This window comes from Geodermatophilus sp. Leaf369 (assembly GCF_001424455.1).
Classification (GTDB): Bacteria; Actinomycetota; Actinomycetes; order Mycobacteriales; family Geodermatophilaceae; genus Klenkia.
In genome coordinates, this window is record NZ_LMQA01000001.1 from 909,016 (window position 1) to 1,136,203 (window position 227,188).

Consider the following 227,188-nt stretch of genomic DNA (forward strand, 5'->3'; position numbering starts at 1 on the left):
GGGGTGCTGCACATCGTGAAGAACTACACCGGCGACGTGATGAACTTCGAGATGGCCGCCGAGCTGGTCGCCGCGGAGAGCGGCACCGAGGTGGTCACGGTCGTCGTGGACGACGACGTCGCGGTCGAGGACAGCCTGTTCACCGCCGGCCGCCGAGGCGTGGGCACGACGGTGCTGCTGGAGAAGATCGTCGGTGCGGCGGCCGAGGAGGGCCGCCCGCTGGCCGAGGTCGCCGACCTGGCCCGCCGGATCGACGACAGCGGGCGCTCGATGGGCATGGCGCTGACCTCGTGCACCGTGCCGGCCGCCGGCAGGCCCACGTTCGACCTGCCCGAGGGCGAGATGGAGATCGGGATCGGGATCCACGGCGAGCCCGGTCGCCGCCGGGTGCCGATCGCCCCCGCCCGTGAGGTCGCCGCGATGCTGGTCGAGCCGATCCTGGCCGACCGCTCGTTCACCGACGGCGTCATCTGCTTCGTCAACGGGCTGGGCGGCACCCCGCTCATCGAGCTGTACGTGGTCTACGCCGAGGTGGCCGCGATCCTGGAGAAGGCCGGCATCGGCATCGCCCGCTCGCTCGTCGGCCCGTACATGACCTCGCTGGAGATGGCCGGCTGCTCGGTCACCCTGCTGCAGGCCGACGACGAGCTGCTGCGGCTGTGGGACGCCCCCGTCGACACCCCCGGCCTGCGGTGGGGCGCCTGATGGACCTCGCGGACCTGACCGCCTGGGTGCAGCGCTTCGCCGAACTGGTGCACGAGCAGAAGGACGAGCTCACCGCGCTGGACTCGGCCATCGGGGACGCCGACCACGGCTCGAACATGGACCGCGGGATGGCCGCCGTCGTCGCGGCCCTGGCCGACGCTCCCCCGGCCGACCCCGCGGCGCTGCTGAAGAAGACCGGCGCCACGCTGGTGTCGAAGGTCGGCGGCGCGTCCGGCCCGCTCTACGGGACGCTGTTCCTCCGGATGGCCGGGGCTGCCGACGGCGGCTTCGCACCGGCGCTGCGGGCGGGCTACGAGGGCGTGCTGGCCCGCGGCAAGGCCGAACCGGGCGACAAGACGATGGTCGACGCCCTGGGTCCGGCCTGCGACGTCCTGGACGCCGGGGGGTCGATCGCGGAGGCCGCGCAGGCCGCCGCCGACGGCCGGGACGCGACCGTGCCGCTGGTGGCCCGCAAGGGCCGGGCCAGCTACCTGGGCGAGCGCAGCGCCGGGCACCAGGACCCGGGCGCGACCTCGACCGCCCTCCTGCTGCGCGCGGCCGCCGAGACGCTCGCGTGAGCGTCGGGATCGTGGTCGTCTCGCACAGCCGGGCGCTGGCCGACGCCGCGGTGGAACTGGCCCGGCAGATGCTCCCCGGCCGCGAGCTGGCGATCGAGGTGGCCGCCGGGATGGACGACGGGTCGCTGGGCACCGACGCCATGGCGGTGGCGACGGCGATCACCGCTGCCGACACCGGCGACGGCGTCGTCGTCCTGATGGACCTGGGCAGTGCCGTGCTGTCGGCCGAGACCGCGCTGGAGTTCCTCGACGAGGGCGTCCGGGAACGGGTGACCCTGTCCGCGGCACCGCTGGTCGAGGGGCTGGTCGGCGCCGTGGTCGTCGCTGCCGGGGGTGCGGGCCGGGACCAGGTGGCCGCGGAGGCCGCCCGCGGGTTGGCGCCGAAGGAGGCCCAGCTCCGGTGAGATGTCCTAGCCTCTTCCTGTGACCGCGCTGAGCCTCCCCGGGACCCGCTGATGGCCAGCGGCCTCTTCGCCCTGTTCGACGACGTCGCCGCGCTGGTCCGGCTGTCGGCGGCGTCCCTGGACGACATCGGCGCCGCCGCGGGGCGGGCCGGCGTCAAGGCCGCCGGCGTGGTCGTCGACGACGCGGCGGTCACCCCGCGGTACGTGCAGGGCCTCGAGCCGAAGCGCGAGCTGTCGATCATCGGCCGCATCGCCAAGGGGTCGATCCGCAACAAGCTGCTGATCATCCTGCCGGCGATCCTGCTGCTGAGCCAGTTCCTGCCGTTCCTGCTCACCCCGATCCTGATGATCGGCGGCGCCTACCTCTGCTACGAGGGCGCGGAGAAGCTGTGGGAGAAGGTCTCCGGGCACCACCCGGAGGAGACCGCCGCCGCGACGGACACCACGACCGACCCGGCCGAGCACGAGAAGACCGTGGTCTCCGGGGCCGTGCGCACCGACTTCATCCTCAGCGCCGAGATCATGGTCATCGCGCTCAACGAGGTCGACACCGAGCCCTTCGTGACCCGGGCGATCATCCTGGTCGTCGTCGCGCTGCTGATCACCGCGCTGGTCTACGGCGTGGTCGCGCTCATCGTGAAGATGGACGACGCCGGTGTCGCGCTGGCCGCGAAGCCCTCGAAGGGCGTCGCCGCGTTCGGCCGCGGCCTGGTCAAGGCCATGCCCATCGTGCTGGCCACGCTGGCCACCGTCGGGATCGCCGCCATGCTCTGGGTCGGCGGGCACATCCTGCTCGTCGGCGCCGAGGAGCTCGGCTGGACCGGGCCCTACGGGTTCGTGCACCACGTCGAGGAGATCGTGCACGACGCGACCGGCGCGCTGGGCGGGGTGCTCGGCTGGCTGACCAACACCGCGATGTCCGCCGTGGTGGGCGTCGTCGTCGGCGCGGTGCTCGTGGCCGTGCTGCACGTGGTCCCCAGGCGCGGGGCCAAGGCCGCCGCGCACTGAGGCGTCAGCCGCCGCGGGCGAAGAGCTCGGCGGCCTGGGCGTCGTCCACGAAGGGGTACTTCACCTTGAACTGAGCCAGGGCGTCGGCGACCGACAGCACGTGGTTCTCCCGCTGCCCGGTCGCGTCGACCGTCTGCACGGTGACCATGTCCTCGTTGATCGGCACCCAGTGGGTCTCGGCGTAGTCGGTGAACACGTTCGGCACGTGCTCCACGCTACGACCCGCGCTCGTGCCCCGGGATGCAGGCAGCCCCGCCCCGGACGCGTGAAACGACCGGGAGCGGGGCCTGTTCCCCCCGCTCATGGCGAGTGGGCGGGGGACGTGCCGACGACGGTACGCACCGCCGTCGCGCCTCAGCCCAGCGGCACCGGTGCGGGCGGTGCGGCTGCCTCGAGGGCCTCGGTGACGGCGGTGGACAACCAGCCGGCGGCCTGGAAGAGGTCGAGGGCGCCCTCGGAGGTCGAGGACAGGGTGGCCGCGGAGACCGAGGCCGACCGCACGGCGTCGCACACCGTCGTCGTCATGGCCCTCGTATCGGCAGGTCGTGGCCCGACCTGGAATCACCGGGAGGACAGGACGCCCAGCAGCTGCAGCTTCTCGTGGGTCTCGCTCCCGGGGACGGCGGTGTAGACCAGCAGCGTGTGCGACTGCTGCGGGTCGAGCAGCGTCTGGCACTGCAGCTCCAGCAGCCCCAGGTCCGGGTGCACGAACCGCTTGGACTCCGCGGGGCGGACGCCGACCTCGTGGGTGGCCCAGACCCCGCGGAACTCCGCGCTGCGCTCCAGCAGCTCCTCGGCGATCCGGGCTGCGCGCGAGCGCGGTCCCCGGACCGCGATGACGCTGCGCAGGCCCGACGCCCACACCCGGGACAGGTGCGCGTGGTCGTCGGGGTGGTACAGCTCGCGGGTGGTCGGGTCGGTGAACCACCGGTAGCCCAGGCTGCGGGCGAGACCGGTGCGCAGGGTGGCGTCCCCGAGCAGGGCCACCCCGAGCCGGGTCTGGCGCAGCGTCTCCCCCAGCTCGCTGACCACCTCGGCGGGGGTGTCGTCGAGCCGGTCCAGGATGCGCAGCAGGCCCGGACCGACGTGCCAGCTCTCCGCGCCCCGGACCGGCGGGTGGTGCCCGGCGAGCCGGTAGAGGTGGTCCCGCTGGTCGAGGGACAGGTGCAGGCCCTGGGCGATCGAGGCGATCATCGCCTCCGAGGGCTGCGGGCCCCGCTGGCGTTCGATCCGGGCGTAGTAGTCGGTGGACATGTGCGCGAGGACGGCGACCTCCTCCCGCCGCAGCCCGGTGGTCCGCCGGCGTTGCCCGCGGGGCAGGCCGACGTCCTCGGGCTGCAGGGCCTCCCGGCACGAGCGGAGGAACTCCGCCAGACCGCTGCGGTCGATGTCCACGTGCCCTCCTCCTGTCGGTGAGACCCGTTCCTACCGTGCCCGACGCGTCCCAGGCAGGGCCTGCCGATCCCCGGCTGGACCGGTCCTGGTCGTCCCTCCCGGGAGCGTCCACGCTCGACGGCAGACCCACCCCGACCCGAGGAGCACACCGTGGCACGCACCCCGATCGACGTCCCCGTCCCCGACCTGACCGGCACCCGCGCCGTCGTCACCGGCGCCAGCGACGGCATGGGCCGGCACATCGCCGCCCGGCTGGCCGCCGCCGGCGCCGAGGTGGTGCTGCCGGTCCGCAACCCGTCCAAGGGCCAGGCCGCGGTCGCGGCCATCCGCACCGAGGTGCCGGGCGCGGACGTCTCCCTCCGCACGATGGACCTGTCCTCCCTGCAGTCGGTGGCCGACCTCGGGGCCGCCCTGCGCGAGGAGGGGACGCCCATCAGCATCCTCGTGGCCAACGCCGGGGTGATGACGCCGCCGGAGCGGCAGACCACCGCCGACGGCCACGAGCTGCAGTTCGGCACCAACCACCTCGGCCACGTCGCCCTGGTCGGCCACCTGCTGCCGCTGCTGGTCGCCGGCCGCGCCCGCGTGGTCTCCCAGATCAGCGTCGCCGCCAACCAGAACGCCGTGCACTGGGACGACCTGGACTGGGAGCGCAGCTACGACGGGATGAAGGCCTACAGCTCGTCGAAGATCGCGTTCGGGCTCTTCGGCCTCGAGCTCGACCGGCGCAGCAAGGCCGCCGGCTGGGGCATCACGAGCAACCTCGCCCACCCGGGGGTCGCCCCGACGGCACTGCTCGCCGCCCGACCGGAGGTCGGGCGCGGCAAGGACACCCTGGGCCGTCGGTTGATCCGCGTGCTGTCGGCCCGCGGGGTGCTGGTCGGCACCGTCGAGTCCGCCGGCCTGCCCGCCCTGCTGGCCGCGACCGACCCGGCTGCCGACGGCGGCCGGTTCATCGGCCCCCGTGGCGTCGGCCACCTCGGTGGGCCGCCCGCCCGGCAGGAGCTCTACAGCCGGCTGACCGACCCCGCCGAGGCCGCCCGGATCTGGGACGTGTCCCTGCGGATGACCGGACTCACCGCGCTCGACGCCACCCCGGGCGCCCGCCCGCAGGACGCGTCGTGACCGCAGCGGCCTGCCCGACCCGGGCGGGTCGGAACCTCCACCGGGACGCCGGGACGACGGGGACGGTCTCCACGTCGCCGGCACGACGTCCGTGATCTGGTGCACTCATGACGATGACAGCCCCGGTGGTGCCGACCACCCACGACGTCGTGGGCTCGGCGCTCACCGACGAGCTCGCCGCCCTGCTGCCGGCCGGTGCCGTGTTGACCGACCCCGACGTCGTGGCGGGCATGAGCCGCGACCAGGCCGCGTGGGCGCCGCACGGGCGGCCCGCCGCGGTGGTCCGTGCCACCTGCACCGAGGACGTCGTCCACGTGGTGCGGACGTGCCTGCGCCACGGGGTCCCGGTGGTCGCCCGTGGTGCCGGCACCGGGCTCTCCGGCGGGGCGAACGCGCTGGAGGGCTGCGTCGTCGTGTCGCTCGAGCGGATGGACCGGGTGCTCGAGATCAACCCCCTGGAACGCCTCGCCGTCGTGCAGCCCGGCGTCGTCAACGACGCGCTGCGTGCCGCGGTGGCCGAGCACGGTCTCTGGTACCCCCCGGACCCCGCGAGCTCGCCCTGGTCGACCATCGGCGGCAACGTGGCCACGAACGCCGGGGGCCTGTGCTGCGTCAAGTACGGCGTCACCCGCGACTACGTCCTGCAGCTCGAGGTCGTCACCGGCCGCGGCGAGGTCGTCCGGCTCGGCCGGCGCACCGCCAAGGGCGTGGCGGGCTACGACCTGATGGGCCTGCTCATCGGGTCGGAGGGCACGCTCGGCATCGTCACCGAGGTCACCGTCCGCCTGCGCCCCCTGCCCGCCCCGGCCGTGACCGTCGCCGGCTTCTTCTCCTCCGTCGTGGCCGCCGGCGCCGCCGTGCGGGCCGTGGGCGAGGCCGGCCTGGTGCCGTCGGCGCTGGAGCTGGTCGACCGGCACTGCCTGGAGGCCGTCGACGAGTGGAAGCACATGGGCCTGTCCACCGAGGCCGAGGTCGTCCTGCTGGGCCGGTTCGACGAGCCGGGCGAGCTCGGCGAGGGCCTGGCCGAGCAGATGGTCGCGTGCTTCCGCGCCGCCGGTGCCACCTGGGCCGAACGCTCCACCGACGAGGCCGAGGCCGAGGCGCTCTTCGCCGCGCGGCGGCTGGCCTACCCCGCGCTCGAGCGCCTGGGACCGGTGCTGACCGAGGACGTGTGCGTCCCCAAGGAGCAGGTGCCCGAGATGCTGGCGCGCATCGAGCGCACCGCGGTCCGGCGGGGCGTCGTCATCGCGAACATCGCCCACGCCGGCGACGGGAACCTGCACCCGCTGCTGGTGACACCCCCCGGCGACGAGGAAGCGCGGGCCCGCGCCGAGGCGGCGTTCGACGACATCATCGCCGACGCCCTCGCGCTCGGGGGCACCGTCACGGGCGAGCACGGCGTCGGTCTGCTCAAGCGGGACGGCCTCACCGCCGAGCTGTCCCCCGAGGTCCTCGCGATGCACCGGGCGGTCAAGGCCGCCCTCGACCCCGCCCACCTGCTCAACCCCGGCAAGGTGTTCTCCACGCACCCGACCGCACCCCTGACAGGAGACCTGCCGTGACCCGTCCCTCCACCACGATCGAGGTGGTCCCGACCGCGGCCGGGCCGTTCGAGGTGCTGACCCGGCCCGGCACGACCGAGCCGGTGCTCGCGGTGCACGGCGTGTCGAGCAACAACCGGCTGTGGTCGTGGGTCCTCGACGCCGCGCCGGAGGTCAGCGTGGTCGCCCCCGACCTCGCCGGCCGCGGCGGGACGCCGGCACGACCGGGACCGTCCTCGGTGGCCGCGCACGCCGAGCAGCTCGTGGCCCTGCTGGACGCCCTGGGGCTCGACCGGGTCCACCTCCTGGGCATGTCGCTGGGCGGTTTCGTCGTCAGCGAGCTCGCCGCCCGGCACCCGGACCGCGTCCGCACCGTCACCCTGGTCGACGGCGGGCTGCCGCTCGAGGTCGGTGAGCAGGGTCCGCCGCCGGCGGCCGCGGTGGCGCCGAAGCTCCGTGCGCAGTACGCCGCCGACCGGGTCTGGGCCGACGAGAGGGCCTACCTCGACCACTACCGCGGCAGCGTCGCACCGCTGACCGGGGCCGACGACCCGCGCATGCGGACCCTGGTGTCGCACGACCTCGCGGCGGTCGACGGAGGGGTGGCGGTGCAGCGCGACCTCGACTCGGTCGTCGACGACGCGGTCTCCGTCTTCGCCTCCGCCGCTCCGGCCGCGGCTCTCGCCGCCGTCCGGGCGCCGATCAGGCTGGTCCACGCGCCGTGGAGCACCGGGGCCGGCTCGCCGCCGATGTACGCGTCCGCGCACGTGGCGCACGTCGTGGCCAGGACCCCGTCCCTCGTCTCCGCCGAACTGGTGGCCGGGGTGGACCACGCGGCGATCGTCATGACCGACCACGGCGCCTCGGCCTGCGTCGCGGCCCTGCGCGCCAACCTCGGGGCCTGAGCCGCGGGTGTAGACCTCTCCTCCGTCCGGGGGTGCGTCTCATGGACGTGATGCCCATAGTGCGACCTGCTCGGAGTGCCTAGCGTCACACCGCAGAGCGGCGACGAGCCGGCCCCGGACCAGGAGAGCACCCACACCATGGCCACGAGCGAGATCCCCACCACCGCCCTGCCGGGCGACCCGACCGACGCGGCCCCGGCACCCGCGCCCCGCATGCGACGGATGTCGTTCGGGCTGCTGCTCGTCTACGTCGCGATCCTCGCAGTCAACTCGGGGGGCAACGGGATCCTCCTGCCGAACATCGTGGCGGGCATCGACGAGGCCGGGAAGATCGGCAACCTGGCGATCGTCACGACCGTCGCGTTCATCGCCAACGTCTTCGCCCAGCCCGTCGCCGGCGCCCTGTCCGACGCCACCCGGTCGCGCTTCGGCCGCCGCACGCCGTGGATGGTCGGTGGCGCCCTGCTGACGAGCGGGTTCCTCGTGGGCCTGCCCATGGCGCAGTCGGTGCTCACCGTCGCGCTGGTGTGGCTCGTCGTCCAGGTGGGCGTCAACGCCCTGCAGGCGGCCGCGACGGCCGTCGTGCCCGACCGCTACCCCGCGGCCCGACGCGGCGGTGTCTCCGCCATGATCGGGGTCGGCATCACCATCGGGAACGCCGTCGGGGTGGCCGTGGCCGGCAGCACCGCCACCCAGGGCGCCCTCCCCTACGTCGTCCTGGCCGTCCTCGTCCTCGTCCTCGTCGGCGCCTTCGTCCTGGTCAACCGGGACGAGCCCAGCACGCACCTGCCCCGCGAGCGCACCGGTGCCCGGGAGTTCCTGCGCGGGTTCTGGGTCAGCCCCCGCCAGCACCCCGACTTCGCCTGGGCCTTCCTCTCCCGCTTCCTCATGGTGATCGGGTTCTACGGAGCGCAGACCTACGGGCTCTACATCCTGCGCGACTACATCGGCCTGGGTGACGAGGAGTCCAACGCCTTCGCCGCCACGATGGGCATCGTCCTGCTCGTGGGTGTCCTGGTCTCGGCGTCGGGCAGCGGCTGGCTCTCCGACCGCGTCGGCCGGCGCAAGCCCTTCATCGTCTGGTCCTCGGTCGTCATGGCGATCGCCCTGGCCGTCCCGCTCCTCGTGCCGACGACGACCGGGATCCTGGTCTACGCCTTCCTGCTGGGTCTGGGGTTCGGCACCTACATCTCCATCGACCTCGCCCTCATGACCGAGGTGCTGCCCGCCCGCCTCGGCGGGAGCAGCGCCGGGCGTGACCTGGCCATCCTGGGTCTGGCCACCACCCTCCCCCAGGCCATGAGCCCCTCGATCGCCGCCGGCCTCGTCACGCTCACCGGTGGCTACCCCGTCCTCTTCGTCTCCGGCATCGTCTTCGTGATGCTCGGCGCGGTCGCCATCCGGCCGGTCAAGGCCGTGCGGTGACGTGACCCCCGGGGCCTGCGTCGTGGGTGAGGATGAGGTCATGGCCCCCCACGACGCCGCGCCGTCGGTCGCCGAGCTGCGTCGCCGGGCCGACGAGCTGGTCGTCCTCAACGACCTCGCTCGTCGGCTCGCTGCACTGCACGACACCCGGGACGTGCTCGACGAGGTGGCGCGGCAGGCACGGCGGCTGCTCGGTGTGGACGTCGCCTACATCATGCTGCTGCGCGGCGACGTGCTCCGGATCGAGGTCGTGGACGGCGCCATGGGCTCGGCGATGCGCGGCATCGAGCTCGAGCGGGGACAGGGCCTCGGTGGCCAGGTCCTGGCGGCGGGCCGCCCGCTGTGGAGTGAGAGCTACCTCCAGGACGACCGCTTCCCCCACAGCGAGGGCGTCGACTCGGCGGCGAGCAGCGAGCAGCTCGGCGGCATCCTCGCCGTCCCCCTCCTCGTCGGGGACGACACGATCGGTGTCCTGCTCGCCGCGGAGCGACGGGCCCGGGCCTTCGTCGCCCACGACGTCGAGCTCCTCGCCGGGCTCGCCGCGCACGCCGCGCTGGCCCTGCGCACCGCTGACCTCTTCGACCGGGAGCGGGCCGCGGCGACCGAGCTCCGGGCGGCCAACGCGACGCTGCGGGAGGTGAACGCGAGCCGCGAACGCGCCAGCGACCTGCGCGACGTGCTCAACGAGATCGTGCTCCACGGCGGGGGGCTCGCAGCGGTCGTGGCGGCGCTGGACCGGTCGGCCGGCCTCGTCGTCTCGGTCCGCGACCACGACGGCCGGACCCTGGCCGGGGAGCCGCCCACCGACGGTGGGCTCGTCGTCCCGGTCGAGCTGCCGGGGGGACACGGCGGCGACCTGGTCGCCGCGCCGACCACCGTGCCCGACGAGGAGGCCGTGCGCCTGCTCCGGATCGGGGCCACCACGGTGGCGGTGCTGCTGGCCTCGGAGCGTTCGGTCGCCGAGGCCGAGCTGCGCACGCGTGGCGAGTTCGTCCACGCGCTGCTCTCCTCCGGCGCCGACGAGGCCAGCCTGGTGCGCCGGGCGCGCGCCAACGGCATCGACCTCCACGCCGTCGTCACCGTGGCCGTCGTGGAGCCGGAGCCGGTCGGGGCCACCGCGGCCGGGACGTTCGCCGCCCGGCTCGCCGCCGAGCTGCGCGGGTGGTCCGCCGCGCACGCCGGGCAGGTCGTGGTGCTCCTCCCCGCGCCCGTCGAGCAGGTACGTGCCGCCGTGGCCCGGGTGTCCGCGGCGGACGGCGGGACGCCGACGACGGGACTGGCCGCCGGCGCGGGCGGTCCCGCCGGGGTCCGGGCGAGCCACGAGGAGGCCCGGCAGACCGCGGCGCTGCTGATCGCCCTCGACCGGGCCGGCTCCTGCGCCGCGAGCGATGACCTCGGGCTGTACCGGTCGCTGTTCAGCCGCTCCGGCCGCGCCGACCTCACCGCGTTCGTGCGCGCCACGGTCGGCCCCCTCCTCGACTACGACGGCGAGCGGCAGCGCGACCTGGCGGTGACGCTGGAGACCTACCTCGAGCTGGCCCGCCACCACGCGCGGACCTGCGAGGCGCTCCACGTCCACGCCAACACGCTCTACCAGCGGCTCGACCGGATCACCGAGGTCCTCGGGCCGCAGTGGAAGGAGCCGGGGCGGGCCCTCGAGCTCCAGGTGGCCCTGCGCCTGCACCGGCTGATCGCCGAGCGGGCCGACTGACACCTCCATCTCCACCGCCGGAACAGGGAGGAAGCGTCCATCCCGACCACGCCAGGGTCCGCATAGCGTCCGGACCCGTGGAGCTGGCGACGCAGGTGCACGGTGTCGGTCCGCGCCGGGTGGCCCTGGTCCACGGGTTGGGTGCCGACGGCGCGACGTGGCGCGGTCTGACCGACCGCCTCGTCGCTGCTGGGGGCGTCACCGTCACCACGGTCGACCTGCGCGGGCACGGGGACAGCGACCGGGCCGATGACTACTCCGTCTGCGCGTTCGCCGATGACCTCGTCGAGACCCTGCCGGTCGGGCTGGACGTCGTCGTCGGCCACTCCCTGGGCGGCTCGGTGCTCGAGCGGGCGGTCGAGCGAATGGCACCGGCGCGCGCGGTCTACCTCGATCCCGGCTTCCGGCTCGGGCTGCCGACCGAGGGCCTCACGGGCCGGCTGTTCTGGGCCACCGCGCCGGTGGGTCTCACGCTGGCGGCACTCGCCCAGAAGTGGCGCAGCCGTGGCCGACCTGCCCCGTCCCCCGAGGACGCCCGGCTGCGCGACGCGGCGACCTCACGGTTCGACCGCGGGATGGCCTTCGGCGTCTTCCGGGACGTCGCCCACTCCCCCGCGCCGGTCGCCGCACCCCCGGTCCCCTCGACCCTCGTGCTGTCGGACGACTCCCGCGCCGTGCTCCCGGACGCGACGGCGATGCGCCTGGAGGCGCTGGGCTGGGAGGTCCGGCGGGTGACCGGGGTCGGTCACGACTTCTGGCTCCAGGACGCCGACCGCACCTGGGCGGCGGTGCGCGACGTGCTGCTCGGCGAGCGGACCGGCTAGACGTTGAAGCGGAACTCCACCACGTCGCCGTCGGCCATGACGTACTCCTTGCCCTCGATGCGCACCTGGCCCTTGGTCTTGGCCGCGGCCATCGACCCGGCGGCGACGATGTCGTCGAAGGAGACGACCTCGGCCTTGATGAAGCCGCGCTGGAAGTCGGTGTGGATGACCCCGGCAGCCTGGGGAGCGGTGGCCCCCACCGGGATCGTCCAGGCCCGGGACTCCTTGGGGCCGGCGGTCAGGTAGGTCTGCAGGCCCAGGGTGGCGAAGCCGACCCGGGCGAGCTGGTGCAGTCCGGGCTCGTCCTGGCCGACCGCGGCCAGCAGCTCGGCGGCCTCGTCGTCCGGGAGCTCGGCCAGCTCGGCCTCGGTCTGCGCGTCCAGCACGATCGCCTCGGCCGGCGCCACGAGGGCACGCAGCTCGTCGAGCAGCTCGGTGTTGGTGAGCTCGTCGCTGTCGACGTTGAAGACGTAGAGGAACGGCTTGGTGGTCATGAGACCGAGCTCGCGCAGCGGCTCGGAGTCCACCCCGGCGGAGAACAGCGTCTTCCCGGTGTCCAGCACCTCCTGCGCGGCGACCGCGGCGTCGTACAGCGCCTTGCGGTCCTTGTCCTTGCGCATCTCCTTCTCCAGCCGCGGCACCGCCTTCTCCAGCGTCTGCAGGTCGGCGAGGAGGAGCTCGGTGTTGATGGTCTCGATGTCGTCCTTCGGGGAGACCTTGCCGTCGACGTGGACGACGTCGGGGTCGCTGAACACCCGGATGACCTGGCAGATCGCGTCGGACTCGCGGATGTTGGCCAGGAACTTGTTGCCCAGCCCCTGCCCCTCGCTGGCGCCGCGGACGATGCCGGCGATGTCGACGAAGGACACCGTGGCCGGGATCTGCTTGGTGCTGCCGAACACCTCGGCGAGCTTCGCGATGCGCTCGTCGGGGACGCCGACCACGCCGACGTTGGGCTCGATCGTCGCGAACGGGTAGTTCGCTGCGAGCACGTCGTTCTTGGTCAACGCGTTGAACAGCGTGGACTTGCCGACGTTGGGCAGGCCGACGATGCCGATGGAGAGAGCCACGTCGGACCAGGGTACGGGGTCCGGGGCACCTGCCGTCACGTCCGAAACCCGCCAGACCGGGCCGGTGGCCGCTGGCATGCTCGGTGCCGTGACCGAGCTGCTGGAGGGCCGAGCCCTCGACGACGAGCGCTGCTACCGCGCGGTCTCCAGCCGGGACGCCCGTTTCGACGGCTGGTTCTTCACCGCCGTCCACACCACCGGCATCTACTGCCGGCCCTCCTGCCCGGCCCGCACCCCGCTGCCGGGCAACGTCTCCTTCCACGCCACCGCCGCCGGCGCCCAGGCCGCGGGGTACCGGGCCTGCCGCCGGTGCCGCCCGGACGCCGTCCCCGGTTCCCCGGAGTGGGACGTCCGCGCCGATGTCGTCGCCCGCGCCGTCCGGCTGATCGGGGACGGCGAGGTCGAGCGCACCGGTGTCGCGGGGCTCGCCGCGGCCCTCGGGTACTCCGAGCGCCAGCTGCACCGGCTGCTGGTCGGGGAGCTCGGTGTCGGGCCGTTGGCGCTCGCCCGCGCCCAGCGGGCCCAGACGGCGCGGGTGCTCGTCGAGACCACCACGCTGCCGATGGCCGAGGTCGCGTTCGCCGCCGGCTTCGCCAGCGTGCGGCAGTTCAACGACACCGTCCGCGAGGTCTTCGCGACCACCCCCTCGCAGCTGCGGGGCTCAGCGACCCCGGCGTCGGGACCCTCGGGGTGGCTCACCCTGCAGCTGGCTGCCCGCGCCCCGTTCGCCGCCGACGAGGTGCTGCTCTTCCTGGGCGGGCACGCCGTCGCCGGGCTCGAGGAGTGGGACGGCGAGACGTTCTCCCGGGTGCTGGACCTGCCGCACGGGCCCGGGGTCGTCCGGCTCTCCCCCGGCGCGGACGGCTCCTCGGTCACCGCCCGGCTGCAGCTGACCGAGCTGCGCGACCTCGGGGTCGCCGTCGCCCGCTGCCGGCGGCTGTTGGACCTCGACGCCGACCCGACCGCGGTGGACGACGTCCTGGCGACCGACCCCGCCCTGACCGAGCTGGTGCGGGCCGCCCCCGGCCGCCGGGTCCCGGCCGCGCCGGACGCCGCCGAGGCCGCCGTCCGCTCCGTGCTGGGCCAGCACGTCTCCCTCGCCGGCGCACGCACCTTCACCGCCCGGCTGGTGACCGCGGCCGGCACCCCCCTCGCCGAGCCCGTCGGCACCCTCACCCACGTCTTCCCCCGGCCCGAGGCGCTCGTGGACGCCGACCTCGCGGCCATCGGCCTCACCCAGGCCCGCCGGCGCACCGTGCACGCCCTGGCCGAGGGACTCACCGGCGGCGACATCGACCTGGGGCCGGGCACCGACCGGGCCACGGCCGGGAAGGCACTGCTCGCCGTCCCCGGGATCGGGCCGTGGACGGTCGCCCTGGTGGCGTTGCGCGGACTGGGCGACCCCGACGTGTGGCTGCCCGGTGACCTCGCCCTGCGCAAGAGCCTGGTCGCCCTGGGCAGCTCCGACGCCGACGCCGCGACCCGGTGGCGGCCCTGGCGCTCCTACGCCGTCATGCACCTGTGGGCGATGTCGGCACCTGCTCTCTTCACCCGCCACCCCGTCGTCCGGGAGGACCCGTCATGACCGCGCTGCACGCCACCACCGAGACGCCCATCGGTCCCTTCACCGTGCTCGTCGACGGCGGCGCGGTCCTGGCCAGCGGGTGGACGGCCCACGTCGGCGACCTCCTCCCCGTGGTGCACCGGTCGCTGCGACCCACCACCGTGATGGAGGCCGACCGGCTGCCGGTCCTCGACGTGGTCGACGCCTTCCACGCCGGGGAGATCGGCGTCATCGACGACGTCGTGGTCGCCCAGCGGTCCGGGCCGTTCCTCACCGAGGCCTGGGAGGTGCTGCGCACCGTGCCGGCGGGACAGCCCGACAGCTACGCCGCCTTCGCCGCCCGCTGCGGCCGCCCGGCCGCCGTGCGCGCCGCCGCCGGGGCCTGCGCCCGGAACGCCGCGGCGCTGTTCGTGCCGTGCCACCGGGTGCTGGCCACCGGCGGTGGGCTGGGCGGCTTCCGCTGGGGGACGCCGGTCAAGCGCTGGCTGCTCGACCACGAGGCGGCGCACTCCCCCGCGCGGGTCTGAGCAGAACTGTCGTACCCCTGGGGCAGCCTGCGGGCATGGACCCCTCCTCCCTGCTCGTCGGGCTGCTCGTCGGCGCGCTGCTGGCCACCGCGGTCACCCTCGGCGTCGTCGCCCTCCTCGGCCGGCGCACCCCGCGCACCGAGGGGCTGGAGCCGGTCCACGAGTCGCTGGACCACCTGCACCGGCTGCTCGCCGGCATCGAGCGCGACCGGGCCACCGCGCACGGCGAGCTGCGCGAGCAGGTCGGCACGGTCGGCACCACGTCCGACCGGCTGCGGCAGGAGACCGCAGCGCTGGTGACGGCGCTGCGCACCCCGCACGTGCGGGGACGCTGGGGCGAGGTGCAGCTGCGCCGGGTGGTGGAGGTCGCCGGCCTGCTCGAGCACTGCGACTTCGTGGAGCAGCCCTCGGCCCGCAACGACGCCGGTGCCGGGGTGCGCCCGGACCTGGTGGTCACCCTGGCCGACGGCAAGCAGGTCGTGGTCGACGCCAAGGTCCCCTTCGCCGGCTGGATCGAGGCGGTGCAGGCCACCGACGAGGTGGTGCGGGTGCAGCGGGTCGCCGAGCACGCCCGGCAGCTGCGCACCCACGTCGACGCCCTCGCCGCCCGCCGATACCCCTCGGCGTTCGAGCCCTCGGCACCCTTCACGGTGCTCTTCGTCCCCTCGGACGGTTTCCTCATCACCGCGCTGGAGGCCGAGCCGGGGCTGCTCGAGCACGGCTTCGCCCGGGACGTCGTGATCGCCACCCCGAGCACGCTGCTGGCCCTGCTCCGCACGGTCGCCTACTCCTGGCGTCAGGAACGGCTGGCCCGGGACGCCACCGCCGTGCTCGAGGTGGGTCGCACGGTGCACGCCCGGCTCGGCACGCTGTCGGCCCACCTGACCAAGCTGGGCGCTGCGCTGGGGTCGGCGGTGGGTCGCTACAACGACACGGTGGGCAGCTACGATCGCTCGGTGCTGGTCGCCAGCCGACGCTTCGACGAGCTGGGGGTCGCCGAGTCCCCGGTCCAGGTGCCGCCGGCGACGGAGGCCACCGTGCGCACGCTGCGCTCGGTCCCCGACCCGACCGACGAGCGGGGGGACGCCTGGGGCTGAGGCACCGCCCCGCTCGCGGAGTGACCCGCCACTCCCGGCCGCCTACAGGTCACGGACAGGCCAGGCCGTTACCGTGGCCCGACCGGTGGAGCGGGTACGCACCGCCGGCAGGCGAGGAGGTGCCCCATCGCACCGGTCAGTGCTGTCGACAGTCGGGAGGGTGCGGTGCGAGCCGAACGCCATCCCGGCGACCTGGGTGGTCCCGACCCCCGTCCCCGTGCCGGTGCGCCCCGGGGCCGCGCCGCCGAACGGGCCGAGCGCGAACGCCAGGAGCGTCGGCTGGCCCGGGAGTCCCTGCAGACGGGCCGCCCGTCCGGTGAGCGGGGCTCCGCGCCCCGCACCCGCCGGCCACCGGCCGACGCGCTCGACCGGGACCGCCGGGAACGGCGCGCACCGGCCCGTGCCGCGCAGACCACCGGCCCGCAGGTGCGTGGCTGGCTGGCCGTGCTCGGGGTCTTCCTGGTCACCGTCCTGGGCGCCGGCGCCGACTCCTTCGTCGGGGTCGGGCTGGGCACGCTCACGCTGATCGCGCTGGTCGCGTCCACCGTCGTGGCCGCCGCCGTCGTCCGCCGCCGCGACCTGGTCACCGTGCTGGTGGCCCCGCCGCTGGTGTTCGTCGCCGTCGCCGGGGTCAACATCGCGCTGGCCCCCTCGGCCACGTTCAGCCTGCCCACGATCGCCACGCTGCTCATCCGCGGCTTCCCGGCGATGGCGATCGCCGTGGTCGCCGCGCTCGTGGTCTGCGTCGTCCGGCTCGTCGCCCGCCGGTAGTGCGGTCCCCGGCGGGCGTCCTCGCTGCCGGGGTCAGTCGGCGGCGGTGTCCACGGCGAGAGCCTGCTTGCGCTGCTTGAGCTCGTGCGGGAGGGCGAAGACCAGGCGCTCCTCGGCGGCCTTGACGGTCTCCACGTCCGGGAAGCCCCGCTGGCCGAGCCAGTCCAGCAGCTCGCTGACCAGGATCTCCGGCACCGAGGCACCGCTGGTGACCCCGACGGTCTGCACGCCCTCCAGCCACGCCTCGTCGACCTCGGAGGCGTAGTCGACCAGGTAGGAGGCCCGGGCGCCGGCCTCGAGGGCCACCTCGACCAACCGCACCGAGTTCGAGGAGTTGGTCGAGCCGACCACGAGCACCAGGTCACACTCGTCGGCCATCTGCTTCACGGCCTGCTGACGGTTCTGCGTGGCGTAGCAGATGTCGTCGCTCGGCGGGGCCTGCAGCCCGGGGAAGCGGCCCTTGAGCTTGTCGACGGTCTCCAGCGTCTCGTCCACCGACAGCGTGGTCTGGGAGAGCCAGACGACCTTCTCCGGGTCACGCACCTGCACGTTGGCGATGTCCTCGGCGCCGTCGACGAGCTGGGTGCGCTCGGGCGCCTCGCCCATCGTGCCCTCGACCTCCTCGTGCCCGCGGTGGCCGATCAGCAGGATGTCGAAGTCGTCCTTCGCGAACCGCTGGGCCTCCTTGTGCACCTTGGTGACCAGCGGGCAGGTCGCGTCGATGGTGCGCAGCGAGCGGGCCGCGGCCTGCTCGTGCACGGCCGGGGAGACCCCGTGCGCGCTGAAGACGACGACCGCGCCCTCGGGCACCTCGTCGGTCTCCTCCACGAACACCGCCCCGCGGCGCTCCAGGGTGGCCACGACGTGCTTGTTGTGAACGATCTGCTTGCGCACGTACACCGGCGCACCGTGGATCTCCAACGCCTTCTCCACGGCGATGACCGCCCGGTCCACGCCGGCGCAGTAGCCCCGGGGGTCGGCGAGCAGGACCCGTCCGCGCTGTTCAACCATGACCCCATCGTAGGAGGGCGGCGCCACCCGGCCAGGTGGGCGCGGGCGGCCGGGGAGCGTGCCGGCTGGCACTGGGGCACGCTGGAGCCATGTCCCGTGAGATCCCCGAGGTCGTGCGCGCCGCCGCCGGCCTCACCGCCACCCTGCTCGACGAGGCCCGCAAGCTGCCGCAGACCCTGCCGGCGCTCCCGGTCCGGGCCATCGGCCTGGCCATGCAGACGACGCTGAAGCTGCAGCAGGAGTACTCCGGCCTGGTGGCCCGCGGCGACGAGCTGCTGACCGGCCTGCGCGGGGATCGCGAGCCGGGCCTGGCCACCTTCGACGACGACCTCCCCGCCGCCACCGGCCCGCTGGGCTCCCGGACGTCGTCCTTCGACCGGGTCGCCGAGGACCCGGTCGACACCTTCGACGAGGAGCCGGGCTACGCCGTCGACGAGGCCGTCGACGAGGCCGTCGAGGTCTACGTGGACGAGGCACCCCTCGACGTGGTCGACGAGGCCGCGGCGATCGGCGAGGACGACCTCACCGACGAGACGCTGGCCACCGAGGAGATCCTCGCCGAGGGCCTGACCGGCGAGCTCGGTGGTGCCGACCTCACCGACGACGACGTCGCCGCGCTCCCCGAGGACCCGATCGCCGACGAGATCACCGCCACCGTCGACGAGCTCGCCGTCACCATGGGCGACAACGCCGCGGAGGACGACGTCGTGATCGCGGCCTCCGAGCAGGCCATCACCGCCGGGCACGAGTCCGGGCCGACCGAGGACACGGAGCCCACCGAGCCGATCGACGGCTACGACGGCTTCTCCATCGCCCAGCTCCGTGGCCGCCTGCGTGGCTACCAGCCGGTGACCGTCGATGAGCTGCTCGCCTACGAGCAGGCCACCCGCGCCCGGCAGCCCTTCCTCACCCTGCTGCGCAACCGCCAGGAGAAGCTGGCCCGCGAGCAGGGCTGACCCGGGTGGCAGGCTCCCGGGGGTGACGGCGCCCTCCTCCCCCGAGCAGCCGTGGCCGGTGCGCACCGTGGCCCGCAAGGTCGCCGACTGGATCGGCCGCCTCGGCGAGGTGTGGGTCGAGGGCCAGGTCGCCCAGCTCTCCCGGCGCGGCAGCGCGACGGTCTTCCTCACCCTGCGCGACGGCGCGGCCGACCTGTCGGTGCCGGTCACCTGCCACCGGGACGTCGCCGACCGGCCCGGCCTGGCGTTGACCGAGGGCGCCCGGGTGGTCGTGCGCGCCCGGCCGGACTACTACGTCGCCCGGGGCTCGTTCTCGCTGCGCGCCACCGAGATCCGCGCGGTCGGCCTGGGTGAGCTGCTGGCCCGGATCGAGCGGATCCGCGCGCTGCTGGCCGCCGAGGGCCTCTTCGACGCCCACCGCAAGCGACCGCTGCCCTTCGCCCCCGCCGTGGTCGGGCTCGTCACCGGCAGGGGCAGCGCCGCCGAGCGGGACGTCCTGGTCACCGCCGGGCGCCGCTGGCCCGCCGTCCGCTTCGCCGTGCACCACACCGTCGTCCAGGGACCGTCCGCCGCGGCCGGGGTGATCGAGGGCCTGCAGCGGCTGGACGCCGACCCGACGGTGGAGGTCATCGTGGTCGCCCGGGGCGGCGGCTCGGTGGAGGACCTGCTGCCCTTCTCCGACGAGGGGCTGGTGCGCGCGATCGCCGCCTGCCGCACCCCGGTGGTCACCGCCGTCGGGCACGAGACCGACACGACGCTGGTCGACCACGTCGCCGACGTGCGCGCCGCGACCCCGACCGACGCCGCGCACCGGGTGGTGCCCGAGATCGGCGAGCAGCGCCGCCTGGTCGACGGCCTGCGCGCCCGGGCCCGCTCGCTGGTCACCGGCCGACTGGACCAGCAGGAGCGCTGGCTGGAGTCGGTGCGCAGCCGCCCGGCGCTGGCCGACCCGCAGCGGCTGCTGGCGGGCCGGGCCGAGGACGTAGCCGCGATGCGCCAGCGGGCCACCCGGACCCTCACCCACCGCGTCGACGTCGCCGTCCGCGACCTCGAGCACGCCCGGGCCCGGGTCACCGCGTTGTCGCCGGCGGCCACCCTGGCCCGGGGCTACGCTCTCGTGCAGACCGCCGACGGCGGCCTGGTCCGCGATCCGGGTCAGGTGGCCGACGACGAGGCGCTGGTGGTCCGGGTGGCCGGCGGACGCATCCCGGTGCGGGTCGACCGGCAGGATGGGTCCTCGTGAGCACCCCCGAGCCCGCCCCGACGCAGAGCTACGAGCAGGCCCGCGAGGAGCTCGCCGACGTCGTCCGCCGGCTGGAGGGCGGCGGGCTCACGCTGGAGGAGTCCCTGGCGCTGTGGGAACGCGGCGAGGAGCTCGCCGGGGTCTGCCAGCACTGGCTGGACGAGGCCCGCGAGCGGCTGGCCGCCGCCGGACCCGACCAGGCTCAGCCCGCGGAGTAGGGCCCGACCGAGGCGGCGAGGGTCTCCAGCTCCCCGTCGGCGGCCGAGCCGGTGACCAGCGCGACCACGCCGTCCCCCTCGAAGCGCAGGGCGGTCTCCTCGCGGGCGGTGGTGAACCGCTCCCAGGTGCGCCCGCCCAGCTCGCTGGTGCCCTCGGCGGTGGCGTCGTCGAGCACGTCGGTGACGGCGTCGGCACCGCTGTCGTCGGTGACGACGTAGCCGGCGTACTGGTCGTCGGGGCTGAACCAGCCGATCTGCAGGGTGACCGGGTCGCCGTCCTCGACGGCGTCGCCGGCGTCGGTGCGGACGCTGGTGGGCCGCCACTGGTCGGAGAGGTCCTGGGGCACGAGCAGCTCGTAGCCGGCCCGGGCCGCGGCCAGCTGGATCGTGGAGGCGGTCTCCACCGTGCGGACCGGGTCCTCGGGGGTCTGGCGCAGGGTCACCAGGCCGACCACGACCAGGACGATCACGGTCAGCGGGAGCAGCGAGCGGACCATGTTGGCGGCGTTGAACTTCTGCGCGCGCACCTGGGCCGCCGACGGTGCGGCGGGCGCCGGGTCGGGCTCGGGCGCGCGCTGACCCTGAGGTGCGGTGTCGGCCATGCCCCTAGGATCGCAGCACAGCTCCCCCACCCCGCCGCCGCTCCACCGGCGGTCGTACGAGGAGGTCCCCCGTTGTCCCTGCCCGTCCCTGACGGCCCCCCGCTCGCGCACCCCACCGCGTACGGGACGCAGCCACCGCCGACCGGCCGGCCGCGCCCGGACCGCAACCTGGCGATGGAGCTGGTCCGGGTCACCGAGGCCGGCGCGATGGCCGCCGGCCGCTGGGTGGGCCGCGGTGACAAGAACGGCGGGGACGGCGCGGCCGTCGACGCGATGCGCGCGCTGATCGGCACCGTGAGCATGCGCGGCACCGTCGTCATCGGGGAGGGCGAGAAGGACGAGGCCCCGATGCTCTTCAACGGCGAGGAGGTCGGGGACGGCACCGGCGCCGAGTGCGACGTCGCGGTGGACCCGGTCGACGGCACCACGCTGATGGCCAAGGGCATGCCCAACGCCGTCGCGGTGCTCGCCGTGGCCGACCGGGGCGCCATGTACGACCCGTCCGCGGTGTTCTACATGGACAAGATCGCCACCGGCCCGATCGCGGCCGACGTGGTCGACATCCGGCTGCCGGTGAAGGAGAACATCCGCCGGGTGGCCAAGGCCAAGAAGGCCTGGCCGGCCGACGTCACCGTCTGCATCCTGGACCGCCCGCGGCACGAGAAGCTGGCCCAGGAGGTCCGCGACGCGGGCGCCCGGATCAAGTTCATCTCCGACGGCGACGTCGCCGGTGCGATCGCGGCGGCCCGCGAGGGCACCGGCGTCGACCTGCTCCTGGGCATCGGGGGCACGCCCGAGGGCATCATCACCGCCTGCGCGCTCAAGTGCATGGGCGGTGCGCTGCAGGGCCGGCTCATGCCCAAGGACGACGACGAGCGCCAGCGCGCCATCGACGCCGGGCACGACCTGGACCGGGTGCTCGACATCGACGACCTGGTGCGGGGCGACGTGTTCTTCGTGGCCACCGGGATCACCGACGGCGAGCTGCTGCGGGGCGTGCAGTACCGCTCCGGTGGCTGCACCACCCAGTCGCTGGTGATGCGCTCGCGGTCGGGCACGATCCGCTCGATCGAGAGCCTGCACTCCCTGGACAAGCTCAACCAGTACTCCGCGGTGCCCCTCGACCACTGACCCACGACGACGGACGGCCCGGACCCCTGAGGGGTCCGGGCCGTCCGTCGTCTTCGGGGGCTACTCGGCGAGGGTGCCGCAGAGGAAGACGCTGGCGTCGGCCTCGGGGATGCGCCCGCCGCAGGTGTAGCCGTAGTCCTCGTAGGCCGAACCCACGTCGGACTGGGCCCACAGGTCCACGCAGGCGTCGTAGTCGGCGTCGAAGCAGCTCTGCGCCAACGCGTCGAGCTCGGCGTCGTCACCGAGACCGGACGGGTCCCCCGGCTCGTTGACGGTCGGGAAGAACGGGTTGTCCCCGCCCGTGCCGCCCCCGCCACCGGACTCCGAGGCCGACGACGAGGAACCCGACGAGCTAGAGGAGCTGGACGACGAGCTCGAGGACTCCGACGACGCACTCGTCGTGGTGGCCGTGGTGGGGTCGGCGACGTTCGTGTCCTCGTCGTCCCCGCCGAGCAGCAGGATCAGCGCGGTCACCACGGCCGCGACCACCACGACGCCGGCGATCGACAGCGCGATGATCGTGTTCTTGTTGCCCTTCGGGGGCTGCTGGCCGTACTGGCCCTGCCCGTACTGCTGCCCGTACTGGTCCTGGCCGTACTGCGGCTGGCCGTACTGACCCTGCCCGTACTGCTGCTGCCCGTACTGCTGCTGCCCGTACGGGTCCTGCCCCTGGCCGGGCTGGCCGTACGGCGGCTGCTGCCCGTACTGCGGCTGCTGTCCGTAGGGCGGCTGCTGCTGGCCCCACTGGCCCTGACCGGACTGCTGGCCGTACTGGTCACCCTGCCCGGACTGGCCCCAGGGCTGTTGGCCGTCGTTGGGCGGGTAGGGCGGCTGCGACATGCGGGGACTCCTCGGTTCCGGGCTCTGGCCTGCGGATCCTAGGTACTGCCGGGGGGTGGGCCAACCGACCGTGACCCGACGGTGACCTGGGGCCACCCGCCCGGGGTGGTCCCGGGCGGGTCAGCCGGCGATGCAGTCGACCACCGAGGACTGCGGGGTCCACGGCAACCGACCCCCGCAGCTCTGCGCGTACATCTCGTAGGCCGAGTCGTAGTCGGAGTTGATGTACAGGTCGTAGCACCCCTGGAGCTCGCCCTCGAAGCACTGCTGGGCGTACTCGTCCAGCTCGGGCTCGGCGCCGAGGCCCTCCGGGGAGGTCGGGGTGCCGCCGACCATGGTCTCGTCGGCGTAGGGGCTGTCGTCGTCGTCCGAGGACGACGAGCTGGACGACGAACCCGACGACGACGAACCCGACGACGAGCTCGAGGACCCCGACGAGGCACTGGTGGTCGTCGCCGGGGCCGGGGCTGCGGTCGTCCCCTCGTCGTCCCCACCGAGCAGCAGGACCAGCGCGGTCACGACCGCGGCGACCACGACCACACCCGCGACGACCAACGCGATGACCGTGTTCTTGTTGCTGCCGGAGGGCTGCTGGCCGTACTGGGGCTGGCCGTACTGCTGGCCGTACTGCTGCGGCTGGCCGTACTGGGGCTGGCCGTGTGGGTCCTGGCCGTACGACGGCTGCCCGTACGGCTGCCCGTACTGCGGTTGCTGCCCCCACTGGCCCGGGTCGGGCTGCTGGCCCTGCCAGGGCTGCTGACCGTCGTTCGGCGGGTGGGGTGGCTGCGACATGCGGGGGACTCCTCGGTTCCAGGTGCAGTGGGGTCGGGCTCAGCCGAACGCGCTGTTGCAGGTGCGGCCGGTGCCGACCTCCTGCCGACCGGCGCACGAGTCGCCGTAGTCGTTGTAGAGGGAGTCGAAGTCCGAGGAGAAGAACAGGTCGTCGCAGGAGCCCATGTCGCCGTCGTAACAAGCCTGGGCCAGGGCGTCGAGGGCCGGGTCCGTGCCCAGCCCGGTCGGCGGGATGGTCGGCGCCGGGACCGGACCGCCGGGCGCCTCGGTCGTCGAGGGGCTGGAGGCGGTCTCGTCCTCCGAGGACGACGAGCTGGACGACGACGAGCTCGAGGACGACGAGCTGGACGACGAGCTCGAGGACGACGACGCACTGGTCGTCGTGGCCGCCGCGGTGCTGCCGCCGGCCGTCGTCGTCTCCTCGTCGTCCCCACCGAGCAGGAGGACCAGCGCGGTCACCACGGCGGCGACGACGACGACACCGGCGATCGACAGCGCGATGATCGTGTTCTTGTTGCTCTTCGGGGGCTGCTGGCCGTACTGCCCCTGCTGCCCGTACTGGTCCTGGCCGTAGCCGGGCTGGCCGTACTGGCCCTGCTGCGCGCCGTACTGGTCCTGTCCGTACGCGGGCCGCTGGCCGTACTGGCCCTGCTGGCCGTACTGGCCCGGCTGCCCGTACTGGCCCTGCTGGCCGTACTGCCCCTGCTGCCCGTACTGCCCCTGCTGGCCGTACTGGCTCTGCTCGGGGAACTGCGAGGTCGGGTCCCGGTCCGGGGAGGAGGGCTCCCAGGGACGGTCGCCACCGGCAGGAGGCTGTGGAGGCTGGCTCATGACGGGAACTCCTCGGTCCGGGGGCAGGCGTCGGAAGACTAGGGACGGTTGCCCCCGTGCCGCCATCCGACGGGCCGAGGGTCACCCGGGCGGGTGCACCGGCTCGTCTACCGTCGACCCCCGAACGCCCTGACACCGACACCCCGGAGCGCAGCGTGGCCACCGAGCAGGACTTCCGCATCGAGCACGACTCCATGGGGGAGGTCCGCGTCCCGGCGCACGCCAAGTGGCGCGCGCAGACCCAGCGCGCGGTCGAGAACTTCCCGATCAGCGGCACCCCGATCGAGCGCGAGCTGATCGGTGCCCTGGCCGCCATCAAGGGCGCGGCCGCGACGGTGAACGCCTCCCTGGGCGTGCTGCCCGAGGACGTCGCCCGGGCCATCGGCGACGCCGCCGCCCAGGTCGCCCGGGGCGACTGGGACGCCCACTTCCCGATCGACGTGTTCCAGACCGGCTCGGGCACCTCGTCGAACATGAACACCAACGAGGTGATCGCGACGCTGGCCACCGAGGCCTCCGGGCTGTCGGTGCACCCCAACGACCACGTCAACGCCTCGCAGTCCTCCAACGACGTGTTCCCCTCGGCGATCCACATCGCCACCACCCGCGCCGTCGTCGCCGTCCTGGTGCCTGCCCTGGAGCACCTGGCCGCCTCGCTGGAGCGCAAGGCGACCGAGTTCGCCGACGTGGTCAAGAGCGGCCGCACCCACCTGATGGACGCCACCCCGGTGACCCTGGGCCAGGAGTTCGGCGGCTACGCCGCGGCGGTCCGCTACGGCGTCGAGCGCCTGCAGGCCTCGCTCCCCCGCATCGGCGAGCTGCCGCTGGGCGGCACCGCGGTCGGCACCGGGATCAACACCCCGCCCGGCTTCGCCGCCGCCATCATCTCCACGCTGGCCGCCGACATGGACCTGCCGCTCACCGAGGCGCGCGACCACTTCGAGGCGCAGAGCTCGCGCGACGGTCTGGTGGAGGCCTCCGGGCAGCTCAAGACCATCGCCGTCGGCCTGGTGAAGATCTGCAACGACCTGCGCTGGATGGGCTCCGGCCCGCGCACCGGTCTCGGTGAGATCGCGCTGCCAGACCTGCAGCCGGGCTCCTCGATCATGCCGGGCAAGGTGAACCCGGTGCTGCCCGAGGCGGCCATCCAGGTCGCCGCCCAGGTGATCGGCAACGACGCCGCGGTGACCTTCGCCGGCACCACCGGCTCCTTCGAGCTCAACGTGACGCTGCCGCTGATGGCCCGCAACGTGCTGGAGTCGATCCGGCTGCTGGCCAACGTGAGCCGCCTGCTGGCCGACCGCTGCATCGACGGCATCACCGCCAACGTCGAGCACTGCCGCGCCCTCGCCGAGTCCAGCCCCTCGATCGTGACGCCGCTGAACAAGTACATCGGCTACGAGGAGGCCGCGGTCGTGGCCAAGCAGTCGCTCAAGGAGCAGAAGACGATCCGCCAGGTCGTGGTGGAGCGCGGTTACGTCGAGGCCGGCAAGCTGACCGAGCAGCAGCTCGACGCCGCCCTGGACGTGCTGTCGATGACGCACCCCTGACCGGTAGCGTCCACGACGATGACCGACACAGACGTACGCCTGGCCTACCCCGGTGGGGACCTGAACCTGCCCGTCGTCCCCTCCTCCGAGGGCGCCGAGGGCATCGACACCAGCAAGCTGCTGGCCACGACCGGCAAGGTCGCCCTGGACATCGGCTTCGTGAACACGGCGGCCTGCACGTCGGCCGTCACCTACATCGACGGAGACGCCGGGATCCTGCGCTACCGCGGGTACCCGATCGACCAGCTGGCCGGCAAGGCCAGCTTCGTCGAGGTCTCCTACCTGCTCATCCACGGTGAGCTGCCGACGCCGGCGCAGCTGGAGGACTTCGACCAGAAGATCCGCCGACACACCCTGCTGCACGAGGACCTGAAGCAGTTCTTCAAGGGCTTCCCGCGGGACGCGCACCCGATGCCGGTGCTCTCCTCGGCGGTCAGCGCCCTGTCGACCTTCTACCAGGACTCGCTGGACCCCTTCGACCACGCCCAGGTCGAGATGTCCACCTACCGCCTGCTGGCCAAGCTGCCCACGATCGCGGCCTACGCCTACAAGAAGTCCGTGGGGCAGCCGTTCCTGTACCCGGACAACTCCAAGGGCCTGGTGGAGAACTTCCTCCGGATGACCTTCGGGTTCCCGGCCGAGCCGTACGAGGCCGACCCGGAGCTGGTCAAGGCCCTGGACATGCTCTTCGTGCTGCACGCCGACCACGAGCAGAACTGCTCCACGTCGACCGTGCGGCTCGTCGGCTCCTCGCACGCCAACCTCTTCGCCTCGGTCTCGGCCGGCATCAACGCGCTGTTCGGCCCGCTGCACGGCGGGGCGAACCAGTCGGTGCTGGAGATGCTGGAGGCCATCAAGGCCGACGGCGGCGACATCGGGAAGTTCGTCCAGCGGGTCAAGGACAAGGAGCCCGGCGTCAAGCTGATGGGCTTCGGGCACCGGGTCTACAAGAACTACGACCCGCGCGCGGCCATCGTGAAGGCGACGGCGGACAACGTGCTGGACAAGCTCGGCGGCAACAGCGAGCTGCTCGACCTGGCCCGCCAGCTCGAGGAGATCGCGCTCACCGACGACTACTTCGTCCAGCGCAAGCTCTACCCGAACGTCGATTTCTACACCGGCCTGATCTACCGGGCCATGGGCTTCCCGACCCGGATGTTCACCGTGCTCTTCGCGCTGGGCCGGCTGCCGGGCTGGATCGCCCAGTGGCGGGAGATGATCGAGGACCCGGCCACCAAGATCGGCCGTCCGCGGCAGCTCTACACCGGGCCCACCGAGCGCGCGTTCGTCCCGCTCGACGCCCGCTGACCCGAGCGCACCCGACCCCGTCGTCCCTGCTGGGACGGCGGGGTCTCGCTCGTCCGGGGGACGACGGGTGGGCGGGCGTCCTCCCCGGCCCGTAGCGTGCCGCGCGTGCCGGACGACGACGACCTGGTGCTGCCGCCGCTGCCCCTGGCCACCGGCGCGCGGCTGCCCGACCCCGACGGACGGCGGATCACCGCCGTCGCCCTGGTCGTGACCACCGAGGACGGCGCGCAGACCCGCGTGGAACTGCGTCCCGAGCACGGCGCCTGGTGGGCGCCGACCCCTCCCCCGGAGGGGTGACCGGACCGACCCGTCCGTGGGCCGGCCTCAACACGGTCGCCGGTGCGCCCGATGTCTCCGGTGTGCCCGCGCCCTCCGACCCCCGCGCGGTCGCGCAGGCCCGGGCCCGCGCACGCGCGCGTGCCCAGGTGGCCGCCCGTCGCGCGCGGGCGCAGCGGCGGGCCCGCGCCCGGGCACTGCGCCGGGCCGCGCTCGGGCGGTTGCTCGGGCGCTGCGCTGCGGTGGCTGCCGTCCTCGCCCTGACCCTCACCGTCTCGGTCGCGCTGGCCGGGGTCCGCCCGGAGACCCCCGCCGCGGCCTCGGCACCCCTGGAGCTCACCGCCGCGGCCACCGCGCTGCGGGCCGAGCTGGCCGGCACCGCCGCCGCCGTGCTGGCCGGCAGCACGCCGGACGCCCCGGCGACCAGCGCCGACCTCGCCCTCACCGCCGCCCTCGCCGGGCTGCGCGCCGCACCGACCTCACCGGACCAGCAGGCCGTCGACGACGCCGCCCGGGTGGCCTGGCAGACCCGGCTCGCCGACCTGGCCGCGGCCGGGATCGAGCTGCCCACCGCCGCCGCGGTGGCGGCCGGAGACCTGCCCGAGGGGCTGAGCCCGGCCACGGACGCGCTGGGTCTGGTCGTCCCCGGCGTCGTGGAGGGCGTGGTGGGCGGCCGCGTCGTCGCCGTGCCCACCGTGGAGGCGGCCCTGGCGGTGGGCACGGCACTGGCCTCGCTGGGCACGCCGTACGTCCCGGGCGGCACCTCCCCGGCCGGGACCGACTGCACCGGCCTGACCGCGACCGTGTGGGCCGGCCTCGGGCGGGCGGTCGGCACCACCTTCGCCGCCCAGTGGTCGGCGGGCACCGTGGTGCCCGAGGGCCAGTGGCAGCCCGGCGACCTCGTCTTCGGGTCGCACCCGGACGCCGGCCTGGACGACGTCGGGGTCTACGTCGGTGCCGGCCAGGTGGTCACCGCCTCGGCGACGGCCCACCAGGTCGCCGTCCTCCCGGCCGCGCCCGGTGCTGCCGCGGTGCGGGTGACCGTGCCCCCCGCCGTCCCGAACACCCCGCCGCCCTCGGACGGCAGCACCGCGACCGTCTGCGGCGCAGCGCCGGTCAGCGCGGCCACCGGACCGGTCTCCCCGGCCTGGGGCGGCTGGGCCAACGGGCAGATCCCGACGTCGGCGCTGTGCGCGATCGGCGCCGGGCACCGGCTGCGCTGCGACGCGGCGGCGGCCTACGCCGGACTCGCCGAGGCCTTCCAGAACGCCTTCCACCGGCCGATCTGCATCACCGACTCCTACCGGTCACTGTCCGCCCAGGTCGACGCCCACGAGCGCAAGCCCGCGATCACCGCCGTCCCGGGCACCTCGAACCACGGCTGGGGGCTGGCCGTGGACCTGTGCGGCGGGGTCAACGGCTTCGACACCCCCGAGCACGCCTGGATGGCGCGCTGGGCACCCACCTTCGGCTGGACCGCGCCGGACTGGGCCCGGGCCGCGGGGAGCAACCCCGAGCCGTGGCACTGGGAGTACGGCTCGCTGGCCTGAGCTACAGCCAGGGCAGGTCGGGCAGCGCGCTCCACGGGAGGGTGACCGAGGGCTCGACGGTCTCCCCGGCCAGTCGGGCTGCGACGGCCGGCTCTGCCCAGGCGACCGGGCGACCGGGGGTGACGACGACGCGGGCGTCGGCCAGCCGCAGCCCGAGCTCCCCCGCGGTGGCCAGCACCTGCTCCGGGGCGCTCAGCGCGGCGGTGGCCAGCAGGGGGTCGTCGGCGTCCAGCAGGAGCACCGGGCCCTCGGTGCTGCAGCGCACCACGACGTCGGCGGCCCGCGCTGCGGCCGCCGCGCGCACCGAGGTGACGGTGTCGGCGTGGGTGAAGGGGTGCGGGACCCAGCCGACGACGACGTCGCCGCGGTGCACGACGACCTGCCAGCCCAGGGCCGACTCGGTGTCGTCGGCCCAGACCAGGACGGCGATCCCCCGCCGGGCGGCCTCGGCATCGGTGACCGGCCGGTGGTCCAGCCACGCCTGCAGCGCACGGTCCAGCGCGGCGGGCGAGCCGTCGTGCCCGTTGCGGGTGATCTGCCCGGCCAGCGCGCCGAGACCGGTGCGGTGGCTGCGCTCGCCCTCCTCGACCCGCAGCGCCGGGTCCCGGCGGTCGTGGTCCAGCTCGACCCGCAGGCCGGCCGGGGCGTCGGCGCAGAGCCGGTGGGCGGCGTCGAGCAGGTCGCCGGGGTCGCAGGTGCGTCGGGTCAGCCGGGGCAGCAGGCGCAGGCCGGGACCGCTCACGCGCTCCGGCCGCCGGTGAGCGCTGCGCGGACGGCAGCGGGCAGCTCGGGCAGGCTCAGCGTGCAGGCCAGCTCCATCGCCGACAGGCGCACCGGCAGCGTGTCGGGGTCCCACCCGGTGACCAGGCGGACCCGGGCGGCCGAGCTCGGCCAGACGACGTCGCGGGCCCGGGCCACGTGCAGCTCGGTGAGGACGTCGAGCAGCCGGTCGCCGGTGGTCGCCGGGAGGTCGGGGCGGGCCAGGGCGGTCTCAAGCGAGGCGGCGAGGGCCGTGCGGTCGACGGCGGACAACCAGTGCGGCACGAGGACCACCCCGGTCGACGGCTCGGACACCATCGTCATCGCGTCACGCTCCCTGCTCGTCCGCGGGGCCGTGCGCCCGCGCCTCTCCTGTCACACCTGTATCGGCAGTCGCGAGCCCCGGTGGAGCCGGATCAGCCGGTCAGTTCGGTGAGCCGGTCCTTGAGCACGCGCTCGGCCCGGTCGGCGTGCACGTTCATGTTGCGCACCGAGGTGCCCAGGTCGGCGGCCAGCTGCGTCTTGGTCTGCCCGCCCCAGGTGGTCTGGTACCAGGTGACCCACCCGAGCACGTTGGGTTGCCCGGCGCGCTGGTCGGGCCGGGCCGTGGGGTCCGGTGCGCACGCGGCGGTGAGGGCGTGGGAGAGCAGGCTCTGCTCGGCCTCGCCGAGGATCTCGTCGGGTGCCTGCGCCGCGTCCGGGAGCAGGTGGTCGGCGCCGTCGGGCACGCCGTCCAGGGACTGCAGGTTGCGCAGGCCGTTGAGGGTCGCGACCGACTGCGCGTTCTTGCGCAGCACCGCGACGCTCTGCCCCAGCAGGTCGGCGAGCTCCCGCTCGGTGGGCCGGCGGCGGTGCTCGGCGACGAACGTGGCCACCGCCTTCTGCTGCCGGTTCTCGGTGTCGGTGGCGGTGCGGCCGAACGCGGCCCGGCCCAGGTCGTGCACCCACTTGGACAGCTGGGTGGCCAGGAACGCCCCGAAGGGCACGCCCTTGGTCTCGTCGTACTGCGCGACGGCCTTGAGCACCCACTCGCTCACCTGCTGGACGACGTCGTCGTTGTCGGGGATGTGCAGCCGGATGGTGCTCATGTTCCGCTGCAGGCGCTTGAGGCTGACCGGGCCGTAGTGCCGGCACAGGTCGGCCAGGAACGCCGGCGGGAGGTCCTTGGGTGCGCGCCGGCGGACGCCGGTCTCCGCCCGCAGGCCGACCGTGCGGTGGTCGTGCACCGCGCACCAGCTCTTCACCAGCGTGGACAGGGCCGTCGCCTGGCCGGCGTCGCCGTCGACCCGGTAGAGCCCCTCCCCCTCGTCCAGGGTCACGGTCACCCCGGCCGGCAGGAACGCCCGGAACTCCTCGAGCGGCAGCTCCCGCTCGGTGCGGAAGTGCACCCGGTCGCGGACGGTGATGGGGGTGTCGGCCCAGGCCTGGTCCTCGGTGATGCCACCCAGCACCAGGGGGCCGGTGGACCTGCGGGACGGTTCGGACACCGGGGACTCCTGTCGTCGGTCGTCGATCTCGGGGGAAGACGACCGCTCCGGGGGTGCCGGGGCGGCCGCGGGATCGCGACTCGGTGAGAGGACGAGTGCGACGGTGCTGGGGTGCCTCAGGCGCTGACGGCGTCCGGCGACCAGGCGCGGGCGTCCACCCAGTGCCCGACGGCGTCGGCGGACTGGAGGAACGGGGCCACGGCGGCCGACTCCTCGGCGGTGGGCTCGGTCGCGTAGACCGGCATGTGCTCGTAGAGCACGGTGAACAGGTCGGACACGAACCCGTAGGCGGCCTGGGCGGCCGGGGAGAACCGGGCGACGTCGGCCCGCGGGCCGAGGTCGACGGCCACGGTCACCCGCAGCACCCGGGCGTCCTTGCTCAGCCCGACCAGCCCGACCGGCACACCGGCGTGCTCGGTCGCCAGCTGGGCCAGGGCCGCCAGGCACTTGCGGGCCGCGGCCCGCCGCGGGCGCAACTGCACGTGGATCACCACGGTCGGGTCCTGCACATCGCCACTCGGCGTGCTGATCGCGCTGCGTTGCATCTCCGTCGCCCCCTGTCACGTGCTCAGGGGAGAGCTTTGCGCATGGTGGGGCTGGAGTTGAGCCGAAACGGGGTGCGTCTCGCCCAACTACACCGGCGTTGCTGGGCAGATCACGCCAAGGCGGGTGCGGCCGTGTCGCCGTCCTCGCGTGGTGCGCGTGTGGCAGTCGCGGGACCGCGGGTGCCACCGAGGGCCGCGGTCAGCGCCCCGACGGCGTCGGCGGCCACCCGGACGGCCAGCCGACGGGCGGCAGCGATCTGCTCGTAGACCTCCTCGCGGTGGATGGACACCTCGCGGGGGGCCTTGAAGCCGAGCCGGACGGTGTTGCCGCGGACCTCGACGACGTGCACCTCGATGTCGTCGCCGATCCGGATGGTCTCGCCGATCGTGCGGGTGAGCGTGAGCACCAGTACCCCTCCATGGGTCTCGGTGGCCGGCCGTTCCCTGGCCGGGTGGAGCACGTGCCGTGCCCCGTCCGCTTCATGATCGGCAACCCGGCAACGGCTCGGGACACCCCTGGGGCGGGCGGGACGCGACGGTCAGATGAGTCAGCGCAGGTAGTCGACCAGGGAGAGCTGGATGGTCGAGGCGGTGGTCTGCAGCGCTGCCTTGTAGGCGGTGTCCCGGACGGTGAGCTCCAGGTAGGTCTTCGCCTGGTCGACGTCCTCGGCCTCGGACAGCTGCGCCCTGATCGACAGCGCCTGGCCGGCGTTGATCGAGGCGACCTGCTCCAGGCGCTGGGTGCGGACGCCGATCTCGGCGCGGGTGGTGGTCATCCGCTGGGCGGCGGTGTCCAGGTCGGTGAGGCGGGACCCGATGGTCGTGGAGCCCGCGGCCAGCTCTGCGGCGATCGTGCCGAGCAGGGCGAACACGTCGTCGGGGGCGGCGCCGAAGACGTCCGGGCCGTTCAGGCTGGTCTGCACGGTCTCCGACGCCGACACCCGGACCTGCTGCTGGCCGAGGGGCTGGCCCTCGTACCCGCCGGCGGCGCTGTACGCAGCGCCCCCCGCGGTCGTCCCCCCGAAGACGGGGACGCCGCCCACGGTGCGGTTGGCGACGGCGAGCATGCTCTCCCGGATGCCGGCGATCTCGGTGGCCAGCGCAGCGTTGTTCACCGCGTTGTTGGCCCCCGCGTTCGCTCCCTGGGTGACCAGGTCGCGGGCCCGCCGGACCAGGTCGCCCATCGCGTCCAACGCGGAGTCCGCGGCGTTGAGCGTCGTGGTGGCCGCGGAGATGTTGGCCGTGTGGCGCTCGTTGGTGGTGAGCTCGGCGCGCGAGCGCATGGCCGTCGACGTGCCGCTCGGGGAGTCCGAGGGCTTGCCGATCGCCTTGCCCGAGGAGATCTGGTCCTGCAGCTTCGCCATCGCGGCGAGGTTGGTCTGCATGTTCTGGGAGCTGCGCTCTGCGATGGCGCGGTGGGTGATGCGCATCAGGTCACCTGCCGACCAATCCGGTCTTGTTGATCAGGACGTCGAGCATCTCGTCGATCGCCGTGATGACCCGGCTGATCGCGGCGTAGGACTGCTTGAAGACGAGCATGTTGGTCATCTCCTCGTCGAGGCTGACCCCGCTGACCGACTGCCGGGAGGCGTCGACCTGGGTGACGATCGCCCGGGCCGAGGCCGCCGAGGAGGTGGCGCTCTGGGCCTTGACGCCGAGGTCGGTGACGAGGTCCCGGTAGGTGGCGTCCGGGCCGGTGGTGGAGGAGCCCAGCTGGGCGATGCGGTCGGCGTTGGCGCCGCTGCTGCTGGCGTACGCGTTGCCGTCGGCGTCGAGGAGCCCGGTCGCGAGCCCCGAGCCGCTCACCCCCGACAGCCGAATGTTCCCCGCGGTGATGCCGGTGGTGGACCCGGCCTCGGTCTGGAAGAGCGCCTGCCCCCGGACCCCGGCGGCCGTCGAGCCGTCCTGCTGGGCGGCGTTCACCCGGGCCGCGACGTCGGCCGCGACCGCGTCGAGCCGGCCCTGCAGGCCGGGGAGGATCTCGTTCATCGCCTGCAGCTGGCCGCCCATGGTCCCGCCGGGCGTCACCGCAGCGCCGCCGGGTGCGAGGGACAGCGCGGACGTCGCCGTGGTGGCACCGCTGGGCGCCGTCGGCGCGGACAGCGTGATCTGGCTGGCGGTCTTGCCGGCGACCAGGGCCGCGCCGTTGACGACGACGTCCACGCTGCCGTCGGCCTTGGGCACCCCGATGGCGCCGATCCGGTCGGCCAGCGTGCCGATGAGCACGTCCCGCTTGTCCTGCAGCTCGTTGGAGTCCAGGCCGCCCGCGGTCGAGGCCACGATGGCCCGGTTGAGGTCGGCGATCTGGCGGGCGGCGGCGTTGACCTCGCCGAGCCCGTCCTGCAGGTCGACCCTCGTCGATGACCACTGGGCGTCCAGGGCCTTCGCGGTGCTGTTCAGCGAGCTGACCACGGCCTGGCTGGCGGCGACGACCGCCGTCCGGGCTGCGGGGTCGGTGGGCGTGGTGGCCAGCTGGCCCCAGGCCGACCACTGCTTGGTCAGCGTGGCCTGCAGGCCCGACGAGCCCGGCTCGTTGAAGGACAGCTCGGCCTGCGACCAGGCGACGTCCACGGCGGCGGCCTGGGCGGAGATGCCGTGCTCGAGCTGGCCGCGACGCTCCAGGAAGGCGTCCCGGATGCGGGTGACGACATCGGCGGAGACGCCCTCGCCGACGCCCTCGGAGGTCGAGTAGAGCCCCGACACCGAGGTGGCCGACAGCGACTGCAGGTCCGCCCGCTGGCGGGTGTAGCCGACGGTGGCGGCGTTGGCGACGTTCTGCGCGGTGACCTCGAGGGCCCGCTGGTGCGCCGAGAGGACGTTGCTGGCGATGTTGAGGGAGGAGAAGCCGCTCACAGCGTGCCGTCCAGGGTCATCGAGCGGCTGCCGCGCGAGGCGGCGCGGCCGGCGGCGGTGTAGGTGGGGGCGGCGTCCGGGCGGACCGACAGCAGCGCCTCGTCGATGGCGGCCAGGCCGCTCTGGATGAGCTCGCGGTTGGCGTCGGAGAGCCCGCGCAGGTCGGTGACCAGACCCAGCAGCGTCTCGTGGTGCTTGACCAGCAGGTCGTTCCACGGGGCCGGCACGTGCTCGGCGATGGTGCGCAGCGAGGGGTTGGGCTCCAGGCCCAGCGTGGCGGCGATGACCTCGGTGACCGCGGCGCGCTCCACCTCGAGGGTGCGCATCTGCTCGAGGACGACCTCGATCTCGTGCGCGATCCGCGGCAGCCAGCGGTTCTTGCCGCTGATGATGAGGTACTGCTTCTCCTCGGCCTTGAAGAGCAGCAGGTCCAGGAGCTCCTGCTCGCGCCAGAGCAGGGTCGACAGGTGCTGGTAGTCCACCGCTGGCTCCTCTCGTCCTCGGTTCCCGGGGCACGGCTGCGCACCCGGTTCTCCCCTCTGACTTCGGCACCGCAGGTCGGGGCTCAAGTCGAAGCAGGAAGTTGCCGAGAAGGGTCAGATGGGGCTCGTGGGACGCCGAGATAGAGCCCGTGAACCCCTCGCGCCCGTCGCCTCCCCAGGCGGGTCCCCAGCAGCGCCGTGACACCGACCGGCTGGTGACCGAGCACCTCGCGCTCGCCCAGTACGCGGTCAACGCCGTCGCGGCACGCATCTCACTGCCCGCGCACGTGAGCCGCGAGGACCTGCTGTCCTGCGCCCAGATCGCGTTGGTCGAGGTGGCCCGCCGGTTCGACTCGACCGCGGGCGCCACGTTCGCCACCTACGCCCTCCCCCGCCTGCAGGGCGCGGTGCTCGACGAGCTGCGGTCCGGGGACTGGGCCAGCCGCTCGGTGCGGGCCGCGGCCCGGCGCTCGGACGCCGCCGCCGACGTCCTCGCTGCGCGACTGGGCCGGCCGCCGACGCAGGCCGAGCTGGCCGCCGAGCTCGGGGTGCCCCTCAGCGAGCTGTCCTCGCTGCAGGTCGACGTCCACCGGGCCGTGATGGTGAGCATCGACGCCGAGAGCGGGGACGACGGGAACACCTTCGACCTGCCCTCGACCGGGGACTCCCCGGAGAAGACGGTCGTGAAGAACGAACGGGCCCGCCACCTGCACGAGGCGATGCACGCCCTGCCCGACCGACTCGGCGAGGTGGTCGAGCGCAGTTTCTTCGGTGACGAATCACTGACCGACATCGCGGCCGACCTCGGGGTGACGCTCTCCCGGGTCTCGCAGATGCGCGCCCGGGCCCTGACACTGCTGCACGCTGCGATGAGCGAGGTGTGGGAGGAGACGCCGGTCGCCCCCGAGGGCGGCGTGCGCGCCCGCAACCAGCAGGCCGCCTACGTGGAGCAGGTCGTCACCCGCAGCCGCCCCCGCGGCAGCCGCGGCATGTGGCCCCCTCCCCCGCGCTCGGCCGACCAGGTGCGCACCGCCTTCACCCAGCCCGCCTGACCCCTTCGAGGGAGGTCTGCAGATCTCCTCGTTTCGGCTCAAGACCGCCGGCCCCCCAGCCGTAGTGGTCACTGCACCCCCCGCAGCACGGATGCAGCGGGACACACCAGCACAGCCTTAATCCAGGAGGATCACCATGGGCATGCGCATCAACACCAACACCGCCGCGATGAACGCCTACCGCAACCTGTCGGTCAACGACTCGGCGATGAACAAGTCGCTGGAGAAGCTGTCCTCGGGCTTCCGCATCAACCGCGCTGCGGACGACGCTGCGGGCCTGGCCATCTCGGAGGGCATGAAGTCCCAGATCGGTGGCCTCAAGGTCGCCGTCCGCAACACCCAGGACGGCGTCAGCGTCGTGCAGACCGCGGAAGGCGCGCTGGCCACCAGCCAGGGCATCCTGCAGCGCATGCGCGACCTGTCGGTGCAGGCGGCGAACGACGGCGGTCTGTCCACCGAGGCGAAGAAGAACATCCAGTCCGAGATCACCCAGCTCAACTCCGAGCTGACCCGGATCGCCGACACGACCACGTTCAACGGCAAGAAGCTCCTGGACGGCGCCTACAGCGGCACCTTCCAGGTCGGCGCCAACGCCACCGAGGTCATCACCGCCAGCGTCAAGTCCACCGGCGCCTCCGGCTCGGTCAGCACCTGGGCGAACGGTGCGGCCGCGACCACCGCCGCTGCCGCCACCTTCACCCAGGGCGCGGTGACCGTCACCACCGCGGCCCTCACGGTCTCGAGCGACGCCAACGCCATCGCCACCCAGCTGAACAACGACGCCGCGTTCAAGCTCTCCTACACCGCGACGGTCAACCAGACCGGTGGCCTGGAGGTCCGCGCCAAGGACTCCTCGGTCACCGGCGCGATCACCGCCGGTGGTGGCATCAACGCCGCCGGCACCAACACCGCGGCCGCCGCGGCCACCGGTGGCTTCTCGGCCACCGCCCTGGGTGTCAACAGCATCGACGTCACCGCCGCCGGTGGTGCCAACGCCGCTCTCGTCGCCCTGGACAAGGCCATCAGCGCCGTCTCCACCTCCCGTGCCGACCTGGGTGCCATCCAGAACCGGTTCGAGCAGACCACGGCCAACCTCAACATCGCCGTCGAGAACCTGACCGCCAGCCGGTCGCGCATCGTCGACGTCGACATGGCCTCGGAGATGACCGAGTTCAGCAAGAACCAGATCCTGGTCCAGGCCGGCACCTCCATGCTGGCACAGGCCAACCAGTCGGCCCAGTCGGTCCTCAAGCTCCTCCAGTGAGCTGAGGCGGGGGCGACACCCGCACGACAGCACTCCCGGTGAGGGGGGCGGCCAGCCGGCCGCCCCCCTCACTGCTGTTCCGGCACCGCGCGGTCCCCCGGAGGGGTCACACCGACCGCTCGGCTCAACAAGCACCCCCGACCGCCGATGACAGGGGGGCACCACCCACCTGATCCGGCACCGGAGGGAGAACGCGATGGCACTCGGAGTCGACGGACTGGTCTCCGGTCTGGACACCACCTCGATCATCAGCGGGCTGATGGCCGTCGAGGCCCGTCCGCAGACGCTGCTGAAGAACCAGCTGACGGCCACCCAGGCCAAGGCCACCGCCTACCGGGCGGTCAACACCCGCTTCGACGCGATCCGCACCGCGGCCGAGGCGCTCACCAGCAGCAGCCTCTCCGCGGCGAAGAACGCCACCAGCTCGACCGCGTCGGTCACGGCCAGCGCCTCCGCGGCAGCCGTCAACGGCACGGCCATCACCTTCTCGGTCACCCGGCTCGCCTCGGCCGGTCAGTCGATCAGCACCGGCACGTGGAGCTCGGCCACCGCTCCCGCCCGCCAGGCCCAGCCCGCGTGGCCGATCGAGATCCGCGACAGCACGGGCGCCACCCTGGGGAGCATCGACCTGCCGGCCGACGCGACGCTGGCCGATGCGGTCACCGCGATCAACGGCAGCGGCTACGGGGTCCGCGCCACGGTCGTCCAGGTCGGGGCCAACCAGTTCCGGCTGCAGATCAGCAGCGACGCCACCGGAGCCGCCGGCGGGCGGACCGTCGTGTCGGCCGACGAGGACGAGGCGAGCGCAGGGTCGTCGTTCCTGACCACCACGCCCGCCCAGGACGCCGAACTCGACCTCGGGGCGGGCGTGCTGGCCACGTCGGCCACGAACACCTTCACCGACCTGGTCGCCGGGGTCTCGGTGACCGTCTCCGCAGCGGACCCGACCACCTCCACCACCGTCCGGGTCGGCAGCGACGCGGCGTCGATCACGGCCAAGGTGCAGGCGCTCGTCGACGCCGCCAACGGCGCCCTCGGCGTCATCAAGGGCTACACGACCTCCACCGCCGGCCAGGCGACGGCCACGCTGCAGGGCGACCGGGCGCTGGTCCAGCTGTCCGACCAGGTGCTCGACGCGATCTCCACGGCCATCGGCGGCACCAGCGCCAGCACCATCGGCCTGCAGCTCACCCGGGACGGCAAGCTCACCTTCGACGCCGCCGTGTTCACCGCCAAGCTGGGCAGCGACCCGGCCGGCACCTCGGCCCTGCTGTCCGGCGCGGGCAGCACCACCGGCATCGCCGGCAGGCTGGCTGCCCTGGCGAAGACCGCCAGCGACTCCTCGACCGGCACCCTGGTCCAGCTGGCCACCGGCCGGGACACCCTGGCCAAGGCGATCCAGGACAAGGTCGACGCCTTCGACATCCGGCTCGAGGCCCGCAAGGCCACGCTCACCCGGCAGTTCTCCGCCCTGGAGACCGCGCTGAACACGATCAAGAACCAGTCCTCGTGGCTGAGCTCGCAGATCAACCAGCTCTACAACCCCAACGCGTCGTCCTGACCGCCCGCTCCCCCGTAGCCCAGGAGAACCCCGAATGACTGCCGCCCTGCGTGCCCGCTACGTGAACGAGTCGGTCGCGACCGCGTCCCCCCAGCGTCTGCTCGTCATGCTCTACGATCGCCTCGCCCTGGACCTCCAGCGCGCCCAGACCGCCCTCGGCGAGGGCGACCGGGTGGCCGCCAGCGAGCAGCTCATGCACGCCCAGGACATCGTCCTGGAGCTGCACGGCACGCTGAACGTCGACGACTGGGACGGCGGCCCCGCGCTGTCCTCGCTGTACACCTGGGTGCACAGCGAGCTGGTGATGGCCAACGTGAAGGGCGACGCCCGCCGGGTGGCCGACTGCCGCACCGTCGTCGAGCCGCTGCGCGACGCCTGGTCCGAGGCCGCGGCACTGCTGAGCTCCGGCCCGGTGTGACCGTCCCCGGGCTCCGCAGGGTGGGCCCCGGCGAGCTCCGGTCCGCCCCGGCCAACCGCGCCGAGGACCGGCACCCCGGGGGCCGCGAAGAACGCCGGCAGGCCTGGGCCGACGCCCTGGACGTCATCGAGGCCGACACCCACCACGCCGAGCGCACCCTGGCCGGGGCGTCGGCCGCCGAGATCGCCGCCTGGGGACGACGCTCCTCGGACTGGGTCCCCCCGACCGGCCTGGGCCCGATGCCGGCGGACCTGCGCGAGCGGGCCGCGCGCCTCCTGCAGCACCAGCTGGCGGTCGCCGAGGCCCTCGTGGAGGGCATCGTGCAGTCCCGCCGTCAGCGCGACGTGGCGGCCCGGATGTCGCAGTCCCCCAGCCGCCCGGAGTCCTCCTTCATCGACCGACCGGTCTGACGCAGCAACCACACGAGTCACAGCAGTCCGTTCGGCCCCGGTGGTCACGGTGCCACCGAGCACTGCCGATGAACGGTTCGCGCGAGAGACGGCCCCCTCCCCGGGGTCCTGACGCGGACCAGTCGGAGGCTCGAAGATGATCGCGGACGCCACGATGAGCACGCTGCACGCGGCACTCTCCGGGCTCTCCCAGCGGCAGCGCGTCAGTGCCGACAACATCGCGAACGTCAACACCCCGGGCTTCCTCGCCGGCCGCACCGACTTCGAGTCGATGCTGCGCACCGAGCTCGCCGACGGCGAGACCCCGACCGCCGGCGGGGGCACCGTGACCCGCTCGCTGGCCGCCACCCGGACCGACGGCAACAACGTCGACCTGGACTCCGAGACGGTCATCGCCACCGAGACGGGGCTGCGCTACCAGCTGGCCCTGTCGGCGCTCAACGGCAAGTACGACCTCCTGCGCAGCGCGCTCCGGACGCAGTGATGGCCGTCTTCGACTCGATCTCCATCTCCGGCTCGGGGATGACGCTGCACCGCAAGTACCTCGACGCGGTCTCGGACAACATCGCCAACATCAACACCGCGGCGGCGCCGGACCAGGAGGCCTTCAAGGAGCGGTTCATCGTCGCCCAGGCCGTCGACTACGGCTCGGGCTCCGGCGGCGTGCGGGTGGCCGGTGCGGCCTTCGGCAGCGCCGAGGGCAAGCTCGTCTACTCCCCCGACAACCCGCTGGCCGACGACGAGGGCTATGTCCGGATGCCCGACATCGACCTCGGCACCCAGATGACGAACCTGATCATCGCCCAGCGCGGCTACCAGGCCAACATCAGCGCGATCTCGCGCGCCACCGACGCCTACCAGGCGGCCCTGCAGCTCGGGAAGAACCTGTGACCTCTCCGATCGCCCTGACCACCGGCTACGGGGTCGGCTTCAACTCCGGCTACATCGCCAACGGCGCCAGCAACAGCGTCCCGGCCACCGACGTCAGCGGTCTGCTGACCCAGGGCGTCGGCGGACTGGGCGGCGGCTCGGCCACCTCCGCGGTGCAGGCCCCGGTCAACGCGCAGGGCAGCACGTTCGCCGACGTCCTCACGCAGTCGATCGGGCAGCTGCAGGGCCTGCAGAGCACCGCCGACACCTACGCCACCCAGGCCGCCACCGGCGACCTGCAGGACGTGCACGACTACATGATCGCCGCGTCCGAGGCCCGCCTGGCCACCGACGCCGTCGTCACGATCAAGAACAAGGCCGTCGACGCCTTCAACGAGATCATGCGGATGCCGGTCTGATGCCCGCCGCCCTCGCCGGTCCCCTGGACCGCGTCCGCGCCACGCTGGCCACCCTGACCTTCGCGCAGAAGGCCACCGTCATCGCCCTGGTCCTCGGGATCGCCGTGGGCGGGTTCGTCTTCGTCCGCTGGGTCACCGCCCCCACCTACGAGCCGCTGTTCTCCAACCTGTCCTCGACCGACGCCTCGGCGATCGTCGACGAGCTCAACGCCGAGGGCGTCAGCTACCAGCTGCCCGACGGCAGCGGGACGATCATGGTCCCGAAGGACCAGGTCTACTCGCTGCGCCTGACGATGGCCGGCCTCGGCCTGCCCGCGGGCTCGGACACCGGCTACTCGCTGCTGGACGAGCAGGGCATCACCACCAGCGAGTTCGAGCAGCAGACGACCTACCAGCGGGCGCTGGAGGGCGAGCTGTCGAACACCCTCGAGGCGATCGACGGCGTCACCGCGGCCACCGTGCACATCGCGATGCCCAAGGACGAGGTCTTCGTGACCGACGAGAGCAAGCCGAAGGCCTCGGTCCTGCTGCAGCTGCGCCCGGGCACCGACCTGTCCGGCGAGCAGGTCCAGTCGGTCACCCACCTGGTCTCCAGCTCGGTGGACGGCATGGAGCCCGACCAGGTCACCGTCAGCGACTCCACCGGCCGCCTCCTGTCCTCGGAGAACGGCGCCGGTGCCGGCAGCCAGGCCCAGGCCGACGACACCTCTGCCTTCGAGCAGCGGCTGGCCACCAACGCCCAGAACATGCTCGACCGCGCGCTGGGTGCCGGCAACGCCGTGGTCACCGTCGCCGCCTCGCTGGACTTCGACCAGAGCAACAGCACCTCGCAGACCTACAGCTACCCCCAGGAGCTCCCGGCGCTGGCCGAGACCACCAGCACCGAGCAGTACACCGGCACCGGCGGTGCCGCGGCCGGCGTGCTCGGCACTGACGGCGCGGCCGCCGGGCAGGGTGGCGACGGCTCCTACAACCGGGAGTCGACCACCGCGAACAACCCGGTCGACACCACGACGACGACGACGATCGCGGCCCCCGGCTCGGTCGAGCGGCTCACCGTCTCGGTGCTGATGAACTCCGCCGGCGGCGCCACGGTCGCCCCCGGCACCGTGCAGGACCTGGTGAGCAACGCCGTCGCCCTCGACCCGGCCCGTGGCGACGCGATCACCGTGGCCTCGATGGCCTTCGACACCTCCGCCGCCGACGCCGCTGCCGCCGACCTGGCCGCCTCCGCCGCGGCCGAGGCCAGCGACCGGATGTGGTCGCTGGTGAAGACCGGCTCGATCGTGGGCGGCCTGCTGCTGCTGGTGGCGCTGGTCTGGTGGCGCAACCGCAAGCGCCAGGAGGCCCTCGCCGACGAGGACTACGAGGCCCTGGAGCTGGAGGCCGGCGACGACCTCGACCCGCTCATGGTCACCAGCACCCGCGACGCCCGCCTGGACCTGCGCACCTCGGCGGCCATCGAGGCCCTGGAGCGGCAGCGGCTGCGCGGTGAGATCACCTCGATGATCGAGGCACAGCCCGACGCGGTGGCCTCGACCCTGCGCGGCTGGCTGGCCGAGAGCCGCACGTGAGCCTGACGAGCGTCGAGCAGATGGTCGGCCTGGAGCCCGGGAGCGAGTTGGACCGGGCTCCCGTCCGGCTGCCCCGCCGCGACCTGTCCGGGTTGCGCAAGGCCGCGTTGTTCCTCGCCCAGATGTCCCGCGAGGAGGCCGGCACCGTCATGGCGCAGCTGACCCCCGCGGAGATCGACGCCCTCACCGGCGAGCTCATGCGGCTCAAGGACGTGGCCCCCACCGACGTCGACGACGTGCTCTTCGAGTTCCACGAGCGGATGGTCAACCCGAGTGCGCTGGGCGCGGGCGGGCTGGAGTTCGCCCGCGAGGCGCTCACCGCCGGCCTCGGCGACGCCGCGGCCGAGGCCGTGCTGGGCCGCCTGCAGACCGTCTACGTCGACCCGCCGTTCACCTCGCTGCGCAACGCCGACACCCGGCAGCTGCTGTCCTTCCTCCGCGAGGAGCACCCGCAGATCATCGCGCTGGTGCTGGCCCACCTGCCCGCCACGCAGGCTGCCGAGCTGATGAGCCGGCTCGCCCCCGAGCGGCAGGCCGACGTCGCGCTGCGCATCGCGATGATGGACCGCACCTCCCCGGAGGTCATCCGGCTGGTCGAGGACGAGATCAGCCGCCGGATGGGCTCGCTGCTGGCCAGCCCGGAGCTCTCCTCCGCCGGCGGTGTCGAGACCCTCGTCGAGATCATCAACCGCGCGTCCCGGCCCACGGAGAAGTCGATCCTGGAGTCGCTGTCGGCCTCGGACCCCGAGCTCGCCGAGAAGGTCCGCTCGCAGATGTTCGTCTTCGAGGACATCGTCGTGGTCGACGACCGGTCCATGCAGCTGGTGCTGCGCGAGGTCGCGACCGCGGACCTCGCCGCTGCGCTCAAGGGCGTCCGGGACGACGTCCGCGACAAGGTCATGCGCAACCTCTCCGAGCGGGCGGCGCTGGACCTCGGCGACGAGATCGAGCTGCTCGGCCCGGTCCGCGCGGCCACCGTGGGCGAGGCCCAGGCCCGGGTCGTGGCCGCGCTGCGCGCCATGGAGGAGTCCGGCCAGATCGTCATCGACCGAGGGGGTGAGGACGATCTCATCGCCTGAGGGAGCCGTGCTGCGCGGGGAGTCCACCGCCCGCGCCGTCGCCTGGGACCGCTCCGCCCGCGGCCCCGGCCGCCCCGCGGTCCGCACCCAGCAGCCGGCCCCGCCGGTGCTGTACCCGGTGCCCGACGGCGCGCCGGCCGGCGCGGTGCTGCGCGGCGGGTCCGACTCGGTGACCGCGTACGTGCCCGACCGCCGGACGACGACGGCCGGACGACGCGTCGGCGACGCCCCGGCGCCCCGGCTCGAGGAGGTCTACGCCGCCGAGCTCGACCGGCTGCGTCAGGAGGCCCGGGAGCAGGGCTGGGCCGCCGGGCACGCCGAGGGCACGGCGGTCGCCGCCGACGCCGTGGCCCGCGCCGAGGCCGAGGCCGCCCAGCGCGCGGCCGTGGCCCAGCAGCGCTGGGAGGGCCGGACCGCCTCGGCCGTCGCCGCGCTCACCGCCGCCTGCGCCCAGGTCGACGCCACCCCGCCCGCGGGGGGCGAGGAGCTGCACGAGCTGCTGCTGCGCACGGCGCTGACGCTGGTCGAGGAGGTCTTCGCCCGGGAGCTGGCCGTCGTCCGCCGGCCGGGCATCGACGCGCTGCGCCGGGCGCTGGCGCTGTCCCCCGCCGACGGACCCACCGTCGTCCGGCTGCACCCCGACGACCTCGAGCGCATCCCCGCCGCGGTGCTCGACCAGGTGCCCGACACCGTCCGGGTCGTCGGCGACGACACCGTCGAGCGGGCCGGCGCGATCGCCGAGACCGGGGTGCGCCGGGTCGACGCCCAGCTCGGCCCGGCCATGGACCGCGTGCGCGCGGTGCTGTCGGCATGAGCCTCACCGACGTGCTCGAGCGCGCCCGCGTCGCGGCCCGGCCGCTGTGCACCGGCGCCGTCACCGGCGCGATGGGCCTGACCATCACCGTGGAGGGCGTGACCGCCGCGGTCGGCGACGTCGTCGAGATCGGCGAGGGCCCGGAGCCGCTGCGGGCCGAGGTCGTCGCGCTGCACAAGGACCGGCTGACCTGCATGCCGCTGGGCGAGGTCACCGGCGTGCACGTCGGCGCCCGCGTGCGGCCCACCGGCCGACCGCTGCAGGTGCCGGTCGGGCACGCGCTGCTCGGCCGGGTGCTCGACGGCCTCGGCCGACCCGTCGACGGCGGCCCGCCCCTGGTCGGTCGCGCCCGGTTCGTCGACCTGGCCACGCAGACCCCGCACGCCCTCACCCGCACCCGGGTGGAGCAGCCGCTGTCCTTCGGCGTCCGGGCGCTGGACACCCTGGTGCCCGCGGGGCGCGGCCAGCGGCTGGGCATCTTCGCCGGCTCCGGGGTCGGGAAGTCCACCCTGCTGGCCCAGATCACCCGCGGCACCGACGCCGACGTGCGGGTCATCGGGCTGATCGGCGAACGTGGCCGCGAGGTGCGCGAGTTCCTCGAGGAGAACCTCGGCGAGGCGGGGATGGCCAACACCGTCGTCGTCGTCGCCACCTCCGACGAGCCCCCGCTGGTGCGCCTGCGGGCGGCGTTCGTGGCCACCCGGATCGCCGAGTCCTTCCGCGACGAGGGCCGCGACGTGCTGCTGCTGATGGACTCCATCACCCGCACCGCGATGGCCCAGCGCGAGGTCGGGCTGTCGGCGGGCGAGCCGCCGGCCACCCGGGGCTACCCGCCCAGCGTGTTCGCGATGCTGCCGCGACTGCTGGAGAAGGCCGGCACCGGCACGGTCGGCTCGATCACCGGGCTCTACACCGTGCTGGTGGAGGGCGACGACCACAACGAGCCGATCGCCGACACCGCCCGCTCGATCCTCGACGGGCACGTCGTGCTCACCCGGGCGATGGCGACCGCGGGGCACTTCCCGGCCATCGACGTGCTCGAGTCGATCTCCCGGGTCGCCTCGTCGGTGACCGCCCCGCACCGGGTGGCCGACGCGCGGGAGGCCCGCCGGCTGCTCGGTGCGCTGCGCGACGTGAAGGAGCTCGTCGAGATCGGCGCGTACCAGGCCGGCAGCGACCCGCTGGTCGACCGCGCCCGCGCTCTCGAGCCCCAGCTGACCGGCTTCCTGCGCCAGTCCGTCGAGGACACCACCGACCCCGAGGACTCCTGGGCCCGGCTGCACGCGATCGTGAGCGGCGGGTGAAGCGCACCGCCTTCCGGCTGCAGCCGGTGCTCGAGCTGCGCCGGGTGCAGGAGCGCACGGCCGGGGTGGCCGCCGCCGACGCCGCGCGCACCGCGGCGGCCGGCGAGGAGCACGCCCGGGCGGTGGCCGCCACCCTCGGCCGGGCCCGCCCGCCCTCGGGCGTGGACGGCGCCGGGTTCCTGGCCGCGATGCTCGGCCTGCAGACCCTGGCCACCGACGCCGACGACGCCCGGGCCAGTGCCACGGCGACCGCCGAACAGGCCGAGGCGGTGCGTGCGGCCTGGACCGCCGCCGCCCAGCGCACCGCGGCGCTGGAACGGCTCGCCGAACGCCACCGGCTGGCCGCCCTGCGCGCCGAGCTCGCCGCCGAGGAGCGGGCCGTGGACGACATCGTGACCGGACGACACAGCAGGAGGGAGGAGGAGTCGTGGAGGGACTGACCGCCGTCCAGGGCCGGATCTCGGAGATCCAGAGCCGGATGGCCGCCTTCGCCGGTGCCTCCCCCGCCTCCGCGCAGGCCTGGCTGTCGGCAGCCTCCGCCGCGGGCCTGAGCACCTCGGCGACCACTGCCGCGACACCGACGGCGACCGGGTCGGTCTCCGGGGAGAACGCCGTGGTGGACGCCGCGAAGAACTACCTCGGCGTGCCCTACCTGTGGGGCGGCACCGACCCGGCCAAGGGCCTGGACTGCTCCGGCTTCACCCAGCGGGTGTTCGCCGACCTGGGCATCTCGATCCCGCGGACGTCGTCCCAGCAGGCCACCGCGGGCACCGCCGTCGCCGGCCTCGCCGACGCCCGTCCCGGTGACCTGGTGTTCTTCGACAACAGCTCCTCGCGGGCCGGCATCGACCACGTCGGGCTCTACCTCGGCGACGGCAAGATGATCGCCGCCCCGCAGCAGGGTGACGTGGTCAAGATCCAGGACGTCGGGACGCCGACGGTCATCCGCCGGGTGCTGCCCGCGACCTCCGCGGCCACGCCCGCCGCCGGTGGGAGCGGCCTCGCCGGCGTCCCGTACAGCGACCTGTTCGCCTCCGCCGGCGCCCGCTGGGGCGTCTCCCCCGCTCTGCTCGCCGGGGTGGCGAAGGTCGAGTCCGGCTTCGACTCCACCGCGGTGAGCGGTGCCGGGGCCCAGGGCCTCATGCAGTTCATGCCGGGGACGGCGGCCGGGCTGGGCGTGAACGCCCTCGACCCGGCGTCGGCGGTGAACGGCGCCGCGCAGTACCTGAGCCAGCTGACCCGCCAGTTCGGCTCCACCGACCTCGCGCTGGCCGCCTACAACGCCGGCCCGGGCGCGGTGTCCTCGGCCGGCGGCATCCCGCCGTACCCGGAGACGCAGGCCTACGTCCGCAAGGTCACCGCGGCTGCGGCGGGCTACGCGTGACGCTGCCCGTCGGTGCGCCGGCGACCCCTCCGGCGACGACCCGCGGCACCGCCCGCCCGACCGGGCCGGACGACGCGTTCGCGGCACTGCTGCAGGGGGCGGTCGCCGAGCAGCCGGGTACCGAGGAGCAGCCGGCCGACGAGCCGGTGGACACGGCGACCACGGCCCCTCCGGCCCCTGCTGCCCTGGTGCCGGCGTGGCTCATGGCGCTGCAGCCGCCCGTGTCGACCCCTCCGGTGGCGACCCCTGCCGCGCCGACCGCTGCCGTGGCGACCCCTCCCGTGGCGACCCCTGCCGTGGCGACCTCTCCCGTGCCGACCCCTGCCGTGGCGTCCCCCGTCGTGTCCGCGGAGCCGTCGACCGGGCAGCCCGTCGAGGTCGCGACGCCGGCTGCGGTCCCTGCCCGGCCGGCCGGGGTCGTGCCCGCCGAGGGCGTGCCCGCCCGTGGCATCACCCCGCTCCCGGATGCGGTCGCGGCCGGGCCCGCTCCGGCCCCGGCGCCGTCCTCGACCGCCCCGCCCGTGCAGGCCGCCGAGCCGGGGACCACCCCGCCCGTCGAGGGCCCGGCGCGTCCCCGCGTGGACCCCGCGGTCCCGTCGCCCCCCGGGCCGACGGCCCCTGCGCCAGGCGGCCCGGCGCCCACCGACCCCGTCCTGCCCGCCGCCGCGGCGGCGACACCGGCCACCCCGGTGCCGGCCGCTGCCACCGCGCACGCCCCGGCACCGGCGCCCGTCGAGACCACCGCGGTGACGGCTGCCGTCGCCGCCACCGCCGTCGCCGTCGCCGTCCCGGGCGGCAGCGGAGGACCCGCAGCCGACGACCAGGCGGACGACCGCGGCTCAGACCCCAGCACCGCCACCGTGGGTGGCACACCGGCGGCGCCGGCGACCCCCTCGCCCGCCGCGTCGTCGTCCGCGCCCGTGCCGGCACCGCGCGCCGACGCACCCCCGGTCGCCGCCCAGCTGACCCCCCAGCTGCTCGACCTGACCAGCACCGACGGCACGCACACCGTCACCGTCGTCCTCGCCCCGGAGTCCCTCGGCGAGGTGCGGGTGCAGCTGGTGGTGACCGGCGACCAGGTGCAGCTGACGCTGGCGTCCGGGCAGGAGCACGGCCGGGCGGCGCTGGTCGAGGCACTGCCCGACCTGCGCCGCGACCTCGCCACGGCGGGCCTCACCGTCACCACCGCGGACGTCACGGGCAGCACGGCCGGTGGCCCCCAGACCGGGTCGGGCTGGGGCGGCCGGCCCGACGGCGCAGACAGATGGGCGTCGAGGGTGCCGACCGGCGTCCCGACTGCCGATGACGACTCCGGCACCACCCGCACCACTGGTCACACCCGTGACCGGTCGGCTGCAGCCGGTGTCGACGTCCGCGTCTGAGGAGGCACCGTGACCACCCCCGTCACCACCGGGAGCGCGACACCGATCGCGAACCTGATCGGCACCACACCGACCACCTCGGTGGGCGACACCGGCATGGACAAGGACACGTTCCTCAAGCTGCTGGTCGCCCAGATGAAGTACCAGGACCCGGAGAAGCCGACCGACTCCAGCGCCTTCATCACCCAGACCGCGGCGTACTCGCAGGTCGAGGCCCTGCAGAACATCTCCGACCAGAACACCTCGATGCTCGCCATGCAGCGGGCCACCAGCGCCGGCGCCCTGGTCGGGAAGTCCGTGAGCTACACGGCCACCGACGGGACGACGACGACCGGCACGGTCAGCTCCGTGCGCATCGCCACCGCCTCCACCGAGGCCCAGGCCACCGTCAACGGGGTCGCCGTCCCCGTCGGCCGGCTCACCACCATCACCGCCTGACCGACCACCGCCTGACCCGCTCCCCCGACCCCAGGAGTCCCCCGTGCTGCGTTCGATGTTCTCGGCCATCTCCGGCCTGCGCGCCCACCAGACCAAGATGGACACGGTCGCGAACAACATCGCGAACGTGAACACGGTCGGCTACAAGACCTCCAACACCGTCTTCGAGACCACGCTGACCCAGGTGCTGCGCAGCGGGAAGAGCCCCGACGGGCTCGAGGGCGGCGCCAACCCGGCGCAGGTCGGCCTGGGCGTGAAGCTCGCCGCGATCACCACCGACTTCGGCCAGGGCAAGACGCAGAACACCGGCCGCGCGCTGGACTTCATGATCCAGGGCGACGGGTTCTTCGTCACCGAGTCCAAGGGCCAGCAGCTGTTCACCCGCGCGGGGTCGTTCACCTTCGACGGCGCCGGGAAGCTGATCACCGCCGACGGCGCGGTCCTGCAGGGCTGGATGGCCGACCCCACGACCGGCGCGGTCAGCACGAGCGGCCCGCTGCAGCCCCTGGCCGTGTCCTACGGCAGCGTCAAGTCCCCCAACCAGACGGCGACGGCCACGATCGCCGGCAGCCTCGCCCTGCCGCCGACCGCTGCCGGGGCCACCGAGAACCCCAGCGTGACCACCGCGACGATGTTCGACGCCCAGGGTGCCGAGCACCAGGTCACCTACACCTTCACCCGGGACGCCACGAACTCCCAGGTGTTCACCGTCGGCATCGCGGTGGACGGCACCCCGCTGCCCGCCGCGGCCTACACCCCCGCGCAGGTCACCTTCGCCAACAACGGCACCGTCGCCGGCGTCAGCGGCTCCACCGACAAGAGCCTGTCGTTCACCGCCCCGTGGGTCGGCGGGGGTGCCGTGACGTCCGACCTCGCCGCGCTCGCCCACGTCAACGGCGGCAGCCCGCTGAACGTCGCCGACCAGGACGGCTACACCGCCGGCAGCCTGCAGAGCTTCGCGCTCAACGAGGACGGCACGATCATGGGCGTCTACTCCAACGGCGAGCGGCAGGCCATCGGCAAGCTCGCGCTGGCCACGTTCAACAACCCCTCGGGCCTGGTCAACATGGGCAACACCAGCTTCGCGATCGGCGACAACTCCGGGGTCGCGCTGATCGGTGCCGCCGGCGAGGGCTCGCTGGGCACGCTGGCCTCGGGCGCGCTGGAGATGAGCAACGTGGACCTCTCCGAGGAGTTCACCGGCCTGATCATCGCCCAGCGCGGGTTCCAGGCGAACAGCCGCGTGATCAGCGCCTCCGACGAGCTGCTGCAGGACCTGGTCAACCTCAAGCGGTAGCCCCACCACGAACAGCGCTGCACCGCACGGCCCGGTCACCCCTTCGGGGGGGCCGGGCCGTTCGGCTTCAGGGGGTCCGGCGCCGGACCGATGTCACCGGTGCCCAGCTGGGCCAACCCCCGACCGACCTGGAGCCTCCGGTGATCTGCCTGACCCGCCTGAACGGGGAGCCGTTCGCGCTGAACCCCGATCTGATCGAGCGGGTCGAGGCACACCCCGACACCGTCATCTCCCTCACCGACGACGTCCGCTTCCTCGTCCGGGAGAGCCTCGACGACGTCCTGCGGTCCATCCGCGACTACCGCGCCGACGTGCTCGCCACCGCCTACGCCATGGACCGGGGCGCCTACCCGGCCCTCGTCGCCCAGCCGCGCCCCACGGCCACCGCCGACCACTCGGTGCTGGCCTTCCCGATCCGCGAGGAGCGCTGACATGGACCCGGCAACCCTGATCGGCGTCGCGATCGCACTGGTCGCGATCATCGCCTCGATGATCATGGAGGGCTCGTCCCCCATGGCCATCATCCTGCTGCCGCCCATCATCCTGGTCTTCGTCGGCACCTTCGGTGCCGCGATCGCCGGCTCCACGATGGCCGACGTCAAGAAGCTCGGCACCTGGTTCAAGATGGGCCTGACCCCGGCCGCGGTGNATCATCCTGGTCTTCGTCGGCACCTTCGGTGCCGCGATCGCCGGCTCCACGATGGCCGACGTCAAGAAGCTCGGCACCTGGTTCAAGATGGGCCTGACCCCSGCSGCSGTGCCCCCGGCCACCGAGCAGATCCAGACCCTGGTGACGCTGGCCGAGAAGGCCCGCAAGGAGGGCCTGCTGGCCCTGGAGTCCTCCATCAAGGCCATCGAGGACCCGTTCCTGCAGCGTGGTCTGCAGATGGCCGTGGACGGCACCGACCCCGAGGACCTGCGCACCGTCCTGGACAGCGAGATCGCTGCCAAGAAGAGCGAGGACAAGGTCGCGGCCAAGTTCTTCACCGCCATGGGCGGCTACGCCCCGACCATCGGCATCATCGGCACCGTCATCGGGCTCATCCACGTGCTGGAGAACCTGAACAAGCCCGAGACGCTCGGGGAGCTGATTTGTCGATCCTGCTGTTCGCCGAGCGCGGGCTGGNCTTCACCGCCATGGGCGGCTACGCCCCGACCATCGGCATCATCGGCACCGTCATCGGGCTCATCCACGTGCTGGAGAACCTGAACAAGCCCGAGACGCTGGGCCACCTCATCGCCGCCGCGTTCGTCGCGACGCTGTGGGGCGTGCTGTCGGCCAACGTCTTCTGGCTGCCGATGGCCGCCAAGATCACCCGCACCAGCGACCTCCAGGCCGCCCAGATGAACCTCCTCGTCGAGGGCATCTCGGAGATCCAGGCCGGCACCAGCCCGCGCACCGTGCGGCAGAAGCTGACCTCCCTGGTCCCGCCGAGCGAGGTCGCCGCCGCGGCAGCTGCGGCATGAGCGGGCACGCGCCCGCCGGCCGCCGGCGCGCCAAGCCGCACGAGGAGGAGGAGCACGAGAACCACGAACGGTGGCTGGTCTCCTTCGCCGACATGATGACGCTGCTGACCGCCGTGTTCATCGTGCTGTACTCGATCAGCCAGGTCGACCAGCTCAAGTTCGCCGCCCTGGCCTCGGGCCTGTCGGAGAGCTTCGGCGCCCCCACCAGCGTGCTGGACACCGGTTCCCCCACCCAGGACCCGGGCGTGCTCGACGCGCTGGACTCGCCGATGCAGATCAACACGACCTTCGACCCGACCGCCCAGGCCGACCCGTCGGAGGTCGACAGCGCCGCCGCGGAGGCCGCCGCCCAGCACAGCGCCCAGGTGGCCGCGGAGGCCCAGGCGACCTTCGACCAGCTGCAGGCCGCCCAGGCCGCGATCGCCGCGGCCCTGGCCGCCGCCGGTCAGCCCGACTCGGTGGAGTTCCAGATCGACGAGCGCGGCCTGGTCGTGCACGTCGTGGCCGACCAGGTGCTCTTCGGGCCCGAGCAGGCCGACCTGCGCGCCGAGGGCGGCCGGGTGCTCGACGCCCTGGCCCCCACGCTGGCCGCGCTGCCCAACGACCTGCGCATCGAGGGGCACACCAACTCCCTGCCGGTCACCGCCGGCGGCCCGTTCCCGAGCAACTGGGAGCTGTCCACCGCCCGGGCGACCACGGTGCTGCGGCACCTGGCCGAGTCCGACGGCCTCCCCGAGGTCCGGCTGTCCGCCGCCGGGTTCGCCGCCACGCACCCCCTGCTGCCCGACTCCGACCCCGCGTCGGTCTCGGTCAACCGACGGGTCGACATCGTCGTCCTGTCCGACGCCTCCACCGAGGCCAACGCCCAGCTGCCCGGCCTCGCGGCCGCCGCCGACCGCGCCACCACCCCCCAGACCGTCACCGCCCAGGAGAGCACCCCGTGAGCGCAGCCACGAAGACCAAGCCCGCCAAGCCGGCCGCCGAGACCGACGAGGAGGAGGCCGCCGGGGGTGGGAAGAAGAAGCTCGTCGCGATCGTGCTGGTCGCCCTGCTCGCCGTCGGTGCGGCGCTGTACTTCTTCGTCTTCGCCGGCGGTGAGGCCGAGGCCGAGCCCGCCCCGGTGCCCGGTGCGGTCCTCGCGCTGGACTCCGTGGCGGTCAACCTGGCCGGCAGCGGCTACCTCAAGGTCGGGATCACCCTGCAGCTGACCGAGGAGGTCGGCGAGGAGGTGCCCGACGGCGCCATGGCCACCGACCTCGTGATCGAGACCTTCTCCGGCGCCCAGCTCGCCGACGTCACCGGCAACCGCGAGGCGCTGAAGACCGCCCTCGAGCAGCGCATCGAGGAGGCCTACAACCACGACGGCGAGCACGTGGTGATGGGCATCTACTACACGGAGTACGTCACCCAGTAGCACCGTCCCACCCTCGGCAGGGGAAGCCCTGCACCCCCCTGTGAGCCCCGCAGGTGGGTGCGGGGCTTCCCCTGCCTGTGGTGTGGGCCGCGGCGGACGGCGGTCAGGATCGCGTCGCGCACCGCCGATGAGGTGACCGTGACCCTCGCCGACGCCGCTCCCGCCCCCCGGGGGGCGGCGCTCATGGCGTCCCGGCGCCGCCGCGGGGAGGCCCGCAGCTACGACTTCCGGCGGCCCACCAAGCTCTCCCGCGACCACGTCCGGGTGCTGCACAACGCGCTGGAGACCTTCGCGCGGCAGTGCGCCACCAACCTGACCCAGGTGCTGCGCACCGAGGTCAAGCTCGAGCTCGGCGGCATCGACCAGTTCGCCTACGACGACTACGTCGAGCACCTGGACAACCCGGTCTTCATGAGCGTGCTCAGCTTCGAGCCCCTGGAGGGCCGCGGGCTGCTCACCTGGTCCCTCGACGTGGCGATGGCCATGATCGACCAGCTGCTCGGCGGTTCCGGCGCGGCCGACCAGCCCCAGCGGCCGATGACCGGCATGGAGACGCGGCTGACCCGCTACCCCGTCGAGCGGGTGCTGCACGAGCTCGCCCTGGCGCTGCGGCCGATCGTCCGGGTGGACTTCGGCCTGGAGGGCTTCGAGTACAACCCGCACCTCGCCCAGCTGGCCGTGGGCTCGGAGACCGTCGTGGTCGCCTCGTTCTCGCTGTCGCTGGGCGACCGGGTCACCGAGGCGACCGTGATGCTGCCCTTCGCCCCGCTGGCCCCCGCGCTGCACGACGCCACCTCCCCCCAGCTGTCCAGCCAGGCCCAGCGGGAGCGCACCCAGGCCACCGCGCTGCTCTCGGCGCGGCTGGGCGCGGTCCCGGTGGAGGTCAACGCCCGGTTCCGGCCGCTGCGCGTGCCCAGCGCGGACCTGCTGACCCTCGCCGTCGGCGACGTCCTGCTGCTGCGCCACCCGCGGGACAGCCCGCTGGAGGTCACCACCAACGACGTCGTGTTCGCCCACGCCGTCGCCGGCAACCACCGCCGCCGCCTGGCCGCCGAGATCGTCGCCACCCCCACCGGCACCCCCACCTCGAAGGACACCCCGTGAGCACCAGCACCGACGACGCCGCCACCATCTCCGCCGCCGTCGTCGCCGCCGCGCAGGCCGCCGGCGCGCTGCTGCCCTCGACGTCCCGGCTGACCACCGGCTCGGCCGTGGACGACCCCGACATCGCCCCGCTGCCCGGCAGCGCCCCGGCCGCGATCACCGCCCGGCTCTCCGGCGAGGTCTCCGGGGACGTCGTCCTGGTCGTCGCCGGCCCCCTCGTGGAGGCGCTGGCCAACTCCCCCGTCGGCAAGCTCGACGTCGCCGCCGCCATGCGTCCGGCGCTGGAGGCGGCCGCCGCCGTGCTCGGCCGGGTGACGGTGACCAGCGAGCGGATGGAGGAGCCCGAGGCCGCCCTGGACGGGTTGCGCGACAAGGGCGTGTTCCTCGCCGTCCCGCTGCTGGCCGACGGCGAGCACCAGGCCACCCTCGCCCTGCAGGTCACCCTGCCCCGGCCGCAGACCCAGCGCGGCAGCCTGGAGCTGCTGCGCAACGTGGCCATGGAGGTCACGGTCGAGATCGGCCGCACCCGGATGACGGTGCAGGAGCTGCTCTCCCTCTACCCCGGCGAGATCGTCGAGCTCGACCGCGCCGCCAGCGCCCCGGCCGACCTGCTGGTCAACGGCACGCTGATCGCCCGCGGCGAGGTGGTCGTGGTCGACGAGGAGTTCGGGCTGCGGATCACCGAGGTGGTCACCGACGCCGCCGCCGTCGAGCTGGGGCGACAGTCCGCATGACCTGGATGATCGTCCGGCTGGTCCTGTCGCTGGCCTTCGTCGCCGGCGTGCTGTGGTTCGCCGCCCGGCTGGCCAAGAAGCGCGGGCTCGGCGGCGGCAACGGGCTCATCGAGGTCGTCGCGCGTCAGCGGATGGGCCGCAGCAGCACCGTCAGCGTGCTGCGGGTGGCCGACCGGGTGCTCGTGGTCGGGGCCACCGAGGAGCAGGTCACCCTGCTCGCCGAGATGGACGCCGAGGTCGTCGAGGACGCCCTCGCCGAGGCCGACGCCGAGCGGGAGGCGCGCGCGCTGGCCCACCGGGAGTCCCGGCAGGCCGCCGTCGCCGCGCGGGCAGCGGCCCGCCGGCCGGCCGGTGGGCTCGGCACCGGCGAGACCCCCGTCGTCGGGCTGCCCCCGGTGCCCGGTGCGCGACGCACCCGGCACGCCCCGGCCGCCGGCCGGCACGGCGGGGTCGCCCAGGGCACCGGTCTGCTCGCCGGGTCGGTCTTCGACCGGGCCGCCTGGACCTCGGTCGTCGAGGGTCTGCGCGACCGCACGGTGCGCCGCCCGTGACCCCCTCCCCGCACGCGGCCCGCTGGGCCGCCCGGGCCGGGGTCGTCCTCACCGGAGGGGCGACCCTGCTCGCCCTGGCCGCGACCGCGGCACTGGCCGCCCCGGTCGACCCGACCGACCCCACCGCCCCGGTCTCCCCGGTCGTGGACGGCGCGGGCACCGGCGGGCTGGACATCTCGATCGGTGGGGACAACCCGTCGAGCGCGATCACCCTGATCCTGGCGATCACCGTCCTGTCGGTGGCGCCGTCCCTGCTGCTGCTGGTCACCAGCTTCACCAAGATCGCCGTGGTGCTGTCGCTGACCCGCAACGCGCTGGGCCTGCAGAGCGCGCCGCCCAACCAGGTGCTCACCGGCCTGGCCTTCTTCCTGACCCTGTTCGTGATGGGCCCGGTGATCAGCGACATCAACGAGATCGCCGTCCAGCCCTACCTGGACGGTCAGCTCTCGGTGGGCCAGGCCTACGACACCGGCGTCGAACCGCTCAAGGACTTCCTGCTGGCCAACACCCGCAGCGACGAGCTCAAGCTGATGGTCGGGCTGTCGGGCGAGGAGGCCCCGGCCGACCCGCAGTCGACGACCATGCTCACCCTGGTCCCGGCGTTCGTGCTCTCGGAGCTCAAGAGCGCGTTCATCATCGGGCTGGTCGTCTTCATCCCGTTCCTGGTGCTGGACATGCTGGTCAGCGCCGCGCTGATGGCGATGGGCATGATGATGGTGCCGCCGGTCATCGTGTCGCTGCCGTTCAAGCTGCTGCTGTTCGTCGTCGTCGACGGCTGGGCGCTCATCACCACCGCACTCGTCGGCTCCTACTCGGGCAGCGGTTGATGGACGACTCCCAGATCACCGACCTCGCCGTGCAGACCATGATCGTCGCGGCGAAGGTGTCGGCCCCGATCCTGCTGACGGCGCTGCTGGTCGGCTTCGCGATCTCGCTGTTCCAGGCCGCGACGCAGATCCAGGAACCGACGCTGTCCTTCGTGCCCAAGATGATCGCCGTGGCGATCGCCCTGGTGGTCACCGGCAACTGGGTGCTCGCCGAGCTGGTCTCCTTCACCGACCAGCTCTTCGCGTCGCTGCCGGCGCTGCTCGGCCGGACGTAGGCGCCGTGGACGTCACCGTCCCCGAGGCGACGATGGCGGCCCTGCTGCTGGCCACCGCGCGCACCGCCGGGTTCGTGATCCTGTCCCCGCCGTTCAACTCCCGGGCCATCCCGGCCGCGGTGAAGGGCGCGCTGTCGGTCGCCCTGGCCCTCGTGGTCTTCCGGCAGGTCGAGGCCACCCTCGGCGAGCTGTCGGTCGGCTACCTGGTGCTCACCGCGCTCACCGAGGTGGTCATCGGGGCCGCCCTGGGCTTCATCGTGCAGCTGTTCTTCGCCGCGGTGCAGCTGGCCGGCGACGTGCTCGACGTGGCCGGCGGGTTCTCCCTGCAGCCGGCCTACGACCCGCTCGCCATGACCACCAGCTCGAGCATCGGCCGGCTGCACAACCTGCTGGCGATGGCGCTGCTGTTCACCAGCGGCGGGCACCTGCTGCTCGTCCGCGGTCTCTTCACCTCCTACGAGGGCCTGCCGTTGGGCGCGGTGCTGCCCACCGAGCAGCTCGGACCCACGCTGGTGGCGGCGGTGTCCACGATGTTCCTGGCCGCGATGCAGATCGCCGGGCCGCTGGTCGCCGTCCTGCTGCTCTCCGACGTCGCGCTGGCGCTGCTGTCGCGGGCCTCGCCGATGATGAACGTCTTCGCCCTCGGCTTCCCGGTCAAGATCATGCTGACCCTGGCGATGCTCGGGCTGACCTTCCCGCTGCTCCCGGTGGCCCTGGACGCGCTGCTGGAGAACGCCACCTCGGCCTTCCTGGCCCTGCGGGGCTGACGCCGTGGCCAAGGAGGGACCCGGCGGGGAGAAGACCGAGAAGCCGACTCCCGAGCGCCTCAAGAAGGCGCGCAAGGACGGGCAGGTCCCGCGCACCCAGGAGCTCGGCACCTGGCTGGGGGTCGCGGCGGCCAGCTTCCTGCTGCCGGTGATGGTCGGCAGCTCCTTCGACGCCGCCCGCACCCTCTTCGCCCAGATCGGCAGCGTCGCCCGGCGACCGGAGGCCTCGGCGATCACCGCGCTGCTCGGCGATGCGCTGTCGGCGTTCCTCACCGCCGTCCTCCCGCTGGCCGCCGGGGTCCTGGTCGTCGGGGTGCTCGCCTCGGCGAGCCAGGGCGGCATCGTCTTCGCCAGCAAGCCGCTCAAGCCCACCTTCGCCAAGCTCAACCCCTTCCCCGGGATCAAGCGGATGTTCGGCGGCCACGGCCTGTGGGAGACGACGAAGGCGCTGATCAAGACCGGCGCGATCGGGGTGGCCATCGTGCTCACCGTCGACACCGCGCGGACCCTGGTGGCCTCCTCGGGGTCGATGCCGCTCTCGGTCGTGGCCGGGGTGTTCACCGATGCGGCCCTGCTGATGCTGCGGGTGGCCGCACTGACCGGCCTGGTGCTGGCCGTCGCGGACTACCTCGTCGTCCGGATGCAGACGATGAAGAAGCTCAAGATGAGCCACTACGAGATCAAGACCGAGCACAAGCAGCAGGAGGGCGACCCGCACGTCAAGGGCCACCGCCGCTCGGTCGCCCTCGCCCAGGCCCGCAACCGGATGATGACGGACGTCCAGACCGCTGACGTGCTGCTGACCAACCCCACCCACGTCGCCGTGGCGCTGAAGTACGAGGCCGCGTTCGGCGCCCCCCGGGTGGTCGCCAAGGGCGCCGGCGAGGTGGCCCGGCGGCTCCGCGAGCTCGCCGCCGAGGCGCACGTGCCGATGGTGCAGGACGTCCCGCTCGCCCGGGCTCTGCACGGCAGCTGCGAGCTGGGCCAGGAGGTGCCCCCGCAGCTGTTCACCGCCGTCGCCCGGGTGCTCGCCTTCGTGATGCACCTGGGCAACCAGGGCATCCGCGGCGGCACGCACCGCCCGGGCTTCACCGCCCCGGACACCACCGACCTCCCGGTCGCCGGACGACGACGGGCCGCCTGACCAGTCACACCCGCACCACCGGCTGCCGATGGTGGTCTTCGTGAAGTGGACGACGGCAGCGATCCCCATCGGGGTCGTCTCGATCGTCCTCATGCTCGTCGTCCCGCTGCCGGCGATGGTCCTGGACCTGCTGATCGGCATCAACATCGGCGTCAGCCTGCTGATCCTGCTCGTGGCGATGTCGATCAAGCGGCCGCTGGACTTCGCCGTCTTCCCCTCCGTCGTGCTCATCGCGACGCTGCTGAGGCTGGCGCTGAACGTCTCCTCCACCCGCCTGGTGCTCTCCGACGGCTACGCCGGGGAGGTCATCGAGGCCTTCGGGCACTTCGTCATCGGCGGCTCGCTGGTGGTCGGCCTGGTGGTGTTCCTGATCCTCGTGGTCATCCAGTTCGTGGTGATCACCAAGGGCGCCGAGCGGGTCGCCGAGGTCGGCGCGCGCTTCACCCTCGACGCGATGCCCGGCAAGCAGATGGCGATCGACGCCGACCTCAACGCCGGGCTGATCAACGAGAACCAGGCCCGCCGGCGGCGCGCCGACGTCACCGCCGAGGCCGACTTCTACGGCTCGATGGACGGCGCCAGCAAGTTCGTCAAGGGCGACGCCATCGCCGCGATCATCATCGTGCTGGTCAACCTGGTCGGTGGCCTGGCCGTCGGCATGATGCAGAACGGCATGAGCGCCGGGGACGCCGTCAGCACCTACTCGCTGCTGGCCGTCGGTGACGGTCTGACCTCGATGGTCCCGGCGCTGCTGCTGTCCACCGCGACCGGCATCGTGGTCACCCGCTCGGCCGCCGACGGCGACCTGGGCAACGACATGATCGCCCAGCTCGGCCGCAAGAAGCAGCCGCTGCGGATCGCCGGCGGCGGGCTGATCGCGCTGGGCCTCATCCCCGGCCTGCCCAAGCTGCCCTTCCTGGTGGTCGGCGGGCTGCTGCTGTTCCTGGCCTCCCGGGTCGACGAGACCCCGGAGCCCAGCGAGGACGACGAGGCTGCCGCCCTGCTGCCGCCCGAGCCCTCCCCGGACTCCCCCGAGGCGATCGCCTCGAAGATGCGGGTCGACCCGCTGGAGCTCGAGGTCGCCTTCGACCTGGTGGAGCTGGTCGACGCCGCCCGCGGCGGGGACCTGCTGGACCGGGTGAAGGCGCTGCGCCGCAAGGTCGCGATGGACACCGGGCTGGTCATCCCGCTGGTGCGCACCCGGGACAACCTGGACCTCCCGGCCTCCCAGTACGTCGTCTGGCTCAACGGCGTCCCGGTCGCCCGGGGCACGTCGCCGGCCGGCACCGTGCTGGCCATCGGCGACGGCCTGGACGCCCTGCCCGGCAAGCCGACCCGAGAGCCGGTGTTCGGGCTGGCCGCCAAGTGGGTGCCCGCCGAGCTGCAGCGCCAGGCCGAGATGGCCGGCGCCACCGTCGTGGACCGCTCCTCGGTGATCACCACGCACCTGGCCGAGGTCGTCCGGCAGAACGCCGCACAGCTGCTGGGCCGCGAGGACGTCAAGCTGCTTATGGAGATGGTCCGCCGCTCGCACCCCGTCGTGGTCGAGGAGGTCACCGCCTCGGTGCTCTCGCTGGGCCAGGTGCAGCAGGTGCTGGCCGCGCTGCTGGAGGAGGGCGTCTCGATCCGCGACCTGGTCCGGATCTTCGAGGCCCTCACCCTGCGGGCCACCACGGCCACCGACCTGGACAGCCTGGTCGAGGCCGCCCGCGCCGCGCTGGGCCCGGCGATCAGCCACGCCTACGTCACCGCCGACGACAAGCTGTACGTGATGACCCTGGACCCCGGGTTCGAGCAGCGGCTGCTGGCCGCCGTCCGGCAGGGCGAGCAGGGCGCGGTGCTCGCGCTGGACGCGGGCTCGGTCGACGCGCTGGCCCGCGGCACCAGCGACCTGCTGGACGACGCCGAGAAGCTGGGCATCACCGCCCTGCTCGTCTGCTCCCCGCAGGTGCGCCCCGCGCTGTCCCGGCTGATGCGCCAGGTCGTCGCCCGGTGCACCGTCATCTCCTACACCGAGGTGTCGCGCACCGCCCAGATCGAGACCATCGGGGTGGTGGACGGTGCCGTCGCGATCGCCTGAGCCGCCGTCCGGGGCGACCCGGGACGAGGCCATCGCCGCCGCCCGTGAGGAGTACGGGTCCGACGTGCGCATCCGCGGCGTCCGCCGGGTGCGCTCGGGCGGGGTGGCCGGGTTCTTCAGCTCCGAGCGGTACGTGGCCGACGTCGTCGTCCCCGCTGCCGTCCCCGCTGCCGTCCCCGCTGCCGTCCCCGCCCCTGCGCCGTCGCTGTCGACCGAGGACGCGCTGGCCCAGTGGCCCGCCGCCGGGCTCAGCGTGGACGACCTGCTCGCGGTGGCCCAGGAGGTCGCCCGGGCCCAGCAGGCGACCGCGCCCGCGGCGGTGGACCCCGTCGCCGAGCTGGCCGACCTGTTCGGCTCCGGCCCGGCCGAGGTCGCCGTCTACTCCCCCGCGTCGGTGGCCCGGCCCGCCCCGGCGGCGCCGGTGTGGGAGCGGACCCGTCGGGCCCTCCCCGAGACCCCCCCGGCCGCCGTCGAGGCCCCGGTGGACGCCGAGCCCGCGGTCTCCCCGTTCGCCGCCGCGCTGATGCGGATGACCGACCACGACGCCGAGGTGCAGACCGCGGTGGCGACGTCGGCCGCCCTCGACCTCGAGGAGCGGGCCGCCCGGCAGGCCGCCGTGCTCGAGGCCGAACGCGCCGCGGCCCGGCAGATCCAGGCCGCCCAGGCCGAGGAGGACCGGCGTGCCGCCCTCGCGGAGGCACCCCCCGCGCCGAGCCGGGTGTCCGCCGCGCTGGCGGCTGCCGCCGGACTGCGGGCCGCCGCGATCCAGGCCGCCGGCGAGCTCGCCGCGCTGCCACCGCCGCCACCGACGTCGACGTCCCTGCTGCCGGGGCTGGGCACCACACCCGCCGTCCCGCCCGCCCCGCCGCCGGCACCCCCGCTCCACCCGACCACCCCCACCACCCGGGAAGAGGACCAGCAGGTGTCGATGGACCAGCCCTTCGTCGAGACGTCCGCCCCCACGGGCGCCGACGAGGCCCACCCCGTCCGCCGCCCGCTGCCCCCGGCCGCCGTCCCCGCGCCGGCCGCGCTCGACCTGTGGGGTGCCCCGGTGCCGCCCCCCGCCCCGGAGGGGGACGACCACGGCCGGCACCGGCCCGTGGGCGCGCCCGCCTCCTTCGAGGCGACCCGCGTCGAGGTGCCCGAGCGACCGGCACCGACCGAGGACGACCTCGCCCGGCTGCAGCAGCTCGAGGCCCTGCGTGCCGCGGCGATGGCCGGGGTCTCGCTCACCCCGCGCCGCCGCCGTTCCGACCGGGCCGGCCGGCACCGCCCTGCCGACGCCGGGCCGCCCGCGCCGTCGACCCCCACGCAGGACGACGCCACCGGCCGCACCGCGACGGGGTTCGCCGACAGCCTGGCCGCGCTGGCCGACAGCGAGTACGTGACCTCCGGCATCCCGGTCGTGGAGGCCGACCTGGCGCCCGAGGTCAGCAGCGACCTGGTCGAGGAGATGGCCGCCGAGATGGCCGCGGGCATGGCCGAGGTGCTGGCCCGCACCGCCAGCGACCCCGCCCCCCTGCGCGACGGCACGACCGTGCTCCCCTCCCTGGCCAGCGTGCTGGGTGCCGCGTTCACCGCCGCCCCGGCCCCGCGGGTCCGCGGCCCCAAGCCGCCGGTGCCCCCGGCACGCGGGGGTCGCACCCGGGCCGTGCCGCCGCACCCCACCACGCGCGGCCGCGACGAGGGCTGGGCGACCGTGACCCACCTGGTCCCGCCCGCGGCCACCCCGAGCGCCCCGTCCCCCGCGGCGACCGAGACCGTCGACCCGGACGGCCTCACCGGCCTGGGACTCACCCCCCGGCTCCTCGGCCCGGACTTCGCCGCCCGGGCGCGCACCCAGGGCACCTTCGCCGCGCTGGTCGCCGCGCTGACCGAGACGCTCCCGGCCGCCCCCACCGCACCCACCGGGGCCGGGGACGTGCTGGTCGTCGCCGGCCCGGGTGCGGAGGCGCTGGCGAGCGCCCGCACGCTGGCCACCTCGCTGCGGCTGGACCCGGCCGCCGTGCAGTGGGCCACCCGGGGCGAGCTCGCCGGGCTGACCGCCCAGGACCTGCGGGTGCCCACCGCGGCGGTCGCCGCCGAGCGCCGGGCGCAGTCCCGTGGCGCGGGGGTGCCCACGGTGGTGGCCCTCGACGTCCCGCTGCGCGACGCCGGGTCCCCCTGGGTCGCCCAGGTGCTGGAGGCCCTCGCCCCGACCGCGGTGTGGGGCGTGCTCGACGCGACCCGCAAGCCCGCCGACCTGGCCGGCTGGGTCCGGGCGCTGCCCCGGGTGGACGCCGTCGTCGTCACCGAGACCGAGTCCTCGGCCGACCCGGCCGCGCTGCTGGACGGGCTCACCGTGCCGGTGGCCGTCGTCGACGGGGCGCGGGCGACCCCGCACCGCTGGGCGGCGCTGCTGTGTGAGCGGTCGGCCGGCCGGTCGTGAACCCGCTGCGCTGGGACGTCCTCGGCGCAGCCCTGCTCTTCGCCGTCCCCGTGCTGCTCCTGGGGGCGGAGGGCACCTTCGACCTGGACGACGTGACCACCCGGCTGCCGTGGTGCCTGCTCGCCGGGTGGGTCGCCAGCTCGCTGCTGCGCGCGGCGGTCAGCCCCCGGCCGGCCGCGCCCCGCCGGTCCTCCGCCACCGGCGTGCGTCCTCAGCCACCGACGTCGGTGGCTGAGGACGCACGGTGATCAGCTGAGCTGATCGAACCCGAGGTCAGACGGGGAGGTCCTCGAGCATCTCGGTGACCAGGGCGGCGATCGGGGAGCGCTCGGAGCGGGTCAGCGTGACGTGGGCGAAGAGCGGGTGGCCCTTGAGCGCCTCGATGACCGCGGTGACGCCGTCGTGCCGGCCGACCCGCAGGTTGTCGCGCTGCGCGACGTCGTGGGTGAGCACCACCCGGCTGTTGGTGCCCAGCCGGGACAGCACGGTCAGCAGCACCCCGCGCTCCAGGGACTGCGCCTCGTCGACGATCACGAACGAGTCGTGCAGCGAGCGGCCGCGGATGTGGGTCAGCGGCAGCACCTCGATCAGCCCACGGGCCAGGATCTCGGTGACCACCTCGCTGCTGACCAGCGCACCCAGGGTGTCGAAGACCGCCTGCGCCCAGGGCGCCATCTTCTCGCCCTCGGAGCCGGGCAGGTAGCCCAGCTCCTGGCCGCCGACGGCGTACAGCGGGCGGAAGATCACCACCTTCTTGTGCGCCCGGCGCTCCATCACCGACTCCAGGCCGGCGCACAGCGCGAGCGCGGACTTGCCGGTGCCGGCCCGCCCGCCCATCGACACGATGCCGACCTCGGGGTCCAGCAGCAGGTCCAGCGCGACCCGCTGCTCGGCGGAGCGCCCGTGCAGGCCGAACGCCTCCCGGTCGCCGCGCACCAGCTTGACGTGCTTGTCCGCGGTGACCCGGCCCAGCGCCGACCCGCGGGAGGACAGCAGCACCAGCCCGGTGTGCGTGGGCAGCTCCGCGGCTGCGGGCAGGAACAGGGTGCCGCCGTCGTAGAGCGCGGAGATCTCGTCCTCGCCCAGCGAGAGCTCGGCCATCCCGGTCCACCCGGCGTCGACCGCGCCCAGCGCCCGGTACTCGTCGGTGTCCAGACCGACCGCGGCGGCCTTCACCCGCAGCGGCACGTCCTTGGTGACCAGGCAGACGTCGGCTCCCTCGGCGCGCAGGTTGAGCGCGACCACCATGATCCGGCTGTCGTTGCTGTCGTTGCTGTCGTTGCGGAAGCCCGCCGGCAGCACCGAGGCGTCGGAGTGGTTGAGCTCCACGCGCAGCGTGCCGCCCTGGTCACCGACCGGGAGGGGCGCGTCGAGCCGGCCGTGCTGGACCCGCAGGTCGTCGAGCATCCGCAGCGTCTGCCGGGCGAACCAGCCCAGCTCCGGGTGGTGCCGCTTCTCCTCCAGCTCGCCGATGACGACGAGGGGGACGACGACCTCGTGCTCCTCGAAGCGCAGCAGCGCGCCCGGGTCGGAGAGCAGGACGGAGGTGTCGAGGACGTACGTGCGGCGCGTGGTCACAGGTCGACTCCCGATGGGGTGCTGGCGCACCCCGACTCGATGGTGGCCGGGCCCCGGCGCAGAGGCCGGTGCTCGGCCCCCTGGTTCGACAACTCGCATCGCGCCAACCGGGCCTCCCGTGTCCGGCGGGACGGGCCCCCCGGACACCCGGAAACTAGGCCCGCCAGGTGTCCGGGAGGTTGCTACACGCCGTCGTGTCGCGGCTCAGCCCGATTCCTTGCGGAACTGGGAGGTCCCGTACCAGGCGCCCAAGCCCGCGAAGAGCACGGTGAACAGCACGCCCCAGCCGACGTCCGGGGCACCGAAGTCCCCGGCGAACAGCGCCCGCGCGCCGTCCACGACGTGCTTGAACGGCACCAGGTCCGACACCGTCTGCAGCCAGCCCGGCGCCAACGTCATCGGCAGCAGGATCCCCGACAGCAGCAGCACCGGGAACAGCACCACGTTGAGCAGCGGGGCGAAGGCGTCCTCGCTCTTCAGCGTCAGGGCCAGCGCGTAGGACACCGCGGCCAACGACCCGCCGAGGACGGCGACCAGCACGATCGTCAGCGCGACCCCGCCGACCGAGGCGTCCAGTCCGAACGGGACGGCGACCAGCACCAGCACCACGCCCTGGACGGCGAGCACCAGCACGTCGCGCAGCACCCGGCCCAGCAGCAGCGCCGCCCGCGGCGCCGGGCTCACCCGCTGGCTCTCGATGACCCCGGCCCGGTACTCCGCGATGAGGCTGAACCCGACGAACGCGGTGCCGAACAGGCCCAGCTGGACCAGGATGCCGGGCACGAACACCTGGTAGGCGTTCGCGCCGCCGAGCTGGCCGGCGATCGGCTCCAGCAGCGGGCCGAACAGCACGATGTAGAGCACCGGCTGCAGCAGGCTGATGACCAGCCAGGCCGGGTTGCGCAGCGAGGTGCGCAGGGCCCGGTGGAAGACGGTGCCGGTGTCGCGGACCAGGGTGCTCACGGGAGCGCCTCCTCGGCGGGTGCGGGCTCGGTCGGGTGCTCGCCGTCGCGCAGCGAGCGTCCGGTGACGGTGAGGAAGACGTCGTCCAGGCTGGGTCGGCGGCTCTCCACGCCGGCCACCTCGATCCCGGCGGCGTCCAGGTCGCGCAGCAGCGCGACCAGCACCGACCCGCCGGCCGGCACCCGGCAGGTGACCCGGTCGCCGTCGACCTGGGGCGCCTCGGCGCCGGGCAGCCCGGCCATCCGGTCGGCGATCCCGGCGGACTCCGCGGCGGAGGCCGCGGTGACGGTCAGCAGGTCCCCGCCGACCGAGCTCTTCAGCGCGTCGGGGGTGCCCGAGGCGACGATGGTGCCCTTGTCGATCACCAGCACGCGGTCGCACAGCGCGTCGGCCTCGTCGAGGTAGTGGGTGGTGAGGAAGACCGTCGTCCCCCGGTCCCGGCGCAGTGCCTCGATGTGGCCCCAGAGGTTGGCGCGTGCCTGCGGGTCCAGCCCGGTCGTGGGCTCGTCGAGGAACACCAGCCCGGGCACGTGCACCAGGCCCATCGCGATGTCCAGCCGGCGGCGCTGTCCGCCGGACATCGCCTTGGGCTGGCGCTCCCACAGCCCGTCCAGGTCGAGCTCGGCGAACAGCTCCTTCCCCCGGGTGGTGGCCTCGGCGGTGCTCACGCCGTAGAGCCGGGCGTGGCTGACCAGCTCCTCCCCCGCCCGGTTCTCCGGCGCGGTCGACCCTGCCTGCGACACGTAGCCGATCCGCCGGCGGACGCCGACCGGGTCGGTGAGCAGGTCGCAGCCGGCCACCGTCGCGGTGCCGGCGGTCGGGGCGAGCAGGGTGGTGAGCATCCGCATCGTGGTGGTCTTGCCGGCCCCGTTGGGGCCCAGGAACCCGACGATCTCCCCGGCCTCGACGTCGAGGTCGACACCCGCGACGGCACGGACCTCGGCGGACTGCTTGCCGCGCTTCTTCCGGAAGGTGCGGGACAGCCCGCGGGCGTGGATCACGCCCGTGATCATGGACCCGGCGGGTCAGTCGAGTCGAGTGCGTTCCGCTCGCCGCGGACGGGCGGCGACCAGCGCCCAGACCAGGGGGACGACGAGGACCGGCCACTGCAGCGACAGGTCACCCACCCACAGCAGCCCGAGGACCAGGAACACGGCCAGGCAGCCCGCCGACCACAGCCCGAGCGCGCGCGCCTCCCCCGGGGTGTGCCTCACCGACGCAGCTCGGCGGTGATCCGCGCCGGGGTCAGCGGCTCGTCGAGCAGCCGGAGGAAGCGGTCGGCGACCGGGAGGTCGTCCGGCCGGGCGGCCAGCCAGCCGGCGAGCAGGTCGTAGCCCTCGACGTAGGTGGTGATGTAGGCCCGCCACAACGGGTGGGTCAGGAAGCGCAGCTGCTGCACGGCCCGGTCGTGGCTCACCAGCGACCAGCGCTGCAGGTGGGCCAGCACGTCGTCGGTGGCGGCACCCCGGTCGTGCAGCATCAGCGCGGCGTCCTGACGCACCCGGTTCAGCGGGGCGGCCGCCGCCGACACCCGCTCGGACAGCTCGCCGTCGAAGCGCAGCCCCAGGTCGCCGAGCACCTCGGCTGCCCACGGTCCCCAGCCCGCGCCGATCGCGGCCTGGACGCCGAGGTCGGCCAGCCCCTCCGCCATCAGGCACTCGGGGGTGTTGACCAGGAAGACGGTGTGCTCGAGGTGGCTGTCCCGCTCGACCAGCCCGCGCTCCTTGCGGCAGTGCTCGGTGTGGTGGCCGGGGTAGGCCTCGTGGGCGACCAGGTGCGGCAGCTGCCCCAGCCGGTGCGGCAGGTCGGCGTTGATCGCCACCCGCGAGCGGTAGTCGCCCTCGTAGTAGTTGAAGCCCGACCACGGCTGGTCGATGACCACCTCGTAGGTCACGGTCTCCTGCTCGGGCAGCCCGTAGAGCCCGCGCACCCGGTCGCGCAGCGCGCTGGACAGCGCGTGGACCGCCTCCTCCAGCCGGGCCGGCGGGCACTCCTCGCGGCGCCGGTGCACCGCGTACCGCTCGGCCAGGGTGCCGGTGCCGGGCAGCAGGTCCTCGAGCTCGGTGTGCGCGGCGGCGTAGGTCGCCGGGTCACCCAGGTCGACGTCGACCTGGAAGTAGGACCGCACCTCCTCGACGTAGCCGACCGGCTCGTCGGCCATCTTCCGGGCGGTGCACTCCAGACCGGTGAGCTGACCGCGCAGGAAGTCCGCCCGGTCGGCGGGGAGGGCGGAGGCGTCGAGCTCGCGCAGCAGGCCCCGGGCCTGGTCGCGCAGTCCCCGCGGCGTGGGGGCCGGTTCGGCCTGCACGGCGGCCCGGATCCGCCGGTCGCCGGTGTAGGCGTCGACGAAGCCCTCCTCCAGCCGGTCGAACCGCAGCCCGAGCCGGACGTACTCGAGGGGGACGTCGACCGCGCCGGATGCCCTGCCGGATGTCATGGCGGCCAGTCTCACACCCGTGCGGTCAGCCGCCGAAGCGGCGCTGCCGGGCCGCGTAGTCACGCAGCGCCCGCAGGAAGTCCACCCGGCGGAACTCCGGCCAGTAGACGTCGGTGAAGTAGAACTCCGAGTGCGCGGTCTGCCACAGCAGGAAGCCGCTCAACCGCTGCTCGCCGCTGGTCCGGATCACCAGGTCCGGGTCGGGCTGGCCGCGGGTGTAGAGGTGCTCGGCGATGTGCTCGACGTCGAGGCTGCCGACCAGCTCGTCCAGCGTCGTCCCCCGCGCGGAGTGCTCGGCCAGCAGGGAGCGGACCGCGTCGGCGATCTCCCGTCGTCCCCCGTAGCCGACGGCCAGGTTCACCGTCGCGCCGGTGCGGCCGCGGCTGTCCTCCTCGGCCTGCTTGAGCACCGTGGTGGTCTCGCCGGGCAGCAGGCCCAGCGCGCCGACCGCGTTCAGCTGCCACCGGCGGCCGGGGCCGGCCAGGTCGGTGGCGACCCCCTCGATGATGCGCAGCAGCGGGGTGAGCTCGGGCTCCGGGCGGGTGAGGTTGTCGGTGGACAGCAGGAAGAGGGTGACCACGCCGACGCCGGTCTCGTCGCACCAGCCGAGGAAGTCCGCGATCTTGTCCGCGCCCCGGCGGTGGCCGTCGTTGACGTCCTCGAGGCCGATGGCCTTGGCCCAGCGCCGGTTGCCGTCCACGATCACCCCGACGTGGTGCGGCACGGCGGCGCGGTCCAGCCGACGGACCAGCCGACGCTCGTAGAGAGCCGTCAGGCCCGTCCGCACCTGCTCGCGCGCCCCCACGGAGAGCCACCCTAGGACTCCGCACCGCGCAGCGGCAGGGCACCGGGGTCCGAGCCTGGGCGACCTCACAGCGCGACGGGGTGCCACGCCCGCGCGCGCGACCGTAACCTCGGCCCATGAGCGCACCGCACGATCCCACCGAGGCCGTCCTGGTGACCTCGGACGGGGCCGAGCTCACCGCACCTGCCCGCGAGGGCGTGGCCACCGTCCTGGCCGAGGGCGAGCAGGTCCAGTCGGTCCGGCAGCCCGGCGAGTGGGTCGACGCCGACTACGCCGACGACGACTACGACCACCCCGACACCCGCCCGCGGGCCCGGGGCTGGCTGCACCTGTTCGCGGCCTTCGGTTCCGTCGTGGCCGGCGCCGTGCTCATCCCGATGGCCTGGTCGCACGGCGGCCCCCGGGCCGGGCTCCCGGTCAGCCTCTACTGCCTGACCATCCTCGGGCTGTTCGGGATCAGCGCCGCCTACCACCGCCGCCGCTGGTCACCGCGCGGGTGGAAGCTGATGAAGCGGCTCGACCACTCGATGATCTTCATCTTCATCGCCGGCACGTACACCCCGTTCGCCGCCCTCGCGGTGAACGCCCCGACCAACTGGTGGATCCTCGGCGTCGTCTGGACCGGGGCCCTGGGCGGCGTGGCCCTCAAGCTGGCTTGGCCCACCGCACCCCGCTGGCTCGGCGTGCCCATCTACGTGGCGCTGGGCTGGGTCGCGGTGTTCGTGCTCACCGACATCCTCGCCCTGGCCGGCGTGACCGCGATGGTGCTGCTGGCCGCCGGCGGCGTGCTGTACACGATCGGCGCGGTGGCCTACGCGATCAAGAAGCCCAACCCGTGGCCGGGCACCTTCGGCTACCACGAGGTGTTCCACGCCATGACGATCGTGGCGGCCGCCTGCCACTACATCGCCGTGTGGTTCGCCATCTACAACTCCCCCTTCGTCTAGGGACCGACGACCCCCGGCGGCAGGACCGGCTCCACCGACCGGTTGCCGTACTCGTCGTAGACGACCACGCCCTGCTGCTGCGGGAAGGCGTTGCCCGGCTGGGGTGCGACCTCCTCGAGCGGGGCGATCTCCTGGCCCTGGTCGTCGTAGGTGCTGAGGTCCTCGATCGGCCGACCGTCCTGGTCGTAGAGCAGCACCCCGGTGAGCGGTTCGCCGTCGGAGCCGTACGGGACGATGTTGGTGATCGGCGTGCCGTCCTCGTGGACCAGCGTGCTCGGACCCGAGTCGTAGGACGCGGGCTCGGGGTAGGCGGCCTCGGCCGACCGCGAGACCAGCCCGACCAGGGCGATGAGCGTGCAGACCGCCAGCACCAGGTTCACCGCGGCCGCCCGGTGGCTCAGCGGGCGGGCCGCGACCCGGTCCCGCAGGCCCTGCCGCACGGAGAGGACCACGGCCGCCCCCGTGATGAGCCAGCCGAGGACGCCGACACCCAGGGTGGGCAGCAGGGAGACCCCGGCCCCCAGGAAGACGACCCCGACGGCCGCCACGGCCGCCCACCCGCGCAGCACCCACCAGGCCGGACGCAGCTCGGGCAGGAACTCCCGGGCCTGGACCACGGCCGGGTGGTCGGCCCAGCGGGCCCGGTACCGCTGCAGGTCCCAGCGCCAGCCGTCGAGCACGGCGGTCTCCGGGGCCGGGCCCTCGGGCAGGCCGGCGGCGCGGCGCAGCTCGGCCGCGTACTCCGCCGCCGGTCCCAGCCGGTCGGTCAGCGGGCCCGGGGTCTCCGAGGCGACCTCGACGAGGTGCTCCTCCAGGTCCTCGAGCAGCTCCTCCACCCGGGCCGGCGGGACGTCGGCGAGGGCCTCGCGGACCTGCCGGGCGTAGGCCGCGACCTCGGGGTCGGTCTGCTGGGCCGTCGTCATGCCGCCACCTGCCCGGCGAGCAGCGCCGCCATCGTGTCCGCGAACCCCGACCAGGTCTTGGTCGAGGTCTCCAGCTGGGCCCGCCCGGAGGCGTTGAGGCCGTAGTACTTGCGGTGCGGGCCCTCCACCGAGGGGACGACGTAGGACGTCAGGTGCCCGGCGCTGTACAGCCGGCGCAGCGTCCCGTAGACCGAGGCGTCACCGACGTCCTCCAGCCCGCCGGCACGCAGCCGACGGACGACGTCGTAGCCGTACCCGTCCGCACCGTCGAGCACAGCGAGCACGGCGAGGTCGAGCACCCCCTTGAGCAGTTGCGTGGTGTCCACGGGCGGGACAGTACCGCGCAGTGCGCACTACCCCGGGACGGAGAACACCGGCGCGTCGGGTCAGGCGGCGCGCAGGTCCGCAGCCGGGAACGGCGGGCGCTCGTCGAGCCGCACGCTGAGCCGACCGGCCAGCCGCCAGGCCCGGGCGGTGACGTCGCGGTCGGACTCGGTGACCAGGTTGCCCATCACCCGCAGCGCGACGGTCATCAGCGCCCGCGAGCGCATGCCCACCGGGCCGGCCGCCGGCAGCAGCCGCGGCACGGTCAGCAACCCGGCGAGCCGGCGGGCGATGCTGAACGCCTCCCCGTAGTGCCGGCGCAGGGTCGCCGGCCACGCCAGCGTCCAGTCGTCCTCGTCGAGCAGCCCGGCCAGGGTGCGACCGGTCTCCATGCCGTAGTCGATCCCCTCGCCGTTGAGCGGGTTCACGCACCCCGCGGCGTCCCCGATCAGCGCCCAGTTGCGCCCGGCCACCCCGGAGACGGCGCCCCCCATCGGCAGCAGCGCCGAGGCCTTGGCCCGCACGTCGCCGGACAGCTGCCACTCCGCACGACGCTGCTCGGCGTAGAAGTCCAGCAGCGGCTTGAGCTGCACCCCGGCCGGGCGCTTGGCCGTGGCCAGCGTGCCGACGCCGATGTTCACCTCGCCCGAGGACAGCGGGAAGACCCAGCCGTACCCGGACAGCAGCTCGCCCTGGGTGCCACGCAGCTCCAGGTGGCTGGAGATCCACGGGTCGTCGCTGCGGCCGCTGGTCACGTAGCCGCGGGCGGCGACGCCGTAGGCGGTCTCCCGGTGCCACTCGCGGCCGAGCACCCGGCCCAGCGGGGACCGGACCCCGTCGGCGACGACGAGCCGGCGGCAGCGCACGGTGCTCACCGAGCCGTCGCCGCGGGTGAAGTCCACGGCGGTGACCCGGTCGCCGTCCCGGTGCACGTCGACGGCACGGGCGTCCTCGACACCGAGGGCCCCGTCGTCGAGGGCGACCTGCCGGATCCGGGCGTCCAGCTCGGTGCGCGGGACGGCGCCCCCGTGGTCGGGCAGCGCTCCCCCGGGCCACGGCAGCAGCAGCTCCTGGCCGAAGCCCGCCGCGCGCAGGCCCTTGTTGGTGCCGTGCGAGCGCACCCAGTCCCCCAGGCCGAGGTGGTCGAGCTCGGCGATGGCCCGGGGGGTCAGTCCGTCACCGCAGGTCTTGTCGCGGGGGAACACCGCGGCGTCGGCCAGCACCACGTCGTGTCCGGCGCGGGCGGCCCAGGCCGCGGCGGCGGAGCCGGCCGGGCCGGCGCCCACCACCAGGACGTCGGTGCTCTCGGGGGTCGTCACCACCCCAGTGTCCCTGGTGTGCAGGCGGTTCAGCCGAACAGCGGGAACCGCCCGGCAGCGGCACCGAGGTCGGCCCGGTCGGCGTCGGTGAGCGGGGCCCGGCCGGTCCCCCGCAGCGCCGCCGTCCGGTCGTCCCAGCGCTCCGGCAGGACTCCGCCGTGCAGGCCCACCAGCACGCGGCGGACCTCGGCCAGCGGGCCGTCGGCGGGGCCGGGCCGGTCGAGGTGGGCCACGGCGTCCAGGTGGTGGACGGCGGTCTCGACCACGAGGCTGGACAACAGGTCGGCGACGGGGAGCACGTGGCCCTGGGTGGCGACCAGGTCGGTCGCGTCGACCCGGGTCGCGGCGACGAGCACGGCCGCCGTCGTCCCCGCGTAGGTGCCGACCAGGTCCGCGAGTCCCTCCGCGGCGCTGGCGACCACCCGGGTGCGCCACACCCCGCCGTCCCCGGGCTCGGGCTGCCAGGCCCGCCAGTACTCCACGGCGTCGGTGTCCGCCGGCCCGGTGGCGGGCGTGCACAGCGCGACGAGGCCGCGCCGGGCGTCGTGGAGGAGGTGCTGCACCAGGTCGAGCACGGCCCACCCCCGACAGCCGGTCGGCGTCCACGCCTGGTCGGGCGTCAGCTCCGCGAGCACTCCGCCGAGGTCGCCGTAGGCCCGACGCAGCAGTGCCAGGGGGTCGCTCACGGCGACCACCCTGGCACCCCTGCGGGTGCTCAGCCCACCGCGGGACCGCGGCCGCGGACCTCCTCGACGCTCTCCATGGCGCGGCGGAGCTCGGTCAGCCACTCCTCGGTGTGCTCACCGACCAGCCGCACCGACCAGGCCAGCGCCTCGGAGCGGGAGCGGGCGACCCCGGCGTCGACCAGGGTGTCGAGCACCTGCCGCTCGGGCTGGCGCAGCCGGGTCATCACCGGGACCGAGAGCGTGGTGAACAGCTCCCGGGTGTCCCCGCAGCTGGCCCCCCACGCGACCGAGCGGCCGTACCGGGCCTGCGCGGCGTCGGCGATCGCCATCCGCTGCTCGCGGGTCTGCTCGCGGAAGCGGGCGATCCGGCCGGCCTGCGCGGCCGCCGGGTCACCCTCCCCGGCGTCGGGGGTGGGGACGGCGCCCACCACGGTGATCTCGTCCCGGTCGACCTGCAGCTCGACCGGGCCGGTGAACCAGTCGTCGGGCAGTCGGCCGGCGAACCAGCCGGCGACCTCGGTGCGGTCCACGGGTGGGGCGGTGTCGGCGCCCCGGCCGCGGCCGGGGCCTCTCGCGGAACGGTGGTGGGGGAACACGGTGCCTCCTCAGGTCACGATGTGCATCACCGTAATCCTGTAATCAACCGACGAGAAGCCCCCTTCGTGCGCTCTGGGCGAACCGGCGTCTGCAGCTCGGGGTGAGGGTCAGCCGGCGTCGGCGGTCTCCGGGTCGGCGGGGGCGTTCTGCCCCTCGTCGGGCTCCCGCTCTTTGCGCCGCAGCAACAGGCTGGTGATGCCCAGCAGCAGGACGAGCACCCCGAGGACGCCGATGACCACCATCCGGTCGGCGAACCCGTCCTTGCCGACCACGGACGCCGCCTCGACGCTGAGCACCACGATCTCCTTGATCGAGGCGATGATCCCGACCAGCAGGAACGGCTCGGCGATCAGCTCGCGCTTCTCCACCGTCGTCCGGACGGCGAACAGCAGCTCGACCACGATGAACACCAGCAGCAGGACGTCGAGGAGCTCGAGCACCGGCGTCTGCGAGAAGTCGCTCAGCAGCGAGTACGTGGTCTTCCCGGCCAGGGCGAGCAGCACCAGCGCGATGACGACGAGGAACAACGCGATCCCCGCGTAGACCACGTTCTCGGCGAACTCCAGCACCCGGGTGCCGGCCCGACCGAAGCCCGGGGGCCGGTCGTCGTCGCGGGGGCTGCTGCTGTGCTCCGGCTGTGCCACGCCGAGATCATCGGACACCGCGTGCCGGACTGCCTCAGGAGGTGGTGCGGGGTCCCTCGTCGGGGTCCTCGGCGCGCGGCGGCTCGATGGCCAGCGGCTGACGACGCAGGGTCTCCAGCAGCTCCTCGCCCGGGCGGCGCTGCTCGAAGAGCTCCGAGGCGTCGTCCGGGACGACGACCGGGGCGTCCTCGGGGTCGAAGCTGCGCGGCAGCTTCTTCAGGTGCTTGCCCATGGAGCGGCCCAGCAGCAGGATCGCGACCAGCAGCACGACCACCAGCAGCAGGCCGAACGGGCCGGACTTGCCGACGTCCTCGGGGAGCTGCTCGTTCGCCGCCAGCACCAGCATCGCGCCGGTCATCGGACCCCCACCTCGCTGCGGATCCCGGCGAACAGGTCGTCCTCGGGGGTGGGGCTGTCGACCAGGGAGCGGGCCAGCTCGTAGTCCTCGGTGGGCCACGTGGCGCGCTGCAGCTCCATCGGGGTGGAGAACCAGCGCCCGGTCGGGTCGATCTGGGTGGCGTGCGCGATCAGGGCACGGTCGCGCTGCTCGAAGTACTCATCGCACGGCACCTTGGTTGTCACCCGGTGCGAGATGTCCTTGGCCGGGTCCCACTTCTCCAGCATCTCGCCGTAGGGGGACTCCAGACCGGCGGCCAGCAGCGCCTCGTGCAGCGCCGTCGTCCGGGGGAAGGTGAAGCTCATGTGGTAGTAGAGCTTGCTCGGCTGCCACGGCTCACCCAGCTCGGGGTAGCGGTCGGGGTCACCGGCGGCCTCGAAGGCCAGCACCGAGATCTCGTGGGTCTTGATGTGGTCGGGGTGCGGGTAGCCGCCACGCTCGTCGTAGGTGGTGACCACCTGCGGCTTGAACCGGCGGATCAGCGCGACCAGGGGGGCGGCGGCCTCCTCGACGGGCACCAGGGCGAAGCAGCCCTCGGGCAGCGGCGGGAGCGGGTCGCCCTCGGGCAGCCCGGAGTCCACGAAACCCAGCCACTCCTGGCCGACGCCGAGGACCTCGCGGGCCGCGGCCATCTCCTCGGAGCGGATCTGCGGGAGCCGCTCCCAGACCTCGGGGCGGTCCATGGCCGGGTTCAGCACCGAGCCGCGCTCACCACCGGTACAGGTGGCGACGAGGACGTCGACGCCCTCGGCCACGTACTTGGCCATGGTGGCCGCGCCCTTGCTGGACTCGTCGTCAGGGTGGGCGTGCACCGCGAGCAGGCGCAGCTGGTCCGGGTCCGTCACGCCCCTATGGTCCCACCAGCCGCGGGCGGACGACGGCGACCCCGCCCACACCCCCTCGGAGCCCGACCGGTCTCGCAACGGGGCGCCGTGCGTGCGGTACCGGCGTCCCCGGTGTTAGGTTGGCCGATCACGCGGCCGCTCCCTGATCGGGGGGCGGCTCTTCGAGTTACAGGAGCCGTCTCATCGTGTCCACGACTGACGAGCAGGACCAGGGCGTCTGGCTGACCCAGGAGGCCCACGACCGGCTCAAGGGCGAACTCGACGGGCTCATCGCCGGACGCACCGCGATGGCCGCCGAGATCAACGCCCGCCGCGAGGAGGGCGACCTCAAGGAGAACGGCGGCTACCACGCCGCCAAGGACGAGCAGGGCAAGCAGGAGGGCCGGATCCGCCAGCTGACCGACCTGCTGCGCAAGGCCCGGGTCGGCGAGCCGCCGACGACCGCGACCGACGCCGCGGTGGGCACCGTCATCACCATCGCCTTCGACGGCGACGAGGACGACACCGAGAAGTTCCTGCTGGGCTCCCGGGAGATCGCCGGGACCACCGGGGTCTCGGTCTACTCGCCGGAGTCCGCCCTGGGCTCGGCCATCCTCGGTGCCTCCCCGGGCGCGACGGTCACCTACCAGGCGCCCAACGGCAAGGACATCACCGTGAAGGTGCTGGCCGTCGAGCCCTTCGTCCCCTGAGCCCGGTGGCACCTCCCCGGGCCCGGTCACGCCGGGCGGAGAACACCGACTTCGTGTGCGGACACTGCACGGTGCTGGTCCCGGCCAACACCGACGGCCACTACCGCAACCACTGCCCGTTCTGCCTGTGGTCGCTGCACGTCGACGACCTGCCGGGCGACCGGGCGTCGGAGTGCCGGCAGCTGATGGAGCCGATCGGGCTGGTGGAGAAGTCGGGGAAGGGCTGGCAGGTGGTGCACCGGTGCACGGCCTGCGGCCACCACCAGCCCAACCGGCTCGTCCGGGACGGCGCCTCACCCGACGACCTGGACCTGGTGCTGTCGCTGCCCTGGATCTGAGCCGCCCGCACCCGGGCGGCTCGGATCCGGGGCCGCTCAGACCTGCGCGGCCCGGTCCAGCCCGCGGCGGCGCAGCAGCGGGCCGGTGTCGGCGTCCCGGCCGACGACGTCGCGGAAGGCGCCCAGCGGGTCGACCGAGCCGCCACGGGCCAGCAGCTTGGTGCGGAACGCGTCCCCGTTGGCCCGGGTGAGCCCGCCGTTGGCCTTGAACCACTCGACGGTGTCGGCGTCGAGCACCTCGGACCAGATGTAGGAGTAGTACCCGGCTGAGTAGCCGCCGGCGAAGACGTGCTGGAAGTACGTGGTGCGGTAGCGCGGGGGCACCAGGTCCGAGGCCACCCCGGCGGCCTCGAGTGCGGCGGTCTCGAACGCCTGCGGGTCCTCGACCACGGTGTCCGGGCCGATCCGGTGCCAGGCCTGGTCGAGCAGGGTCGCGGCCAGGTACTCCAGCGTGCCCTGCCCCTCGCCCCACAGCGACGCCGCCTCGATCGCGGTGAGCACCTCGCGGCCCAGCGGCTCGTCGGTCTCGGTGTGCCGGGCGTAGTGGTCGAGGACCTCGGGCCACAGCGCCCACATCTCGTTGACCTGGCTGGGGAACTCCACGAAGTCCCGCGGCACGCTGGTCCCGCTGAAGCGCGGGTAGGTGACCGCCGAGCTCAGCCCGTGCAGGGTGTGGCCGAACTCGTGGAAGAGCGTGGTGACCTCGTCGAGGGTCAGCAGGGTGGGCTGACCGGCGGCGGCCCGGGTGACGTTGAGGACGTTGAAGACCACCGGGGTCGTGCCCAGCAGCGCCGACTGGCTGACGAAGGAGCTCATCCAGGCCCCGCCGCGCTTGCCGTCACGGGCGAAGAAGTCGCCCAGGTAGAGGCCGACCTGCTCGCCGACGGCGTCGGTGACCTCCCAGACCCGGACGTCGGGGTGGTAGGCCCGCAGGTCGGGGCGGGGGGTGAAGGAGTACCCGTAGAGCAGCCGGGCGGCGTGGAAGACACCGTCGACGAGCACCCGGTCCAGCTCGAACCACGGCCGCAACGCCGCGCTGTCCACCGCGTACCGCTCGGCCCGGATCCGCTCGGAGTAGAAGGCCCAGTCCCACGCGGCGAGCTCGACCCCGTCGGCGGCCGCCAGCTCGGCCAGCACCTCTCCCTCGGCCCGGGCGTTGGCCACGGCCGGGGGCACCAGCGTGCCGAGCAGCTCGTCGACGGCGGCCGAGGTCTTGGCGGTCTGGTCGGCGGCGATCAGGTCGGCGTGGGTGGGGAAGCCCAGCAACCGGGCCCGCAGCGCCCGCAGGTGGGCGATCTCGGCGGCGACCGGGCCGTTGTCGTGCTCCCCGGAGGACGCCCGCCCGATGGACGCCTCGTGCAGCCGGCGGCGCAGCTCCCGGTCGCGCAGCTTGGCCATCGCCGGCTGGCCGCTGGGCAGCACCAGGGTGAGCAGGAAGCCCTCCCGGCCACGCTCGGCGGCCGCCACCGCAGCGGCCTCGACCTCGGCGTCGCTGAGGCCGGCCAGCTGACCGGCGTCCTCGACGAGCACGGCCGCGGCCTCGGTGGCGACCACCAGGTTCTGCCCGAACGTGGTGGACAGCTCCGACAGGCGCAGGTTCAGCGCCCGCAGCTCGTCGCGGCCGGTCTCGTCCAGCTGCGCACCGGCGAGCACGAAGTCCAGGTGGTAGCGCTCCACGAGCCGGACGGACTCGGCGTCCAGGTCGTGCCCGCCCGCGGCCACCGCACGGTGCACCGCGTCGATCCGGGCGAACAACGCCGGGTCCAGCCGCAGGGCGTCGGAGTGCGCAGCGGCCAGCGGGGCGATCTCCCGCTCGATCTCCCGCAGCCGGTCGGAGGAGTTCGAGGACGCCAGGGCGTAGAAGACCGCCCGGGCCCGGTCGAGCAGCGCACCGGACCGCTCCAGGGCGACCACGGTGTCCTCGAACGTCGGCTCCCCCTCGCGGGCGGTGATCGCCTGCACCTCGGCGCGCTGCTCGGCCATCCCGGCCAGCAGCGCCTCGCGGCAGTGCTCCAGGGTCAGGTCGGCGAAGGGCGGGAGCCCGTGCGGCAGCGTCGAGGGCTGCGCGAGCGGGTTGTCCACGGACAGGGCGGAGGTCGGCTGGTCAGTCATCGCCGCCCATCATCGTCGGCCCCGCCGGCGCTCACCGGGTGGACGTCTTCAGGTAGGCGCGCACGGCCAGCGGGACGAACACCGCGAGGATCACCGCGGCCCAGATGACGGTGTAGAGCACCGGGTTCTGCAGCGCCCAGGCGTCGGGCACGGGAGCGCTGGCGGGCTGGTTGCCGAAGAGCTCGCGCGCGGCCTGCACCACCGAGGAGACCGGGTTCCACTCGGCGAAGGTGCGCAGCACCGACGGGAAGCTCTCCAGCGGGACGAACGTGTTGGCCACGAACGTCAACGGGAAGATCACGATGAAGCTGGCGTTGTTGACCACCTCGGGGGTGCGCACCAGCAGCCCGACCAGCGCCATCATCCAGCTGACCGCGAAGGCGAAGAGCAGGAGCAGCAGGAACCCGCCGATGGCCTCGGGCACCGAGCTGGTGATCCGCCAGCCCACCACGAGCCCGGTGAGCGCCATGACCACGATCGAGATGGCGTTGAGCCCCAGGTCGGCCACCGTGCGCCCGATGAGCACCGCCGCGCGGGACATCGGCAGCGACCGGAACCGGTCGATGAGCCCCTTCTGCAGGTCCTCGGCGATGCTCGCCCCGGTGGTCGTGGACCCGAAGACCACGGTCTGGGCGAAGATCCCGGGCAGCAGGAACTCGGCGTAGGTGATGCCGTCGGGCAGGTTGATCGCGCCACCGAAGACGTAGCGGAACAGCAGCACGAACATGATCGGCGACAACGTCGCGAACACGATCAGGTCGGGCACCCGCTTGACCTTGATGAGGTTGCGGCGGGTGATGACCAGGCTGTCGGAGACGGTGTGCGACAGGGAGCTCATCGGGGGGTCTCCTGCTTCTCGGTGCCGGGCTCGGCGTCCTCGGCGGAACGGCCGGTGAGGGTGAGGAACACGTCGTCGAGGTCGGGCCGGCGCAGGCCGACGTCGAGCACCTCCACCCCGCTGCCCTCCAGCCGGCGCAGCGCGTCGGCCAGGGTCGCGGCGCCCCCGGTGACCGGGAGGGTGAGCCGGCGGGTCTGGGTGTCCTGCCGTGGTTCCTCCAGGGCCAGCGGCCGCAGCAGCTCGGCGGCCCGGGCCAGGCCCTCGACCGAACCGGCGGTCAGCTCCAGCCGCTCGCCACCCACCTGGGCCTTGAGCTCGTCGGCGGTGCCGCGGGCGATGACCCTGCCCCGGTCGATGACCACCATCGCGTCGGCGAGGCGGTCGGCCTCCTCGAGGTACTGGGTGGTGAGCAGGATGGTCGTCCCGTCGCTGACCAGGTCGGCGATGAACTCCCACATGCCCAGCCGGCTGCGCGGGTCCAGCCCGGTGGTGGGCTCGTCGAGGAAGAGCACCCGGGGCCGGGCGATGAGGCTGGCGGCGATGTCCAGCCGGCGCCGCATGCCCCCGGAGTAGGTCTTGGCCGGGCGGCGCGCGGCCTCGGACAGGTCGAAGCGGTCCAGCAGGGCGGTCGCCCGGGACCGGGCCTCCTTCTTGCCCAGCCGGTAGAGCCGCCCCACCATCTCCAGGTTCTCCTCCCCGGTGAGGTACTCGTCGACCGCGGCGTACTGCCCGGTCAGCCCGATCACCCCGCGCACCTGGGCGGCCTGCGTGGCCACGTCGAGCCCCGCGACGGTGGCCCGGCCGGCGTCGGCCTGCAGCAGCGTGGACAGGATGCGCACCACGGTGGTCTTGCCCGCGCCGTTGGGGCCGAGCAGGCCCAGCACGCTGCCCTCCGGGACGGTGAGGTCGACCCCGTCGAGGGCGGTGAAGTCACCGAACCGCTTGACCAGGCCCTCGACGACGACGGCGTTGCCACCGGTGGCTGTGCTCATGCTGTGCACCGTAGGACGGGGTACCGACAGAACGGGTGCACGACGACGTCCTCACGCTCGGGCACCCCCGTACGGGGTGCTCTCGGGGTGGAGACCCGCCGGACCCGGCAGACTCATCGGTGCCGGGGCGCTCAGCCGCCCGCGACGGTGTAGCCGGCCCGCCCGAGGGCGGCCACGACCTCCTGGGCGTGGTCGGGACCCCGGGTCTCCAGGACCACCGCGATCTCCACGTCCCCCAGGTCCAGCTGCGCCGTCGTCCGTTCGTGCTCCACCGACAGCACGTTGGCCGACACCGCCGCCAGCTCGCGCAGCAGCGCGGCCAGCGAGCCCGGCCGGTCGGGCACCCGGACCCGCAGCGAGAGGTACCGCTGGGCGGCGGCCATGCCGTGCTGGACGACCTTGAGCATCAGCACCGGGTCGATGTTGCCGCCGGACACCACCGCCACCACCGGCGCCCGGAACGCCCCGGGGTCGGCGAGCACGGCGGCCACCGCCGCCACCCCGGCGGGCTCGACGACGAGCTTGGCCCGCTCCAGGCAGAACAGCAGCGCCCGGGACAACTGCGCCTCGGTGACCGTGCGGACCTCGTCGACCAGCCCCGCGACGTGCGCGAGCGTCAGGTCGCCCGGGGCCGCGACGGCGATCCCGTCGGCCATGGTGGTCATCGCCGTCAGGGGCACCGGGACCCCGGCGGCCAGCGAGGCCGGGAACGCCGCTGCAGCCGCCGCCTGCACCGCCACCACCCGGACGTCGGGACGGGCTGCCTTCACGGCCGCTGCGATGCCCGACACCAGCCCCCCGCCGCCGGTGCAGACCACGACCGTGGCCACCTCGGGACACTGCTCCACGATCTCCAGCCCGACGGTGCCCTGACCGGCGATGACGTCGGGGTGGTCGAACGGGTGGATGAACACCGAGCCGGTCTCCTCGGCGAAGGCCCGGGCGGCCACCAGCGGCTCGGTCAGCGAGTCGCCCAGCTGGTGCACGGCGGCGCCGTACCCCCGGGTGGCGGCCAGCTTGGGCAGCGGGGCCGTCTCGGGCATGAAGACGGTGGCCTCGGCGCCCAGCTCGCGGGCGGCCAGGGCGACCCCCTGCGCGTGGTTGCCGGCGCTGGCGGCCACCACGCCCCGGGCCCGTTCGGCGTCGGTGAGCCGCGCGATCCGGGTGTAGGCGCCGCGGATCTTGAACGAGCCGGTGCGCTGCAGGTTCTCGCACTTGAGCCAGACCGGACCCCCGACCCGCTCGGCCAGCGCGCGGGAGTGCTCCAGCGGGGTGCGCCGGACGACCCCGGCCAGCAGCCGGGCGGCGGACTCGACGTCGGCGCCGGAGACGAGGGGTACCGCGGGTTCGGTCACGCCCCGATCCTGACAGGCACCGCTGCGGTGCACGGTCAGGCCGACGCCTCCCGGATGTCACACCCCCGTCGTACCGTGGACGAGGTGACGGACGCCGCACTGCAGAACGCCCCTGCTCCCACCACCCTGGGCGAGCTCCGCGACAGCGGAGCCACCCCTGTCGGCGTCAAGGCCGAGATCCGCGCCAACCTGCTCGCCCGGCTCGCCGCCGGCGAGCCCTCCCTCCCCGGCATCGTCGGGTTCGAGGACACCGTCGTGCCCGAGGTCGAGCGCGCCCTCATCGCCGGGCACGACCTGGTCCTGCTCGGCGAGCGCGGCCAGGGCAAGACCCGCCTCATCCGCACGCTGGTGGGCCTGCTCGACGAGTGGACCCCCGTGCTGGTCGGCAGCGAGCTCAACGAGCACCCGCTGGCCCCGGTCAGCGTGTGGGGCCTGCGCCAGGTCGCCGAGCACGGCGACGCCACCCCGGTCGGCTGGCTGCACCGCAGCGACCGGTTCGGGGAGAAGCTGGCCACCCCCGACACGAGCGTCGGCGACCTGATCGGCGACGTCGACCCGATCAAGGTCGCCGAAGGCCGCACCCTGGGCGACCCGGAGACCGTGCACTACGGCCTGGTCCCCCGCACCAACCGGGGGATCTTCAGCATCAACGAGCTGCCCGACCTCGCCGAGCGCATCCAGGTGGCCCTGCTCAACGTGCTCGAGGAGCGCGACATCCAGATCCGCGGCTACCGGGTCCGGCTGCCGCTGGACCTGCTGCTGGTCGCCTCGGCCAACCCGGAGGACTACACCAACCGCGGGCGGATCATCACCCCGCTCAAGGACCGGTTCGGTGCCGAGGTCCGCACGCACTACCCGATCGAGCTCGCCGACGAGGTCCGGCTGCTGCACCAGGAGGCCAACACCTCCTGGGGCCTGGGCGGTGCGGGGCTGGACGCCCCGGTCGTGCCCGAGCACCTGGTCGAGATCATGGCCCGCTTCACCCGCTTGGTCCGCGAGTCCAGCCACGTCGACCAGCGCTCGGGCGTCAGCGCCCGGTTCGCCATCGCCGGCCTGGAGACCATCGCCGCCTCCGCCGTCCGCCGGGCCGCCGTGGCCGGGGAGACCCGCCCGGTCGCCCGGGTGGTGGACCTGCCCAGCGTGGTGCCGGCCAGCCGCGGCAAGGTCGAGTTCGCCGACGCCAGCTCCGACCCCGAGGACGAGCGGGAGCTGGAGGTGCTGGAGCACCTGCTGCGGCAGGCCACCGCGCAGACCTTCCGGGCCCGCTGTGGCGGGCTGGACCTCACCGGGCTGCAGGAGCACTTCACCGGCGGCGAGGTCGTGGAGTCCGGCGACCTGGTGTCCGCACCGGAGCTGATGGGCCAGGTGGGCACCGTCCCCAACCTGGCCCAGCTGCTCGGCCGGGTCGGGGTGCCCGAGGGCGAGGAGTCCGCCGAACAGGCCGCTGCCGCCGTGGAGTTCGCCCTCGAGGGTCTGTGGTTGACCCGCCGGTTGGCCAAGGACACCGACGGCAACCGCACGGTCTACGGGGCCTGACCGTGCCCCGCGGACGACACGGCACGGCCCGGTACGGGCGGTGGCGCGGCGGGCCCGACCCGCTGGCCCCGCCCTACGACCTGGGCAGTGCCGTCGACGAGATCGGCGACCAGGTGCTGGCCGGCAGCAGCGTGCGCGAGGCGCTGCGCGACCTGCTGCGCCGGGGCATGGACGGCCGGCAGGGGCTCGACGACCTGCGCCGGTCGGTGCGCGACCGGCTGAAGCAGGCCCGGAAGGCCGGCCGCATGGACGGCACGCTGGAGGAGGTCCGCGAGCTGCTGGACCGCGCCCTGGAGGCGGAGCGGCGCGAGCTGTTCCCCGACCCGGACGACGCCGCCCGACTGGCCGAGGCCGAGCTGGACGCGCTGCCCGAGGACACCGCCGGCGCCGTCCGGGCGCTGAAGGACAAGCAGTGGCGCTCCGACGAGGCACGCGAGGCCTACCAGCAGATCCAGGACCTGCTGCAGAAGGAGGTGCTGGACAGCCAGTTCCAGCACATGAAGTCCGCCCTGCAGCAGATGAACGCCGCCGGCGAGGACGGCACCCAGGCGGTCAAGGACATGGTCGCCGACCTGTCCGCGCTGCTCGACGCGCACAACCGCGGTGAGGACACCGACGAGCAGTTCGCCGACTTCATGGGCAAGCACGGGCAGTTCTTCCCCGACGACCCGCAGACCGTGGACGAGCTGGTCGACTCGCTGGCCCGCCGGGCCGCCGCGCAGGAACGGATGATGGCCGGGCTGTCGCCCGAGCAACGTGCCGAGCTGTCGGACCTCATGGGCCAGGCCATGCAGGACATGGGCCTGGCCAGCGAGATGGCGCACCTCAACGACGCCCTCCGCCAGGCCCGGCCCGACCTGCCGTGGGGCCAGCGTGGGCAGGTGCCCGACGGCGAGCAGGGCCTGGGCATGGGCGACGCCACGACGGCCGTGGCCGAGCTCGCCGACCTGGAGGCGCTGAACAACCAGCTCTCCCAGGGGTACGCCGGGGCCAGCCTGGCCGACGTCGACGAGGAGCTGCTGGAGCAGGCGCTGGGCCGTCCCGCGGTCGACGACCTGGCTGCGCTGCGCCAGATGGAGCGCGAGCTGGAGCGCCAGGGGCACCTCAGCCGCACCGAGGGCAAGCTCGAGCTCTCCCCCAAGGCGGTCCGGCGACTGGGCGCGACGGCGCTGCGGCGGGTGTTCGCCCAGCTCGACGCCACGGGCCGGGGCGATCACGACGTCGCCGACGCCGGGGCCACCGGCGAGCTGACCGGGGCCTCCCGGGAGTGGCGGTTCGGCGACGAGCAGCCCCTCGACGTGGTCAAGACCGTCCGCAACGCGGTGCTGCGCTCGGCCGGCACGCCACGTGCCGAGGACCAGCGGGCGGTGCAGATCGCGGTCGAGGACTTCGAGGTGGTGGAGACCGAGCGCCGCACCGGGGCCGCGGTCGCGCTGCTGGTCGACCTGTCGTACTCGATGGCGCTGCGCGGCACGTGGGGCGCGGCCAAGTCCACCGCGATGGCCCTGCACTCGCTGGTCACCACCCGCTTCCCCCAGGACGCGATCGAGATCATCGGGTTCTCCTCCACGGCGCAGGTGCTCCGGCCCGAGGCGCTGGCCGAGCTGTCCGTGGACACCCTGCAGGGCACCAACCTGCAGCACGGTCTGATGCTGGCCCGCCGCTTCCTGGCCCGGCACCACGACGCCGAACCGGTCGTCCTGGTGGTCACCGACGGCGAGCCGACCGCGCACCTGGAGGCCGACGGGACGCCGTTCTTCTGCTGGCCGCCGATGCCGATGACGATCGCCAAGACCGTCGCGGAGGTGGAGCGGGTGGCGCGGTCCGGCGCCACGATGAACGTGTTCGCCCTGGACCCCGAGCCCTCGCTGGTGCACTTCGTCGAGGACATCGCCCAGCGGGCCGGCGGCCGGGTGTTCCTGCCCGACAGCGAACGTCTCGGTGAGTACGTGGTCTCGGACTACCTCCGGGCCCGGAGGGGGCGGCGCGCGCGGTGACCGCACCGGTCGTCGTCGAGCAGGTCGGGGCCGCGGCGACGCACCCCCTGCGGGCGGCCCTGCTGCGGCAGGGCCGTCCGGTGGAGATCGCCGGGGACGACGACCCGGCGACGCTGCACCTGGCCGCCCGGCTGCCGTCCGGCGAGGTGGTCGGCGTCCTCCGGCTGCACCCGCAGGCCTGTGCCTGGCGGACGGCCGAGCGGCCCTGGCAGCTGCGGGCGATGGCCACCGACCCGGCCGTGCGGGGCACCGGGGCCGGGCGGGCCCTGGTCACCGACGCCCTCGCCCGGCTCACCGCCGCCGGCGCGGACCTGGTGTGGTGCGACGCCCGGGCCGCCGCGGTCGGCTTCTACGAGCGGCTGGGCTTCGTCGTCGTCACCGACGTGTTCGACGTCCCGCTGGTGGGTCCGCACCACGGGATGGTGGTGGGTCTGCCGGTCAGCTGAGCGGGTGGTCCCCGCTGGAGCTGATCCCGGGGATCTCCCCGGCGCGGAAGGCGTCGACGAAGGACCGGTGGTCGGCCCGCGCCTGCGCCGCGTAGGCGTGGGCGAAGGCGGTGAGGTCGGCGACCAGCTCCTCCTGCCGGTCGCCCACCATCGCGAGCACCGCCTCCTCGACCTGGACGTCGACGGCCTCGTGGTCGGCGTCGGCGTCCCCGATGCAGTGGATCTTGGCGGTGGCCCGCCCGAGCTGGGCCACCACCGGGGCGATCTCGTCGGGCTCGGTGAGCTCCTCCCAGTCCAGGTCCTCCTCGTAGGGCGAGAGCTCGGAGACCAGGAAGCCGACGCCGCGGATGACGGTGTGGCCCAGGAACGGCGACGCGTGGGACTGCATGGCCCGCTGGGCCGAGACCGTGCGCTCACCCTCGTGCTGGAACAGCGCCCGCACCTCGGGGTCGGTGACGATCCGGCTCGGCGCGGCCCGGGCGGCCTGCTTCAGCGACAGCACGACGTCGTTCTCCAGCGCCTGGTCGTAGCCCTCCAGCAGCACCGTGTAGGCGGGCAGGCCAGCGCTGCCGATGCCGAACCCGCCGGTGCCCACGAGGTCCTTGACGTCGTAGGCGACCTCCCGGCGGCGCTTGGACTGCGGCACCGTCTCCCGGTAGGCGGCGACCGCGGCCAGCACCTCGGCACGCTCGTCGTCCTCGAGCCGGCGGTGCCGGGGCATGTCGGCGAAGCGGCGCTGGTGGTCCTCGACGACGGTCAGCCGCTCCAGCAGCGAGATGCGGGTCTGCTCGGCCGTGGCGAGCACCAGGTCCAGCACCGCGCCGCTGGTGTTGTGCCGGTCGAGGGTGAACTCACGGTCGTCCGCGGTCCGGTCGAACAGCCGCACCTGGTCGAGGTAGGCCTCCAGGTACACCCGCAGCAGAGCGCTGATGGCGTCGTCGGACAGCGCCTTGCGCCAGGCGAGCAGCGCGAAGCTGGCGCAGAAACGCCGCAGGTCCCAGGACAGGTGACCGAGGTAGGCCTCGTCGAAGTCGTTGACGTCGAAGACGATGCGACCCGAGCCGTCCATGTAGCTGCCGAAGTTCGCGGCGTGCAGGTCACCGTGGATCCACGTCCGCGACGTCTGCTCGTCACTCCACCGGTCCTCGGCGTCTGCCAGGTCGGCGTAGAACAGACAGGCCGACCCGCGGTAGAAGGCGAACGGGTCGGCGGCCATCTTGCGGAACTTGGTCCGGAAGGCGTCGGCGTCGCTGGCCATCAGGTCGGAGAACGCCTCGACGAGGACGGCCACGATCTGGGCGCGCCGCGCGTCGTCGGCGGCGGGGGTGGGCGGCTCCTGGGTCACGACCCCACCGTAGGGGGAGCGGTCCCCGCCGGGGTGGGAGCTAGCCTGCAGGTCAGGACGACGACGAACCGGAGGACGACGTGACGCGGGCGAGCAGGGCACGGAAGCTCGCCACGGCTGCCGTCTACGGCGGGGGCGGCGTCGGGCTGGCCGGGGCCGCCCTGGTGCAGCTCCTGCGCGAAGAGGCCCGGCGGGCCCGGCGCGGCATCGAGAGCCGCACCGCCCAGGCCGACCCGCCCACCGGCGAGGGCGTCTACGGCCACTACCGCGGCGCCCCGCTCGTGCTCGCGGTGCTCGGTGACTCCAGCGCCGTGGGGCTGGGCGTGCAGACCGCCGCGGAGACCCCCGGCGTGCTCGTGGCCGCGGCGCTGGCCGAGCTGGCCGAACGCCCGGTCCGGCTGGTCAAGGTGGCCCGCTCCGGCGGGCGCTCCACCGAGCTGGCCGGCCAGGTCGAACGGGTGCTGCCGCACTCCCCCGACATCGCCATGGTGATGATCGGCGCCAACGACGTCACCAGCCGCACCAAGCCCGCGATCGCCGTCCGGCGGCTGGCCGAAGCCGTCCGCACCCTGGAGGCCGCCGGCTGCCGGGTCGTCGTGGGCACCTGCCCCGACCTCGGGACCATCCGGCCGATCGCCCAGCCGCTGCGCACGTTGGCCCGCCGGTGGAGCCGCCAGCTGGCCGCGGCCCAGACCATCGCCGTGGTCGCCGAGGGCGGGCGCACGGTGTCGCTGGGGTCGGTGCTGGGCCCGGCGTTCGCGACCGACCGCACGATGTTCTCCAGCGACGAGTTCCACCCCTCTGCCGCCGGGTACGCCGCGGCGGCCGCGTCGCTGCTGCCCTCGATCGCCGACTCGCTCGGTGTCTGGCCCGCCTCCGCCGACCGTGGGCTGCGCTCCCTGCGTCGGGACACCGTGCGCCCGGTCGCCCAGGCCGCGGCCCGCGCCGCCGGCCGCACCGGCACCGAGGTGCAGGCCACCGAGGTGCGCGGCGAGGACGCCGGACCCCGCGGACCGTGGGCGCGCCTGCGCCGCCGTCGGCCGCCGGAGATGGCGAGCCCGGCCGAGGTGGGCGCGGTCGCTGCCGGCGGCGTGCAGGTCGACCGCTAGCTACTGGCCAGTAGCCACCGGGGGTACGTTCGACGGCGACCGGACGCCACCACGCGGGTGGCGCCTCACCGTGGAGGTCCCTGTGCCCGAAGCCGTCATCGTCGCCGCTGCCCGTTCCCCGATCGGCAGGGCGTTCAAGGGGTCGCTGAAGGACCTGCGCCCCGACGACCTGACCGCCACCATCGTCCGCGCGGCCCTGGACCAGGTGCCCTCGCTGGACCCGCGGGACATCTCCGACCTGATGCTCGGCTGCGGTCTGCCCGGTGGCGAGCAGGGCTTCAACATGGGCCGGGTCGTCTCGGTGCTGCTGGGCATGGACCACCTGCCCGGCACCACGATCACCCGGTACTGCTCCTCCTCGCTGCAGACCACCCGGATGGCCATGCACGCGATCCGGGCCGGCGAGGGCGACGTGTTCATCTCCGCGGGCGTGGAGATGGTCTCCCGCTTCGCGAAGGGCAACTCCGACGGCCTGCCGGACACCGAGAACCCGGTCTTCGCCGACCGCAAGGCCCAGATCGCCGCGGTCGCCGAGTCCGGCGCGGACTCCTGGACCGACCCCCGCGAGAACGGCGGCATCCCCGACGTCTACGTCGCGATGGGCCAGACCGCGGAGAACCTGGCGCTGCTGAAGGACGTCTCCCGCGCGGAGATGGACGAGTTCGCCGTCCGCTCGCAGAACCTGGCCGAGAAGGCCATCGCCGACGGCTTCTGGGCCCGGGAGATCACCCCGGTGACCACGCCGGACGGCACCGTGGTCTCCGCCGACGACGGCCCGCGCGCCGGCACCACCCTGGAGGGCATCTCCGGGCTCAAGCCGGTCTTCCGTCCCGACGGTCGGGTCACCGCCGGCAACGCCTGCCCGCTCAACGACGGCGCCGCGGCGCTGGTGGTCATGAGCGACACCAAGGCCGCCGAGCTGGGCATCACCCCGCTGGCCCGGATCGTGTCCACCGCCGTCACCGGGCTCTCCCCGGAGATCATGGGCTACGGCCCCGTCGAGGCGTCCCGCCAGGCCCTGGCCCGCGCGGGGATGACCGTCGACGACATGGACCTCGTGGAGATCAACGAGGCCTTCGCCGCGCAGGTCATCCCGAGCTACCGCGACCTGGGCATCGACATCGACAAGCTGAACGTGCACGGCGGGGCGATCGCTGTCGGGCACCCCTTCGGCATGACCGGCGCCCGGATCACCGGCACCCTGCTCAACGGCCTGCGCTCCACCGACGGCACGTTCGGCCTGGAGACCATGTGCGTCGGCGGCGGGATGGGCATGGCGATGGTGCTCGAGCGGCTCAGCTGACCTGAGAACGGACCGAGGCCCGGCCCCCTGACGGGGACCGGGCCTCGATTCGTGTTCGGCCGCGTCCCAGGGTCCCGCGGCGTGCGAAGCGCGTCGTGGGGTGGGACGTGGTCCTTTATTCGCGGAAGTAGCTCAGGAGACGCAGGATCTCCAGGTACAGCCAGATGACCGTGACGAGCAGGCCGAAGGCGATGTACCAGGCGAACTTCGGCGGGGCGCCCCGACGGATGGCCTCGTCGGCCATGTCGAAGTCCAGCAGCAGCGAGAACGCAGCGACGCCGATGACGACGAGGCTGAACACGATGGCGATGGGGCCACCGTCACGCAGGCCGGTGTTGAAGCCGAACAGGCTGGCGACCAGGTTGACCAGCATCAGGGCCAGGACGCCGAACATGGCGCCGACGATCCAGCGGGTGAGCTTCGGGGTGACCCGGATGGCGCCGGTCTTGTAGACCACCAGCATCCCGAAGAAGACGCCGAACGTGCCGATCACGGCCTGGACGACGATGCCCGGGTAGACGTCGTTGAAGGCCTCGCTGATCGCGCCGACGGCGGCACCCATGAGGGCGGCGTAGGCCAGCGTGGCGACGGGGTTGGCGATCTGCTTGAACGAGATCACCAGGCCGACGACGAGCGCGATGATCGCGGCCGGCATCGCCAGGCCCCAGGCGGCCTGGCCCGGGAGGGCCCAGACGGCCGCGGCGGCCAGGACGGTCACCAGGAACGAGATGCCGGTCTTGGTGACGACGTCGTCCATCGTCATGTACTGCGTGCCCGAGGCCGCGTACGGCGAGGGCTGGGCGTACGGGTTCTGCTGCGCGGGCGCGCCGTACTGCTGCTGGGGCGCCTGGCCCCAGGTGGCGTTCGGAGCGCTGTTCGTCGCGCCGGGGAAGCCGCGACTGAACGCCGGGTTGCTGCTGGGCATCGTCATCTCCTCGAGGTGACTCGGTCGGGTGCGTGGACTGCCTGTTCGGCACCCCACTCGTCCTGCACAACGCCCCGTGCCCGGGAAGCGTTCCTGAGAGTCCTCTGGACGTGACCGCGGCGTGACCTGCGCACCCGTACGGGTGAGCCCCGCCGTGGGTGCTGCGGAGACACCGGTGTGCCCCCGGTGGGGTTCGAACCCACGCTGTGACCCTTTTAAGGGGCCTGCCTCTGCCGGTTGGGCTACGGGGGCGACACCGAGACCGTAGTGGTCAGCGGCCCGTGGCGACCTCGGTGGCCCGGGTCAGCACGGCGTCCAGCATGGGCTCGGTGAGCCGCCCGGTGAAGGTGTTCTGCTGGCTCACGTGGTAGCTCCCCAGCAGGGTGAGCGGCCCGTTCGGGCCCTGCAGGGTCACCTCCACCCCGTGCCCGAACGCGGGGCGGGGACGCGGCAGGGGCACCCCTGCCGCGGCGAGTACCGGCCACAGCGCCTGCCAGCCGAACCCGCCGAGCACGACCAGCACCCGCAACCGCGGCAGCAGCTCCAGCTCCCGGGCCAGCCAGGGCGAGCAGGTGTCGCGCTCGGCCGGGGTGGGTGCGTTGGCCGGTGGCGCGCACCGCACGGCGGCGACGACCCGCACGTCGGTGAGCTCGAGCCCGTCGTCCTTGCTCACCGAAGTGGGCTGGTTGGCCAGCCCCGCCCGCCAGAGCGCGGCGAAGATCCAGTCGCCGGACCGGTCCCCGGTGAAGACCCGACCGGTGCGGTTGCCCCCGTGCGCGGCCGGCGCGAGCCCGACGACGGCGATCCGCGCGTCGGCCGGCCCCATGCCCGGCACCGGGCGCCCCCAGTACTCCTGGTCCCGGAAGGAGGCCCGCTTGACCACGGCGACCTCCTCGCGCCAGGCGACCAGCCGGGGGCAGGCCCGGCAGCCGGACACCCGCTCGTCGACCGCGGCCAGGTCCAGGGCGGTCCGGGCCCCCCGGGCCACGCCGGCGGGGGTGCGGGTGACGGGGAAGCCGTCGGCGTCGCGTGCCACCCCGGTGATGATGCCCGTCCGGCGCGCGGCGGTCCGGGGCGGCATGATCGTCGGGTGGCCAAGAAGCAGAAGGTGAAGACCCCGGCGCTGTACAAGCTGCTGGGTCCCGCGCTGGCGATCCCGACCGGCATCGTGGTGAAGAAGGTGGCCGACGCCGCCTGGCTGAAGGTCCGCGGCACGCCGCCGCCGAAGAACCCCGACGTCCCCGGTGTGGGCTGGGGCGACGCCCTGGCCTGGGCCGCGGTCTCCGGTGTCCTGGTCGCCTTCGGCCGGCTGTTCGCCGCCCGCGGCGCGGCCAAGGCCTACACGAAGCTGACCGGCAAGATCCCGGCCGGCGCGAACGCCGACAGCGCGGCGTGACGGCAGGGCCCCGCCACGGCGGGGCCCTGCCTCACCTCACCAGCGAGAGCGCGATCCCGTCCAGGATGTCGTGCTCGCTGACCACGACCTCGTCGAGGTCGAGGGCGTCCATCACCACCCGCAGCACCAGTGCACCGGCGCCGATGACGTCGACCCGCCCCGGGTGCATCACCGACAGAGCCGCCCGGCGGGCGCGGGTCGCGGTCAGCAGGCCGGCGGCCACCGAGCGCACCGCGCCGACCGGGATGCGCGCACCGTGGATTGCGGTCGCGTCGTAGGCGGGCAGCCGCAGGGCGAGCGCGGCGACCGTGGTCACCGACCCCGCCAGCCCCACCAGGGTCGCGGCCTCACCCACGGGCACCTCGGCGACGACGGAGACCAGCGCCTCGCGGATGTCGGACTCCGCGCGCTGGATCTCGTCGGCGGTGGGCGGGTCGGAGTGCAGGTGCCGCTCGGTGAGCCGCACGCACCCGATGTCCACCGACCGGGCCGCCCGCACCCCGGCGTCGTCGCCCAGCACGAACTCCGTCGAGCCACCGCCGATGTCGACCACCAGGTACGGGGCCGCGGGGACGGCGCCCCCGTGCGCCGCGGCGGCCGAGGCCAGCGAGCCGGTCGCGCCGACGAAGGAGAGCCCCGCCTCCTCCAGCCCGGGGACGACGTCGGGCAGCTGGCCGAGGGTCGTCTGCACCATCTGCTCGAAGTCGGCCCGGTTGGCGGCGTCCCGGCTGGCGCTGGTGGCCACCATCCGGGTGCGCTCGACGCCCAGGTCGCGGGCGGTCGCGGCGTACTCGGCCAACACCCGGCGGGTGCGCTCGATCGCCTGCGGGGCGAGCCGCCCGGTGGCGTCGACCCCCTCCCCCAGGCGGACCACCTCCATCCGGCGGACCACCTCCACGTGCGGGCCGGCGGCGGGCACGTCGGCGACCAGCAGGCGCAGGGAGTTGGTGCCGCAGTCGATCGCGGCGACCCGGGTCACGGCGTCGTCCGGACGTCGGCGGGGTCCTGCGGCGAGGGCGCCGCGCACCGACCCGCCGCCCACCACTCGCCCATTCCGGCCAGTGCCCGGTCACCGATCGGGTTCACCCCGGGGCCGGCGGCGAGGGAGTGCGCGGCCAGGGCGTGCAGGCACTTGACCCGGTCGGGCATCCCGCCGGCGGTGGCCCGGGTGGGCAGCACGTCGACGGCGTCCCGGGTGGCCAGGAACGCCTCGTGCGCGGCCAGGTAGGCCGCGGCCAGCTCGGGGTCGGTGGCCAGGTCGGCCTGCCACTGCTTCATCGCGCCCTCGGACTCCAGCCGGCTCGCCGCGGCCGTGGCCCGGGGGCAGGTCAGGTAGTACAGCGTGGGGAACGGCGTGCCGTCCTCCAGCCGCGGGGCGGTCTGCACGACGTCGGGCTGCCCGCAGGGACAGCGGTGGGCGACGCCGGCCAGGGCGCGCGGGGGCCGGCCGAGCTGCCGGGCCACGACGTCCCGGTCCTCGGGGCTCACGGGGGTGCTCACCGGGTGAGTCTGCCCCACGCCCGTCAGCTGTCTGCGGTGGTGATGGACTCGAGCAGGCCCTGGTACCAGGGCGGCTGCTCGGTGTCGTCCGCGGCGCCCGGGGTCTGGGTGGGCTGCTCGTCCTCGCCGACCTCGCCGTCGGCGATCACCACGAGCCGGTCACCGGGCAGCACGTAGTTCAGCCGCTCCCGGGCCTGCTGGGCGACGTAGGCGGGGTCGGACTGCCGGTCGAGCTCGCCCTGCAGCTGCTCCGCCCGCAGCGAGAGCGCCTGGCTGTCGGCGGCGAGCTCGGCCAGCTCCTGGCGGCCGGCGACGTAGGAGCGCACCGGGCCGGCCAGGGTGAGGGCCAGCAGCAGCACGAGCGCCCCGAGCAGGACCGCGCGGCCGGTGAAGAGCGGGGTGCGCCTCGTGGTGGTCGCCGTCCGGGCCGGACGACGGGTGCGCCGCCGGCCCTGCCGGCTGTCGGCGCTCCCCCGGGCCCCCGCCCGCGCCGGTCGCGCCGGGGTCCGGCGGCGGGTGCCGCCGGACTCGGGGCGCCGGTTGCGGGCGGTGGCCACGGGGGTGCTCTCAGGCGCCGGTGCTGTGCCGCGGGAAGGCGGCGGCGCCGGCGTAGCGGGCGGCGTCGTCGAGCTCCTCCTCGATGCGCAGCAGCTGGTTGTACTTGGCCACGCGCTCGGAGCGGGCCGGGGCACCGGTCTTGATCTGCCCGCAGTCGGTGGCGACGGCGAGGTCGGCGATCGTGGTGTCCTCGGTCTCGCCGGAGCGGTGGCTCATCATCGAGCGGTAGCCCGAGCGGTGCGCCAGGTTGACCGCGTCGAGGGTCTCGGTGAGCGTGCCGATCTGGTTGACCTTGACCAGCAGCGCGTTGGCCGCGCCCTGGGCGATGCCGTCGGCCAGCCGGGCGGGGTTGGTGACGAAGAGGTCGTCGCCGACGATCTGCACGCGGTCGCCGAGGGCGGCGGTCAGGTCGACCCAGCCCTCCCAGTCCTCCTCCGACAGCGGGTCCTCGATCGAGACGATCGGGTAGGCGTCGAGCAGGGTGGCGTAGTACTCGGTGAGGTCACCGGCGGTGAGGGTCTTGCCCTCGAAGGCGTAGCCGTCGGCGGAGTGGAACTCCGTCGCCGCGACGTCCAGGGCGAAGCCGATGTCGGTGCCCGGGGTGTACCCGGCCTTCTCCACGGCCTCGGTGATGAGGTCCAGCGCGTCCCGGTTGCTCGGCAGCGAGGGGGCGAAGCCGCCCTCGTCGCCCAGGCCGGTGGCCAGGCCACGGCCCTTCAGGACCGACTTCAGCGCGTGGTAGACCTCGGTGCCCATCTGGAGCGCCTCGGCGAAGGTCGCCGCGCCGATAGGCGCGATCATGAACTCCTGGACGTCGACGTTGCTGTCGGCGTGGGCGCCGCCGTTGACGATGTTCATCATCGGGACGGGGAGCAGGTGCGCCGAGGGACCGCCGAGGTAGCGGAAGAGCGGGAGCCCGGAGGACTCGGCCGCGGCCTTGGCGACGGCGAGGCTGACGCCGAGGATCGCGTTGGCGCCCAGGCGGGACTTGTCGGGGGTGCCGTCGAGGTCGATGAGCGCCTGGTCGACGAGGCGCTGCTCGCTGGCCTCGAAGCCGACGAGCTCGGGGCCGATGACGTCCAGGACGCCGTCCACGGCCTTCAGGACGCCCTTGCCGCCGTAGCGCTCGCCGCCGTCCCGGAGCTCCACGGCCTCGAAGGCGCCGGTGGACGCCCCGCTGGGCACGGCGGCCCGGGCGATGGTCTGGTCGTCGAGGGCTACCTCGACCTCCACGGTGGGGTTTCCGCGCGAGTCGAGGATCTCCCGCGCGCCTACTGCTTCGATGCTGGCCACGCGGGCAGCCTAGCGACCTCCCGAAGCACCGGGACCGTCCCGCGCCGCCGTGCGGGAGCATGGACGGCGATGACCGGCACACCCGCCTCCCGCCCGCACGCCCGCGCCCGCGCCCAGCTGCTGCTGGGGCTCGTCCCGGTGCTCGTCGTCGGGGTGGTCCTGCTCGTGGTCCTCGCCGTCCGGCTGCCGGCCGTGCAGGCACCGCTGGCCGCCGCCGGGAGCACCGCGCAGGCCACCGTCGTCCAGGACGGTCTCGACCCCGCCGGCCGGGGCGTGGAGGTCGAGTTCACCGACGCACAGGGCACCGACCGCACCGGTCTGCTCGTGCTGCGCAGCGCCCAGGACGTCGCCGCCGACACCCCGGTCACGGTGCAGTACGACCCGGCCGACCTGGGGTCGGGCACGAACCGGGTCTACACCGACGGGGACGCCGCGCACGGTGCGGTCGGGGACGTCGTCTTCGGGCTGGTGCTGGTCGTCCTGGTGCTGCTCGTGGTCGCTGTGCTGACCGGGTGGCGACTGCTCACCCGGGCCCGGCTCGCCCGCCGCCCCACCACCGCGGTCACCGCCACCCACCTCCTCGTCGGCCGCGGCCTGCTGGTGCGCAGCTGGCTGGAGCTGGTCACCCCCACCGGGGTCCGCTGGCTGCCGGTGCACTGGGCCCCCGAGCTCGACCGGCTGACCCCGGACTCGGCGGCCCTGGTGCACGGCGACCCGTCGTCGTCCCTGGTGCTGCCGGTGGTCGGGGGTCAGCAGGTCTGGCCGTCGGGGAAGCTGCGGCGCTCGGCGCCCCGCGGGGACACCCGGCAGGCACCCGTCGACCCGGACGCCGGCCCGCTCGGGATGGGCCGGCAGGTGCGCGGCGACGTCGTCGTCGCCGTGCTGGCCCCGGTGCTCGGCCTGCTGTGGGCCTACGTCGACGGCAGCGGGGCGGCCGGGTTCGCCGTCGCCACCGCGCTGGGTGCGGCGGTGCTGTTCTGGCTGCCGCAGCTGCTCGGGTCGGACCCGAGCGCCACCAGCCGCTGACCTACACCTCGGAGCGCTCCTGCTCCCGGCGGGCCTGCTCGTCCTCGTCGGGACCGGTGAAGGCCCGGGACCGTTCCCGGGCCTCCGTGCTCCCGGTGAACAGCCCGGCGGTGCGCGGACCCACCTGTGCCGGGATCAGCGCGGTCTGGGGATGCGGCTCGGCCGCGGCCTCGAAGCCGGCCGGACCCTCGTTACGGACCCGCGGCAGCCCGCTCGGGTGCTCGCGCTGCAGCCAGACGACCAGGCCCTCGCGGACCTCGCACCGCAGGTCGAACAGGGTGGGCCCGTCCTTGGCGCTGACCAGCACGCGGACCCGCACCAGCGAGCCGACGGCGTCGGTCACCTGGAGCACCTCGACCCGCTCGTCCCACAGCGGGTTGCCCTGCACGAGACGGGTGGTCTCGGCACGCATCTCCTCGAAGGGGACGGTCCAGTCGACGTCGAGCTCCACCGCGCCCAGCACGGCGGACTCGGTGCGGGTCCAGTTCTGGAAGGGCGTCGTCGTGAAGTAGGTGCTGGGCAGCACGAGTCGGCGGTCGTCCCAGACGTGCACGACCACGTAGGTGAGGGTGATCTCCTCGATCCGGCCCCACTCCTCCTCGACCACCACGACGTCGTCGACCCGGATGGCGTCGGTGAAGGCGAGCTGCAGGCCGGCGAACACGTTGGCCAGCGACGTCTGCGCGGCCAGGCCGGCGACGATGGAGATGACCCCGGCGCTGGCCAGGATCGACGTCCCGGCGGCCCGGGCGGAGGGGAAGGTCAGCAGCATCGCGGCGATCGCGATCACCGCGATGACCACGACGGTGAGTCGGCGGATCAGCGAGACCTGGGTGCGCACGCGGCGGGCGTGCCGGTTGTCCTCGACGTCCACGTCGTAGCGGGAGAGCGCGATGTCCTCGACCACGAAGGCGGCGACGGCGACCAGCCAGCCCACGGTGGCGATCAGCGCCAGGCCCAGGACCCGGACGACGAGGTCGCGCCAGGCGCCCACGTCGGTGGCGGCGTCGAGCACGGCGGTGACCGCGATGAGCACGAAGAGCACGCGCAGCGGCTTGCGGCCCCGCGCGGAGAGGTCGGCCAGCACCGGGGAGCGGCGGGCGAGCTTGGCCAGGAGGCGGCCGAGGGCGACGGCGATCAGGTAGGCGAGCACGGCGGCGCCGGCGAGGACGACCAGCATCAGCCAGGTCCCGCCCGGCACGACGCCGTCGACGACCTCGGCGGCGGAGGGGGTGTCGGTGAGTGCGGACAGCAGGGGGCGCTCCTTCCAGCGGTGGGGGGTGGCCTCGACACCGACGGCGGGCCGTCCCCCACGCTAGGGGCGCTCGGGGAGCCCGTCAGGCCTCCGACGCCGTGCGTCGGACCACACCTGTGCGACACCCCAGCGCGCCCTCAGACCTCCGCGGCGGTGCGCGCCGCGGCGGCGGCGTCGAGGTCGGCGGCGTACTCCCGGACCGCGGTGCGCAGCGCGTCCTCGGCGTCCCACCCGCGCTGCTGCGCGGCGACGACGAGGCCCAACAGCTGCTGACCGAGGTCCTCGGGGCTGCCCGTCAGGTCCGCGGCCGCCGGGGTGGGCAGGTCGGCGCGGCGGGCCCGACCGGCCAGCGCGGCACCCCACGCCGCCGCGGACTGCGAGCTGGACACACCCTGGGTCGGCGACGTCCGCTTCTTCTCGGTCTTCTTGATCTCGTCCCAGCCGCGCTCGACGGCCGCCACGTCGCGGGGCCCGGCGTCGGCGAAGACGTGCGGGTGCCGCCGGACCAGCTTGGCGACCAGCTCGTCGGCGACGTCGTCGACGTCGAAGCGGCGGTCGGCCGGTGCCTCGGCGGCGACCCGGGCGTGGAAGGCGACCTGCAGCAGCACGTCGCCCAGCTCCTCGCGCATCGCCACCGGGTCCTCGTCGGTGATCGCGTCATAGGCCTCGTGCGCCTCCTCCAGCAGGTAGCCGCGCAGCGAGGCGTGGGTCTGCTCGGCGTCCCAGGGGCAGCCGCCGGGCGAGCGCAGCCGGTTCATCACCGCGACGACGTCGAGCAGCCGGGCGCCGGCCGGTTCCGGGGTGCCGACGACGACCGGGGCGTCCCCGGCCTCCTCCGCGGTCAGCAGGACGACGTCCCCGGCTGCGGCGTCGGTCAGACCGGCCACGTCCCGGACGTCGACGCCGGCCTCGCGCAGGGCGGCCGCGGTCGGGGCGGCACCGGGGAGGGCGAGGACCGGGCCGCCGGCGAGGGCCTGCCAGCCGGCCGGGCCGAGCAGGCCGGGCAGCCGCGTGCTGACGGTGACGAGGGTGGGAGCGGTGGGGTCGGGCACCGGCTCAGTCTCCGGCAGGGGCCCCGGCAGCCGTGTCGGCGTCCCCCTGGAGCACCTGGACGACGCCGCCGTCGCCGGCGACCACCGCGCCGTCCTCCAGGGAGCCGTACCGGGGGTTGACCACGACGTCGAGGTCGGCCTCCAGGGCGTCGACCAGTGGCTGGGCGGCGTCCGAGGCTGCCTGGCGGGCCTGCGAGGTGAGGTCGGCGGTGAGTTCCTCGATCGCCGGGAAGGTCACCTGACCGACCAGGATGCCGCCGGTCTCGGCGACCGGGAGGCTGAAGACGCCCTTGGGCAGCACACCGGCGACGGCCTCGGCGAGCACGCCGGGGACCTCGTCGGGGGTCCGCAGCTGCGGGGCCTCCAGCGTGTACGCGCCGGGGTACTGCAGGGCGAGGCCCTCGTAGGCGGTGGGATCAGCGCGGAGCTGGGCGACGACGACGTCCGCGGTGGCCTGGTCGGGCACGGTGATGTAGCCGAGCTGGAACTGCTCCCCGGCGGTGCGGGCGTCGTCGTAGGCGGCGGAGATGCCCTCGTCGGACAGGTCGGCCAGGCCCTCGGCCTGCGCCAGTTCCTCGCGCAGCAGGAGCTGGCGGATGATCTCGCGGGCGTCGTCGGGGAGCAGGCCCTGCTCCTGCGCCAGCTGGCCGAAGAGCTCGTCCTGGCTCTGCCCACCGAGCAGCTCGTCGATCCGCTCGGTGACCTCGGCGTCGTCGACCTCCAGGTCGTAGCGCTGCTCGACCAGGTCGTAGACCCGCTCGCCGACCATCAGGTTCAGCACCTGCCGGGTGAAGTCACCGGTCGGCAGGGAGGCGGCGTACGTGGCGACCGCGTCGTCGGCCAGCCGCTCGTCGACGGCGTCGTCGAGCTCCTGCACCCCGACCTGCGCCTCACCGACGTAGGCGGCGACGTCGGGTGAGGTGCGGCAGCCGGCCAGACCCGCCACGGCGACACCGAGGGCGAGCAGGGAGGCGAGTGTGCGACGGGCCACACGGCGACCCTGCCACACGCTCAGCCCCGTACGGCTGCAGCCACCGCCTGCTTGGGCCGCGAGCACGTCAGCCCTTCCGACGTCCGGGCACGGCAGCCCAGGCACCCGCCAAGGACCGCACCACGCCCACCTGTCGGGCGCGGTGCCTGGCCAACCTGACCGCGAGGTGCCCTGCCGTGTCCCTGGGGCTGACGTAGCACCGGGGGATGCTGAACCGGTCGCCGGGCTCGTAGTCACCCGTCACGCAGGCATGGTCGTAACCAGCCTCCTCGACAGCCTGCATCGCTGCGGCGTCGAAGTCGCCATAGGGGTAGCAGAACCCGTCGACGGCCCTCTGCAGGACGTCCTGGAGCACCCTCCGACTGCTCGTCACCTCGGTCGCCAGCCGCACTGGGTCGAGTCCCGCCATCCGAGGGTGCGTCAGGGTGTGGCTGCCCACCTCGTGACCTGCGGCAGCAACGGCACGGATCTGGTCAGCATCCATCAGGGGCCAACGCGGGTCGGTTCCCCAGGGCTTCGGCCGACCGATGCCCCCGGCGACCACGTAGACGGTGGCGGTCACCCCGTGCCGCTGCAGGAGGGGCAGGACCACGTCCGAGAAATCGCGGTAACCGTCGTCGAAGGTGAGCCCCACGAGCCCGTCCGCGTGCCCCCGATCGGCGGCCCGCACCAGGGCGGACAACGAGACCCCACGGAGACCGACCCGCCGCAGGAACCGGAGGTGGGACTCGAGCGCGGCCGGGCTGACCCGGAGGCCATGGGGATCAGGACCGCGGTCCGCCGTGACGGAGTGGTACATCAGCACCCCGGACGTCGGCACCCGGAGGCCATCCGCGCCACCGGTGTTGCTCATGTCCCCGGCCTCTCGAGCCCGCGCACCACGTCCACCACGGCCTCCCGGTACCGGTCCAGCCCGTACCGGACCGAGGCTCGTCCGGCGTCCCCGACGGCAACCTGCCGAACGGCGGGCCAGCGGCCCACCACGTCGGTGACTGCCGTGGCCCACAGGTCGACGTCCCCGACCGGGAGCAGTCGGGCGTTCTCGTGCCCTGCCGCGGCCTCGCGGAGCCCACTGCTGTCGCTGACCAGGACGGGCCTCGCCGCCAGGACCGCCTCGACGACGGTGTTGCCGAACGACTCCTCCGCGATGGAGGGGACCAAGACGACGTCGGCGTCCGCCAGGTGCGGCCAGACGTCGTCGACGAAGCCCACGAACCGGACGTGCTCGGCCAGGCCGCGCTCGCGCACCGAGTCGAGGAGTTCGGTCTCGAACCACTCGTACCCGGGGAAGACCCCACCCACGAGGGCGAGTTGGGCCCGAACACCACGCCGCCTGAGCTCGTCGACCACGTCGAGCACGACACGAACGCCCTTGCGTGGGGAGAGCCGACCCACGTACACCAGTCGAACCGGCTCCTCGATCGACGATCGAGGTGGGACGACACGAGAGGGACCGGGCACCGAGTTGTAGACCAGGGTCGCCGCTGCAGCCCGGCGTGGCAGCGTCCGCTGGAGCACCGCCCGGGTGAACTCGCTGTTCACGATGACGTGGTGCGCGCCCCGTGGACCCAGCGACATCACCCAGCGGGCCAGCGCCCCCGCCGACGCCTCGGCTTCGTGCACGTGGACCACCGTCCGCCGTCTCGCGAGGCGGGCCAAGAGGGGCCAGGACGGGAGGGTCACGGTGTTGACGACCACGCCCCCCGAGGCACGACTGCGCAACAGCCTGACCGCGGGGATGACGCCGAGCAGGGCGTCGGACACCAGCCGCACAGCGCCGGCGGGGCGCATCGCCGCCCGCCGGAGCACCGGCATGCGGGACACCTCGACTCGTGCGCCGGCCCGCTCGAGCTCGGCCACGAGGGGCCCGGCCACGGGCACGGCCACGGTCACGTCGTAGACGGCGAGCAGAGCCTCGACCGTCTGCAGAAGGGCGCGGTCAGCCCCGTAGAGCTCGGCTCCAGGGTGCACGACGAGCACCCCCCGTCTCGGAGTGCCAGGTCCTGCGTCGTCGTCCGTCACGCGCTCATCATGTCCTGCTCCGGGCCCCTCAGGTCGCGGCACCGGCTGGCTGCTCCAGCACCGAGGTCATCAGCGCGTGCAGCTTCTCCAGCAGCGCCACGTCGCGCAGCGGGGTCCGCCGGTCCGGCCCGACCGGCACCTTGAGCGAGACGGTGTTGACCGTGCCCTTGTAGCTGACGCCCTCGGCCAGGCGGGTCAGCTTCATCTGCTGGGACTCCCGCAGGTCCACCGGGGAGATCCGCACGTTGCGCCCGGCCATCGACACCTCGGTCACGCCCAGCTGGCGCATCGCGGCCCGGAAGCGGGCCACCGCTAGCAGGTTGAGCACCGGTGCCGGGGCGGGTCCGTAGCGGTCGGTGAGCTCGTCGAGCACGGCCTGCGCCTGGTCGTCGTCCTGGACGGAGGCGACCTTGCGGTAGGCCTCCATCCGCAGCCGCTCGCCGGGCACGTAGTCGTGCGGCAGGTGCGCGTCGACCGGCAAGTCGACCCGGACGTCGGCCGGCTCCACCGCCGGGGACTCCCCCGTCGCCTGGGCGCGGTAGTCGCTGACCGCCTCGCCGACCAGTCGCACGTAGAGGTCGAACCCGACCCCGGCGATGTGCCCGGACTGCTCGCCGCCCAGCAGGTTGCCCGAGCCGCGGATCTCCAGGTCCTTCATCGCCACGGCCATGCCGGCCCCGAGGTCGGTGTTGTTCGCGATCGTGGTCAACCGGTCGACCGAGGTCTCGGTGAGCGGTCGGTTCGGGTCGTAGGTGAAGTAGGCGTAGGCCCGCTCCCGCCCACGACCGACCCGGCCGCGGATCTGGTGCAGCTGGGAGAGCCCGAAGGTGTCGGCCCGGTCGACGATCAGGGTGTTGGCGTTGGGGATGTCCAGCCCCGACTCGACGATGGTCGTCGCGATCAGGACGTCGTACTCCTTCTCCCAGAAGCCGACCATGATCTTCTCGAGCTCGTGCTCCTTCATCTGGCCGTGGCCCACCGCCACCCGGGCCTCGGGCACCAGCCGGCGGATCGTGGCCGCGGCCTTGTCGATGGACTGCACCCGGTTGTGGATCACGAACACCTGACCGTCGCGCAGCAGCTCGCGGCGGATGGCCGCGGCCATCTGCTTGTCCTCCCACGCCCCGACGTAGGTGAGCACCGGGTGCCGCTCCTCGGGCGGGGTGAGGATCGTCGACATCTCCCGGATGCCGGTGAGGGACATCTCCAGGGTGCGCGGGATCGGCGTGGCCGACATCGACAGCACGTCGACCGCCGTCCGCATCGTCTTCAGGTACTCCTTGTGCTCGACCCCGAAGCGCTGCTCCTCGTCGACGATGACCAGCCCGAGATCCTTGAACCGGGTGGTGGGCTGCAGCAGCCGGTGCGTGCCGACGAGGATGTCGACCTCGCCGTCGGCCAGCTTGCGCAGGGTCTCGTCGGACTCGGTCTTGGACTGGAACCGCGACAGCACCGCGACGGTGACCGGGAACTGGGCCATCCGCTCGGAGAAGGTCTTGAAGTGCTGGTTGGCCAGCAGCGTCGTCGGCACCAGGACGCCGACCTGCTTGCCGTCCTGCACCGCCTTGAAGGCCGCCCGGATCGCGATCTCGGTCTTCCCGTAGCCCACGTCGCCGCAGATGATGCGGTCCATCGGCACCGGCTGGGCCATGTCGGCCTTGACCTCGTCGATCGCCGCGAGCTGGTCGGGGGTCTCCTGGAACGGGAAGGCGTCCTCGAGCTCGCGCTGCCAGACCGTGTCCGGGCCGAACGCGTGGCCCTTGCTGGCCATCCGCGCCGAGTACAGCCGGATGAGCTCCGCGGCGATCTGCTTGACCGCCTTGCGCGCCTGGCCCTTGGTCTTGGCCCAGTCGGCACCGCCCAGCTTGGACAGCGCCGGGGCGTCGCCGCCGACGTAGCGGGTGAGCTGGTCCAGGGCGTCGGTGGGCACGAAGAGCCGGTCCGGCGGCTGGTTCTTCTTGCCCGGGGCGTACTCGACGATGAGGTAGTCGCGCTGCCCGCCGTGCACGGTGCGGCTGACCATCTCCACGTAGCGCCCGACGCCGTGCTGCTCGTGGACGACGACGTCCCCGGGCTGCAGCTGCACCAGGTCGACCGCGTTGCGCCGCCGGGCCGGCATCTTCTGCGCGTCCCGCATGCTCGTGCCGCGCTGGCCGGTGAGGTCGTGCTCGGTGAGCAGGGCGAGCTTGATGCCGGGGAACGCGAACCCGGCCTCCAGGTTTGCCTGCGTGACGTGGGTCAGGCCGCTCTCCGGGGCCGCGGCCAGGTCGGGCAGCAGCCGGACGCCGAGGTCGGCCTCGGTGAGCTGGTCGGCCGCGCGCTGGGCGGGCCCGGGGCCGGCGAAGGTCAGCACGACCCGCCAGTCGTCCCGGCCCCAGTCGCGCAGCTGGCCGAGGGCGGCGTCCTGGTCGCCGTGGAAGCGCTCGACCGGGGTGGCGGTGAGGGTGACGTGGGTGTCGTCGTCCTCGGTCTGGAGGGTGAAAGCGCCGGTGGTCCACCAGGGCAGCCCGCGGCCGCGGGCGTCGTCGGCGACGTCCTCGAGGTCGCGGAAGGACGACGCGCCCAGGTCGATCGGGGCCTGCCCGGCCTCGGCGGCGGTCTGCCAGGAGGCGGCGAGGAACTCCTCGGCGGTGCGCACCAGGTCCGCGGCCCGGCTGCGGACCCGCTCGGGGTCGCAGACCAGCACGTGCGTGTCCCGGGGCACGAGGTCGGTGAGCAGCTCCATGTGCTCCCCGCCGATGAGCGCCGGTGTGAGCGCCTCCATGCCCTCGACGGCGATGCCCTCGGCCAGGGAGTCGGTGACCTCGGCGAGCTCCGGGTGCTCCAGGGTCAGCGCGCGGGCGCGCTCGCGGACGGTCGGGGTCAGCAGCAGCTCCCGGCACGGTGGTGCCCACAGCCGGTCGGGGCGCTCGTCCAGCGAACGCTGGTCGGCGGCGGAGAAGTAGCGCAGCTCGTCGACCTCGTCGCCCCAGAACTCCACCCGCACCGGGTGCGGCTCGGTGGGCGGGAAGACGTCGAGCAGCCCACCGCGGACGGCGAACTCCCCGCGCTTCTCCACCAGCTCGACCCGGGTGTAGGCGGCGTCGGCCAGGCGCTTGCTGATCTCGCCGAGCTCGGCGGAGTCACCGGCGGCGAGCTCGACCGGGACCAGGTCGCCCAGCCCGGGCGCCAGCGGCTGCAGCAGGCTGCGGACCGGGGCGACGACGACGTCGATCCGGCCGGTCGCGGCCTCGGGGTGCGTCAGGTCGCGGAGCACCGCGAGCCGCCGGCCCACGGTGTCCGGGCGGGGGCTGAGCCGCTCGTGCGGCAGTGTCTCCCAGGCCGGGAACACCTCGACCCGGCGGTCGGGCAGGAAGCAGCGCAGCAGGTCCGCGGTGCGGTCGGCGTCCCGCTCCCCGGCGGTGACCACCAGCACGGGCACCCCGGCCCCGGGCGACGGCGCGGCCAGCGCCGCGGCCACCAGCGGTTGCACGCTGGGCGGGGCGGTCACCGTCAGGTCGGCAGCGCCGGCCTGCTCGACCACCCGGGCCAGGCCGGGGTCGGACAGGACGACGTCGAGCACGCCGCGCAGCGTCACGGTGGGGGAACTCCTGGTGGGTCCGGTGGCCGCACCGCTCACGCTCACCGGCGGACGCACGGGTGCGCGGGGGGCCGGTGACGAGGTTAGTCCCCGCTACGACCACCCGCCGGGCTCGTCAGGAGGTGAGCGCGCGGGACACGTGACCGACCGGGTCTCCCGCGTCCATGGCCGTGAGCGCCCTGCGGAGGAGGGTGCTCGAAGTGTGCATCGTGTAGGGGAAGTAGTGCACCCGCACGCCCACCGCGGCGAAGTCCACCTCTAGCTTGTGGCCCTTGGCCGTGCCCCGCCAGTCATCGCCCTTGAAGATGACGTCGAATCCGACGGTGCGCCAGGTCTCCACCTTGTCGGGCACGACCTCGGCGTGGACTGCGTCGACGAACCGGAGGTTCGCGACGATCTCCATCCGCTCGGCCAACGGCACGACCGGGCGCCGACCCTTGGCCTGGGCCAGCATCTCGTCGCTGACCACGCCGGCGATCAAGAGGTCACAGTTGTCTGCAGCGTGCTTCAGGATGTTCAGGTGGCCGATGTGGAACAGGTCGTAGGCCCCCGGCGCGTAGCCGATGATTGTCAACTCGTCCTCCACCTGCTGTCATCGACCGGCCGTCATTGCACAACTGCCGGTGCCCGTCACTGAACGTCACAACAGTGACGCGCTCATGGCCGGATCTTACGGACATCGATCACACTGTGTCATCAGTTCTCGATGAGGTTCACCCCATCGGTGGTGCCAGGGCAACGAGGGGGGACCCGTGACGAATCCGAGCGGTGATGCAGGTCTCGGCGATGGGGATCCCCGAGGGGGGTCGATCTCCAGACGGAAGGCGCTGTTCCTGGGTGCGGGTGCAGGTGCGGGCGCGACAGTCGGGGGGGCCGCAACCGCCATCGCCGTCAGGCGCGGCGGCAGGACAACGCCGTCCGAGCCCGGGCCGTCGGCCGGGGCGCTCGGCCTCGTCGCCGTCGAGGACTTCCGGGCGGACGGTCGCGACGACGACGCCACGCTGGCGGCCGCCGTCCGACACGCAGCGGCACAGACCCACAAGCCAGCCGTCGTCTTCGCCAACCGGGCTTATGACCTGACCCGACCCGTCCCTGCCTACTCAGGACTGCACCTCATGCAGCTGGGGAAGGGCGAGGAGTTCCGCTTCGGGCAGAGCATCCGGGTCCCCGTCGGCGGCCTCGTCGCGTTCGATCCCGCGGCCCACTCCATCACCCTCGAGGAGCTCAGCTGCGAGGTGCGGGACCACCTGTTGGAACCCATACCCCGGGACGCCTCTCGGGGCGCATGGCGTGACGTGCGCGTGTCCGGCGGCGGGACGAGCGGCGGCTCGACCCTTCTGCAGGGGGCCTTCCTGCGACTGGACTTCCAGCCTGCCTACGTCAACGACGTGAGTGACTCGGTCGTCCGGATCGGCGGCAGCGACTCGTGGTTGTTCACCCGCGGCCCGCACTACGTGAGCGGTACCCTCCCGCCCGACCGACCGTTCCTAGACTTGGTCGACCTGGGCCAGTCGATCGTGGGCAGCGCCTACATCACGGCGCAGGGCGGTCATGGTGTCGCCATCGGTGGCCGAGCGACCGGGCTGCGCCTAACGGGCACCATGGTCGACGCGACCGGCCGGACGGGCGAGTCGGCCACCCAGCTCGCGGGTCTGCAGATCACCGGTGGCATCGACACGACGGTGACCGACCTGTGGGTGTTCAACGCGAACGCGAGCGGAGCGAGCCCCGGTCTGGTCACCGTCACCGGAGGCGAGGACGTCCTGTTCGTCGCACCCCGCTTCCCGGGGTTCGTGGACGGCCAGCCAGCTGCGGATGTCGATGGACCCTGCATCCACACGACCGTGCCCATCACCGTCCTGGCTCCGAAGGCCGCTGGCCGAGCGAAGCTGCTCTCCGAGGCCGAACCGGGTCTCATCACCCTCGTGGGCGCCCCGGGCTGGGAGGTCCGCACCACGTGAACCGCACCTGCCGACGTCCGTCACCCGTCACCCGTCACCCGTCACCCGGAGGAGTGGAAATGCGCTACCGCGCTCGTCTCGCCGCGCGTCGGGGTCGAAGGACACCGTACGAGTACGGGGACACACCGAGGGCGCCGCGATGAGCAGCGCTGCCAACCGTCGATCAGCGTGGGCGCGAGGAGCAGAGACGATGGACCTGTCGGACTACGTGGCTGCTCTGCGCCGCTACTGGACCACCTGGGTGACCGGTGCCGTGCTGGGGTTGTTGCTGGCGCTGGTGGCGAACCTCGTCATCCCGACGACCTTCAGCGCGACCGCGACCGTCTTCGTCTCGAGCACCGTGGAGGGGACCGACGGCTCAGCCTTCGTGAACCAGCGCGTCGCCAGCTACCCCGACGTCGCCATCAGCCAGACCGTGCTGATGCCCGTCGCAGAGGACCTCGGTCTGCCCTTCGCCGAGGTCCGCGACCACGTCACGGCGATGAACCCGGTCAACACCTCCCAGATCACCGTCACGGCCACCGCCGCGGACAGCGCCGTGGCCGCTGGCATCGCCAACGAGGTCGCACGTCGGTTCGGCAGCGTCGTCGAGGGACTCGAGAGCTCTGGGGGCATCTCGTCACCGGTCAGCCTGACCGTCACCGACCCCGCCATGGAGCCGACCTCCCCGAGCGAGCCGCGTACCGCCCTGCTGGTGGCGCTGGGGCTGGTCGCCGGGCTGTTCCTCGGGCTGGCTGCCGCGGTCGTACGGAGCAGGCTGGACCGGACCGTGCACGGCGAGCTGGACGTGCGCCGAGCGCTGGCCGGGGAATGGGACGAGGTCCCTCTGCTCACCGGCGAGTCGTACGGGACCGGCCACCCCACCGCGCGGGTCGTCGCTGAGCTCGCTCGGCGGGTCGACCTGATGGGCGAAGACCGACCGGCCCGAGTCGTGCTGCTCCCCCCGTCGGACGACGCGCACCCCGACCTGGTCGACTTCTCCGCTGCCGTCGTCCAGGCACTACGTGAGAAGAACGTAGACGCGCTCGTCGCCGAGCTCGAGGGACCTGCCCTCCACGTGCCGTCGACGACCAGCACGCCGGTCTCAGGGGACTCACCCGAGCCTGGTCGCGTGGTGCTCTCCACCGGGTCGCCGATGGCGGCACTCCGCACCTGGCATGCGTTGCGGTCCGACGCCGCCGGGATCGTGGTGGTCATCGTGGACGGCGGCGTCTCCGACACCCAGTTGCTCTCGGTCGCCGGGGTGCTCCGCGCTGTCGACATCACCCCGGTGGCCGTGGTCCTCCTCCCGCGCGCCCGGAAGGTCGGTCGCCGAGAACGCCGGCGGCGGATCCCCGGGCCGTCGACCTCCGGCTCTGGCTCATCGATGTTCGCGGACGCACCCGCCCAGCCGCTGCTGGCGGACGGGCACGTACATCCCGACCCGGCCCCTCGGCCGTCGACGGTCCCGATCGTCACGGAGGTCGCAGCCTCACCATCGGACGAGGGCGGAGACCAGGGCGGAGACCGCGGCCTTCACCTCGGCGGCGAGCAGCGCGGTGAGGAGCCGTCGCGCGCCCAGATGCCCCTCCGCCGGACCCGGCAGCGCCCCGTGCAGCGATCACCGAAGCCCGCCTCAGAGGCCACGCCTCGACCGAACGTGCAGTCGTCCCGGAGGAGCTGACACCCCTCCGTCCCGACCAGCTGCCCTGCGCACCGGGCCCCTGGGCAGCGGAGCAGCCCTAGGCTCGCGCCCCCCGGTGCGGTCGATGGACCGACCTGTTGGGACCACGCTGTCCGACCGCACGGCCTCCGGTCCATCCAGCCCTGGCTGAGGCGGACTGGGGCCGCTCCCAGGTCCCCCCCTCCACGGCCAGCGACACGACCAGGACGACGAGGAACGCGGGCGTGGCGTCGAACAGCCCGCTCTCGACGGTGCTGCGGCCCACGAGGAACACTGTGAGGCCGATGTGCAAGACCCGGTCGGACCGCAGTGACGCGATGACGTTGCGGACCATCCACAGCATCCACACCAGCGCCACGAGGAGACCAACCACACCGGCCTGGACCAGGGCGGACACCCAGCTGCTGTCCAATGGCTGAGTGTCGCGGAACCGGTCCACCACGGGGATCACCTTGAGGGACAGCCCGCCACCGAACGCCCCCCGCCACACGGACTCGGCCCAGACGACTGCGGCCCGCCATGCGTTGAACCGTGAGTCCAGGGTGTCGGTCCCCGTGCCGTCCCGTTCAGCGAACCCGACCAGCGCCCCGGTGTTGATCAGCAGGACCGAGCCGGCGGCCACCGTCACCAGGGCCCCCACCACGAGGCTGGGACGGAAACGACGGGTCAACAGCAGCATCGCCAGCAGCCCGAGGACGAGCATGAGCAGGCCGGTTCGTGAGCCGGATAGCCAGACGAGCACCAGCCACCAACACGCGAGTCCGTACTCCCAGGCCGCGACGGGGTGCTGCAGCACCCGCCACGCGACGTGCACCAGTGCGATCCCCGCGAGGAGGGCCACCTCGTTCGGGCTCAAGGGGGGCACACCCCCTCGCAGTCGTCCGTCGGCCAGACTCGAGACCCCGCTGAGGACCGCCACCGTGACCACCACGGCGCAGGCCCAGGCCAGCGCGGCGATCACCTCCTCGACCGACCGTCGACGCAGCAGCACGAACAGCGCCACGGTCACCAGGACGACGCGGGTCGCCACGATCGTCCCCGCGACGATCTCCCCCTCGGCGAGGGCACCGACGAGGGACGAGAGCAGTAGAGCGCCGAGGAACCACAACGTCCCCGTGCCCAGCCGGCCGGCGGGCCGATCTGGACGGATCGACAACGAGAGCAACACCGCGCCAACCACGACGAGCCCCTTGACCACGATGGTGGGGTCGAGTGCGCCGGAGAAGTAGTCAGCGCGCCGCCAGGCCACCGTCCCGGCCACCAGCAACAGGGCGACCAGGCGTGTGCTCAGACCCATCAAGGCTCGCCCCTGTCGCCGCAGCCGGACCGTCTCGTGGTCAGCGGTGCCGGGTGCGAGGCGTCCGTCCCGGCCACGACACGCCCCGGGATGTCCTGCCCTCGTGTGTCGCCATCAGGACGCTCCCGCCCAGCTGGTGAGCGCGTCAACGGCAGGAGGACCGTCCAGCGGACCGCAGCAGCCGCCAGGAGTGGCCCGGTCGTGAGTGCCAGAGGTGCCCACTGGGCCCCGGATCCGGACGCCGTCAGCAGCAGCAGCACTATCCCGATCGAGACCACCTCCAGGCTGCGCAACGCCAAGACGCGGCGTTGACGACGCAGCACGGAGGCGAGCGAGGCGTACGGGAGGAGCACGGCACTCGCCACTGCGTATGCCGACCACCCCACCACGGGCACGAGGGGGACGAGGTACTCCTCGCCGACCACCCACGGGCCCACGAGCGGCAGCGCCAACGCGGCGACCGCCCCCACCCCGGCCACCGCGAAGCCGAGCAGGGCCGCGGCCCGATCAGCAGACCGGAGGGCACGAGCCGCACCCGCGGGCACGGTCGCGACGAAGTGCGGCAGCAGGAACGTGCCGATGCCCGCGACCAGGATCAGAGTGGGCGCAGCGTAGATGCGGGCCGCCTCCACGGGCCCGTAAGCGGTCGCTCCCACGATGGCGATGGAGGTGAGGCGGACCAGGGTCAGCAGCGTCGGCCGTATCGCCTGCGCCGCCGCCCGCCACGTGCCGAAGGACACCACTGCCGTGATCGAGGGCCGCCGCCACGGCCCCCGAGGACGCTCGGGCGCCGGCAACTGCACCCAGGCGACGACACTGGCTGCGGTCTGTCCGAGAAAGAGCGCGACGATGAAGTCGGACAGAGCCAGGTCACGACCCACGGATGCGACGGCCAGGACACCGAGCGCGACAGCGAGGCTGGTCAGGTCCACTGATGGCAGCCGGCCGAAACGGCCCACGGCCATGAGCAGCCGCCGCAGCGTGTCCTCGATGATGAACACCCCGGTGGCCATCCCGGCCACGATCGACGCCCAGACGGGGAGTGCGTCGGTCGACACCCCGACCGCCGTGGCGCAAGCTCCCGCCACGACCACGACACCCGCCGTACAGACCAGGAGGCCGGCCCGGATCCCCGGGTCGGTCCGGCTGAGGACCGTGAGCGAGTCCCCCACGAGACCGCTGCAGATCGCAGTCGCCAGGACGATCGCGCCGTAGGCCACCGAGAAGGTGGCCAGACCACCTGCGCCGAGTTCCCGCGCCGCGGCGACCTGCAGGACGACCCCGGCCGCGGCCTGGGTGACTTGACCGAGCACCGCTGCGGTCACGCGGCGGCGAAGCAGCCGGACGATCCCCGTGATCACCCTTCCATCGTCCCAGCTCAAGGACCCTGTGGACAGGTGGCCACCCACCTCCCGCCCAGGTGTCCCCCGTCCGGGGGGGCCTGGGCGGGACCGGTGGGTCAGCTGACCGGCGTCACCGAGTACGCGGAGAAGCGCACCGCGACCGAACCCGCCGCACTACCCGACAGGTAGGCCAGGAGTCCGGTCTGGCCAGCGACCTGCAGGGCCGCAGTCGCGTCGGTGCGGGTCACGACTGGAGTCGCCGGCGGGGTGGCGGTGCCGGCAGACACCGTGACGGCCAGCGTCGTGGTACCGGTCCCGGTGATGTCGAACCGGACCGCGAGCGGCGTCCCGGCGGTGTAGGTCAGACCCGGCACGATCACCTCGGACCCGATCAGTGTCTCGCTCGTGGTCCCGGTCAGTCGTGCAGCTGCGACTCCGACCGCGCCGTTGGCGAGGAACCGCACCCGGGCTGCGTACTCCTGGCCGGAGGACCGGCGCCCCGTCACGTACACCGAGGCGGCTCCAGCGGACGGCAGGGAGGAGAGCGTGACCGTCGTCCGCACTGACACGGAGGACCCCGAAGCCGCAGCGATCACCGAGCCGGTGTTCGTGCCCGGTGTGGTCGCGAAGACCGCAGTCCCCGGGGTGACTGACTGCCGTGCCGCACCGGCCGTTGCCGTCCACGCCCCCCCGACGTCGGCCGTCCCGAGACCGCCGGTGGCGGTCCGGTTGAAGGTGTCCGACGCGATGGCCGTCGGCGCCGTAGGAGGAGGCGAGACCACGGTGACCGACGCGGTGGAGTTACCCACGGCACCACCCTGGTCGGTCACCCGCAACGAGACGGTGTAGGTGCCCCCAGTCGCGTAGTCGTGTGTCACGACGGGACCAGTGGCGGTCGTCCCATCACCGAGGTCCCAGGCCCACGAAGCGAGAGGACCCTCGGCGTCGGTGGACGCGGAGCCGTCCACCCGGGCTGACAAGCCGGACACCGAGGAGGCGATCACGGCCACCGGAGCGGCGTTGGGTCGAGCCTGCACGGTCACCTGAGCCGTCGTGCTGGCCGTGGCCCCCCGGTCGTCGGTGACGACCAACGTGACCCTGTACGTCCCGGGCGTTGCGTAGTCGTGAGAGGTGGTGGCACCGGTGCCCGTGGTCCCGTCACCGAAGTCCCACGCCAGCCCGGCGACCTGTCCGTCAGGGTCCGAGGAGGCCGAGGCATCGAAGGTGGCCGACAGGTCAGTCACCGAGGATGTGAACGACGCCGTGGGAGCGGCGTTCGCGGCTGCAACCCCGAGGGCGTGGTGGGCGGCGGCCTGGGCCGCCGTCAGGGCGACGGGGTACACCGCGACGTCGTCGATCGACCCGTTGAAGTAAGGGGCGCCGTCCCACGAACTGTCCCCGCCGACCCGCCAGTAACCGGCGTAACCCTCCGATGCCGTGTTGGGGCTCGTCGTCCCCGCTTGGCCGTCCACGTAGATCCGCATGCCGCCTGAGCCGATCGTGGCCACCACGTGGTGCCAGCGACCGTCGTTGTAACCCGAGGCGCTCGACACGACGTTCAGCTGACCGCTGTACGCGCCGAAGCGAACCGTCCCGTCCGGGCTCAGGTAGACGTGCCGGTCGTAGGAGCTGCTGGTCCCGCTCGACCGGTTGCCGAAGCCGATGATCTTGCCGCCGGCCGTGGACGTCGTCTGGAACCACGCCTCGAGGGAGAACGTCGACGGTCCGGCGACCGCAGTCTGGGTCGCGGCCAGACCGGAGACCCCGTCGAATCGGGCAGCGAGGTCCTGGTCGCTCGCGATGGCGCCCGGTACACCACGGGCCACGCCGGCGTTCACCGTGAGGTCCGACCCTCCGGCAGAGTCGAGAAGGTCACCGGTGGTCTCGTTCAGGCGCCAGTAGTGCTCCGGAGCGTCCGTCAGGACGGCTCGGGAGTAGTCACTGCCCGCGACCCCGCTGCGGACGACCGCGATCACGTGGGTGACGGCGGCGGTCCCCGACCGGGCATCGGTCACCGTGAGCGTCACCCGGTACGAACCCGGTGAGTCGTAGGTGTGGCGGACGTTCGCGCCGTCACCCGTGGTGCCGTCACCGAAGGCCCACGACCAACGGGTGACGGAACCGTCTGGGTCGACGGACGTCGACCCGTCCAGGGACACGGCCAGCCCGGCTGCGGTAGCGGTGAAGGCCGCGGTCGGTGGGGTGTTGAAGGTCGTACCCGTGGCTCCGATCGCGTGGTGCTGACGGACCTGAGTCGGCGTCAACACCGTCGGGTAGACAGCAACCTCGTCGATCCTCCCGGCGAAGTAGTTGGCACCCGCCCAGGTGTTGTCCCCGCCCACCCGCCAAAAGCCGCTGTACGCCTGTGCCCCGGTGGCACCGGTGCGCGTCCCCACGAGCTCACCGTCCACGTACAACGCGACGGCGCCGCTGCCGTACGTGCCGACGACGTGGTGCCAGGTGCCGTCGTTGAGGGCCCCGGGGGTCGTGACGGTCTGCAGGTTGCCGTCGTAGACGCCCATGGTCACGCGGCCCGAGGCGTCCATGTAGACGTGCCGGTCGTAGGAGCCGCTGTCACCGGTGGACGAGCTGCCGAAACCGATGATCTTCCCGCCGGTGGCCGAGGTGGTCTGGAACCAGGCCTCCACGCTGAAGACCTGAGGACCGGTCACCGGGGTCGTCGTGGCAGCCAGGCCGGACGGGGCTCCGGAGAACGAGCCGGACGTGTCCGGGTTCCCGCTGAGTGCACCGGGCGCCCCGAGAGTGACGCCCGAGTCGATGCGGAGGTCGTCGAAGCCGGTCTGGTCGAAGCCGGTGGGAGACCCTGCAGCTTCTCCGAACCGCCAGTAGTGCGAGGGCTGGTCTGCTGTCACCGTCTCGGCGTAGAGGCCGGCAGGTGCCGTGGCCGAGGAGACCGTCACGCTGACGGAGTTGCCGCTGCGGTACTGGTTGCCGAACGGGTCGCGCACATTGACCTTGTAGGTGTACGCCGCTCCCGGGACGGCTGTCCGGTCGACGAACCCGGTGGTGGGCCGCTGCCACCACTGGGACGCGGCGGTGACCGTCCCGAGGACGGTGCTGGGGCGATCGCTCCGGTACACGTCGTAGGTCAGGGTCTGGTTGTCGTAGTCCCACGTGGTCGGCCAGGACAGGCGGACGGCGCCCCCCGGGAGGGCGATCGGGGTGGGCTTCATCGCCGCGTCGTACACGGGGCCGACCTTGTTGGGGGCGATGGCCGGTGCAGCGAAGCGGACCAGCCCCGCCTGTGCGGTGCCGTTGACCCGCGGGAACTCCCCACCGAAGACGACGTACTGGCTGTTGCCGGTGACGGTCCAACCGGCCTGGTACTGCCCGGTCACCGTGCCCGCGCTGAACGCAGGGAACCAGCTGAGCAGCGAGGGAGAGGGCTGGCCGTTGAAGTCCCCTGTCGAGCGGCCGGTCGCAGCCAGGCTGACCGCTGTCCCGAACTTGTTGACCCGCGGGTTCTGCTCGGGGTAGCCGTCGATCGGACCGCAGTTGTGGGCGTGGGTGGCCTGGTACAGAGTCCCGTTGGACGGGAAGCTGGAGTAGGTGTCACCGAGGCAGCTGTTGAACCACACCGGTGCGCCACCATCGACGGCGGCAGCGAAGGCGCCCTCCAGGTTCCCGGGGCCGTAGAAGTCGTAGGCCGTGCCGTAGACGTTCGTTCCGTCGCTGGTCAGGCTGTAGACGGCCGAGTTGATGCCCTGGTTGGTGATCTGCTGGTTCACCGCGAAGGGCAGCGTCGCACCGGTCGTCGCGTCCAGTGCGCCGACGCCGGTGGACTTGACGTTGTTCAGCTGGTCGAAGCGACCTGCGGCCACCACGCGGGTACCGCTTCCTACGACCAGGAGCGCCATGACCTCGGTGCTCGTCTGTGCGTTCTGGGTGGCCGTCTTGCCCGGGTCGTTGTTGCGATCGGTCGGCCCCGCCTGGAGTGTGGGGTTCCAGGGGAGAAGCGCCCCGTTGGAGGCCTGCAAGGCCGCCAGGCGGGCCCGGGCGACGCCACCGACAGTGGCGAAGCTCCCGCCGATGTAGACCTTGGAGTCGGTCACCGCGATGGCGCGGACCTGGCTGCTGACACTCGGTGCGAACCCGGCGATCAGGGCCCCGGTCGTGGCGCTCAGCGCGGCGATCCGGTTGCGCGAGGTGCCGTTCACCGTGGTGAAGTCCCCGCCGACGTAGATGCGAGAACCGTCCGGGGAGGCCGCGAGAGTCAACGCCTGGGCGTTCAAGGAAGGCGCCCACGAGTTGATGAGGACCCCGGTACGGATGTCGTAGGCCAGCAGGTTCCCGCGCGGCGTCTCCTGAGTGCCGGCGGCGGCGCCAGCCGGACGGGCCGAGGTGAAGCGCCCGGCGACGTAGACGGTGTCACCGACGACGACCTGAGCCCAGGCCACGCCGTTGATCTGGACCGTGGGCAGCGCGTCGGCCGCGACGGTGGTCGGAGTGGCAGGCGAGGCCGGGTCCACCGGGGCGGAGTCTGCCCTGGCTGTGCCGGAAGAGATCGTCCCCAGAGCACCCAGGAACAGGAGCAGGGAGAGGAGGCCGGCGACGACGGGCTTGAGTACGTGACGGTGCTGCGTGCTGTCCACGGAGGTCCCCCTCGTCCACCTCCCAGGAACTAGTGCACCCGGACCGGCGAGCGAATACTAAGCGTCACCAAACCCCCGAGGGAACACCTCTCTGGTCCACCATCTGGGTGATTGTCCTGCTCAATGGGCTGACGAGGCGCTGAGTAATCACGCAGAGTGATCGATACGTCGCGGTTCTGGCACGACGGCCGGGTCAGCCTCACGGGCCACCGCACGACCGCTCGTCGAGAGGCCGGCTCCGGTGGTCTGCGATGTCCAGGCCACTGCCGAGACGGACTCGACCCGGTCCACCGTGGTGGACCGGGTCGAGAGAAGGACGAACAGCAGGACGAGCCCGGTCAGACGGCTGGGCCAGTGAAGACCATGTAGGGCGCACCGACCCCGTGGCTGACCTGGACGCTGAAGACCCCTCGCGAGTCGAGCGGAACGGAGAACACGTAGACGCCCTCCGCGCTGGCCCCGGGTTCCAGTGATCCACTGAACACGACGACGGCCGGGTCATCGAGGGGCGATGCAGGGACAGCGTCGGGACCATGGGTGGCCGTCACGGTGACAGAGTCCAGCGCCATTGCGGTCCCGGTGCCGTTGGTCAGCTGCACCGTCACCCGGAGCGCCGGCCCCGCGACGTTGCCGGGCCCGGTGGCCTGCCCGTCCACGGCAGTGAGGTCGACGAGTGCCCCGGTGACGCCATCGCCGGCTGCGCCCTCGTCCTGCAGCCCCACGGGTGGCTGGCTGGGCGGTAGTTGTTCGACCGGGACCGGGGGCACGCCGGGGTCGGTCGTCGCTGCTGCCGTCGGTGCCGCCGAGGTGATCGACGGCACACCGGTCTGCCGGGACCCCGGCGCGCCCGAAGAACTGACGGCACCTTCCGACGACGCTCCGTCGGGCTGGGGCCCGCCGCCGCGCGTGGCCAGGACGGCCACCAGCACGATCACACCGGCAATGACCAGGCCCAGGAGCAGGCGACCGCGTCTGCGGGCGAGCATTGAGTCGACCCTCACCGACCGAGGCCGCGCATCTCGCGGAACCACGTGGGGAGTGCCAGCAGCAGGTAAGCAGTGGTCCCGATCACCAGGAGACCGTAGAGGCCCAGGAAGAGCTCCGGAATCCCCCAGAAGAGGAACACCAGGCACAGGACCCCGTAGTCGGTCGGCGCGACCACCAGCGACCGGACGATGCTCGCACTGGCGCCCGAGCCTGCCGCCCGGGTGACAGCCTCGTGCTGGCTGCGCATCGCCTCGTTGAGCAGCATCGCGAAGAAGAGGACGACCGAGACGACGGCGAAGGCCAGGGGCACCAGCAGCACGACGTCGGAGTCCCAGACGCCGGACCGGTGGAGGCCGATGAGTACCCCCAGGTGCAGAGTCGCGGTCTTCGTTGCGTCGACCATGTGATCGAGCCACTCCCCCGCGGGTGTCCCACCCCCGCGCAACCGGGCCAGTTGTCCATCCGCGGAGTCCAAGGCGTAACCCAGCACGAGCAGGAGACCGATGGCGAGCCCCGTGAGGACAGTGGGGCTGCCGAGGGCGAGCATCGCGATGGCACTGAAGGTGCAGAGCGCACTGACCACCGTCACGCCGTTCGGCGTGGCCCCCATGTGGAAGGCGATCGCGGCGAGGAGACGCCCGAGACGCCGGTTGACGAAGCGCGAGTAGGCCGGGGCCCCCCGGGCACCCTTCTGCACCCCGGCCAGACGCCGGACCGTGTTCGCCACGGTCTCACCGTCGCGCGGACGACGAGCGGCCGTCCTCAGCCCGTCGGCGCTCACGCCGACACCCCGGTACGTCGTCCGCTCGGCCGGGACGAGGGGGACGACCGCCGGGCGAGCCGACGAGCGAGGTCCTCGTAGCCTGCGGCCACCACGTCCCAGTCGTAGTCCTTGGCCAGCTCCCGGGCACGGCGGCCGGCCAGTTCGACCGATGCCGGGTCTGCCTCGGCTCCCTCGATCTGGGCAGTCACGTCGGAGGCCGAACTGAAGTACCGCCCGGCGTCCTGGACCACCTCTCGGTTGAACCCGACGTCGAGCGCTGTCACGGCGGCCCCAGCGCCGATGGCCCGCAGCAGCGACGGGTTCGTGCCGCCGACGGAGTGACCGTGCAGGTAGGTGTAGGAGTGGGCGTAGAGCTGGTCCAGCAGGCGCTGGTCCCAGACGCCACCGAGGAAGCGGACCCGGTCGTCGGCGAGGTCGTGCAGCCGGGCCGTGTACGCGTCGGAGTAGGGAGCTGAACCCACGACGACCAGGGGCTTGGTGGCGCGGCTCCTCCGGTGGCCCTCGATGATCATGTCGACGTGGTTCTCGGGCTCGAAGCGGGCGACCACGAGGTGGTAGCTCCCGGGCAGGAGCCCGACGTCCCCGAGCAGGTCGTCCCCCGGTTCGATGATGGGCGCACCGTAGGCCAGCAACTCGGTCGGAGCCTGGAACTCGGCGCTGTAGTAGTCCGCGATGCCCTGGGCGTCGGCGATCAACGCATCGGACCAACGCACGGCGAGGGCCTCTGCGCCGCGGTAGTAGCGGCGCCCAGCGCCACCCCACTTGGACCGCTTCCACTCCAGGCCGTCGACGTGGGTGGCCACCGGGATCCGGGCGGCCCGCAGCGCCGGCAGCAAGGGCGCGTTCGCCGAGTTGAAGACGAACGCCGCGTCCGTCCGGTGGGCCACCAGGTGTGCGACGGACAGGGCGGAGTGGCTGAGGGTCTCGAGTGACCGCTTGCGCAGCGCCGGCAGGTGGATGAGTTCCATGCCTGCGGTCTTGGCGGGGAGCTCCCCCACCGCGCCCGGTGACGTCCGGCAGTAGACGACGACTCGATGCCCACGCCCGACCAGACGCTGGCCGACCTCCTCCACGGCGGTCTCGAACCCACCGTAGCGAGCGGGGACCCCCCGGGTGCCGACCATGGCGATGCTCAGAGGATCGGGAGACCGTCCGTCGCTCATCAGTAGGCCCCGCTCGTCCCGAGGACGGCGCGGACCGTCTTCCAGATGATGGCCGCATCGCTGGCCAGAGACCAGTTCTCCACGTAGCGCAGGTCCAGGCGCACGGCTTCCTCCCACGCGAGATCACTGCGGCCGCTCACCTGCCACAGGCCGGTGAGACCGGGCTTGACCAGCAGGCGCCGACTCACGGTCCGGTCGTAGCGGGCGACCTCCGCAGGCAGGGGCGGGCGAGGTCCGACAAGGGACATCGAACCGCCGATGACGTTGAACAGCTGCGGCAGTTCATCGAGGGAGAAGCGCCGCAGGAACCTGCCCACGGGGGTGACCCGGGGGTCGGCGCGCATCTTGAACAGCAAGCCCGCCCCCTGGTTGTCCAGGGCCAGGTCGGCGAGCCGCGCGTCGGCGTCGGCCACCATGCTGCGGAACTTGAACATCGTGAACCGGTCGCCCTGCAGCCCGACCCGCTCCTGACGGAAGAACACCGGGCCGGGGCTCGTGAGCCGCACGGTGGCGGCCAGCACGGCCAGCAGCGGGGCCAGCGCCACGACCGTCAGGACGGCGACCGAGCGGTCGACCACGCTCTTGACGACCCTTCGCCAGCCCTCGAACCTGGGCTGCTCCACGGAGAGCAGCGGTAGGCCCTCGAAAGGCCGGATGTGCAACCGGGGGCCGGCAACCTCGATGAGACCGGGGGCCACGAGCAGCTCCACGGGGGCACCCTCCAGCTGCCAAGACAACGCCTGCAGGTACTCGGCTGCGGTCTCCGAGCTGGACGTCACCGCCACGGTGTCGGCCCCGAGACGCTCGGTCATGGCGACCACCTCGTCGAGGCCCCCGACCGGGACCTCGCTGACGGCAGCGACACGACGCTGGTCCGACTCCGTCACGCAGACACCCACGACGACGAGACCCGCGAAGCGCTGACGTTCCAGCCTCTCGACCAGCGACTGCACAGCTCCCCCACGCCCGACGACCACGACGCGCTTGATGCAGCGGCCACGAGCACGGAGCCGGTTCAGCACCAGACGCGAGCACCGCCTGCCGAGGAGAGACATCAAGACCAGCAAGGGAACGGCAAGGGCCACGATCGCCCGACTGAGCTCGAGCTGGAAGGTGTACGAGGTGAACCCCACGGCGGCAGCCAGGACGAGACCCGCACGCAGGACCCGGCGGTACTCGTCGGATCCCGAGCCCAGGTCTCGCTCTGCATAGGCGCCGCTGGCGGCCAGGACCGCCGGCCAGGCAGGGACGAGGGCCAGCAGAGCCCAGCCCAGAGGGGCGGCCCACTCGCCGGCGCCCAGCCCCAGGAACGAGAGGCCGGCGACGCCACCCGCGAGGAGGACGTCCCCGGTCAGGAGCCCCCGCTTGTAGGACCGGGTCCACGAGACCCGGGGACGAACCCCGACGCGGGGGGCAACGGGGACGTCTCGGAATGCACGCAACGTGACGAACGTGCGGTCCACACGGCTTGTGACGGGCCTGTCCACGAGCATCTGCGTCTTCCCCCGACTTCTCACCGTGAGTAGCCGTTCGGATACGAATGCTCATTCGTGCGGCACCCGTCTGCGGGTAACCGCTTCACCGTCGGCCCTTCACCGAGGAACAATCACAGTGCGTGATCAGCGCGTCAAGACCGTCATGCCCCGTTCACCCTTTGGTGCTGGCCCCGCCATCCCCCCTTCGGGTGACTGTGAGTCAGGTGCGGGGGTGCACCACGTTCTGCGCGGCCTCCAGGCCCTTCTCCAGGAGCAGCTCGGTGGCGTCGGCGGCCTCGCCGATCAGCAGCTCGAGGGTCTTCCGCTCGGTGGCCGAGAAGTCCTTGAGCACGAAGTCGGCGGGGTCCTGGCGCCCGGGCGGGCGGCCGATGCCCACCCGCACCCGCAGATAGTCCCTGGTCCCGGTCGACCGGGAGATCGAGCGCAGGCCGTTGTGGCCGCCCTCTCCCCCGCCGCGCTTGAGCCGGACGACGTCGAAGTCCAGGTCGAGCTCGTCGTGCACCACGACCAGGCAGGTGGGGTCGATCGAGTGGTAGCCGAGCAGGCCCTGCACCGGGCCGCCGGACTCGTTCATGTACGTCGTGGGCTGGGCCAGCACGACCCGTCGTCCGGCCAGTCGTCCGTCTCCGGAGAGCGACCGCGCCCGCGGGCCCTTGCCCGGGGTGAGCTTCGTGCCGGCCCGGGCGGCGAGCTCGGCCAGCACCATGGCGCCGACGTTGTGCCGGTTGCCGGCGTAGCCGGGTCCGGGGTTGCCCAGCCCGACGAGCAGGAAGGGGCCCTCGGGCGGACGGGGGGGAGACGCCGCAGGGGCGCCGGCGGTGCCGGCGCCCCTGCGGGTCGTGCTCTCGGTCAAGAGACCGCTCAGTTGTCCGCGGAGTTGCTGGCGGCGTCCATCGACTCGCCGCTGCCCTGGTCGGAGGGCTCCGGGACGACGTCGCCGTCGGCGTCGGACTCGTCGCGCTCGATGCCGGCCTCGGCCTCGGCCTCGGCGAGCTCGGCCTCGAGGGCCTCGGCGGTCGGGGCGGCCAGGAAGCCGATGACCTGGGCCTCGGGGTCGGTGAGGAGCTCGGCGCCCTCGGGCAGGGTCAGGTCGGCGGCGGAGATGCCCTCGCCGGCCGCGCGGCCCTCGATGTCGACCTCGATGGTCTCGGGGATGGAGGTGGCGGGCACCTCGATCGAGACGGTGTTGAGCTCGAAGTTGATGATCGTCTCGGGGGCGACGTCACCGGTGGTGGTGATCGGGATGTCGACGGTGACCTTCTCGCCACGACGGACGATGAGCAGGTCGACGTGCTCGTGGACCCGGGTCAGCGGGTCGCGCTGGATGGACTTGGTCAGCGCGAGGTGCTCGGTGCCCTCGAGGGTGACGGTCAGCAGCACGTTGGTGCCGCCGTTGCGCAGCGCGGCAGCGAACTCGCGGGCGGGCAGCGAGAGGTGCTGGACGGCCTGGCCGTGCCCGTAGAGGACGGCGGGGACGCGGCCAGCGCGACGGGTGCGGCGGGCGCTGCCCTTGCCGAACTCGGTGCGGGTCTCGGCGTCGAGGCGGAAGTCGGCCACGGTGGTGTGCTCCTTGCAGGTCGGGGTCTCATCGCCGGCGCGGACGCGGCACACCCGAGGGCACACGCACGTCGATCACGGAGAGCGGACCCGGTCCGCCTCCCTCGCCGGGCAACAGGAGCCAGGTTACACACCCCACGGACCCCGACGAGGAGGGCGCTCCTCGTCGGGGACGCGCGCGGTCTAGGAAGCGCCGTCGAAGAGACTCGTCACCGAGCCGTCCTCGAAGACCTCCTTGATGGCGCGGGCCAGCAGGGGGGCGATGGAGAGCACGGTGAGCTTGTCGAAGCGCTGGTCGTCGGCGATGGGCAGCGTGTTGGTGATGAGCACCTCGCTGACCCGGCTGTTCTTGAGCCGGTCGACGGCGGGCCCGGAGAGCACGCCGTGGGTCGCGGCGATGACGACGTCGGCGGCACCCTCGGCGAACAGCGTCTCGGCGGCCTTCGTGATCGTCCCGCCGGTGTCGATCATGTCGTCGACGAGCACGCAGACCCGGCCGCGGACCTCACCGACGACGCGGTTGGCCACTACCTCGTTGGGCCGGGTGACGTCGCGGGTCTTGTGGATGAAGGCCAGCGGGGTGCCGCCGAGCTTGTCCGACCAGCGCTCGGAGACCCGGACGCGGCCGGAGTCGGGCGAGACGACGGTGAGGTCGCGGCCACCCCACTTGCGCTTGACCTCCTCGATGAGCAGGTCCATCGCGAAGAGGTGGTCGACGGGGCCGTCGAAGAAGCCCTGGATCTGCGCGGTGTGCAGGTCGACGGACATGAGGCGGTGCGCGCCGGCGGTCTTGAACATGTCGGCGACCAGGCGGGCGGAGATGGGCTCGCGGCCGCGGTGCTTCTTGTCCTGCCGGGCGTAGGGGAAGAACGGCGCGACGACGGTGATCCGCTTGGCCGAGGCGCGCTTGAGCGCGTCGACCATGATCAGCTGCTCCATGAGCCAGGTGTTGATCGGCGCGGTGTGGCTCTGCACGACGAAGGCGTCCGAGCCGCGGACGGACTCCTCGAAGCGGACGAAGAGCTCCCCGTTGGCGAACTCGTAGCTCGAGGTCGGCGTGGGCGCGACGCCGAGGTGGCCACCGATCTCCTCGGCGAGCTCCGGGTAGGCGCGGCCGGAGAAGAGCATCAGGTTCTTGGTGGGCGTCTGGCTGATCGAGCTCATGACTGAGGCCCCTGCTGGTCGTCGGCCGGTGGTGGGGTGCTGCTGGCAGCGGCTGCGTCGGCCGCGGGCGTCCCGGGACGGCGGCGGCCGACCCAGCCTGCCACATTCCGCTGCTTGGCCCGGGCCACGCCCATGGCCCCCGCGGGGACGTCGTCGGTGATCACCGAGCCGGCGGCGGTGTAGGCGCCGTCGCCCACGGTGACCGGGGCCACGAACATGTTGTCGGCGCCGGTGCGGGCGTGGCTGCCGATCGTGGTGTGGTGCTTGGCGACCCCGTCGTAGTTCACGAACACGGTGGCGGCACCGATGTTGGTGCCCTCGCCGATCGTGGCGTCCCCGACGTAGGACAGGTGCGGGATCTTCGAGCCCTCCCCGAGGGAGGCGTTCTTGGTCTCCACGAAGGTGCCCACCTTCGAGCCGCGGGCGAGCCTCGTGCCCGGACGCAGGTAGGCGAAGGGCCCCACGGAGACGTCCGGGCCGACGACGGCGAGCTCGGCGTGCGTGCGGACGACGCGGGCGCCCTCCCCCACCTCGCAGTCGGTGAGCGTGGTGTCCGGTCCGACGACGGCGCCGGTGGCCACCACGGTGGCGCCCAGCAGCTGGGTCCCGGGCTGCAGGACGGCGTCGGCGGCGACCTCGACGGTGACGTCGACCCAGGTGGTGTCGGGGTCGACCACGGTGACCCCGGCGCGCATGAGGTCGTCGAGGACGCGGTCGTTGAGGGTGCGGCGGCGGGCGGCGAGCTCGCGCTGGTCGTTGCAGCCCAGGGTGTCGGCGGCGTCGGCGGCGCGGTGACCGCCCACCGGGCGTCCGTCCCCGACCAGCAGGCCGAGGACGTCGGTGAGGTACTGCTCGCCCTGGTCGTTGGCCGCGCCGACCCGGGTGAGGGCCTCGCGCACGCTGGCTGCGTCCCCCACGTAGACCCCGGCGTTGACCTCGGTGATGGCCCGCTGCTCGTCGGTGGCGTCCCGCTCCTCGACGATGGCGGTGACCCGGCCCTGCTCGTCGCGCACGATCCGGCCCAGGCCGGTGGGGTCGGGCACGGTCGCGGTGAGCACGGTCAGCAGGTCCCCGGCGGCGCGGTGCGCCTCGACCAGGGCCTGCACCGTGCTGGTGCGCAGCAACGGGGCGTCGCCGTTGACGATGAGCACGGCACCGCTGAGGCCGGGGACGGCGTCCAGGGCGACCGCGGCAGCGTGCCCGGAGCCGTTCTGCTGCTCCTGGACGACCGGCAGCGCGAGCGGTGCGATCTGGGCCAGGTGGGCGGTGACGGCCTCCCGGCCGGACCCGACGACGACGACGGTCTGCTCAGCGCCCAGCGGGGCCGCGGCGGCCAGCACGTGCCCGAGCATCGACCGCCCGCCGAGGGGGTGCAGCACCTTGGGGGTGCCGGACCTCATCCGGCTGCCCTGTCCGGCGGCGAGGACGACGACGGCGCTCACGAGCGACCCGCCGGGTGCGGACGGGACGAGGGGCTCGGACAAGCGGTTTCCTCCACGGGCGGGACGACGGTCTGACCAGCTGGGGGACTCGGACTCGAACCGAGACTGCACGGCTCCAAAGGCCGGCGGGCTGCCGATTACCCCATCCCCCACCGCTCCGGGCACGCCCGGGAGGCAGGGCCCGAGCCTAGGGCGCCGGGTCCGCGGGGGCGAGCACGGGCACCGGGGTCAGCCGACCAGGCGCGCACCGGGCACGGGCCCGTGCACGACGCGCAGCGCGCGGAACAGCCCGGTGTGCGCGAGCGCGTCGGCCAGCGCCTGCGCCGCCTCGGCGTCGGTGGCCAGCCCGGCGACGGTCGGTCCCGAGCCGCTGACGAGCGACCCGAGCGCACCGGCGGCAGTCATCGCGTCCAGGGCGCCGCGCAGGTCCGGGCGCAGGGCGAGCGCCGGGGCCTGCAGGTCGTTGGCCAGGGCGGCACCCAGGGCGGCCGGGTCGCCGCCGAGGGCCGCGACGATGTCGTCGGGGGCGCCTGCGGTCGAGGCGGCCGGCAGCTCCCCAGCGGCGCGCAGCCGGTCGAGCTCGGCGTAGACCGACGGGGTGGACAGGCCCTCCCCGGCGATCCCCAGCACCCAGTCGGTGCGGCGTCGGGCGAGCACCGGGGAGAGCTGCTCCCCCCGGCCCGTGCCCACCGCCGTCCCCCCGAGCAGGCTGAACGGCACGTCGCTGCCCAGCTGGGCGGCGAGGCCGGCGAGGTCACCGCGGGTGGCGTGGGTGCCCCACAGCGCGTCGAGGGCGACCAGGGCGGCGGCCGCGTCGGCCGAGCCCCCGGCCAGGCCCGCGGCGGCGGGGATCGACTTGTCCACGTGCAGCGCGGCGTCGGCGGCGACCCCGGCGTGCCGGGCCAGCAGCTCGGCGGCCTGCCAGACCAGGTTGCGGGAGTCGGTGGGCACCGCGCCGTCGGTGGCGCCCTCGCCGGACACCGTCAGCGAGAGCCCCTCGTCGGGCCACGCCGTCACCGAGTCGTACAGCGAGACGGCGAGGAACACCGTGGTCAGCTCGTGGAACCGGTCCTCGCGCAAGGGTCCGACGCCGAGGTGCACGTTGACCTTGGCGGGGGCGTGCGCGGTGACCGAGCCGTCCCCGGAGATCCGTCCGGGCCCACCGGAGGTCGCGTTCGCCACGCCGGTCAGCCTGCCGGGACGGGGTCGGTGGCGGCCAGCCGGGCGAAGTCGGTGACCGAGAGCCGCTCGCCGCGCCAGGTGGGGTCGATGCCCGCGGCCCGCAGCCGGGTCTCCGCGGCGGCCGGGCTCCCGGCCCAGCCGGCGAGCGCTGCCCGCAGGCCCTTGCGGCGGGTGGCGAACGCGGCGTCCACGGCGACGAAGGTGGCCGCACGGTCACCGGCGGGCGGTTCGCGGCGGACCAGCTGGACCAGCCCGGAGTCGACGTTGGGGACCGGCCAGAACACCGGCCGGCCGACGGCTCCGGCGCGCTTGACGTCGGCGTACCAGGCGGCCTTGACGCTGGGCACGCCGTAGGCGTCGCTGCCCGGCTTCGCGGCCAGCCGGTCGGCGACCTCGAGCTGCACCAGCACCAGCGCCGTCCGGATGGTCGGCAGGCGCTCCAGGAGGTGCAGGAGCACCGGCACCGAGATGTTGTAGGGCAGGTTCGCCACCAGCGCGGTGGGCGCCGGTCCGGGCAGCTCGGTGAGCCGCAGCGCGTCGGCGGTGACCACGCTGAGCCGGTCGGCCAGGTGCGGGGTGCGCTCGGCGACGGTGGTCGGCAGCAGGTCGGCCAGCCGGGGGTCGATCTCCACGGCGGTGACGTGGGCGGCGGCCGACAGCAGGCCCAGGGTCAGCGAACCCAGGCCGGGGCCGACCTCCAGGACGACGTCGTCCGGGCGCAGGTCGGCGGTCCGCACGATCCGGCGGATGGTGTTCGCGTCGTGCAGGAAGTTCTGCCCGAGCTGCTTGGTCGGACGCAGGTCGAGCTGCTGGGCCAGGCTGCGGATCGCAGCCGGGCCCAGCAGCCCGTCGCCGACGTCGGGGGTGGCGCTCAGCGGGTGACCGTTACAGCAGACGGCCGCAGGACGGCCACGGCGAGGCACCGCGCGCGGCGTAGGTGCGCTCGCCGACGGCGATCTGCTGCTCGCGGGTGGCCAGGTCCGGCCTCGACGCGAAGTCCTGACCGCCGTAGGCGTTCCAGGTGCTGATGTTGTACTGCAGGCCGCCGTAGTAGCCGTTGCCGGTGTTGATCGACCAGTTGCCGCCGGCCTCGCACCGCGCCAGGGCGTCCCAGTCCAGGCCACCGCTGGACGCCGGCGGGGCGGCACCGGTGTTGCCGCCACCGGAGCTGCTGGTGGAGGAGGACGACGGGGCCGCTGCGGGGGCCGGGGCCTCCATCGTGCCGACGCTGACCTGCTCGGCGACCGGCTCCCGGGTGACGGTGTCGCTGGCCACGACGCGCCCGGTCTCGACACCGTCGGTGACGGTCACGGTGTAGGTGACGGTGCGCTCGCCGGCGACGCCCTCGGTGGTGACCGTCTCGTCACCCTCGGGGGAGGCCGGGTCCTCGGTCTCGACGGTCTCGAACTCGATCGGCTGGGTCTCGGTGACCTCGCTGACCTGCACCCGGAACACCTGCAGGACCATCCGGTCCATCAGCGGGGTGGTCGGGTAGAGCGTCATGCGGTCGGTCTCGCCGAGGGTGAGGCCCTGCTCGGTCAGCAGGTCCCCGGCGGTCGCCGAGGTGGTGGTGATGCTCTGCGTCGCACCGTCGGCGACCACGGTGATGGTCTTGGGCGTGGTGACCTCCAGGGCCATCCCGTCCAGCGGCAGGCGCTCGCTGCGCGAGGCCGAGAGCACGTAGCCCTCCTCACGCATGCCGAGCTGGTCCAGTGCCTCGTCCACCGACAGGGCGGTGGTGGTGACCTCGCGGCTCACGCCGTCGACGGTCAGCTGCAGCGGACGCGCGCGGTTCAGCACGACGGTGTCGCCGTCGTCCACGGCGGCGTCGGTGCCGGGCAGGACCACGTCGTCGGCGGAGACCTGCAGGCCCTCGTCGGAGAGCAGCTCCCCCGCGGTGGCGGCGTAGGTGTCGACCTCGCGGGACTCGCCGTCCACGGTCAGGGTCACCGACTTCTGGGCCAGCACGTAGGCGAACGAGCCGCCGAGGAGGCCCACGAGCACGAGGGCGAACAGGGAGAGCTTCAGGGAACGGCGCACAACACATCCACGGGTCACGGGGCCCGGGCAGGGGAACTCCGGACGGCAGGCGGCACGGACACCGTGGGGACGGCGGCCGCGTCTGACTGTGTCCGACGGGAGCGTCCGGGGGTCTCCCGAGGCGCCGTCCGAGGTGTTCCCCACCCCGACTGGTCGGTCACGACACGATAACGAACCTGGAACGGAAGGCAATGGTGCGACAGCAGGAAAGCAGGTCGACGAATCGACTCACAGTCGCCACGCCGACACCACGCGTCACGACCGCGCAGGTGACGGGCGGGGTGGGTGGGACCAGACGGGCGCTGCCCGTGTGAGCAGACCCACGGTGTGGATCCGCGCTCAGCCGGCGAGCGCGGGCTCGGTGTGCCGCACCGGCTTCAGCCAGGTGAAGAGGAACACGGCCACGGCGAGGCCGGCGGTGAGGGCGGAGAAGCCGCCGGCCACCAGCGCCACCGGGAGCAGGTCGATGCCGTCGGTGGGGCGGTCGCCCAGGCCGAGACCCGCGACCAGCAGGAGCACGCCCAGCGGCAGCAGCGCCAGCACGCTCACCGCGGCGGTGACCAGGTGCGCCGTCCAGGTCCGCAGCGCCTCGTCGACCGGGACGTCGGCACCCTCGGCGGGCAGCGGGCGGACCAGGACCCGCAGCAGCGCGGTCTCGGCCAGCAGCCACACGACCACCGGCACGCCGACGGCGACCGCGGCGACGGGCCCGTCCAGGTCCCCGGACCGCCAGAGGGCACCGGCCGCGAGGACCTCACCGAGCACGGCGGCCCGCATCGCCCACAGCAGCCAGGGCGAGACCTGCTCGGACCGCCGGGGCCGGCGCGCCGGGGAGGACACCGCCCAGCGTGGGCGGGGGCGGGTGGCCTCGGCCAGGACGACACCGGCCAGCAGGCCGACGACCAGGGCGGGCAGCCACAGGAAGACCGACGCCTCGGCGAACAGGACCACGCTGGCGATCACGGCGACGAGCCCCAGGCCGAACCCGAGCTGGCGCACCCGGCGGCCGTGCCGGGCCTGCCGGGCGAGCACCGCGGCACCGGCCTCGGACGGCGGCACGAGCTCGACGCCCCCACCGGCCACGGCCCGCCGGTCGGCCGCACGCGCCCAGCCACGGGCGAGGAGCCCGGCGGGCACCATCACGGCGATGAACAGCACGACGGCGATGAGGCGACCCACGCCGTCAGTGTCCCCCTGCGCGCCACCCCACCGCCACGGCGAGGTCCCTTCACCACTGCCCGAACACACGCTCCGCGGTGGTCGTGAGGGCCTGACACAGCCGGTCGAGCTCGACCCCGGTGGTCTCGGCCAGCGCCCGCACGGTCAGCGGGACCAGCCGGGAGCCGTTGGGGCGGCCGCGGTGCGGGACCGGGGTGAGGAACGGGCTGTCGGTCTCCACGAGCAGCTGGTCCAGCGGGGCCAGGGCCGCGGCCTCCCGCAGGTTGCCGGCGTTGGCGAACGTCAGCGTGCCGGCGAAGGAGAGCACGGCCCCCCGGTCCAGGCACTGCCGGGCGAAGGCGGCGTCCCCGGAGAAGCAGTGGAAGACGGTGTGCTCGGGCAGGCCCTCGTCGTCGAGCACCCGGAGCACCTCGGCGTGGGCGTCCCGGTCGTGGATGACCAGCGCGATGCCGTGCCGCTTGGCGATCCCGATGTGCGCCCGGAACGAGGCCTCCTGCGCCGCCCACCCCTCGGGTCCGGTGCGGAACCGGTCCAGGCCGGTCTCCCCCACCGCCCGCACCCGGGGCAGCGCGGCCAGCCGGTCGATCTCGGCCAGCGCCTCGTCGGTGGCGGCGCCGGCCCCGGCCTCGTTGGGGTGCAGCGCGACGGCGGCCAGCACCGAAGGGTGCCGGGCGGCCAGCGCGGCCGACCACTGCGAGCTGGCCACGTCCACCCCGACCTGCACCAGCTTCGGGATGCCGACGGCGGCCGCGGCGGCGATCTCGGCGTCCACCTCGGCCTCGGTGGGCAGCCGCTCCTCCCCGCCGACGGCGATGTCGAGGTGGGTGTGGCTGTCCAGCGCCGGGGAGGGCAACGCCTCCGGCGACGGCGGCGGCTCACCGCGCCTGTTCGCCCGCGAGGACGCCGAGCGGCTCACTCCCCCGCCTCGAACCGGGCCAGCTCCTCCTCCACGATGGAGGGGTCGAGCTTGGCGAAGACCGGCTTCGGCGGCGCCAGCGGGGTCCCCGGCACGACCGGGGTGGACGCCCAGACGGCCTGCCCCTGGTCGTAGTCGCCGGTGATGATCGGGTACGGCGACCCGTCGTCGAGGTCGGTGACCTCCTCGATGCGCGGCTGCACCGACCAGGTGCCCTCGCCACCGAGCAGCTCGTGCACCTGCTGGGCCGAGTGCGGCAGGAACGGCGACAGCAGCGCGTTGCAGTCCTTGATCGCCTGGAGGGCGGTGAACAGCACCGAGTCCCGGCGGGCCGGGTCCTCCTTGAGCTTCCACGGCGCCTGGTCGGACAGGTACTTGTTGGCCTCGCCGACCACCCGCATCGCCTCGTTGACGGCGGCCTTCTGCCGGTTGCGCGCCAGCAGCTCACCGACCGGGCCGAACGCCCCGGACGTGGTGGCCAGCAGCGCCCGGTCGGCGTCGGTGAGCTCGCCCGGCTGCGGCACGGCCCCGACGTTCTTGGCCGCCATCGAGATCGACCGGTTGACCAGGTTGCCCCAGCCGGCGACGAGCTCGTCGTTGTTGCGGCGCAGGAACTCCGCCCAGGTGAAGTCGGTGTCCTGGTTCTCCGGACCGGCGACGGCGATGAAGTAGCGCAACGCGTCGGGGTCGTAGCGGGCCAGGAAGTCCCTCACGTAGATGACGACGCGGCGCGAGGAGGAGAACTTCTTGCCCTCCATGGTCAGGAACTCGCTCGACACCACCTCGGTGGGCAGGTTCAGCCGACCGTAGGAGCCCGGCGTCCCGCCCTTGGCGGCCTCGCCGTTGTACCCCAGGAGCTGGGCTGGCCAGATCTCGGAGTGGAAGACGATGTTGTCCTTGCCCATGAAGTAGTAGGCGTCGGAGTCCGGGGTCTGCCACCACTGGCGCCACGCCTCGGGGTCACCCGAGCGGCGGGCCCACTCGATGGACGCCGACAGGTAACCCACGACGGCGTCGAACCAGACGTAGATCCGCTTGTCGTCGCGGTCGCGCCAGTCGTCGAGGGGGACGCGCACACCCCAGTCGATGTCGCGGGTGTAGCTGCGCGGCTTGAGGTCCTCGAGCAGGTTGACGCTGAAGTTCAGCACGTTCGGGCGCCAGCTCTTGCGGGTTCCGAGCCAGTCGCCGAGGGCCTTGGCGAAGGCCGGCAGGTCGAGGAACCAGTGCTCGCTCTCCACGAACCTCGGCGTCTCGCCGTTGATCTTGCTGACCGGGTTCACCAGGTCGATCGGGTCGAGCTGGTTGCCGCAGTTGTCGCACTGGTCCCCGCGGGCGCCGTCGTAGCCGCAGATCGGGCAGGTGCCCTCGATGTAGCGGTCGGGCAGCGTGCGCCCGGTCGACGGGCTGATCGCGCCCAGCGTGGTCTGCGGGAAGACGTAGCCGTTCTTCAGCAGGCCGGTGAAGATCTCCTGGCTGACGGCGGCGTGGTTGGCCGTCGTCGTCCGGGTGAAGAGGTCGTAGCTCAGCCCCAGGCCGGTCAGGTCACCGACGATGACCCGGTTGTTCCGGTCGGCGATCTCCCGCGGGGTGACCCCCTCGGCGTCGGCGGCGACCGTGATCGGGGTGCCGTGCTCGTCGGTGCCGCTGACCATCAGCACCCGGTCCCCGGCCATCCGGTGGTACCGGCTGAAGACGTCGGAGGGGACGCCGAAGCCCGAGACGTGCCCGATGTGTCTCGGGCCGTTCGCGTAGGGCCAGGCGACTGCGGTCAGGATGTGCCGATCACTCACGGCACGAGACTACGGAGCGCTGTCCACCGTGATCGTCGCCGTCCCGTCGGCCGTCGGCGGACCGGTCAGCGCGACCGCGGTGAGCACCGCGGCGATCGCCAGCAGGGTCGCGACCCGCACCCGCGGGTGCGCCGCCGGCGTGCGCACGGCCTGTGGACGACGGGCGGCGGCCCCGCTCCAGGCCTGGGCGGACGGCGTCGTCGCCAGCAGCAGCTTGCCCAGCGGGACGGCGAGGGCGAGCAGCACCAGGGCCGGTACCGGGACGGCGAACGCCCCGGCCGGCACGTGCCGGACGCCGTCCCCGTCGAACCCGAGGGTCAGTCCCCCGACCACCAGCACGCCCAGCTCGCCGAGCGCCACCGCGACCAGCAACCGGCCGCCGCTGCCGTCGACCAGCCCGGCGCCACCGCCGGCGGCCAGCACGACCCAGCCGGCCAGGGCCACGAGGGTGACCACGACCAGTCCGACCGGGGGCCGCAGTCCGCTGCCCCACAGCCCGTCCAGCGAGGTGAGCCCCACCGCGAGCAGCCCGACGGCCTCCAGCACCGCGAGGGACCCCGCGGCGACGGCGGTGACCGGCGGGCGTCGCCGTCCCCGGCCGGAGACCAGCACGCGCGCGAACGCGACGGTGTCGTCGAGGGCGACGGTGCTGGACAACGGGACTCCCTGGCCGGTGACGGGCGGTCACCGGTGAGGTCGTCACACCCGGGGCGGGTCCGGAGACGACGACGGGGCCGCCTCACCCGGCTGGGTGAGACGGCCCCGTCGGGGGTCCTGCGACGTCAGCGCTGGTGGCCCTGCCCGGCGGTGCCGTCGCCGGTGGCCACGCTGTGGTCGTGGTCGCCGCCCTTGGCCAGCCGGCTGTGCTTGCGGCCGTAGAGGTAGTAGACGGCCACGCCCAGCGCCATCCAGACGGCGAACCGGATCCAGGTGTCGGTGGGCAGGTTCAGCATCAGGTAGAAGCTGGCCAGTGCCGCCACGATCGGGATGACCGGCATGAGCGGGACCTTGAACGACCGGGGCAGGTCGGGCCGGGTGCGGCGCAGCACGATGACCCCGACCGACACGAGCACGAAGGCGAAGAGCGTGCCGATGTTCACCAGCTCGGCCAGCGTGCCCAGCGGGATGAGCCCGGCCATGATCGCCACGATGACACCGGTGATCAGGGTGATCTTGTAGGGCGTGCCGTACGTGGGGTGCACCTTCGCCAGGCTCGGGGGCAGCAGGTGGTCGCGGCTCATCGCGAACAGCACCCGCGACTGACCCAGCATCAGGATCATCACGACGCTGGTCAGCCCCGCCAGGGCCCCGACGCTGATGATGCCGGCGAAGAAGGGCAGTCCGACGCTGGAGAAGGCGCCGGCCAGCGGGGCCTCGGCGTTGAGCTCGGTGTAGTTCTGCATGCCCACGACGACCAGGCTGACCAGGACGTAGAGCACGGTGCAGACGGCGAGGGAGCCGAAGATGCCGCGGGGCAGGTCCTTGGCCGGGTCCTTGGTCTCCTCGGCGGCGGTCGCGACGATGTCGAAGCCGATGAAGGCGAAGAACACGATGGCCGCACCGGCGATGATGCCGCCGACACCGAAGGTGCTCGGGGTGAACCCGGACAGCAGCTGGATGAACGGCTGCGTCAACCCGGTCTCGCCCTCACCGGGAGCGGCCGGCGGGACGAAGGGCGTGTAGTTGGCGGCCTTGACGTAGAAGACGCCCACCACGATCACCAGCAGCACGATCGCGACCTTGATCGCCACGATGATCGAGGTGATCCGCGAGGACAGCTTGATCCCCAGGATCAGCACACCGGTCATCAGCAGCGCGATGAACATGGCCGGGATGTTGAAGCGGGCGGTCTCCCCCGCGATGGTCTCCGGCAGGCCGATGCCGATGTCGGACAGCAGCTGGTTGAGGTACCCCGACCAGCCCACGCTGACCGTGGCCGCACCCAGCGCGAGCTCCAGGACCAGGTCCCAGCCGATGATCCAGGCGATCAGCTCGCCGAACGTGGCGTAGGAGAACGTGTAGGCCGAGCCCGCGACCGGCACCGTCGAGGCGAACTCGGCGTAGCAGAGGGCGGCCAGCCCGCAGACGATCCCGGCGATGACGAAGGAGATCGCGACCGCGGGCCCCGTCGTCGTCTGGGCGACCTCGCCGGTGAGCACGAAGATGCCGGTGCCGATGATCACGCCCACGCCGAAGACCGTGAGGTCCAGACCGGACAGGTTCTTCTTGAGCTGGTGTTCAGGCTCTTCGGTGTCGGCGATCGAGTCCTCGACGCTCTTGACCCGCCTGCCGTTGGCGACGGCCATGTGACTCCCCCTCGGACCCGTGGTTGATCGGTGCAACGGGAGAGTGCCATGCGTCACCCCACCCCGCACGCCTACGCTCGCCGTCGTCCCGCAGTCGGAGGAGAACGATGACCAGCACCGACGCGCGGGCCCCCCGCCCGCGTCCCCGGCACGTCCCGCGGCCCGCCGGACAGCCCCTGCACGCGGCCCCGCTGCGCGAGTCCGGCGGACCCGTCGTCGGCTGCGGCGTCTACGTCGACGGCGCGCGCGTGCCCGACGTCCCGGTGGAGGACGCGCTGCGGGTGGCCACCGAGCGGGACGGCTTCGTCTGGCTGGGGCTGGCCGAGCCCAGCGAGGCCGAGTTCGAGTCGATCGCCGCGCAGTACGGCCTGCACCCGCTGGCCGTCGAGGACGCCGTCTACGCCCACCAACGCCCCAAGCTCGACCGGTACGACGACGGCCTGTTCATGGTGCTGAAGACCGCGGCCTACGTGGAGCACGAGGAGCTGACGTCGACCAGCGAGGTGGTGGACACCGGCGAGGTCATGGTGTTCCTCGGCGAGCACCACGTGATCACCGTCCGGCACGGGCAGCACGGCGGGCTGGCCGAGCTGCGCAAGCGGCTGGAGGAGCAGCCCGACCTGCTCTGCCACGGCCCGTCGGCGGTGCTCTACGCCGTCGCCGACCTCGTCGTGGACCACTACGTGGAGGTCGCGGCCGCCGTCGAGGAGGACGTCGACGAGCTCGAGGCCTCGGTCTTCTCCCCCCAGCGCACCGACGACATCCCGCGGCTCTACCAGCTCAAGCGCGAGCTGATGCAGCTGCGCCGGGCGGTCACCCCGCTGGACCTCCCGCTGCACGCGCTGTCCGAGCGCACCGGCGACGTCGTCCCGGACGAGATGCGCTCGTACTTCCGCGACGTGCACGACCACACCATCCGGGTGCGCGACCAGATCTCGGCCCTCGACGAGCTGCTCACCTCGATCCTCCAGGCGTCGCTGGCCCGCACCTCGCTGGCCGACAACGAGGACATGCGCAAGATCTCCGCCTGGGCCGGCATCATCGCCGTCCCCACCGCGATCGCCGGGATCTACGGGATGAACTTCGACCACATGCCCGAGCTGCACTGGACCTTCGGCTACCCGCTGGTCCTCCTCGTGATGCTGGGCGCCTGCACCCTGCTCTGGCGCGGCTTCAAGCGCAGCGGCTGGCTGTAGCGCCCCGCCCCCACCCGCCGCCCCACCCGAGGCGGGGGAAGCCCTGCACACAGCCTCGGGGTCCACACCTGTGTGCGGGGCTTCCCCTGCCTGGGGCGAGGGACGCGAGGCCGTTCCGTCGGTCCACAGGACGACGTCGTGTCCACAGATCTCGCGACGGACGTCGCCGAGTCCATTCGAGCCAGCACCCTCCTGGCATGGACGAGCCATGGCGCGCCGTGATCGCGGACGTCCTCCGCACCCATCACGGATTGGCGACCCGCGACGACCTGCTCCGACGTGTGCCCAGGACCGTCGTCGACAGCTTCGTCGGCCGCGGTCACCTGAGGCGCGTGTTCCCACGCGTCTACGCACCGCGCGGTGACCCCGCCACCGGCGACCGGCGACTGCGCGCCGCGCTGATGTGCGCCGGTCCGGGCGCGACCCTCAGCCACCTGACCGCGCTGGCCGTGGTCGGGCTGCGGGAACACGCGGGCCCGGTCCACGTCGTCATCGACCACTCACGCCGGCACGCCGGAGCTCCTGACCTGCAGGTGCACCGCCGACGCGGCCTCTCGGACTCGCCCCACCTGACGGACGTCGTGCGTGGTCTGCCCGTGACGCCCCTCGCGGTGAGCCTCGTCGACAGCTGGCCCCTGGTCCCGCGGGGCGAACGCCGGCCGATGGTCATCGACGCCGTCCGGCGGACCCGGCTCGACGCGCACCTCCTCCGGGCGGCTCTGGACCGACGACCGAACATCGGTGGACACCGGGCTCTCGCCGAGACGATCGCGTTGATCGCCGACGGGGTGCAGAGCGAGCTGGAGGCCATGGGCGTCCTGGGCGTGTTCCGCCACCGGTCACTGCCCCGCAGCCGAGGCCAGGTCCGGGTGGTCTGCCCGGACGGCGTCACCAGGCACCTCGACCGGGCCTGGGAGGAGGTGCTGCTCGCCGTCGAGCTCGACGGGGCCGCCTTCCACACCTCCCCGGCCGACAGGCAGGGCGACCTGCACCGCGACGCCGTCCTCGCCTCACTCGGCTGGCTGGTGCTGCGGTTCACCTACGCCGAGGTGGTGCGGGACCCCGAGGGCGTCCGGGCCACGGTGCTCGCCGTCTACCGGACGCGTCTCGCGCAGCTGTCCGCCGCGTGAACCGCCGGCCGGAGCGCTCCCTCCCGCCGCCCCCAGGCAGGGGAAGCCCTGCACACAGGCAAGGGCACCCGAGGTGTGTGCGGGGCTTCCCCTGCCCACGGCTGCGGCGCCGTGCCGCGAACAGGGTCAGCCGCGGGTGGGGGGTGGGGGCTTCGCGGCGACGACGGCGTCGAAGACGACGCGCTTGGGGAGGCCGGTGCGGGTGACGACGGCGCGGATGGCGTCCTTGCGGGTCTCGCCGGCGGCCTCCTCGCGGGCGACCTCGGCGGCGAGCTCGGCGGGGGTGAGGTCGACCGGGCCCGCGGGGGCGCCGGCGACGACGAGGGTGATCTCCCCGCGCACGCCCTCGGCGGCCCAGGCGGCCAGCGAGCCCAGGGTGCCGCGGACGACCTCCTCGTGGGTCTTGGTCAGCTCGCGGCAGACGACGGCGGGCCGGTCCTGCCCCAGCACGGCGGCGGCGTCGGCCAGCGCGTCGGCCAGCCGGTGCGGGGACTCGAAGAAGACCATCGTGCGGGGCTCGGTGAGCAACGCGGTGAAGGCGGTGCGGCGGCCGCGGCGGGGCAGGAAGCCCTCGAAGCAGAACCGGTCGCAGGGCAGCCCGGAGACCGCCAGCGCGGTGGTGACGGCGGACGGGCCGGGCACCGAGGTGACCTCGATGCCGGCGTCGACGGCGGCGCGCACCAGGGTGTAGCCGGGGTCTGAGACCGAGGGCATGCCGGCGTCGGTGACCAGCAGGACGGTCTGGCCGGCCTCCATCGCGGCGACCAGCCCGGGCAGCCGGGAGGTCTCGACAGTCTCGTGGAAGGTGACGACGCGACCGTTGAAACGCACCTCGAGGTCCTGGGCCAACCGGTGCAGGCGGCGGGTGTCCTCGCAGGCCAGCACGTCGGCGTCGGCCATCGCCTGGCGCAGCCGGGGTCCGACGTCGCCGGGCTGACCCAGAGGGGCGCCACCGAGCACCAGTCGTCCTGCCACCTCAGGAGCCTGTCACGGCGGCCGTGTCGTACCCGCCACCTACCCTGGCCGCATGGCGGTGCTGGCCCCGGAACGGGTGGACGACGGGGCGCCGCCACCGCCGTCGCACCGGCGGGCCCCGCGCCGTCCGGCCCGGCAGTGGACCCCACCGCTGCCCACCGACCGGTTGCTGTCCTGGGTGCTGACCGCGGTGCTCGGCATCGCGACGTTCGTGGCCCGACTGTGGGACCTCAGCTATCCCGGCGACCTGCTCTTCGACGAGGCGTACTACCCGCCCGAGGCGAACGAGATGATCGAGTGGGGCTACGAGTACAACCGCGGCTACACGTTCATCGTCCACCCGCCGTTGGGCAAGATCCTCATCTCCGGGGGCATCCGGCTCTTCGGCTACGACTCCTTCGGCTGGCGCATCCCGAGCGTGATAGCCGGGACGATCGCGGTCGTCGTGCTCGTGCGGCTGGCCCGCCGGCTCACCGGGTCGACACTGCTGGGCCTGATCGCCGGCCTGCTGCTGGCGCTGGACGGGTTCTCCTTCACCCTCGGCCGGATCGGGCTGCTCGACGTCTTCCTGCAGGTCTTCGTCGTCTGCGCGGTGGCCTGCCTGGTGGTCGACCGCGACCGCACCCGACAGCGGGTGCGCGAGCGCACGGCGGGGCTGACCAGGCCGGTCCGGGAGTTCGCGCTGGGTCCGCGGGGCTGGCGGATCGCGGCGGGGGTGCTCTTCGGCTGCGCCGCGTCGGTGAAGTGGTCCGGGGTCTACTTCCTGGCGTTCTTCGCCGTCCTGACCCTGTTCTGGGACCGGGCGGCCTGGCGGGAGGCCGGTGTCGCCAGCCCCACCCGCACGGTGCTCCGCCGCGGCCTGCCCGGGGCGCTGTGGGCCCTGGCCGTCGTCCCGGTGCTGACCTACCTGGCCAGCTTCACGCAGTGGTTCCTGGCCGAGAACGCGCAGGGCCGGCACTGGGCCGAGCAGAACCCGGACACGTCGTTCGGCTTCGTGCCGGGTGCGTTGCGGTCGCTGTGGCACATGCACGGGGAGTGGCTGACGTTCCACAGCGGGCTGTCCACCCCGCACCCGTGGGAGTCCGGGCCCTGGTCCTGGCTGGTCGACGGCCGCCCCATCCTGCTGTGGAACCCGCAGGGGCTCACCGACTCCGCCGGTGACCAGGTGGTGCGCTACATCCTGATGGTCGGCACGCCCACGCTCTGGTTCGCCTTCGCCCCCGCGATGCTCTGGTTGCTGTGGCGGATCGTCGCCCGCCGCGATCCGGCCGCGACCACCATCGCCGTGGGCATCGCCGCCGGGTGGCTGACCTGGTTCGTCAACCTCGAACGCACGATGTTCGTCTTCTACATGGCCCCGGTCGTGCCGTTCTTCATCCTCGCCGTCGTGCTCGTGCTGCAGGACGTGCTCGGCTCCCCGCGCGCGACCCAGTTCCGCCGCTGGCTGGGGCTCGGCGCGGTCAGCCTCTACCTGGCCGTGGTCGCGATGACCTTCGTCTTCTTCTACCCGGTCCTCACCGGGCAGCCGCTGTCCTACGCCGAGTGGGTCCAGCGGATGTGGTTCCCCTCCTGGTTCTGATGGCGCGATCCATAGTTGCGTTGTACAACTGATGGGTGCCCACTGACCGGACGGACCTGGCCGAGCAGCTCGACGACGTCGTCGTCGGCCTGCGGCAGCTGACCAGCACCCGTACCGAGCTCAGCCTCACCGCGGCGGCGACCCTGTCGACCCTGCGCCAGACCGGGCCCGCACGACTGACCGACCTGGCGGCGACCGAGGGCGTCAGCCAGCCCTCGATGACCGCGCTGGTCGCCCGGCTGACCACCGCCGGACTGGTGGCCCGCTCCGGCGACCCCACCGACCGGCGGGTCGTCGTGCTGTCCCTGACCGACGAGGGCGCCGCCCTGCTCGACCGCCGCCGGCAGACCCGGGCGGCCCGGCTCGCCGAGCCGCTGGCACACCTCGACGACGACGAGGTCGCCTCGATCACCGCAGCCCTCCCCGCGCTGGCCCGCCTGACCGCGGCGCTGCAGCCCTGACCCACCCACCGAACCGGAGTGAACCCGTGAGCACGCACCAGAAGAGCAGCATGCTCGGCCAGCCGAAGGCGGTGTACGCCGTCGCCTTCGCCTGTGTCGTGAGCTTCATGGGCATCGGCCTCGTCGACCCGATCCTGCCCTCGCTGAAGACCCAGCTCGGCGCCAGCGAGAGCCAGGTGACCCTGCTGTTCACCAGCTACCTGGTGGTCACCGCCGTCGCCATGCTCGGCACGAACTGGGTGTCCAGCCGGATCGGGGCCAAGCAGACCCTGGTCACCGGCCTGGCGATCATCGTGGTGTTCTCCGCACTGGCCGGGCTCAGCGACTCCATCGGCGGGATCGTCGGGTTCCGCGCCGGCTGGGGCCTGGGCAACGCGCTGTTCATCGCCACCTCGCTCGCGGTCATCGTGGCGAGCGCGTCCGGCGGGTTCGCCGGGGCGATCGTGCTCTACGAGGCCGCGCTCGGCCTGGGCATCGCGGCCGGCCCGCTGGTCGGTGGGCTGCTGGGCAGCATCAGCTGGCGGGGCCCGTTCTTCGGCGTCGCGGTGCTGATGGCGATCGCCCTGCTGGCCACCGTGGTGCTGCTGGACACGACCCCCAAGCCGGCCCACAAGACCCCGCTGTCGGCCCCGCTCAAGGCGCTGCGGCACCGCGGGCTGCTGATCATGGCGATCACCGCCCTGCTCTACAACTGGGGCTTCTTCACCATGCTGGGCTACGCACCGTTCCCGATGGAGCTGTCGGCGATCCAGCTGGGCTTCGTGTTCTTCGGCTGGGGCCTGCTCGTCGCGTTCTTCTCCGTCGTCGGCGCCCCGCGTCTGCAGGCCCGCTTCGGCACCGCCCGCAGCCTGTACGGCGCGCTCGGGCTCTTCGCCGTCGACCTGCTGCTGATCGCCGTCTTCACCGACACGAAGTGGGCGCTCATCACCTGCGTGGTCGTGGCCGGGGCCTTCATCGGCATCAACAACACCCTCACCACCCAGGCCGTCATGCTGGTCTCCCCCGTCGAGCGCCCGGTCGCGTCGGCGGCCTACGGCTTCGTCCGGTTCCTGGGCGGTGGCCTCGCACCCTTCGCCGCAGGCAAGCTCGTCGAGGCCTTCGACGTGCACGTGCCGTTCTACGTGGCCGCCGTCGCCGTCCTGGCCGGGGTCGCGGTGCTGTCGACCGGACACCGGATGCTGACCCAGGCCGACGCCGGCATGGACGAGGACGGCCACCCGAGCACCGACCACGGCGGTCCGGACGACGTCGCGGGCGAGGTGGCCGACGAGTTCGGCGGCGCGCCGGCGGCGATCGACGGCGAGGTCGAGGCCGACCTCGCCCGGCGCCGCTGAGCTCCCCTACCGTCCCCACCATGGACAGCACTCAGCGACGAGTCAGCACCGAGGTCGACGGCGACGTCTGGCGGGTGACCCTGGACCGGGCCGACGCCGGCAACGCGATCGACGTCCCGATGGCCGACGCCCTGGTGGCCGCCTTCGACGACCGCCCCGCCGACACCCGGACCGTCCTGCTCCTGGGCGCCGGCACCCGGTTCTGCGTGGGCGGGGACATCGCCGGCATGTCGGCCGCGGCGGACATGGCTGCGTTCATCGGCACGCTGGCCGACCGCTGGCACGACGTCGTCCGGCGGGTGGTGAGCTGCCCGGTCCCCGTGGTCGCCGGCGTGCAGGGCGCGGTGGCCGGGGCCGGCGTGGGGCTCCTCGGGGCCTGCGACCTGGTGCTCGCCGCCCGCTCGACGAAGATCCGCCCCGCGTACGGCGCGATCGGGCTCTCCCCCGACGGCGGGAGCTCGTGGGCGCTGGCCCGCACCCTGGGCGCGCCGCGGGCGCTGGACCTGATGCTCACCAACGGCACGCTGAGCGCCGCCGACGCCCACCTGTACGGCCTCGTCGGTCGGCTGGTGGACGACGAGGAGCTGACCTCGGCAGCGGTCGCGCTGGCCCACCAGGTGGCGGCCGGTCCGATCCGGGCCATGGTGCGCACCCGCGGGCTGGTCCGCCGGGCCGCCACCACCACGCTGGACGCCCAGCTCGACGAGGAGGCCCGGCTGATCGTGGAGTCCGCGGCCGACGCCGAAGCGGTCGAGGGCGTCGGGGCGTTCCGCGCCAAGCGCCCGGCGGACTTCCGCAGCGCGGGCTGAGAACGACCCAGGCCGGGCCCCTCGCGGGACCCGGCCTGGGTGGTGTCGGGGTGGAGCTGAGGGGAATTGAACCCCTGACCCCCTCGATGCGAACGAGGTGCGCTACCGGACTGCGCCACAGCCCCTTCGCCGGTGAGCCTACCGCCCACCGGCCCCGGCCCCGCAGGGGGGCCGGACAGATCAGCCGGTCGCGGCGCGGGGGGCGTAGACGTCGATGTCGGCGAAGCCGATGTCGTCGTCGTCCAGACCCACGACCGCGCTGTGCTGCCACGCGGCACTGCCCGCGGTGCGGGCGGCGGGCACCCGGGCGGGCCGGATGGGGTGCACCGGGGCCAGCGGGAGGCTGGGGTGCGGGACCCGGGCGGCGGGGACGGCGACCGGCTCGGGAGCCGGGGCCGGACGCGGCGCGGGCCGCGCGGCCGGACGGGCTGCCGCAGGCCGGGCGGCGGCCCGGTACTGGCGACGGGCGGCGGTGCGGCGCTCGCGCTCGGCGGCGGCCCGCACGACCATCAGGTAGCCGACCGTGGCGACGTCGAGCAGCAGGTGCGGGGCCCACAGCCAGGGCCGGTAGACCAGCGCGCCGACCAGGGTCAGCAGTGCGAGCCCGACCAGGCCGGCCAGCGTGCGCCGACGCAGCGCGTGGACGTCGACGGTGAGCTCACCGGTGGCCAGCAGCGCCGCACGGTCGATCTCGACCCGCTCGGTGCCGGCGTGGACCACCGGGTCCACGACCCGTCGTCGCTGCAACGTGCGGCCCGCGCCGACCGCGCCCGTGCGGGCCGGTGTCGCGTCACCCCGAGTGACGACCATCGGCACCAGCACCACGAACCACAACACGACCAGAGCGGCCAGCAGAACACCCGAACCCATCGCACCCACCCCGCATCCGTCCTTGGCACCCGCGTGTGCAACGCCGATCCCTGGCGTCACACGAGTCACACGGGTCACTCGCCTTGCACGGTAGGGGGCCCCTCCCCCCCGACGGGGGAGGCGCGCAGCAGTTCTGTCGTGTCGTGTCGCGTGGCGGCGGCGTGTCGCCCCACCGGCGTGTCGCCGGCCGCGGTCAGGACGGCGCGGACCGCTGCCACCGGGCGACCACGCTGCCCGGCAGGTCGGTCGACAACAGCGCGTGACCGATGTGGTCCCGCCAGTCGCCGTCGATGTCCAGGTATCCGCGAAACAGGCCCTCCTCGCGGAAGCCCAGGCGCTGCACCAGCCGGCGGCTCGGGCCGTTCTCGGGCCGGACGTCGGCCTGCAGCCGGTGCAGCCCGACCGGGCCGAAGGCGTGGTCGCACACCAGGGCCACGGCCAGCGACGCCACGCCCTGCCCGGCTGCCCCCCGGTCGATCCAGTAGCCCAGGTGTGCCGAGCGGAGCGCGCCGCGCACGACGTTGTCCACGGTCACCTGGCCCACCAGGCGCCCCCGGTGCCGGACGGCGAAGGGCAGCGCGCTGCCCAGTCGGGCCCGCCGGGCGGCGGCGCGCCGCATCGCCCGGTAGACCTGCGGCGTGTGCCGGGCGGCCCACCCGGCCGGGGCGGTCGGCTCCCAGGGCGCCAACCAGGCCTCGTTCTCCCGGCGCAGCCGGGACCAGGCCTCGGCGTCCGAGCGGCGCAGCGGGTGCAGCTCGACGTCCCCGTGCTGCAGCGTCGCCGGCCACCCGGGGTGCTGGGCCGGGTCGTCCCACAACGCGGACACCAGCCGGCTCAGCCGCCGAGCAGCATGGGCATGACGGTGACCAGCCCGCCGGGCTCGACCTCGGTGACGTCCTCGTCGACCACGATCAGGCAGTTCGCGCGCGCCATCCGGGCCAGCACGGCGTCGCCACCGGGGTCGCCACCACCGACCGGCTCGACGACGTAGCCGCCGTCGGGGTGCCGCATGACCTGGCCGTGCACGTACTGCCGGTAGCCCAGCGGGGAGACCAGGTGCTGGGCCGACACCGCCTGCACGGTGCGGCGGAACAGCTGCCGCTTGCCGAGCATCAGCCGGATCGCCGGCCGGACGAAGACCTCGAAGGCGACCAGCGCGGCGACCGGCTCCCCCGGCACGCAGATGACCGGCACGCCGTCCCGGCCCAGCCGACCGAAGGCCTGCACCGGGCCCGGGTGCATGGCGACCTGGGTGAAGTGCACCTGGCCGAGCTCGGCGAGGGCCTCCTGGACCAGGTCGAAGCCGCCGCCGGCGAACGTGCCGGCGATGAGCACCACGTCGCTGCGCAGCAGCTGGCTCTCCAGCAGCTCGACCAGCCGGCGGCGGTCGCGCGGCACGATGCCCGAGCGGTAGGCCTCCGCGCCGGCGTCCCGGGCGGCGGCGGCCAGGGCGTAGCTGTTGACGTCGACGACCTGCCCGGGCACCGGGACGACGCCCACGTCGACCAGCTCGCTGCCGGCGCAGAGCACGGCCACCCGGGGGCGCGGCCGGACCAGCACGCGCTCGCGGCCGACGGCGGCGAGCAGGCTGATCTGGGCCGGGCCGATCGGGGTGCCCACACCGACGGCGGTGTCCCCGGCGCGGACGTCGTCCCCGGCCAGGCGCACGTAGCTGCCCGGCGCGAGCTCGGCGTGCACGCCGACCCGGGCCTGGCCCTGGTCGGTCCACACGGCGGGGACGACGACGTCGGCACCGGTGGGCAGCATCGAGCCGACGGCGACCTTCTGGGTCAGGCCCGCGGCGATGGAGGTGGGCTCGGCGGGACCGGCGACGGACTCCCCCACGACGGCCAGCGGCACCGGCTGCTCGAGGGAGGCCCCGAACAGGTCGACCGAGCGGGCGGCGTAGCCGTCGAGCCCGGCCTGGTCGAAGGCGGGCAGGTCGCGGACGGCGACCACGTGCTCGGCGCACAGCAGGCCCTGGGCGTCCAGGACCGCGAGCTCGATGGGGTCGGGGGTCGGCGCGGCGGCGAGGATGAGGTCGAGGTGCTCCTCGACCGAGCGCACCCGGACGTCCTCCAGCGCGATGGACCCGGTGTCGGCCGCCGGGTCGGGGTCGCGGTCACCGGAGGACACCGCCGGGGCGGGCACCCGCTCCAGGTCGACCTGCACCGTCTCGTGGTGCACCGGTGCCGCCGGACCCCGGGCGATCTGCTGGGTGTGCTGCACACCGACGGCCGCACCCGTGCCGAGGTCGATCTGGGTGGTGTCCCGGGACCCCCGGAACCACCCACGTGTCTTGTCCTCGGACATCCCCACCACCGTCTGCGAGCTCTGCGGACTTCCGTCGCCGGGGCGCCTCGCGCCCGCGGAGTGGGTCCTGACCGACCGCACCGGCCCTCGATGGTGCCCTCTCGGGCGCCGGGTCAGGCCGGCGACGCGCCCTCGGCGGGCAGGTCGGCGACGAAGTCACGCAACCAGGGGCGCAGCGCGGGCCCGAGGTCGTCGCGCTCCACGGCCAGCCGGACGACGGCCTTGAGGTAGTCCAGCTTGTCCCCGGTGTCGTACCGGCGGCCGGAGAACACCACGCCGTGCACCGGGACGCCGTCCTCGACCAGCTTGAGCAGCGCGTCGGTCAGCTGGATCTCCCCACCGCGGCCGGGCGGGGTGGCCCGGATGGCGTCGAAGACCTCCGGCGCCAGCACGTAGCGGCCGATGATGGCCAGGGAGGAGGGCGCCTCCTCCTTCGGGGGCTTCTCGACCATGCCGGTGATCCGCACGACCTGGTCGCCGTCGCCGGCGGAGGTCTGCGGAGCCTCCTCGATGGCCACGGCGCCGTACTTGTCGATGTTCTCCGCACCCACGTCCAGCAGCGCGATGACGCAGCCGCCGTGCTCGGCCTGCACGGCGAGCATCTGCTCGAGCAGCAGGTCGCGGGCGTCGATGAGGTCGTCGCCGAGCATGACCGCGAAGGGCTCGTCCCCGACGAAGGCCGCGGCCTGCAGGACCGCGTGACCCAGGCCCTTGGCCTCGCCCTGGCGCACGAAGTGCACCTGGGCGACGTCGGTGGACTCGTGCACGGCGTCCAGCCGGGACTGGTCGCCCTTCTTCTCCAGCGCCGCCTCCAGCTCCGGGGCGCGGTCGAAGAAGTCCTCGATGGCGTTCTTGTTGCGGCCGGTGACCATAAGCACCTCGCCGAGACCGGCGCGGGCGGCCTCCTCGACGATGTACTGCAGGGCCGGGCGGTCCACGACCGGCAGCAGCTCCTTGGGCACGGCCTTGGTGGCCGGCAGGAAGCGCGTGCCCATCCCGGCGACGGGGATGACGGCCTTGCGGGCAGGGCGGGACGGGCTCGACATGCCGGGGAGCGTATCCAGCACCGGCCGGTGTCAGACTCCCCCGTCGTGGTGAACAGCAAGGTGGTCCGGCGCACAGCGCTGCTCGCTGCCCGCCGCGACCGGCCTCTCGAGGTGCGGACGACGGCGGCCCGGTCACTGGCCGCCCACCTGCGCGCCCGGCTGTCCGACACGGGGGTGGTGGCCGGTTTCGTGCCCACCGCCGAGGAGCCCGGCCACGGCGAGCTGCCCGCGGCGCTCCCCGGGGTGCGGGTGCTGCTGCCGGTCGTGCCCGCGTCGGGTCGGGTGCTGTCCTGGGCCGACCGGAGCGCGGACCTGGCACCGGGCCGGTACGGGTTGCTGGAGCCGGTGGGCCCGCGGTGGCCGGCGTCGGAGCTGGGGCTGGCCGACGTCGTCGTCGTCCCGGCACTGGCGGTGGGGCGCGACGGCTCGCGACTGGGCCGCGGCGGCGGGTACTACGACCGGGCCCTGGCGCACGCCCGCCCGGACGCGGTGCTGGTGGGCGTGGTGTTCGACGAGGAGCTGGTGGACGCCGTCCCCACCGAGGCGCACGACGTCGGGCTGCACGCCGTCGTCACCCCGTCGGGCGGCTGGCTGGAGCTGGGCTAGCCGCCGCCGAGCAGCGGGACGTCGGAGACCATCCGGATGTGCGCGGCCATCGCGGCCGCGGCCGCCTCGGGGTCGCCGGCGCGGACGGCCTCGGCGATCGCCCGGTGCCCGTGCAGCGACCGGTGCGGCCGGCCCTCCTGGGCGAGGGACTCGATCCGGCTCTCCCGCACCCGGTCGGCGATCTCGGCCATGAAGCGGGCCAGCAGGGCCGAGTGCCCCGCGGCGGTGACGGCGGCGTGGAACCGCTCGTCGCCGTCGACGCCGCGGCCACCGGCGGCGAGGTCGGCTGCCATCGCAGCCAGCGCCGCGTCGATCTCGGCGAGGTCGGCCTCGGTGCGCCGGCGCGCGGCCAGGGCGGCGAGGTGGACCTCGAGGGCCTCCCGCGCCTCGATCACGTCGCCGAGGTCCTCGCGGCGGGCGTCCAGCGCCGCCAGCACCGCCTCCGACCGGGGCGCGACCAGCAGCACCGTGCCGTCGCCGTGCCGCACGTCGACGACCCCGGTGACCTCCAGGGCCACCAGCGCCTGGGCGACGGTGGCCCGGCTGACGCCGAGGGAGGCGGCCAGCTCGCGCTCGGGGGGCAGCCGGTCACCGGCGGCCAGCCCGGCCTCGGCGGCCCAGCCGACGACCTGCCGGACCACCTGCTCGTAGAGCCGGTTGCGGCGCAGCGGGCCCGGACCAGTGCTCACCGGTACCTCCCGTGTCGACGCGCCGTGACGGTTGACACACTAGCCACTGGTCGAGAGGCTAGGCCACTGATCCAGACCCCCCCAGCCCTCCGACGACGTGGGAGCACCTCGTGTCACCCGAGATCATCTCGATCCTGGCGTTGGTGGCGATCTTCGCGATCGCCACCTTCCTGCCGATCAACATGGGCGCCCTGGCCTTCGTGGCGGCCTTCCTGGTCGGCACCCTCGCCGTCGGGATGACCACCGACGACATCATCGCCGGCTTCCCCGGGGAGCTGGTGCTGACCCTCATCGGGGTCACCTACCTGTTCGCCATCGCCCAGAACAACGGCACCGTCGACCTGCTGGTCCGCGGCGCGGTCAAGCTCGTGGCCGGCCGGGTCGCCTTCATCCCGTGGATCATGTTCGCCGTCACCGGCGTGCTGACCGCCATCGGCGCGCTCGGCCCGGCGGCCGTGGCGATCATCGCCCCGATCGCGCTGGGCTTCGCCGCGCGGTACCGGATCAGCCCGCTGCTGATGGGCATGATGGTCGTGCACGGCGCGCAGGCCGGCGGGTTCTCCCCGATCAGCGTCTACGGCGTCACGGTCAACACGATCGTCGCCGACAACGACCTGCCCTCCTCGCCGGTCACGGTGTTCCTGGGCAGCCTGTTCTTCAACCTGGCGATCGGCGCGATCCTCTTCGTCGTCCTGGGCGGACGGAAGCTGGTGGGCCGCAAGGTCACCGACGACGTGGCCCCCGAGGCCACCGAGGCCACCGAGGCCACCGAGGCCACCGGGCCGGACACGTCGGTCGCGGTCAGCGGCCACGGCGCGTCCGCGGGCAGCGGGGTGGACACCCTGACGGCGACGGCGAAGGTCACCGTCGAGCAGGTCCTGACCCTGGTCGGGCTGGCCGCGCTGGTGCTCCTCGCCCTGGTCTTCGACCTGGACATCGGCTTCGTCTCCATCACCATCGCCACCGTGCTGGCGCTGTTCTCCGCCGCCCGGCACAAGGGCGCGGTCATGCAGATCAGCTGGACCACGGTGCTGCTGATCGCCGGCGTGCTCACCTACGTCTCGGTGCTGCAGGCCGCGGGCACCATCGAGTACGTCGGGGAGAGCGTCACCTCCATCGGCGCCCCGCTGCTCGTGGCCCTGCTGCTGGCCTACATCGGCGCCGTGGTCAGCGCGTTCGCCAGCTCCACGGCGATCATCGGGGTGGCCATCTCGCTGGCCGTGCCGTTCCTGCTGGCCGGGGAGATCGGCGCCGTCGGCGTCGTCGTCGCGCTGGCCGTGTCGGCCACGATCGTCGACGTCAGCCCGTTCTCCACCAACGGTGCCCTGGTGCTGGCCAACGCCCAGGACGTCGACCGCGACCGCTTCTACAAGCAGATCCTCGGCTACTCCGGGGTCGTCGTGCTGGTCGGGCCGCTCATCGCCTGGCTGGTCTTCGTCGTCCCCGGGTGGCTCTGATGAACGGAGACCCCATGACCGGCCCCCTCGACGGCACCCTCGTCGTCGACCTCACCCGGGCGCTCGCCGGCCCGCACGCCGGGATGATGCTCGGCGACCTGGGCGCCCGCGTGATCAAGGTGGAGAACCCCGGCAGCGGGGACGACACCCGCGGCTGGGGTCCGCCCTTCGTCGACCCGCCCGAGGGCGGCCGGGAGTCCACCTACTTCCTGTCGACGAACAAGAACAAGGAGTCGATCACCCTCGACCTCAAGGACGAGGCGGACAAGGCCACGTTGACCGAGCTGCTGCGCCGGGCCGACGTGCTGCTGGAGAACTTCCGCCCCGGCACCCTGGCCCGCCTCGGCTTCGGCACCGACGTGCTCGCCGAGCTCAACCCCCGGCTGGTGACGCTGGCGATCAGCGGGTTCGGCCACGACGGTCCCGAGGGCGGCCGCGCCGGGTACGACCAGATCGCCCAGGGCGAGGCCGGGCTGATGTCGCTGACCGGGTCCGGCCCCGACGACCCGCAGCGGGTCGGTGTCCCGATCGGTGACCTGCTGGCCGGGATGTACGGCGCCTACGGGGTGCTGGCCGCGCTGCTGGAGCGGGAGCGGACCGGCCGCGGGCAGGTCGTGCGCACCTCGCTGCTGGCCGCCGTCGTGGGTGTGCACGCCTTCCAAGGCACTGCCTGGACCGTCGCCGGGAAGGTCGGGCACGCCCAGGGCAACCACCACCCCTCGATCGCGCCGTACGGGCTGTTCCACTGCGCCGACGGCGGGTCGGTCCAGCTGTCCTGCGGGTCGGAGTCGCTGTGGCGCCGGCTCTGCACGGAGTTCGGGCTCGACGCCGAGGCCGACGGGCTGGCCACCAACGGCGAGCGCGTGGGCAACCGGCAGCGGGTGATCGAGCTGCTCGAGGGTGCCTTCGCCGGCATCGAGGCCGAGGCGCTGCTCGCCCGGTTGTCCGCCGCCGGGGTGCCCGCGGGCAAGGTGCGCACGATCGACGAGGTCTACGGCTGGGACCAGGCGCTGTCCCAGGGCCTGCTGGTCGACGTCGAGCACCAGACCCTGGGCGCGGTGCAGCTGCCCGGGCCGCCGCTGCGGTTCTTCGCCCCCTCCGCCGAGGGCGAGACCGAGACCACCCGCCGGGAGCACACCGCTCCCCCGGTGCTCGGCGCCGACGGCGACGCCATCCGGGCCTGGCTCGCGTCGTCGTCCGCCGGTGTCGCCCAGCCCGCCGAGGACGACGTCGAGGACGGGCACGCCACGTGACCGCGCCGCAGAAGCCGAAGCGGCTGGACGCCCGCTCGTTGCGCGACCTGGTCCTGGACCCGGGTTCCTGGACCAGCTGGGACACCCCGGTGTCCCCGCGCACCGAGGACGACGACTACGCCCGGGAGCTCGCCCGGGCCCGGGAGAAGACCGGCCAGGACGAGGCCGTGGTCACCGGAGAGGGACTGCTGCGCGGTCGACGGGTCGCCGTCGTCGCCGGGGAGTTCGGCTTCCTGGCCGGCTCGATCGGGGTGGCCACGGCCGAGCGGCTGATGTCCGCGGTCGAGCGGGCCACCTCGCTGGGCCTGCCCCTGCTGGCCTCCCCCGTCTCCGGGGGCACCCGCATGCAGGAGGGCACGGTCGCCTTCCTCCAGATGATCGGCATCACCGCGGCCATCGCCCGGCACAAGGAGGCCGGGCTGCCCTACCTCGTCTACCTGCGGGGCCCGACGTTCGGCGGGGTGCTGGCCTCCTGGGGCTCGCTGGGCCACGTGACCATCGCCGAGCCCGGGGCGGCCATCGGCTTCCTGGGCCCGCGGGTCTACGAGCAGCTCTACGGCGAGCCCTTCCCGGCCGACGTGCAGACCGCCGAGCACCTGGCCGAGCGTGGGCTGATCGACGCCGTCGTCCCGGCCGAGCAGGTCGCCGACGTCGCCGACCGGGCGCTGCGGGTGCTCGCCGCCCGGGCCACCTGGCACCGCGACGGACAGGTCGAGGGCCCGGTCGACGGTGACGGCACGGACGCCGACGACCCCGAGGACGGCCGCTCCGCCTGGGACGTCGTCACCGCCTCGCGCCGCACCGACCGGCCCGGCGTGCGCCGGCTGCTGCGCACCGCGGCCACCGACGTCGTGGCGCTCAACGGCACCGGGGCCGGGGAGTCCGACCCCGGGCTGCTGCTGGCGCTGGCCCGGTTCGGCGGCGCGCCCTGCGTCGTCCTCGGGCAGGACCGGCGCGGCCAGTCGCTGTCGGCCCCCCTCGGCCCGGCCGCGCTGCGCGAGGCCCGACGCGGGATGCGGCTGGCGGCGGAGCTGCGGCTGCCGCTGCTCACCCTCATCGACACCCCCGGCGCGGCGCTGTCGGTGGAGGCCGAGGAGGGCGGCCTGGCCGCGGAGATCGCCCGCTGCCTGTCCGACCTGGTGATGCTGCGCGCCCCCACGCTGGCGGTGCTGCTCGGCCAGGGCACCGGCGGTGGCGCGCTGGCGCTCGTGCCGGCCGACCGGGTGCTGGCCGCGGCCAACGGGTGGCTCGGGCCGCTCCCCCCGGAGGGCGCCTCGGCGATCGTGCACCGGGACACCGAGCACGCCGGGGAGATGGCCGCCGCGCAGGGCGTGCGGGCCACCGACCTGTGGCGGGCGGGCATCGTCGACCGGGTGGTGCCCGAGCGACCCGACGCCGCCGACGAGCCCACCGAGTTCTGCCTGCGGTTGGGCCGGGTGCTCGCCGAGGAACTCGCCGGGCTGCTCGGCCGGGACGACACCGAACGACGCCGCAGCCGGATGGCCCGCTACCGGGAGCTCGGCCGCCGGTGAGGGCCCGTCCGCGGCCGGACCGCCGGCCGGTGCGGCGGGTGCGCCCGGACCCGGGTGCACCTCCGCTGCCGACCGGGGTCTGGCCGCGGACCGTCCCCGCGGTCGAGCAGCTGCTCACCGAGGGCCTCTAGCTGCCGGCGGGGGCACTGGTCCTGGTCGGCGAGAACGGCTCCGGGAAGTCGACGCTGGTCGAGGCACTGGCCGTCACGCTGGGGCTCAACCCCGAGGGCGGGTCGGTGGGCTCCCGGATGCGGACCCGCCCCAGCGAGCCCCCACCGCTGGGCCTCGTCGTGGAGCGCAGCCCCGGCGCCCCGCGCTGGTCGTACTTCCTCCGCGACGAGACGCTGCACGGCCTCTACAGCCACCTGGAGCAGAACACGAACCCGTTCGGGCCGCCGGAGCCGGTGTTCCACTAGCTCAGCCACGGCGAGGCCTTCCTCACCCTGCTCGCCGAACGGGTGGCCGAGCCCGGTCTCTACCTGCTGGACGAACCCGACGCCGCCCTGTCGTTCACCGGGTCGCTCTCCCTCGTCGCACGGGTGCTCGACCTGGTCGCCGTCGGCGCACAGCTCGTGGTGGCCACCCACTCCCCCGTCGTCGCCGCGCTCCCCGGCGCGACGCTGCTCGAGGTCGGCCCGTGGGGCCTCCGCCCGGCGGTGTGGGAGGAGCTGGAGCTCACCGCCTCGTGGCGGCAGTTCCTCGGCGACCCTCAGTCGTTCCTGCGGCACCTGACCTGAGGGGTCAGCCGGTGGCGCGGCGGCTGGCGTCGGGGTCCAGGCGCTCCAGGACGGCGGTCAGCGCGTCGTGCAGGTGGGTGGTCTGCTCCGGGGTGAGCGCGGCGAACAGGCCCTCCCGGACGGCGTCGACGTGGCCCGGGGCAACGGTGCGGACGACGTCCCACCCCTCCTCGGTGAGCACCGCGACGTTGCCCCGGCCGTCGTCGGTGGCCCGCTCCCGGCGCACCCAGCCCCGGTCCTCCAACCGGGCGACGGTGTGCGAGAGCCGGCTCTGCGACTGGTTGGCCGCCCGGGCCAGCTCGCTCATCCGCCGGCTCCGGCCGGGTGCCTCCGACAGCATCGCGAGCACGACGTAGGCGGCGTGGGTGAGCCCGGCGTCGCGTTGGAGCTGCGCGTCCAGCGAGCGGGGCAGCAGCTCGGCCACGGCCAGCCACGCCCGCCAGGTCTGCTGCTGCTCCTCGTCGAGCCACGGTGATGCCACGCCGCGGACGGTAACGGCACCGACCCGGGACCGGCCCGTCGTGGACGACGGATCGACCGAGGCGCATGATTGGCAGTCGCCGGGTGAGAGTGCCAGCCCGGCCACCACCCGCGACGAGGAGTGAACACCGCCGTGCCCACGTACCAGTACGCCTGCACCAACCCCGAGACCAAGCACGAGTTCGAGGTGGTCCAGTCGTTCACCGACCCGGCGGTCGCGACCTGCCCCGAGTGCGGCGCCCCGGTGCGCAAGGTCTACGGCTCGGTGGGCGTGGTCTTCAAGGGCTCGGGCTTCTACCGCACCGACAGCCGTGAGTCGGGCAAGAAGGCCACCTCCTCCTCGGGCAGCAAGGACTCCGGGAGCAAGGAGTCCTCGTCCTCCACGAGCTCGGACTCATCGTCCAGCTCGTCGCCGTCGAAGGACTCCTCGTCCTCGAGCACCTCCTCGAGCACCTCCGGGTCGAGCTCTTCCTCCAGCGGCTCCAGCAGCAGCTCGCCGGCCAAGCCCGCCTGACCCCAGCACGAACCGGGCCGGCCGCGCTCGCGGCCGTCCACAACCGACCCACCCGTCCACAGCCGAGCCCGGCCGGCGCCGACGGGCGCCTCGCGGGCCCAGGCTGGGTCCGTGTCCGACTCGAGGTCCCGCCGCCGGGACGCCCCACCGCCCGGTCGTGCGTCGGTGGTCGCCTGGTGGCGCCGTCGGCCACGGCACCCGGTGCACCAGCTGCGCCGGGTGCTGGCCGGGCTGCTGGCGGTGGCGGCGCTCGTCCTGGCCCTGCGCCCGGTGCCGACCTCGGCCGGGTCTGCACCGCCGGAGACCGTCACCGACCCGGTGGTGGTCGCCGCGGGCGACCTGCCGGCGGGCACCGTCCTGGGCCCGGACGACGTGACCGTGCGGCAGCTCCCGGCCGACCTGGTGCCCGGCGGAGCCGTGCCCGACCCGGGGACGGTCGACGGGGTCGCCCTCGCCTCGGCGGTGCGGGCCGGTGAGGTGCTGACCGACGCCCGGCTGGTCGGGGCGGGCCTGTGGTCGCAGGTGCCGGCCGGGCACGTGGCAGCGCCCGTGCGGCTGGCCGACCTGGCCGTCGCCGCGCTGCTGCGCAGCGGGGACCGGGTCGACGTGCTGGCGTCCCGCCCCGGGCTCCCCACCGAGGTGGTGGTCGACGACGCGGTGGTGCTCGCCGTCCCCACCCCCGCCTCCGCCGACAGCACGGTGTCCGACGGGGCCGGACTGCTGGTCCTGGCCGTCGCCGAGGGTGACGCGGGGCGGCTGGCCGCGGCGTCGACCGAAGCGACACTGACCGTTACCCTCGGCCCGCCATGACCGGCCCACCCCCGGTGGTCCACCGGTCACCCTGCGTCGACTGAGGACACCACTCCATGCTCAAGGGCTTCAAGGACTTCCTGCTCCGCGGGAACATCGTCGACCTCGCGGTCGCCGTCGTCATCGGTGCCGCGTTCACCGCGGTCGTCACCTCGTTCACCACCGCGTTCCTGGAGCCCCTCATCGGGCTCATCGGCGGGGGCGGCGTCGACGGCGGCTCGTTCTTCGTGGACGGCCAGGAGTTCGCCTGGGGCGCCTTCATCAACCAGGTCATCACGTTCGCGCTCACCGCGGCGGTCGTCTACTTCGTCGTGGTGCTCCCGATGAAGAAGATCCTCGAGCGCCGCAAGTCCGGCGAGGAGGCCGGCCCGGTCGGCCCGACCCAGGTCGAGCTGCTCGTCGAGATCCGCGACCTGCTCCGCTCGCAGCAAGGCATGAGCCAGAAGGAGAACCCGATCGGCCCCGGGACCACGGCCCTGCCCGGCCAGCTCTGACCCCAGCACCCCCAGCACCACCGACGGCCCCCACGCGGCGCAGCGCGGGGGCCGTTCTGGTGCAGCCCTCTGGTCTGGCGGCTGGTCGGCCCGGTCGCAGGGCCCCGTGGCGCGCGGAGCGTGCCGTGGGCGACCAGGTCCTTCCTTCAGTCGCTGCCCCAGTGCGGGGGCCGGTCCTCCAGGTACCGGGCGTCCCGGTCGTGCTCCTCGGGCCGCTCCCCCCAGCCGACGTCGCTGTCGTCCGGCGCCCGCTCGCGAACCGGTGCCGCCGCAGCGGGCGGGGTCACCGGCTGCCCGAGGCCCTCCAGCACGACCGCGCCCGGCAGCGCGGCCAGCACCGCCCCGGGGACGGCGAGCTTGCTGCCCCGGGTGCCCGAGCCGACGACCAGCAGCTCGCCGGCGGCCACGGCGGCGTCGACCAGCACGGGCCAGTCCCCCGGCAGCCCGACCGGGGTGATGCCGCCGTACGTCATCCCCGACTCGGCGACGGCGACGTCCTGCGGGGCGAAGGAGGCCTTGCGGGCACCCAGGTGGCGGCGGACGAGGCCGTTGACGTCGGCGCGGGTGTCGGCCCGCACCAGGCAGGCGGCCAGCGTCGTCCCCGCACCGCGCCGGGCGGCGACCACGACGCAGTTGGCCGAGGCCGCCAACGGCACGGCGTAGGCGTCGCTGAACGCGGCGGTGTCGGCCAGGTCGTCGTCGATCTCGGCCACCCACGCCGGACCGGTGAGTCCGGCGAGGGCGGCGGCCACCGGGGCGCCGAGCAGGTCGGGGCGGTCGGCGGCGGGGACCCAGGTGAGGCTCCCGAGCTGCGGTGCGGTCATGGCCTGATCGTGCCCCCGACTGTCCGGGAGCGGCCGGCCGGGCCAGGATGACGGTCGTGATCGGCCAGCTGCACTCCTACGTCATCGACGCCCCCGACGCGCACACGTTGGCCGGCTTCTACGCCGAGCTGCTCGGGATGGAGGTGCGCGGCGAGCCCGGCGACGACTGGGTGGTGGTCACCGGCGCGGGCTACCGGCTGGCCTTCCAGCAGGCCCCGGACCTGCAGCCCCCGGACTGGCCCGACCCGGCCCGCCCGCAGCAGGCGCACCTGGACGTCCGGGTGGCCGACATCGACACCGCCGAGCCCGCCGTGCTCGCCCTGGGCGCCACCCGGCTCCCCGGCGCCGGCGGCGACTTCCGGGTCTACGCCGACCCGGTCGGACACCCCTTCTGCCTGGTCTGGGACGCCCCGCTCCCGCCGCCCGCACCCGAGGAGACCCGATGACCCGGCCAGACCTGGCGCAGGCCAGTGCCTTCGTCACCGCCACCGGCTTCACCCCCGCCGAGATGACCGGCACCCGGGTCACCGGCACGGTGGAGCTCGGCCCGGACCAGCACACCCCCTGGGGCGTGGTGCACGGCGGCGTCTACGCGGCCGTGATCGAGTCCGCGGCCAGCATCGGGGCCAGCGCCGCGGTCGCCGACCGGGGCCAGTTCGCCGTCGGGGTGAACAACTCCACCGATTTCCTCCGCCCGGCGACCGAGGGCCGGCTCGACGTGCTGGCCGAACCGGTGCAGCAGGGTCGCACCCTGCAGCTGTGGCTGGTCACGCTCACCCGCGCCGAGGACGGCAAGACCGTGGCCCGCGGCCAGGTGCGGCTGCAGAACGTCCCGCTGCCCGGCGCGTGAGCACCCCGGCCGGCGCGGCGGTCGCGGCTGCGGTCGCCTGCGCCGGGCGCCTCGGACTGACCTGCGCGGACCCCCGGCTGCTCTCCGACGGTGTCAACGCGGTGGTCCACCTGGCGCCGGCCCCGGTGGTCGCCCGGGTGGCGACGGCGACCCGACTGCTCCGACCCGACGTCTCGCGCACGTTCGGCCGGGAGGTGGCGCTGGCGACGGCGCTCACCGCCGCGGGCGCCGCCGTCGTCCCCCCGTCGGACCTGCTCCCGCCCGGCCCCCACGTGCAGGACGGCCTGGTGCTGTCCTTCTGGCGGTTCGCCGAGCTGACCGGTGAGCAGCCGACCGCGCAGGTGGCCGGCCGGGCCCTCGGTGAGCTGCACGAGGTGCTCGCGAGCCTGCCCGCGCCGGCGGGCGCCTTCCTGGACACCCCGCTCGAGGACGTCGCGGTCTTCGCCGCCACCGGCGCGGACCTCGGGGCACGGCCGGACCACGTGGAGCGGGTCGGTGCACTGCTGGAGGCGGTGCGCCCCCGGCTGACCGGACCGTCGGGGGCGCTGCACGGGGACGCGCACCCCGGGAACCTGCTGGGCACCACGACGGGTTGGCGGTGGACCGACCTGGAGGACACCTCACCGGGGCCGGTCGGCTGGGACCTGGCCTGCCTGCGTTCCACCGGCCGGCTGGACGGCCGGGCCGCGGTGGACGCCACCCCGCACCCGCTGTCGGACGCCGACCTCGAACCGCTCCTGCTGCTGCGCCTGCTGCACGGGGCGGCCTGGTCCCAGGTCGTGGCGTCCCGGGACCCCGGGTACCGCCGACAGGCCGACGAGCGGCTGGCCGCGGCCGTGGCCGAGGTCAGCCGGTCGGTGCGCGGCTGACCACCGCGGGGTCGACCACGACGCGGAAGAGCGCCCGCGGGTCCTGCATCGCCGCCGGAGGGCGCACCGCCCCGCGGGGGACGACGGCGGCGAAGCGGGCCGGCCTCCGGTGCGGGAGCAGCTCGCGCCCGGCGAAGGCGTACTCACCGGTGACCCGGCCCAGCAGCAGATCGCTCCCGCCGGCCAGCGGGAGGGCGACGTGGTCGCCGACGGCCACGTCGTCGAGGAGGGCGCTGAGCTGCCGCAGGTCCTTGGCCGGGCGTCTCCCGGTCAGCTCGTGGGCCAGTGACCGCAGCGCGGCGGGGTCGAGGCCGGTGGCGTCCACGTCGACCCCGGACTGGGTGCCCAGGCCGACGACCCCGGTGGCCATCGCGGCACCCAGCTCGGGGTGCGCCCGGGGACGGACCACCCACACCGCGGTGCCCTCCGGCGCCGGGGACCGCGGCACGTCCCCCGGGTCGGGCCAGACGTACTCGAGGTCGTCCGGGTCGTCCGGGAACAGCGGTCGGTAGGTGCCCGGCTCCTTGGCCACCAGCTTCGACCGGTGTGACCGGTGCACCGCCTCGTCACCCACCCAGGCCGGCAGCCGGCCGGCGGCAGCCAGCTCGGCCTGGCTGCCCACGCCGGGAGCGAACTCCTCGATCTGGGCGGCGGTGCTGTCGGCGAAGCCCCGGGCAGCCCACTCAGCCGCCACGTCGAGGCCGTACCGCACGAGCGCCGGGGTGTGCCCGCGCCACATCCGTACCGCCGGGTGGGTGGCCCACCCGTAGTCGGGCAGCTCGAGCGCCCGGAGCACCTGCAGGGTCTCCACGCGCTGCTTGCCCAACCGGGGCGCGTCCAGCAGGCGTGCGCTGGCGGCGAAGTCGGCCACCGGGAGGAAGGTCTGCACCGGGTCCAGTCTGGGTCAGTCCAGCGCGGCCAGCTCGGTGAGCGCGTCCTCCCAGCGGGTCCGGCGCTCGTCGTCGGACTGCTCCCACCACGCCGTGCCGCGCTCCCCCAGCCCGGTCTTGGCCGCCTGCACCCGGGCCCGCGCCGCACGCACCGCGTCGTCGTCGCCGGCCTTCTTCGCCGTCCGCACCCCGCTGCGCCCCACGCCCAGGTGGTGCAGCAGCTGCTCGCGCACGTCATCGGGCAGCTGGGGGTCCTGGGTGCGCCACCGGCGACCGTCCACGACGATCCAGCGACCGTCGGCGGTGTGCTCGACCTCGCGGGTCACCGGGCGAGCCGGCGGGCCAGCTCGGGCAGCACCCGGCCCAGGGGCGCGTCGACGCGCACGTCGGCCTTCTCGTCACCCCGGGTGGGCCCGGAGTTGACGATCGCGACCGGGATGCCCTCCTTGGCCGCGCGCAGCACGAAGCGGTAGCCGCTCATCACGGTCAACGACGAGCCCAGCACGACCAGCGAGCGGGCGCAGGTGACCAGGTCGAAGGCGGTGTCGACCCGCTCGCGCGGCACGGTCTCGCCGAAGAAGACGACGTCGGGCTTGAGCGGTCCCCCGCCGCAGACGAGGCAGTCGACCATCACGAAGCCGTCGAGGGCCTCCTCGGGCAGCTCGACGTCGCCGTCGGGGTTGACCTCGCCCTCCACCGGCTCGGGCCGGAAGCCGGGGTTGGCCTCCCGCAGCCGGACGTCGAGGGCGGCCCGGTCGGCGACGTCCCCGCACTGCAGGCAGACCGTGCGGTCCAACCCGCCGTGCAGCTCCAGCACGTCCGAGGCGCCCCCGGCCTGGTGCAGGCCGTCGACGTTCTGGGTGACGATCCCGCCGAGCAGCCCGGCGTGCTGCAGGGCCGCGACCGCGCGATGCCCGTCGTTGGGGCGGGCGTGCGCGATCTGCCGCCAGCCGACGAAGCTGCGCGCCCAGTACCGGTGCCGACCGGCCGGGTCGCGGGTGAAGGTCTGCCAGGTCATCGGGGTGTGCCGACGCAGCGAACCGGTGGCGCCCCGGTAGTCCGGGATGCCCGAGTCGGTGGACAGCCCCGCCCCGGACAGCACCACGGCGTTGCCGTTGCCGACCAGCGCGGCGAGGTCGTCCAGCCCGGCGACGACGGGACCGGCATCGGTCAGCGGAGCACCCACGCGGCCCATCGTCCCCGGTGCGCAGACCGCGCGCCATCAGGTCAGGTCGGCGTCCAGCCTCTCGAGCATCCCGTCGTAGAGCCGGCGCAGGCCCTTCGGCGCGAACGTGCGCTCGAAGAAGCCACCGATCCCGCCGGCGCCCTGCCACGTGGTGCGCACCCCCACGGTCGAGCTGTCCGGCCCGGCCGGGCGCACCGTCCAGGTGGTGACCATGGAGGAGTTGGCGTCGCTCTCCACGAGGCCACCGGCGTCGGGGAGCTCGGACACCGAGATCACCTGGTCGCGCACCCGCTTCTCGGTCGCGGCGAGCTTCCAGTGCACCCGGGTGCCGGCGCCCTGCCCGCCCGACTCGACCCGGTACTCGCTGAACTGCGGGCCGGCGATGCGCTGGCGGGTGCCCGCGTAGTCGGCGAGGGCGGCGTGCACCCGCTCGGCGGGAGCGTGCACGACTCGTTCTGCGGTGGCGACGACCTGACCCATGCGCCCAGTCTCCCGCGCGGGTCACCGGTCCCGCCGACGGGGCACCCAGAGCGCGCACCCCTGCGTCGACCCGGCCCGCACCCCCTCGCAGGCCGGGTCCTCCAGCGGCCAGTCGAGCAGGCCGCTGTCGGGGTCGAGCACCAGCAGGTCGGCCCGGTACGACCAGCCGTTCAGGAACACCTCGCAGTCGCAGAACCCGCCGCGGGCCGCCAGCCGGCGCAGCAGCGCGGTGGCCCGCGGTGCGCAGCGCTCGCGCCAGCGCCGGGCCCAGCGCGGCGTGGTGTCGCAACCGAACTGGCCGGTCATCCGGGCCAGGTAGCAGAAGACGCACTCGCCGGGGTCGGGTGCGGTGAGGGCCTCGGCGAGCTCGGCGACGAACTCCTCGGCCTCGGTCGCGGGGGTGTGGGTCATCGGTGCCTCCTGGGGTGTGGGAGGCCGAGCCGACCACCGCCCACCGACGGGAGCGGGCCGTCGTCCACAGCCCGGCCCGCCGTCCACAGGCGCCCTCAGCCGGCGAGTGCCACCGCGTGCCGGGCGATCTGCAGCTCCTCGTCGGTGGGCACCACCAGGACGTGCACCGCCGTGCCGTCCGGGCTGACCACCCGGGGTCCCCGGTCGGCCGCGGTGTTGCGGGCCGGGTCGAGGGCCAGCCCCAGGTGCCCGAGCCCGTCGAGCACCCGGGCGCGCACCTCGGGGCTGTTCTCCCCCACGCCCGCGGTGAAGACCAGCCCGTCGAGTCCCCCGAGGTGGGCCAGGTAGGCGCCCACGTAGCCGCGGATGCGGTGTGCGTAGACGCGCAGCGCGGCCTCGGCCCGGTCGTCGCCGTCCGCGGCTGCGCCCAGCACGTCGCGCAGGTCGCCGCTGCCGGTCAGCCCGGTCAGCCCGCTGCGGCGGTTCAGCAGCGTGTCCAGGTCGTCGGCGTCCAGGCCGTTGCGCATCAGGTGCAGCAGGGCGCCGGGGTCCAGGTCGCCGCCGCGGGTGCCCATGACCAGGCCCTCCAGCGGGGTGAGCCCCATGGAGGTGGCGACCGACCGGCCGGCGTCGACCGCGCAGGCCGACGCGCCGTTGCCCAGGTGCAGCACGACCAGCTTGGCGTCGGGCCGACCCAGCAGCCCGGCCGCGACCTGGGAGACGTACTCGTGCGAGCTGCCGTGGAAGCCGTAGCGGCGCACCCCGAACCGGGCGGCGACGTCGACGTCGATCGCGTAGGTCGAGGCCTCCGCCGGCATCGTGGCGTGGAAGGCGGTGTCGAACACGGCCACCTGCGGGACGGCGGGGAAGGCCGCGCGGGCGGCCCGGATGCCCAGCAGGCCGGGCGGGTTGTGCAGCGGCGCCAGCGAGGACAGCTCGTCGACGGCGGCCTCGACGTCGTCGTCGACCACCACCGGGGCGCTGAAGCGGGACCCGCCGTGCACCACCCGGTGACCCACCACGCCGGGGGCGAGGTCCGGCCCGTGTTCGGCGAAGGTCGCGGTCATCAGCTCCAGCGCGGCGGCGTGGTCGGCCAGCGCGGTCTGCACGGTCACGTCGACGTCGTCCGTGCGGTGCCGGATCGAGCCGCCGGCGCCGATCCGCTCGACGAGGCCGTGGGCGAGCACCCGCTCGTCGGCCATGTCCAGCAGCCGGTACTTCAGCGAGGAGGAGCCGCTGTTGAGCACCAGGACGACGCTCACGATCCGGCCGCCTGCACCGCGGTGATGGCGATGGTGTTGACGATGTCGCGCACGGTGGCCCCTCGGGACAGGTCGTTGACCGGCTTGTTCAGGCCCTGCAGCACCGGGCCCATGGCGACCGCACCGGCCGAGCGCTGGACCGCCTTGTAGGTGTTGTTGCCGGTGTTCAGGTCGGGGAAGACGAACACGGTGGCCCGCCCGGCGACGGCCGAGCCCGGCATCTTCGACGCACCCACCGTCGGGTCGGCCGCGGCGTCGTACTGCATGGGCCCGTCGACGACGAGCTCCGGGGCGCGCTCGCGGACCAGTGCGGTGGCGGCCCGCACCTTCTCCACGTCGGCACCGGACCCGCTGTCCCCGGTCGAGTAGGACAGCATCGCGATCCGCGGCTCGATGCCGAACCGGGTGGCCGTGGCGGCCGAGCTGATCGCGATGTCGGCCAGCTGGGCGGCGTCGGGCTCGGGGTTGACCGCGCAGTCGCCGTAGACCAGCACCCGGTCGGCCAGCGCCATGAGGAAGACGCTGGACACCACGGACACCCCGGGCCGGGTGCGGATGACCTCGAACGCCGGCCGGATGGTGTGCGCGGTGGTGTGCGCGGCGCCGGACACCATCCCGTCGACCAGGCCGAGCTGGACCATCATCGTGCCGAAGTACGACACGTCCGGGACGACGTCGCGGGCGGCCTCCACGGTCATTCCGCGGTGCGCGCGCAGTCGGGCGTACTCCTCGGCGAAGCGTCCGCGCAGCTCCTCGTCGAAGGGGTCGACCACCGCGGCGTCGGCGATGTCGAGGCCCAGCTCGGAGGCCCGGCCCCGCACCTTGCTCTCCTCGCCGAGCAGGGTCAGCCGAGCGATCCGGCGGGACAGCACGATGGCCGCGGCGCGCAGCACCCGGTCGTCGTCCCCCTCGGGGAGCACGACGTGCTGCTGGGCCGCACGGCTGCGCTCGGTGAGCACGTGCTCGAACATCAGCGGCGTCACCACGTCAGAGGGGACGACGGCCAGCCGGTCGAGCAGCTCCCGGGTGTCGACCGCCTCGTCGAACATCGCGATCGACGTCTCGGTCTTGCGCGGGGAGTCCGCGGCCATCAGCCCGCGGGTGCGGATGACCCGGGCGGTGGTGTCGAACGTGCCCAGCGCGGTGCGCACGATCGGCAACGAGGAGCCGATGCCCGCGATCAGCCGCACGAAGGGCTCGGGCAGGTCGATGCCGCCGTTGAGCAGGATGCCGGTCGGCGAGGGGTAGGTGCCCGAGGCGTGCGCCGTCATCACCGCCAGCACGACGTCGGGCCGATCCCCGGGGACGACGACGACCGACCCCTCGGTGATCCGGGGCAGCACGTTGACCATCGACATCGCAGCGACGACGACGGCCATCGCCTCCCGGCTCATCAGCTCGGGGTCACCGGCGACCAGCTCGCCGTCGACCGCCGCGGCGACCGAGGCGAACGTCGGGGCGATGAGGAACGCCTCCTCCGGGATGCCCCAGACCGGCAGGTCGGTGACGCCGCGGACGGCGGCCAGCCCCTCCTCGAGCCGCTCGGGGTCGGCCCGGTTGAGCACCACCGCGAGCACCCCGGCGTGCTCGGCGGCCAGCTCGCGCAGGGCGGGCTCGGCGACGGCGGCGAGGTCGGCCGGGGGGCGCGCGGGCGCCTGGCCGAGGTGCTCGGCGCCGGCGGCGTCCCGCCCGCCCAGCACGAGCACCACCGGGGTGCCCAGGTTCGCCGCGATCCGGGCGTTGTAGGACAGCTCGGTCGGGGAGCTGACGTCGGTGAAGTCCGAGCCGACGACGACGACCGCGTCGCAGCGGGCCTCCACGGCCTTGAACCGCTCGACGACCCGGGCGAGGGCGGCGTCGCCGTCGGTGTGCACGTCGTCGTAGCCCACCCCGACGGCGTCGGCCGGGTCGACCTCGGCGGTGGCGTGCTGCAGCAGCAGGTCCAGCACGTGGTCGGGCTCGGTGGTGCTGCGGGCGATCGGCCGGAAGACCCCGACCCGGCCGACCTCGCGGGCCAGCGTGGTCAGCAGACCCAGGGCGACGATCGACTTGCCGGAGTGCCCCTCGACGGAGGCGACGTAGACGCTGCGGGCCACGGTCAGGCTCCCTCGGGCCGTGCTCTCGATGCGCGGGAGCACCGGCGAGCGGGGGTCGGTGACGTGGTCGACGGTACCGAGCGCCCGCGGCCGGCGTTGATCAGCTCCGACGACCACCGTGCGTCCTCAGCCACCGGCGTCGGTGGAGGAGGACGCACTCTGGTCGTCCCAGCTGATCAACGCCGAGGGGTCAGCCGGCCGTCGTCATGTCCCCGGTCGCCGGGACCCCTGTGGCCAGGCCGTACTGCAGGTGGACGCTCCCCTTCGGGCTGGCCACCGGCGGGGCCAGGAGCGTGAGGTTCGTCGGCACCGCACCGCCGCTGAACACCGTCTTGCCGGTGCCGAGCACGATCGGGTGCAGCCAGAGGTCGAGCCGGTCGAACAGCTGCTCGCGGAGCAGGGTCTGCACCAGGTCCACGCTGCCGACGACCACCACCTTCTCGTGCCGGTCCCGGACCTCGCGGACGGCGGCCGGCAGGTCCGGGCCCAGGTGCTGCGACCCGCCCCAGGAGAGGTCGGGCGTGCCGCGGGAGGCGACGTACTTGGGGATGCGGTTGAACAGCTGCGCGAACCCGTCGTCCTGGTGCGGCCAGTACGCGCTGAAGATCGCGTGCGTGCGCCGGCCCAGCAGCAGCGCGTCGCACCCCTCGTAGGCAGCAGCGACCTGTGCGCCCGCGACCTCGTCGACCAACGGCGCCTGCCAGCCGCCGAAGCGGAAGCCGCCGTCGGTGTCCTCCTCGGGGCCGCCCGGCGCCTGCGCGACGAGGTCGAGGGTGGCGAACAGCTCGATCTGGATGGTGCCCACGGCCGGCTCCCGGTGTCTCGGTGGTCTCTGCGGTGGAGACCGAGCCGGGCGGGAGGACTCATCGGAGCTGGGTGCCCCCAGCAGGATTCGAACCTGCGACACACGGTTTAGGAAACCGATGCTCTATCCCCTGAGCTATGGGGGCCCGGGGAGTACCGGCAGAGGCTACCGGGCGCGTCGCGCCGCGCCGGGGAACGTCTGGCCGACCATGATCGTCAGAACGGACAGGGGCGGGATCCGGGTCCAACGGTTACCTTTTCTGTCCGGTGCACGTTCCGGCGACGACGCCGGCAGGAGGTGGAACGCATGACGAGCAGCACCCGCGAGATCCGGGTCGAGGACGCCCCGGCCCGGAACCGTTTCGAGGTCAGCGTCGACGACCAGGTCGTCGGGCTGGCCAGCTACCACGTCGAGGGCGACGTCATGACGCTCCCGCACACCGAGGTCTCGCCGGCCGTGGCCGGTCAGGGCCTGGGCACCACGCTGGTGGCCGCCGTCCTCGCCAGTGCCCGTGAGCGGCACCTGACCGTGCTCCCCTACTGCTCCTTCGTGCGGCACTACCTCCACGAGCACCCGGCCGACGTCGACCTGGTGGCCGAGGCCGACCGCCCGCACTTCGGCCTGGAGCTCACCTCCAACTGAGCGGGCAGGGCCCGGAACCGCCGTTTACCGTCGACCGGTGCCGACTGCCGTCTCCTGGTTCCGCCGCGACCTCCGCCTCGCCGACAACCCCGCCCTCCTCGCCGCCCGCGACGTCGGCGACGTGCTCCCGCTGTTCGTCCTCGACCCGGCGATCTGGGAGAAGTCCGGCGACCCGCGGCGGCACTTCCTGGCCGGCTGCCTGGCCGAGCTGCACGAGGCCACCGACGGGCGCCTGGTGATCCGGCGCGGCAAGCCCGAGGACGTCGTCCCCGCCGTGGCCCGTGAGGTCGGGGCGCAGAGCGTGCACGTCGCCGGCGACACCGGCCCGTACGGCCGCAAGCGGGACCGGGCCGTGGAGAAGGCCCTCGGTGACGTCGAGCTGGTGCGCACCGGCTCGGCCTACGCCGTCGCCCCGGGCACGATCACCAAGGACGACGACACCCCCTTCAAGGTGTTCACCCCGTTCTCCCGGCGCTGGCGCGAGCACGGCTGGCCCGACCCCGCGCCCCGGCCCACGAAGGTCAGCTGGGCGCACGCCGAGAGCGAGGACCTCCCCGAGGCCCCCGACCTGGGTGACACCGAGGTGCTGGAGGCCGGTGAGAAGGCGGCCCGAAAGCAGTGGAAGCGGTTCCTCGACGAGCGGATCGCCGACTACGACGACCAGCGCGACCGCCCCGACCTGGACACCACCAGCCGGATGTCGGCGCACCTGCACTTCGGCACCGTCCACCCGCGCACCCTGCTGCACGACATCGCGGAGTCCGGGCAGAAGGGTGCCGGGGTCGACACCTACGTCACCGAGCTGTGCTGGCGGGAGTTCTACGCCGACGTGCTGTGGCACCGGCCCGAGACCGCCCGCGAGTACTACAACGACGAGCTCGCCGGCATGACGTACGCGACGGGGAAGGCCGCCGACGAGGACTTCGAGGCCTGGGCCACCGGCCACACCGGCTTCCCCGCCGTCGACGCCGCGATGCGCCAGCTGCTGGCGCAGGGCTGGATGCACAACCGGATGCGGATGATCACCGCCAGCTTCCTGGTGAAGGACCTGCACCAGGAGTGGACCCGCGGCGCGCGGTACTTCATGCAGCACCTGGTCGACGGCGACCTGGCCAGCAACAACCACGGCTGGCAGTGGGTCGCCGGCACCGGCACCGACGCCGCGCCCTACTTCCGGGTCTTCAACCCGGTCACCCAGGGCAAGAAGTTCGACCCGGACGGCGAGTACGTGCGCCGCTGGGTGCCCGAGCTGCGCGACCTGGACGCCAAGCACGTGCACGAGCCGTGGAAGGCCCCGGACGGCGTCCCGGAGGGCTACCCCGAGGTCATGGTGGACCACAAGCACGAGCGCGAGGTCGCCCTGGACCGCTACGCGAAGGCCCGCGGGAAGTAGCGCCGGGGGCTGTGCCCGCTGCGACAACGAGCGGGTCAGCTGAGCCAAGACCCGGGCGGTGCCCGGCGACAGGGTGGACGACGACACGACGGTCCGCCCACGCTCGGAGGCCCCATGACGATCGCGCCGCCAGACCCCACCACGACGACGCCGGGCACGAGGTCCGTCGTCCGGGGTGCCTGTCCGCACGACTGCCCCGACACCTGCGCGATGCTGGTGACCGTCGAGGACGGCCGCGCCGTCAAGGTGGCCGGCGACCCCGACCACCCGTACACCGCCGGCGGTCTGTGCGTGAAGGTCAACAACTACCTGGACCGGGTGTACGACCCCGGCCGCGTGCTGTTCCCGATGCGCCGCACCGGCCCGAAGGGCAGCGGCCAGTTCGAGCGGATCAGCTGGGACGACGCGATCGCCGAGATCGCCACCCGGCTCGCGGACACCGTCGCCGAGTTCGGGCCCGAGTCGGTCATGCCGGTCAGCTACCTCGGCACCCAGGGCATCCTCAACGGGCTCAACGTGGGCGACCCGTTCTTCGCGAAGCTCGGTGCCACGGTCGCCGAGCGCACCTACTGCGACTCCGGCTCCTGCACCGCCTACGCGATGACCATCGGCGACACCGCCGGGGTGGACCCGGAGAGCCTGGTGCACTCCCGGTTCATCCTGATCTGGGCCTGCAACGTGCAGAGCACGAACCTGCACCTGTGGCCCTACATCACCGAGGCGCGCAAGCGCGGCGCCAAGGTCGTCGTGGTCGACCCGGTGAAGACCCGGACGGCGGCCGCCGCCGACCAGCACATCGCGCTGCGCCCGGGCACCGACGGCGCCCTCGCGCTGGCCATGGCGCACGTGGTCATCGCCGAGGGGCTGACCGACGACGACTACGTCGAGCACTTCACCGTCGGCTACCCCGAGTTCGCCGAGCGGGTCGAGCAGTACACCCCGGAGTGGGCCGAGGGCGAGACCGGCGTCCCGGCCGAGACCATCCGCACCCTGGCCCGGGAGTACGCGACCGCCCAGCCCTCGGTCATCCGGATCGGGGTCGCCGTCGAGCGGCACGCCGGCGGCGGCCAGGCGGTCCGCGCCCTGTCCTGTCTGCCCGGCCTGGTCGGCGCGTGGCGCAAGCCCGGCGGCGGCATCCTGCAGCTCCCGCTGTGGGCCTTCCCGGTCAACTGGGGTGCGTTCATGCACCCGGAGATGCTCACCCCCGGCACCCGGGTGGTGAACCAGTTCCGGCTGGGCTCGGCCCTGGCCGGCGAGCTGGACGGACCACCGCTGAAGGCGTTGTTCGTCTACAACTCCAACCCGGTCGTGGTCTGCCCCGACCAGGACAAGCTGATCGCCGGGCTGCAGCGCGAGGACCTCTTCACCGTGGTCAGCGAGCAGTTCATGACCGACACCGCGGACTACGCCGACATCGTGCTGCCGGCGACCACCCAGCTCGAGCAGGACGACGTCATGTTCAGCTGGGGCCACCTGTTCGTGACCTACAACCACCGCTCGATCGAGCCGCTGGGCGAGGCGGTGCCCAACACCGAGGTGTTCCGGCGGCTGGCCGCGGCGATGGGCTTCGACGACCCGGTCTTCCGGCGCACCGACGCCGAGATGATCGCCGAGGCCTTCGACTGGTCGCACCCGCACATGCAGGGCATCACCGTCGAGAAGCTGCAGGAGCTCGGCTGGATGCGGCTCAACGTGCCCTCGCCCGACGAGTACGCCCCGCACGCCCAGGGCGGCTTCCCGACCGCGTCGGGCAAGGTCGAGTTCCTCGCCTCCGCGGCGGCCGGCGGGAACTTCGTCGTCCCGCTGTTCCGGCAGGGCTCGAACGACCACCAGCCCGGGCAGGCCGTCGACCCGTTGCCGCACTACATCCCGCCGCGGGAGAACGCCGCCGGCGACCCGTCGCTGTCGACCAGGTACCCGCTGAACCTGCTGACGCCCAAGTCGCACGCCTACCTGAACTCCAGCTTCGGCAACCACGAGTTCCACCGCAAGGTGCAGAAGGAGGCCACGCTCGTCCTGCACCCCGACGACGCGGCCGCCCGCGGCATCACCGACGGCGCCCAGGTGCAGGTGTTCAACGACCGCGGCCGGTTCACCGTCGTCGCCAAGCTCGACCGCACCCTGCTGCCCGGGGTGGTGGTCAGCGCGATGGGCTCGTGGCGCAAGCACAGCCGGGCCGGCGCCACGCTCGCCGCGGTGAACCCGACCGCGTTCGCCGACCTGGGCAACGCCCCGACGTTCTCCGACACCCTGGTGGAGGTCGAGATCGCCTGAGCCGCCGGGTGGGGCGCGGTGCACGATGGGCCCCTGACCGACGCACCTCACCGAGGAGGAGCCGCATGACGAGCACGGCCACCGAGACCTACCGGGCCGCCCGGGACCAGCTGCTGGCGTTGCGGGGTGAGCACGCGCGCGCCGTCGAGGAGTTCGCCTGGCCCGATCTGGGCGAGCGCTTCAACTGGGCGCACGACTGGTTCGACGCCTACGCCCGCGAGGACCAGGGCACCGCGCTGTGGATCGCCGAGGCCGACGGCAGCGAGGCGCGGTGGTCCTTCGCCGAGATGGTCCGCCGCTCGGACCAGGTGGCCCGCTGGCTCTCCTCGGTGGGCGTCGGCCGGGGTGACCGGGTGGTGCTCATGCTGGGCAACCAGGTGCAGCTGTGGGAGTCGATGCTGGCGGTGATGAAGCTCGGCGCGGTGATCATGCCGACGACGACGGCGCTGGGCCCGGCAGACCTGGTCGACCGGATCGAGCGCGGGGGTGCCGCGCACGTGGTCGCCAACGCCGCCGACGCCGCCAAGTTCGCCGACGTCCCGGGCGACTACACCCGCATCGCGGTCGGCGACCCGGTGGAGGGCTGGCTGTCCTACGCCGAGGCCGACGGTGCCGACGACGGCCCGGTCGAGCACCCGGGGACGGCCCCGGGCGACCCGCTGCTGCTGTACTTCACCTCGGGGACGACGTCGCGGCCCAAGCTGGTCGAGCACACCCAGGTCAGCTACCCGCTCGGGCACCTGTCGACGGTGTACTGGCTGGGCCTGCAGCCCGGCGACGTGCACCTCAACATCAGCTCACCGGGCTGGGCCAAGCACGCCTGGTCCTGCTTCTTCGCCCCGTGGATCACCGGCGCCACGATCTACCTCTACAACTACGCCCGCTTCGACGCCCCCGCGCTGCTGGAGCGGATCCGCTCGGCCGGCATCACCACGTTCTGCGCCCCGCCCACGGTGTGGCGGATGCTCATCCAGGCCGACCTCTCCGGCGGCCCCGGGTCGCTGCGCGAGGTCATCGCGGCCGGTGAACCGCTCAACCCCGAGGTGATCTCCCAGGTGGAGAAGGCCTGGGGACTGACCCTGCGCGACGGGTTCGGGCAGACCGAGATGACCGCCGTGGTCGGCAACACCCCCGGCGCGCCGGTCAAGCCCGGCTCGATGGGCCGGCCGCTGCCGGGCTGCCCGGTGGTGCTGGTCGACCCGGTCACCGGGGAGGTCGGGGACGAGGGCGAGATCTGCCTGGACCTCGCCGCACACCCGCTCCCGCTGATGACCGGGTACGCCGGCGACCCGCAGCGCAACGCCGAGGCGATGGCCGGCGGTTACTACCACACCGGGGACGTGGCGACCCGGGACGCCGAGGGGTACATCACCTACGTCGGGCGCACCGACGACGTGTTCAAGGCCAGCGACTACAAGATCAGCCCGTTCGAGCTGGAGAGCGTGCTCATCGAGCACCCCGCCGTCGCCGAGGCCGCCGTCGTCCCGGCCCCGGACCCGGTGCGCGCCGCGGTCCCCAAGGCCTACGTCGCGCTGGCGGCCGGGCACGAACCGACCGCGGAGACCGCCCGGTCGATCCTGGCGCACGCCCGGGCGAACCTGGCCCCGTTCCTGCGGGTCCGCAAGATCGAGTTCTACGAGCTGCCCAAGACCATCAGCGGGAAGATCCGCCGGGTCGAGCTGCGGCAGCGCGAGGAGGCCGGCGACGGCGGGTCCACGGAGTTCAGCGACACCGACTTCCCCGACCTGCGCGGCTGAGGAGACCGCCGGGCTCAGCCGCCGAGCTGGGCCCGGCGGGCGCTGGGCGTCATGCCGAACCGGGCGCGGAACACCCGGCAGAAGTGCGCGTGGTCGGGCAGCCCGTGCCGGGCGGCGACCGCCCCGATCGGCAACGCCGCTGCGGCGGGGTCGACCAGGGCGCGCCAGCAGCGCTGCAGCCGCTGCTCCCGCAGGTGCTCGACCACCGTCGTCCCCGAGGCCCGGAAGACCCGGTTGAGGTAGCTCAGCGAGATGGCGCAGGCGTCGGCGATGTCCTGGGGGGTCAGCTCGGCCTCCCCGAGGTGCTCCTCGACGAACCGCTCGGCCCGGTGCAGGTGCAGGTCGGTGCTGCGGGCGGCCGGTGCCTCGCTGCGCACCAGCGCCACGATCAGGTCGCCCACGGTCTGCGCCATCGCCGCCGCGACCGGCCCGGCCAGCTCGTCGCCGTCCAGCCGGTGCAGCGCGGAGAGGAAGGGCGGGACGGTGGCGGCGACGCCGAAGCGGCCGTCGAACCGGACGGCGGTGGCCCGGGCCATCTCGGCGGCCGACAGCGGCAGCAGCCGCTTGGGGTGCAGGCACACCGAGTAGGCGAACGAGCCGGTGGTCTCGAAGACGAAGGGCCGGCTGCTGTCGTAGAGCACGAAGTCCCCGGGCCCGATGACCGCCTCCCGGCCGTCCTGGACGACCAGCGTGGTGCCCTGCCGGGCCAGCGCGATCTGCAGGTAGTCCTCGTCGGCCCGCCGGACCAGGTTCTCGGTGCGGGCGAAGCGGTGCGGACCGGCCTCGATCTTGCGGACCAGGGTGTCCCCCACGTCCGCCGCCGTCACCCGCCCCCGGCTGGGCACGTCCTCCAGCGGGCGGACGTCGAGGGTCACGAACTGGTCGCAGACCGCCTCGCGCCAGAACTCCGCCCGGTCCGGGCCGACCACCGTCGACGTGTCGATGGTGGTGATGGCCATGCCCGATCGTGGCCCACGAACATCACGCTGTCACTACGCGGACGTGTCCGGCGTCTCACGAGGCCAGCGCCAGCACCTCCCGCTCCTCGGCCCGGGCCCGGACGTCGGCGTCGCTGCAGAACCCGAGGCCGCTGCGCTTGAGGCACAGCAGGCCCACCAGCCGGCCCTCGGCGTCGACGACGGCGAGCCGGCGGCGGCCCTGGGCCAGCAGGTGCGCGTGGGTGCGCCCGAGGTCGGCGGCCGGGCCCACCGTGCGTCCCCGGAGGCGGCCCAGCCCGCCGACCGGGGTGTCCGCCGCGGCACCGACGAGGTCCTCGCGCTCGACGACGGCGAGCAGCCGGCCCCCGTCGACGACGAGCAGGGCGTGCAGGTGGTCGTCGTCGAAGAGGGCCCGCGCCTGACCCACGGTGGTGTCCGGGGGGCTGGTGCGGGGTGCGGACAGCGCCGCCTCCGACACGGGCACGCCGTGCGTCGTCGTCCCCCGGCACGGTCCGGTCACGGCGCCCCCTCCCTCCACGCTGTCCTCACGGCGAGCCTGCCCGGCGGGGCGGCGGCGGTCTTGGCCCTGCGTGCCGTGCCCTTGTCGCTCGGCACACCCGGGGCCCGGGCCTCAGCCGCGGGAGCGGATCCAGTCGGGCAGGACGCCGGCGTCGAGCACCCGCTCGCGCAGCGGGGTGACCAGCTCGACCAGCCGCTCCGTCCCCTCCGCGCCCAGGTGCGCCCAGCCGTCCACGGCGAGGAAGTCGGTGACGGTCTCGACGTCGTCCCGCAGGGCCTTCCCGGCGTCGGTCAGGCCGTCGTCCCCGACCAGGCCGCGGGCCCGCAGCCGCTCGGTGCCGGCGGTCCACTCCTCGTCGCTCCAGCCGCGGGTGGTGCGGACGAACTCCAGCGAGTTCGAGGCCAGCCCGCCGGTGACCAGCGCCTCGACCGGGTCCAGACCCGAGGACAGCAGCGCGGTGACGTGCCCGTCGCCGCGGTGCTCACGCAGCAGCAGCCCGGCGTGCCAGAGCTGCATGAGCGGGTCCTCCGGCCACGGCTGGGCCGACCACGCCCCGTAGACCGGGCGCCCGGCGGCGGACAGCCCCGCGCAGGCCTCCCGGGCCAGCTCGACGGCCTCGGCGACGTCGGGCTCGCCGAGCACGTCGTGCAGCCGGGTGGCGACGCCGTCGGCCCGGGCCGCGGCCCACTGCTCGGGCGTGCCGGCCTCCCACACGGCCGGGACGGCGGCGGACACCAGCGACGGGGCGAACACGTAGAAGGTGGCGACGACGAGCTCGGGGCCGCAGGGGCCGAAGGCCGAGCCGCGGGCGGCGAAGTAGCCGGCCCGGGTCGCGGGGACACCGAACCGGTCGTAGGCCTCGTTCACCTCGGGGGCGAAGAAGCCGACCACGTGCAGGGTCTCCAGCGAGCCCCAGGCGCGGCGGGCGAGGGCGGGGGTGACGGTCATGCCCCGATCCTGCCCCGGCCCGGCAGAACCCTCAGACTGGGAGGTGTGAGCGCACGTGCCTGAGGGCCACACCCTGTTCCGCCTGGCCCGGGACCAGCACCGCGCCTTCGCCGGGCGCGAGGTGCACGTCACCAGCCCGCAGGGCCGCTTCGCCTCCGAGGCCGAGCTGGTCGACGGGCGGGTGCTCGACGAGGTGACCAGCTGGGGCAAGCACCTGTTCGCCGCGTTCGGCCCCGACGTCGTCCACGTGCACCTGGGTCTGTACGGCAAGTACACGACCGGCACCGGCCTGCCGCCCGAGCCGCGCGGCGCGCTCCGGATGCGCTGGGAGGGCCCCGGGGACGACGGCGAGGGCGTCTGGACCGACCTGCGCGGGGCGACCGCCTGCGAGCTCATCACCGACGGCGAGGTGCAGCTGATCCTGGACCGGCTGGGTCCGGACCCGCTGCGCAGGTCCGACCCGGAGAAGGCGTACGCCCGCATCTCGCGCAGCCGGGTGACCATCGGCGCGCTGCTGATGGACCAGGCCGTGCTCGCCGGTGTCGGCAACGTCTACCGGGCCGAGCTGCTCTTCCGGCACCACGTGTCGCCGTTCCGGCCGGGCAAGCAGCTCGACCACGAGACCTGGACGGCGATGTGGGCCGACCTGGTCACGCTGATGAAGGCCGGCGTGCGCTCGGGCCGCATCGTCACGACCCGCCCGGAGGACCGGACGAAGAAGCGCGGCACCCCGACCCGGGGGGACGCCTCCTACGTTTACCGGCGCACCGGCCAGCCCTGCCGCTGGTGCGGGACACCGATCGCGACCGAGGTGATGGTCGGCCGCAACCTGTTCTGGTGCCCGACCTGTCAGGCGGTCTGAGCCCTCAGGCCAGCCGGCCCTTGGCGGGATCGCCGGCGGGGACCGGGCGCACCACCTGCACGTCGAAGGGCGCGGCCAGGTCGTCCTGGACCCGCGCGGCCAGCCCGGTGAAGGTCGCGCCGCCCCCGTGGGCGTTCAGCGCCGCGGCGTCGGCCCAGCGCTCGACCATGACGAGCACGGTCTTGCTGGCGTACAGCGCGTAGAGCTCGCACCCCGGCTCCTCGTGCACCAGCGGGACCACCTGCTCGAAGGCCTCCCGCACGGCGTCGAACCGCTCGGGCCTCGGCGTGATGGTGGCGATGACGGTGACCGACACGGGTGGTCCTCCAGGAGACGGGGGTGCTGGCCTGGTGCAGACCGCACCGGCGGGGTCAGGATGCCAGGTGTGACCGACGCCGCAGGTCCTGCCCACCGCTCCCGTCCGCTCCGCGTGGCGGTGGTCGGTGCGGGCCCGGCCGGCATCTACGCCGCGGAGGCCCTCGCCGACCAGGACGACGTCCCGGTGGCGGTGGACCTGGTGGACCGGCTCCCCACGCCGTTCGGGCTGGTCCGGCACGGCATCGCCCCCGACCACCACAAGATGCGCGCGCTGGCCGACACCCTGCGCCGGACCCTGGACCACGACCGGGTCCGCTTCGTCGGCAACGCCGAGCTGGGCTCCGACCTCACCGTCGCCGACCTGCGGGCGCACACCGACGCCGTCGTCTACACCCACGGGGCCTCCGGCGACCGCCGGCTGGGCATCGACGGGGAGGACCTGCCCGGGAGCATCGCCGCCACCGACCTCGTGGCCTGGTACACCGGGCACCCCGACGCCGACCGGGAGCTCGTGGAGACCGCGCTGGCCCGGGCGCACGACGTCGTCGTCGTCGGGGTGGGGAACGTGGCCCTCGACGTCGCCCGGGTGCTGGCCCGCTCCCCCGGCGAGCTCGCCGACACCGACATGCCCCAGCACGTGCTCGACGCCCTCGCCGCCGCCCCGGTCGAGCGGATCACCGTGCTCGGCCGGCGCGGACCGGCGCAGGCCACGTTCACCACCCAGGAGCTGCGCGAACTGGGCCACCTGGAGGCCGCGGTCGCGCTGGTCGACACCGCCGGGCTCGACGACGAGAGCGCGGTGCGTGCCGTCGCCCGGAACCTGGCCACCCTCCGCGAGTGGGCCGACCACGAGCCCCTCGCCGGGAGCGTGAGCGTGCGGCTGCGGTTCTTCGCCCGGCCGGTCCGCCTGGAGGGCACCGACCGCGTCACCGGCGTCGTCGTCGAGCGGACCACCGTGGACGCCGCGGACCGGCTGACCGGCACCCGGGAGATCGACACCGTCCCGGCCGACCTGGTCGTGCGCTCCATCGGCTACCAGGGCCGCAGCCTGCCCGGGCTCCCGGTCGACGACCGGACCGGCGTGGTGGCCAACGAGGCCGGCCGGGTGCTGCGCGACGGGGTGGCCAGCCCCGGGGAGTACGTGGCCGGCTGGATCAAGCGCGGGCCGACCGGGGTGGTCGGCACCAACAAGCACGACGCCCGGGAGACCGTCGCGGCGCTGCTCGAGGACGCCGCGGCGGGTCGACTGGGCGCCGGCGGCCCCGAGGACGACCTGGTCGACACCCTCCTCGCCCGCGGCGCCCACCCGGTCCTGCTCGACCACTGGCGGGCGATCGACGACGCCGAGACCGCGCTGGGAGCCACCCAGGGCCGCGCCCGGACGACGATCCACGACCGCGCTGCCCTCCTCGCCCACGCGCACGCCACCCCTCGGCGTTGATCAGCTCCGACGACCAGAGTGCGTCCTCCTCCACCGGCGTCGGTGGCTGAGGACGCACATCGGTCGTCCCACCTGATCAACGCCGGGGCGACCACGCACGACGGCGCCGCCCGACCCGGGGTGGGTCGGACGGCGCCGTCGTCAGGTGCCGGGGTGAGCCGGCGGGTGGGTCACCCCTCGGTGCGCCGACGTCGGCCGACCAGCACCAGCGCGGTGCCGACCAGGAGGACGAGGAACCCGCCGACGAGCGGGACCAGGGTGTCCACACCGGTGTAGGCGAGGTAACCGCCCCCGGTGCGCGGGCCGCTGCCCGTGACCGGGGTCCCGGAGCCCGGACCACCCGCACCCACGACACCGGTCCCGGGGCCACCCGGGGCGTCGGCGAGGTAGGTGAAGCCGAGGGTGGCCGAACCGCCCGGCGTGGTCACGACCACGTCGACCAGGCCTGCGACGCCCGGAGGCGTCACGAAGGTCAGCTCGGTCGGGCTGACCACCGTCACCGGCACGTCGACACCGCCGACGGTCACCGTGGTCTGGCCGGGCACGAAGCCCGTCCCGGTCACGGTCACCGTCGTGCCCCCGCCCACCGGGCCGGTCGCCGGGGTCAGCGAGTCGGCCGTCGGGGCACCGGGGACGACGACCGGCTCGAGGTAGGTGAACCCGAGCGGAGCCGTCGTCCCGCCCACCGTGGTGACCACCACCTCGACCGTGCCGGGGACGAGCCCGGGCGGGGTGACGAGGGTGAGCTCGGTCGGGCTGAGCACGGTGGACGGGACGGGGGTGCCCCCGACGGTGACCGTGGTCTGACCCGGGACGAAGCCCGTGCCCGCGACGGTCACCGTGGTGCCGCCGACCAGCGGCCCGGTGGCGGGGGTGAGGGACGTGGCCGTCGGGGCGACGGGCACGACCACCGGGGCCACGTAGGTGAAGCCCACCGGCGCCGACGTGCCCGTCGGCGTGGTGACCGTGACCTGCGCCAGTCCCGCCGTGCCGGGCGGGGTGAGGAAGGTCAGCTCGGTGTCGGAGACCACCTCGACGTCGGCGGCCGGGACGGTGGTCCCGCCGATGACGACCGTCGTCCCCGCCACGAACCCGGTACCGGTCAGGGTCACGGGCGTACCGCCCGCGGTGGGACCGCTCGCCGGGGTGATGCCGCCCACCGTGGGCAGTGCGGGCGCCACGTAGGAGAAGCCCACCGGACCCGACGTGCCCGACGGCGTCGTCACCGTGACCTCGACCAGGCCCGCGGGGTCACCCGGGGTCAGGAACGAGATCTCCGTGGCCGACACGACCGTGACGTCCTCGGCCAGGACCGTGTCGGTCCCGATGGTCACCGAGGTGGCCCCGTCGACGAACCCGGTGCCCGTGAGGGTCACCGGCGTACCGCCGGCCACCGGCCCCGAGGAGGGGGCGATGCCGATGACCGTCGGGGCCACCACGACCGGGGCCAGGTAGCTGAACCCGACCGGCGCCGACGTGCCCGACGGCGTCGTCACCGTGACCTCGACCAGGCCCGCGGGGTCACCCGGGGTCGAGAACGAGATCTCCGTGGCCGACACGAACGTCACCGCGGTGGCCGGGACCACGTCGGTCCCGATCGTCACCGACGTCGCGCCGTCGACGAACCCGGTGCCGGTCAGCGTCACCGGCGTCNATCACCCGGGGTCGAGAACGAGATCTCCGTGGCCGACACGAACGTCACCGCGGTGGCCGGGACCACGTCGGTCCCGATCGTCACCGACGTCGCGCCGTCGACGAACCCGGTGCCGGTCAGCGTCACCGGCGTCCCGCCGGCCACCGGCCCCGAGGAGGGGGCGATGCCCGTGACCGTCGGGGCCACCACGACCGGAGCCAGGTAGCTGAACCCGACCGGCGCCGACGGCCCCGACGGCGTCGTCACCGTGACCTCGACCAGACCCGCGGGATCACCCGGGGTCGAGAACGAGATCTCCGTGGCCGACACGAACGTCACCGCGGTGGCCGGGACCACGTCGGTCCCGATCGTCACCGACGTCGCGCCGTCNTCACCCGGGGTCGAGAACGAGATCTCCGTGGCCGACACGAACGTCACCGCGGTGGCCGGGACCACGTCGGTCCCGATCGTCACCGACGTCGCGCCGTCGACGAACCCGGTGCCGGTCAGCGTCACCGGCGTACCGCCCGCGGCAGGACCCGAGGACGGGGCGATGCCCGTGACCGTCGGGGCCACCACGACCGGGGCCAGGTAGCTGAACCCGACCGGCGCCGACGTCCCCGACGGCGTCGTCACCGTGACCTCGACCAGGCCCGCGGGGTCACCCGGGGTCGAGAACGAGATCTCCGTGGCCGACACGACCGTGACGTCCTCGGCCAGGACCGTGTCGGTCCCGATGGTCACCGAGGTGGCCCCGTCCACGAACCCGGTGCCCGTGAGGGTCACCGGCGTACCGCCCGCGGCCGGACCGGAGGTCGGCGTGATCGTGGTGACCGTGGGGGCCACGACTGCCGGGGCCTGGTAGGTGAAGCCCACCGCGCCGGAGGTGCCTGCGGCCGTGACCGCCCGCACCTCGACCAGACCGGCCGGGTCACCCGGGGTCAGGAACGAGATCTCCGCGGCCGACACGACCGTCACGTCCTCGGCCAGGACCGTGTCGGTCCCGATCGTCACCGACGTCGCCCCGGCCACGAACCCGGTGCCGGTCAGCGTCACCGGCGTACCGCCGGCGACCGGACCGGAGGCCGGGGTGATGGTCGTGACCGTGGGGACGGCGGGTGCGACGTAGGTGAACCCGACCGGGGTGGACGTGCCCGACGGCGTGGTCACCGTGACCTGGACCAGACCCGCGGGGTCACCGGGGGTCGAGAACGAGATCTCGGTGGCGGACACGACCGTCACGTCCCCGGCCGGGACCGTGTCGGTCCCGATGGTCACCGAGGTGCCGCCGTCGACGAACCCGGTGCCCGTGAGGGTCACCGGCGTACCGCCGGCCACGGGACCGGACACCGGGTCGATGCCGGTGACCGTCGGGGCGACCACCGCCGGCGCCAGGTAGGTGAAGCCCACCGGGGCCGACGTGCCCGCACCGGTCGTGACCGTCACATCGACCAGACCCGCGGGGTCACCCGGGGTCAGGAACGAGACCTCCGTGGCGGACACGAACGTCACGTCGCCCGCCAGGACCGTGTCGGCGCCGATGGTCACCGTGGTCGCACCGTCCAGGAAGCCCGAGCCCGTGAGCGTCACCGGCGTACCGCCCGCGACCGGACCGGACGACGGGGCGATGCCCGTGACCGTGGGGACGGCGGGTGCGACGTAGGTGAAGCCCACCGGGACCGACGTGCCCGCACCGGTCGTGACCGTCACGTCGACCAGACCGGCCGGGTCACCCGGGGCCAGGAACGAGACCTCCGTGGCGGACACGAACGTCACGTCCCCTGCCGGGACCGTGTCGGTCCCGATGGTCACCGAGGTGCCGCCGTCGACGAACCCGGTGCCGGTCAACGTCACCGTCGTACCGCCGGCCACCGGACCGGACGACGGGTCGATGCCCGTGACCGTCGGGGCCACCACGACCGGAGCCAGGTAGGTGAAGCCGACCGGAGCCGACACCCCCGCAGGCGTGGTCACCGTGACCTCGACCAGGCCGGCCGGGTCACCCGGCGTCAGGAAGGAGACCTCGGTGGCGGACACGAAGGTCACGTCCTCGGCCGGGACCGTGTCGGTCCCGATGGTCACCGAGGTGTCCCCGTCGACGAACCCGGTGCCCGTGAGGGTCACCGTCGTGCCGCCGGCCACCGGACCCGACACCGGGTCGATGTCCGCGACGGTGGGGGCACCCGGGACGACGGGCGCCTCGTAGGTGAAGCCCACCGGCGCCGAGGTGCCTGCCGTCGTCGTGACGGTCACCTCGACCAGCCCGGCCGGGTCACCGGGGGTCAGGAAGGAGACCTCGGTGGCGGACACGAACGTCACGTCCCCGGCCGGGACCGTGTCGGTCCCGATCGTCACCGAGGTGCCACCGGCGACGAACCCGGTGCCCGTCAGGGTCACCTGCGTCCCGCCGGCGACCGGACCCGACACGGGGTCGATGCCCGTGACCGTCGGAGCGACCACGGCCGGGGCGACGTAGGTGAAGCCCACCGGCGCCGAGGTGCCCGCCGGCGTCGTGGCCGTGACCTGGACCAGACCGGCCGGGTCACCCGGGGTCGTGAACGAGACCTCGGTCGACGACACGAAGGTCACCGCGGTGGCCGGGACCACGTCGGTCCCGATCGTCACCGAGGTGCCCCCGGCGACGAACCCGGTGCCCGTCAGGGTCACCGGCGTACCGCCCGCGACCGGACCGGACGAGGGCGCGATGCCCGTGACCGTGGGGGCGGCGGGTGCGACGTAGGTGAAGCCCACCGGAGCCGACGTGCCTGCACCGGTCGTGACCGTGACGTCGACCAGACCGGCCGGGTCACCCGGGGTCGTGAACGAGACCTCGGTCGGGGACACGAACGTCACGTCGGCCGCCAGGACCGTGTCGGTCCCGATCGTCACCGACGTGGCCCCGTCCACGAACCCGGTGCCCGTGAGCGTCACCGGCGTGCCACCGACGACCGGACCGGACGACGGGTCGATGCCCGTGACCGACGGGGCGGCAGGTGCGACGTAGGTGAAGCCCACCGGGGCCGACGTGCCGTTGACGGTGGTGACCGTGACCTGGACCAGACCGGCCGGGTCACCGGGGGTCGTGAACGAGACCTCGGTCGGGGACACGAACGTCACGTCGGCCGCCAGGACCGTGTCGGTCCCGATCGTCACCGTGGTGCCACCGTCGACGAAGCCCGAGCCGGTGAGGGTCACCGGCGTACCGCCGGCCACCGGGCCCGAGGTCGGCGAGACGGCGGTGACGGTCGGGACGACGGGCGCGACGTAGGTGAAGCCGACGGGCCCGGAGGTGCCCGCAGGGGTCGTCACCGTGACGGCCACCAGGCCGGGCGGGTCACCCGGGGTCGTGAACGAGACCTCCGTCGAGGACACGAAGGTCACCGCGGCGGCCGGGACCGTGTCGGTCCCGATGGTCACCGACGTCGTTCCGGCGACGAACCCGGTGCCCGTCAGGGTCACCGTCGTCCCGCCGACGGCCGGGCCGGACACCGGGTCGATCCCGACCACGGTGGGGGCGACCACGACCGGGGCCAGGTAGGTGAACCCGGCCGGGGCCGACGTGCCGTTCGGCGTGGTCACCGTGACCTGCACCAGGCCGGCCGGGTCACCGGGCGTGGAGAAGGAGATCTGGGTCGGGGACACGAACGTCACGTCACCGGCCGGGACCGTGTCGGTCCCGATCGTCACCGACGTCGCGCCGTCGACGAAGCCGCTGCCGGTCACGAGGACCGACGTCCCGCCCGCGTCCGGACCCGAGGAGGGGGCCAGGGTCACGACGGTGGGGGCAGGGGGCGCGAGGTAGGTGAAGCCGGCCGGCCCGGACGTGCCGTCGGGGGTGGAGACGGTGACCTGGACGAGTCCGACCGGGTCACCCGGGGTCAGGAACGACACCTCGGTCGGGGACACGAACGTGACGTCCGCCGCGGCGACCGTGTCGGTCCCGATCGTCACCGACGTCGCGCCGGCGACGAACCCGGTGCCCGTGAGGGTCACCGACGTGCCGCCCGCAGCCGGGCCCGAGTCGGGGTCGATGTCGGCGAGGGTCGGCCCGGCCGGGACGACCGGGGCCACGTAGGTGAAGCCCACCGGGACCGAGGTCCCCGAGGGGGTGGTCACCGAGACGTCGACCAGGCCGGCCGGGTCACCGGGGGTCAGGAACGACACCTCGGTCGACGACACGAAGGTCACCGCGGTCGCCGGGACCGTGTCGGTCCCGATCGCCACCGAGGTGCCGCCGGCGACGAACCCGGTGCCCGTCAGGGTCACCTGCGTCCCGCCGGCGACCGGTCCCGACGACGGGTCGATCCCGGTGACGGTGGGGGCCACCACGACGGGCGCCTGGTAGGTGAAGCCCAGCGGCGCGGAGGTCCCCGCCGGGGTGGTCACGGCGACCTGGACGAGCCCGGCGGGGTCACCGGGGGTCAGGAAGGAGAGGCTGGTGGCGGAGAGGACCGTGACGTCTCCGGCGGCCACCGTGTCGGTGCCGATGCTCACCGTGGTCTGGCCCGCGACGAAGCCGGTCCCCGTGAGGGTCACCGGGGTGCCCCCGCCCACGGGCCCCGACGTCGGGTCGATGGTGACGAGGGTCGGGGCGTCCGGCGCCTGGTAGGTGAAGCCCAGCGGGCCGGACACGCCGTCCGGCGTCGTCACCCGCACGGCCACCAGACCGGCGGGGTCACCCGGGGTGACGAAGGTCAGCTGGGTGGGGCTGACGACCGTCGCCGGGACCGTGTCGGTCCCGATGGTCACCGTGGTGGCTCCGGTGACGAAGTCGTCACCGGTCAGCGTCACCGTCGTGCCGCCGGCGACGGGTCCGACGGCCGGGTCGATGCCGGTCAGGCCGGGCACCGCGAGGTAGGTGAAGGGCAGCCCGGGGGTCGAGGTGCCGCCGGGGGTGTTGGTCACGCTCACCGTGGTCGGGCCCGCAGGTCCGCCGGGGGTGGCGAAGACCAGCGAGGTCGGGCTGGTGACGACGACCTGGTCGGCGGGGACGACGGTGCCCCCGACGGTGACGGAGGTCAGGCCCTGGAAGAAGCCGGACCCGGTGACGGTGACCGACGTGCCACCCTCCTCCGGCCCGGAGCCCGGGGTCAGGCTGGTGGCCGTGGGTGCGACCGCAGCGGGCGACTCGCAGGTCGCTGCGCCGATGACGATGGACCCGGCGTTGACCGAGGTCAGCCCCAGGACGTCGAGTCGGAGGGCGATGGTCAGCGCGGTCGCCGACGCGGCGCTGGCCGAGACCGTCTCGGTGGAGGGCGTCACCGTGGCGACGAGGGTCGCCGCCGGGAGGCCGGCGACGCTCACCGGGACGGACACGACCGCCCCGGCCGTGGCCGAGACCGTGGTGCCGAAGACGCTGAGCCCGGCGACCACGGTGTCCGCGGTCGGCGTGCCGCCCGCGGGGCAGGACACCGTTCCGCTCAGGGCGCCCGCCCGGATGGGGAGGCCGAGGACGGAGAGGGCCAGGTCCTCCACGCCGGAGGCGGAGGTCGAACCACCCTGGTTCGAGGACGAGGACGCCGTCAGCGTCCCGTCGCTCGCTGCCACGCCGAGCAGGCCGGCACCCAGGCCGGCCGCGAGGTCCACGACGGCTGCCTGGCCGCCGGGGGGCGCCGCGGACTGCACGAGGTCGACGTTCGCGTTGAGCACCGGCACCACGAGGGCCGGGGTCAACGGGGGGATGCCCGGGACGGTCACGGTGGCGTTCAGGTCGATGTCCAACGCCTGCGCGCGGGCGTCACCGGGAGCGGCGTACGCGGGGGTCGCCGTCAGCGCCACCACCGCTCCCACGAGCACGGCCGCGCCGGTGCGCGACCAGGTCTTCCACGTCACAGAGGTCCTCCGTCGTCCAGCCGGTCCCACCGCCCCGTCCGGGGCAGCACGAATACGGCTCAGTCCGTTTCGGTAAGACCATCGGTCGGGACGGAAGGGATCCGGAACAAGACCGCCCGTTCGTGGAGACGGGTGGGACACATGCGTTCGATGGGGTGAATGAGTTCGACGGTGCTCACCCGACCGCTCGCGCCGTCACCGGTCGTGGTCGCTCCGGACGCACAGGAGCCCCCCGTCGACCATGTCGACGGGGGGCTCCCGGGTGGTGCGAGGGGCGGTCAGCCGCTGTTGCGCAGCGCCGTCGCCACCCCGTTGATCGCCAGCTGGATGCAGCGCTTGACCAGCTCGTCGTCGTTGCCCGAGCGGCGCCGGCGCAGCATCTCCACCTGCAGGTGGTGCAAGGGCTCCAGGTAGGGGAAGCGGTTGCGGATCGAACGCGCCAGCGAGGGGTTGTCGGCCAGCAGGTGGTCATCGCCGGTGATCGCCAGCAGCATCCGCACGGTCCGTTCGTGCTCAGCGGTGATCACGTCGAACACCCGGTGCCGCAGTTCCTCGTCGGGCACCAGCGAGGCGTAGCGGGCGGCCAGCTCCAGGTCGGTCTTGGCCAGCACCATCCCCATGTTGGACAGCACGGTGCGGAAGAACGGCCAGCGGCCGTGCAGCTCCTGCAGCCGGGCGAGCCGGGCCGGGTCGCCGTCCACCCACGACTCCAGCGCCGTCCCGGTGCCGAACCAGCCCGGCAGCATGATCCGGGCCTGCGACCAGCTGAACACCCACGGGATGGCCCGCAGGTCGCTGATCTTGTCCCCGGCCTTCCGCGAGGGCGGCCGGGACCCGATGTTGAGCTCGGCGAGCTCGCGCACCGGCGTGGCTGCGCGGAACCACTCCACGAAGCCCGGGGTGTCGTGCACCAGCGCCCGGTAGGCGCCCTGCGCGCGGGCGGCCAGGTCGTCGAAGAGCGCGTAGACGTCCTCGGCGTCGCCGTCCAGGCCCTCCAGCGAGAGCAGCGTGGACTCCAAGGTCGCGGCGACCAGCGCCTCCAGGTTGCGCCGGGCCAGGTGCGGCTCGGCGTACTTGGCGGAGATCACCTCGCCCTGCTCGGTGATCCGCAGCTGCCCGGCCACCGACCCCGGCGGCTGCGCCCGGACCGCCTCGTAGGAGGGGCCACCACCACGGCCGACCGTCCCGCCGCGGCCGTGGAAGAGCCGCAGCCGCACCCCGGCCTCGCGGGCCACCTCCACCAGCGCCAGCTCGGCCCGGTACAGCGCCCAGTTCGCGGCGAGGTACCCGCCGTCCTTGTTGCTGTCGGAGTAGCCGAGCATGACCTCCTGCGTGCCGCCCCGGCCGTCGACCATCGACCGGTACAGCGGCTCGGCGAGCATCGCGGCCAGGGTCTCGCCACCGCCCTGCAGGTCGCCGATCGTCTCGAACAGCGGGGCGATCATGATCGGCGACGCGGGCAGCCCGGCGTCGTCCAGGGTGACCAGGCCGACCTCCTTGAGCAGGACGGCGACCTCCAGCACGTCCGAGACCGACTCGCACATGCTGATCACGTAGTTCGGGATCGCCCGCGGCCCCAGCACGCGCACCTGCTCGGCCGCCGCGGCCAGCAGGTCCAGCTCGCCCCGGGCCAGCTCGGAGAGGTCGGCGTCGGCCCGCACCAGCGGACGCCGCAACCGGAGCTCACCGGTCAGCAGCTCGCGCCGGGCGGTCTCGTCCAGCGCGGAGTAGTCCGGGCAGACGCCGGCCCAGGCGAGGACCTCGGTCAGCACCTCCTCGTGCACCGAGCTGTTCTGCCGCATGTCCAGCCCCGAGAGGTGGAACCCGAACACCTCCACCGAGGCGCGCAGCGCGGCCAGCCGCTCGTCGGCGAGTGCGCCGGCGCCGTGGGTGCGCAGCGACGCGTCGACGACGTCGAGGTCGGCGATCAGCTCGGCCGGCTCGTCGTAGGGCTCCAGCTCGACGTCCGGCAGTGGACCGGGCACGTGTCCCACCGCGCGGACGGCGGTGGCGGCCAGCCGCCGGTAGACCCCGCGCAGCGCCCGCCGGTAGGGCTCGTCGGCCCGGAAGGGCGAGTCGTCGCGGGCCGCGTCGGCGAGGGCCTGCAGCTCCTCGGTGGGGGTGACCAGCCGCGCCGACATGGACAGCTCGTCGGCCAGGCACACCAGCTCGCCGAGGTGGTGGCCCAACGCGGTCTCCGCGGCCCGGGTGGTGGCGCGACGGACGGCGTCGGCGGTGACGAAGGGGTTGCCGTCGCGGTCCCCGCCGATCCAGGAGCCGGGCAGCAGCATGGGGGTGGCCAGCAGGTCCGCCCCGGGCCAGCGCTGCCGCAGCGCCGTCCGCAGCTCGGTGTTGATCGCCGGGACGACGGCGAACAGCGACAGGTCGTAGTAGCGCAGCGCCTCGTCGATCTCGTCCTCCAGCCGCAGCCGGGACAACCGCAGCAGCGCCGTCTGCCAGAGGGTCAGCACCTCCCGCCACAGGTGCGCCGACCAGACCCGCTCGTCCTCGGCGGTCTCCCGGGTGCGCATCAGCTCGGTGACGTGCCGCTGCACCTGCGAGACGGTGCGCCGGCGGACCTCGGTGGGGTGCGCGGTGACCACCGGGGAGACCAGCGCGCCGGCCAGCTCGTGCGCGACGACGGCGGGGTCGAGGTCCGCGGCGTCCAGCAGGTCGAAGGTCGCGTCCAGCGTCCCCTTCTGCGGCGGGGAGCCCTCCCGGCGGTGGAAGCGGCGGCGGCGCTCGTGGTGCACGTCCTCGGCCAGGTTCGCCAGCAGGGAGAAGTGGCTGAACGCGCGGATCACGTGGTTGGCGCTGCGCTCGTCGAGCCCGGCCAGCATGTCGGCCAGCCCGGTCCGGTCGACCTCGGAGCGGCGGATCCGGAACGCCTCGACCCGGGCGGCCTCGACGACGTCGAACACCTCCTGGCCGGCCTGCTCGCGCACGACCTCGCCCAGCACCCGGCCCAGCAGCCGGATGTCCTCGCGCAGCGGGGCGTCGCCGGACCGCTCGTCCTCCGGGTCGTCGGGGCCCCCGGTCGGGCGGAGGTCGGTGACGTCGACGGTGGCTTCAGACACGTGCGCATCATGCCGAGCACGTGTGACGTCTCCGTGACGCGGGGAGGATGACCCGGTGGACACCCTCACCGCGACTCCCGTGACCGACGTCCGCCCCGCCGTCCACGGGGAGGGACCGACCTGGGACGCCACCCGCCGCGAGCTGGTCTGGGTGGACATCGACGCCGGCGAGGTCCGGCGGGCCACCGTGTCCCCGGCCGGGGTGGTCGCCGAGGTCGGCGTGCACCGCGGTGGGGCCACGGTCGGCTTCGTCGTCCCGGCTGCCGACGGCGGCTGGCTGCTGGGTGCCGACGGCGGGTTCACCCACCTGGACCCCGAGGGCGAGCCCCGCGTGCTGGTGGCCCTGGACCGGGAGGGCGGCACCGCCCCCGACGGCACCCGGATGAACGACGGCGCGGTCGACCCGGTCGGCCGGCTGTTCGGCGGGACGATGGCCTTCGACGAACGGACCGGCGCGGGCTCGCTGTACCGCGTCGACCTGGACGGGTCGGTGCACACCGTGCTCACCGACCTGACGATCAGCAACGGCATCGAGTGGACCGCCGACGGCCGCACCGTCTACCTGGCCGACTCCGGCGCGGCCACCGTGCGGGCCTACGACTACGACGTGGAGACCGGTTCCTTCGGCGCCAGCCGGGTGGTCGTCGACCTCTCCGACGACGACGCCGGCGCCCCCGACGGGATGGCCATCGACGACGAGGACCACCTGTGGGTCGCCGTCTGGGGCGGGGGCCAGGTGCGCCGCTACTCCCCCACCGGCGAGCTGCTCACCGTGGTGCGGGTGCCCACCGAGAACACCTCGAGCTGCGCCTTCGCCGGCCCGGAGCTGGACCACCTGGTGATCAGCACCTCGACCCAGGGCCTGTCCGACGAGGCGAGGGCCGCCCAGCCCGACGCCGGGCGGCTCTTCGTCGTCCGCCCCGGCGTCACCGGCACCCCCGCCGGCGTCTACCGCGGCCCCGTCGACGCCCTCCACCAGGCCTGACGAAGGAGGCTCTGCACCCCGTCCCCGGCCGGATGGGGGTGCAGAGCCTCCTTCGTCAGTTGATGGGCGAGCCGCCGGTGACGCCGATGACCTCTCCGCTGGTGAAGCTGGCGTCCTCGCTGGCCAGGTACACGTAGGCGCCGGCGAGCTCGGCGGGCTGGGCGGCGCGCTTGAGCTGGGACTGCTCACCGAAGCCCTCGACCATGTCCTCGGGCATCGTCGCCGGGATGAGCGGGGTCCAGACCGGGCCGGGGGCGACGCAGTTGACCCGCACCCCGACCTGCGCGAACTCCTCGGCCATGGACGTCGTCATGTTCACCAGCGCGGCCTTGGTCGCGGCGTAGGCGGCCAGGTTCGGGGACGGCGTGAAGGCCTGCACCGAGCTGGTCACGATCACCGACGAGCCGGGGGCCAGCTCGGGCTTGGCGGCCTGCAGCAGCCAGAAGAACGCATAGACGTTCGTCCGGAAGGTGCGGTCGATCTCCGCGGTGGAGAACTCCAGGACGTCGGTGACCACGTTCTGGAACGCGGCGTTGTGCACCAGCAGGTCCAGCCCGCCCAGGCCCTCGACGGTCTGGGCGACCAGGCCCTTGGCGACGGTCTCGTCGGAGATGTCACCGGGCAGCAGCAGCGCGGTGCGGCCGGCCTCGCGGACCAGCCGCGCGGTCTCCTCGGCGTCGGCGTCCTCGGACAGGTAGGAGATGGCGACGTCGGCGCCCTCCCGGGCGTAGGCGATCGCCACGGCGCGGCCGATCCCGGAGTCGGCGCCGGTGATCAGCGCGCGACGCCCCGCGAGCCGGCCGGAGCCGCGGTAGGACTCCTCACCGTGGTCGGGCGCCGGGGTGAGCTCCGCCGTCCCGCCCGGGTGCTCGATCTGCAGGCCGGGGATGGCGGTGGACGTGGGGTGCTTGGTGCGCGGGTCGATCAGGGTCATCTCGTGGTCTCCAGGTCTCAGGAACCGAAGGCGGATCGCCAGGCCGGCATCAACTCGCGCTCGGTCCACTCCAGGTAGGGCTGCTGCTGGTCGCCGCCGATCTGCACCAGGGCGAGGTGGGTGTAGCCGGCGTCCGCGTACTCCTTCGCCGCCTCGATCACGGCGTCGACGTCGTCCCCACAGGGGATCGACTCCTCGACGTCGGACTCCCGGACGAAGGCGCTGGCGGCCTCGAAGCCCGCCGTCCCCGGCAGGTCGGCGTTGACCTTCCAGCCCAGACCGAACCAGCGGAACAGCTCGTGGGCGCGGGTGACCGCGGCGGCCTTGTCGGTGCCGAAGCTGATCGGCATCTGGCCGACCCGGTTCTTCCCGGCCCCGCCCGCGGCGTCGAACATCTCGCCGAGCTCGGGCTTGGGCTCGGTGCCGATCATGACGTCGGCGTACTCACCGGCCAGCTCGCAGCTCTTCTTGCCCGACACGGCGATGCCGATGGGCACCCCGCCCTCGGGCAGGTCCCAGATCTTGGCGCCGTCGACCTCGAAGAACTCCCCGTGGAAGGTCGTGTAGTCGTCCCCGGCGAGCAGCTCCTTGATGATCTGGACCGCCTCGGCGAACATCTCCTGCCGCACGGCGACCGCCGGCCAGCCCTCCCCGACGACGTGCTCGTTGAGGTTCTCCCCCGTGCCCAGACCGAGGGTGAAGCGCCCGTCGGCGAGGATCTGCAGGGTCGCGGCCTGCTGGGCCACCACGGTCGGGTGGTACCGGAAGGTCGGGCAGGTCACGTAGGTCATCAGGTCGATCGTGGACGTGGCCTGCGCCGCGGCACCCAGGGTCACCCAGGCGTTGGGCGCGTGGCCCATCGAGTCCAGCCAGGGGAAGAAGTGGTCGCTGCTGACCGCGAAGTCGAACCCGACCCGCTCGGCCCCCACCACGTGCGCGACGAGGTCCTTGGGGCCCGCCTGCTCGGTCATCATCGTGTAGCCCAGCTGCATGCTCATGCCGCCCCGGCTACCCCCGGGGCGGCCCCCCTCAACCGCGCTCGGCGGCCAGGGCCTCCCGCAGCTTGGTCTTGCCGCTGGTGCGCAGCAGGGCGCCGGAGTAGACCCGGCCGCCGATCCGGACGACGACCGCGATGGCCGCCAGGTTGACCAGCACCGCGGCGACGATCTCCCACACGGCGGCCTCCCCCGCGGCCATCCGCACCGGCATCACCAGCGGGGAGAGACCGGGGACGAACGAGGTCACCGTGGCCAGGGTCGAGCCCGGGTCCTGGGCGGCCTGCAGCGAGACGATGAAGCCGACGACCAGCAGCAGGGTGGTCGGGGTGAGCACGCTGCCCAGGTCCTCCTGCCGGCTGACCAGCGAGGCCGCGACGGCGAAGACCGCGGCGTAGAAGGTGTAGCCGAGCACGAACCAGGCCACGACCGAGACGACGGTCGGGACGACCGCGCTGGGCACCGACACCACGTCCAGGGCCAGCGCTCCCACCACGCCGATCACCGCGATGGTGACCAGCTGTGCGAGCCCGAGCAGGCCCAGGCCGACGATCTTGCCGGTGAGCAGCTGCCAGGGCCGCATCGTCGACAGCAGGATCTCCACGACCCGGGAGGACTTCTCCTCCACCACGCCCTGGGCCACGAACTGGCCGAACAGGATGAGCAGCCCGTAGAGCACCACCACGCCGAGCAGGGCGACGAGGACGGCGGTGGTGTCGCCGTCGGCCTCGGGGTCCAGGACGACGAAGTCGATCGCCGGCGCCGGCTGCAGGTCCACGCCCTGCTGCCCGAGCTGGGTGGCCACCGAGAGGGCACCGACGGCCGACTCGGCGATGGCGCTGGCGCCGTCGTCCGAGCTGTCCTGGACGACGACCTGCGGGCTGTCACCGGCCGCCCCGAGCAGGGCGGCGTCGACGTCCCCGTCGTCGACGGCCTGGCGGGCGGCGGCCTCGTCGGCGAGCTCGGTGACCTCCACCTGCACGCCGACGGTCTCCCCCGAGCGCACCAGCGCCTGCTCGACCTGCGGGGTCCCGCCGACGACGCCGATCGTGCTGGTGCTGGTCTGCGAGCCGCTGACCAGCTGGAACACCATCAGCCCGAGGACCAGCAGCACGATGACCACCGAGCTGACGATGAAGCCCTTGTCCCGGACCCGGGTCGACATCTCCCGGCCGGCGACCAGCTTCACCTGCCCGAACGCGCTCACGCCGCCACCGCCCGGTCCGACACGGCCCCGCGGAACAGCTCGACCAGCGTGGGTTCGCGCCAGGCGAAGTGGGTCACCCGGCCGGTGGCCAGGGCCGCGGCGAGCACGGCCTGGTCGTCGGTGCCGGGGGCCAGCTCCAGCACGGTGTCCCCGCGCTGCTCGCTGACCACCCGCACGCCGGGGACGGCGCCGGCCCAGCCGGCCGGGGCGTCGGGGACCACGACCCGCAGCTGCCGGCCGGCCTCGGCCGCACGCAGCTCGGACACCGTGCCGCTGGCCACTATCCGGCCGCGGGCGAGGATGCCGACGGCGTCGCAGAGCCGCTCGACGAGGTCGAGCTGGTGGCTGGAGAACACGACGGGGACGCCGCGGTGGCACTGCTCGAGCAGCGCGTCGGCCAGGGAGTCCACGCCGACCGGGTCCAGGCCGGAGAACGGCTCGTCGAGGATGAGCACGTCGGGCCGGCTGACCAGGGCGGCGGCCAGCTGCACGCGCTGCTGATTGCCCAGCGACAGCTTCTCCACCCGCTGGTCACGCTTCTCGGCCAGGCCCAGCCGCTCGGTCCAGTGCTCGGCGGCGGCCTTGGCCTCGGCGCTGCCCAGCCCGTGCAGCCGCGCGAAGTAGACGAGCTGCTCGACCACCTTCATCTTCGGGTAGAGGCCGCGCTCCTCGGGCATGTAGCCGATCCGTCGGCGGGTGGCCTCGGTCAGCGCGGTGCCCTGCCAGCGCACCTGCCCGGCGTCGGCACGGGCCAGGCCCATCGCGATCCGCATCGTCGTCGTCTTCCCGGCCCCGTTGGACCCGCAGAAGCCGAACATCTGGCCGGGGGCGACGGTGAAGCCCACGCCGTCCAGCACCCGGTTGTCGCCGTAGGCCTTGACCAGTCCGTCGAACTCGAGCACGACACCTCTTCCTCGCGGCTGTTCCTGGCCGAGACCGTATCGAGTGGGGCCTCACCCGGCGCAGCCCGCGTCACTGGGGTGTCATCGCACCATGACCTCCACCGCCCCCGTGCCCACCGACGCCGGGCTGTCCCAGCTGCGCCACGCTGCCGGCGGGTGCCAGGCGTGCGAGCTGTGGGAGCCGGCCACCCAGACCGTCTTCGGCGAGGGCCCGGAGACCGCGCGGGTGGTCTTCGTCGGCGAGCAGCCCGGTGACCAGGAGGACCGCGCCGGCGAGCCGTTCGTCGGCCCCAGCGGCAAGCTGCTGGACCGTGCCCTGGAGGCCGCGGCCATCGACCGCCGGGACGCCTACGTCACCAACGCGGTCAAGCACTTCCGCTTCGAGCCGCGCGGCAAGCGCCGGATCCACCAGTCGCCGAACGCCGAGCACCTGCAGGCCTGCCGTCCGTGGCTGGCCGCTGAGTTCGCCGTCCTCCAGCCCGAGGTGGTGGTCTGCCTGGGTGCGGTGGCGGCCAAGGCGCTGATCTCGCCGTCGTTCCGGATCACCCGGGAGCGCGGGCAGCTGCTGCCGTGGACACCCCCGGGTGCCACCTGGCACGAGGACGACGAGGACGGCGCCCCCGCGCAGACCTGGGTGATCGCCACGACGCACCCCTCCGCCGTCCTCCGCACCCCCGAGGAGGAGCGCCCGGCCGCCTTCGACGCGATGGTCGCCGACCTCCGGGTGGTCGCCACCGCCCTGGCCTGAGCGCTCAGTCGGTCTCCGGGAACCGGGCGCCGGCGGCCAGGGTGGCACCGGGCTCGACCTGCGCCCGGCGGCCCACCAGTGTGACGTCGCCGTCCCCACCGACCGTGGCGCGCTCGCCCACCGTCACGCCGTCGTCCAGCACGGCGCGGTGCACCCGCGCGCCGGCCCGCACGACCGCGCCGGGCAGGAGCACCGAGTCGGTGACCTCGGCGCCGGCCTCCACGACGACGCCCGGGCTGAGCACCGAGCCCGAGACCCGACCGGCCACGTGGGTGCCGCCGGAGACGAGGCTGCGCTCCGCCGAGGCACCGCTCATCAACCGGGCCGCGCTCATCCGGCCACCCCGGGAGTGGACCGGCCAGCGGGCGTCGTCCAGGTCCAGCGGCGGTTCGTCGTCCAGGAAGTCCTCGTGGGCCTGCCAGTAGGCGTCCACGGTGCCCACGTCGCGCCAGTACCCCTCGAGCCGGTGCGCGCGGGCCAGTCCGTCGCGGGTCTGGGCGGGGAGCAGGTGGCTGCCCAGGTCCTCCAGCCCGTCCTCCCCTGCCTCGTCGGCGAGGGCCTCGAGGCGGTCCAGCGTGGCGCCGGGGGTGAAGACGAACACCTCGTTGGTCGCCGTCGTCGTCGCCGGGTCGTCGGGCTTGTAGGCGTAGTCGGTGACCTTCTCGCCGTCGGTCGACACGATGCCGTAGCGGGAGGCGTCGTCCGCGGCGACCTCGGTGGTGACCATGGTGACCTCCGCGGAGGAGTCCAGGTGGGCCTCGGCGACCTCCCGGTAGTCCAGCTTGTAGACCGCGTCGGAGCTGACCACGACGAGGGCGTCGGCGTCGAAGCCGCGGATCAGGTCGGCCTGGCGCCACAGCGAGTCGGCGGTCCCGGTGTTCCAGCCGCCCCGGTCGGTGCCGCGGAAGGGCGGGAGGGTCATCAGCCCGCCGTAGGTCCGGTCCAGGTCCCAGGGTCGGCCGTTGGCCAGGTGGTCCGACAGGGACGCCGGGTGGAACTGCACCGACACCCACACGTCGGCGATCTTCGAGTGCTGGCAGTTCGACAGCGGGAAGTCGATCAGCCGGTAGGCACCGGCGAACGGCACGGCCGGCTTGGCCCGGTTCTCGGTCAGCAGCTCCAGCCGGTTGCCGGCACCACCGGCCAGGACGAGCACGAGGATCTTGGGGAGGGCCATGAGCCAGCTGTGCCCCGGTCGGTCACGGGTGAAGCGTGACCCGCGAGGCCCGGAAGGCCCAGAACGACGGGACGGCGACCGCGACGACCGCCATCGCGACGACGATGACCACCCCACCGGTCCACATCGCGATCGAGACCCCGAACGCGCTGGCGACGGCCCCGGCGCGCAGGTCGCCCAGCCGCGGGCCCCCGGCGACGACGACGATGAACACGCCCTGCATCCGGCCGCGCATGTCGTCGGGGGCGGCCAGCTGCAGCATCGAGGAGCGGAGCACCGCGCTGACCATGTCCCCGGCACCGGCCACGGCCAGGCAGAGGACGGCGACCCACAGCGACCCGGCGAGGCCGAACCCGACGATCGCCACGCCCCACACCGCGATCGCGCCGAGGACGACGGCGCCCTGCCGGTCGACCCGGCTGACCCAGCCCGAGGTCAGCCCCATCACCAGCGAGCCGATCGAGATGCCCGCGTACAGCCAACCCAGGCTGTTCGCGTCACCGCTGTAGGCGGTGGCGGCCAGCTGCGGGAAGACCGCCTGCGGCCAGGCGAAGAGCATCGCGATCACGTCGACGACGAAGGTCATCAGGAGCACGGGCTGGGTGCGCAGGAAGACGAAGCCCTCCCCCACCCCGCGCACCGCGGCCCCCAGCCGGAGCCGGTCGGCGGCACCGGCGACGGGCAGCGGCGGCAGCCCGCGCACCAGCAGGACCGCGACGGCGAAGCCGACGGCGTCGACCACGTAGGTCAGGAACAGCTCGCCCTGGCCGATGAGCACCCCGGCCAGCAGCGGCCCGGCGATGACCCCGACCTGGCGCACGGTCATGGCCAGCGCGTTCGCCGCGGGCACCAGGTCGGCCCCGACGATCGCCGGGATGGCGGCGCTGCGGGTGGGCTGGTTCACCGCGGAGAACGCCGAGACCAGGGCGGTGAGCACCCACAGCACGGCCAGGGAGTCCATCCCGAGGCCCGCCTGGACCGCCAGCAGGGCGCTGGTGACCGCGGCACCGATCGAGGTGACCAGCATCAGCTTGCGGCGGTCCATCGCGTCGGCGATGGCCCCGCCCAGCAGGCCGAACACCACCAGCGGCACCAGGGCGACCACCGAGGTGACGCCGACCAGCAGCGACGAGCCGGTCATCGCGTAGACCTGGAACGGGACGGCGACCAGCGTCATCTGCTGGCCGAGCATGGTGACGGTGATGCCGCCGAAGAGCCGCCGGTAGGCAGGGTTGCGCAGCGGGGTGGTGTCGATGGCGAACCCGCGGCGCCTCGACCTCGGTGGCGCCTCCTCCGGTGCCGGCCCGTCGATCGGCGAGCTCACGGGGCGAGTCGGGTGAGGGCCCAGGTGCCGGCGTCGTCCCGGGAGAACCGCAGCCGGTCGTGCAGCCGGTCGTGCCCGCCCTGCCAGAACTCCACGGTCTGCGGCGTCACCCGGTAGCCGCCCCAGGACGCCGGGCGGGGCAGCTTGCCCTCGGTCTGCTCCCCCAGCTCGCGGAAGGCGTCCACCAGGGCCTCGCGGGAGGCCACGACCGAGGACTGCGGGGTGGCGGCGGCCGCGAGCTGGGCACCGCGGGGGCGGGCGTCCCACAGCGCGTCGGAGGCGGCGTCGTCCAGTCGGGCGGCGGTGCCGGTGACCCGCACCTGCCGCTGCTGGGCGTGCCACGGGAACACCAGCGCGACCCGGTCGTCGGCGGCCAGCTGGGCGCCCTTGGCCGAGGCGTGGTTGCTCACGAAGACGATCCCGTCGGCGTCCAGGCCCTTCATCAGCACGATGCGGGCGTCCGGGGCGCCGTCGGCGTCGGCGGTGGCCACGACCATCGCGTTGGGCTCCACCAGCTCGGCGGCGACGGCCTCGGCGAACCACCGCTCGAGCTGCTCGTGCCAGGTGGGGGCCAGGGACGCCTCGGAGAAGACGGAGTCGTCGTAGTCGCGGCGCATGGTGGTCAGGTCGGGCACGCCGTCATGCTCCCACCCCGCAACCACCCTGCCCGGTGTGACGCCGGTCGCAGGTCCCGCTGGGCGGGACGGTCCGGTTGGGCTCCACCGCAGGTGACCGCCTAGGTTGTGCCGCAGCCGTGCGCCCACCAGCCACGGGTCCCGCGCGCAGAGGAGCCTGCAGGATGTCCAGCGACTTCGTACCCGGCCTCGAGGGCGTCATCGCCTTCGAGACCACCATCGCCGAGCCCGACAAGGACGGTGGCGCACTCCGGTACCGGGGCGTGGACATCGAGGACCTCGTCGGCAAGGTCACCTTCGGCAACGTCTGGGGCCTGCTGGTCGACGGCAAGTTCGGCGAGGGCCTCCCGCCCGCCGAGCCGTTCCCGATCCCGGTGCACACCGGCGACGTCCGGGTCGACGTCCAGGCCGCGCTGGCCATGCTGACCCCGATCTGGGGCTACCGCCCGCTGCTGGACATCACCGACGAGGAGGCCCGCGACGAGCTCGCCCGGGCCGCCGTCATGGCGCTGTCCTACGTGGCCCAGTCCGCCCGCGGCATCGGCATCCCGGCCGTCCCGCAGAAGCGCGTGGACGAGGCGTCCTCCATCGTCGAGCGCTTCATGGTCCGCTGGCGCGGCGAGCCCGACCCCCGCCACGTCGCCGCCGTCGACGCCTACTGGACCTCGGCCGCCGAGCACGGCATGAACGCCTCCACCTTCACCGCCCGGGTCATCGCCTCCACCGGTGCCGACGTCGCGGCCTCCCTCTCCGGCGCCATCGGCGCGATGAGCGGCCCGCTGCACGGTGGTGCCCCCTCCCGGGTGCTGCACATGCTCGACGAGGTCGAGGGCACCGGCGACGCGGAGAAGTACGTCAAGGACCTCCTCGACCGCAAGGAGCGGTTGATGGGCTTCGGCCACCGGGTCTACCGCGCCGAGGACCCCCGCGCCCGCGTGCTGCGCCGCGCCGCCCAGGAGCTCGGCGCCCCCCGCTTCGACGCCGCTCTCGCCCTGGAGAACGCCGCGCTGAAGGAGCTCCGCGAGCGCCGTCCCGACCGGCCGGTCGAGACCAACGTCGAGTTCTGGGCCGCGATCGTGCTGGACTTCGCCGAGGTGCCCAGCCACATGTTCACCTCGATGTTCACCTGCGCCCGCACCGCGGGCTGGTGTGCCCACATCCTCGAGCAGAAGCAGACCGGCCGGCTCGTGCGCCCGTCGGCCCGCTACATCGGGCCCGACCCGCGCAAGCCCGAGGACGTCGAGGGCTGGGACTCCATCTCGACCAAGGAGATCGGCGAGCCCGCCTGATGGCCATCACGATCCCGACCGGGCTGCTGCCCGCCGACGGCCGCTTCGGCTGCGGTCCGTCCAAGGTCCGTCCGGAGGCCCTGGCCGCACTCGCGTCCGAGGGCGCCGGGCTGATGGGCACCTCGCACCGTCAGGCGCCGGTCAAGAACCTCGTCGGCCGGGTGCGCGAGGGGATCTCGCAGCTCTTCGACCTGCCCGAGGGGTACGAGGTCGTGCTCGGCAACGGCGGGACGACGGCCTTCTGGGACGCCGCGGCCATCGGTCTCATCCGCGACCGCTCGGCGTTCGGCACCTACGGCGAGTTCTCCGCCAAGTTCGCCTCCGGCGTGGCCGAGGCCCCGTTCCTGGCCGACCCGGTGATCACCAAGGCCGCACCGGGGTCGCTCGCGCTGCCCACCGCGGTGGCCGGCGTCGACGCCTACGGCTGGGCGCACAACGAGACCAGCACCGGCGTGATGGCCCCCGTCGTCCGCCCCGAGGGGGCCGACGAGGACTCCCTCGTGCTGGTGGACGCCACCTCCGGCGCCGGCGGGCTCCCGGTCGACGTCGCCGAGACCGACGTCTACTACTTCGCCCCGCAGAAGTGCTTCGCCTCCGACGGCGGTCTGTGGATCGCGCTGATGAGCCCGAGGGCGCTGGCCCGCGTCGCCGAGATCAAGGCCTCCGGCCGCTGGATCCCCGGCTTCCTGGACCTGTCGATCGCCGTCGACAACTCCAGCAAGGACCAGACCTACAACACCCCGTCGGTCGCCACGCTGTTCCTGCTGGCCGACCAGCTCGACTGGCTCAACGGCCTCGGTGGGCTGTCCGGCGCCGTGGCCCGCACCTCGGACTCCTCGGGTCGGCTCTACGAGTGGGCGCAGGCCTCCTCCTTTGCCACCCCGTTCGTGACCGAGCCGGCCGAGCGGTCCCTCGTCGTCGCCACGATCGACTTCGACGAGTCGGTGGACGCCGCCGCGATCGCCGCGGCGCTGCGCGCCCACGGCGTCGTGGACACCGAGCCCTACCGCAAGCTGGGCCGCAACCAGCTGCGGGTGGGCTGCTTCCCCGCCGTCGACCCCGACGACGTCACCGCACTGACCGCCTGCATCGACCACGTCGTCGGCCAGCTCTGAGCGGAGGGTGGGAGCGCAGGAGGACTGCGTTCCACCCTCCGCTCAGGCCGGTAGCAGCCGGGGGCTGACCGTGGCGAGCGGTCAGCGCAGAAGAACCGCCAGCACGTCGGGCGCTGAGAACGTCCGGTTGTACCGAGCCTCGTCGTGGGGGGCGAGCACCCCGGCTTCGACCAGCTGCGCGACGAGACCATTGGCTCGTGCGTAGGTGACACCCAGGCGACGCTCTACCTGCCGCACTGTGAAGATGGGCCGGGCCAGCGCGAAGTCGACAAGGGACATCGCGGTGTCGGCGCGTAGGCCCGCCGCCTTCACCCGGTCCTTCAGATCCGCCTGCACCGACAACAGGTCCTCCAGCTGCGCGGCTGTCTCGACCGCTGAGGCTGTGAGGCCATCGGCGAAGAACCGCACCCAGTCGTTCCAGTTGCCAGCCGAACTCACTCCAAGGAGCCGATCGAAGTAGTCCGCTCGGCGAGCCTCGAACCACGGGGACACCGTGAGGGTCGGTTCGGTCAACACACCTTCGTGGAGCAGCTGCAGGACGATGAAGAGACGACCGATACGCCCGTTGCCGTCGTTGAACGGGTGGAGGGTCTCGAACTGGTAGTGGCCCATCGCTGCGGCAACGACCGGGTCGATCTCGTTTCCGTGGTCCGCGCCCACCCAGTCGAGCCAGTCCCGGACCTGGGCCTCGAGTTCCGGCCCCGGCGGCCGGGGGATGAACCGAGCATCCTGGACTCTCGCACCTCGTCGGGCCCCGATGACCACCTGAATGTCCCGCACCCGGCCGGAGCTCACCGTCTCTGCTGTCGTCCCCCTGACCAACCGCGCCTGAAGCTCGATCAACAGCCCCAAAGTGAGTGGGCGCCCCTCGCCAACCCACGCGAAGGCGTGCTCAGCCGCCCGGAGGTAGTTGAGGACTTCTCGGAGTTCCTCGTCCGACTGGTCCTCGTCCTCATCAGCCGCGAGGACCTCCTGGAGGGGGGCGTAGGTGCCCTCAAGTGCAGACGTGCTCTGCGCCTCACGGGACAGAGACGACCGCCGGAGCAGCGCCGGGTTCGGCAACCGCTTCGCAGAACTGTCCAAAGAGGCGAGCGCCGCCCTCGCTCTGGCGACCGCGTTGAACGTCGTCGCGCTCAAAGGGGGTGTGACTCGCTCTAGCGGCAGCGGCACGAAGGCCACGTGCTGCCATGGACCGAAACGCGGATCTGTACCGCTGATGGGTACGAGTGAACCTGAAGGACTGTTCTGGAAGAGTTCGGCCCGCACAATGTAACTCTATACGTCTCAGGGTTTCATTTCACCCCCCATGACACGTCACAATGACAACCATCCGGTTGGTAGACCGTCAGGCCGGTAGCAGCCAGGTGTCCTTGCTGCCGCCGCCGCGGCTGGAGTTGACCAGCAGCGAGCCCTCCTCGAGGGCCACCCGGGTGAGCGGGGCGGGGACGACCCGGGTCGAGGAGCCGGCGACGGCGAAGACCCGCAGGTCGGCGTGCCGGGGCACGACGACGCCGTCCACCAGCGTGGGCACGGTGGAGAAGTCGACCGGCTCCTGGGCGACGAAGCGGTGCGGGGTGAGCGCGACCTCGGCCTGCAGCTGCGCCAACTCCGCCGCCGAGCAGGTCGGGCCGAAGACGACGCCCCGCCCGCCGTAGCCGTCGACCGGCTTGACCACCAGCTCGTGCAGCCGGTCGCGCACCGCCGCGTAGTCGCCCGCGTCGGCGAGCACCCAGGTGGGCACGGTGGCCAGCACCGGCTCCTCGCCCAGGTAGAACCGGATCATCGCCGGCACGTGGCAGTAGGTGGCCTTGTCGTCGGCCACCCCGTTGCCCGGCACGTTGCCGATGGCCAGCTTCCCGGCCCGCACCGCCTCGCCGAGCAGCACGTCCAGCGGGGTGCCGTGGGCGTTGAGGTGCGCGGCGAGGTCGTCCTCGTCGAAACGGCGGTAGAGCACGTCGACGGCGACCCGCTCGCCGTCCACCTCCACGGCGACCCCGCCGGCGGGGGTCGACCAGAGCGTGTCCGGGGTCGCGATCGGCACGCCCATCGCCTCGGCGAGGAGCCGGTGCTCGAACCACGCGGTGTTCAGCGGGCCGTCGCTCAACAGCGCGATCTGCGGGACCCCGGTGCAGGCGGGGGGCGCGGCGTCGGCCAGGGCGGCCCTGAGGACGTCGACGGCCCCGTGCGGTTCGGCGAGCCCGCCGACCCCGGCGAAGAGCCCGGGCAGCGCGGCCCGGCTGCTGTCCCGGTTGACGATGGCGTAGCCGATGCCCGAGGGCACCCGGAGGTTGTCCTCCAGCACCACCCAGCCGTCGGGGCCGTGCAGCAGGTCCAGGCCGGCCACGGTCACCCGCTGCTGCCCGGGGGCGGCCAGGCCGACCGCGCCGGGTCGGAAGCCGGGGCTGCGGGTGACGAGCCACTCGGGGACGACCCCGGCGCGGACGGACTCCGGCAGCTGCGCCGCGGAGTCCGAGCGGCGCCGGCCGACCGGGCGGTAGACGTCGGTGAGGAAGGCGTTGAGCGCGCGGGTGCGCTGCTCGACGCCGGCAGCCACGTGCGCCCAGTCCGCGGCCGGCACCAGACGGGGGACCGGGTCCAGCGGGAAGGGGTGCTCGCGCATCTCGCCGTCCACGAAGGCGCCGAAGACGACGCCGCGCGCCCGCCGCTCGCGGCCCATCTCGTCCACGGCGGAGGCCAGGCCCACGCCGCCGAGCTCCTCCAGCGCCGGGGCCACGGGGACGTAACCCGGGGCCAGCGTCCCGTCCGGGCCCACGGCCTCGTCGGCCGGTGTGCTCGGGTACCGCGCGAAGACCCCGGTCGCCTCGGTCACGTGTCCCTCACAGCCAGCGGTCGAACCACGCGGTGGTCCGTTCGGTCAGTTCGACGAGGTTCTCCCGGCCCACCACGGTGTGGCCCTCACCGGGCAGGAGCAGGAGCTCGGTGGGGGCGCCGAGGGCGGTCAGCGCCTGGTGGGCCTGGACCGACTCCGCGACGGGGACGTTCGTGTCCCGGTCACCGTGCGCCAGCAGGACCGGTGACCGCAAGGCCTCCAGTGCCGTCATCGGACTGATCGTGGCGAGCATCTCACGGTCGGTGACGGGGTCGCCGTACTCGGTGGTCGACGCCGCGGCCATCCACGGTTCGGTGCCGGCGAAGAAGCTGCGCAGGTCGCTCATCCCGGCCAGCGAGACCCCGGCGGCGAAGAGGTCGGGCCACCGGGTCAGCGCGACCAGCGTCAGGTACCCGCCGTAGGACCAGCCGTGCGCCCCCACCCGGCCCGGGGTCGCGATGCCGGCCTGCACCAGGTGCTCGACTGTCGCGGGCACGTCGGCGAAGGAGGCCTCGCGGGCGTCGACGTCGTCGGCGGCCATGAACGCCGCTCCCCGTCCGCCCGAGCCGCGCACGTTGGGCGCGAAGACGGTCAGCCCGGCCGCCACCAGCGCCTGGGCCACCGGCGACCAGGAGGGCCGCTCCTGCCCCTCGGGCCCGCCGTGGAAGACGACCACCGTGCGGTTGGGGCCGTGCACGTCGGGCGGGGTGTAGAGCCAGCCCTCCAGCGCCAGCCCGTCGGCGGCCCGGTAGGGGTGCCGGACGGGGGTGACCAGCAGGTCGGGGTTCGGCAGTCGCGGGGCGCTGGGCAGCGGACGCGAGGTGCCGTCGGCCAGGTCCACGACCCACAGCCCGCGGGGGGCACCCGGGCCGGTCAGCTCGGCGACCAGCGACCCGCCGTCGGCGGCCAGCGACCAGCCGGGCATCACCGGCAGCGGGAGCTCGACCGCCCGCACCAGGGCGCCGTCGTCGACCCGGCGGAGCTCCAGCTCGCTCACCCCGCCGACGTTCCACAGGCACAGCACCGACCCGTCGGCGCGCACGGCGTAGCCGTCCAGGTCGGCGTCCGGCCGGCTGACCAGCACCTCGGCGACGCCGGGCACGCCGTCCGCGGACAGGGGGACGACGAGCAGCCCGGTGCGGTCCTCCCCCGGCGGCCCGGGCAGCGCCGCCCGCAGGTAGACCGAGTGGCCGTCGGGGCCGAACCGGCCGTCCTCGCTCTGCTGCCACCCCGGCGAGCCGGTCGGCACGACCCGGGTCTGCTGCCCGGTGGGGACGTCGACGAGCACGACGTGCCGGTGCCCGCGCGGACCGCGGCGGGCCAGCAGCCGGCCCTCGTCGGGGGCGACCGCCGTGACGGCCAGGAAGCCGCCGGTGGCCAGCGTGCGGTGCGCCCCGCTGACCACGTCGACCAGGACGACGTCGGCACCGGGGCCGTCGGCGATCGTGCACGCGTAGTGGCCGGGCCGGGCGGTCCAGCCCCCGGCGAAGACGGTGCAGCGGGGGTCCTCCCCGGCGACCAGCCGGGGCTCGGAGCCGTCGGCGTGGGCGACCCAGAGCTGGGCGCAGATGGAGCCGCCGGGGCTGATCAGGAAGGCCAGCCACTCGCCGTCGGGCGACCAGGCGACCGACACGACCTCCTGGTCGGGGCCGGAGACCACCGCCGGCGGGGTCTGCTGGTCCAGCGTCGCCACCTCCAGCCGCGGTCGGCCGGAGCGGTCGCTGACGTAGGCGACCCGGTCGCCGGTCGGGGCCAGCGCGGGGCACCAGGCCCCGGCGGCCGCGGCGATCTCGGTGACGGCGAGCCGGACGTCGGTGCCGAGGCCGTGGGAGTCCTCGATGGTGCGGGTCATGCCACCTCCTCGGTGGATCGCGGACACGTCGGGCCAGTGCAGCAGACGACGGCCGTCGGGTGTTCCGCTGCCCGTCAGCGGATGCCGTGGCGCTGCAGCCAGAGCTCCAGCAACCCCACCTGCCACAGCTGGTTGCTGCCCAGCGTCGTGCGGTGGGTGTTCGGCTCGGCCAGCAACCGCTCGGTGTAGTCGGTGCGGAAGAGCCCACGCTCGCGGGCCTCCGGCGACTGCAGGGCCTCCCGCACGCTGGCCAGGTACTCGCCCTCGAGGTGGATGATCGCCGGCACCGGGAAGTAGCCCTTGGGCCGGTCGATCACGTGCGCCGGGATGACGGCGCGGGCGGCCTCCTTGAGCACGCCCTTGCCGCCCTGGGCCAGCTTCAGCTCCGGCGGGACGGCGGCGGCGAGCTCGACGAACTCGTGGTCCAGGAACGGCACGCGTGCCTCCAGGCCCCAGGCCATCGTCATGGTGTCGACCCGCTTGACCGGGTCGTCGACCAGCATGATCGTGGAGTCCAGCCGCAGCGCCCGGTCGAGCGTGGTGTCCGCGCCCGCGCGGGCGAAGTGGTCGGCGACGAAGGCCCGGCTGACGTCGTCGGTGACCAGCCAGCGGTCGCTCAGGATGCCGGCCACCTCGGCGTGCGGGCGGTCGACGAACACCGAGGCGTAGGCGTCCACGGCCCGGTCGGTCGGGACGCCGTCCAGCGGCGGGTACCAGTCGTAGCCGGCCAGCACCTCGTCGGCGCCCTGTCCGCTCTGCACCACCTTCACGTGCTGGCTGACCTGCTGGGCGAGCAGGTAGAAGGCCACGCAGTCGTGGCTGACCATCGGCTCGCTCATCGCCGCGACCGCGCCGTCCAGGCCGGCGTGCACCTCGGCGGTGGGCACCAGCAGCCGGTGGTGGTCGGTGGAGAAGTGCTCGGCGATGACGTCGGAGTAGGCGAACTCGTCGCCCTGCCGGCCGCCGACGGCCTCGAAGCCGATGGAGAAGGTGGCCAGGTCGCGCTGGCCCTCCTCGGCCAGCAGCCCGACGATCAGGCTGGAGTCCAGTCCGCCCGACAGCAGCACCCCGACCGGGACGTCGGCGACCATCCGGCGCCGCACGGCCAGCCGCAGCTGCTCCAGCACCCGCTCCTGCCACTGCACCGGGTCCAGGTCGACGAGGTCGGCCCGCCGCTCGTGCACCGGGGACCAGTACGTCCAGTCGGACTCCCGGCCGTCGGCCTCGTAGGTGCGCACCGTGGCCGGGGGCAGCTTGCCGACGCCGGCCAGGATCGTCCGCGGCGCCGGGACGACGGAGTGGAAGGACATGTAGTGGTGCAGGGCGACCGGGTCGATGGAGGTGTCCACACCCCCGGCGCGGACCAGCGCCGGCAGGCTGGAGGCGATCCGCACCCGGCCCGGCCCGCGGCTGAGGTACACCGGCTTGATGCCGAGCCGGTCCCGGGCGACGACGACGCGACCCGACCCGCGCTCGACCACGACGAAGGCGAACATGCCGAGGAACTTCTCCACGCAGGCCGCGCCCCATCGGTGGTAGGCCTTGAGCACCACCTCGGTGTCGCTGGTGGAGGCGAACCGGTAGCCCGCCGACCGCAGCTCCTCGCGCAGCTCGCGGTAGTTGTAGACGATCCCGTTGAACACGCAGGTGAGCCCGAGCTCGATGTCGACCATCGGCTGGGCCCCGGCCTCGGTGAGGTCGATGATCTTCAGCCTCCGGTGACCGAGGGCGACCGGGCCGGACTGCCAGACCCCCGACCCGTCCGGGCCGCGGGCGGCCAGCTCGTCGCACATCGCGGCGACCGCGCCGACGTCGGCGACCCCGCCGTCGAACCGGATCTCGGCCGAGATGCCGCACACGAGCGCCTCCTCCCACCGGCGCGGGGCCGGTGACGTCGAGCGCCCACCCTCCCCCGTCCGTGTTGCCACGGCATGTCACGACGACCTGCGGGCGCCGCGCGGGAGACACTCACAGCGTCCGGACAGTGACCCTGGGTGCCCCCCGTCGGGCAGACCCGCGGGGTGTGGCGTGTCGACCGGAGGGTCCCCACCTGCCCGGATAACCTCGGCGCTGGTCCTCGTCCGGGGACCGTCCCGACGGCTCCCCTGGAGGTCGCCCCCATGCGCACCCTGCGCCTCGTGGCGCTCTCCGACGACGGACGCAGCCTGGTCCTCGCCGCCGACGTCCCGGACTCCATCGACAACGGTGAGCGGTTCCACCTGCCCATCGACGACCGGCTCAAGGCCGCCGTCCGCGGCGACGCCCAGCGGATGGGCCAGATCGAGCTCGACCAGGGCAACGCCCTGCCCCCGCGGGTCATCCAGGCCCGCATCCGCGCCGGCGAGACCCCCGAGCAGGTCGCGCACGCCTCCGGCACGTCGGTCGAGCGGATCATGCGCTTCGCCCACCCGGTGCTCCAGGAGCGGGAGCGGGTCGCCCAGCAGGCGCAGACCGCCCGGGTCCGGCTCTCCGAGGGCACCCCCAGCGTGCCGCTGGAGCAGTTCATGTCCGAGCGCCTGCGACTGCTCGGCGCCGACCTCGACGCCGTCCGCTGGGACTCCCACCGCACCGAGGACGGCACCTGGCAGGTCCGGGCCGCCTGGCGGGCCGGGCACAAGTCCGGGGTCACCAAGTGGAGCTACGACACCGCCACCAAGACCGTCACCCCGGTCGACGCCACCACGATGGACTTCGCCGAGGGCACCCGGCTGGTCCGGGTCGTCCCCGACGTGCCGGCCGGTCTGCCCGCCGCACCCGCCCCGCGCCGCTCGATCGCCGTGGTGCGCGAGGAGGCCGACGACGACGAGTGGGCCGGTGACCTGGCCGGCGACCGCGCCGACGAGGCCGACCTCGCCCCCGACGAGGACCTCGACGCCGACGTGCGCAACGTCGTCCCCACCGACGGCAACCCGGTCGACGTGCTCCTCTCCGGCGACGGCGGGCCCGACACCCACGACACCGTCGTCTTCGACCGGGTGGACGGCGAGGCGGAGGACCCGCGCGCGGCCATCCCGGCCTGGGAGGACATCGTCTTCGGCGTCCGCCGCCACCGGTAAAGCGTTCGGAACTGTCGGAGGTCGCACCTAGCCTCGGGGGGTGACCGCCGCCGCCCCGCCCGCGCCGTCCCCCGAGCGGGGGCGGCTCTCGGCGCTGTGGCGGCTGTGGCCCTTCGCCCGGCCCTACACCGGGCTGCTGGTGCTGACGTTCGTCGCGGCCCTGCTGGCCACGCTCACCCAGCTGGTCGTGCCCCTGGTGGTGCAGGCCGTCGTCGACGGTCCGATCGCCGACGACGACCGCAGCGGGCTGGTCCCGCTGCTCGGCCTCGCGCTGGCCTTCGGCGTCGCCGAGGCGTTCCTGTTCTTCCTGCGCCGCTGGGCGATGAACTCCTCCAGCCTGCAGATCGAGCGCGACCTCCGCGACACCCTCTACCAGCGGCTGCAGCGCCTGCCCGTGGAGTTCCACGACCGCTGGTCCTCGGGGCAGCTGCTCTCCCGGGCCACCACCGACATCGCGACCGTCCGCCGGTTCGTCGGGTTCGGCGCGGTGTTCCTGGTGGTCAACCTGATCACCTGCGTCGTCGTCGGCGGGTTGCTGATCGCCACCTGGTGGCCGCTGGGCGTCGCCGTGCTGGTGACCACGGTCCCGCTGGTGGCGGTCGGGCTCCGGCTGGAGAGTCGGTACAACACCGAGTCCCGGGCCGTCCAGGACGAGCAGGGCGAGCTGGCCACCGACGTGGAGGAGGCCGTCCAGGGCATCCGGGTGGTCAAGTCCCTGGGCCGCAGCCGGCTGGTCTTCGACCGCTACGACCGCACCGCCGTGTCGCTGCGGGGCCTGCAGCTGCGCAAGGTCCGCACGCTGGCCAAGCTCTGGGTGGTCTTCGAGTTCCACCCGCAGATCACCCTGGCCCTGGTCCTGGTCGGCGGGGCGGTCGGCGTCTCCACCGGGGCGCTCACCGTGGGCGGGCTGGTCGGCTTCGTCACCCTGTTCACGGTGCTGCAGTGGCCCATCCTGTCGCTGGGCTGGCTGCTCGCCCAGGCCCAGGAGACCGCCAGCGCCTGCGACCGGATCGGCGAGCTGCTCGACGCCCCGCTGACCGTCGCCGACACCCCCGGCGTCACCGACCGCCCGGTCGCCCGACCCGCCCGGCTGCGCTTCGAGGACGTCGGGTTCGCCCACCCCGGCGCCGGGGAGGCGGTGCTCCGCGGGGTGGACCTCGACGTCGCACCGGGCGAGACCGTCGCGCTCGTCGGGGCCACCGGGTCGGGCAAGACCACCGTGACGGCCCTGGTCGGCCGGCTCTACGACGTCACCTCCGGGCGGGTCACCCTCGACGGGCACGACGTCCGCGACCTGCCCCTGGCCCAGCTGCGCACCGTCGTCGCCACCGCGTTCGAGGACGCCACGCTGTTCTCGATGAGCGTCCGGGAGAACCTCACCCTGGGCCGGCCCGAGGCCACCGACGCCGACGTCACCGAGGCCCTCGCCGTCGCCCAGGCCGGCTTCGTGCACGACCTGCCCTGGGGCCTGGACACCCGGATCGGCGAGCAGGGCCTGTCCCTGTCCGGCGGGCAGCGACAGCGCCTCGCGCTGGCGCGGGCCGTGCTGGGCCGCCCCTCGGTGCTGGTGCTGGACGACCCGTTGTCCGCCCTCGACGTGCACACCGAGGCCCTGGTCGAGTCCGCGTTGCGGGAGGTGCTGGCCGCGACCACCGCACTGGTGGTCGCCCACCGGGCCTCCACGGTGCTGCTCGCCGACCGGGTCGCGCTGCTGGAGGACGGCCGGATCACCGCCGTGGGCCGGCACACCGACCTGCTCGCCGAGGTGCCGGCCTACCGCGACCTGCTCTCCAGCGGGTCCGAGCTCTCCTCGGCGGCTCCCCGATGACCGCCACCGCTCCCCCGCCGCCGTCCGCGCCGGACGCCTCCGCGTCCTGGCGTGGGGTGGCCACCGAGGGCGACGAGGACCTGTCGACCTCGGCCGGGCTGTTCCTCCGCGACCGGTCCCGCCGGCTGCTGGGCGAGCTGCTGTCCCCGCACCGCCGCGCCCTCTGGCTGCTGCTGGGTGTGCTCCTGCTGCAGAACGCGGCGTGGCTGGCCGGGCCGTTCCTCATCGGGGTCGGGATCGACGTCGCCGTCCCCGCCCTGCTGGCCGGTGACCCGTGGCCGCTGGTCTGGGTCACGCTCGCGATGGTCGCGGCAGCCTGCGCCGACGCCGGGCTCCGGTACCGCTTCCTGCTGGGCTCCGGCCGGGTCGGGCAGGCGGTGCTGCTCACGCTGCGCCGGCGGGTCTTCCGGCACGTGCAGTCCCTGCCGCTGGCCTTCCACGAGCGCTACACGTCGGGCAAGACGATCAGCCGGCTGACCAGTGACGTCGAGGCCCTCGCCGAGCTGCTCGACGAGGGCCTGGACGGTCTGCTGTCCGCGCTGTTCAGCGTGCTCTCCATCGGGGTCGTGCTGCTGGTGCTGGACCTGCCGCTGGGGCTGGTCGCGCTGGCCGGGTTCCCGTTCCTGTTCTGGGTCGCCCGGTGGTTCCAACGCAACTCGGTGGTCGCCTACAGGCGCACCCGGGAGACCATCGCGGCGCTGATCGTCCAGTTCACCGAGACCTTCGGCGGCATCCGCGCGGTGCAGGCCTTCCGCCGCGAGGGCCGCAACGACCAACTGCACGCCGAGCTGAACGAGGTCAACCGGGACGCCACCGACCGGGCCTACTGGCTGATCGCGGTCTTCGTCCCGGCGGTCACCCTGATCGGCAACCTGGTGGTCGTCGTGGTGCTCGGGTACGGCGCGCTGCGGGTGATGGACGGCGGGCTGGCCGTCGGCACCCTGGTGTCCTTCCTGCTGTACCTGCGCCGCTTCTTCGACCCGCTGCAGGACATCGCGATGTTCTACAACAGCTACCAGTCGGCGTCGGCGGCGCTGGAGAAGCTGTCCGGGGTGCTCGAGGAGCCGGCCACGGTGGCCGAGGCCGCCGACCCCACCCCGCTGCCGCACGCCGCCGGTGAGCTGGTCTTCGACGGCGTCCGGTTCGGGTACGGCGCCTCGACCGTCCTGCCCGGGCTGGACCTGACGATCCCGGCCGGGCAGACCGTGGCCCTCGTCGGGGCCACCGGGGCGGGCAAGTCCACCCTGGCCCGGCTGGCCGCCCGCTTCTACGACCCGCAGGAGGGGCAGGTCCGGCTCGACGGCGTCCCGCTCGACCGGCTGGCCGACGACGACCTGCGCCGGGCGGTGGTCATGGTGACTCAGGAGAGCCACCTGTTCTCCGGGTCGATCGCCGACAACGTGTCCTTCGGGCGTCCCTCGGCGACCCGCGCCGAGATCGAGGCGGCCTGCGCGGCGATCGGGGCGCACGGGTTCATCGCCGCGCTCCCCGACGGCTACGACACCGACGTCCGCAAACGGGGCGGGCGCCTGTCGGCCGGGCAGCGCCAGCTGGTCAGCTTCGCCCGGGCGTTCCTGGCCGACCCCGCGGTGCTCGTGCTCGACGAGGCCACCAGCTCCCTCGACGTGCCCAGCGAGCAGCTCGTGCAGCAGGCGCTCCAGACGCTGCTGGCGGACCGGACCGCGGTGATCATCGCCCACCGGCTGTCCACCGTGGAGATCGCCGACCGGGTGCTCGTCATGGACGCCGGCCGGCTGGTCGAGGACGGCGCTCCGGCGGAGCTGGTCGGGGGCACCGGCCGGTTCGCCGACCTGCACCGCGCCTGGGCCGACAGCCTCGTCTGAGAGGTCCGGATCACGTGTCTGACCTGCGCAGGAAGGGTAGTTCGGCCCTGGACGGGGAGCTCGACGCACCCGGAGGGTCTTCCTCGCGTCACCCCCGACCGCACACAGAACGGAGAACGGACATGGCTGCATCGGTCTCGATGCCCGTCGGCGGCGTGCAGGTCGGTTCCTACGGGGACTACGCCCAGGCCCAGCGGGCGGTCGACTTCCTCTCCGACGAGCAGTTCCCGGTGGAGAACGTCCAGATCGTGGGCACCGACCTCCGCACGGTGGAGCAGGTCGTCGGCCGGCTCACGCTGGCCCGCGCCGCGATGGCCGGGGCCGCCTCGGGCGCCTGGTTCGGCCTCTTCGTGGGCCTGCTGCTGGGCATCTTCGCCCCGGACGGCTCGAGCTGGATCAGCTCGGTGCTCACCGGCCTGGTCATCGGACTGGTCTTCGGTGCCCTCTTCGGCGCTGCCAGCTTCGCGGCCACCCGTGGCCGCCGGGACTTCGCTGCCGCTCCGCAGCGCATCGTCGCCGGCCGCTACGACGTGCTGTGCCAGCCGCAGGCCGCCGAGCAGGCCCGCGAGCTGCTGGCCCGGCTCTCGCTGCGCGGCTGACCGGCTCTCAGAGCCCTCCCCCGCCGGAGAACGTCGTCCCGGACGACCCGCGGTAGGCGTCGGGGTTGCCGGTGCCGTTGGTGCCGCGCAACCCCGACTGCGCCCCGGCGTCGGGGTTCAGCCGCGCCCCGCGGGCCTTCGCCCGCCGGTCGTGCATCAGGGCCGCACCCAGCCCGACGACGAGCACCACCCCGACCACGATCCAGAACGTCATGTCGAGACGCTAGCGCCTCGGAACCTCTGACGAGAAGGGCGCTTCTCGTCAGGAGCGGAGGGTGGCGAAGGCGACGGCGGCTGCTGCCGCGACGCCGAGGGAGTCCACACCCGAGCGCATCGGGATGCGGGCGCGGACGTCGACGGCGGCCTGGGCGGCGGCGGACAGACCGGGGCCCTCGGCGCCGAGCAGGAGCGCCGTCCGCGGGTGGGCGGTGGGGTCCAGCGCGCTCAGGTCGACGGCGTCGGCGGCCGGGGTGAGTGCCACGGTGGTGTAGCCCGCAGCTCGCACCCGGTCGAGGTCGCCGGGCCAGTCGGTGAGCACCCGCACCGGCAGGGTGAGCAGGTGGCCCATCGAGACCCGGACCGACCGCCGGTAGTACGGGTCGGCGCAGGTCGGGTCCAGCAGCAGCGCGTCCACCCCGAGGGCGACGGCGGAGCGGCCGATCGAGCCTATGTTCTCGTGGTCGTTGAGCCCCTCGAGCACCGCGATCCGGCGCGGTGCGGTGGGGTCCGGCCCGGCCAGCAGAGCATCGAGGTCCGGGGTCTCCGGCCGCTCGGCCGAGGCCAGCACGCCCCGGGTGAGCCGGAAGCCGATGGTCTCCGAGACCACCCACTTGTCGGCCTCGTAGGCGGGCACCCCGTCGGGCAGGTCGAGGGCGGCCAACCGGCCGGCGACACCGTACACCGCCCGCAGCGGGAGGCCGGTCTCCAGCAGCCGCTCGACCGCGGTGACGCCCTCCACGATCACCGGGCCGGTGCCGCGCTCGGTGCCCGGACGGCGGTCGCCGGCGAAGAGGTCGTGGAAGTCGGCGACCCGCTCGTCGCGTGGGTCGGTGATCAGCTGGGGCACGACCGCAGATCCTCCCGGACGGTGTCGGACTGCAGGTCGGCGGCACTGCGAGCAGGATCGACGGGTGAGCCCCTCCCCCACGACCGTCATCGGCGCCGGCATCTCCGGCATCGCCTGCGCCCGAGCGCTCACCGACGCCGGCCTCCCGGTCCGCGTGCTGGACCGGGGTCGCGCCCCCGGTGGGCGGATGGCCGGGCGCACCCTGCACGGCCGCGCCGTCGACCTCGGTGCCTCCTACCTCACCGTCGCCGACGACGGGGACTTCGCGCCGGTCGTCGCCGACTGGGTCGAGCGCGGCCTGGCCCGGGAGTGGACCGACACGTTCTCCGTCGCCGGCCCCGACGGGATCGGCGAGTCCAAGACCGGCCCGATGCGCTACGGCGCCGTCCGCGGGCTGCGCTCGCTGGTCGTCGACCTCGCCACGGGCCTGGACCTCGTCACCGAACGCACGGTGGCCCAGGTCCGCGTCGACGACGGTCCGACCGTGGACGGCGAGCCAGCAGCCGCCGTCGTCCTGGCCCTGCCAGACCCCCAGGCCCGACGACTGCTCGCCGTCGGGTCCCCGGCCGAGACCGTGCTCGACCCGCGCGGCTGGCAGCCGACCCTGGCCGTCGCGCTGGGCTGGTCGCAGCGCCAGTGGGCCGCCGACCTGCACGGCGCGTTCGTCCACGACGACCCGACCGTCGAGTGGATCGCCGACGACGGGGACCGCCGCGGGGACGGCGCCCCCGTGCTGGTCGCGCACACCACCGCGGAGTTCGCCGCCGGGCACCTCGACGACCCCGCCCAGGCCGGACCTGCCGTCGCCGCCGCCGTCCGGAGGGCCCTGGGCATCGACGTGGAGCCGGAGTGGACGTACGTGCACCGCTGGACGTTCGCCAAGCCGACCGACCCTCGGGAGGCACCGTTCCACCTGGCCGACGGCATCGGGCTGTGCGGCGACGGCTGGGCGGCGCCGTCCAAGGTGGAGAGCGCCTGGACCTCGGGGCACCAGCTCGGCCTCGAACTCGCCCGCCGGCTGGTGGGCTGACACCGGGGGGACCCTTAGGCTGCCTCACGATGACCGGGCCGGGGGCGTTCCGCTTCGACGCGGACCCGTTCACCGCCGACGTCTTCCGGGAGACGCCCGCCCCGGCCGCGGTCTGCACCGACGTGGTCAAGACCTACCGGACGGCGACAGAGACGGTCACCGCGCTGGCCGGGGTGTCGCTGGAGGTGCCTCGCGCGCAGGTGACCGTCGTCGTGGGGCCGTCCGGGTCGGGCAAGTCCTCGCTGCTGCGGCTGCTGGCCTGCATCGACTCCCCCGACTCCGGCGCGGTGACGGTCGGTGGTGCGCGGGTGGACACCCTCGGCGCCCGGGGGCGCCGGCGGCTGCGCCAGCGGCAGGTCGCCTACCTGTTCCAGCGCCCCGGGGAGAACCTGCTGCCCTACCTGGACGCCGCCGCGCAGGTGCGGCTGGCGGCCCAGCTGCGGGGGGCGCCGGTCGACGACGACGGGGTGCACGACCTGCTGGCGCGTCTCGGTCTGGGCGACCGCGCCGACCACCGACCCGCCCAGCTGTCCGGCGGGGAGCAGCAGCGGCTCGCGGTCGCCTGTGGCGTGGTGGGCGGGCCGGCCCTCGTGGTGGCCGACGAGCCGACCGCCGAGCTGGACACCGCCGCGGCCGAGCGGGTGCTCGCCGCGATGACCGAGCTGGCCGCCGACGGCGTGGCCTTCCTCGTCTCCAGCCACGACCCGCGGGTGATGGCCGCCGCCGACGGGTTCGTGCACCTGGACCGCGGGCAGCGGGTCCCGTGAGCGGGTTCCGCACCACCGGCCTGGTCAAGCGGTTCGCCCGCGGGGTGGAGACGGTCACCGCGCTGGACGGTGTCGACCTCGCCGTGGCACCCGGGGAGTTCGTGGCGCTGGTGGGCCCGTCCGGCTCGGGGAAGTCGACCCTGCTGGCGGTGCTCTGCGGCTGGGAGACCCCCGACGAGGGCGCGCTGACCCTGGACGGGGACCTCGCCGGACGTCGTCCCGATGCCCTGGGCTGGGCCGAGCTCGCGCTGGTGCCCCAGGCACTGGGCCTGGTCGCCGACCTGAGCCTGGCCGACAACGTGCTGCTGCCGGCCCGGCTGCGGGGCGTCGACGAGCACGACCGGGCCGGCGAGCTGCTCGCCGGCTTCGGCCTGGCCCACCTGGCCGACCGGTACCCGCACCAGGCCTCGCTCGGTGAGCAGCAGCGGGTCGCCGTCGCCCGGGCGCTGCTGCTGCGCCCGGCGGTGCTGCTGGCCGACGAACCCACCGCCCACCAGGACCGCGGGCACGCCGACCGGTTGCTCGACGCCGTCCGGCAGCGGGCCGACGACGGGGCCGCGGTGCTGCTGGCCACCCACGACGAGCTGGCCTGGGCCCGGGCCGACCGGGTGCTGTCGATGCGCGACGGCCGGCTGACCGAGGGGGCCCCGTCGTGAGCCGGCCCCCGCTCTGGCGGCTGACCCCGTGGACCCGCGCTCCCCTGCTGGGCCTGCGACAGCCGGCTGCCGTGATCGCCGTGCTGGTGACGACGGCGATCCTCGCCTGCGCCGTGGCCTCGGCTCCGCTGTTCCTGTCCTCGGCGCGGTCGGCGGCGCTGCAGCAGCAGCTGGCCGCGGGGTGCGCGGAGGTCGGGTGGGGGCAGACCGGGGTCGGGGTCGGCCTGCTGGACCAGAACGGCGACCCCACCGGGCAGCAGCCCCCGGACCGGTCGACCGACGAGGCGCTGGCCGCGGCGTGGGAGGCGGTCGGTGACCCCGCCAGCGACCCGGTCGGCTACGCCTCGGCCGGTGGCGTGCGGACCGCGGACGGGGCGCCGGTGTCCCTGCCCGCCCAGCTCCTCTTCCGGCCGGCCTCGTTCGACCACGTCCGGTGGGTGGAACCGCCCACGACGGACACCACCGGGGTGGCCGTGCCGGCGAGCTGGGCCGAGCAGGCCGGCATCGCCGCCGGCGACACGATCACGGTCGGGTCCGCCCCGGTGACCGTCGCCGGGGTCTACACCGACCTGTTCGCCTACGACGCCGACGACTACTGGTGCGACTACCGCCTGCTGTACGCCAACGACAGCAACGCCAACACCCCTCCGCCGGCGCTGCTCCTCACTGCGGACGCGGCGACCCTGGACGCCGTCTCACCCGGGACGGCCTACACCGAACTCCGGCGTGAGGTCCCGGTGCGGGCGGAGGACACCACGGTGAGCGAGGCGCGGGCGCTGCTGGACCGGCAGGCCCGGGCCCAGGCGGACACCCTGGACCGGCTGGGTCTCACCGAGGTGTACGGGGTGCCCAACACCCGACTCATCGAGGCGATCGACCGGGCCGAGCTGGTGGAGTCCGGGCTGCGCGGACCCGTCGTCCCGGTGGCCGTGGCCGGCGCCCTGCTGGCGCTGGTGCTGGTCGCGGCGGCCGGGAGCTTCTGGGCCGACCGCCGGGCCACCGAGGTCCGGCTGCTGGCCGCCCGCGGCGTGGGCCCCGTGCCACTGGCCGGCAAGGCGGCGCTGGAGCTGGGGCTTCCCGCGCTGGTCGGTGCCGCGCTGGGCTGGGGCGCCTCCCGGACGCTGATCGCCGCGCTGGGCCCGGCCGACGACCTGGACCCCGGTGCGACCACGGCCGCGCTGTGGGCCGGGGTCGCCGCGTTCGTGGTCGGCCTGGGTGCCGCCGCACTGGTTGCCGGGCTGCGCGCCCGGGGGTCGGCCGAACGCCCGCTGGGCGCCGCACCCCGCTGGCCCTCGCGCGTGCCGTGGGAGCTCACGCTGCTGATCGCCGCGGGTGCCTGCTGGGTGGCGCTGCAGGGCCGACCCGGCGTGGTCAGCGAGGGCAACGTCGCGCAGGTCGACGGGCTGCTCGTCGCCTTCCCGCTGCTGGGCCTGGCCGGTGCCGCGGTGCTGCTCGCCCGGGTGCTCACCGCACTGCTGCCCCGGGTGCGGCGGTGGGCCGCGCGCCGTCGTCCGGCGGTGTTCCTGGCGGTGAACCGGCTGGCCGCGGCGCGACTGGCCACCGCCACCCTGCTGGTCGCCGTCGCCCTGCCGGTCGCGGTGCTCGGCTACACCGCGACGCTCACCGCCAGCTCGCAGGCCACCCTGGACGCCAAGGTGGGCGTGCAGATCGGCGCCGGAGCGGCCGTGCTGTCGGTGTCCCGCTTCGACCCCACCCCGGAGATCGCCGCGGCCGGCACGTACGTGGTGCGCTACGGCGACGCCAGCGTCACCGCGGCCGAGGGCGCCGGAGACAGCCGTGGTCGCGCCGACGTCCAGGTGCTGGCGGTCGACCCTGCCGACTTCGCCGGCACCGCGTTCTGGGTGGACTCCTTCGCCGCCGAGTCGCTGCCGGACCTGCTGGCCCGCCTCGACGGCCCCGCCGTCGACGGCCGTCTGCCCGTGGTGGCCGCCGGGCTGCCGACCGGGGAGACCGACCTCCGGCTCGGCACGCAGGACGTGCCCGTCGACGTGGTGGCCACCGCCGAGGTGCTCCCCGGGCGGCGCACCGCCGACCCGGTGCTGCTGGTCGCCGCCGACCGGCTGCCCGACGTCCCCCGCACCGCCGGCGCCGACCGCACCGCCGAGCTGTGGACCGACGGCGACACCTCCGCCGCCCAGGAGGCGTTCACCGCCGCCGGGAGCGACCGCAACCGGACCGTCGAGCCCGCCGACGTGCAGACGACGGCCAACTTCCTGGGCATCACCTGGACCTTCGGCTACCTCTCCGCGCTGGCGGTCTTCGTCGGCGTCATCGCTCTCGGCGGCCTGCTGCTGTACCTGGAGGCCCGCTCCCGCACCCGGGTCTCCGGCTACGTGATGGCCCGCCGCCTCGGGCTCTCCCGGCGCGCGCACCTGACGTCGCTGCTGGTCGAGCTCGGCGGCGTCGCGGTCGCCGGCATCGTCCTCGGCGGGGTGCTGGCCGCCGGTGCGGTCGCGGTCGTCTACCGCCGGCTGGACGTCGACCTCGTGCGGCCGCCGACGCCGCTGCTCGACGTCCCCTGGACCGCGCTCGCCGCCACCGTCGTCGTCACCGTGGCCGTCGCCGGCCTCGCCGCCCTCTACGCCCAGCGCGCGGCCGACCGCGCCGACCCGGCCACCGTCCTCCGCGAGGACGCCTGAGCACCCAGCTTCGATCAGGTGACCTGATCAAAAGCTGGCCGCCCTCACCAACGTTGCACAGGGCGGCCAGTCTTGGATCAGGTCACCTGATCCACGCTGGGCCGGGGCGAGCGGGCCAGCTGGCGGGACTGGGCGACCAGGCGGCCGGTCGAGTCCCAGATGCAGTAGTCCTCGTCGATCCAGCCGCCGGCGATCTCGTTGGCGCGGGCCTCGACCAGGCACCAGCCGGGTGCCGGGAGGGCGCGGACGAGGGTCTGCAGCTGGACGGTGGGAGCCCAGCCGAGCTGCCCGATCGCCCAGGAGGTGGGCGGCAGCGCGTCGGTGAAGGCGACCAGGCCGAGCGGGTCGGGCTCGCGGCCGTCGGCGAAGCGCACCCACGCCCGGATCACCGGCTTGGCGGAGAACTCACCCAGTGCCCAGCCGGCGGTGACCGGGTCGAGCCGGGTGTCCACCCGTTCGGACAGCCCGGGCACGGGCATCCCGGGCGGGGCGAGGTGGGCGTGCTCGGCGATGGAGAGGCAGTCCTCCACCGGCGTCGCCGCCGGCATCGGGACGGCGTAGGAGGACTCCCCCGGCACCAGGGTCGCCGTCGTCGTCTGCACCGAGACCGCGGGGCCGGTGGCGTCGGAGAGGACGACGACGGCGTGCTGCAGCGTCCGGCCGGCCGGACCGGCGGTGACGGTGAGCGTCGCGGCCCCGGGGGCGGCGGCGCGCAGGTAGCTGGCCGACAGCGCCACCGGGTGCTCGTGCGGGGACACCTCGACGGCGGCCCGGGCGGCGACGGCGAGCAGGTAGCCGCCGTTGAGCACCCCGCCCCCGACGTCCCACCCCGGGTCCAGGGAGGCGGTGAAGCCGGCGTCGGTGCGGGTCAGCGCGGTGGCGGTCTCGAAGCTCTGCGGCACGGCCGACAGGGTGCCAGTGTGGAGGTCATGGAACAGACCCACCTCGGCCGCAGCGGACTGTCGGTCTCCCGACTCTGCCTGGGCACGATGAACTTCGGTCCCGAGACCTCCGAGCCCGACGCGCACGCGATCATGGACCGTGCCCACGCGGAGGGCGTGAACTTCTTCGACACCGCCAACGTCTACGGCTTCGCCGCCGGCAAGGGCCGCACCGAGGAGATCCTCGGCACCTGGTTCGCCCAGGGCGGCGAGCGCCGGGAGAAGACGGTGCTGGCCACCAAGGTCTACGGCTCCATGACCGACTGGCCCAACGACACCTTCCTGTCCGCCCGCAACCTCGTGCGGGCCTGCGACGCCTCGCTGAAGCGGATGCAGACCGACTGGATCGACCTCTACCAGTTCCACCACGTCGACCTGAGGACCCCGTGGGAGGAGATCTGGCAGGCCTGCGAGACCCTCGTCGCGCAGGGCAAGGTGCTCTACGTCGGGTCGTCCAACCACGCCGGCTGGCAGCTCGCCGCCGCGCAGGAGGCCGCCCGCAACCGGAACTTCACCGGCCTGGTCAGCGAGCAGTCGATCTACAACCTGCTGGTCCGCGACATCGAGCGCGAGGTCGTGCCGGCCGCCGAGCACTACGGCATCGGCATCATCCCGTGGAGCCCGCTGCAGGGCGGGCTGCTCGCCGGGGTGCTGGCCAAGCAGGAGGGCAACCGGCGCACCAGCGAGCGCAACCAGGCCCGGATCGAGGAGGTCCGCCCGCAGCTGCAGCGCTACGAGGACCTGTGCGCCGAGTGGGGCCTGGCCCCGGCCGACGTCGGGATCGCCTGGCTGCTGAGCCGCCCCGCGGTGACCGCGCCGATCATCGGCCCGCGCACGATGGAGCAGTTCGAGTCCTCGCTGTCCGCGGTCGAGATCACCCTGGACGACGCCCAGCTCGCCGCCCTCGACGACGTCTTCCCCGGTCACAAGACCGCCCCGGAGGACTACGCCTGGTGAGTCGCCCAGCTGGTGACCCGCTCGTAGGGGCGGCCCAGCGGTGACCGCCACAGCACGACCTCGCTGACCGCCCAGGCCGGCCCGTGCTCCCCGACCAGCGCGTCGGTGAGCTGCGGGTCGGCCTGCGCCGTCCCCGGCCACCGCCCCAGGGTCAGGTGCGGGACCAACGGCCGGTCCTCCACCGGCACCCCGGCGTGCCGGGCCGCCGCGGCCAGCCGGTCGGCGACGACCGAGAGCGCGTCGACGTCGCCGACCACCCCGGCCCACAGCACGCGCGGACGACGACGCCCGAATCGCCCCGCGCCGTCGAGCTGCAGGGTCATCGGCGGCGCCCCGGCGACCACCGGGCCCAGCGCACCGATCAGCCCGGCGAACCTCGCCCGGGGGACGTCGCCCAGGAAGGCCAGCGTGACGTGGAAGCTCTCCGGGCTCACCCAGCGCGGGGCGCCCGGTGCGTCCCGCACGGCGTCGACGGCACGGGTCAGCGCGGTGACGACCGGTGCCGGCGGGCTGACCGCGACGAAGAGCCGGCCGACGCTCAGCCGCGGGCCCCGGGGTCGCCGAGCACCAGCCCGGCATCGGTCAGCGCGGTGCCCAGCCGGAGCCGCTCCATCTCCCGGGCCTCGCCGGGGACGGTCTGGCGCAGCCGGTGCGGCACGTCGAGGGCCTCGGCGGCCTCGACCAGCAGGTCGTCGTAGGCGGCCTGCAGCCCGGCCCGGTGCGCGGCCGACGCGCCGGTGGACACCAGCGCGAGCTCCCGGCGCAGCCGCCGGAGGTCGGCCGCGACGGCCTGCAGCGCGCGGCGGCGGGGCTCGGCCGGCGGGGTGCGTGACAGCGGCGCCCGGAAGCGCACCGGCCGGCGGCGACGCTCCCGCCGCCACTGCCCGGTGAAGCCGCGCATCGACAGGTCCATCAGCCAGCAGGCCACCAGCACCATGACGACGGTGAGCCCCAGCTGCACCGGCCACGAGCCGGCGACGGTGGTGAACGAGGGCACGTCCGCACGGTAGGCCCCGGTGGGCCGGCCCACAATCAGCGGCGGACGGGCTGCTCGCCAGGCACCTCCCCGTCGGCCTCGTCCGCGAGCCCGGCGGCGAGCGGCGGCAGCGCGTCGACGTGCAGCTGCAGGCTCGGCGGGGTCACGTGCGCCTCGAGCCGCACGTGCCTGCCCCGGGACAGCAGCGCCCCGGCGACGACGGCGGCGACCACCACGACCACGCCGCCGGAGATCAGCCCCCAGGGCGCGCCGAAGGTCTCCGAGACCCAGCCGATCAACGGGGCCCCGACCGGCGTCCCGCCCATGAAGCACATGAAGTAGAGCGCCAGCACCCGCCCGCGCATCTGCGGGTCCACGCCCAGCTGGACGAAGGAGTTGCAGGCCACGCTGAACACCAGCGCCGCCGCCCCGGTGGGCACCAGCAACGCGGCGAAGCTCCAATAGGTCGGCATCAGCCCGCTGACCACCAGCAGCACCCCGAAGCCGCCGGCGGCCAGCAGCAGGAAGCGCTGCAGCGGCCGCGCCTCGCGGCGGGTGGACAGCAGCGCGCCGGACAGCGACCCGACCGCGTAGGCGGTGGACAGCAGCCCGAACGCGCCCGCACCCAGGCCGAAGACCTCGCGGGCCATCAGCGCGATGGTGATCTGGGAGTTGAACCCGAAGGTGCCGACGACGAAGGCCAGCAGCATCGCCAGCTGCAGGTCCGGGTGCGCCCGGGTGTAGGCCAGCGTCGTCCGCAGCTGGCCGCGGGCCCGGGCCACCGGGGTGCTGTGCTGCAGCTCGGCGTCGCGCATCAGCGACAGCGCGACGATCGTCGCCCCGAAGCTGGCCGCGTTGACGAAGAACGCCGGTGCGGTGTTGCCGCCGGCGAACGCGATCAGCCCGCCGGCCACCGCGGGACCGACCAGTCGCGCGCCGTTGAAGACGGTGGAGTTCAGGCTGACCGCGTTCACCAGGTACTCCCGGCCGACCATCTCCGAGACGAAGGCCTGCCGGGACGGGGTGTCCAGCGAGCTGACCACCCCCAGGGCCGCGGCCAGGGCGAACACCTGCCAGAGCTGGATGCCGCCGGTGGCCACCAGCACCGCCAGCACGAGGGCGACCCCGCCCATCAGCGCCTGGGTGACCATCAGCAGCCGGCGCTTGTCGAACCGGTCGGCCAGCACCCCGCCGTAGAAGCTGAAGAGCAGCGTGGGGGCGAACTGCAGCGCGGTCACCACGCCCAGGGCGACGCCGCTGCCGCCGGAGAGCTGGAGCACCAGCCAGTCCTGGCCGATCCGCTGCATCCAGGTGCCGGTCTGGGAGACCAGGTTGGCCGAGACGTAGAGCCGGAAGTTGTGCACCCGCAGCGCGCGGAACATCCCCGCGCGTCGCGCGGGTGGTGCGGTCGGGGTGTCAGGCGTCGTGCGCTCCGCTCAGCCGCTGGCGAGGTCGTCCATGATCCGGGCGGCCTCCCGCAACGTCGCTCGGTCCTCGGCGGACAGCTCGTGCAACCGGCCCGACAGCCACGCCTCGCGGGCCCGGGCCTCCTCGGTCAGCAGCGACTCGGCGGCGGGGGTCAGGTCGATGACCACCTGCCGGCCGTCGGTGGGGTGCGGGGTGCGGGTGACCAGGCCCTTGCCCTCCAGTGCGACGACCACCCGGGTCATCGACGGCGGCTGCACCCGCTCGTGCCCGGCCAGCTCGCCCGGGCTCATCGCCCCGTGCCGCTTCAGGGTCGACAGCGCCGCGAGGTGGGTGAGGGTGACGGAGGTGTCGACCCGCTGGTTGCGCAGCCGGCGGGAGAACCGCATGACCGCCAGTCGCAGGTCGTGGGCCAGCGCCGCGGTGTCCAGCGTCGTCCGAGCCACGGGCGGAGCCTATCTACTTAGGGCGGGTAAGGAAAGCGGGTTCAGAACAGCTGCTGCAGCGGCTCGAGGGCGAAGTACACCAGGAACAGCACCGCGATCACCCACATCAGCAGGTGCACGTCGCGTCGCCGGCCGGTCGCGACCCGCAGCAGCACGTAGCTCAGGACGCCGGCGCCGATGCCGTTGGTGATCGAGTAGGTGAAGGGCATCAGCGTGATGGTGAGGAACGCCGGGATGACCAGCGACAGGTCGCCCCACTCGAGGTCGCGGATCTGGCTGATCAGCAGCGCACCGACGATCACCAGCACCGGGGCGGCTGCCTCCGAGGGCACCACCTGGACCAGCGGGGTGAAGAACACCGCCACCAGGAACAGCACCCCGGTGGCCACGCTGGCCAGGCCCGTGCGGGCGCCGTCGGCGACCCCGGCGGTGCTCTCCACGTAGGTGGTGTTCGAGCTGACGCTCGCCGCCCCGCCGGCCGCGGCGGCCAGGGAGTCGACCAGCAGCACGGGCTGGGAGCGGGGCAGGTTGCGGTCCTCGTCGAGCATGTCGCCCTCGGCACCGACGGCGGTGACCGTGCCGACGGTGTCGAAGAAGTCGGCGATCATGATCGCGAAGACGATGAGCAGCGCGGCGACGACGCCGATCCGGGAGAACCCGCCGAACAGCGACACGTTGCCGACCACCGAGAAGTCGGGCAGCTCGACGATGTTCTCCGGCAGCGTGGGCACCTGCAGCGCCCAGCCGCGCGGGTTGGTGCCGCCGTTGCTCGAGCCGACGTTCGCGATCGCCTCGACGACGATGGCGAAGACCGTGGTGGCCACGATGCCGATCAGCAGACCGCCCCGGACCCTGCGGACGACGAGCACGCTGGTCAGCGCCAGGCCCACGACGAAGGTCAGCAACGGCCAGCCGGCCAGCGACCCGTCGATGCCGAAGCTCAGCGGCACGCTGCCGGACTGCGCGCGGCGGACGAAGCCGGCGTCGACCAGGCCGATGATGGTGAGGAAGAAGCCGATGCCGACCGCGATCGCCGTCTTGAGCTGGCCGGGGATGGCCTCGAAGACCGCCCGGCGGAAGCCGGTGAGCACCAGCACCGTGATCAGCAGGCCCTCCAGCACGACCAGGCCCATGATCTCCGGCCAGGTCAGCTGGGTGGCCGCGTACACCGCGACGATGGCGTTGATGCCCAGGCCCGCGGCCAGCGCGAACGGGTAGCGGCCGACGACGCCCATCAGGATCGTCAGCACCCCGGCGACCAGCGCGGTGACGGCGGCGACCGAGACGAAGGGCAGCGTCGTGCCGTCGATGTCGGCGCCGGACAGGATGATCGGGTTGAGCACCACGATGTAGGCCATCGTGAAGAAGGTGACCAGGCCGCCGCGCAGCTCCCGGGTGACCGTGGAGCGCCGCTCGGTGATCGAGAAGTACCGGTCGAGGCCGTTCTTGGGGCGCACCTTCGGGCCGGTGCCCCGGCGGGTGCTGCCGGCCGGTCGCGCGGCTGCGGCGTCGTCCCCGGCGGGTGTGCTCGTGCTGGGACGCGACTTCTCGGCCATGGTGACCCCCGGGTGCGGCACCGGGTCGACACCCGGCGCGTCGGACGACGAGCGGCGACAGCGTGCCACACCGCGGGGCCGCTCCCCCTACTGTTCGCACCGTGCCCCGCCCGACCCGTCCCTCACCGCCCCCGCTGCGGGTGGACACCGCCCGCGTGGTGCTCGTGGGCATCGCCCTGTGGGTCGTGGCGCTCGTGGTGGTGCTGCTGCTCGGCGACCGGGTCGACCGGGTGTGGACCTGGACCTGCCTGTGCGCGATCGCACTGGCCGTCGGCGGCCTCGGGATCATGCGCTGGCAGGGCCAGCGCTAGACGTCAGAGCTGGTCGTACTGGTTGGTGTCGTAGCGCGAGGACGTGACGATCTCGGCCGGGGGGCCGTCCTGGACCTCCAGGGTGGCCTGGCTGTGCGCGCCGCAGCCGTAGCCGACCGGGACGACGCGGCCGTCGGCCGGGGCGTAGGCGTTCGCACAGACCCCGAGGGCCCCGCGCAGCGAGCCGGCCAGCGGCATCAGGAACCCGCAGCTGCCGCAGGGGCCGGGGGCGTGCCGGGCCATGGACGACGAGGAGCCGAACTCGCCCTCGGTCCAGCGGGTCAGCGCCAGGAGCCGACCCTCGACCGACAGCACCCGCTCGCGGCCGATGCCGAGCTCCTCGGCCACCGCCATCGCGGCGGGGTCGGACGCGGCGTCGTCCTCGGCCAGGTAGGCCGGTACCAGCCGCGGGTCGTCCTCGGTGGAGGGCAGCACGTCGCCGACGGACAGGTCACCGGGGCGCAGCCGCTCGTGCCACGGCACCCAGGCCGGGGCCAGCAGGGCCGAGTCGCCGGGCAGCAGCACGACCTCGTCCACGGTCACCTCGGCGTCACCGGGGACGTGGGCGACCGTGACCGCCCAGTGCCAGCCGACGTAGCCGGGCAGGGCTGCCTCGAAGGTGTGTGTGAGCACCTCGCCCAGCGCGTCCGGGTCGCCCTCGGCCTCGCGGGAGGTGCCCACGTGGTCCCCGACCTCGACCTCGGCGCCGGCCACCTCGACCGCAGCGGCCCGGGCCTCCTCGACGGCGGCGGTCAGCACGTCGAGGGAGGAGGAGGCGGGCACAGGGGTGGGCACGGGCTCGGACACGCACCCCATGGTGCCCCACCAGGGGCCGGGCGGGGGCGGCGAGGTGACCGGGAGCGTCGTCCGGGTGGGGCACCATGGACCGGTGCCGTCCGCCTCCACTCCCCCGCGACGACGGCGGTGGGCCCTGCGGCGCGCCCCGGGGTCCCCGGCGGTCCGGCACGACACCGCCCCGGTCGAGGTGCCCCGCTCCCAGACCCGGCCGATGCCGGTGGCGCCGTCCGCCCGCCCCGGTGACGACTCCCCCACGGTGACCACCCCCGTCGTCGCGCCGCAGACCTGGCGGCCGCCGACGGACCCCGTCGAGGCCACCCAGCCGACCACGGTGCTCGGCGCCCGGCCGCAGAAGGTGACCGTCACCCGGGTCGCCGCCCGCCGCACCAGGCAGCTCACCGGGGCCGCGGTGCGTCGGGTGAACGCCGCCAGCCGGGCCGACGGCGCCGGGGACAGCGGGCTGGCCGGGCTGCTGTGGGTCAACGCCCTGCACATGGCCGGGGACGCGATGATCGCCGTCTCGCTGGCCGGCACGCTGTTCTTCGCGGCCTCCACCGACGCCCAGCGCGGCAACGTGGCGCTCTACCTGCTGGTGACGATGGCGCCGTTCGCGGTGGTCGCACCGGTGATCGGGCCGATGCTGGACCGGTTGCAGCGCGGCCGCCGGTGGGCGCTGGCCGGGAGCCTGGTCGGTCGCGCCGTGCTGGCGGTGGTGATGGCCGCCAACTACGACGGGATCTGGCTCTACCCGGCCGCCCTCGGGGTGCTGGTGCTCTCCAAGGGCCTCAACGTGCTGCGCGCCGCCGTCGTCCCCCGCGTGCTGCCCGAGCAGATGTCGCTGACCTCGGCCAACGCGCGGCTCTCGGTGTTCGGGCTGCTGACCGCCGGGGTGCTCGGCGGCATCGGGGCCGGGATCGCCCGGTACGCCGGGTTCGACTGGCTGCTCTACGCCACCGCCACGGTCTTCGTGATCGCCGGGCTGCTGGCCGTGGCGCTGCCGCACCGGGTCGACGTCGCCCTGCCCGGGCTGCCCGCCGACGTGCTCACCAGCGGGGACGACGCCACCGGCGAGCGCCGCCGCCGGGCGCTGGGCTCCTACGTGGTCACCGCGTTGCGGGCCACCGCGGCGCTGCGCGGGCTGGCCGGGTTCCTCACCATCTTCTCCGCGTTCCTGGTGCAGGCCACCGTCGACGACGCCTGGGACGCCACGCTGGCCCTGGGCGGCATCGCCGCGGCCGCCGGGATCGGCAGCTTCATCGGCACGGCGATCGGCTCCCGGCTGCAGGCCACCAGCCCCGACCGGCTGGTGCTGGTCGCCGCCTCGGTCGCGGCGGTGGTGACGGTGGGCGCCGCGGTGTTCTACAGCCTGCCGATGGCCGGGCTGGTCGCGCTGGTGGCCGCGATCGCCAACGGGCTGGGCAAGGTCGCCCTCGACGCGATCGTCCAGCGCGAGGTGCCGGAGTCGCTGCGGGCCTCGGCGTTCGCCCGGTCGGAGACGCTGCTGCAGCTGGCCTGGGTGTTCGGTGGTGCGCTGGGCATCGCGCTGCCCACGATCGGCTGGCTGGGCTTCACCGTCGCGGCCTCCCTGCTGGTGCTCGCGGTGGGCCTGGTTCTCTGGGGGCAGCTGCGCGGGCAGCGCCCGCCCCGTCCGGCACCCCGGGTCGACCGGGCGCCCGGCGGTCGCGGCCTGCTCCGACGCGGACGTCGGGGCGGCGGCACCGGACGGGTCGACGGGCCCGCGACCCCAGACCAGGAGTGGACACGATGAGGGCACGCGCGCTGCTGCTGGCGACGCTGACCGGTGGGGCGGTCGTGCTGACCGGCTGTGGCGACGACACCCCCGACACCGCACCCACCGCCCGGGTGCAGGCCGGCAACCAGACCGTCGAGGTCCAGCCGACCCAGTACTGCCTGGGCGGGGAGGGCCAGCGCTACCAGGTCACCCCGCCCATCGTGGAGGTGGAGGCCGACAGCACCATCACCCTGCGCGTGGACCCCGCCGTCGCAGAACGGGGCTGGAGCGTGCAGGTCTTCGACGACCAGCTGGAGGAGACGATCGGCACCGTCGACGTCGAGGCCGACACCACGACGTTCACCGGCATCAACAGTTCCGACGTCGTCCCGGCGGCGTTCTACCTGGTGCTCGTCGAGGACTCCGTGGACGACCAGTGCGACGGGTTGTCCGGCGCCTGGCCGATCGGCTTCGTGCGGGCCGGCGGGGACCTCACGGCCCCCGCCGGCTGACCTCAGCCTTCCAGGTCCGAGGCCACCGCGCGGAGCACCGAGGCGATCTTCCCCGCCGAGGCCTTGTCCGGGTGCCGGCCGTGCCGCAGGCCGTTGCCGACGGTGTCCAGCAGCCGGATGAGGTCCTCGATGATCGGGACCAGGTCGTCGGGCTTCTTCCGGGTGGCCGCCACCGCCGAGGGCAGCGGGTCGAGCACCTGCACCTGCAGCGCCTGGTCGCCGCGGCGGCCCTGGACGATGCCGTACTCGACCCGCTGGCCCGGCTTGAGCTCGGTGGTGCCCTCGGGCAGCGAGTCCCGGTGCACGAACACGTCGGGACCCCCGCCCTCCTGGGACAGGAACCCGAACCCCTTCTCCGGGTTGAACCACTTCACCTTGCCGCTGGGCACGCCGGGTCCCTCACTCGCTCTGGGTCGTTGCCGGCCGGGGCCGGACGCAGGACGGCGGCCCGGTTCCGGGCCGCCGTCGTCCCACCGTAGTCGGCGCCGACCCGCCGGGCCCGCGGGTTCTGCGCCCCCCGCCCTACCCTGGCCGCGTGCCCGCGCCCCACCCGGACTACCGGTTCAGCCTGGCCAACGAGCGCACCCTGCTGGCCTGGCTGCGGACCGCTCTCGCGCTGGTCGCCGGCGGGGTCGCGGTGGCCCAGTTCGTGCCCGAGCTCGGTGTCCCGGGAGGCAGCCTGGCAGTGTCGGTGGGGCTCATGGCCGGCGGCCTGCTGACCGCGCTGCTGGGGTACCGCCGATGGTCGCAGGCCGAGGCGGCGATCGCCGCGGACGAGCCGCTGCCGGTGAGCGCGATCGCCGGCTGGGTGACCGGCGCGCTGGCGGCCCTCGTCGTCCTGGTGCTCGTGCTGGTGGTCGTGGAGGCGGTCCGCTGACCGACGTGCGCCGCGCCGGGGAGACCCAGCCGGCCCGCACCGCGCTGGCCTGGCAACGGACCGGGCTGGCCGCGCTGGTGGTGGCCGCGCTGCTGGTGCGGACGGCGGTGGTGCGCGACCAGCCGCTGCTGGCACTGCCCGCCGGGCTCGTCGCCCTGGTCGGGCTCACCCTGCTCGGGGTGCTCGCCCCCCGGCGGGCCCGCAGCGTGCGGCAGGCCGCGGAGACCGCGGGACCCGGTGCCGACCGGACCTCGGTGCGGTGGGCGACCGGTCTGGTCGTCCTCACCGCCGTCGCCGCCTTGGCCGTCGACCTGGCCGGGCGGACCGGGGACGTTACCGGCCGGTAGCTCCCGGGGGCCGCCGGATGCGACGATGCCCGGCATGGCTGTCCGCACCGCTGCGTCCCGCGTCGTGACCACCCTGGCCGCGGCGATCCGCCTGGTCACCTCGGTGGTGGGCGGGCTGATCGTGCTCTACGCGGTGTTCACCCTCTTCGAGGCGAACCCGGCCAACCCGCTGGTGCAGTTCACCGCGGGCGTGCGCGACGACCTGGGGTGGTTCACCGTCGACCTGTTCAACCCCGAGGACCCGAAGATCGCCGAGACGGTGAACGCGCTCATCGCCGCGATCGTGTGGGTCGTCGTGGGCAACCTGCTGTCCAAGGCGATCACCCGCCTCGCCCGCTAGGCGGTCGCGACCTCGGTGAGGCCGAGCTCCTCGCTGGAGACCTGGCGCATCTCGACCTTGCGCACCTTGCCGGTCACCGTCATGGGGAACGCCTCGACGACCTTGACGTAGCGGGGCACCTTGTAGTGCGCGAGCTTGCCGGTGCAGTAGGCCTTCAGCGCCTCGGCGGTCATCGGCTCGGCGCCCGGGCGCAGCTGCACCCAGGCCATCAGCTCCTCGCCGTACTTCTGGTCCGGGACGCCGATGACCTGCACGTCGGTGATGTCGGGGTGGGCGTAGAGGAACTCCTCGATCTCGCGCGGGTACACGTTCTCCCCGCCGCGGATCACCATGTCCTTGATCCGGCCGACGATGTTGACGTAGCCGGCCTCGTCCATCACCGCGAGGTCACCGGTGTGCATCCAGCGGGCGGCGTCGAGCACCTCGGCGGTCTTGGCGGGCTCGTCCCAGTAGCCCAGCATCACCGAGTAGCCGCGGGTGCAGAGCTCACCGGTGGTCCCGCGGGGCACGGTCAGACCGGTCTCGGGGTCGACGACCTTGCTCTCCAGGTGCGGGTGGGTGCGCCCGACCGTGGCGGTGCGGCGGTCGAGGTCGTCGTCCGCGCCGGTCTGGGTGGACACCGGGGACGTCTCGGTCATCCCGTAGGCGATGGTCACCTGCTCCATGTGCATCTCGGCGACCACGCGCTTCATCACCTCGACCGGGCACGGCGAGCCGGCCATGATCCCGGT

At 73.9% G+C, this 227,188-nt stretch carries 220 protein-coding genes, 4 tRNA genes and 5 pseudogenes (2 of these 229 running past the window's edge); 111 read left to right on the top strand and 118 right to left on the bottom strand.

Annotated elements, in window-relative coordinates:
* The 4 genes in view from dhaK to ASG36_RS04550 are tightly spaced (at most 51 nt apart) and all read left to right on the top strand, a layout consistent with a single transcriptional unit that may run on beyond the window.
* Positions 1-705, top strand: the 3' portion of a protein-coding gene (dhaK, locus tag ASG36_RS04535) for a dihydroxyacetone kinase subunit DhaK (RefSeq protein ID WP_055759997.1). Its footprint begins 291 nt before the window's first position; the window shows 705 of its 996 coding nt (coding positions 292-996); the start codon falls outside the window, past its left edge; its stop codon occupies positions 703-705.
* A complete protein-coding gene (gene dhaL, locus ASG36_RS04540; RefSeq protein ID WP_055762427.1) occupies positions 705-1,283 on the top strand; it encodes a dihydroxyacetone kinase subunit DhaL in 579 nt (192 codons plus the stop codon). Before dhaK ends, dhaL begins: the two co-directional genes overlap by 1 nt.
* Complete coding sequence (gene dhaM / locus ASG36_RS04545) at positions 1,280-1,687, top strand: dihydroxyacetone kinase phosphoryl donor subunit DhaM (protein WP_055760000.1); 408 nt, start codon at positions 1,280-1,282, stop codon at positions 1,685-1,687. The genes dhaL and dhaM overlap by 4 nt, the downstream gene beginning before the upstream one ends.
* Positions 1,688-1,738: 51 nt before the next feature.
* On the top strand, positions 1,739-2,695 hold the full coding sequence (locus ASG36_RS04550; RefSeq protein ID WP_055760002.1) for a DUF808 domain-containing protein: 957 nt from the start codon (positions 1,739-1,741) through the stop codon (positions 2,693-2,695).
* 4 nt (positions 2,696-2,699) lie between these two features.
* Here ASG36_RS04550 and ASG36_RS04555 read toward each other — a convergent pair whose 3' ends face one another.
* The 3 genes from ASG36_RS04555 to ASG36_RS04560 all read right to left on the bottom strand — a co-directional run bounded on the left by ASG36_RS04555 (position 2,700) and on the right by ASG36_RS04560 (position 4,090).
* Positions 2,700-2,900, bottom strand: coding sequence for a hypothetical protein (locus ASG36_RS04555; protein WP_157498558.1), 201 nt, complete (start codon positions 2,898-2,900; stop codon positions 2,700-2,702).
* A gap of 149 nt (positions 2,901-3,049) precedes the next feature.
* A complete protein-coding gene (locus ASG36_RS21760; RefSeq protein ID WP_157498560.1) occupies positions 3,050-3,220 on the bottom strand; it encodes a hypothetical protein in 171 nt (56 codons plus the stop codon).
* Between the two features lie 36 nt (positions 3,221-3,256).
* Positions 3,257-4,090 carry a helix-turn-helix transcriptional regulator gene (locus ASG36_RS04560; protein WP_055760008.1) on the bottom strand — a complete coding sequence of 278 codons (834 nt, stop codon included), beginning with the start codon at positions 4,088-4,090 and terminating at the stop codon, positions 3,257-3,259.
* Positions 4,091-4,240: 150 nt separating this feature from the next.
* Here ASG36_RS04560 and ASG36_RS04565 point away from each other — a divergent pair, with 150 nt between their 5' ends.
* From ASG36_RS04565 to ASG36_RS04590, 6 genes are all read left to right on the top strand, one after another.
* Entirely contained in the window at positions 4,241-5,215 is a 975-nt protein-coding gene (locus tag ASG36_RS04565; RefSeq protein ID WP_055760010.1) for an SDR family oxidoreductase, read from the top strand.
* Between the two features lie 113 nt (positions 5,216-5,328).
* Entirely contained in the window at positions 5,329-6,777 is a 1,449-nt protein-coding gene (locus ASG36_RS04570) for an FAD-binding oxidoreductase (protein ID WP_157498715.1), read from the top strand.
* Entirely contained in the window at positions 6,774-7,661 is an 888-nt protein-coding gene (locus ASG36_RS04575) for an alpha/beta fold hydrolase (RefSeq protein WP_082522779.1), read from the top strand. Before ASG36_RS04570 ends, ASG36_RS04575 begins: the two co-directional genes overlap by 4 nt.
* A 138-nt stretch (positions 7,662-7,799) precedes the next feature.
* A complete protein-coding gene (locus ASG36_RS04580; protein WP_157498562.1) occupies positions 7,800-9,086 on the top strand; it encodes an MFS transporter in 1,287 nt (428 codons plus the stop codon).
* A 40-nt stretch (positions 9,087-9,126) separates the two neighbouring features.
* On the top strand, positions 9,127-10,797 hold the full coding sequence (locus tag ASG36_RS04585; RefSeq protein WP_055760017.1) for a helix-turn-helix domain-containing protein: 1,671 nt from the start codon (positions 9,127-9,129) through the stop codon (positions 10,795-10,797).
* 77 nt (positions 10,798-10,874) lie between these two features.
* Complete coding sequence (locus tag ASG36_RS04590; protein ID WP_055760020.1) at positions 10,875-11,621, top strand: alpha/beta fold hydrolase; 747 nt, start codon at positions 10,875-10,877, stop codon at positions 11,619-11,621.
* On the opposite strand, the gene ychF is transcribed toward ASG36_RS04590, so the two are convergent.
* A complete protein-coding gene (gene ychF / locus ASG36_RS04595) occupies positions 11,618-12,691 on the bottom strand; it encodes a redox-regulated ATPase YchF (protein WP_055760022.1) in 1,074 nt (357 codons plus the stop codon). The two genes, ASG36_RS04590 and ychF, sit on opposite strands and share 4 nt — an antisense overlap.
* 88 nt (positions 12,692-12,779) lie before the next feature.
* On the opposite strand from ychF, the gene ASG36_RS04600 reads away from it, so the two are divergent.
* The 4 genes from ASG36_RS04600 (at position 12,780) to ASG36_RS04615 (ending at position 16,650) form a co-directional block, all read left to right on the top strand.
* The gene (locus ASG36_RS04600) at positions 12,780-14,276 is read left to right on the top strand and encodes an AlkA N-terminal domain-containing protein (RefSeq protein WP_235494566.1); all 1,497 of its coding nucleotides are present in this window, start codon (positions 12,780-12,782) and stop codon (positions 14,274-14,276) included.
* Entirely contained in the window at positions 14,273-14,782 is a 510-nt protein-coding gene (locus ASG36_RS04605; RefSeq protein ID WP_055760026.1) for a methylated-DNA--[protein]-cysteine S-methyltransferase, read from the top strand. The genes ASG36_RS04600 and ASG36_RS04605 overlap by 4 nt, the downstream gene beginning before the upstream one ends.
* A gap of 35 nt (positions 14,783-14,817) precedes the next feature.
* Positions 14,818-15,879 (top strand): DNA recombination protein RmuC, encoded by a 1,062-nt coding sequence (locus ASG36_RS04610; protein ID WP_055760029.1) that lies wholly within the window; start codon positions 14,818-14,820, stop codon positions 15,877-15,879.
* A gap of 165 nt (positions 15,880-16,044) precedes the next feature.
* Positions 16,045-16,650, top strand: coding sequence for a DUF6542 domain-containing protein (locus ASG36_RS04615; protein ID WP_055760032.1), 606 nt, complete (start codon positions 16,045-16,047; stop codon positions 16,648-16,650).
* Positions 16,651-16,683: 33 nt separating this feature from the next.
* Here ASG36_RS04615 and ASG36_RS04620 read toward each other — a convergent pair whose 3' ends face one another.
* Complete coding sequence (locus ASG36_RS04620; protein ID WP_055760035.1) at positions 16,684-17,661, bottom strand: 4-hydroxy-3-methylbut-2-enyl diphosphate reductase; 978 nt, start codon at positions 17,659-17,661, stop codon at positions 16,684-16,686.
* Between the two features lie 89 nt (positions 17,662-17,750).
* Here ASG36_RS04620 and ASG36_RS04625 point away from each other — a divergent pair, with 89 nt between their 5' ends.
* Genes ASG36_RS04625 through ASG36_RS04635 form a run of 3 tightly spaced genes read left to right on the top strand, consistent with a single transcriptional unit; the run spans position 17,751 to position 20,078 of the window.
* On the top strand, positions 17,751-18,617 hold the full coding sequence (locus ASG36_RS04625) for a lipid droplet-associated protein (protein WP_055760037.1): 867 nt from the start codon (positions 17,751-17,753) through the stop codon (positions 18,615-18,617).
* Positions 18,618-18,639: 22 nt separating this feature from the next.
* On the top strand, positions 18,640-19,860 hold the full coding sequence (gene xseA, locus ASG36_RS04630) for an exodeoxyribonuclease VII large subunit (RefSeq protein ID WP_055760040.1): 1,221 nt from the start codon (positions 18,640-18,642) through the stop codon (positions 19,858-19,860).
* Positions 19,857-20,078, top strand: a complete 222-nt coding sequence (locus tag ASG36_RS04635; protein WP_055760043.1) for an exodeoxyribonuclease VII small subunit — start codon at positions 19,857-19,859, stop codon at positions 20,076-20,078. The genes xseA and ASG36_RS04635 overlap by 4 nt, the downstream gene beginning before the upstream one ends.
* On the opposite strand, the gene ASG36_RS04640 is transcribed toward ASG36_RS04635, so the two are convergent.
* Positions 20,063-20,680, bottom strand: coding sequence for a DUF4245 domain-containing protein (locus ASG36_RS04640; RefSeq protein ID WP_055760045.1), 618 nt, complete (start codon positions 20,678-20,680; stop codon positions 20,063-20,065). The two genes, ASG36_RS04635 and ASG36_RS04640, sit on opposite strands and share 16 nt — an antisense overlap.
* Positions 20,681-20,752: 72 nt before the next feature.
* Between ASG36_RS04640 and glpX the strand changes: the two genes are divergently transcribed.
* Positions 20,753-21,811 carry a class II fructose-bisphosphatase gene (glpX, locus tag ASG36_RS04645; RefSeq protein ID WP_055760048.1) on the top strand — a complete coding sequence of 353 codons (1,059 nt, stop codon included), beginning with the start codon at positions 20,753-20,755 and terminating at the stop codon, positions 21,809-21,811.
* 60 nt (positions 21,812-21,871) lie between these two features.
* Here glpX and ASG36_RS22245 read toward each other — a convergent pair whose 3' ends face one another.
* The 3 genes from ASG36_RS22245 to ASG36_RS22255 form a co-directional block, all read right to left on the bottom strand.
* Positions 21,872-22,651 carry a hypothetical protein gene (locus ASG36_RS22245; protein WP_055760052.1) on the bottom strand — a complete coding sequence of 260 codons (780 nt, stop codon included), beginning with the start codon at positions 22,649-22,651 and terminating at the stop codon, positions 21,872-21,874.
* A gap of 120 nt (positions 22,652-22,771) precedes the next feature.
* Positions 22,772-23,443, bottom strand: a complete 672-nt coding sequence (locus ASG36_RS22250) for a hypothetical protein (RefSeq protein WP_055760055.1) — start codon at positions 23,441-23,443, stop codon at positions 22,772-22,774.
* A 39-nt stretch (positions 23,444-23,482) separates the two neighbouring features.
* Positions 23,483-24,274 (bottom strand): hypothetical protein, encoded by a 792-nt coding sequence (locus tag ASG36_RS22255; protein ID WP_055760058.1) that lies wholly within the window; start codon positions 24,272-24,274, stop codon positions 23,483-23,485.
* Between the two features lie 155 nt (positions 24,275-24,429).
* Between ASG36_RS22255 and ASG36_RS04665 the strand changes: the two genes are divergently transcribed.
* The 4 genes from ASG36_RS04665 to ASG36_RS04680 all read left to right on the top strand — a co-directional run bounded on the left by ASG36_RS04665 (position 24,430) and on the right by ASG36_RS04680 (position 28,958).
* Positions 24,430-25,824 carry an aspartate ammonia-lyase gene (locus ASG36_RS04665; RefSeq protein ID WP_082522780.1) on the top strand — a complete coding sequence of 465 codons (1,395 nt, stop codon included), beginning with the start codon at positions 24,430-24,432 and terminating at the stop codon, positions 25,822-25,824.
* An 18-nt stretch (positions 25,825-25,842) separates the two neighbouring features.
* Positions 25,843-27,132, top strand: a complete 1,290-nt coding sequence (locus ASG36_RS04670; RefSeq protein ID WP_055760061.1) for a citrate synthase — start codon at positions 25,843-25,845, stop codon at positions 27,130-27,132.
* 105 nt (positions 27,133-27,237) lie between these two features.
* On the top strand, positions 27,238-27,429 hold the full coding sequence (locus ASG36_RS04675; RefSeq protein WP_235494568.1) for a hypothetical protein: 192 nt from the start codon (positions 27,238-27,240) through the stop codon (positions 27,427-27,429).
* Entirely contained in the window at positions 27,426-28,958 is a 1,533-nt protein-coding gene (locus tag ASG36_RS04680) for an NlpC/P60 family protein (RefSeq protein ID WP_157498564.1), read from the top strand. The genes ASG36_RS04675 and ASG36_RS04680 overlap by 4 nt, the downstream gene beginning before the upstream one ends.
* 1 nt (position 28,959) lies before the next feature.
* On the opposite strand, the gene ASG36_RS04685 is transcribed toward ASG36_RS04680, so the two are convergent.
* From ASG36_RS04685 to ASG36_RS04715, 8 genes are all read right to left on the bottom strand, one after another.
* Positions 28,960-29,700 carry a hypothetical protein gene (locus tag ASG36_RS04685; protein ID WP_055760069.1) on the bottom strand — a complete coding sequence of 247 codons (741 nt, stop codon included), beginning with the start codon at positions 29,698-29,700 and terminating at the stop codon, positions 28,960-28,962.
* A complete protein-coding gene (locus tag ASG36_RS04690; protein WP_055760072.1) occupies positions 29,697-30,041 on the bottom strand; it encodes a hypothetical protein in 345 nt (114 codons plus the stop codon). Before ASG36_RS04690 ends, ASG36_RS04685 begins: the two co-directional genes overlap by 4 nt.
* Before the next feature lie 92 nt (positions 30,042-30,133).
* Positions 30,134-31,204, bottom strand: coding sequence for a flagellar biosynthesis protein FliA (locus ASG36_RS04695; RefSeq protein ID WP_235494570.1), 1,071 nt, complete (start codon positions 31,202-31,204; stop codon positions 30,134-30,136).
* Positions 31,205-31,320: 116 nt separating this feature from the next.
* Positions 31,321-31,686: a hypothetical protein gene (locus ASG36_RS22260; protein WP_235494572.1), complete on the bottom strand. Its 366-nt coding sequence runs from the start codon at positions 31,684-31,686 to the stop codon at positions 31,321-31,323.
* Positions 31,687-31,859: 173 nt separating this feature from the next.
* The gene (gene csrA, locus ASG36_RS22855; RefSeq protein ID WP_082522781.1) at positions 31,860-32,156 is read right to left on the bottom strand and encodes a carbon storage regulator CsrA; all 297 of its coding nucleotides are present in this window, start codon (positions 32,154-32,156) and stop codon (positions 31,860-31,862) included.
* Between the two features lie 141 nt (positions 32,157-32,297).
* Entirely contained in the window at positions 32,298-33,179 is an 882-nt protein-coding gene (gene flgL / locus ASG36_RS04705) for a flagellar hook-associated protein FlgL (RefSeq protein WP_055760075.1), read from the bottom strand.
* Positions 33,180-33,183: 4 nt separating this feature from the next.
* A complete protein-coding gene (gene flgK / locus ASG36_RS04710) occupies positions 33,184-34,602 on the bottom strand; it encodes a flagellar hook-associated protein FlgK (RefSeq protein ID WP_055760077.1) in 1,419 nt (472 codons plus the stop codon).
* Positions 34,599-35,084, bottom strand: a complete 486-nt coding sequence (locus tag ASG36_RS04715; protein WP_055760079.1) for a flagellar protein FlgN — start codon at positions 35,082-35,084, stop codon at positions 34,599-34,601. The genes flgK and ASG36_RS04715 overlap by 4 nt, the downstream gene beginning before the upstream one ends.
* 215 nt (positions 35,085-35,299) lie before the next feature.
* On the opposite strand from ASG36_RS04715, the gene ASG36_RS04720 reads away from it, so the two are divergent.
* From ASG36_RS04720 to ASG36_RS04875, 33 genes and pseudogenes are all read left to right on the top strand, one after another.
* Complete coding sequence (locus ASG36_RS04720; RefSeq protein ID WP_235494574.1) at positions 35,300-36,136, top strand: sigma-70 family RNA polymerase sigma factor; 837 nt, start codon at positions 35,300-35,302, stop codon at positions 36,134-36,136.
* Between the two features lie 136 nt (positions 36,137-36,272).
* Positions 36,273-37,400 (top strand): flagellin, encoded by a 1,128-nt coding sequence (locus ASG36_RS04725; protein ID WP_055760082.1) that lies wholly within the window; start codon positions 36,273-36,275, stop codon positions 37,398-37,400.
* A gap of 196 nt (positions 37,401-37,596) precedes the next feature.
* Positions 37,597-38,961, top strand: a complete 1,365-nt coding sequence (fliD, locus tag ASG36_RS04730; protein ID WP_055760085.1) for a flagellar filament capping protein FliD — start codon at positions 37,597-37,599, stop codon at positions 38,959-38,961.
* A gap of 34 nt (positions 38,962-38,995) precedes the next feature.
* Positions 38,996-39,379 (top strand): flagellar export chaperone FliS, encoded by a 384-nt coding sequence (fliS, locus tag ASG36_RS04735; RefSeq protein WP_055760089.1) that lies wholly within the window; start codon positions 38,996-38,998, stop codon positions 39,377-39,379.
* A complete protein-coding gene (locus tag ASG36_RS04740; protein WP_235494576.1) occupies positions 39,376-39,789 on the top strand; it encodes a hypothetical protein in 414 nt (137 codons plus the stop codon). Before fliS ends, ASG36_RS04740 begins: the two co-directional genes overlap by 4 nt.
* Positions 39,790-39,943: 154 nt before the next feature.
* On the top strand, positions 39,944-40,273 hold the full coding sequence (gene flgB / locus ASG36_RS04745; RefSeq protein ID WP_235494578.1) for a flagellar basal body rod protein FlgB: 330 nt from the start codon (positions 39,944-39,946) through the stop codon (positions 40,271-40,273).
* Positions 40,273-40,680: a flagellar basal body rod protein FlgC gene (locus tag ASG36_RS04750; RefSeq protein WP_055760095.1), complete on the top strand. Its 408-nt coding sequence runs from the start codon at positions 40,273-40,275 to the stop codon at positions 40,678-40,680. Before flgB ends, ASG36_RS04750 begins: the two co-directional genes overlap by 1 nt.
* Positions 40,677-41,078 carry a flagellar hook-basal body complex protein FliE gene (gene fliE / locus ASG36_RS04755; protein ID WP_235494580.1) on the top strand — a complete coding sequence of 134 codons (402 nt, stop codon included), beginning with the start codon at positions 40,677-40,679 and terminating at the stop codon, positions 41,076-41,078. The genes ASG36_RS04750 and fliE overlap by 4 nt, the downstream gene beginning before the upstream one ends.
* Positions 41,078-42,652: a flagellar basal-body MS-ring/collar protein FliF gene (gene fliF, locus ASG36_RS04760; RefSeq protein WP_055760098.1), complete on the top strand. Its 1,575-nt coding sequence runs from the start codon at positions 41,078-41,080 to the stop codon at positions 42,650-42,652. The genes fliE and fliF overlap by 1 nt, the downstream gene beginning before the upstream one ends.
* Positions 42,649-43,731, top strand: a complete 1,083-nt coding sequence (gene fliG / locus ASG36_RS04765) for a flagellar motor switch protein FliG (protein ID WP_055760101.1) — start codon at positions 42,649-42,651, stop codon at positions 43,729-43,731. Before fliF ends, fliG begins: the two co-directional genes overlap by 4 nt.
* A 7-nt stretch (positions 43,732-43,738) precedes the next feature.
* Positions 43,739-44,545 (top strand): FliH/SctL family protein, encoded by an 807-nt coding sequence (locus ASG36_RS04770; RefSeq protein WP_055760104.1) that lies wholly within the window; start codon positions 43,739-43,741, stop codon positions 44,543-44,545.
* On the top strand, positions 44,542-45,849 hold the full coding sequence (locus tag ASG36_RS04775) for a FliI/YscN family ATPase (protein ID WP_055760107.1): 1,308 nt from the start codon (positions 44,542-44,544) through the stop codon (positions 45,847-45,849). Before ASG36_RS04770 ends, ASG36_RS04775 begins: the two co-directional genes overlap by 4 nt.
* Positions 45,846-46,289: a flagellar export protein FliJ gene (locus tag ASG36_RS04780; RefSeq protein WP_055760110.1), complete on the top strand. Its 444-nt coding sequence runs from the start codon at positions 45,846-45,848 to the stop codon at positions 46,287-46,289. The genes ASG36_RS04775 and ASG36_RS04780 overlap by 4 nt, the downstream gene beginning before the upstream one ends.
* The gene (locus ASG36_RS04785; RefSeq protein ID WP_055760113.1) at positions 46,277-47,233 is read left to right on the top strand and encodes an NlpC/P60 family protein; all 957 of its coding nucleotides are present in this window, start codon (positions 46,277-46,279) and stop codon (positions 47,231-47,233) included. Before ASG36_RS04780 ends, ASG36_RS04785 begins: the two co-directional genes overlap by 13 nt.
* A gap of 341 nt (positions 47,234-47,574) precedes the next feature.
* Complete coding sequence (locus ASG36_RS04790; protein ID WP_157498566.1) at positions 47,575-48,615, top strand: flagellar hook-length control protein FliK; 1,041 nt, start codon at positions 47,575-47,577, stop codon at positions 48,613-48,615.
* 9 nt (positions 48,616-48,624) lie between these two features.
* Complete coding sequence (locus ASG36_RS04795; protein ID WP_235494582.1) at positions 48,625-49,053, top strand: flagellar hook assembly protein FlgD; 429 nt, start codon at positions 48,625-48,627, stop codon at positions 49,051-49,053.
* Between the two features lie 43 nt (positions 49,054-49,096).
* On the top strand, positions 49,097-50,350 hold the full coding sequence (locus ASG36_RS04800; protein WP_055760120.1) for a flagellar hook protein FlgE: 1,254 nt from the start codon (positions 49,097-49,099) through the stop codon (positions 50,348-50,350).
* A 140-nt stretch (positions 50,351-50,490) separates the two neighbouring features.
* Positions 50,491-50,781, top strand: a complete 291-nt coding sequence (locus ASG36_RS04805) for a flagellar FlbD family protein (protein ID WP_055760122.1) — start codon at positions 50,491-50,493, stop codon at positions 50,779-50,781.
* A 1-nt stretch (position 50,782) separates the two neighbouring features.
* Positions 50,783-50,998 (top strand): annotated as a pseudogene (locus ASG36_RS22525) (motility protein A); the annotation flags it as partial.
* Between the two features lie 238 nt (positions 50,999-51,236).
* Positions 51,237-51,476: MotA/TolQ/ExbB proton channel family protein (locus ASG36_RS23055; protein ID WP_235494748.1), on the top strand; the 240-nt coding region annotated here is incomplete at its 3' end.
* A gap of 11 nt (positions 51,477-51,487) precedes the next feature.
* Positions 51,488-51,817, top strand: coding sequence for a motility protein A (locus tag ASG36_RS04815; RefSeq protein WP_082522785.1), 330 nt, complete (start codon positions 51,488-51,490; stop codon positions 51,815-51,817).
* Positions 51,814-52,761, top strand: coding sequence for a flagellar motor protein MotB (locus tag ASG36_RS04820; RefSeq protein WP_055760125.1), 948 nt, complete (start codon positions 51,814-51,816; stop codon positions 52,759-52,761). Before ASG36_RS04815 ends, ASG36_RS04820 begins: the two co-directional genes overlap by 4 nt.
* The gene (fliL, locus tag ASG36_RS04825; RefSeq protein ID WP_055760128.1) at positions 52,758-53,231 is read left to right on the top strand and encodes a flagellar basal body-associated protein FliL; all 474 of its coding nucleotides are present in this window, start codon (positions 52,758-52,760) and stop codon (positions 53,229-53,231) included. The genes ASG36_RS04820 and fliL overlap by 4 nt, the downstream gene beginning before the upstream one ends.
* A gap of 132 nt (positions 53,232-53,363) precedes the next feature.
* Positions 53,364-54,335: a flagellar motor switch protein FliM gene (locus ASG36_RS04830; protein WP_255354603.1), complete on the top strand. Its 972-nt coding sequence runs from the start codon at positions 53,364-53,366 to the stop codon at positions 54,333-54,335.
* Positions 54,332-55,069, top strand: a complete 738-nt coding sequence (gene fliN / locus ASG36_RS04835; protein ID WP_055760130.1) for a flagellar motor switch protein FliN — start codon at positions 54,332-54,334, stop codon at positions 55,067-55,069. The genes ASG36_RS04830 and fliN overlap by 4 nt, the downstream gene beginning before the upstream one ends.
* Positions 55,066-55,620, top strand: a complete 555-nt coding sequence (locus ASG36_RS04840) for a flagellar biosynthetic protein FliO (protein WP_055760133.1) — start codon at positions 55,066-55,068, stop codon at positions 55,618-55,620. Before fliN ends, ASG36_RS04840 begins: the two co-directional genes overlap by 4 nt.
* On the top strand, positions 55,617-56,447 hold the full coding sequence (gene fliP / locus ASG36_RS04845) for a flagellar type III secretion system pore protein FliP (RefSeq protein WP_055760136.1): 831 nt from the start codon (positions 55,617-55,619) through the stop codon (positions 56,445-56,447). Before ASG36_RS04840 ends, fliP begins: the two co-directional genes overlap by 4 nt.
* Positions 56,447-56,722 (top strand): flagellar biosynthesis protein FliQ, encoded by a 276-nt coding sequence (gene fliQ / locus ASG36_RS04850; protein ID WP_055760139.1) that lies wholly within the window; start codon positions 56,447-56,449, stop codon positions 56,720-56,722. The genes fliP and fliQ overlap by 1 nt, the downstream gene beginning before the upstream one ends.
* Positions 56,723-56,727: 5 nt before the next feature.
* Positions 56,728-57,489 (top strand): flagellar biosynthetic protein FliR, encoded by a 762-nt coding sequence (fliR, locus tag ASG36_RS04855; RefSeq protein WP_055760142.1) that lies wholly within the window; start codon positions 56,728-56,730, stop codon positions 57,487-57,489.
* A gap of 4 nt (positions 57,490-57,493) precedes the next feature.
* Positions 57,494-58,633, top strand: coding sequence for a flagellar biosynthesis protein FlhB (locus ASG36_RS04860; protein ID WP_055760145.1), 1,140 nt, complete (start codon positions 57,494-57,496; stop codon positions 58,631-58,633).
* Between the two features lie 28 nt (positions 58,634-58,661).
* Complete coding sequence (flhA, locus tag ASG36_RS04865) at positions 58,662-60,713, top strand: flagellar biosynthesis protein FlhA (RefSeq protein WP_055760148.1); 2,052 nt, start codon at positions 58,662-58,664, stop codon at positions 60,711-60,713.
* Complete coding sequence (locus ASG36_RS04870; RefSeq protein ID WP_055760151.1) at positions 60,694-63,141, top strand: hypothetical protein; 2,448 nt, start codon at positions 60,694-60,696, stop codon at positions 63,139-63,141. The genes flhA and ASG36_RS04870 overlap by 20 nt, the downstream gene beginning before the upstream one ends.
* Positions 63,138-63,389 carry a hypothetical protein gene (locus ASG36_RS04875; RefSeq protein WP_055760154.1) on the top strand — a complete coding sequence of 84 codons (252 nt, stop codon included), beginning with the start codon at positions 63,138-63,140 and terminating at the stop codon, positions 63,387-63,389. Before ASG36_RS04870 ends, ASG36_RS04875 begins: the two co-directional genes overlap by 4 nt.
* Before the next feature lie 25 nt (positions 63,390-63,414).
* Here ASG36_RS04875 and ASG36_RS04880 read toward each other — a convergent pair whose 3' ends face one another.
* From ASG36_RS04880 to ASG36_RS04905, 6 genes are all read right to left on the bottom strand, one after another.
* Positions 63,415-64,719: a PhoH family protein gene (locus ASG36_RS04880; RefSeq protein ID WP_055760157.1), complete on the bottom strand. Its 1,305-nt coding sequence runs from the start codon at positions 64,717-64,719 to the stop codon at positions 63,415-63,417.
* A gap of 204 nt (positions 64,720-64,923) precedes the next feature.
* Positions 64,924-65,682 carry an ABC transporter permease gene (locus ASG36_RS04885; protein ID WP_055760160.1) on the bottom strand — a complete coding sequence of 253 codons (759 nt, stop codon included), beginning with the start codon at positions 65,680-65,682 and terminating at the stop codon, positions 64,924-64,926.
* Entirely contained in the window at positions 65,679-66,683 is a 1,005-nt protein-coding gene (locus ASG36_RS04890) for an ATP-binding cassette domain-containing protein (protein ID WP_055762455.1), read from the bottom strand. The genes ASG36_RS04885 and ASG36_RS04890 overlap by 4 nt, the downstream gene beginning before the upstream one ends.
* Before the next feature lie 24 nt (positions 66,684-66,707).
* Positions 66,708-66,896, bottom strand: coding sequence for a hypothetical protein (locus tag ASG36_RS04895; RefSeq protein WP_055760163.1), 189 nt, complete (start codon positions 66,894-66,896; stop codon positions 66,708-66,710).
* The gene (locus ASG36_RS04900) at positions 66,893-68,119 is read right to left on the bottom strand and encodes a hypothetical protein (RefSeq protein ID WP_055760166.1); all 1,227 of its coding nucleotides are present in this window, start codon (positions 68,117-68,119) and stop codon (positions 66,893-66,895) included. The genes ASG36_RS04895 and ASG36_RS04900 overlap by 4 nt, the downstream gene beginning before the upstream one ends.
* Before the next feature lie 25 nt (positions 68,120-68,144).
* The gene (locus tag ASG36_RS04905) at positions 68,145-68,924 is read right to left on the bottom strand and encodes an isoprenyl transferase (protein WP_055760169.1); all 780 of its coding nucleotides are present in this window, start codon (positions 68,922-68,924) and stop codon (positions 68,145-68,147) included.
* Between the two features lie 116 nt (positions 68,925-69,040).
* Between ASG36_RS04905 and ASG36_RS04910 the strand changes: the two genes are divergently transcribed.
* On the top strand, positions 69,041-69,871 hold the full coding sequence (locus ASG36_RS04910; protein WP_082522786.1) for a hemolysin III family protein: 831 nt from the start codon (positions 69,041-69,043) through the stop codon (positions 69,869-69,871).
* Here ASG36_RS04910 and ASG36_RS22960 read toward each other — a convergent pair.
* From ASG36_RS22960 to mca, 8 genes are all read right to left on the bottom strand, one after another.
* Complete coding sequence (locus ASG36_RS22960; RefSeq protein WP_055760172.1) at positions 69,868-70,794, bottom strand: hypothetical protein; 927 nt, start codon at positions 70,792-70,794, stop codon at positions 69,868-69,870. The two genes, ASG36_RS04910 and ASG36_RS22960, sit on opposite strands and share 4 nt — an antisense overlap.
* Entirely contained in the window at positions 70,791-71,120 is a 330-nt protein-coding gene (locus tag ASG36_RS04920; RefSeq protein ID WP_055760175.1) for a PadR family transcriptional regulator, read from the bottom strand. Before ASG36_RS04920 ends, ASG36_RS22960 begins: the two co-directional genes overlap by 4 nt.
* A gap of 60 nt (positions 71,121-71,180) precedes the next feature.
* Entirely contained in the window at positions 71,181-72,437 is a 1,257-nt protein-coding gene (locus ASG36_RS04925) for a geranylgeranyl reductase family protein (RefSeq protein ID WP_055762463.1), read from the bottom strand.
* A 29-nt stretch (positions 72,438-72,466) separates the two neighbouring features.
* On the bottom strand, positions 72,467-73,123 hold the full coding sequence (locus ASG36_RS04930; protein ID WP_200944329.1) for a maleylpyruvate isomerase N-terminal domain-containing protein: 657 nt from the start codon (positions 73,121-73,123) through the stop codon (positions 72,467-72,469).
* Between the two features lie 29 nt (positions 73,124-73,152).
* Complete coding sequence (locus ASG36_RS04935; protein WP_304437785.1) at positions 73,153-73,653, bottom strand: hypothetical protein; 501 nt, start codon at positions 73,651-73,653, stop codon at positions 73,153-73,155.
* A gap of 174 nt (positions 73,654-73,827) precedes the next feature.
* Positions 73,828-74,364, bottom strand: a complete 537-nt coding sequence (locus ASG36_RS04940; RefSeq protein ID WP_082522787.1) for a phosphate-starvation-inducible PsiE family protein — start codon at positions 74,362-74,364, stop codon at positions 73,828-73,830.
* 34 nt (positions 74,365-74,398) lie between these two features.
* Positions 74,399-74,722 carry a hypothetical protein gene (locus ASG36_RS04945; RefSeq protein WP_055760179.1) on the bottom strand — a complete coding sequence of 108 codons (324 nt, stop codon included), beginning with the start codon at positions 74,720-74,722 and terminating at the stop codon, positions 74,399-74,401.
* Positions 74,719-75,606, bottom strand: coding sequence for a mycothiol conjugate amidase Mca (mca, locus tag ASG36_RS04950; protein WP_055760184.1), 888 nt, complete (start codon positions 75,604-75,606; stop codon positions 74,719-74,721). The genes ASG36_RS04945 and mca overlap by 4 nt, the downstream gene beginning before the upstream one ends.
* Before the next feature lie 185 nt (positions 75,607-75,791).
* On the opposite strand from mca, the gene greA reads away from it, so the two are divergent.
* Entirely contained in the window at positions 75,792-76,295 is a 504-nt protein-coding gene (greA, locus tag ASG36_RS04955) for a transcription elongation factor GreA (RefSeq protein WP_055760187.1), read from the top strand.
* Positions 76,296-76,300: 5 nt separating this feature from the next.
* Positions 76,301-76,633 carry an RNHCP domain-containing protein gene (locus ASG36_RS04960; protein ID WP_055760189.1) on the top strand — a complete coding sequence of 111 codons (333 nt, stop codon included), beginning with the start codon at positions 76,301-76,303 and terminating at the stop codon, positions 76,631-76,633.
* 36 nt (positions 76,634-76,669) lie between these two features.
* Here ASG36_RS04960 and ASG36_RS04965 read toward each other — a convergent pair whose 3' ends face one another.
* The 4 genes from ASG36_RS04965 to ilvA form a co-directional block, all read right to left on the bottom strand.
* Complete coding sequence (locus tag ASG36_RS04965) at positions 76,670-78,745, bottom strand: M3 family metallopeptidase (RefSeq protein ID WP_055760192.1); 2,076 nt, start codon at positions 78,743-78,745, stop codon at positions 76,670-76,672.
* Between the two features lie 31 nt (positions 78,746-78,776).
* Positions 78,777-79,583 (bottom strand): ABC transporter permease, encoded by an 807-nt coding sequence (locus ASG36_RS04970; RefSeq protein WP_055760195.1) that lies wholly within the window; start codon positions 79,581-79,583, stop codon positions 78,777-78,779.
* Positions 79,580-80,575, bottom strand: coding sequence for an ATP-binding cassette domain-containing protein (locus ASG36_RS04975; protein ID WP_055760199.1), 996 nt, complete (start codon positions 80,573-80,575; stop codon positions 79,580-79,582). The genes ASG36_RS04970 and ASG36_RS04975 overlap by 4 nt, the downstream gene beginning before the upstream one ends.
* 131 nt (positions 80,576-80,706) lie before the next feature.
* Positions 80,707-81,930: a threonine ammonia-lyase gene (ilvA, locus tag ASG36_RS04980; protein ID WP_055760201.1), complete on the bottom strand. Its 1,224-nt coding sequence runs from the start codon at positions 81,928-81,930 to the stop codon at positions 80,707-80,709.
* An 84-nt stretch (positions 81,931-82,014) separates the two neighbouring features.
* Between ilvA and ASG36_RS04985 the strand changes: the two genes are divergently transcribed.
* From ASG36_RS04985 to ASG36_RS04995, 3 genes are read left to right on the top strand one after another with little or no spacing between them, the layout of a single operon-like run.
* Positions 82,015-83,466, top strand: coding sequence for a sigma 54-interacting transcriptional regulator (locus ASG36_RS04985; protein ID WP_235494584.1), 1,452 nt, complete (start codon positions 82,015-82,017; stop codon positions 83,464-83,466).
* A 2-nt stretch (positions 83,467-83,468) separates the two neighbouring features.
* Complete coding sequence (locus tag ASG36_RS04990; protein ID WP_055760204.1) at positions 83,469-85,463, top strand: VWA domain-containing protein; 1,995 nt, start codon at positions 83,469-83,471, stop codon at positions 85,461-85,463.
* Positions 85,460-85,909, top strand: a complete 450-nt coding sequence (locus tag ASG36_RS04995; protein ID WP_055760207.1) for a GNAT family N-acetyltransferase — start codon at positions 85,460-85,462, stop codon at positions 85,907-85,909. The genes ASG36_RS04990 and ASG36_RS04995 overlap by 4 nt, the downstream gene beginning before the upstream one ends.
* On the opposite strand, the gene ASG36_RS05000 is transcribed toward ASG36_RS04995, so the two are convergent.
* Positions 85,902-87,254: a DUF2252 domain-containing protein gene (locus tag ASG36_RS05000; RefSeq protein ID WP_055760210.1), complete on the bottom strand. Its 1,353-nt coding sequence runs from the start codon at positions 87,252-87,254 to the stop codon at positions 85,902-85,904. The genes ASG36_RS04995 and ASG36_RS05000 overlap by 8 nt on opposite strands.
* Positions 87,255-87,334: 80 nt before the next feature.
* Between ASG36_RS05000 and ASG36_RS05005 the strand changes: the two genes are divergently transcribed.
* The gene (locus ASG36_RS05005; RefSeq protein WP_055760215.1) at positions 87,335-88,363 is read left to right on the top strand and encodes an SGNH/GDSL hydrolase family protein; all 1,029 of its coding nucleotides are present in this window, start codon (positions 87,335-87,337) and stop codon (positions 88,361-88,363) included.
* Positions 88,364-88,445: 82 nt separating this feature from the next.
* Complete coding sequence (locus ASG36_RS05010; RefSeq protein ID WP_055760218.1) at positions 88,446-89,666, top strand: acetyl-CoA C-acetyltransferase; 1,221 nt, start codon at positions 88,446-88,448, stop codon at positions 89,664-89,666.
* 115 nt (positions 89,667-89,781) lie between these two features.
* Here the strand turns inward: ASG36_RS05010 and ASG36_RS05015 are convergent, their stop codons facing one another.
* From ASG36_RS05015 to ASG36_RS05025, 3 genes are all read right to left on the bottom strand, one after another.
* Positions 89,782-90,591, bottom strand: a complete 810-nt coding sequence (locus ASG36_RS05015) for a Bax inhibitor-1/YccA family protein (protein ID WP_055760221.1) — start codon at positions 90,589-90,591, stop codon at positions 89,782-89,784.
* Positions 90,592-90,769: 178 nt separating this feature from the next.
* Positions 90,770-90,843: transfer RNA gene (locus ASG36_RS05020), tRNA-Leu, on the bottom strand.
* A 19-nt stretch (positions 90,844-90,862) separates the two neighbouring features.
* On the bottom strand, positions 90,863-91,672 hold the full coding sequence (locus ASG36_RS05025; RefSeq protein WP_082522789.1) for a uracil-DNA glycosylase: 810 nt from the start codon (positions 91,670-91,672) through the stop codon (positions 90,863-90,865).
* Between the two features lie 9 nt (positions 91,673-91,681).
* On the opposite strand from ASG36_RS05025, the gene ASG36_RS05030 reads away from it, so the two are divergent.
* Positions 91,682-91,987: a DUF4235 domain-containing protein gene (locus tag ASG36_RS05030; protein WP_055760224.1), complete on the top strand. Its 306-nt coding sequence runs from the start codon at positions 91,682-91,684 to the stop codon at positions 91,985-91,987.
* 31 nt (positions 91,988-92,018) lie between these two features.
* On the opposite strand, the gene ASG36_RS05035 is transcribed toward ASG36_RS05030, so the two are convergent.
* Genes ASG36_RS05035 through eno form a run of 4 tightly spaced genes read right to left on the bottom strand, consistent with a single transcriptional unit; the run spans position 92,019 to position 95,338 of the window.
* Positions 92,019-92,966, bottom strand: coding sequence for a Ppx/GppA phosphatase family protein (locus ASG36_RS05035; protein ID WP_055762476.1), 948 nt, complete (start codon positions 92,964-92,966; stop codon positions 92,019-92,021).
* Positions 92,963-93,487 (bottom strand): DUF501 domain-containing protein, encoded by a 525-nt coding sequence (locus tag ASG36_RS05040; RefSeq protein WP_082522790.1) that lies wholly within the window; start codon positions 93,485-93,487, stop codon positions 92,963-92,965. Before ASG36_RS05040 ends, ASG36_RS05035 begins: the two co-directional genes overlap by 4 nt.
* 23 nt (positions 93,488-93,510) lie before the next feature.
* Positions 93,511-94,044 carry a septum formation initiator family protein gene (locus ASG36_RS05045; RefSeq protein ID WP_055760230.1) on the bottom strand — a complete coding sequence of 178 codons (534 nt, stop codon included), beginning with the start codon at positions 94,042-94,044 and terminating at the stop codon, positions 93,511-93,513.
* Positions 94,045-94,054: 10 nt separating this feature from the next.
* Complete coding sequence (gene eno / locus ASG36_RS05050; RefSeq protein WP_055760233.1) at positions 94,055-95,338, bottom strand: phosphopyruvate hydratase; 1,284 nt, start codon at positions 95,336-95,338, stop codon at positions 94,055-94,057.
* 69 nt (positions 95,339-95,407) lie between these two features.
* Here eno and ASG36_RS05055 point away from each other — a divergent pair, with 69 nt between their 5' ends.
* Positions 95,408-96,364 (top strand): hypothetical protein, encoded by a 957-nt coding sequence (locus ASG36_RS05055; protein ID WP_055760236.1) that lies wholly within the window; start codon positions 95,408-95,410, stop codon positions 96,362-96,364.
* Between the two features lies 1 nt (position 96,365).
* Here ASG36_RS05055 and ASG36_RS05060 read toward each other — a convergent pair whose 3' ends face one another.
* The 7 genes from ASG36_RS05060 to ASG36_RS05090 all read right to left on the bottom strand — a co-directional run bounded on the left by ASG36_RS05060 (position 96,366) and on the right by ASG36_RS05090 (position 105,850).
* Positions 96,366-97,565, bottom strand: a complete 1,200-nt coding sequence (locus ASG36_RS05060; RefSeq protein ID WP_235494586.1) for a mechanosensitive ion channel family protein — start codon at positions 97,563-97,565, stop codon at positions 96,366-96,368.
* Between the two features lie 191 nt (positions 97,566-97,756).
* On the bottom strand, positions 97,757-98,671 hold the full coding sequence (locus tag ASG36_RS05065; RefSeq protein ID WP_055760238.1) for a MazG family protein: 915 nt from the start codon (positions 98,669-98,671) through the stop codon (positions 97,757-97,759).
* Positions 98,672-98,675: 4 nt separating this feature from the next.
* The gene (locus tag ASG36_RS05070; protein WP_055760241.1) at positions 98,676-99,662 is read right to left on the bottom strand and encodes a SurA N-terminal domain-containing protein; all 987 of its coding nucleotides are present in this window, start codon (positions 99,660-99,662) and stop codon (positions 98,676-98,678) included.
* A gap of 67 nt (positions 99,663-99,729) precedes the next feature.
* Positions 99,730-100,515 (bottom strand): polysaccharide deacetylase family protein, encoded by a 786-nt coding sequence (locus ASG36_RS05075; protein ID WP_055760245.1) that lies wholly within the window; start codon positions 100,513-100,515, stop codon positions 99,730-99,732.
* Positions 100,512-101,633 (bottom strand): glycosyltransferase family 4 protein, encoded by a 1,122-nt coding sequence (locus tag ASG36_RS05080; RefSeq protein ID WP_200944330.1) that lies wholly within the window; start codon positions 101,631-101,633, stop codon positions 100,512-100,514. The genes ASG36_RS05075 and ASG36_RS05080 overlap by 4 nt, the downstream gene beginning before the upstream one ends.
* 79 nt (positions 101,634-101,712) lie before the next feature.
* Positions 101,713-105,261 carry a transcription-repair coupling factor gene (gene mfd / locus ASG36_RS05085; protein WP_082522792.1) on the bottom strand — a complete coding sequence of 1,183 codons (3,549 nt, stop codon included), beginning with the start codon at positions 105,259-105,261 and terminating at the stop codon, positions 101,713-101,715.
* Positions 105,262-105,379: 118 nt separating this feature from the next.
* Entirely contained in the window at positions 105,380-105,850 is a 471-nt protein-coding gene (locus tag ASG36_RS05090) for an adenylyltransferase/cytidyltransferase family protein (protein WP_235494588.1), read from the bottom strand.
* Positions 105,851-106,016: 166 nt separating this feature from the next.
* Between ASG36_RS05090 and ASG36_RS22165 the strand changes: the two genes are divergently transcribed.
* Both ASG36_RS22165 and ASG36_RS05100 read left to right on the top strand, forming a co-directional pair.
* Positions 106,017-107,225 (top strand): hypothetical protein, encoded by a 1,209-nt coding sequence (locus tag ASG36_RS22165; RefSeq protein ID WP_055760251.1) that lies wholly within the window; start codon positions 106,017-106,019, stop codon positions 107,223-107,225.
* 190 nt (positions 107,226-107,415) lie between these two features.
* A complete protein-coding gene (locus ASG36_RS05100; protein ID WP_055760253.1) occupies positions 107,416-108,888 on the top strand; it encodes a YveK family protein in 1,473 nt (490 codons plus the stop codon).
* 58 nt (positions 108,889-108,946) lie between these two features.
* Here ASG36_RS05100 and ASG36_RS05105 read toward each other — a convergent pair whose 3' ends face one another.
* The 20 genes from ASG36_RS05105 to ASG36_RS05200 all read right to left on the bottom strand — a co-directional run bounded on the left by ASG36_RS05105 (position 108,947) and on the right by ASG36_RS05200 (position 134,147).
* A complete protein-coding gene (locus tag ASG36_RS05105) occupies positions 108,947-109,891 on the bottom strand; it encodes an O-antigen ligase family protein (protein WP_157498570.1) in 945 nt (314 codons plus the stop codon).
* A 293-nt stretch (positions 109,892-110,184) separates the two neighbouring features.
* Positions 110,185-111,546, bottom strand: a complete 1,362-nt coding sequence (locus tag ASG36_RS05110) for a hypothetical protein (protein WP_200944331.1) — start codon at positions 111,544-111,546, stop codon at positions 110,185-110,187.
* 98 nt (positions 111,547-111,644) lie between these two features.
* Positions 111,645-116,018: a PKD domain-containing protein gene (locus ASG36_RS05115; protein WP_235494589.1), complete on the bottom strand. Its 4,374-nt coding sequence runs from the start codon at positions 116,016-116,018 to the stop codon at positions 111,645-111,647.
* Between the two features lie 461 nt (positions 116,019-116,479).
* The gene (locus tag ASG36_RS05120) at positions 116,480-117,127 is read right to left on the bottom strand and encodes a hypothetical protein (protein WP_157498572.1); all 648 of its coding nucleotides are present in this window, start codon (positions 117,125-117,127) and stop codon (positions 116,480-116,482) included.
* An 11-nt stretch (positions 117,128-117,138) separates the two neighbouring features.
* On the bottom strand, positions 117,139-117,909 hold the full coding sequence (locus tag ASG36_RS05125) for a CDP-alcohol phosphatidyltransferase family protein (RefSeq protein WP_235494591.1): 771 nt from the start codon (positions 117,907-117,909) through the stop codon (positions 117,139-117,141).
* Positions 117,906-119,075 carry a DUF1972 domain-containing protein gene (locus ASG36_RS05130; RefSeq protein ID WP_055760263.1) on the bottom strand — a complete coding sequence of 390 codons (1,170 nt, stop codon included), beginning with the start codon at positions 119,073-119,075 and terminating at the stop codon, positions 117,906-117,908. The genes ASG36_RS05125 and ASG36_RS05130 overlap by 4 nt, the downstream gene beginning before the upstream one ends.
* Positions 119,075-120,568: a sugar transferase gene (locus tag ASG36_RS05135; RefSeq protein ID WP_055762492.1), complete on the bottom strand. Its 1,494-nt coding sequence runs from the start codon at positions 120,566-120,568 to the stop codon at positions 119,075-119,077. The genes ASG36_RS05130 and ASG36_RS05135 overlap by 1 nt, the downstream gene beginning before the upstream one ends.
* A gap of 202 nt (positions 120,569-120,770) precedes the next feature.
* Positions 120,771-121,424, bottom strand: a complete 654-nt coding sequence (pth, locus tag ASG36_RS05140; protein WP_235494595.1) for an aminoacyl-tRNA hydrolase — start codon at positions 121,422-121,424, stop codon at positions 120,771-120,773.
* Positions 121,425-121,432: 8 nt separating this feature from the next.
* Positions 121,433-122,128, bottom strand: coding sequence for a 50S ribosomal protein L25/general stress protein Ctc (locus tag ASG36_RS05145; protein WP_055762497.1), 696 nt, complete (start codon positions 122,126-122,128; stop codon positions 121,433-121,435).
* Positions 122,129-122,311: 183 nt separating this feature from the next.
* On the bottom strand, positions 122,312-123,292 hold the full coding sequence (locus tag ASG36_RS05150) for a ribose-phosphate diphosphokinase (protein WP_055760266.1): 981 nt from the start codon (positions 123,290-123,292) through the stop codon (positions 122,312-122,314).
* Positions 123,289-124,734: a bifunctional UDP-N-acetylglucosamine diphosphorylase/glucosamine-1-phosphate N-acetyltransferase GlmU gene (gene glmU, locus ASG36_RS05155; RefSeq protein ID WP_255354604.1), complete on the bottom strand. Its 1,446-nt coding sequence runs from the start codon at positions 124,732-124,734 to the stop codon at positions 123,289-123,291. The genes ASG36_RS05150 and glmU overlap by 4 nt, the downstream gene beginning before the upstream one ends.
* Before the next feature lie 79 nt (positions 124,735-124,813).
* Positions 124,814-124,886, bottom strand: a tRNA-Gln gene (locus ASG36_RS05160).
* Positions 124,887-124,962: 76 nt separating this feature from the next.
* A complete protein-coding gene (locus ASG36_RS05165) occupies positions 124,963-125,916 on the bottom strand; it encodes a 4-(cytidine 5'-diphospho)-2-C-methyl-D-erythritol kinase (protein WP_082522795.1) in 954 nt (317 codons plus the stop codon).
* 5 nt (positions 125,917-125,921) lie between these two features.
* Positions 125,922-126,839 carry a 16S rRNA (adenine(1518)-N(6)/adenine(1519)-N(6))-dimethyltransferase RsmA gene (rsmA, locus tag ASG36_RS05170; protein ID WP_235494597.1) on the bottom strand — a complete coding sequence of 306 codons (918 nt, stop codon included), beginning with the start codon at positions 126,837-126,839 and terminating at the stop codon, positions 125,922-125,924.
* Positions 126,802-127,956, bottom strand: a complete 1,155-nt coding sequence (locus ASG36_RS22965; RefSeq protein WP_055760269.1) for a resuscitation-promoting factor — start codon at positions 127,954-127,956, stop codon at positions 126,802-126,804. The genes rsmA and ASG36_RS22965 overlap by 38 nt, the downstream gene beginning before the upstream one ends.
* A gap of 339 nt (positions 127,957-128,295) precedes the next feature.
* Entirely contained in the window at positions 128,296-129,135 is an 840-nt protein-coding gene (locus ASG36_RS05180) for a hypothetical protein (RefSeq protein ID WP_055760272.1), read from the bottom strand.
* Between the two features lie 49 nt (positions 129,136-129,184).
* Positions 129,185-130,051: a TatD family hydrolase gene (locus ASG36_RS05185; RefSeq protein ID WP_055760275.1), complete on the bottom strand. Its 867-nt coding sequence runs from the start codon at positions 130,049-130,051 to the stop codon at positions 129,185-129,187.
* Positions 130,048-131,841 carry a methionine--tRNA ligase gene (gene metG / locus ASG36_RS05190; RefSeq protein WP_055760278.1) on the bottom strand — a complete coding sequence of 598 codons (1,794 nt, stop codon included), beginning with the start codon at positions 131,839-131,841 and terminating at the stop codon, positions 130,048-130,050. The genes ASG36_RS05185 and metG overlap by 4 nt, the downstream gene beginning before the upstream one ends.
* 9 nt (positions 131,842-131,850) lie before the next feature.
* Positions 131,851-132,498 (bottom strand): hypothetical protein, encoded by a 648-nt coding sequence (locus ASG36_RS05195; RefSeq protein WP_055760281.1) that lies wholly within the window; start codon positions 132,496-132,498, stop codon positions 131,851-131,853.
* A gap of 125 nt (positions 132,499-132,623) precedes the next feature.
* Positions 132,624-134,147, bottom strand: coding sequence for an amino acid permease (locus tag ASG36_RS05200; RefSeq protein ID WP_055760284.1), 1,524 nt, complete (start codon positions 134,145-134,147; stop codon positions 132,624-132,626).
* Positions 134,148-134,254: 107 nt separating this feature from the next.
* Between ASG36_RS05200 and corA the strand changes: the two genes are divergently transcribed.
* Complete coding sequence (gene corA / locus ASG36_RS05205; protein WP_055760288.1) at positions 134,255-135,343, top strand: magnesium/cobalt transporter CorA; 1,089 nt, start codon at positions 134,255-134,257, stop codon at positions 135,341-135,343.
* A gap of 332 nt (positions 135,344-135,675) precedes the next feature.
* Complete coding sequence (locus tag ASG36_RS05210) at positions 135,676-136,473, top strand: endonuclease domain-containing protein (RefSeq protein ID WP_235494599.1); 798 nt, start codon at positions 135,676-135,678, stop codon at positions 136,471-136,473.
* Positions 136,474-136,599: 126 nt separating this feature from the next.
* Here the strand turns inward: ASG36_RS05210 and rsmI are convergent, their stop codons facing one another.
* On the bottom strand, positions 136,600-137,448 hold the full coding sequence (gene rsmI, locus ASG36_RS05215; protein WP_055760294.1) for a 16S rRNA (cytidine(1402)-2'-O)-methyltransferase: 849 nt from the start codon (positions 137,446-137,448) through the stop codon (positions 136,600-136,602).
* A gap of 52 nt (positions 137,449-137,500) precedes the next feature.
* Here rsmI and ASG36_RS05220 point away from each other — a divergent pair, with 52 nt between their 5' ends.
* From ASG36_RS05220 to ASG36_RS05235, 4 genes are read left to right on the top strand one after another with little or no spacing between them, the layout of a single operon-like run.
* Complete coding sequence (locus ASG36_RS05220) at positions 137,501-139,027, top strand: dolichyl-phosphate-mannose--protein mannosyltransferase (RefSeq protein ID WP_055760297.1); 1,527 nt, start codon at positions 137,501-137,503, stop codon at positions 139,025-139,027.
* A 35-nt stretch (positions 139,028-139,062) separates the two neighbouring features.
* A complete protein-coding gene (locus tag ASG36_RS05225) occupies positions 139,063-139,488 on the top strand; it encodes a MarR family winged helix-turn-helix transcriptional regulator (RefSeq protein WP_235494601.1) in 426 nt (141 codons plus the stop codon).
* Positions 139,489-139,514: 26 nt separating this feature from the next.
* Entirely contained in the window at positions 139,515-140,822 is a 1,308-nt protein-coding gene (locus tag ASG36_RS05230; RefSeq protein ID WP_235494603.1) for an MFS transporter, read from the top strand.
* Between the two features lie 20 nt (positions 140,823-140,842).
* Positions 140,843-141,631, top strand: coding sequence for an enoyl-CoA hydratase/isomerase family protein (locus ASG36_RS05235; RefSeq protein ID WP_055760300.1), 789 nt, complete (start codon positions 140,843-140,845; stop codon positions 141,629-141,631).
* A 51-nt stretch (positions 141,632-141,682) separates the two neighbouring features.
* Here ASG36_RS05235 and ASG36_RS05240 read toward each other — a convergent pair.
* The 5 genes from ASG36_RS05240 to ASG36_RS05260 all read right to left on the bottom strand — a co-directional run bounded on the left by ASG36_RS05240 (position 141,683) and on the right by ASG36_RS05260 (position 145,860).
* Positions 141,683-141,756: transfer RNA gene (locus tag ASG36_RS05240), tRNA-Ala, on the bottom strand.
* Between the two features lie 55 nt (positions 141,757-141,811).
* Entirely contained in the window at positions 141,812-142,501 is a 690-nt protein-coding gene (locus ASG36_RS05245; RefSeq protein WP_055762515.1) for a hypothetical protein, read from the bottom strand.
* 193 nt (positions 142,502-142,694) lie between these two features.
* Positions 142,695-143,327 (bottom strand): GNAT family N-acetyltransferase, encoded by a 633-nt coding sequence (locus tag ASG36_RS05250; protein WP_235494605.1) that lies wholly within the window; start codon positions 143,325-143,327, stop codon positions 142,695-142,697.
* Positions 143,328-143,335: 8 nt separating this feature from the next.
* Complete coding sequence (glp, locus tag ASG36_RS05255) at positions 143,336-144,814, bottom strand: gephyrin-like molybdotransferase Glp (protein WP_200944332.1); 1,479 nt, start codon at positions 144,812-144,814, stop codon at positions 143,336-143,338.
* 113 nt (positions 144,815-144,927) lie between these two features.
* A complete protein-coding gene (locus tag ASG36_RS05260; RefSeq protein ID WP_055760306.1) occupies positions 144,928-145,860 on the bottom strand; it encodes a UTP--glucose-1-phosphate uridylyltransferase in 933 nt (310 codons plus the stop codon).
* Positions 145,861-145,887: 27 nt separating this feature from the next.
* On the opposite strand from ASG36_RS05260, the gene ASG36_RS05265 reads away from it, so the two are divergent.
* Entirely contained in the window at positions 145,888-146,466 is a 579-nt protein-coding gene (locus ASG36_RS05265; RefSeq protein WP_055760309.1) for a 5-formyltetrahydrofolate cyclo-ligase, read from the top strand.
* Here the strand turns inward: ASG36_RS05265 and ASG36_RS05270 are convergent.
* Positions 146,463-147,155, bottom strand: coding sequence for a FadR/GntR family transcriptional regulator (locus tag ASG36_RS05270; RefSeq protein WP_055760311.1), 693 nt, complete (start codon positions 147,153-147,155; stop codon positions 146,463-146,465). The genes ASG36_RS05265 and ASG36_RS05270 overlap by 4 nt on opposite strands.
* Positions 147,156-147,265: 110 nt before the next feature.
* On the opposite strand from ASG36_RS05270, the gene ASG36_RS05275 reads away from it, so the two are divergent.
* The 6 genes and pseudogenes from ASG36_RS05275 to ASG36_RS22270 all read left to right on the top strand — a co-directional run bounded on the left by ASG36_RS05275 (position 147,266) and on the right by ASG36_RS22270 (position 152,134).
* Entirely contained in the window at positions 147,266-148,612 is a 1,347-nt protein-coding gene (locus tag ASG36_RS05275) for an SLC13 family permease (protein WP_055760314.1), read from the top strand.
* 14 nt (positions 148,613-148,626) lie between these two features.
* On the top strand, positions 148,627-149,865 hold the full coding sequence (locus ASG36_RS05280) for a CaiB/BaiF CoA-transferase family protein (RefSeq protein ID WP_200944333.1): 1,239 nt from the start codon (positions 148,627-148,629) through the stop codon (positions 149,863-149,865).
* The gene (locus ASG36_RS05285) at positions 149,862-151,397 is read left to right on the top strand and encodes a carboxyl transferase domain-containing protein (protein ID WP_055760320.1); all 1,536 of its coding nucleotides are present in this window, start codon (positions 149,862-149,864) and stop codon (positions 151,395-151,397) included. Before ASG36_RS05280 ends, ASG36_RS05285 begins: the two co-directional genes overlap by 4 nt.
* A gap of 152 nt (positions 151,398-151,549) precedes the next feature.
* Positions 151,550-151,624 (top strand): annotated as a pseudogene (locus ASG36_RS23060) (hypothetical protein); the annotation flags it as partial.
* 21 nt (positions 151,625-151,645) lie between these two features.
* Complete coding sequence (locus ASG36_RS22265; RefSeq protein WP_200944334.1) at positions 151,646-151,813, top strand: hypothetical protein; 168 nt, start codon at positions 151,646-151,648, stop codon at positions 151,811-151,813.
* Positions 151,814-151,840: 27 nt separating this feature from the next.
* Positions 151,841-152,134, top strand: a complete 294-nt coding sequence (locus ASG36_RS22270; protein ID WP_255354619.1) for an AAA family ATPase — start codon at positions 151,841-151,843, stop codon at positions 152,132-152,134.
* A gap of 4 nt (positions 152,135-152,138) precedes the next feature.
* On the opposite strand, the gene ASG36_RS05295 is transcribed toward ASG36_RS22270, so the two are convergent.
* Positions 152,139-152,615, bottom strand: a complete 477-nt coding sequence (locus ASG36_RS05295) for a MarR family winged helix-turn-helix transcriptional regulator (RefSeq protein WP_055760322.1) — start codon at positions 152,613-152,615, stop codon at positions 152,139-152,141.
* Positions 152,616-152,747: 132 nt separating this feature from the next.
* Here ASG36_RS05295 and ASG36_RS21395 point away from each other — a divergent pair, with 132 nt between their 5' ends.
* From ASG36_RS21395 to mscL, 3 genes are all read left to right on the top strand, one after another.
* Positions 152,748-153,128 (top strand): FmdB family zinc ribbon protein, encoded by a 381-nt coding sequence (locus tag ASG36_RS21395; RefSeq protein ID WP_082522932.1) that lies wholly within the window; start codon positions 152,748-152,750, stop codon positions 153,126-153,128.
* Between the two features lie 111 nt (positions 153,129-153,239).
* Positions 153,240-153,938, top strand: a complete 699-nt coding sequence (gene cpaB, locus ASG36_RS05305; protein ID WP_235494607.1) for a Flp pilus assembly protein CpaB — start codon at positions 153,240-153,242, stop codon at positions 153,936-153,938.
* A 56-nt stretch (positions 153,939-153,994) separates the two neighbouring features.
* Entirely contained in the window at positions 153,995-154,432 is a 438-nt protein-coding gene (gene mscL, locus ASG36_RS05310; RefSeq protein WP_055760332.1) for a large conductance mechanosensitive channel protein MscL, read from the top strand.
* A gap of 146 nt (positions 154,433-154,578) precedes the next feature.
* On the opposite strand, the gene ASG36_RS05315 is transcribed toward mscL, so the two are convergent.
* A complete protein-coding gene (locus ASG36_RS05315; RefSeq protein ID WP_055760334.1) occupies positions 154,579-155,256 on the bottom strand; it encodes a YbaK/EbsC family protein in 678 nt (225 codons plus the stop codon).
* Between the two features lie 56 nt (positions 155,257-155,312).
* On the opposite strand from ASG36_RS05315, the gene ASG36_RS05320 reads away from it, so the two are divergent.
* From ASG36_RS05320 to ASG36_RS05330, 3 genes are read left to right on the top strand one after another with little or no spacing between them, the layout of a single operon-like run.
* The gene (locus tag ASG36_RS05320; RefSeq protein ID WP_200944336.1) at positions 155,313-155,702 is read left to right on the top strand and encodes a VOC family protein; all 390 of its coding nucleotides are present in this window, start codon (positions 155,313-155,315) and stop codon (positions 155,700-155,702) included.
* A complete protein-coding gene (locus ASG36_RS05325) occupies positions 155,699-156,106 on the top strand; it encodes a PaaI family thioesterase (protein ID WP_055760341.1) in 408 nt (135 codons plus the stop codon). The genes ASG36_RS05320 and ASG36_RS05325 overlap by 4 nt, the downstream gene beginning before the upstream one ends.
* Complete coding sequence (locus ASG36_RS05330) at positions 156,103-156,975, top strand: phosphotransferase (protein ID WP_055760343.1); 873 nt, start codon at positions 156,103-156,105, stop codon at positions 156,973-156,975. Before ASG36_RS05325 ends, ASG36_RS05330 begins: the two co-directional genes overlap by 4 nt.
* Here ASG36_RS05330 and ASG36_RS05335 read toward each other — a convergent pair.
* The 9 genes from ASG36_RS05335 to ASG36_RS05375 all read right to left on the bottom strand — a co-directional run bounded on the left by ASG36_RS05335 (position 156,953) and on the right by ASG36_RS05375 (position 164,250).
* Positions 156,953-157,864: an MSMEG_6728 family protein gene (locus ASG36_RS05335; protein WP_055760346.1), complete on the bottom strand. Its 912-nt coding sequence runs from the start codon at positions 157,862-157,864 to the stop codon at positions 156,953-156,955. The two genes, ASG36_RS05330 and ASG36_RS05335, sit on opposite strands and share 23 nt — an antisense overlap.
* A 15-nt stretch (positions 157,865-157,879) precedes the next feature.
* Positions 157,880-158,191: a hypothetical protein gene (locus ASG36_RS05340; protein ID WP_055760349.1), complete on the bottom strand. Its 312-nt coding sequence runs from the start codon at positions 158,189-158,191 to the stop codon at positions 157,880-157,882.
* Positions 158,188-159,060: an NAD-dependent protein deacetylase gene (locus ASG36_RS05345; protein ID WP_055760352.1), complete on the bottom strand. Its 873-nt coding sequence runs from the start codon at positions 159,058-159,060 to the stop codon at positions 158,188-158,190. Before ASG36_RS05345 ends, ASG36_RS05340 begins: the two co-directional genes overlap by 4 nt.
* A 27-nt stretch (positions 159,061-159,087) precedes the next feature.
* Entirely contained in the window at positions 159,088-159,531 is a 444-nt protein-coding gene (locus ASG36_RS05350) for an SRPBCC family protein (protein ID WP_055760355.1), read from the bottom strand.
* Between the two features lie 21 nt (positions 159,532-159,552).
* The gene (locus ASG36_RS05355) at positions 159,553-159,942 is read right to left on the bottom strand and encodes a DUF2695 domain-containing protein (protein WP_055760358.1); all 390 of its coding nucleotides are present in this window, start codon (positions 159,940-159,942) and stop codon (positions 159,553-159,555) included.
* Positions 159,943-160,037: 95 nt separating this feature from the next.
* Positions 160,038-161,204, bottom strand: a complete 1,167-nt coding sequence (locus ASG36_RS05360) for an acetate/propionate family kinase (protein ID WP_055760360.1) — start codon at positions 161,202-161,204, stop codon at positions 160,038-160,040.
* A complete protein-coding gene (gene pta / locus ASG36_RS05365) occupies positions 161,201-163,300 on the bottom strand; it encodes a phosphate acetyltransferase (RefSeq protein ID WP_055762519.1) in 2,100 nt (699 codons plus the stop codon). The genes ASG36_RS05360 and pta overlap by 4 nt, the downstream gene beginning before the upstream one ends.
* Positions 163,301-163,490: 190 nt before the next feature.
* The gene (locus tag ASG36_RS05370) at positions 163,491-164,105 is read right to left on the bottom strand and encodes a dihydrofolate reductase family protein (RefSeq protein WP_055760363.1); all 615 of its coding nucleotides are present in this window, start codon (positions 164,103-164,105) and stop codon (positions 163,491-163,493) included.
* Positions 164,106-164,177: 72 nt separating this feature from the next.
* Positions 164,178-164,250 (bottom strand) — tRNA-Arg (locus ASG36_RS05375).
* 161 nt (positions 164,251-164,411) lie between these two features.
* Here ASG36_RS05375 and ASG36_RS05380 point away from each other — a divergent pair.
* From ASG36_RS05380 to ASG36_RS05395, 4 genes are all read left to right on the top strand, one after another.
* Entirely contained in the window at positions 164,412-164,747 is a 336-nt protein-coding gene (locus tag ASG36_RS05380; RefSeq protein WP_055760368.1) for a GNAT family N-acetyltransferase, read from the top strand.
* 37 nt (positions 164,748-164,784) lie between these two features.
* Entirely contained in the window at positions 164,785-166,140 is a 1,356-nt protein-coding gene (locus tag ASG36_RS05385; RefSeq protein WP_055760372.1) for a deoxyribodipyrimidine photo-lyase, read from the top strand.
* 114 nt (positions 166,141-166,254) lie between these two features.
* Complete coding sequence (locus tag ASG36_RS05390; RefSeq protein WP_055760375.1) at positions 166,255-168,414, top strand: molybdopterin-dependent oxidoreductase; 2,160 nt, start codon at positions 166,255-166,257, stop codon at positions 168,412-168,414.
* A 65-nt stretch (positions 168,415-168,479) separates the two neighbouring features.
* Entirely contained in the window at positions 168,480-170,171 is a 1,692-nt protein-coding gene (locus ASG36_RS05395) for an AMP-binding protein (protein ID WP_055760379.1), read from the top strand.
* Positions 170,172-170,185: 14 nt separating this feature from the next.
* Here the strand turns inward: ASG36_RS05395 and ASG36_RS05400 are convergent, their stop codons facing one another.
* The 3 genes from ASG36_RS05400 to ASG36_RS05410 all read right to left on the bottom strand — a co-directional run bounded on the left by ASG36_RS05400 (position 170,186) and on the right by ASG36_RS05410 (position 172,577).
* Positions 170,186-171,130, bottom strand: coding sequence for a helix-turn-helix domain-containing protein (locus ASG36_RS05400; protein WP_055760382.1), 945 nt, complete (start codon positions 171,128-171,130; stop codon positions 170,186-170,188).
* A 55-nt stretch (positions 171,131-171,185) separates the two neighbouring features.
* The gene (locus ASG36_RS05405; RefSeq protein ID WP_162245168.1) at positions 171,186-171,629 is read right to left on the bottom strand and encodes a CBS domain-containing protein; all 444 of its coding nucleotides are present in this window, start codon (positions 171,627-171,629) and stop codon (positions 171,186-171,188) included.
* A 111-nt stretch (positions 171,630-171,740) separates the two neighbouring features.
* Positions 171,741-172,577, bottom strand: coding sequence for a hypothetical protein (locus ASG36_RS05410; RefSeq protein WP_055760388.1), 837 nt, complete (start codon positions 172,575-172,577; stop codon positions 171,741-171,743).
* A gap of 55 nt (positions 172,578-172,632) precedes the next feature.
* Between ASG36_RS05410 and ASG36_RS05415 the strand changes: the two genes are divergently transcribed.
* On the top strand, positions 172,633-173,439 hold the full coding sequence (locus ASG36_RS05415) for an Fpg/Nei family DNA glycosylase (protein ID WP_055760390.1): 807 nt from the start codon (positions 172,633-172,635) through the stop codon (positions 173,437-173,439).
* A 4-nt stretch (positions 173,440-173,443) separates the two neighbouring features.
* Here the strand turns inward: ASG36_RS05415 and ASG36_RS05420 are convergent, their stop codons facing one another.
* Positions 173,444-173,755 carry a putative quinol monooxygenase gene (locus tag ASG36_RS05420; protein ID WP_055760395.1) on the bottom strand — a complete coding sequence of 104 codons (312 nt, stop codon included), beginning with the start codon at positions 173,753-173,755 and terminating at the stop codon, positions 173,444-173,446.
* Positions 173,756-173,815: 60 nt separating this feature from the next.
* On the opposite strand from ASG36_RS05420, the gene ASG36_RS05425 reads away from it, so the two are divergent.
* On the top strand, positions 173,816-175,198 hold the full coding sequence (locus tag ASG36_RS05425) for an FAD-dependent oxidoreductase (protein WP_055760398.1): 1,383 nt from the start codon (positions 173,816-173,818) through the stop codon (positions 175,196-175,198).
* A gap of 170 nt (positions 175,199-175,368) precedes the next feature.
* On the opposite strand, the gene ASG36_RS23065 is transcribed toward ASG36_RS05425, so the two are convergent.
* The 4 genes and pseudogenes from ASG36_RS23065 to ppc all read right to left on the bottom strand — a co-directional run bounded on the left by ASG36_RS23065 (position 175,369) and on the right by ppc (position 185,740).
* On the bottom strand, positions 175,369-176,844 hold the full coding sequence (locus ASG36_RS23065) for an IPT/TIG domain-containing protein (RefSeq protein ID WP_055760401.1): 1,476 nt from the start codon (positions 176,842-176,844) through the stop codon (positions 175,369-175,371).
* A gap of 8 nt (positions 176,845-176,852) precedes the next feature.
* Positions 176,853-177,206 (bottom strand): annotated as a pseudogene (locus tag ASG36_RS23070) (IPT/TIG domain-containing protein); the annotation flags it as partial.
* 16 nt (positions 177,207-177,222) lie between these two features.
* Positions 177,223-182,804, bottom strand: a pseudogene (locus ASG36_RS23075) (beta strand repeat-containing protein); the annotation flags it as partial.
* Between the two features lie 137 nt (positions 182,805-182,941).
* Positions 182,942-185,740 (bottom strand): phosphoenolpyruvate carboxylase, encoded by a 2,799-nt coding sequence (ppc, locus tag ASG36_RS05440; RefSeq protein WP_082522797.1) that lies wholly within the window; start codon positions 185,738-185,740, stop codon positions 182,942-182,944.
* A 55-nt stretch (positions 185,741-185,795) separates the two neighbouring features.
* Between ppc and ASG36_RS05445 the strand changes: the two genes are divergently transcribed.
* Entirely contained in the window at positions 185,796-186,725 is a 930-nt protein-coding gene (locus tag ASG36_RS05445; protein WP_055760407.1) for an SMP-30/gluconolactonase/LRE family protein, read from the top strand.
* A 55-nt stretch (positions 186,726-186,780) separates the two neighbouring features.
* Here the strand turns inward: ASG36_RS05445 and ASG36_RS05450 are convergent, their stop codons facing one another.
* Genes ASG36_RS05450 through ASG36_RS05465 form a run of 4 tightly spaced genes read right to left on the bottom strand, consistent with a single transcriptional unit; the run spans position 186,781 to position 190,763 of the window.
* The gene (locus ASG36_RS05450) at positions 186,781-187,659 is read right to left on the bottom strand and encodes an SDR family oxidoreductase (RefSeq protein WP_055760410.1); all 879 of its coding nucleotides are present in this window, start codon (positions 187,657-187,659) and stop codon (positions 186,781-186,783) included.
* 17 nt (positions 187,660-187,676) lie between these two features.
* Positions 187,677-188,657 carry a TIGR03557 family F420-dependent LLM class oxidoreductase gene (locus ASG36_RS05455; protein WP_082522798.1) on the bottom strand — a complete coding sequence of 327 codons (981 nt, stop codon included), beginning with the start codon at positions 188,655-188,657 and terminating at the stop codon, positions 187,677-187,679.
* Positions 188,658-188,688: 31 nt separating this feature from the next.
* Positions 188,689-189,861: an ABC transporter permease gene (locus ASG36_RS05460; RefSeq protein ID WP_055760413.1), complete on the bottom strand. Its 1,173-nt coding sequence runs from the start codon at positions 189,859-189,861 to the stop codon at positions 188,689-188,691.
* On the bottom strand, positions 189,858-190,763 hold the full coding sequence (locus ASG36_RS05465) for an ABC transporter ATP-binding protein (protein WP_055760416.1): 906 nt from the start codon (positions 190,761-190,763) through the stop codon (positions 189,858-189,860). Before ASG36_RS05465 ends, ASG36_RS05460 begins: the two co-directional genes overlap by 4 nt.
* Positions 190,764-190,854: 91 nt before the next feature.
* On the opposite strand from ASG36_RS05465, the gene ASG36_RS05470 reads away from it, so the two are divergent.
* On the top strand, positions 190,855-191,511 hold the full coding sequence (locus tag ASG36_RS05470) for a UdgX family uracil-DNA binding protein (protein WP_055760418.1): 657 nt from the start codon (positions 190,855-190,857) through the stop codon (positions 191,509-191,511).
* A 4-nt stretch (positions 191,512-191,515) separates the two neighbouring features.
* Here the strand turns inward: ASG36_RS05470 and ASG36_RS05475 are convergent, their stop codons facing one another.
* From ASG36_RS05475 to pdxH, 3 genes are read right to left on the bottom strand one after another with little or no spacing between them, the layout of a single operon-like run.
* On the bottom strand, positions 191,516-192,688 hold the full coding sequence (locus ASG36_RS05475; RefSeq protein WP_055760422.1) for a glucose-1-phosphate adenylyltransferase family protein: 1,173 nt from the start codon (positions 192,686-192,688) through the stop codon (positions 191,516-191,518).
* A gap of 22 nt (positions 192,689-192,710) precedes the next feature.
* Positions 192,711-194,012 carry an MFS transporter gene (locus tag ASG36_RS05480; protein ID WP_157498574.1) on the bottom strand — a complete coding sequence of 434 codons (1,302 nt, stop codon included), beginning with the start codon at positions 194,010-194,012 and terminating at the stop codon, positions 192,711-192,713.
* Positions 194,009-194,647: a pyridoxamine 5'-phosphate oxidase gene (gene pdxH, locus ASG36_RS05485; protein ID WP_082522799.1), complete on the bottom strand. Its 639-nt coding sequence runs from the start codon at positions 194,645-194,647 to the stop codon at positions 194,009-194,011. Before pdxH ends, ASG36_RS05480 begins: the two co-directional genes overlap by 4 nt.
* Before the next feature lie 164 nt (positions 194,648-194,811).
* On the opposite strand from pdxH, the gene ASG36_RS05490 reads away from it, so the two are divergent.
* Together ASG36_RS05490 and serC are read left to right on the top strand one after the other, a co-directional pair.
* Positions 194,812-195,936: a citrate synthase 2 gene (locus tag ASG36_RS05490; RefSeq protein ID WP_055760425.1), complete on the top strand. Its 1,125-nt coding sequence runs from the start codon at positions 194,812-194,814 to the stop codon at positions 195,934-195,936.
* On the top strand, positions 195,936-197,051 hold the full coding sequence (gene serC, locus ASG36_RS05495; protein ID WP_055760428.1) for a phosphoserine transaminase: 1,116 nt from the start codon (positions 195,936-195,938) through the stop codon (positions 197,049-197,051). The genes ASG36_RS05490 and serC overlap by 1 nt, the downstream gene beginning before the upstream one ends.
* Positions 197,052-197,132: 81 nt before the next feature.
* Here serC and ASG36_RS05500 read toward each other — a convergent pair whose 3' ends face one another.
* From ASG36_RS05500 to ASG36_RS05515, 4 genes are all read right to left on the bottom strand, one after another.
* Entirely contained in the window at positions 197,133-198,230 is a 1,098-nt protein-coding gene (locus ASG36_RS05500) for a Fic family protein (protein ID WP_200944337.1), read from the bottom strand.
* A 166-nt stretch (positions 198,231-198,396) separates the two neighbouring features.
* Positions 198,397-199,881: a circularly permuted type 2 ATP-grasp protein gene (locus tag ASG36_RS05505; protein WP_055760434.1), complete on the bottom strand. Its 1,485-nt coding sequence runs from the start codon at positions 199,879-199,881 to the stop codon at positions 198,397-198,399.
* A 7-nt stretch (positions 199,882-199,888) separates the two neighbouring features.
* Positions 199,889-201,733 (bottom strand): alpha/beta fold hydrolase, encoded by a 1,845-nt coding sequence (locus ASG36_RS05510; RefSeq protein ID WP_055760437.1) that lies wholly within the window; start codon positions 201,731-201,733, stop codon positions 199,889-199,891.
* 74 nt (positions 201,734-201,807) lie between these two features.
* Complete coding sequence (locus tag ASG36_RS05515; protein ID WP_055760440.1) at positions 201,808-203,592, bottom strand: N-acetylglutaminylglutamine amidotransferase; 1,785 nt, start codon at positions 203,590-203,592, stop codon at positions 201,808-201,810.
* Positions 203,593-203,853: 261 nt separating this feature from the next.
* Here ASG36_RS05515 and sepH point away from each other — a divergent pair, with 261 nt between their 5' ends.
* The 4 genes from sepH (at position 203,854) to ASG36_RS05535 (ending at position 209,060) form a co-directional block, all read left to right on the top strand.
* Positions 203,854-204,789 carry a septation protein SepH gene (gene sepH, locus ASG36_RS05520; protein WP_055760443.1) on the top strand — a complete coding sequence of 312 codons (936 nt, stop codon included), beginning with the start codon at positions 203,854-203,856 and terminating at the stop codon, positions 204,787-204,789.
* 40 nt (positions 204,790-204,829) lie between these two features.
* The gene (locus ASG36_RS05525) at positions 204,830-206,617 is read left to right on the top strand and encodes an ABC transporter ATP-binding protein (RefSeq protein WP_055760445.1); all 1,788 of its coding nucleotides are present in this window, start codon (positions 204,830-204,832) and stop codon (positions 206,615-206,617) included.
* Entirely contained in the window at positions 206,614-208,461 is a 1,848-nt protein-coding gene (locus ASG36_RS05530; RefSeq protein WP_055760448.1) for an ABC transporter ATP-binding protein, read from the top strand. Before ASG36_RS05525 ends, ASG36_RS05530 begins: the two co-directional genes overlap by 4 nt.
* Positions 208,462-208,583: 122 nt before the next feature.
* Positions 208,584-209,060, top strand: a complete 477-nt coding sequence (locus ASG36_RS05535) for a general stress protein (protein ID WP_055760451.1) — start codon at positions 208,584-208,586, stop codon at positions 209,058-209,060.
* Positions 209,061-209,067: 7 nt separating this feature from the next.
* Here the strand turns inward: ASG36_RS05535 and ASG36_RS05540 are convergent, their stop codons facing one another.
* Both ASG36_RS05540 and ASG36_RS05545 read right to left on the bottom strand, forming a co-directional pair.
* Complete coding sequence (locus ASG36_RS05540) at positions 209,068-209,274, bottom strand: hypothetical protein (RefSeq protein WP_055760456.1); 207 nt, start codon at positions 209,272-209,274, stop codon at positions 209,068-209,070.
* A 48-nt stretch (positions 209,275-209,322) separates the two neighbouring features.
* Entirely contained in the window at positions 209,323-210,126 is an 804-nt protein-coding gene (locus ASG36_RS05545) for an RNA methyltransferase (protein ID WP_055760459.1), read from the bottom strand.
* 64 nt (positions 210,127-210,190) lie between these two features.
* Here ASG36_RS05545 and ASG36_RS05550 point away from each other — a divergent pair, with 64 nt between their 5' ends.
* From ASG36_RS05550 to ASG36_RS21775, 4 genes are read left to right on the top strand one after another with little or no spacing between them, the layout of a single operon-like run.
* Entirely contained in the window at positions 210,191-211,156 is a 966-nt protein-coding gene (locus tag ASG36_RS05550; RefSeq protein WP_055760461.1) for an NAD(P)/FAD-dependent oxidoreductase, read from the top strand.
* Between the two features lie 29 nt (positions 211,157-211,185).
* Positions 211,186-211,923 carry an ABC transporter ATP-binding protein gene (locus ASG36_RS05555; protein WP_082522800.1) on the top strand — a complete coding sequence of 246 codons (738 nt, stop codon included), beginning with the start codon at positions 211,186-211,188 and terminating at the stop codon, positions 211,921-211,923.
* Complete coding sequence (locus ASG36_RS05560) at positions 211,920-212,579, top strand: ABC transporter ATP-binding protein (protein WP_055760464.1); 660 nt, start codon at positions 211,920-211,922, stop codon at positions 212,577-212,579. Before ASG36_RS05555 ends, ASG36_RS05560 begins: the two co-directional genes overlap by 4 nt.
* On the top strand, positions 212,576-215,239 hold the full coding sequence (locus ASG36_RS21775; protein ID WP_055760466.1) for an FtsX-like permease family protein: 2,664 nt from the start codon (positions 212,576-212,578) through the stop codon (positions 215,237-215,239). Before ASG36_RS05560 ends, ASG36_RS21775 begins: the two co-directional genes overlap by 4 nt.
* Positions 215,240-215,316: 77 nt before the next feature.
* Here the strand turns inward: ASG36_RS21775 and ASG36_RS05570 are convergent, their stop codons facing one another.
* Positions 215,317-216,141: a thioesterase family protein gene (locus ASG36_RS05570; RefSeq protein WP_055760467.1), complete on the bottom strand. Its 825-nt coding sequence runs from the start codon at positions 216,139-216,141 to the stop codon at positions 215,317-215,319.
* A gap of 27 nt (positions 216,142-216,168) precedes the next feature.
* Here ASG36_RS05570 and ASG36_RS05575 point away from each other — a divergent pair, with 27 nt between their 5' ends.
* Positions 216,169-217,137 carry an aldo/keto reductase gene (locus tag ASG36_RS05575; RefSeq protein ID WP_055760468.1) on the top strand — a complete coding sequence of 323 codons (969 nt, stop codon included), beginning with the start codon at positions 216,169-216,171 and terminating at the stop codon, positions 217,135-217,137.
* On the opposite strand, the gene thpR is transcribed toward ASG36_RS05575, so the two are convergent.
* Genes thpR through ASG36_RS05600 form a run of 5 tightly spaced genes read right to left on the bottom strand, consistent with a single transcriptional unit; the run spans position 217,125 to position 221,540 of the window.
* On the bottom strand, positions 217,125-217,679 hold the full coding sequence (gene thpR / locus ASG36_RS05580) for an RNA 2',3'-cyclic phosphodiesterase (RefSeq protein ID WP_082522935.1): 555 nt from the start codon (positions 217,677-217,679) through the stop codon (positions 217,125-217,127). The two genes, ASG36_RS05575 and thpR, sit on opposite strands and share 13 nt — an antisense overlap.
* On the bottom strand, positions 217,676-218,134 hold the full coding sequence (locus ASG36_RS22170) for a hypothetical protein (protein WP_162245169.1): 459 nt from the start codon (positions 218,132-218,134) through the stop codon (positions 217,676-217,678). The genes thpR and ASG36_RS22170 overlap by 4 nt, the downstream gene beginning before the upstream one ends.
* Before the next feature lie 35 nt (positions 218,135-218,169).
* Positions 218,170-219,495, bottom strand: coding sequence for an MFS transporter (locus ASG36_RS05590; RefSeq protein ID WP_055760474.1), 1,326 nt, complete (start codon positions 219,493-219,495; stop codon positions 218,170-218,172).
* A gap of 54 nt (positions 219,496-219,549) precedes the next feature.
* Complete coding sequence (locus tag ASG36_RS05595) at positions 219,550-219,984, bottom strand: MarR family winged helix-turn-helix transcriptional regulator (protein ID WP_082522801.1); 435 nt, start codon at positions 219,982-219,984, stop codon at positions 219,550-219,552.
* A gap of 41 nt (positions 219,985-220,025) precedes the next feature.
* Positions 220,026-221,540: an NCS2 family permease gene (locus tag ASG36_RS05600; protein WP_082522936.1), complete on the bottom strand. Its 1,515-nt coding sequence runs from the start codon at positions 221,538-221,540 to the stop codon at positions 220,026-220,028.
* A gap of 101 nt (positions 221,541-221,641) precedes the next feature.
* Here ASG36_RS05600 and ASG36_RS05605 point away from each other — a divergent pair, with 101 nt between their 5' ends.
* Entirely contained in the window at positions 221,642-221,851 is a 210-nt protein-coding gene (locus tag ASG36_RS05605; protein ID WP_055760477.1) for a DUF2530 domain-containing protein, read from the top strand.
* 3 nt (positions 221,852-221,854) lie between these two features.
* Here ASG36_RS05605 and ASG36_RS05610 read toward each other — a convergent pair whose 3' ends face one another.
* The gene (locus tag ASG36_RS05610; RefSeq protein WP_235494612.1) at positions 221,855-222,658 is read right to left on the bottom strand and encodes a DUF3027 domain-containing protein; all 804 of its coding nucleotides are present in this window, start codon (positions 222,656-222,658) and stop codon (positions 221,855-221,857) included.
* 82 nt (positions 222,659-222,740) lie between these two features.
* Between ASG36_RS05610 and ASG36_RS05615 the strand changes: the two genes are divergently transcribed.
* Both ASG36_RS05615 and ASG36_RS05620 read left to right on the top strand, forming a co-directional pair.
* The gene (locus ASG36_RS05615; RefSeq protein ID WP_235494614.1) at positions 222,741-224,417 is read left to right on the top strand and encodes an MFS transporter; all 1,677 of its coding nucleotides are present in this window, start codon (positions 222,741-222,743) and stop codon (positions 224,415-224,417) included.
* Entirely contained in the window at positions 224,414-224,893 is a 480-nt protein-coding gene (locus ASG36_RS05620; protein WP_055760484.1) for a DUF2771 family protein, read from the top strand. The genes ASG36_RS05615 and ASG36_RS05620 overlap by 4 nt, the downstream gene beginning before the upstream one ends.
* 200 nt (positions 224,894-225,093) lie before the next feature.
* Here ASG36_RS05620 and ASG36_RS23080 read toward each other — a convergent pair.
* Positions 225,094-225,282, bottom strand: a pseudogene (locus tag ASG36_RS23080) (cold-shock protein); the annotation flags it as partial.
* Between the two features lie 146 nt (positions 225,283-225,428).
* On the opposite strand from ASG36_RS23080, the gene ASG36_RS05630 reads away from it, so the two are divergent.
* From ASG36_RS05630 to ASG36_RS05640, 3 genes are read left to right on the top strand one after another with little or no spacing between them, the layout of a single operon-like run.
* Positions 225,429-225,770 (top strand): YidH family protein, encoded by a 342-nt coding sequence (locus tag ASG36_RS05630; protein WP_055760492.1) that lies wholly within the window; start codon positions 225,429-225,431, stop codon positions 225,768-225,770.
* 5 nt (positions 225,771-225,775) lie between these two features.
* Positions 225,776-226,117, top strand: coding sequence for a DUF202 domain-containing protein (locus ASG36_RS05635; RefSeq protein ID WP_055760494.1), 342 nt, complete (start codon positions 225,776-225,778; stop codon positions 226,115-226,117).
* Between the two features lie 34 nt (positions 226,118-226,151).
* Positions 226,152-226,457, top strand: coding sequence for a hypothetical protein (locus ASG36_RS05640; protein WP_055760497.1), 306 nt, complete (start codon positions 226,152-226,154; stop codon positions 226,455-226,457).
* Here ASG36_RS05640 and ASG36_RS05645 read toward each other — a convergent pair.
* Positions 226,454-227,188: the 3' portion of an AMP-binding protein gene (locus ASG36_RS05645; protein WP_055760499.1), read on the bottom strand. Its footprint extends 912 nt past the window's final position; 735 of the gene's 1,647 nt are visible here — the last part of the coding sequence; the start codon falls outside the window, past its right edge; its stop codon occupies positions 226,454-226,456. The genes ASG36_RS05640 and ASG36_RS05645 overlap by 4 nt on opposite strands.

Bases quoted from the DNA above. Each gene is read 5' to 3' on its own strand.
- ASG36_RS05120 (WP_157498572.1), bottom strand. From the start codon at position 117,127: ATGCTCGCCCGCAGACGCGGTCGCCTGCTCCTGGGCCTGGTCATTGCC.
- ASG36_RS04670 (WP_055760061.1), top strand. From the start codon at position 25,843: ATGACCGACACAGACGTACGCCTGGCCTACCCCGGTGGGGACCTGAAC.
- fliS (WP_055760089.1), top strand. From the start codon at position 38,996: ATGACTGCCGCCCTGCGTGCCCGCTACGTGAACGAGTCGGTCGCGACC.
- ASG36_RS21760 (WP_157498560.1), bottom strand. From the start codon at position 3,220: ATGACGACGACGGTGTGCGACGCCGTGCGGTCGGCCTCGGTCTCCGCG.
- ASG36_RS04910 (WP_082522786.1), top strand. From the start codon at position 69,041: ATGAGCGCACCGCACGATCCCACCGAGGCCGTCCTGGTGACCTCGGAC.
- dhaL (WP_055762427.1), top strand. From the start codon at position 705: ATGGACCTCGCGGACCTGACCGCCTGGGTGCAGCGCTTCGCCGAACTG.
- ASG36_RS05400 (WP_055760382.1), bottom strand. From the start codon at position 171,130: ATGGCCATCACCACCATCGACACGTCGACGGTGGTCGGCCCGGACCGG.
- ASG36_RS22245 (WP_055760052.1), bottom strand. From the start codon at position 22,651: ATGTCGCAGCCGCCCTACCCGCCCAACGACGGCCAACAGCCCTGGGGC.
- ASG36_RS04945 (WP_055760179.1), bottom strand. From the start codon at position 74,722: ATGACCGGCGCGATGCTGGTGCTGGCGGCGAACGAGCAGCTCCCCGAG.
- ASG36_RS04550 (WP_055760002.1), top strand. From the start codon at position 1,739: ATGGCCAGCGGCCTCTTCGCCCTGTTCGACGACGTCGCCGCGCTGGTC.
- ASG36_RS04900 (WP_055760166.1), bottom strand. From the start codon at position 68,119: ATGACATCCGGCAGGGCATCCGGCGCGGTCGACGTCCCCCTCGAGTAC.
- ASG36_RS05075 (WP_055760245.1), bottom strand. From the start codon at position 100,515: ATGAGCAACACCGGTGGCGCGGATGGCCTCCGGGTGCCGACGTCCGGG.
- corA (WP_055760288.1), top strand. From the start codon at position 134,255: ATGACCAGCACCGACGCGCGGGCCCCCCGCCCGCGTCCCCGGCACGTC.
- ASG36_RS04725 (WP_055760082.1), top strand. From the start codon at position 36,273: ATGGGCATGCGCATCAACACCAACACCGCCGCGATGAACGCCTACCGC.
- ASG36_RS05025 (WP_082522789.1), bottom strand. From the start codon at position 91,672: ATGCCGCCCCGGACCGCCGCGCGCCGGACGGGCATCATCACCGGGGTG.
- ASG36_RS05355 (WP_055760358.1), bottom strand. From the start codon at position 159,942: ATGACCCACACCCCCGCGACCGAGGCCGAGGAGTTCGTCGCCGAGCTC.
- ASG36_RS05260 (WP_055760306.1), bottom strand. From the start codon at position 145,860: ATGTCGAGCCCGTCCCGCCCTGCCCGCAAGGCCGTCATCCCCGTCGCC.
- ASG36_RS04975 (WP_055760199.1), bottom strand. From the start codon at position 80,575: ATGAGCACAGCCACCGGTGGCAACGCCGTCGTCGTCGAGGGCCTGGTC.
- ASG36_RS05410 (WP_055760388.1), bottom strand. From the start codon at position 172,577: ATGACCGTCACCCCCGCCCTCGCCCGCCGCGCCTGGGGCTCGCTGGAG.
- ASG36_RS05325 (WP_055760341.1), top strand. From the start codon at position 155,699: ATGACCCGGCCAGACCTGGCGCAGGCCAGTGCCTTCGTCACCGCCACC.
- ASG36_RS05380 (WP_055760368.1), top strand. From the start codon at position 164,412: ATGACGAGCAGCACCCGCGAGATCCGGGTCGAGGACGCCCCGGCCCGG.
- ASG36_RS05490 (WP_055760425.1), top strand. From the start codon at position 194,812: ATGTCCAGCGACTTCGTACCCGGCCTCGAGGGCGTCATCGCCTTCGAG.
- ASG36_RS05345 (WP_055760352.1), bottom strand. From the start codon at position 159,060: ATGGGCCGCGTGGGTGCTCCGCTGACCGATGCCGGTCCCGTCGTCGCC.
- ASG36_RS05390 (WP_055760375.1), top strand. From the start codon at position 166,255: ATGACGATCGCGCCGCCAGACCCCACCACGACGACGCCGGGCACGAGG.
- flgB (WP_235494578.1), top strand. From the start codon at position 39,944: ATGAGCACGCTGCACGCGGCACTCTCCGGGCTCTCCCAGCGGCAGCGC.
- ASG36_RS05450 (WP_055760410.1), bottom strand. From the start codon at position 187,659: ATGACCCTGATCGACCCGCGCACCAAGCACCCCACGTCCACCGCCATC.
- ASG36_RS05555 (WP_082522800.1), top strand. From the start codon at position 211,186: ATGACCGGGCCGGGGGCGTTCCGCTTCGACGCGGACCCGTTCACCGCC.
- ASG36_RS04640 (WP_055760045.1), bottom strand. From the start codon at position 20,680: ATGGCCGACACCGCACCTCAGGGTCAGCGCGCGCCCGAGCCCGACCCG.
- ASG36_RS05350 (WP_055760355.1), bottom strand. From the start codon at position 159,531: ATGGGTCAGGTCGTCGCCACCGCAGAACGAGTCGTGCACGCTCCCGCC.
- ASG36_RS05130 (WP_055760263.1), bottom strand. From the start codon at position 119,075: ATGAGCGACGGACGGTCTCCCGATCCTCTGAGCATCGCCATGGTCGGC.
- ASG36_RS05055 (WP_055760236.1), top strand. From the start codon at position 95,408: ATGACCGGCACACCCGCCTCCCGCCCGCACGCCCGCGCCCGCGCCCAG.
- ASG36_RS05510 (WP_055760437.1), bottom strand. From the start codon at position 201,733: ATGACCCGCACCATCGAGGACTCCCACGGCCTCGGCACCGACGTCCGG.
- ASG36_RS04605 (WP_055760026.1), top strand. From the start codon at position 14,273: ATGACCGCGCTGCACGCCACCACCGAGACGCCCATCGGTCCCTTCACC.
- serC (WP_055760428.1), top strand. From the start codon at position 195,936: ATGGCCATCACGATCCCGACCGGGCTGCTGCCCGCCGACGGCCGCTTC.
- ASG36_RS04570 (WP_157498715.1), top strand. From the start codon at position 5,329: ATGACAGCCCCGGTGGTGCCGACCACCCACGACGTCGTGGGCTCGGCG.
- ASG36_RS22250 (WP_055760055.1), bottom strand. From the start codon at position 23,443: ATGTCGCAGCCACCCCACCCGCCGAACGACGGTCAGCAGCCCTGGCAG.
- ASG36_RS04610 (WP_055760029.1), top strand. From the start codon at position 14,818: ATGGACCCCTCCTCCCTGCTCGTCGGGCTGCTCGTCGGCGCGCTGCTG.
- ASG36_RS04585 (WP_055760017.1), top strand. From the start codon at position 9,127: ATGGCCCCCCACGACGCCGCGCCGTCGGTCGCCGAGCTGCGTCGCCGG.
- mscL (WP_055760332.1), top strand. From the start codon at position 153,995: ATGCTCAAGGGCTTCAAGGACTTCCTGCTCCGCGGGAACATCGTCGAC.
- glp (WP_200944332.1), bottom strand. From the start codon at position 144,814: ATGTCCGAGGACAAGACACGTGGGTGGTTCCGGGGGTCCCGGGACACC.
- ASG36_RS05530 (WP_055760448.1), top strand. From the start codon at position 206,614: ATGACCGCCACCGCTCCCCCGCCGCCGTCCGCGCCGGACGCCTCCGCG.
- ASG36_RS04970 (WP_055760195.1), bottom strand. From the start codon at position 79,583: ATGAGCTCCCTGTCGCACACCGTCTCCGACAGCCTGGTCATCACCCGC.
- ASG36_RS05590 (WP_055760474.1), bottom strand. From the start codon at position 219,495: ATGTTCCGCGCGCTGCGGGTGCACAACTTCCGGCTCTACGTCTCGGCC.
- ASG36_RS05475 (WP_055760422.1), bottom strand. From the start codon at position 192,688: ATGGCCCTCCCCAAGATCCTCGTGCTCGTCCTGGCCGGTGGTGCCGGC.
- ASG36_RS05245 (WP_055762515.1), bottom strand. From the start codon at position 142,501: ATGGGTTCGGGTGTTCTGCTGGCCGCTCTGGTCGTGTTGTGGTTCGTG.
- ASG36_RS05395 (WP_055760379.1), top strand. From the start codon at position 168,480: ATGACGAGCACGGCCACCGAGACCTACCGGGCCGCCCGGGACCAGCTG.
- ASG36_RS04690 (WP_055760072.1), bottom strand. From the start codon at position 30,041: ATGACGATGGTGTCCGAGCCGTCGACCGGGGTGGTCCTCGTGCCGCAC.
- ASG36_RS22960 (WP_055760172.1), bottom strand. From the start codon at position 70,794: ATGACGACGGCCCAGCAGACCGACCCCGAGGTCGCGGCCTACGCCCGG.
- fliQ (WP_055760139.1), top strand. From the start codon at position 56,447: ATGGACGACTCCCAGATCACCGACCTCGCCGTGCAGACCATGATCGTC.
- ASG36_RS04775 (WP_055760107.1), top strand. From the start codon at position 44,542: ATGAGCCTCACCGACGTGCTCGAGCGCGCCCGCGTCGCGGCCCGGCCG.
- sepH (WP_055760443.1), top strand. From the start codon at position 203,854: ATGCGCACCCTGCGCCTCGTGGCGCTCTCCGACGACGGACGCAGCCTG.
- ASG36_RS05220 (WP_055760297.1), top strand. From the start codon at position 137,501: ATGGCGGTGCTGGCCCCGGAACGGGTGGACGACGGGGCGCCGCCACCG.
- ASG36_RS05425 (WP_055760398.1), top strand. From the start codon at position 173,816: ATGCCAGGTGTGACCGACGCCGCAGGTCCTGCCCACCGCTCCCGTCCG.
- ASG36_RS05640 (WP_055760497.1), top strand. From the start codon at position 226,152: ATGGCTGTCCGCACCGCTGCGTCCCGCGTCGTGACCACCCTGGCCGCG.
- ASG36_RS04840 (WP_055760133.1), top strand. From the start codon at position 55,066: ATGACCTGGATGATCGTCCGGCTGGTCCTGTCGCTGGCCTTCGTCGCC.
- flgL (WP_055760075.1), bottom strand. From the start codon at position 33,179: ATGCGCATCACCCACCGCGCCATCGCAGAGCGCAGCTCCCAGAACATG.
- ASG36_RS05620 (WP_055760484.1), top strand. From the start codon at position 224,414: ATGAGGGCACGCGCGCTGCTGCTGGCGACGCTGACCGGTGGGGCGGTC.
- ASG36_RS05470 (WP_055760418.1), top strand. From the start codon at position 190,855: ATGACCTCCACCGCCCCCGTGCCCACCGACGCCGGGCTGTCCCAGCTG.
- ASG36_RS04820 (WP_055760125.1), top strand. From the start codon at position 51,814: ATGAGCGGGCACGCGCCCGCCGGCCGCCGGCGCGCCAAGCCGCACGAG.
- ASG36_RS04815 (WP_082522785.1), top strand. From the start codon at position 51,488: ATGGGCGGCTACGCCCCGACCATCGGCATCATCGGCACCGTCATCGGG.
- ASG36_RS05235 (WP_055760300.1), top strand. From the start codon at position 140,843: ATGGACAGCACTCAGCGACGAGTCAGCACCGAGGTCGACGGCGACGTC.
- ASG36_RS05540 (WP_055760456.1), bottom strand. From the start codon at position 209,274: ATGACGTTCTGGATCGTGGTCGGGGTGGTGCTCGTCGTCGGGCTGGGT.
- ASG36_RS05200 (WP_055760284.1), bottom strand. From the start codon at position 134,147: ATGGCCGTCGCCAACGGCAGGCGGGTCAAGAGCGTCGAGGACTCGATC.
- ASG36_RS05135 (WP_055762492.1), bottom strand. From the start codon at position 120,568: ATGCTCGTGGACAGGCCCGTCACAAGCCGTGTGGACCGCACGTTCGTC.
- ASG36_RS04750 (WP_055760095.1), top strand. From the start codon at position 40,273: ATGGCCGTCTTCGACTCGATCTCCATCTCCGGCTCGGGGATGACGCTG.
- ASG36_RS05015 (WP_055760221.1), bottom strand. From the start codon at position 90,591: ATGCCCAGCAGCAACCCGGCGTTCAGTCGCGGCTTCCCCGGCGCGACG.
- ASG36_RS05315 (WP_055760334.1), bottom strand. From the start codon at position 155,256: ATGACCGCACCGCAGCTCGGGAGCCTCACCTGGGTCCCCGCCGCCGAC.
- ASG36_RS04965 (WP_055760192.1), bottom strand. From the start codon at position 78,745: ATGACTGACCAGCCGACCTCCGCCCTGTCCGTGGACAACCCGCTCGCG.
- ASG36_RS04580 (WP_157498562.1), top strand. From the start codon at position 7,800: ATGGCCACGAGCGAGATCCCCACCACCGCCCTGCCGGGCGACCCGACC.
- ASG36_RS22255 (WP_055760058.1), bottom strand. From the start codon at position 24,274: ATGAGCCAGCCTCCACAGCCTCCTGCCGGTGGCGACCGTCCCTGGGAG.
- ASG36_RS04620 (WP_055760035.1), bottom strand. From the start codon at position 17,661: ATGGTTGAACAGCGCGGACGGGTCCTGCTCGCCGACCCCCGGGGCTAC.
- ASG36_RS04625 (WP_055760037.1), top strand. From the start codon at position 17,751: ATGTCCCGTGAGATCCCCGAGGTCGTGCGCGCCGCCGCCGGCCTCACC.
- ASG36_RS05455 (WP_082522798.1), bottom strand. From the start codon at position 188,657: ATGAGCATGCAGCTGGGCTACACGATGATGACCGAGCAGGCGGGCCCC.
- ASG36_RS05150 (WP_055760266.1), bottom strand. From the start codon at position 123,292: ATGAGCTCGATCAGCCAGACGCCCACCAAGAACCTGATGCTCTTCTCC.
- flhA (WP_055760148.1), top strand. From the start codon at position 58,662: ATGGTGGTCTTCGTGAAGTGGACGACGGCAGCGATCCCCATCGGGGTC.
- ASG36_RS22265 (WP_200944334.1), top strand. From the start codon at position 151,646: ATGCGGACCCGCCCCAGCGAGCCCCCACCGCTGGGCCTCGTCGTGGAG.
- ASG36_RS05600 (WP_082522936.1), bottom strand. From the start codon at position 221,540: ATGGCCGAGAAGTCGCGTCCCAGCACGAGCACACCCGCCGGGGACGAC.
- fliD (WP_055760085.1), top strand. From the start codon at position 37,597: ATGGCACTCGGAGTCGACGGACTGGTCTCCGGTCTGGACACCACCTCG.
- fliF (WP_055760098.1), top strand. From the start codon at position 41,078: ATGCCCGCCGCCCTCGCCGGTCCCCTGGACCGCGTCCGCGCCACGCTG.
- ASG36_RS05100 (WP_055760253.1), top strand. From the start codon at position 107,416: ATGGACCTGTCGGACTACGTGGCTGCTCTGCGCCGCTACTGGACCACC.
- ASG36_RS05575 (WP_055760468.1), top strand. From the start codon at position 216,169: ATGGAACAGACCCACCTCGGCCGCAGCGGACTGTCGGTCTCCCGACTC.
- ASG36_RS05535 (WP_055760451.1), top strand. From the start codon at position 208,584: ATGGCTGCATCGGTCTCGATGCCCGTCGGCGGCGTGCAGGTCGGTTCC.
- ASG36_RS05280 (WP_200944333.1), top strand. From the start codon at position 148,627: ATGACCGGCCCCCTCGACGGCACCCTCGTCGTCGACCTCACCCGGGCG.